216 protein-coding genes, 1 other RNA gene and 6 pseudogenes are annotated in these 224,538 nt (G+C 60.6%); 97 read left to right on the top strand and 126 right to left on the bottom strand.

The features are described from left to right. Window positions 1-69: 69 nt before the first annotated feature. Entirely contained in the window at window positions 70-1,821 is a 1,752-nt protein-coding gene (locus AC1D1M_RS22045; RefSeq protein ID WP_477777240.1) for a flavin monoamine oxidase family protein, read from the bottom strand. 223 nt (window positions 1,822-2,044) lie between these two features. On the opposite strand from AC1D1M_RS22045, the gene AC1D1M_RS22040 reads away from it, so the two are divergent. Then, window positions 2,045-3,451: an adenosylmethionine--8-amino-7-oxononanoate transaminase gene (locus tag AC1D1M_RS22040; RefSeq protein WP_477777239.1), complete on the top strand. Its 1,407-nt coding sequence runs from the start codon at window positions 2,045-2,047 to the stop codon at window positions 3,449-3,451. A gap of 149 nt (window positions 3,452-3,600) precedes the next feature. Beyond that, complete coding sequence (locus tag AC1D1M_RS22035; RefSeq protein ID WP_477777238.1) at window positions 3,601-4,320, top strand: 16S rRNA (uracil(1498)-N(3))-methyltransferase; 720 nt, start codon at window positions 3,601-3,603, stop codon at window positions 4,318-4,320. Window positions 4,321-4,322: 2 nt separating this feature from the next. Here AC1D1M_RS22035 and AC1D1M_RS22030 read toward each other — a convergent pair whose 3' ends face one another. From AC1D1M_RS22030 to AC1D1M_RS22020, 3 genes are read right to left on the bottom strand one after another with little or no spacing between them, the layout of a single operon-like run. Beyond that, the gene (locus AC1D1M_RS22030; protein ID WP_477777237.1) at window positions 4,323-5,225 is read right to left on the bottom strand and encodes a transporter substrate-binding domain-containing protein; all 903 of its coding nucleotides are present in this window, start codon (window positions 5,223-5,225) and stop codon (window positions 4,323-4,325) included. Between the two features lie 29 nt (window positions 5,226-5,254). After that, complete coding sequence (locus AC1D1M_RS22025; protein WP_477777236.1) at window positions 5,255-5,605, bottom strand: RidA family protein; 351 nt, start codon at window positions 5,603-5,605, stop codon at window positions 5,255-5,257. Window positions 5,606-5,632: 27 nt separating this feature from the next. Next, window positions 5,633-6,874, bottom strand: a complete 1,242-nt coding sequence (locus AC1D1M_RS22020) for a D-amino acid dehydrogenase (RefSeq protein WP_477777235.1) — start codon at window positions 6,872-6,874, stop codon at window positions 5,633-5,635. 109 nt (window positions 6,875-6,983) lie between these two features. Here AC1D1M_RS22020 and AC1D1M_RS22015 point away from each other — a divergent pair, with 109 nt between their 5' ends. Further along, a complete protein-coding gene (locus AC1D1M_RS22015) occupies window positions 6,984-7,901 on the top strand; it encodes a LysR family transcriptional regulator (protein WP_477777234.1) in 918 nt (305 codons plus the stop codon). Here the strand turns inward: AC1D1M_RS22015 and trhA are convergent. Then, window positions 7,898-8,515: a PAQR family membrane homeostasis protein TrhA gene (trhA, locus tag AC1D1M_RS22010; protein WP_477777233.1), complete on the bottom strand. Its 618-nt coding sequence runs from the start codon at window positions 8,513-8,515 to the stop codon at window positions 7,898-7,900. The genes AC1D1M_RS22015 and trhA overlap by 4 nt on opposite strands. 65 nt (window positions 8,516-8,580) lie before the next feature. Here trhA and AC1D1M_RS22005 point away from each other — a divergent pair, with 65 nt between their 5' ends. Further along, entirely contained in the window at window positions 8,581-9,525 is a 945-nt protein-coding gene (locus AC1D1M_RS22005; protein WP_477777232.1) for a LysR family transcriptional regulator, read from the top strand. A 12-nt stretch (window positions 9,526-9,537) separates the two neighbouring features. Here AC1D1M_RS22005 and madM read toward each other — a convergent pair whose 3' ends face one another. From madM to pilG, 15 genes are all read right to left on the bottom strand, one after another. Beyond that, window positions 9,538-10,302, bottom strand: coding sequence for a malonate transporter subunit MadM (madM, locus tag AC1D1M_RS22000; RefSeq protein ID WP_085716398.1), 765 nt, complete (start codon window positions 10,300-10,302; stop codon window positions 9,538-9,540). Between the two features lies 1 nt (window position 10,303). Next, window positions 10,304-10,720, bottom strand: coding sequence for a malonate transporter subunit MadL (gene madL, locus AC1D1M_RS21995; protein WP_477777231.1), 417 nt, complete (start codon window positions 10,718-10,720; stop codon window positions 10,304-10,306). Between the two features lie 61 nt (window positions 10,721-10,781). Then, a complete protein-coding gene (gene mdcH / locus AC1D1M_RS21990) occupies window positions 10,782-11,693 on the bottom strand; it encodes a malonate decarboxylase subunit epsilon (RefSeq protein ID WP_477777230.1) in 912 nt (303 codons plus the stop codon). After that, window positions 11,690-12,310: a malonate decarboxylase holo-ACP synthase gene (locus AC1D1M_RS21985; RefSeq protein WP_477777229.1), complete on the bottom strand. Its 621-nt coding sequence runs from the start codon at window positions 12,308-12,310 to the stop codon at window positions 11,690-11,692. Before AC1D1M_RS21985 ends, mdcH begins: the two co-directional genes overlap by 4 nt. Further along, a complete protein-coding gene (gene mdcE / locus AC1D1M_RS21980) occupies window positions 12,304-13,107 on the bottom strand; it encodes a biotin-independent malonate decarboxylase subunit gamma (protein ID WP_477777228.1) in 804 nt (267 codons plus the stop codon). The genes AC1D1M_RS21985 and mdcE overlap by 7 nt, the downstream gene beginning before the upstream one ends. Next, window positions 13,104-13,955 (bottom strand): biotin-independent malonate decarboxylase subunit beta, encoded by an 852-nt coding sequence (locus AC1D1M_RS21975; protein WP_477777227.1) that lies wholly within the window; start codon window positions 13,953-13,955, stop codon window positions 13,104-13,106. Before AC1D1M_RS21975 ends, mdcE begins: the two co-directional genes overlap by 4 nt. Next, window positions 13,948-14,247: a malonate decarboxylase subunit delta gene (locus tag AC1D1M_RS21970; protein ID WP_007975424.1), complete on the bottom strand. Its 300-nt coding sequence runs from the start codon at window positions 14,245-14,247 to the stop codon at window positions 13,948-13,950. Before AC1D1M_RS21970 ends, AC1D1M_RS21975 begins: the two co-directional genes overlap by 8 nt. Beyond that, window positions 14,247-15,137 carry a triphosphoribosyl-dephospho-CoA synthase gene (locus tag AC1D1M_RS21965; RefSeq protein ID WP_477777226.1) on the bottom strand — a complete coding sequence of 297 codons (891 nt, stop codon included), beginning with the start codon at window positions 15,135-15,137 and terminating at the stop codon, window positions 14,247-14,249. Before AC1D1M_RS21965 ends, AC1D1M_RS21970 begins: the two co-directional genes overlap by 1 nt. After that, window positions 15,137-16,807, bottom strand: a complete 1,671-nt coding sequence (mdcA, locus tag AC1D1M_RS21960; RefSeq protein ID WP_477777225.1) for a malonate decarboxylase subunit alpha — start codon at window positions 16,805-16,807, stop codon at window positions 15,137-15,139. Before mdcA ends, AC1D1M_RS21965 begins: the two co-directional genes overlap by 1 nt. A 74-nt stretch (window positions 16,808-16,881) precedes the next feature. Beyond that, window positions 16,882-17,340: a chemotaxis protein CheW gene (locus AC1D1M_RS21955; protein WP_477777224.1), complete on the bottom strand. Its 459-nt coding sequence runs from the start codon at window positions 17,338-17,340 to the stop codon at window positions 16,882-16,884. Beyond that, window positions 17,333-23,239 (bottom strand): Hpt domain-containing protein, encoded by a 5,907-nt coding sequence (locus tag AC1D1M_RS21950; RefSeq protein WP_477777223.1) that lies wholly within the window; start codon window positions 23,237-23,239, stop codon window positions 17,333-17,335. Before AC1D1M_RS21950 ends, AC1D1M_RS21955 begins: the two co-directional genes overlap by 8 nt. A 37-nt stretch (window positions 23,240-23,276) precedes the next feature. After that, the gene (locus AC1D1M_RS21945) at window positions 23,277-25,337 is read right to left on the bottom strand and encodes a methyl-accepting chemotaxis protein (RefSeq protein WP_477777222.1); all 2,061 of its coding nucleotides are present in this window, start codon (window positions 25,335-25,337) and stop codon (window positions 23,277-23,279) included. 156 nt (window positions 25,338-25,493) lie between these two features. After that, window positions 25,494-26,033, bottom strand: coding sequence for a chemotaxis protein CheW (locus tag AC1D1M_RS21940; RefSeq protein WP_477777221.1), 540 nt, complete (start codon window positions 26,031-26,033; stop codon window positions 25,494-25,496). Between the two features lie 10 nt (window positions 26,034-26,043). After that, window positions 26,044-26,409 (bottom strand): twitching motility response regulator PilH, encoded by a 366-nt coding sequence (gene pilH, locus AC1D1M_RS21935; RefSeq protein ID WP_008068134.1) that lies wholly within the window; start codon window positions 26,407-26,409, stop codon window positions 26,044-26,046. Window positions 26,410-26,466: 57 nt separating this feature from the next. Next, window positions 26,467-26,871, bottom strand: a complete 405-nt coding sequence (gene pilG, locus AC1D1M_RS21930; protein WP_429366862.1) for a twitching motility response regulator PilG — start codon at window positions 26,869-26,871, stop codon at window positions 26,467-26,469. Window positions 26,872-27,106: 235 nt separating this feature from the next. Between pilG and gshB the strand changes: the two genes are divergently transcribed. The 8 genes from gshB to AC1D1M_RS21890 all read left to right on the top strand — a co-directional run bounded on the left by gshB (window position 27,107) and on the right by AC1D1M_RS21890 (window position 34,168). Then, window positions 27,107-28,060, top strand: coding sequence for a glutathione synthase (gshB, locus tag AC1D1M_RS21925; RefSeq protein WP_057712924.1), 954 nt, complete (start codon window positions 27,107-27,109; stop codon window positions 28,058-28,060). Between the two features lie 64 nt (window positions 28,061-28,124). Then, window positions 28,125-29,024 (top strand): energy transducer TonB, encoded by a 900-nt coding sequence (locus AC1D1M_RS21920; RefSeq protein WP_477777220.1) that lies wholly within the window; start codon window positions 28,125-28,127, stop codon window positions 29,022-29,024. 137 nt (window positions 29,025-29,161) lie between these two features. Beyond that, the gene (locus AC1D1M_RS21915; RefSeq protein WP_477777219.1) at window positions 29,162-29,734 is read left to right on the top strand and encodes a YqgE/AlgH family protein; all 573 of its coding nucleotides are present in this window, start codon (window positions 29,162-29,164) and stop codon (window positions 29,732-29,734) included. Next, on the top strand, window positions 29,734-30,171 hold the full coding sequence (ruvX, locus tag AC1D1M_RS21910) for a Holliday junction resolvase RuvX (RefSeq protein ID WP_477777218.1): 438 nt from the start codon (window positions 29,734-29,736) through the stop codon (window positions 30,169-30,171). The genes AC1D1M_RS21915 and ruvX overlap by 1 nt, the downstream gene beginning before the upstream one ends. A gap of 79 nt (window positions 30,172-30,250) precedes the next feature. Next, the gene (gene pyrR, locus AC1D1M_RS21905; protein WP_223456707.1) at window positions 30,251-30,754 is read left to right on the top strand and encodes a bifunctional pyr operon transcriptional regulator/uracil phosphoribosyltransferase PyrR; all 504 of its coding nucleotides are present in this window, start codon (window positions 30,251-30,253) and stop codon (window positions 30,752-30,754) included. A 27-nt stretch (window positions 30,755-30,781) separates the two neighbouring features. Further along, window positions 30,782-31,786 carry an aspartate carbamoyltransferase catalytic subunit gene (locus tag AC1D1M_RS21900; RefSeq protein WP_007939362.1) on the top strand — a complete coding sequence of 335 codons (1,005 nt, stop codon included), beginning with the start codon at window positions 30,782-30,784 and terminating at the stop codon, window positions 31,784-31,786. Beyond that, window positions 31,783-33,054, top strand: a complete 1,272-nt coding sequence (locus tag AC1D1M_RS21895) for a dihydroorotase (RefSeq protein ID WP_477777217.1) — start codon at window positions 31,783-31,785, stop codon at window positions 33,052-33,054. The genes AC1D1M_RS21900 and AC1D1M_RS21895 overlap by 4 nt, the downstream gene beginning before the upstream one ends. Before the next feature lie 652 nt (window positions 33,055-33,706). Then, window positions 33,707-34,168: a hypothetical protein gene (locus tag AC1D1M_RS21890; RefSeq protein ID WP_477777216.1), complete on the top strand. Its 462-nt coding sequence runs from the start codon at window positions 33,707-33,709 to the stop codon at window positions 34,166-34,168. Between the two features lie 93 nt (window positions 34,169-34,261). Here the strand turns inward: AC1D1M_RS21890 and AC1D1M_RS21885 are convergent, their stop codons facing one another. Then, window positions 34,262-34,681 carry an NINE protein gene (locus AC1D1M_RS21885; RefSeq protein WP_223546907.1) on the bottom strand — a complete coding sequence of 140 codons (420 nt, stop codon included), beginning with the start codon at window positions 34,679-34,681 and terminating at the stop codon, window positions 34,262-34,264. Between the two features lie 251 nt (window positions 34,682-34,932). Here AC1D1M_RS21885 and AC1D1M_RS21880 point away from each other — a divergent pair. Continuing rightward, window positions 34,933-35,439 (top strand): annotated as a pseudogene (locus tag AC1D1M_RS21880) (C40 family peptidase); the annotation flags it as partial. Window positions 35,440-35,530: 91 nt separating this feature from the next. Here AC1D1M_RS21880 and AC1D1M_RS21875 read toward each other — a convergent pair. Continuing rightward, window positions 35,531-36,565, bottom strand: coding sequence for a type IV pilus twitching motility protein PilT (locus AC1D1M_RS21875; protein WP_477777215.1), 1,035 nt, complete (start codon window positions 36,563-36,565; stop codon window positions 35,531-35,533). Window positions 36,566-36,621: 56 nt separating this feature from the next. Here AC1D1M_RS21875 and AC1D1M_RS21870 point away from each other — a divergent pair, with 56 nt between their 5' ends. The 10 genes and pseudogenes from AC1D1M_RS21870 to AC1D1M_RS21825 form a co-directional block, all read left to right on the top strand. Next, complete coding sequence (locus tag AC1D1M_RS21870) at window positions 36,622-37,308, top strand: YggS family pyridoxal phosphate-dependent enzyme (RefSeq protein ID WP_477777214.1); 687 nt, start codon at window positions 36,622-36,624, stop codon at window positions 37,306-37,308. A 35-nt stretch (window positions 37,309-37,343) separates the two neighbouring features. Further along, a complete protein-coding gene (gene proC, locus AC1D1M_RS21865; RefSeq protein WP_477777213.1) occupies window positions 37,344-38,162 on the top strand; it encodes a pyrroline-5-carboxylate reductase in 819 nt (272 codons plus the stop codon). Between the two features lie 10 nt (window positions 38,163-38,172). Further along, the gene (locus AC1D1M_RS21860) at window positions 38,173-38,763 is read left to right on the top strand and encodes a YggT family protein (RefSeq protein WP_477777212.1); all 591 of its coding nucleotides are present in this window, start codon (window positions 38,173-38,175) and stop codon (window positions 38,761-38,763) included. 4 nt (window positions 38,764-38,767) lie between these two features. Beyond that, on the top strand, window positions 38,768-39,061 hold the full coding sequence (locus tag AC1D1M_RS21855) for a DUF167 domain-containing protein (RefSeq protein WP_477777211.1): 294 nt from the start codon (window positions 38,768-38,770) through the stop codon (window positions 39,059-39,061). A gap of 128 nt (window positions 39,062-39,189) precedes the next feature. Next, complete coding sequence (gene metX, locus AC1D1M_RS21850; protein WP_477777210.1) at window positions 39,190-40,329, top strand: homoserine O-succinyltransferase MetX; 1,140 nt, start codon at window positions 39,190-39,192, stop codon at window positions 40,327-40,329. 7 nt (window positions 40,330-40,336) lie between these two features. Beyond that, a complete protein-coding gene (metW, locus tag AC1D1M_RS21845) occupies window positions 40,337-40,957 on the top strand; it encodes a methionine biosynthesis protein MetW (RefSeq protein ID WP_056726485.1) in 621 nt (206 codons plus the stop codon). 26 nt (window positions 40,958-40,983) lie between these two features. After that, complete coding sequence (locus AC1D1M_RS21840; RefSeq protein ID WP_477777209.1) at window positions 40,984-41,418, top strand: DUF4426 domain-containing protein; 435 nt, start codon at window positions 40,984-40,986, stop codon at window positions 41,416-41,418. Then, window positions 41,415-42,011 (top strand): RdgB/HAM1 family non-canonical purine NTP pyrophosphatase, encoded by a 597-nt coding sequence (rdgB, locus tag AC1D1M_RS21835; RefSeq protein WP_477777208.1) that lies wholly within the window; start codon window positions 41,415-41,417, stop codon window positions 42,009-42,011. Before AC1D1M_RS21840 ends, rdgB begins: the two co-directional genes overlap by 4 nt. Then, window positions 42,008-43,213 carry a radical SAM family heme chaperone HemW gene (gene hemW, locus AC1D1M_RS21830; protein ID WP_477777207.1) on the top strand — a complete coding sequence of 402 codons (1,206 nt, stop codon included), beginning with the start codon at window positions 42,008-42,010 and terminating at the stop codon, window positions 43,211-43,213. Before rdgB ends, hemW begins: the two co-directional genes overlap by 4 nt. Before the next feature lie 9 nt (window positions 43,214-43,222). After that, window positions 43,223-43,444: pseudogene (locus AC1D1M_RS21825) on the top strand (DUF3392 family protein); the annotation flags it as partial. Window positions 43,445-43,525: 81 nt separating this feature from the next. Here the strand turns inward: AC1D1M_RS21825 and trmB are convergent. The 4 genes from trmB to AC1D1M_RS21805 form a co-directional block, all read right to left on the bottom strand. Then, window positions 43,526-44,251: a tRNA (guanosine(46)-N7)-methyltransferase TrmB gene (trmB, locus tag AC1D1M_RS21820; RefSeq protein ID WP_477777206.1), complete on the bottom strand. Its 726-nt coding sequence runs from the start codon at window positions 44,249-44,251 to the stop codon at window positions 43,526-43,528. A 9-nt stretch (window positions 44,252-44,260) separates the two neighbouring features. Continuing rightward, window positions 44,261-45,055, bottom strand: a complete 795-nt coding sequence (locus AC1D1M_RS21815) for a thiazole synthase (RefSeq protein WP_007975390.1) — start codon at window positions 45,053-45,055, stop codon at window positions 44,261-44,263. A gap of 60 nt (window positions 45,056-45,115) precedes the next feature. Then, a complete protein-coding gene (gene thiS / locus AC1D1M_RS21810) occupies window positions 45,116-45,316 on the bottom strand; it encodes a sulfur carrier protein ThiS (RefSeq protein ID WP_162184594.1) in 201 nt (66 codons plus the stop codon). A 178-nt stretch (window positions 45,317-45,494) separates the two neighbouring features. Beyond that, on the bottom strand, window positions 45,495-45,863 hold the full coding sequence (locus AC1D1M_RS21805) for a DUF423 domain-containing protein (protein WP_477777205.1): 369 nt from the start codon (window positions 45,861-45,863) through the stop codon (window positions 45,495-45,497). A gap of 74 nt (window positions 45,864-45,937) precedes the next feature. Between AC1D1M_RS21805 and mtgA the strand changes: the two genes are divergently transcribed. Next, complete coding sequence (mtgA, locus tag AC1D1M_RS21800) at window positions 45,938-46,660, top strand: monofunctional biosynthetic peptidoglycan transglycosylase (protein WP_477777204.1); 723 nt, start codon at window positions 45,938-45,940, stop codon at window positions 46,658-46,660. Window positions 46,661-46,822: 162 nt separating this feature from the next. Here mtgA and rpoH read toward each other — a convergent pair whose 3' ends face one another. The 4 genes from rpoH to ftsY form a co-directional block, all read right to left on the bottom strand. Then, the gene (rpoH, locus tag AC1D1M_RS21795; RefSeq protein ID WP_007975386.1) at window positions 46,823-47,677 is read right to left on the bottom strand and encodes an RNA polymerase sigma factor RpoH; all 855 of its coding nucleotides are present in this window, start codon (window positions 47,675-47,677) and stop codon (window positions 46,823-46,825) included. A gap of 120 nt (window positions 47,678-47,797) precedes the next feature. Then, window positions 47,798-48,820, bottom strand: coding sequence for a permease-like cell division protein FtsX (gene ftsX, locus AC1D1M_RS21790; protein ID WP_046039223.1), 1,023 nt, complete (start codon window positions 48,818-48,820; stop codon window positions 47,798-47,800). After that, window positions 48,817-49,488 (bottom strand): cell division ATP-binding protein FtsE, encoded by a 672-nt coding sequence (gene ftsE / locus AC1D1M_RS21785; RefSeq protein WP_007975383.1) that lies wholly within the window; start codon window positions 49,486-49,488, stop codon window positions 48,817-48,819. The genes ftsX and ftsE overlap by 4 nt, the downstream gene beginning before the upstream one ends. After that, window positions 49,485-50,975 carry a signal recognition particle-docking protein FtsY gene (ftsY, locus tag AC1D1M_RS21780; RefSeq protein ID WP_477777203.1) on the bottom strand — a complete coding sequence of 497 codons (1,491 nt, stop codon included), beginning with the start codon at window positions 50,973-50,975 and terminating at the stop codon, window positions 49,485-49,487. Before ftsY ends, ftsE begins: the two co-directional genes overlap by 4 nt. 343 nt (window positions 50,976-51,318) lie before the next feature. Here ftsY and AC1D1M_RS21775 point away from each other — a divergent pair, with 343 nt between their 5' ends. The 7 genes from AC1D1M_RS21775 (at window position 51,319) to AC1D1M_RS21745 (ending at window position 59,599) form a co-directional block, all read left to right on the top strand. Beyond that, entirely contained in the window at window positions 51,319-52,674 is a 1,356-nt protein-coding gene (locus AC1D1M_RS21775; RefSeq protein ID WP_477777202.1) for a M16 family metallopeptidase, read from the top strand. After that, window positions 52,667-54,157, top strand: a complete 1,491-nt coding sequence (locus tag AC1D1M_RS21770; RefSeq protein WP_477777201.1) for a M16 family metallopeptidase — start codon at window positions 52,667-52,669, stop codon at window positions 54,155-54,157. Before AC1D1M_RS21775 ends, AC1D1M_RS21770 begins: the two co-directional genes overlap by 8 nt. Further along, on the top strand, window positions 54,157-54,753 hold the full coding sequence (rsmD, locus tag AC1D1M_RS21765; RefSeq protein WP_477777200.1) for a 16S rRNA (guanine(966)-N(2))-methyltransferase RsmD: 597 nt from the start codon (window positions 54,157-54,159) through the stop codon (window positions 54,751-54,753). The genes AC1D1M_RS21770 and rsmD overlap by 1 nt, the downstream gene beginning before the upstream one ends. A gap of 125 nt (window positions 54,754-54,878) precedes the next feature. Continuing rightward, window positions 54,879-56,225 (top strand): M16 family metallopeptidase, encoded by a 1,347-nt coding sequence (locus AC1D1M_RS21760; protein WP_477777199.1) that lies wholly within the window; start codon window positions 54,879-54,881, stop codon window positions 56,223-56,225. After that, the gene (locus AC1D1M_RS21755) at window positions 56,218-57,663 is read left to right on the top strand and encodes a M16 family metallopeptidase (protein ID WP_477777198.1); all 1,446 of its coding nucleotides are present in this window, start codon (window positions 56,218-56,220) and stop codon (window positions 57,661-57,663) included. The genes AC1D1M_RS21760 and AC1D1M_RS21755 overlap by 8 nt, the downstream gene beginning before the upstream one ends. Window positions 57,664-57,736: 73 nt before the next feature. Continuing rightward, on the top strand, window positions 57,737-58,756 hold the full coding sequence (locus tag AC1D1M_RS21750) for a hydrolase (RefSeq protein WP_477777197.1): 1,020 nt from the start codon (window positions 57,737-57,739) through the stop codon (window positions 58,754-58,756). 3 nt (window positions 58,757-58,759) lie between these two features. After that, window positions 58,760-59,599, top strand: a complete 840-nt coding sequence (locus AC1D1M_RS21745; protein ID WP_477777196.1) for an AraC family ligand binding domain-containing protein — start codon at window positions 58,760-58,762, stop codon at window positions 59,597-59,599. A gap of 44 nt (window positions 59,600-59,643) precedes the next feature. On the opposite strand, the gene AC1D1M_RS21740 is transcribed toward AC1D1M_RS21745, so the two are convergent. Both AC1D1M_RS21740 and AC1D1M_RS21735 read right to left on the bottom strand, forming a co-directional pair. Next, complete coding sequence (locus tag AC1D1M_RS21740) at window positions 59,644-60,498, bottom strand: sulfurtransferase (protein ID WP_477777195.1); 855 nt, start codon at window positions 60,496-60,498, stop codon at window positions 59,644-59,646. Between the two features lie 34 nt (window positions 60,499-60,532). Further along, a complete protein-coding gene (locus AC1D1M_RS21735; RefSeq protein ID WP_477777194.1) occupies window positions 60,533-61,204 on the bottom strand; it encodes a TetR/AcrR family transcriptional regulator in 672 nt (223 codons plus the stop codon). A gap of 145 nt (window positions 61,205-61,349) precedes the next feature. On the opposite strand from AC1D1M_RS21735, the gene AC1D1M_RS21730 reads away from it, so the two are divergent. From AC1D1M_RS21730 to AC1D1M_RS21710, 5 genes are all read left to right on the top strand, one after another. Continuing rightward, window positions 61,350-62,780, top strand: a complete 1,431-nt coding sequence (locus tag AC1D1M_RS21730) for a coniferyl aldehyde dehydrogenase (RefSeq protein ID WP_477777193.1) — start codon at window positions 61,350-61,352, stop codon at window positions 62,778-62,780. A 28-nt stretch (window positions 62,781-62,808) separates the two neighbouring features. Beyond that, window positions 62,809-63,354 (top strand): twin-arginine translocation pathway signal protein, encoded by a 546-nt coding sequence (locus AC1D1M_RS21725; RefSeq protein WP_477777192.1) that lies wholly within the window; start codon window positions 62,809-62,811, stop codon window positions 63,352-63,354. 92 nt (window positions 63,355-63,446) lie between these two features. Then, entirely contained in the window at window positions 63,447-65,042 is a 1,596-nt protein-coding gene (locus tag AC1D1M_RS21720) for a GMC family oxidoreductase (RefSeq protein ID WP_477777191.1), read from the top strand. A gap of 115 nt (window positions 65,043-65,157) precedes the next feature. Further along, entirely contained in the window at window positions 65,158-65,637 is a 480-nt protein-coding gene (gene coaD, locus AC1D1M_RS21715) for a pantetheine-phosphate adenylyltransferase (protein WP_046039203.1), read from the top strand. 148 nt (window positions 65,638-65,785) lie between these two features. After that, window positions 65,786-66,037, top strand: a complete 252-nt coding sequence (locus AC1D1M_RS21710; protein WP_003195146.1) for a YfhL family 4Fe-4S dicluster ferredoxin — start codon at window positions 65,786-65,788, stop codon at window positions 66,035-66,037. A gap of 135 nt (window positions 66,038-66,172) precedes the next feature. Here AC1D1M_RS21710 and mutM read toward each other — a convergent pair whose 3' ends face one another. Together mutM and AC1D1M_RS21700 are read right to left on the bottom strand one after the other, a co-directional pair. After that, window positions 66,173-66,985 carry a bifunctional DNA-formamidopyrimidine glycosylase/DNA-(apurinic or apyrimidinic site) lyase gene (gene mutM / locus AC1D1M_RS21705; protein WP_477777190.1) on the bottom strand — a complete coding sequence of 271 codons (813 nt, stop codon included), beginning with the start codon at window positions 66,983-66,985 and terminating at the stop codon, window positions 66,173-66,175. 42 nt (window positions 66,986-67,027) lie between these two features. Beyond that, window positions 67,028-67,897, bottom strand: coding sequence for an HDOD domain-containing protein (locus AC1D1M_RS21700; protein WP_477777189.1), 870 nt, complete (start codon window positions 67,895-67,897; stop codon window positions 67,028-67,030). A 153-nt stretch (window positions 67,898-68,050) separates the two neighbouring features. On the opposite strand from AC1D1M_RS21700, the gene AC1D1M_RS21695 reads away from it, so the two are divergent. The 4 genes from AC1D1M_RS21695 to ilvD all read left to right on the top strand — a co-directional run bounded on the left by AC1D1M_RS21695 (window position 68,051) and on the right by ilvD (window position 73,996). Continuing rightward, entirely contained in the window at window positions 68,051-69,247 is a 1,197-nt protein-coding gene (locus tag AC1D1M_RS21695) for a class I SAM-dependent rRNA methyltransferase (RefSeq protein ID WP_046039197.1), read from the top strand. 383 nt (window positions 69,248-69,630) lie between these two features. Then, on the top strand, window positions 69,631-70,737 hold the full coding sequence (locus AC1D1M_RS21690; protein WP_477777188.1) for a SagB family peptide dehydrogenase: 1,107 nt from the start codon (window positions 69,631-69,633) through the stop codon (window positions 70,735-70,737). A 2-nt stretch (window positions 70,738-70,739) separates the two neighbouring features. Next, window positions 70,740-71,936 (top strand): MFS transporter, encoded by a 1,197-nt coding sequence (locus tag AC1D1M_RS21685; protein WP_477777187.1) that lies wholly within the window; start codon window positions 70,740-70,742, stop codon window positions 71,934-71,936. Window positions 71,937-72,154: 218 nt separating this feature from the next. After that, complete coding sequence (ilvD, locus tag AC1D1M_RS21680; RefSeq protein WP_477777186.1) at window positions 72,155-73,996, top strand: dihydroxy-acid dehydratase; 1,842 nt, start codon at window positions 72,155-72,157, stop codon at window positions 73,994-73,996. Between the two features lie 56 nt (window positions 73,997-74,052). Here ilvD and AC1D1M_RS21675 read toward each other — a convergent pair whose 3' ends face one another. Further along, window positions 74,053-74,340: a DUF6124 family protein gene (locus AC1D1M_RS21675; RefSeq protein ID WP_477777185.1), complete on the bottom strand. Its 288-nt coding sequence runs from the start codon at window positions 74,338-74,340 to the stop codon at window positions 74,053-74,055. 473 nt (window positions 74,341-74,813) lie between these two features. After that, a complete protein-coding gene (locus tag AC1D1M_RS21670) occupies window positions 74,814-75,869 on the bottom strand; it encodes an HAD family hydrolase (protein WP_477777184.1) in 1,056 nt (351 codons plus the stop codon). 241 nt (window positions 75,870-76,110) lie between these two features. Here AC1D1M_RS21670 and AC1D1M_RS21665 point away from each other — a divergent pair, with 241 nt between their 5' ends. Next, entirely contained in the window at window positions 76,111-77,502 is a 1,392-nt protein-coding gene (locus tag AC1D1M_RS21665; protein ID WP_477777183.1) for an L-cystine transporter, read from the top strand. 115 nt (window positions 77,503-77,617) lie between these two features. Here AC1D1M_RS21665 and AC1D1M_RS21660 read toward each other — a convergent pair whose 3' ends face one another. Next, the gene (locus AC1D1M_RS21660; RefSeq protein WP_477777182.1) at window positions 77,618-78,130 is read right to left on the bottom strand and encodes a dihydrofolate reductase; all 513 of its coding nucleotides are present in this window, start codon (window positions 78,128-78,130) and stop codon (window positions 77,618-77,620) included. Window positions 78,131-78,215: 85 nt separating this feature from the next. On the opposite strand from AC1D1M_RS21660, the gene AC1D1M_RS21655 reads away from it, so the two are divergent. Next, complete coding sequence (locus tag AC1D1M_RS21655; RefSeq protein WP_477777181.1) at window positions 78,216-79,586, top strand: DUF2868 domain-containing protein; 1,371 nt, start codon at window positions 78,216-78,218, stop codon at window positions 79,584-79,586. Beyond that, window positions 79,579-80,955: a GTPase/DUF3482 domain-containing protein gene (locus AC1D1M_RS21650; RefSeq protein ID WP_477777180.1), complete on the top strand. Its 1,377-nt coding sequence runs from the start codon at window positions 79,579-79,581 to the stop codon at window positions 80,953-80,955. The genes AC1D1M_RS21655 and AC1D1M_RS21650 overlap by 8 nt, the downstream gene beginning before the upstream one ends. A gap of 150 nt (window positions 80,956-81,105) precedes the next feature. Here AC1D1M_RS21650 and AC1D1M_RS21645 read toward each other — a convergent pair whose 3' ends face one another. The 7 genes from AC1D1M_RS21645 to AC1D1M_RS21615 all read right to left on the bottom strand — a co-directional run bounded on the left by AC1D1M_RS21645 (window position 81,106) and on the right by AC1D1M_RS21615 (window position 90,196). Further along, entirely contained in the window at window positions 81,106-81,663 is a 558-nt protein-coding gene (locus AC1D1M_RS21645) for a phosphonate degradation HD-domain oxygenase (RefSeq protein ID WP_477777179.1), read from the bottom strand. Then, window positions 81,663-82,796, bottom strand: coding sequence for a TIGR03364 family FAD-dependent oxidoreductase (locus AC1D1M_RS21640; RefSeq protein WP_477777178.1), 1,134 nt, complete (start codon window positions 82,794-82,796; stop codon window positions 81,663-81,665). The genes AC1D1M_RS21645 and AC1D1M_RS21640 overlap by 1 nt, the downstream gene beginning before the upstream one ends. A gap of 143 nt (window positions 82,797-82,939) precedes the next feature. Continuing rightward, a complete protein-coding gene (locus tag AC1D1M_RS21635; protein ID WP_477777177.1) occupies window positions 82,940-83,965 on the bottom strand; it encodes a putative 2-aminoethylphosphonate ABC transporter substrate-binding protein in 1,026 nt (341 codons plus the stop codon). A 38-nt stretch (window positions 83,966-84,003) separates the two neighbouring features. Continuing rightward, window positions 84,004-85,728 (bottom strand): putative 2-aminoethylphosphonate ABC transporter permease subunit, encoded by a 1,725-nt coding sequence (locus AC1D1M_RS21630; protein ID WP_477777176.1) that lies wholly within the window; start codon window positions 85,726-85,728, stop codon window positions 84,004-84,006. Continuing rightward, window positions 85,728-86,804, bottom strand: coding sequence for a putative 2-aminoethylphosphonate ABC transporter ATP-binding protein (locus AC1D1M_RS21625; protein WP_477777175.1), 1,077 nt, complete (start codon window positions 86,802-86,804; stop codon window positions 85,728-85,730). The genes AC1D1M_RS21630 and AC1D1M_RS21625 overlap by 1 nt, the downstream gene beginning before the upstream one ends. Window positions 86,805-87,054: 250 nt before the next feature. Then, the gene (locus AC1D1M_RS21620; RefSeq protein ID WP_477777174.1) at window positions 87,055-87,918 is read right to left on the bottom strand and encodes a LysR family transcriptional regulator; all 864 of its coding nucleotides are present in this window, start codon (window positions 87,916-87,918) and stop codon (window positions 87,055-87,057) included. A 16-nt stretch (window positions 87,919-87,934) separates the two neighbouring features. Further along, entirely contained in the window at window positions 87,935-90,196 is a 2,262-nt protein-coding gene (locus tag AC1D1M_RS21615; RefSeq protein WP_477777173.1) for a heavy metal translocating P-type ATPase, read from the bottom strand. A gap of 93 nt (window positions 90,197-90,289) precedes the next feature. On the opposite strand from AC1D1M_RS21615, the gene cadR reads away from it, so the two are divergent. Continuing rightward, entirely contained in the window at window positions 90,290-90,739 is a 450-nt protein-coding gene (gene cadR / locus AC1D1M_RS21610; protein WP_477777172.1) for a Cd(II)/Pb(II)-responsive transcriptional regulator, read from the top strand. A gap of 128 nt (window positions 90,740-90,867) precedes the next feature. Here cadR and AC1D1M_RS21605 read toward each other — a convergent pair whose 3' ends face one another. From AC1D1M_RS21605 to AC1D1M_RS21595, 3 genes are all read right to left on the bottom strand, one after another. After that, window positions 90,868-91,839 carry a thymidylate synthase gene (locus AC1D1M_RS21605; RefSeq protein WP_477777171.1) on the bottom strand — a complete coding sequence of 324 codons (972 nt, stop codon included), beginning with the start codon at window positions 91,837-91,839 and terminating at the stop codon, window positions 90,868-90,870. 49 nt (window positions 91,840-91,888) lie between these two features. After that, on the bottom strand, window positions 91,889-92,701 hold the full coding sequence (gene lgt, locus AC1D1M_RS21600; RefSeq protein WP_477777170.1) for a prolipoprotein diacylglyceryl transferase: 813 nt from the start codon (window positions 92,699-92,701) through the stop codon (window positions 91,889-91,891). 83 nt (window positions 92,702-92,784) lie between these two features. Continuing rightward, complete coding sequence (locus tag AC1D1M_RS21595) at window positions 92,785-93,567, bottom strand: sulfite exporter TauE/SafE family protein (RefSeq protein WP_477777169.1); 783 nt, start codon at window positions 93,565-93,567, stop codon at window positions 92,785-92,787. 134 nt (window positions 93,568-93,701) lie between these two features. Here AC1D1M_RS21595 and AC1D1M_RS21590 point away from each other — a divergent pair, with 134 nt between their 5' ends. Further along, complete coding sequence (locus tag AC1D1M_RS21590) at window positions 93,702-94,448, top strand: NRDE family protein (RefSeq protein ID WP_477777168.1); 747 nt, start codon at window positions 93,702-93,704, stop codon at window positions 94,446-94,448. Window positions 94,449-94,578: 130 nt separating this feature from the next. On the opposite strand, the gene ptsP is transcribed toward AC1D1M_RS21590, so the two are convergent. Together ptsP and AC1D1M_RS21580 are read right to left on the bottom strand one after the other, a co-directional pair. Further along, on the bottom strand, window positions 94,579-96,858 hold the full coding sequence (gene ptsP, locus AC1D1M_RS21585) for a phosphoenolpyruvate--protein phosphotransferase (protein ID WP_477777167.1): 2,280 nt from the start codon (window positions 96,856-96,858) through the stop codon (window positions 94,579-94,581). A gap of 22 nt (window positions 96,859-96,880) precedes the next feature. Continuing rightward, window positions 96,881-97,360, bottom strand: a complete 480-nt coding sequence (locus tag AC1D1M_RS21580; RefSeq protein WP_003229203.1) for an RNA pyrophosphohydrolase — start codon at window positions 97,358-97,360, stop codon at window positions 96,881-96,883. Between the two features lie 143 nt (window positions 97,361-97,503). Between AC1D1M_RS21580 and AC1D1M_RS21575 the strand changes: the two genes are divergently transcribed. Then, a complete protein-coding gene (locus tag AC1D1M_RS21575; protein ID WP_477777166.1) occupies window positions 97,504-98,160 on the top strand; it encodes a histidinol-phosphatase in 657 nt (218 codons plus the stop codon). 120 nt (window positions 98,161-98,280) lie between these two features. Here AC1D1M_RS21575 and AC1D1M_RS21570 read toward each other — a convergent pair whose 3' ends face one another. Further along, complete coding sequence (locus tag AC1D1M_RS21570) at window positions 98,281-98,706, bottom strand: DUF2269 domain-containing protein (protein WP_477777165.1); 426 nt, start codon at window positions 98,704-98,706, stop codon at window positions 98,281-98,283. Window positions 98,707-98,745: 39 nt separating this feature from the next. Next, window positions 98,746-100,260, bottom strand: a complete 1,515-nt coding sequence (ilvA, locus tag AC1D1M_RS21565) for a threonine ammonia-lyase, biosynthetic (RefSeq protein WP_008015353.1) — start codon at window positions 100,258-100,260, stop codon at window positions 98,746-98,748. Window positions 100,261-100,482: 222 nt separating this feature from the next. Here ilvA and rpiA point away from each other — a divergent pair, with 222 nt between their 5' ends. Then, on the top strand, window positions 100,483-101,157 hold the full coding sequence (rpiA, locus tag AC1D1M_RS21560; RefSeq protein WP_477777164.1) for a ribose-5-phosphate isomerase RpiA: 675 nt from the start codon (window positions 100,483-100,485) through the stop codon (window positions 101,155-101,157). An 84-nt stretch (window positions 101,158-101,241) separates the two neighbouring features. On the opposite strand, the gene AC1D1M_RS21555 is transcribed toward rpiA, so the two are convergent. From AC1D1M_RS21555 to AC1D1M_RS21540, 4 genes are all read right to left on the bottom strand, one after another. Continuing rightward, window positions 101,242-102,159, bottom strand: a complete 918-nt coding sequence (locus tag AC1D1M_RS21555) for an SdiA-regulated domain-containing protein (protein ID WP_477777163.1) — start codon at window positions 102,157-102,159, stop codon at window positions 101,242-101,244. Window positions 102,160-102,266: 107 nt separating this feature from the next. Continuing rightward, complete coding sequence (locus tag AC1D1M_RS21550; protein ID WP_477777162.1) at window positions 102,267-103,193, bottom strand: SdiA-regulated domain-containing protein; 927 nt, start codon at window positions 103,191-103,193, stop codon at window positions 102,267-102,269. A gap of 256 nt (window positions 103,194-103,449) precedes the next feature. Continuing rightward, complete coding sequence (locus AC1D1M_RS21545) at window positions 103,450-104,115, bottom strand: fumarylacetoacetate hydrolase family protein (protein ID WP_477777161.1); 666 nt, start codon at window positions 104,113-104,115, stop codon at window positions 103,450-103,452. A gap of 38 nt (window positions 104,116-104,153) precedes the next feature. After that, the gene (locus AC1D1M_RS21540) at window positions 104,154-105,548 is read right to left on the bottom strand and encodes an FAD-binding oxidoreductase (protein WP_033052123.1); all 1,395 of its coding nucleotides are present in this window, start codon (window positions 105,546-105,548) and stop codon (window positions 104,154-104,156) included. A 206-nt stretch (window positions 105,549-105,754) separates the two neighbouring features. Between AC1D1M_RS21540 and serA the strand changes: the two genes are divergently transcribed. Next, window positions 105,755-106,984 carry a phosphoglycerate dehydrogenase gene (serA, locus tag AC1D1M_RS21535; protein ID WP_056854035.1) on the top strand — a complete coding sequence of 410 codons (1,230 nt, stop codon included), beginning with the start codon at window positions 105,755-105,757 and terminating at the stop codon, window positions 106,982-106,984. A gap of 61 nt (window positions 106,985-107,045) precedes the next feature. Here the strand turns inward: serA and AC1D1M_RS21530 are convergent, their stop codons facing one another. Then, window positions 107,046-107,471 carry a DUF4399 domain-containing protein gene (locus AC1D1M_RS21530; protein ID WP_477762973.1) on the bottom strand — a complete coding sequence of 142 codons (426 nt, stop codon included), beginning with the start codon at window positions 107,469-107,471 and terminating at the stop codon, window positions 107,046-107,048. Window positions 107,472-107,606: 135 nt separating this feature from the next. Between AC1D1M_RS21530 and AC1D1M_RS21525 the strand changes: the two genes are divergently transcribed. After that, window positions 107,607-108,197, top strand: a complete 591-nt coding sequence (locus tag AC1D1M_RS21525) for a transporter substrate-binding domain-containing protein (RefSeq protein WP_477777160.1) — start codon at window positions 107,607-107,609, stop codon at window positions 108,195-108,197. A gap of 122 nt (window positions 108,198-108,319) precedes the next feature. On the opposite strand, the gene AC1D1M_RS21520 is transcribed toward AC1D1M_RS21525, so the two are convergent. Then, window positions 108,320-108,805, bottom strand: a complete 486-nt coding sequence (locus tag AC1D1M_RS21520) for a 2-thiouracil desulfurase family protein (RefSeq protein ID WP_477777159.1) — start codon at window positions 108,803-108,805, stop codon at window positions 108,320-108,322. Between the two features lie 2 nt (window positions 108,806-108,807). Then, complete coding sequence (locus AC1D1M_RS21515) at window positions 108,808-109,440, bottom strand: 2OG-Fe(II) oxygenase (RefSeq protein WP_477777158.1); 633 nt, start codon at window positions 109,438-109,440, stop codon at window positions 108,808-108,810. 108 nt (window positions 109,441-109,548) lie between these two features. Between AC1D1M_RS21515 and AC1D1M_RS21510 the strand changes: the two genes are divergently transcribed. Next, entirely contained in the window at window positions 109,549-110,301 is a 753-nt protein-coding gene (locus tag AC1D1M_RS21510; protein WP_477777157.1) for a DUF2059 domain-containing protein, read from the top strand. A gap of 131 nt (window positions 110,302-110,432) precedes the next feature. On the opposite strand, the gene bipL is transcribed toward AC1D1M_RS21510, so the two are convergent. Beyond that, on the bottom strand, window positions 110,433-111,380 hold the full coding sequence (gene bipL / locus AC1D1M_RS21505) for a phospholipase BipL (protein ID WP_477777156.1): 948 nt from the start codon (window positions 111,378-111,380) through the stop codon (window positions 110,433-110,435). 96 nt (window positions 111,381-111,476) lie between these two features. Here bipL and AC1D1M_RS21500 point away from each other — a divergent pair, with 96 nt between their 5' ends. After that, window positions 111,477-112,058 (top strand): DUF6436 domain-containing protein, encoded by a 582-nt coding sequence (locus AC1D1M_RS21500; protein ID WP_477777155.1) that lies wholly within the window; start codon window positions 111,477-111,479, stop codon window positions 112,056-112,058. Between the two features lie 102 nt (window positions 112,059-112,160). Continuing rightward, on the top strand, window positions 112,161-114,560 hold the full coding sequence (locus AC1D1M_RS21495) for a penicillin acylase family protein (RefSeq protein WP_477777154.1): 2,400 nt from the start codon (window positions 112,161-112,163) through the stop codon (window positions 114,558-114,560). Window positions 114,561-114,705: 145 nt separating this feature from the next. On the opposite strand, the gene AC1D1M_RS21490 is transcribed toward AC1D1M_RS21495, so the two are convergent. Further along, the gene (locus AC1D1M_RS21490) at window positions 114,706-115,671 is read right to left on the bottom strand and encodes a GlxA family transcriptional regulator (RefSeq protein WP_477777153.1); all 966 of its coding nucleotides are present in this window, start codon (window positions 115,669-115,671) and stop codon (window positions 114,706-114,708) included. A gap of 249 nt (window positions 115,672-115,920) precedes the next feature. On the opposite strand from AC1D1M_RS21490, the pseudogene AC1D1M_RS21485 reads away from it, so the two are divergent. Continuing rightward, window positions 115,921-116,424: pseudogene (locus tag AC1D1M_RS21485) on the top strand (HD domain-containing protein); the annotation flags it as partial. 102 nt (window positions 116,425-116,526) lie between these two features. On the opposite strand, the gene AC1D1M_RS21480 reads toward AC1D1M_RS21485, so the two are convergent. The 8 genes from AC1D1M_RS21480 to AC1D1M_RS21445 all read right to left on the bottom strand — a co-directional run bounded on the left by AC1D1M_RS21480 (window position 116,527) and on the right by AC1D1M_RS21445 (window position 125,289). Further along, the gene (locus AC1D1M_RS21480; RefSeq protein WP_477777152.1) at window positions 116,527-117,417 is read right to left on the bottom strand and encodes an ABC transporter permease subunit; all 891 of its coding nucleotides are present in this window, start codon (window positions 117,415-117,417) and stop codon (window positions 116,527-116,529) included. Further along, window positions 117,414-118,295 carry an ABC transporter permease subunit gene (locus tag AC1D1M_RS21475; protein ID WP_477777324.1) on the bottom strand — a complete coding sequence of 294 codons (882 nt, stop codon included), beginning with the start codon at window positions 118,293-118,295 and terminating at the stop codon, window positions 117,414-117,416. The genes AC1D1M_RS21480 and AC1D1M_RS21475 overlap by 4 nt, the downstream gene beginning before the upstream one ends. A 35-nt stretch (window positions 118,296-118,330) precedes the next feature. Then, window positions 118,331-119,473 carry an ABC transporter ATP-binding protein gene (locus tag AC1D1M_RS21470; protein WP_477777151.1) on the bottom strand — a complete coding sequence of 381 codons (1,143 nt, stop codon included), beginning with the start codon at window positions 119,471-119,473 and terminating at the stop codon, window positions 118,331-118,333. Between the two features lie 70 nt (window positions 119,474-119,543). Then, window positions 119,544-120,641, bottom strand: coding sequence for a polyamine ABC transporter substrate-binding protein (locus AC1D1M_RS21465; protein ID WP_477777150.1), 1,098 nt, complete (start codon window positions 120,639-120,641; stop codon window positions 119,544-119,546). A gap of 187 nt (window positions 120,642-120,828) precedes the next feature. Continuing rightward, window positions 120,829-121,938 (bottom strand): polyamine ABC transporter substrate-binding protein, encoded by a 1,110-nt coding sequence (locus tag AC1D1M_RS21460; protein ID WP_477777149.1) that lies wholly within the window; start codon window positions 121,936-121,938, stop codon window positions 120,829-120,831. Between the two features lie 171 nt (window positions 121,939-122,109). Continuing rightward, on the bottom strand, window positions 122,110-123,474 hold the full coding sequence (locus tag AC1D1M_RS21455; RefSeq protein ID WP_477777148.1) for an aspartate aminotransferase family protein: 1,365 nt from the start codon (window positions 123,472-123,474) through the stop codon (window positions 122,110-122,112). Between the two features lie 58 nt (window positions 123,475-123,532). Further along, window positions 123,533-124,891 carry a glutamine synthetase family protein gene (locus AC1D1M_RS21450; protein ID WP_007993132.1) on the bottom strand — a complete coding sequence of 453 codons (1,359 nt, stop codon included), beginning with the start codon at window positions 124,889-124,891 and terminating at the stop codon, window positions 123,533-123,535. A 38-nt stretch (window positions 124,892-124,929) separates the two neighbouring features. Next, window positions 124,930-125,289: a gamma-glutamyl-gamma-aminobutyrate hydrolase family protein gene (locus AC1D1M_RS21445; protein WP_477777147.1), complete on the bottom strand. Its 360-nt coding sequence runs from the start codon at window positions 125,287-125,289 to the stop codon at window positions 124,930-124,932. A gap of 278 nt (window positions 125,290-125,567) precedes the next feature. Here AC1D1M_RS21445 and AC1D1M_RS21440 point away from each other — a divergent pair, with 278 nt between their 5' ends. The 3 genes from AC1D1M_RS21440 (at window position 125,568) to AC1D1M_RS21430 (ending at window position 128,630) form a co-directional block, all read left to right on the top strand. Continuing rightward, window positions 125,568-126,944 (top strand): glutamine synthetase family protein, encoded by a 1,377-nt coding sequence (locus AC1D1M_RS21440; RefSeq protein WP_053163627.1) that lies wholly within the window; start codon window positions 125,568-125,570, stop codon window positions 126,942-126,944. Between the two features lie 210 nt (window positions 126,945-127,154). Next, window positions 127,155-127,907 (top strand): carbonic anhydrase, encoded by a 753-nt coding sequence (locus AC1D1M_RS21435; RefSeq protein ID WP_477777146.1) that lies wholly within the window; start codon window positions 127,155-127,157, stop codon window positions 127,905-127,907. A gap of 90 nt (window positions 127,908-127,997) precedes the next feature. Continuing rightward, the gene (locus tag AC1D1M_RS21430; RefSeq protein WP_477777145.1) at window positions 127,998-128,630 is read left to right on the top strand and encodes a TetR/AcrR family transcriptional regulator; all 633 of its coding nucleotides are present in this window, start codon (window positions 127,998-128,000) and stop codon (window positions 128,628-128,630) included. Between the two features lie 192 nt (window positions 128,631-128,822). On the opposite strand, the gene AC1D1M_RS21425 is transcribed toward AC1D1M_RS21430, so the two are convergent. The 9 genes from AC1D1M_RS21425 to AC1D1M_RS21385 form a co-directional block, all read right to left on the bottom strand. Beyond that, window positions 128,823-129,038, bottom strand: coding sequence for a TOBE domain-containing protein (locus AC1D1M_RS21425; protein WP_007967989.1), 216 nt, complete (start codon window positions 129,036-129,038; stop codon window positions 128,823-128,825). Window positions 129,039-129,071: 33 nt separating this feature from the next. Next, on the bottom strand, window positions 129,072-129,878 hold the full coding sequence (gene ssuB, locus AC1D1M_RS21420; protein ID WP_477777144.1) for an aliphatic sulfonates ABC transporter ATP-binding protein: 807 nt from the start codon (window positions 129,876-129,878) through the stop codon (window positions 129,072-129,074). Then, the gene (gene ssuC, locus AC1D1M_RS21415; protein WP_160386191.1) at window positions 129,875-130,657 is read right to left on the bottom strand and encodes an aliphatic sulfonate ABC transporter permease SsuC; all 783 of its coding nucleotides are present in this window, start codon (window positions 130,655-130,657) and stop codon (window positions 129,875-129,877) included. The genes ssuB and ssuC overlap by 4 nt, the downstream gene beginning before the upstream one ends. Before the next feature lie 9 nt (window positions 130,658-130,666). Then, on the bottom strand, window positions 130,667-131,815 hold the full coding sequence (ssuD, locus tag AC1D1M_RS21410; protein WP_477777143.1) for an FMNH2-dependent alkanesulfonate monooxygenase: 1,149 nt from the start codon (window positions 131,813-131,815) through the stop codon (window positions 130,667-130,669). Window positions 131,816-131,840: 25 nt separating this feature from the next. Then, a complete protein-coding gene (locus AC1D1M_RS21405; protein WP_057712844.1) occupies window positions 131,841-132,806 on the bottom strand; it encodes a sulfonate ABC transporter substrate-binding protein in 966 nt (321 codons plus the stop codon). 90 nt (window positions 132,807-132,896) lie between these two features. Then, a complete protein-coding gene (ssuE, locus tag AC1D1M_RS21400) occupies window positions 132,897-133,490 on the bottom strand; it encodes an NADPH-dependent FMN reductase (RefSeq protein WP_477777142.1) in 594 nt (197 codons plus the stop codon). Window positions 133,491-133,789: 299 nt separating this feature from the next. Next, on the bottom strand, window positions 133,790-134,428 hold the full coding sequence (locus tag AC1D1M_RS21395; RefSeq protein WP_477777141.1) for a peroxiredoxin: 639 nt from the start codon (window positions 134,426-134,428) through the stop codon (window positions 133,790-133,792). 292 nt (window positions 134,429-134,720) lie between these two features. After that, on the bottom strand, window positions 134,721-136,061 hold the full coding sequence (locus tag AC1D1M_RS21390) for an OprD family porin (protein WP_477777140.1): 1,341 nt from the start codon (window positions 136,059-136,061) through the stop codon (window positions 134,721-134,723). A gap of 411 nt (window positions 136,062-136,472) precedes the next feature. Next, complete coding sequence (locus AC1D1M_RS21385; RefSeq protein ID WP_477777139.1) at window positions 136,473-137,813, bottom strand: OprD family outer membrane porin; 1,341 nt, start codon at window positions 137,811-137,813, stop codon at window positions 136,473-136,475. Window positions 137,814-138,177: 364 nt separating this feature from the next. On the opposite strand from AC1D1M_RS21385, the pseudogene tauA reads away from it, so the two are divergent. Next, window positions 138,178-139,005: pseudogene (tauA, locus tag AC1D1M_RS21380) on the top strand (taurine ABC transporter substrate-binding protein); the annotation flags it as partial. An 85-nt stretch (window positions 139,006-139,090) separates the two neighbouring features. Here tauA and argA read toward each other — a convergent pair. Further along, a complete protein-coding gene (argA, locus tag AC1D1M_RS21375) occupies window positions 139,091-140,389 on the bottom strand; it encodes an amino-acid N-acetyltransferase (protein ID WP_057712838.1) in 1,299 nt (432 codons plus the stop codon). Between the two features lie 150 nt (window positions 140,390-140,539). Beyond that, a complete protein-coding gene (gene argE, locus AC1D1M_RS21370; protein ID WP_477777138.1) occupies window positions 140,540-141,697 on the bottom strand; it encodes an acetylornithine deacetylase in 1,158 nt (385 codons plus the stop codon). Between the two features lie 158 nt (window positions 141,698-141,855). Here argE and AC1D1M_RS21365 point away from each other — a divergent pair, with 158 nt between their 5' ends. Continuing rightward, on the top strand, window positions 141,856-143,223 hold the full coding sequence (locus AC1D1M_RS21365; protein WP_477777137.1) for a CYTH domain-containing protein: 1,368 nt from the start codon (window positions 141,856-141,858) through the stop codon (window positions 143,221-143,223). 98 nt (window positions 143,224-143,321) lie between these two features. Here AC1D1M_RS21365 and AC1D1M_RS21360 read toward each other — a convergent pair whose 3' ends face one another. Next, window positions 143,322-143,786: an Lrp/AsnC family transcriptional regulator gene (locus tag AC1D1M_RS21360; protein WP_057398760.1), complete on the bottom strand. Its 465-nt coding sequence runs from the start codon at window positions 143,784-143,786 to the stop codon at window positions 143,322-143,324. 126 nt (window positions 143,787-143,912) lie between these two features. Here AC1D1M_RS21360 and AC1D1M_RS21355 point away from each other — a divergent pair, with 126 nt between their 5' ends. The 5 genes from AC1D1M_RS21355 to AC1D1M_RS21335 all read left to right on the top strand — a co-directional run bounded on the left by AC1D1M_RS21355 (window position 143,913) and on the right by AC1D1M_RS21335 (window position 147,975). Further along, window positions 143,913-144,251 (top strand): hypothetical protein, encoded by a 339-nt coding sequence (locus AC1D1M_RS21355; protein WP_477777136.1) that lies wholly within the window; start codon window positions 143,913-143,915, stop codon window positions 144,249-144,251. A gap of 90 nt (window positions 144,252-144,341) precedes the next feature. Beyond that, window positions 144,342-146,126, top strand: coding sequence for a type IV pilus assembly ATPase TfpB (tfpB, locus tag AC1D1M_RS21350; protein WP_477777135.1), 1,785 nt, complete (start codon window positions 144,342-144,344; stop codon window positions 146,124-146,126). 84 nt (window positions 146,127-146,210) lie between these two features. Further along, window positions 146,211-147,131 carry an SPFH domain-containing protein gene (locus tag AC1D1M_RS21345; RefSeq protein WP_046039079.1) on the top strand — a complete coding sequence of 307 codons (921 nt, stop codon included), beginning with the start codon at window positions 146,211-146,213 and terminating at the stop codon, window positions 147,129-147,131. Between the two features lie 8 nt (window positions 147,132-147,139). After that, window positions 147,140-147,589, top strand: coding sequence for an NfeD family protein (locus tag AC1D1M_RS21340; protein WP_477777134.1), 450 nt, complete (start codon window positions 147,140-147,142; stop codon window positions 147,587-147,589). A gap of 68 nt (window positions 147,590-147,657) precedes the next feature. Next, entirely contained in the window at window positions 147,658-147,975 is a 318-nt protein-coding gene (locus tag AC1D1M_RS21335; RefSeq protein ID WP_477777133.1) for a DUF2388 domain-containing protein, read from the top strand. A gap of 98 nt (window positions 147,976-148,073) precedes the next feature. Here the strand turns inward: AC1D1M_RS21335 and gcvP are convergent, their stop codons facing one another. After that, the gene (gcvP, locus tag AC1D1M_RS21330) at window positions 148,074-150,947 is read right to left on the bottom strand and encodes an aminomethyl-transferring glycine dehydrogenase (protein WP_477777132.1); all 2,874 of its coding nucleotides are present in this window, start codon (window positions 150,945-150,947) and stop codon (window positions 148,074-148,076) included. 154 nt (window positions 150,948-151,101) lie between these two features. Between gcvP and AC1D1M_RS21325 the strand changes: the two genes are divergently transcribed. Then, a complete protein-coding gene (locus tag AC1D1M_RS21325) occupies window positions 151,102-152,241 on the top strand; it encodes a DegT/DnrJ/EryC1/StrS family aminotransferase (RefSeq protein ID WP_477777131.1) in 1,140 nt (379 codons plus the stop codon). A 107-nt stretch (window positions 152,242-152,348) separates the two neighbouring features. On the opposite strand, the gene gcvH is transcribed toward AC1D1M_RS21325, so the two are convergent. From gcvH to AC1D1M_RS21285, 8 genes are all read right to left on the bottom strand, one after another. Beyond that, the gene (gcvH, locus tag AC1D1M_RS21320; RefSeq protein ID WP_477777130.1) at window positions 152,349-152,732 is read right to left on the bottom strand and encodes a glycine cleavage system protein GcvH; all 384 of its coding nucleotides are present in this window, start codon (window positions 152,730-152,732) and stop codon (window positions 152,349-152,351) included. A 49-nt stretch (window positions 152,733-152,781) separates the two neighbouring features. Continuing rightward, window positions 152,782-153,864 carry a glycine cleavage system aminomethyltransferase GcvT gene (gene gcvT / locus AC1D1M_RS21315; protein WP_477777129.1) on the bottom strand — a complete coding sequence of 361 codons (1,083 nt, stop codon included), beginning with the start codon at window positions 153,862-153,864 and terminating at the stop codon, window positions 152,782-152,784. A 156-nt stretch (window positions 153,865-154,020) separates the two neighbouring features. Beyond that, window positions 154,021-155,637: an ABC transporter permease gene (locus AC1D1M_RS21310; RefSeq protein WP_477777128.1), complete on the bottom strand. Its 1,617-nt coding sequence runs from the start codon at window positions 155,635-155,637 to the stop codon at window positions 154,021-154,023. A gap of 138 nt (window positions 155,638-155,775) precedes the next feature. Further along, window positions 155,776-156,780 (bottom strand): extracellular solute-binding protein, encoded by a 1,005-nt coding sequence (locus AC1D1M_RS21305; protein ID WP_477777127.1) that lies wholly within the window; start codon window positions 156,778-156,780, stop codon window positions 155,776-155,778. A 247-nt stretch (window positions 156,781-157,027) separates the two neighbouring features. After that, window positions 157,028-158,245 (bottom strand): 2-octaprenyl-3-methyl-6-methoxy-1,4-benzoquinol hydroxylase, encoded by a 1,218-nt coding sequence (locus AC1D1M_RS21300; RefSeq protein WP_477777323.1) that lies wholly within the window; start codon window positions 158,243-158,245, stop codon window positions 157,028-157,030. A 159-nt stretch (window positions 158,246-158,404) separates the two neighbouring features. Next, the gene (gene ubiH, locus AC1D1M_RS21295; RefSeq protein ID WP_477777126.1) at window positions 158,405-159,592 is read right to left on the bottom strand and encodes a 2-octaprenyl-6-methoxyphenyl hydroxylase; all 1,188 of its coding nucleotides are present in this window, start codon (window positions 159,590-159,592) and stop codon (window positions 158,405-158,407) included. Next, complete coding sequence (gene pepP / locus AC1D1M_RS21290; RefSeq protein ID WP_477777125.1) at window positions 159,589-160,923, bottom strand: Xaa-Pro aminopeptidase; 1,335 nt, start codon at window positions 160,921-160,923, stop codon at window positions 159,589-159,591. Before pepP ends, ubiH begins: the two co-directional genes overlap by 4 nt. A 27-nt stretch (window positions 160,924-160,950) precedes the next feature. Next, a complete protein-coding gene (locus AC1D1M_RS21285) occupies window positions 160,951-161,508 on the bottom strand; it encodes a YecA/YgfB family protein (protein ID WP_477777124.1) in 558 nt (185 codons plus the stop codon). Window positions 161,509-161,702: 194 nt separating this feature from the next. On the opposite strand from AC1D1M_RS21285, the gene AC1D1M_RS21280 reads away from it, so the two are divergent. From AC1D1M_RS21280 to AC1D1M_RS21265, 4 genes are all read left to right on the top strand, one after another. Next, on the top strand, window positions 161,703-161,912 hold the full coding sequence (locus tag AC1D1M_RS21280) for a TIGR02449 family protein (RefSeq protein ID WP_007940359.1): 210 nt from the start codon (window positions 161,703-161,705) through the stop codon (window positions 161,910-161,912). Further along, the gene (locus AC1D1M_RS21275) at window positions 161,909-162,226 is read left to right on the top strand and encodes a cell division protein ZapA (RefSeq protein WP_477777123.1); all 318 of its coding nucleotides are present in this window, start codon (window positions 161,909-161,911) and stop codon (window positions 162,224-162,226) included. The genes AC1D1M_RS21280 and AC1D1M_RS21275 overlap by 4 nt, the downstream gene beginning before the upstream one ends. A 30-nt stretch (window positions 162,227-162,256) precedes the next feature. Then, window positions 162,257-162,435: non-coding RNA, 6S RNA (gene ssrS / locus AC1D1M_RS21270), on the top strand. Between the two features lie 86 nt (window positions 162,436-162,521). Then, entirely contained in the window at window positions 162,522-163,127 is a 606-nt protein-coding gene (locus tag AC1D1M_RS21265) for a 5-formyltetrahydrofolate cyclo-ligase (RefSeq protein WP_477777122.1), read from the top strand. Window positions 163,128-163,162: 35 nt separating this feature from the next. On the opposite strand, the gene AC1D1M_RS21260 is transcribed toward AC1D1M_RS21265, so the two are convergent. Further along, window positions 163,163-163,318: a hypothetical protein gene (locus tag AC1D1M_RS21260; protein ID WP_477777121.1), complete on the bottom strand. Its 156-nt coding sequence runs from the start codon at window positions 163,316-163,318 to the stop codon at window positions 163,163-163,165. Window positions 163,319-163,513: 195 nt separating this feature from the next. On the opposite strand from AC1D1M_RS21260, the gene AC1D1M_RS21255 reads away from it, so the two are divergent. Then, window positions 163,514-163,966: an EVE domain-containing protein gene (locus tag AC1D1M_RS21255; protein ID WP_477777120.1), complete on the top strand. Its 453-nt coding sequence runs from the start codon at window positions 163,514-163,516 to the stop codon at window positions 163,964-163,966. 142 nt (window positions 163,967-164,108) lie between these two features. On the opposite strand, the gene AC1D1M_RS21250 is transcribed toward AC1D1M_RS21255, so the two are convergent. Further along, the gene (locus AC1D1M_RS21250) at window positions 164,109-164,516 is read right to left on the bottom strand and encodes a flagellar basal body-associated protein FliL (protein WP_477777119.1); all 408 of its coding nucleotides are present in this window, start codon (window positions 164,514-164,516) and stop codon (window positions 164,109-164,111) included. Window positions 164,517-164,666: 150 nt separating this feature from the next. On the opposite strand from AC1D1M_RS21250, the gene AC1D1M_RS21245 reads away from it, so the two are divergent. After that, window positions 164,667-165,644, top strand: a complete 978-nt coding sequence (locus AC1D1M_RS21245; RefSeq protein ID WP_477777118.1) for an NADPH:quinone oxidoreductase family protein — start codon at window positions 164,667-164,669, stop codon at window positions 165,642-165,644. Between the two features lie 46 nt (window positions 165,645-165,690). On the opposite strand, the gene AC1D1M_RS21240 is transcribed toward AC1D1M_RS21245, so the two are convergent. Next, a complete protein-coding gene (locus tag AC1D1M_RS21240; RefSeq protein ID WP_477777117.1) occupies window positions 165,691-166,305 on the bottom strand; it encodes an energy transducer TonB in 615 nt (204 codons plus the stop codon). Window positions 166,306-166,631: 326 nt separating this feature from the next. Here AC1D1M_RS21240 and glpT point away from each other — a divergent pair, with 326 nt between their 5' ends. Beyond that, window positions 166,632-167,981, top strand: a complete 1,350-nt coding sequence (glpT, locus tag AC1D1M_RS21235; RefSeq protein ID WP_477777116.1) for a glycerol-3-phosphate transporter — start codon at window positions 166,632-166,634, stop codon at window positions 167,979-167,981. Here glpT and AC1D1M_RS21230 read toward each other — a convergent pair. Continuing rightward, window positions 167,957-168,625 carry a gamma-glutamylcyclotransferase gene (locus tag AC1D1M_RS21230; RefSeq protein WP_477777115.1) on the bottom strand — a complete coding sequence of 223 codons (669 nt, stop codon included), beginning with the start codon at window positions 168,623-168,625 and terminating at the stop codon, window positions 167,957-167,959. The two genes, glpT and AC1D1M_RS21230, sit on opposite strands and share 25 nt — an antisense overlap. A 312-nt stretch (window positions 168,626-168,937) precedes the next feature. On the opposite strand from AC1D1M_RS21230, the gene AC1D1M_RS21225 reads away from it, so the two are divergent. After that, a complete protein-coding gene (locus AC1D1M_RS21225; protein ID WP_477777114.1) occupies window positions 168,938-169,414 on the top strand; it encodes a sn-glycerol-3-phosphate transporter in 477 nt (158 codons plus the stop codon). Window positions 169,415-169,425: 11 nt separating this feature from the next. Here the strand turns inward: AC1D1M_RS21225 and AC1D1M_RS21220 are convergent, their stop codons facing one another. The 5 genes from AC1D1M_RS21220 to AC1D1M_RS21200 all read right to left on the bottom strand — a co-directional run bounded on the left by AC1D1M_RS21220 (window position 169,426) and on the right by AC1D1M_RS21200 (window position 174,665). Continuing rightward, window positions 169,426-170,394: a CDP-6-deoxy-delta-3,4-glucoseen reductase gene (locus AC1D1M_RS21220; protein ID WP_477777113.1), complete on the bottom strand. Its 969-nt coding sequence runs from the start codon at window positions 170,392-170,394 to the stop codon at window positions 169,426-169,428. Further along, a complete protein-coding gene (ubiD, locus tag AC1D1M_RS21215) occupies window positions 170,394-171,860 on the bottom strand; it encodes a 4-hydroxy-3-polyprenylbenzoate decarboxylase (RefSeq protein WP_150724951.1) in 1,467 nt (488 codons plus the stop codon). The genes AC1D1M_RS21220 and ubiD overlap by 1 nt, the downstream gene beginning before the upstream one ends. Window positions 171,861-172,000: 140 nt before the next feature. Continuing rightward, complete coding sequence (rho, locus tag AC1D1M_RS21210; RefSeq protein ID WP_003206716.1) at window positions 172,001-173,260, bottom strand: transcription termination factor Rho; 1,260 nt, start codon at window positions 173,258-173,260, stop codon at window positions 172,001-172,003. A 247-nt stretch (window positions 173,261-173,507) separates the two neighbouring features. Continuing rightward, complete coding sequence (trxA, locus tag AC1D1M_RS21205) at window positions 173,508-173,837, bottom strand: thioredoxin TrxA (RefSeq protein WP_003206727.1); 330 nt, start codon at window positions 173,835-173,837, stop codon at window positions 173,508-173,510. 120 nt (window positions 173,838-173,957) lie between these two features. Next, window positions 173,958-174,665, bottom strand: a complete 708-nt coding sequence (locus tag AC1D1M_RS21200) for a FadR/GntR family transcriptional regulator (RefSeq protein ID WP_477777112.1) — start codon at window positions 174,663-174,665, stop codon at window positions 173,958-173,960. A gap of 256 nt (window positions 174,666-174,921) precedes the next feature. Between AC1D1M_RS21200 and AC1D1M_RS21195 the strand changes: the two genes are divergently transcribed. From AC1D1M_RS21195 to ppx, 5 genes are all read left to right on the top strand, one after another. Continuing rightward, complete coding sequence (locus AC1D1M_RS21195; protein ID WP_008048680.1) at window positions 174,922-175,707, top strand: transporter substrate-binding domain-containing protein; 786 nt, start codon at window positions 174,922-174,924, stop codon at window positions 175,705-175,707. A 22-nt stretch (window positions 175,708-175,729) separates the two neighbouring features. After that, window positions 175,730-176,398 carry an amino acid ABC transporter permease gene (locus tag AC1D1M_RS21190; protein ID WP_477777111.1) on the top strand — a complete coding sequence of 223 codons (669 nt, stop codon included), beginning with the start codon at window positions 175,730-175,732 and terminating at the stop codon, window positions 176,396-176,398. Then, window positions 176,395-177,045 (top strand): amino acid ABC transporter permease, encoded by a 651-nt coding sequence (locus tag AC1D1M_RS21185; RefSeq protein ID WP_007982874.1) that lies wholly within the window; start codon window positions 176,395-176,397, stop codon window positions 177,043-177,045. The genes AC1D1M_RS21190 and AC1D1M_RS21185 overlap by 4 nt, the downstream gene beginning before the upstream one ends. Next, window positions 177,032-177,769 carry an amino acid ABC transporter ATP-binding protein gene (locus tag AC1D1M_RS21180; RefSeq protein WP_057398732.1) on the top strand — a complete coding sequence of 246 codons (738 nt, stop codon included), beginning with the start codon at window positions 177,032-177,034 and terminating at the stop codon, window positions 177,767-177,769. The genes AC1D1M_RS21185 and AC1D1M_RS21180 overlap by 14 nt, the downstream gene beginning before the upstream one ends. Before the next feature lie 172 nt (window positions 177,770-177,941). After that, the gene (gene ppx, locus AC1D1M_RS21175; RefSeq protein WP_477777110.1) at window positions 177,942-179,444 is read left to right on the top strand and encodes an exopolyphosphatase; all 1,503 of its coding nucleotides are present in this window, start codon (window positions 177,942-177,944) and stop codon (window positions 179,442-179,444) included. Window positions 179,445-179,606: 162 nt separating this feature from the next. Here the strand turns inward: ppx and ppk1 are convergent, their stop codons facing one another. Continuing rightward, complete coding sequence (ppk1, locus tag AC1D1M_RS21170; RefSeq protein ID WP_477777109.1) at window positions 179,607-181,829, bottom strand: polyphosphate kinase 1; 2,223 nt, start codon at window positions 181,827-181,829, stop codon at window positions 179,607-179,609. Between the two features lie 18 nt (window positions 181,830-181,847). Continuing rightward, complete coding sequence (gene hemB, locus AC1D1M_RS21165; RefSeq protein WP_477777108.1) at window positions 181,848-182,861, bottom strand: porphobilinogen synthase; 1,014 nt, start codon at window positions 182,859-182,861, stop codon at window positions 181,848-181,850. Between the two features lie 208 nt (window positions 182,862-183,069). Between hemB and AC1D1M_RS21160 the strand changes: the two genes are divergently transcribed. After that, entirely contained in the window at window positions 183,070-183,702 is a 633-nt protein-coding gene (locus AC1D1M_RS21160) for a DedA family protein (RefSeq protein WP_477777107.1), read from the top strand. Here AC1D1M_RS21160 and AC1D1M_RS21155 read toward each other — a convergent pair. Continuing rightward, window positions 183,683-184,918, bottom strand: coding sequence for a sterol desaturase family protein (locus AC1D1M_RS21155; RefSeq protein WP_477777106.1), 1,236 nt, complete (start codon window positions 184,916-184,918; stop codon window positions 183,683-183,685). The two genes, AC1D1M_RS21160 and AC1D1M_RS21155, sit on opposite strands and share 20 nt — an antisense overlap. Window positions 184,919-185,033: 115 nt before the next feature. On the opposite strand from AC1D1M_RS21155, the gene elbB reads away from it, so the two are divergent. Continuing rightward, window positions 185,034-185,702: an isoprenoid biosynthesis glyoxalase ElbB gene (elbB, locus tag AC1D1M_RS21150; protein ID WP_477777105.1), complete on the top strand. Its 669-nt coding sequence runs from the start codon at window positions 185,034-185,036 to the stop codon at window positions 185,700-185,702. 119 nt (window positions 185,703-185,821) lie between these two features. On the opposite strand, the gene AC1D1M_RS21145 is transcribed toward elbB, so the two are convergent. The 5 genes from AC1D1M_RS21145 to AC1D1M_RS21125 form a co-directional block, all read right to left on the bottom strand. After that, window positions 185,822-186,277, bottom strand: coding sequence for a YaiI/YqxD family protein (locus tag AC1D1M_RS21145; protein WP_477777104.1), 456 nt, complete (start codon window positions 186,275-186,277; stop codon window positions 185,822-185,824). Window positions 186,278-186,376: 99 nt separating this feature from the next. After that, window positions 186,377-188,275 (bottom strand): FTR1 family protein, encoded by a 1,899-nt coding sequence (locus AC1D1M_RS21140; RefSeq protein WP_477777103.1) that lies wholly within the window; start codon window positions 188,273-188,275, stop codon window positions 186,377-186,379. Window positions 188,276-188,437: 162 nt separating this feature from the next. Continuing rightward, window positions 188,438-189,070 (bottom strand): homoserine/homoserine lactone efflux protein, encoded by a 633-nt coding sequence (gene rhtB, locus AC1D1M_RS21135; RefSeq protein WP_007992263.1) that lies wholly within the window; start codon window positions 189,068-189,070, stop codon window positions 188,438-188,440. A gap of 115 nt (window positions 189,071-189,185) precedes the next feature. Continuing rightward, complete coding sequence (locus AC1D1M_RS21130; protein ID WP_477777102.1) at window positions 189,186-189,767, bottom strand: mechanosensitive ion channel domain-containing protein; 582 nt, start codon at window positions 189,765-189,767, stop codon at window positions 189,186-189,188. Then, a complete protein-coding gene (locus AC1D1M_RS21125) occupies window positions 189,767-191,677 on the bottom strand; it encodes an ATP-binding cassette domain-containing protein (protein WP_477777101.1) in 1,911 nt (636 codons plus the stop codon). Before AC1D1M_RS21125 ends, AC1D1M_RS21130 begins: the two co-directional genes overlap by 1 nt. Window positions 191,678-191,727: 50 nt before the next feature. Here AC1D1M_RS21125 and AC1D1M_RS21120 point away from each other — a divergent pair. After that, window positions 191,728-192,154, top strand: a pseudogene (locus tag AC1D1M_RS21120) (TIGR02444 family protein). On the opposite strand, the gene AC1D1M_RS21115 reads toward AC1D1M_RS21120, so the two are convergent. Continuing rightward, window positions 192,151-193,284 carry an AlgP family protein gene (locus tag AC1D1M_RS21115; protein WP_477777100.1) on the bottom strand — a complete coding sequence of 378 codons (1,134 nt, stop codon included), beginning with the start codon at window positions 193,282-193,284 and terminating at the stop codon, window positions 192,151-192,153. The pseudogene AC1D1M_RS21120 and the gene AC1D1M_RS21115 overlap by 4 nt on opposite strands. A gap of 192 nt (window positions 193,285-193,476) precedes the next feature. Here AC1D1M_RS21115 and AC1D1M_RS21110 point away from each other — a divergent pair, with 192 nt between their 5' ends. After that, complete coding sequence (locus AC1D1M_RS21110) at window positions 193,477-194,142, top strand: FKBP-type peptidyl-prolyl cis-trans isomerase (RefSeq protein WP_477777099.1); 666 nt, start codon at window positions 193,477-193,479, stop codon at window positions 194,140-194,142. 60 nt (window positions 194,143-194,202) lie between these two features. Here the strand turns inward: AC1D1M_RS21110 and AC1D1M_RS21105 are convergent, their stop codons facing one another. The 8 genes and pseudogenes from AC1D1M_RS21105 to AC1D1M_RS21070 form a co-directional block, all read right to left on the bottom strand. Next, entirely contained in the window at window positions 194,203-194,661 is a 459-nt protein-coding gene (locus AC1D1M_RS21105; RefSeq protein WP_033052184.1) for an Rsd/AlgQ family anti-sigma factor, read from the bottom strand. A 177-nt stretch (window positions 194,662-194,838) separates the two neighbouring features. Then, on the bottom strand, window positions 194,839-195,387 hold the full coding sequence (locus AC1D1M_RS21100) for a disulfide bond formation protein B (RefSeq protein ID WP_477777098.1): 549 nt from the start codon (window positions 195,385-195,387) through the stop codon (window positions 194,839-194,841). Between the two features lie 263 nt (window positions 195,388-195,650). Further along, entirely contained in the window at window positions 195,651-196,889 is a 1,239-nt protein-coding gene (locus AC1D1M_RS21095) for a heme biosynthesis HemY N-terminal domain-containing protein (RefSeq protein WP_477777097.1), read from the bottom strand. Further along, the gene (locus AC1D1M_RS21090; protein ID WP_477777096.1) at window positions 196,886-198,049 is read right to left on the bottom strand and encodes a uroporphyrinogen-III C-methyltransferase; all 1,164 of its coding nucleotides are present in this window, start codon (window positions 198,047-198,049) and stop codon (window positions 196,886-196,888) included. The genes AC1D1M_RS21095 and AC1D1M_RS21090 overlap by 4 nt, the downstream gene beginning before the upstream one ends. Window positions 198,050-198,065: 16 nt before the next feature. Beyond that, window positions 198,066-198,833: a uroporphyrinogen-III synthase gene (locus AC1D1M_RS21085; protein ID WP_477777095.1), complete on the bottom strand. Its 768-nt coding sequence runs from the start codon at window positions 198,831-198,833 to the stop codon at window positions 198,066-198,068. After that, window positions 198,830-199,771: a hydroxymethylbilane synthase gene (gene hemC, locus AC1D1M_RS21080; RefSeq protein ID WP_477777094.1), complete on the bottom strand. Its 942-nt coding sequence runs from the start codon at window positions 199,769-199,771 to the stop codon at window positions 198,830-198,832. The genes AC1D1M_RS21085 and hemC overlap by 4 nt, the downstream gene beginning before the upstream one ends. A 138-nt stretch (window positions 199,772-199,909) precedes the next feature. Further along, the gene (locus AC1D1M_RS21075) at window positions 199,910-200,656 is read right to left on the bottom strand and encodes a LytR/AlgR family response regulator transcription factor (RefSeq protein WP_477777093.1); all 747 of its coding nucleotides are present in this window, start codon (window positions 200,654-200,656) and stop codon (window positions 199,910-199,912) included. Then, a pseudogene (locus AC1D1M_RS21070) lies at window positions 200,653-200,775 on the bottom strand (sensor histidine kinase); the annotation flags it as partial. The gene AC1D1M_RS21075 and the pseudogene AC1D1M_RS21070, both read right to left, overlap by 4 nt. A gap of 344 nt (window positions 200,776-201,119) precedes the next feature. Between AC1D1M_RS21070 and argH the strand changes: the two are divergent. Next, window positions 201,120-202,514 (top strand): argininosuccinate lyase, encoded by a 1,395-nt coding sequence (argH, locus tag AC1D1M_RS21065; protein ID WP_008001478.1) that lies wholly within the window; start codon window positions 201,120-201,122, stop codon window positions 202,512-202,514. 123 nt (window positions 202,515-202,637) lie between these two features. On the opposite strand, the gene AC1D1M_RS21060 is transcribed toward argH, so the two are convergent. After that, window positions 202,638-203,297, bottom strand: coding sequence for a glutathione S-transferase family protein (locus AC1D1M_RS21060; RefSeq protein ID WP_477777092.1), 660 nt, complete (start codon window positions 203,295-203,297; stop codon window positions 202,638-202,640). A 123-nt stretch (window positions 203,298-203,420) separates the two neighbouring features. Between AC1D1M_RS21060 and AC1D1M_RS21055 the strand changes: the two genes are divergently transcribed. The 3 genes from AC1D1M_RS21055 (at window position 203,421) to AC1D1M_RS21045 (ending at window position 207,212) form a co-directional block, all read left to right on the top strand. Beyond that, window positions 203,421-203,705 carry a hypothetical protein gene (locus AC1D1M_RS21055; RefSeq protein ID WP_046039010.1) on the top strand — a complete coding sequence of 95 codons (285 nt, stop codon included), beginning with the start codon at window positions 203,421-203,423 and terminating at the stop codon, window positions 203,703-203,705. Between the two features lie 223 nt (window positions 203,706-203,928). Next, window positions 203,929-204,174 (top strand): TIGR02647 family protein, encoded by a 246-nt coding sequence (locus AC1D1M_RS21050; protein ID WP_477777091.1) that lies wholly within the window; start codon window positions 203,929-203,931, stop codon window positions 204,172-204,174. A gap of 194 nt (window positions 204,175-204,368) precedes the next feature. Further along, a complete protein-coding gene (locus tag AC1D1M_RS21045; protein WP_477777090.1) occupies window positions 204,369-207,212 on the top strand; it encodes a class I adenylate cyclase in 2,844 nt (947 codons plus the stop codon). Window positions 207,213-207,219: 7 nt separating this feature from the next. On the opposite strand, the gene rnk is transcribed toward AC1D1M_RS21045, so the two are convergent. The 3 genes from rnk to cyaY form a co-directional block, all read right to left on the bottom strand. After that, entirely contained in the window at window positions 207,220-207,630 is a 411-nt protein-coding gene (gene rnk / locus AC1D1M_RS21040; protein ID WP_008050852.1) for a nucleoside diphosphate kinase regulator, read from the bottom strand. Between the two features lie 227 nt (window positions 207,631-207,857). Next, window positions 207,858-208,079 (bottom strand): DUF1289 domain-containing protein, encoded by a 222-nt coding sequence (locus AC1D1M_RS21035; RefSeq protein WP_477777089.1) that lies wholly within the window; start codon window positions 208,077-208,079, stop codon window positions 207,858-207,860. 4 nt (window positions 208,080-208,083) lie between these two features. After that, complete coding sequence (gene cyaY, locus AC1D1M_RS21030; RefSeq protein WP_008050853.1) at window positions 208,084-208,416, bottom strand: iron donor protein CyaY; 333 nt, start codon at window positions 208,414-208,416, stop codon at window positions 208,084-208,086. Window positions 208,417-208,625: 209 nt separating this feature from the next. Here cyaY and lptM point away from each other — a divergent pair, with 209 nt between their 5' ends. The 6 genes from lptM to AC1D1M_RS21000 are packed head-to-tail and all read left to right on the top strand — an operon-like array spanning window position 208,626 to window position 213,242. Further along, the gene (gene lptM / locus AC1D1M_RS21025) at window positions 208,626-208,802 is read left to right on the top strand and encodes an LPS translocon maturation chaperone LptM (protein ID WP_477777088.1); all 177 of its coding nucleotides are present in this window, start codon (window positions 208,626-208,628) and stop codon (window positions 208,800-208,802) included. Window positions 208,803-208,814: 12 nt separating this feature from the next. Next, window positions 208,815-210,062: a diaminopimelate decarboxylase gene (gene lysA / locus AC1D1M_RS21020; protein WP_150724920.1), complete on the top strand. Its 1,248-nt coding sequence runs from the start codon at window positions 208,815-208,817 to the stop codon at window positions 210,060-210,062. A gap of 4 nt (window positions 210,063-210,066) precedes the next feature. Next, window positions 210,067-210,897 (top strand): diaminopimelate epimerase, encoded by an 831-nt coding sequence (gene dapF / locus AC1D1M_RS21015; protein WP_477777087.1) that lies wholly within the window; start codon window positions 210,067-210,069, stop codon window positions 210,895-210,897. A gap of 13 nt (window positions 210,898-210,910) precedes the next feature. Then, on the top strand, window positions 210,911-211,636 hold the full coding sequence (locus AC1D1M_RS21010; RefSeq protein WP_015097340.1) for a DUF484 family protein: 726 nt from the start codon (window positions 210,911-210,913) through the stop codon (window positions 211,634-211,636). A 2-nt stretch (window positions 211,637-211,638) separates the two neighbouring features. Beyond that, complete coding sequence (gene xerC / locus AC1D1M_RS21005) at window positions 211,639-212,538, top strand: tyrosine recombinase XerC (protein ID WP_223544711.1); 900 nt, start codon at window positions 211,639-211,641, stop codon at window positions 212,536-212,538. Then, a complete protein-coding gene (locus AC1D1M_RS21000; protein ID WP_477777086.1) occupies window positions 212,535-213,242 on the top strand; it encodes an HAD family hydrolase in 708 nt (235 codons plus the stop codon). Before xerC ends, AC1D1M_RS21000 begins: the two co-directional genes overlap by 4 nt. Before the next feature lie 97 nt (window positions 213,243-213,339). On the opposite strand, the gene sutA is transcribed toward AC1D1M_RS21000, so the two are convergent. From sutA to glnK, 4 genes are all read right to left on the bottom strand, one after another. Further along, window positions 213,340-213,660: a transcriptional regulator SutA gene (gene sutA, locus AC1D1M_RS20995; RefSeq protein WP_108217207.1), complete on the bottom strand. Its 321-nt coding sequence runs from the start codon at window positions 213,658-213,660 to the stop codon at window positions 213,340-213,342. A gap of 101 nt (window positions 213,661-213,761) precedes the next feature. Next, window positions 213,762-214,187, bottom strand: a complete 426-nt coding sequence (locus AC1D1M_RS20990; RefSeq protein WP_008015517.1) for a secondary thiamine-phosphate synthase enzyme YjbQ — start codon at window positions 214,185-214,187, stop codon at window positions 213,762-213,764. 214 nt (window positions 214,188-214,401) lie between these two features. Continuing rightward, window positions 214,402-215,739 (bottom strand): ammonium transporter, encoded by a 1,338-nt coding sequence (locus AC1D1M_RS20985; protein WP_477777085.1) that lies wholly within the window; start codon window positions 215,737-215,739, stop codon window positions 214,402-214,404. Window positions 215,740-215,774: 35 nt separating this feature from the next. After that, window positions 215,775-216,113 carry a P-II family nitrogen regulator gene (glnK, locus tag AC1D1M_RS20980; RefSeq protein ID WP_002555808.1) on the bottom strand — a complete coding sequence of 113 codons (339 nt, stop codon included), beginning with the start codon at window positions 216,111-216,113 and terminating at the stop codon, window positions 215,775-215,777. 408 nt (window positions 216,114-216,521) lie between these two features. Between glnK and AC1D1M_RS20975 the strand changes: the two genes are divergently transcribed. Then, window positions 216,522-216,782: an accessory factor UbiK family protein gene (locus AC1D1M_RS20975; protein ID WP_477777084.1), complete on the top strand. Its 261-nt coding sequence runs from the start codon at window positions 216,522-216,524 to the stop codon at window positions 216,780-216,782. Window positions 216,783-217,185: 403 nt separating this feature from the next. Then, complete coding sequence (locus AC1D1M_RS20970) at window positions 217,186-217,710, top strand: BRO-N domain-containing protein (protein WP_056726350.1); 525 nt, start codon at window positions 217,186-217,188, stop codon at window positions 217,708-217,710. A gap of 11 nt (window positions 217,711-217,721) precedes the next feature. Here the strand turns inward: AC1D1M_RS20970 and AC1D1M_RS20965 are convergent, their stop codons facing one another. After that, window positions 217,722-217,985 carry a HigA family addiction module antitoxin gene (locus AC1D1M_RS20965; protein ID WP_056726349.1) on the bottom strand — a complete coding sequence of 88 codons (264 nt, stop codon included), beginning with the start codon at window positions 217,983-217,985 and terminating at the stop codon, window positions 217,722-217,724. A gap of 192 nt (window positions 217,986-218,177) precedes the next feature. On the opposite strand from AC1D1M_RS20965, the gene AC1D1M_RS20960 reads away from it, so the two are divergent. The 3 genes from AC1D1M_RS20960 to AC1D1M_RS20950 all read left to right on the top strand — a co-directional run bounded on the left by AC1D1M_RS20960 (window position 218,178) and on the right by AC1D1M_RS20950 (window position 220,585). Then, entirely contained in the window at window positions 218,178-218,711 is a 534-nt protein-coding gene (locus AC1D1M_RS20960; RefSeq protein ID WP_056726348.1) for a hypothetical protein, read from the top strand. A gap of 36 nt (window positions 218,712-218,747) precedes the next feature. Further along, on the top strand, window positions 218,748-218,918 hold the full coding sequence (locus AC1D1M_RS20955) for a hypothetical protein (RefSeq protein ID WP_177336484.1): 171 nt from the start codon (window positions 218,748-218,750) through the stop codon (window positions 218,916-218,918). Between the two features lie 173 nt (window positions 218,919-219,091). Further along, window positions 219,092-220,585 carry a YifB family Mg chelatase-like AAA ATPase gene (locus AC1D1M_RS20950; protein WP_477777083.1) on the top strand — a complete coding sequence of 498 codons (1,494 nt, stop codon included), beginning with the start codon at window positions 219,092-219,094 and terminating at the stop codon, window positions 220,583-220,585. Between the two features lie 56 nt (window positions 220,586-220,641). Here the strand turns inward: AC1D1M_RS20950 and AC1D1M_RS20945 are convergent, their stop codons facing one another. Together AC1D1M_RS20945 and AC1D1M_RS20940 are read right to left on the bottom strand one after the other, a co-directional pair. Next, window positions 220,642-221,856, bottom strand: a complete 1,215-nt coding sequence (locus tag AC1D1M_RS20945) for an aldose 1-epimerase family protein (protein ID WP_477777082.1) — start codon at window positions 221,854-221,856, stop codon at window positions 220,642-220,644. A gap of 110 nt (window positions 221,857-221,966) precedes the next feature. Beyond that, window positions 221,967-222,887, bottom strand: coding sequence for a LysR substrate-binding domain-containing protein (locus AC1D1M_RS20940; RefSeq protein WP_477777081.1), 921 nt, complete (start codon window positions 222,885-222,887; stop codon window positions 221,967-221,969). 158 nt (window positions 222,888-223,045) lie between these two features. Between AC1D1M_RS20940 and AC1D1M_RS20935 the strand changes: the two genes are divergently transcribed. After that, window positions 223,046-224,443 (top strand): NorM family multidrug efflux MATE transporter, encoded by a 1,398-nt coding sequence (locus AC1D1M_RS20935; protein ID WP_477777080.1) that lies wholly within the window; start codon window positions 223,046-223,048, stop codon window positions 224,441-224,443. Window positions 224,444-224,538: the final 95 nt, after the last annotated feature.

Below are 224,538 nucleotides of genomic sequence, written 5' to 3'. Positions count from 1 at the left end.
TTTTGCTCCCGGATTTTTTCAGGCATAAAAAAACGCGGCATTTACGCCGCGTTTTTTTGATCCCAGGGCTTACTGCGCCTTGGTATCCGTTGCCAGGGTTGCCGCAGGTTTGACTGCCGGCTTCTTCACCGGCTCGGCTTTCTTCACCGGTGCCTTGGTCGGGGCTTTTTTCGCCTCGGTCTTGGCAGCTGGTTTCGCCGGAGCCTTCTTGGCCGGCTCGGCTTTTGCCGGGATTGCTGGCTTAGGTGCTTCGACCGGAGCCGGTGCAACGGCCGGGGCGGGTGCTGGCACAGGAGCAGGTGCAACCGGCTCAGGTGCCTTGACCAGCTCTGGCTTCTTCTCGTCGTCGGAGCCGCCGAACAGGTTGCTGAAAAAATTGCCTTTCTTCGCCGCCACCGCACCAGCGCCCGCCGCAGCGGCGGCCGGGACCACTTTCGCCGGTTCGAACGACTTGCCCGCCGCCAGGTCTTCAACCTGGCTGGCTGCACGCTGACCGGTGCGCAGCGCGCCTTCCAGGGTGCCCGGGTACAGGGTGTCGGTGTGTTCGCCAGCGAAGGTTACGCGCTGAATCGGGCGTTCCCACAGGCGCCAGAACTTGCTGATCTGGCCCGGACCGAAGGCCAGGTAGGCGCCGCCAGTCGACGGGTCGGTGCTGTAACGACGGATTTCATAACCGGTGAACGAGCCACGCGCCTGTGGATAGAACGTGTGCAGCCGGATCAATACCTGATCGACCATCTGCTTGTCGCCGAATGCCTGCATCACCCGCGCGTTGTCGCCGGACAGGTTGATCACCACGTTGGCACCGCCCTTCAGGGCTGGCTCGATCCACAACATGCCCAGGCCGGCGTTGCTGAAAATCTCGCCGGACATGCGCGCCTTGGGCTCCCACACCGGCGTCTTGAACTTCAGCATGATCTGGTCGCGCCAGCCGTAGTTGGTGCCCTTGATCGCTGCCAGGTGCTGGGCGTCCAGCGCCGGGGTCATCTGGATCTTGTTCAGGGCGCGCAGTGGCACGGCCAGCACCACGTAGTCAGCCTGATAGTTGACGTTGTCGACTTTGACGGTCACGCCGTCCTTGTCCTGAATGATCGACGAGACCCGGGAATTGGTCTTGATGGTTTTCAGCTGTTTGACCAGGGCCTGGGCCAGCACCGGGCTGCCACCGACCAGGCGCGAAGCCCGCAGGTCACGATCGGAAACGCCACGGTAAACGCGGCTCTGCTGCGCGAAGTACAGCAGCGACAAGCGCGAAGGTTCGTCGTAGCGGGTACGGATCTGCTGGTTGATCAACTGGCGGGCGGTGGCCGGCAGGTTCTGCTTGTCGAGCCAGCTCGACACGTTGATCTGATCCAGCGCGTGCAGGGTGTTGTTGGCGGCCGGGTTTTGCGGGTCGTCGATCGAGCGCGCCAGATCGTCCACGGTCTTGTCGAAACGCTTGAGCGCCTCGGCGGTGGCCGGCTGCTTGGTCGCCAGGTCGGCGGCGGAGAAATACTCGCCATCGATCAGGTAGCCTGGGGTCCGCACGAATTCAGGGGCCGGCGTGGTGCTCAGCTTGAAGTTCGACACGTACTTGTTCAGCACCGGTTGGGCCTTGTCGTTGCCAATCCACTCGCTGGTGGCCATGCCGGAACGGCCGCCCAGGCTCGACTTGGCTTCCAGCAGGGTGACCTGCCAGCCCTTGTTCTGCAGCTCGTACGCGGCAGTCAGGCCCGACAGGCCGCCGCCGATCACGATCGCGGTTTTATCCTTGGCCAGCGCAGACACGCTGAACAGCCCCAACATCACCAGCGCACAGGCGCGCAGCCAACCGACAGACATTCAGCGAACTCCGGAATCACACGAGGAAAACAGCAGTTTTTGCGAGCCAGACGGCTCAAGAACCGCGAAGGATACGTCAGCCTTCAAACACCCGCCAGCAACGTCTATCGGCCTGGATAAAGTAGCTCATTCGACACAATGGGTTGTCCCCGTGGCACGCATTGCATAGGCTTGCGCGATTGTTTGTCCGCGCCTGTCACGGACCGCCTCCAGGAGAGTGAAAATGGGCCTGAATAATCAGTGGATGCAACGCGATCTCGCCGTGTTGTGGCATCCCTGCACCCAGATGAAAGATCACGAACAACTGCCGCTGATCCCGATCAAGCGCGGTGAAGGCGTGTGGCTGGAAGACTTCGAAGGCAAACGCTACCTCGATGCGGTCAGCTCCTGGTGGGTCAATGTGTTCGGGCACGCCAACCCACGGATCAACCAGCGCATCAAGGATCAGGTCGATCAGCTCGAACATGTGATCCTTGCCGGCTTCAGTCATCAACCGGTGATCGAACTGTCCGAGCGTCTGGTGAAGATGACCCCGGAAGGCCTGACCCGGTGTTTCTACGCCGATAACGGTTCGTCCTGCATCGAAGTCGCGCTGAAAATGAGCTTTCACTACTGGCTCAACCGCGGTCAGCCGAACAAGAAGCGCTTCGTCACCCTGACCAACAGCTACCACGGCGAAACCATGGCGGCGATGTCGGTGGGCGACGTGCCGCTGTTCACCGAGACCTACAAAGCGCTGTTGATGGACACCATCAAGGTGCCGAGCCCGGATTGCTACCTGCGTCCCGAGGGCATGAGCTGGGAAGAACACTCGCGCAATATGTTCGCGGCCATGGAGCAGACGCTGGCCGAAAACCACGACACGGTCGCGGCGGTGATCGTCGAGCCGCTGATCCAGGGCGCCGGCGGCATGCGCATGTACCACCCGGTGTACCTCAAGCTGCTGCGCGAAGCCTGCGACCGCTACGGCGTGCACCTGATCCACGACGAAATCGCCGTCGGCTTCGGCCGCACCGGGACGATGTTCGCCTGCGAACAGGCCGGCATCCGCCCTGATTTCCTGTGCCTGTCCAAGGCCTTGACCGGCGGCTATCTGCCGCTGGCGGCGTGCATGACCACCGACGAGGTCTACAGCGCGTTCTACGACGACTACCCGACCCTGCGCGCATTCCTGCACTCCCACAGCTACACCGGCAACCCGCTGGCGTGCGCGGCGGCCCTGGCGACCCTGGATATTTTCGAAGAAGACAACGTCATCGAGAACAACAAGGCCCTGGCGCAGCGCATGGCTTCGTCGACCGCGCATCTGGTCGACCACCCGAACGTGTCCGAAGTGCGCCAGACCGGCATGGTGTTGGCCATCGAGATGGTCAAGGACAAGGCCAGCAAGGAAGCTTGGCCATGGCAGGAACGTCGCGGCCTGAAGGTGTTCCAGCACGCCCTGGAGCGCGGTGCTTTACTGCGTCCACTGGGTAGCGTGGTGTATTTCCTGCCGCCGTATGTGATTACCCCGGAACAGATCGACTTCCTGGCCGAAGTAGCCAGCGAAGGGATCGACATTGCGAGCCGTGACAGCGTCAGCGTGGCAGTGCCGAAGGACTTCCATCCGGGGTTCCGTGATCCGGGCTGATGATGCGGTCAATGTGGGAGCGAGCTTGCTCGCGATAGCGGTCTTTCAGCCACCATCAATGGTGAATGTCAGATCGTCATCGCGAGCAAGCTCGCTCCCACAGAAGTCCCCACCGATCCATGACCAACACCCTTTTTCAGAGACCCAGCATGAGACTGTCCCGCTTCTTTATCGACGCCCCCCTGAGCACCGGCGAGCACGAGTTGCCCGAAGCCCAGGCCCATTACATCAGCCGCGTGCTGCGCATGGCCGAGGGCGATGCGTTGCAGTTGTTCGACGGCTCGGGCCAGGAGTTTCGCGCCAGGCTGGTCGAAGTCGGCAAAAAGCGCGTGGTGGTGCAGATCGATGAAAGCTTTGCCGGGCAGGTCGAATCGCCGCTGCAAATCCATCTCGGCCAGGGCCTGTCCCGGGGCGAACGCATGGACTGGGCGATCCAGAAAGCCACGGAACTGGGCGTGAGCGAAATCACGCCGATTTTCACCGAGCGCTGCGAAGTCCGGCTCAAGGACGAACGCGCCGACAAGCGCCTGTTGCATTGGCGTCAGGTGGCGATCAGCGCTTGCGAACAGTGCGGGCGTTCACGGGTACCGGTGATTCATCCGCCACTCTTGCTGGCTGACTGGCTGAAGCAAACGCAAGCCGAGTTGAAGCTGGTGCTGCATCCGGTAGCCGAACCGTTGGTGAGCCATGCCAAACCTTCAAGTCTGGCATTCCTGATCGGTCCGGAGGGTGGTTTGTCCGATGCCGAAGTCGATCAGGCCAAGGCCGGCGGCTTCCACGCCGCCCGCCTCGGTCCACGGGTGCTGCGCACCGAAACCGCGCCGGTTGTTGCACTGGCGGTGGCCCAGCAACTCTGGGGTGATTTCTAAGGCTACTGCACCGGATCACTCACCGGTTTGGCAATGATCGCCTTGAGTTCGCTGGTCATCGGGAACTCAAGGTTCAACCCCTTCGGCGGGATCGGCTGCTCGAACCAGCGCTTGTAGATGCCATTAATCTCGCCCGAGCTGTACAGATCCGCCAGCGCGCCGTTGACCAGCGCCAGGAACTGCGGATCGTCCTTGCGCACCATGCAGCTGTAGATCTCCCGCGATTGTTCCTCCCCGACCACCACCCACTTGTGCGGGTCCTGGGCCTTGGCGCGCTCGCCGTAGAGCAGCGCGTCGTCCATGTAGAACGCCACCGCCCGGCCCGATTGCAGCATCTGGAAGGCTTCGCCGTGGTCCTTGGCGCTGATCACGAACATGTCGATCTTGTGATCGACGTTGTAGCTTTTCAGGAAGCGCTCGTTGGTGGTGCCGGCGGTGGTCACCACGTTCTTGCCGCGCAGGTCAGCGAAGCTCTTGATCCCACTGTCCTTCGCGGTCAGCAACTGGCCTTTGACGTAGATGAAGCCATAGGAGAACGCCACCTGCTTCTGCCGTTCGGCGGTCACGCCGGTGGAGCCGCACTCCAGGTCCACGGTGCCGTTCTGCACCAGTGGAATGCGGGTCTGCGAGGTCACCAGGTTGTACTTCACCTTCAAGTCCGGCAGCGCCAGTTGCTGCTGGATGCGCTCGACGATCTTGCCCGCCAGATCCACCGAGTAACCCATCGGCTTGCCGCTGTGATCACCCACGTAGGAGAACGGCACCGAAGCATCGCGATAGCCCAGGGTGATGCTGTTGGCGCTGGCGATCTTGCTCAGGGTGCCGGTCAGCGGCGCTTCATTGGCCTGAACCTGACTGCCGAGCAACAGGCCAAGCGTACAAGCGAGCAACGTGTTTTTTTGCATTGTTATTCTCCGTTGTGGGTGTTGGTTTATCAGACGCGTGCAGCGAAGACGGTGATTTCCACCAGCACCTGCGGACGGGCCAGTTCGGCCTGCACGGTGGTGCGGCTCGGTGCCTGCCCCGGCGATAGCCAGGCCGACCAGACCTCGTTCATCGCAGCGAAATCCTCGGTGATGTTTTTCAGGTAAATGGTCGCGCTGAGCAGATGATCCTTGTCGCTGCCCGCCTCGGCCAGCAAGGTATCGATTTTCGCCAGCACTTCGCGGGTCTGGCCGCTGGCATCCCGGGCATCGCCCGGCACCTGCCCGGAGAGAAACACCAGGTCGCCAAAGGTCACGGCGCCAGACAGGCGCGGGTTGCTATGCAGTCGGGTAATGGTCATTGCAGTGTCCTCTTCTGAAATAGGTGTTCAGGCGGCCCGGTGGTTGAAACCACGCAGGTCGATGGAAGGCCGGCGCTCGCCGATCAGTTCGCTGAGCACGCGCCCGCTGCCGCATGCCAGGGTGAAACCCAGCGCGCCGTGGCCAAGGTTGAGCCACAGGTTGCGATACGCCGTCGCGCCCAGCAACGGCACGCCGCTGGGGGTGGCCGGGCGCATGCCGGCCCACTCGACGGCTTCGTCATAGGCGCCGGCATTTGGAAAGGTGTCATGGGCCTGACGCTTGATCAGCGCCAGGCGCTTGGGGTCCAAAGCAGGGTCGAAGCCGACGATGTCGACCATCGCCGCCACTCGCAATTGCTCGCCGATGCGGGCGTAGACGATCTTGCGGTCGTAGTCGGTGATGCTCACGTCCGGCGCCCGGTGACCGGTGCCGATCGGCACGGTCAGGCTGTAGCCCTTGAGCGGATAAAGCGGCAGTTGCAGCCCGGGCAGCGCCAACAGCGGACTGCGGTGACCGGCGGCGATCACCAGTTGATCGACCGGCAGCACTTGCTCGCCCAGTTCGATGGCGTTGACGCTGCCGTTGCTGTGGCGAATGCCGGTCACCGCTTGCCCGAGGCGAAATTCGCAACGGCCGGACGCCTTCAGTCGTGCGGCCAGTTGCTGGCAGAAACCGTGGCAATCGCCGACCTCTTCGTCCGGGGTGTAGATCGCCCCGACAAAGGGCGCATCGATCAGCGCCGGTTCCAGTTGCGCACATTCGGCCGGCGACAACACCTGCTGTTGCTGCGGGTCGGCCAGGCCCTGGCGCGCATGCTCGAAGCTGCTGTTCTGGCGGAAAGTCACCAGTTTGCCATTGCGCCGCCACTGGAATCCCGCCAGTCCATCGTCCTCGCGCCAGGACTTCAATGTGTCCTGGCTGAACAGCGCCAGGCGCAGCAAGTGCGCAGCGTTCTCGCGGTTGACCGAGCGGCGGCAGGCGCCGAGGAACGACGCCATCCAGCGCCACTGGGCCGGGTCGAAGCGCGGGCGTAGCTTCAGCGGTGAATCGCCGCGCAACATCCAGCCGATGGCTTGCCAAGGCACACCGGCGTCGGCCAGGGGCGCGACATAGCGATAGGACAACTGGCCGCCGTTGGCGAAGCTGGTTTCGCTGCCCAGCGAGTCCCGTACCTCGACCACCGTCACCTCGAAGCCGTCGCGCACCAGCGCATAGGCCGTTGCCAGGCCAATCACGCCGCCACCGATGATGCACACACGCTGAGCCATGTCCGTCCCTAAAACCGTTGTGAAGACGAGGCCAAGGTTAGAGCCAGGTGACAGACGCTGAACAATGCATAAAGATGGCAAACCCATAAACAAAGGTTATGGACTTGCCATGCGCCTTCGCCATATCGAAATTTTCCAGGCCATCCGCCAGACCGGATCGATCAGCGCTGCCGCGCAATTGCTGCACGTCTCGCAACCGGCTGTGAGCAAGGTGTTGCAGCACGCCGAGCAGCAATTGGGCTTCCCGTTGTTCCTGCGGGTACGCGGCAAGTTACAGGCGACGCCGGAAGCGCTGGAGCTGGAGCGCGAAGTGGACAAGGTCAGCGAAAGCCTGCAAGGCGTGCGACGCCTGGCGCAGAGCCTGCGCCGCGAGCCTGGCCACAGCCTGCGCATCGGTGCCACCCCGGCGCTGGCCCTGTCATTGCTGCCGCCGGCCATTCACGAATGGACCGGGCGTTACCCGGACATCGTTTGCGAACTCTCCAGCGCCCACAGTCGCGAACTGGTGCAGAACCTGTTGATGCGCGAAGTGGATGTCGCCCTGACCCTGCAACGCCCGGATCACCCGGGGCTCAAGGCCCAGGCGCTGGCGTCCGGCGTGCTGGTGGCGCTGGCGCCGAGTGGTTACTGGACTCAGGAAGAGGTGGGTAAACCGTTGCCGCTGATGGCGCTGGCGGATGCGCCGCTGATCGGTTTATCCAGCGCCGATCCACTGGCCGCGCGGCTCGACAGTTACCTGGAAGCGGTCGAACCGCCGCCCCGGGTACGCATCGCCGTGCAAACCTACTCACTGGCACGGGCGATGGTGGAATCCGGCGCGGGCCTGGCGGTGATCGACCCATTCACCGCCCTTGGCGCCTCTCCCGCCACCACAACGATCCGCCCTCTGGCACCACCGTTACCCATCACCCTGTACGCAGTGACCCGCGCCGCCGAACCACCGCCCCACACCTTGAACGATCTGTTGCAGGTATTCAGCCGTCGAGCCCGGGAACAGCTGGATCGCCTGGTCCCGGAACAGCCTTAAAGGACATAGAAGAAAATCGCCACAAAGTGCAGCAAACTCCCGGCGATCACGAACAGATGCCAGATCCCGTGGGCATGGCGCAGGCGATGATCGAGGGCAAAAAAGATAATCCCGACGGTGTACAGCACCCCGCCCGATGCCAGCCACGCAAACCCGACGCCCCCCAGCGCTGCGAGCAGCGGCTTGACCGCCACCAGCACAATCCAGCCCATCACCGCATAAATCACGATCGACAGAGTCCGCGCTTCCGAACGCGGCTTGATCTCTTGCAGGATGCCGATCAGCGCCAGTCCCCAGACGATCCCGAACAACGTCCAGCCCCACGGCCCGCGCAGGGTCACCAGGCAGAACGGCGTATAGCTGCCGGCGATCAACAGGTAGATCGAGAAGTGATCGACCTTCTGCATGATCGCTTTCTTGCGCCCGCGCACGCTGTGGTACACGGTCGATGCGCTGTAAAGCACCAGCAAGGTGAAGGCGTAGATCGCCATGCTGACAATTTTCCAAGGGCTGCCGTCGAGACTGGCCAGCACAATCAGCCACACCCCGCCGATAAACGCCGCCACTGCCCCAACCAAATGCGTCCAGGCGTTCAGTCTTTCCCCGTGATACATGCGTTGCTCACCTCAAATCTCATTGCCGCAGAGCGCAAGGCTCAGGCCTCAAGCGTAAAAGCGCAATGTTTCTGTACGACGGGCCCGGTGTAATTGGGCACAATCGAGTCATTCCAAAAAGAGTCCGCCCCATGCTGATCGATGAAGAGTTGACCCTGAAAAAACTCGAGGTGTTCCTGGCCTTCATGCGCACCGGCAACCTGGCACGGGCCGCTGCCGAATTGCAGACCAGCAATGTCAGCGTGCATCGGGCGATCCATTCCCTGGAAAGCGCCCTGCGCTGCCCGCTGTTCAAGCACGAAGGCCGTAACCTGACGCCGCTGGAGAGCGCTTATGTGCTGGAAGAGAGGGCGCAGAAGCTGATTCAGGATGTCGTTGAAACTGTGCGCCTGACCCGTGAAGCCGCCGGGTTCTCGGCCGAGCGCTTCAAGTTGGGTTCGCTGTATTCACTGACGGTGAAAACCGTGCCGCAACTGATCATGGGTTTGAAGATCCGCCGCAGCGAGCTCAACATCGACCTGATTCTGGGCTCCAATATCGACCTCCTCTACAAACTCAAGAACATGGAAGTCGATGCAGCCCTGGTATCGCTGGACGAGAGTGTCAACGATCCGGATTGCGAGCAGATCCCGCTGTTTTCCGACGACATCTTTCTCGCCACACCCGCCGACTCGAAGTTTGCCCAGCGAACCGAAGTCGACCTGGCCGAGGTCCGCGACGAAACCTTCATCACCCTGACCCAGGGCTTCGCCACCCATCAGGACGGCAAGCGGGTATTCGAGCAGGCAGGGTTCGAGCCGAAGGTGGCGATGCAGGTCAACGACATCTTCACCCTGCTGAGCATGGTCAGCTCGGGCGTGGGTTATGCGTTGCTGCCGGGGCGGATTGCGGCGGTGTACGAGAACCGGGTGAAGCTGATCCCGTTGCAGGAAAAGTACCGCTTGCCCACATTGGAATGCGATCTCCTGTGGGAGCGAGCTTGCTCGCGATGGCGTCTGAACATTCAATGACGATGTAGCGGACTACCCAACAATCCCGCGAACAATGAAGTACAACAACGAAGGCCCGAGCAAGCAGCCAAGTCCGGTGTGGAACGTCGCGGTCAACGCGCCATAAGGCACCAGACGCCGGTCCGTCGCCGCCAAGCCGGCGGTCACGCCACTGACAGTCCCGGCCAGCCCACCGAACACCATCGCCGAGCGCGGGTTATCCAGGCCCATCCAGCGCGCCGCCATCGGCGTGCCGACCATCACCAGAATCGCCTTGATCAGACCCGTGGCAATCGACAGCGCCACCACATCGGAGCTGGCGCCAATGGCCGCTCCGGTGACCGGCCCGACAATGTAAGTCACCGCACCCGCGCCAATGGTGGTCATGCTCACCGCATCGCGGTAGCCGAATGCCCAGGCCATGCACGCGCCGACGATGAACGGCAGCACCGTGCCCAACAGCAGCGCGATCACACCGATCAAGCCGGCCTTTTTCGCTTCCGTGGCCTGCACTTCAAATGCTGTGGCGACGATGGCGAAGTCCCGCAGCATGGCACCGCCCATCAACCCGATGCCGGAAAACAGCGTCAGGTCCGCCAGGCCTTTTTGCCCGCCGGTCATCGTGCCGCCAACCCAGGCCAGCACCAGGCCGATGACGATGGCAATCGCCGAACCGTGGATACGCCCGAAGGTCAGGCGTTTGGAGATCACCACTGACACCCACATGATCACGCCGACAAAGGCGAATGCGGTGACCAGACCGTTGTGTTCCAGACCGTTCTTGATGAGATCCCACATATCAGCGACCTCCTGCCGGTGCGCCAACCGGCGTTACATCCGCCGGTTCATCGGGCAAGGGTTCGCCTCTGTGGGTCCGGCTGATCAGGGCAATGGTGCAGCCGCAGATCACCACCGAACCGATCGCCGCCAGCACTGCCACCGGGCCGCCGTGCAGCGCCGTGACTACGTTTTGTTGCGCGGCCATCGCCACCACCACCGGAATGTACATCGCGCCCCAGAAGCCGACGCCCATCTCGCAATCCTTGGTCATGCCGCCACGCTTGTGCATCCACAACCGTGCGCAAATCAGCAGGATCATCGCGATCCCGACACCGCCGACGTTTGACTTCACCCCCAGCAACACACCGAGCATGTCACCCATGATCACCCCTGCCAGCGTACAGATCGCCAACAGCGCCACACCGTAAATAATCATTGTTGTAGTCCTCAAAGTGCATTTCGAATGTTGTTTTTGTTGTTCGAAGCCTGAGTCGGTTTTAGGAGTGACGACTGCCCTCCTCTCGCATCAGCGCCTGCAAGGTATCGAGCCGGGCACCGTCGAAGGCAATCACGGTGCCCTGCTCGAACACCCGGCGCGCCAGCCCGGTCAGCACCGTACCGGGCGGCAGTTCGATCTGTAAGCGCACGCCGCGTTCGTAAGCGCTTTGTACCGTGCCGCGCCAATCGACGATGCGGCACATGTTGAAGGCCAGGTCGTCACGCAAGGCTTCAGGCTTGATCAGCGGACGCGCGCGACTGCCGCTCAGGTAGCCGATCTTCGGGGTTTGCAGCGGCACTTTGGCGAAGGCTTCGGCCAACCGTTGCGCGGGCACCTCAAGCAATGGGCAGTGGGACGGCACGCTCACTGCCAGACGCTTGGCCAGGCCAGCCCCGCAACCCTTCGCCAACTCGGCCACCGCTTTCATCGCAGCATCGCTGCCCGCAATCACTACTTGGTTATCGGCATTGATATTGGCCAGATAAACCGGCATTTCTGCGCTGTGCACCCGGGCCAGTAATCCTTCCACCGTGGCCAGGTCCAGACCGATGATCGCGGTCATGCCGTAGCCTTGTGGATAAGCCTGCTGCATCAACTGACCGCGCAGGCTGACCAGATGCAACGCATCGCTGAAATCCAAGGCACCGGCTACCACCGCGGCCGGGTAAGCGCCGATCGACAAGCCGGCCACGTAATCCGGGGTCAAGCCCAGCTGGCGTGAAGCGGCGACACCAGCGATCAACAGGCAAAGCTGAACCGCCCTCGTCGACTGCAACGCCTCGGCAGAATCCAGTTGCGTCACATCTTCACCGAGCAGGTCGCTCGCCTCGTTCAACGTTTCCCGAGGCAAACGCGCCAGCATCCCGGGCTGTTGCGCGCCCTGGCCGGGGAACACCAGCAAGCGGCTCACGCGGCTTGCTCCTGCGGATTCCACGGATCAGTAACCAGAGTCGCTTGAATGGCATTTTTCAGCAGGACCCGCGACGAAGCACCGGCCCATTCGCGCAAGGCAACGGCGCCCGATGGTGTCTGCAATTGCAGGTCCACGCGGCACACGGCTGCGTCGAGAACGGCCACCATCGCCTGCGCGTCGACACGACTCAACGGGCGCGGCGTACGCAGGATCAGGTCGAGGTCGCTGCCCTCATGCAAAGCGGCAAACCCACTGGCCAACTCGAACCCGGCGCTGCCGCTGACACCCCAGACCCAACCACTGTCATCGAGGTGCGAGCGCAGTTGCGCCAAGGCCCGCAGCGCCGGGAAATCGCGCTGGCCTTGAACATGGCAGAGCTCTTCCGGCCGCACCCGCCGCGTGATGGCGGTGACTTCCATCACCGCTGCAAATCGCTGTTCACGCAACGGCCCGCGCACGCCCACCGCCACCTGTCCCGCCACGCTCAAGGCGCGACGGACCACCACCGGCTGGCCGGCACTGATCGACTCGGTCACCCAGGCAGGCGCATCCGCCGGCAACTGCTGCGGGGTCATGCCCCACAGCAGGTCGTGAGCCAATAGCGTGCTCACCACTGCGCTCTCAGCAATTGGCGAACCTTGCTCGACGCCGCCCGATTGGCCGCACCCAGGCGACCGCTCAGATCACGGCCACTGGCAACCACATCGCCAATCGCCTGATGCAGACACTCGGTCACCCGCGCCAGATCCGCCGCCGTCGGCTGCTCGATCTGTTCCACCGACAAGGTTTCCCACAGCAGCCCGAGGCTGGCATAGCTGTCGATGTCATAGGCCATCGGCGGCACGCTGGAAGCCAGGGCTTCGAGTTCTTCGACGCTGCGCAAGGTCACCCGCGCCGCCGACGCCTTGCCCATGGCGTGCACCATCACCCCCGGATCGCGCAGGGCGATCAAGCGGTTGGCCTGATAACCGTGGGCCAGAAATGCCCCGGACATCGCCTTGCCCACCAGTAAGCCGATCACCGCATGACCGGCCAGACGGGCACGGGCATAACTGTCCGCCGCAGCGGCCAGCGCCTGATGAATGCCGAGGGCTTCTTCGCGTCGGCCGTAGGCCTGGCTCGGCACGTCGACGATGGCGATCACTGCGCGCTTCTGCGTTTTGTCAGCATCGGCGGCAATCACCTCATCCACCGCCTTCGCCAGGCCCCAGCCTTCGAGCAGCCCCACTTCGCCATTGCGTGCACGGACGAAGCGGTTTTCCGGGTCGGCCACCACCGCGATGAAACGCACAGGCTGATCGCCCAGCGAACCGTCGGCGACCTTCAGCGAAGCCGGCAAACCCTCGACCGCTTTCGCCCCGGCACTCAAGGCGTTGAACCAGTTCAAACCTCGCAGGGAATACGAACTCATGGGCGTTCTCCTTGGTACAGATCGCGAACCACAGACGGCTCGATTTGCGGTTCGGCGTCCAGACGCGCCAGGCGTTGCAAGTACAGTTCGGCCTGTTGGCTACGTGGTTGCGCCGGCAAACCTTGCTGGAGCAACTCGCCGACTTGCTGGCGAATCTGCGCCACGTCGTCGGCAACATAGCGATCCACCAGGCCACTGGCGAAGCGCTGCTCGCCACCGGTCAGGCTCCAGATGAAGGGCCGGTCGCGGGAGTCGTATTCCTCGAGTCCGGCTTCCTGTTCGATCACCTGCGGGCCGTTCAGGCCGAGTCGCGCCTCCTGGGTCACCAACAGATAGCTGCACAACCCGGCGGCAATCGACATGCCGCCAAAGCAACCTACGCTGCCCGCCACCACACCGACCACGGGTTGGTACTGCTGCAACTCGACAATCGCCGCGTGGATGTCGGCAATGGCCGCCAGGCCTAGGTTGGCTTCCTGCAAGCGCACGCCGCCGGTTTCCAGCAGCAGCACGGCGCGGGTCGGGATGCCGTTGCGATTGTCCTCAGCGGCCAGTTCCAGTGCACCGGCAATTTTTGCTCCGCCGACTTCACCGAGGCTGCCGCCCTGGAACGCACCTTCGATGGCCGCGATCACCACCGGCAAACCATCGAGATTGCCCTTGGCGATCACCACGCCGTCATCGGCTTGTGGCACCACGCCCTGGCGCGACAGCCACGGCGACATGATCCGTTGAAAGGGGTCGAGCAGTTCGCGGAAGGTGCCGGCGTCGAGCAGGGCCCTGGCTCGTTGCCGCGCACCGAGTTCGACGAAGCTGTGCTTGTTGAGCAGGGATGCGCTGTCAGTCATGGCCGATCTCCTCGAAGCCTTGTTCCAGACGCAGGCGCACCACGCCGGGTGTCGCGCCGAAATCGTGGATGTCGATGTCCATCGCCGGTGGCGTCTGGCCGTCGAACATCCGTGCGAACAGATGCTGCCAGCGTTGTTCACTGCCATTGACCGAGGTCTGCACATTGATCGTCAGCTTGCCGGCCTGGCCTGGTTCGATCAGCACCTCCAGATCACCCGAGCCGACACAGCCCACCAGGGTGCGACCGCGTGGCGGCTGCCCGGCGGGGAATTCAAAAGATAAGGTTTCCATCAAAACGCTTCCCTTCTTGAATGGCAGAGGATGAGGCCGTCGCCAGACGCGATACGGTCGATGAACAGGCAGGCTGCGAGCAGGTCGGCAGCGCCGCCGGGCGAGGCATTCAACGCGATGAGTTGTTGGTCCAGCTCGTGCAGGCGGCGACGTCCGGCGAGGCTGGCACTGCCACCCGCGTCGAGCACCGCCCGGGCGCCCAGTTGCATGGTGCTCAGGCCTTCTTCACCGGCGCGGTAAAGCACGCAGGTGTCGGCCAGATTGGTCATGATCGCCAACAGCGCATCGAGCCGGGCGTTCTGCTCGCCATGACCGGCTGCACGGCTGCGCAGCAGTTGTGGCAGGGCACGTTGGGTCACCGCCGGAAAACCCAGCTGCGCTTCTTCACGGGCACCGCGAGCGCCGTAGTGCTGGGCGACTTGCGCACCGTGACTGAGCGGGCGTGGTGCAAAACGGTCGTCGAGCAAGGCCAAACGCGCAGCCCGTAACGCCACGCTATTGGCGCTGCAAGATTGAGGTTCCAGCGCCGCGGCAGTGACCAACAGGCCCAAGGCCCAGATCGCCCCGCGATGGGTGTTAACGCCGCCGGTAGTGTCGAGCATCGCTTGCTCGCCTTCTCGACCGATTCGGCCCACGGCTTCGCGCAGTGGTAATCCGACTTCGCCGAACTCAATGGCTGCTTCAGCCATTTCTTTAAAGGCCGGCCACAACGACAGCGCCGATGCGTGCATCAGCCCCAGGTGCAAATCGGTGTGGGCGCCATTGCCGCGACGGTCGACCAGTGCCGGTTTCGGCGACAGATCAGCTTCGTCGATCAGCGCGTCCACCGCCAGGTCCGCCAGCCGTTCGGCCAGGCTCAGGCTTCTTGGTTGCAGGTTAAGTGCGTGCATTACCAGCTCCTGAACTTGGCGGGCGGGTTGTAGAGACCACCGGACCACTCCACCAGATCGGCCACGCTTTTCGCCGCGAGCAACTCGCGAGTGGCGTCGGTGCGACGGATGCCGAGGTCTTCGGGCAAGGCGATCAGGCCTTCGCGGCGCATGCGCGCGGTGTCTTTCGGGTTGTGGCGCAGGCCGATGGCGGTCACCCCGGCGACGGCGGCGATCATCGCCTGGCGTTCTTCCAGCGAGCGCGCCTTGTACAGGTAGGCGATGCCTTCTTCGGTCAACAGGTGGGTCACGTCGTCGCCGTAGACCATGATCGGCGCCAGTGGCATGCCGCTTTTCTTCGCCACATCGACCGCATCGAGGGTTTCAACGAAAGTCGGTTTGCCGCCCTCTTGGAAGGTTTCGACCATCTGCACCACGAGTTTCTTGCCACGTTCGAGCATCGGCTCGGCCACATCGGTATTACGCATGTCGAGCCAGGCCGGCGTGCCGTGGCGACGACCGCGCGGGTCGTGGCCCATGTTCGGTGCTCCGCCGAAACCGGCCAGGCGCCCGCGAGTCACCGTGGAGGAATGGCCGTCGCCATCGACTTGCAAAGTCGCGCCGATGAACAGGTCCACGGCGTATTGCCCGGCCAGTTGGCTGAACATCCGATTGGAACGCAGAGAGCCGTCGCGCCCGGTAAAGAACACATCCGGCCGCGCCGCAATGTAGTTCTCCATCCCCAGCTCGGTGCCGAAGCAATGCACGCTTTCGACCCAGCCACTTTCAATCGCCGGAATCAGGGTCGGGTGCGGGTTGAGCGTCCAGTTGCGGCAGATCTTGCCTTTGAGGCCGAGGGATTCGCCGTAGGTCGGCAGGATCAGTTCGATGGCCGCGGTATTGAAACCGATACCGTGGTTGAGGGATTGAACATTGTGTTTTTCGTAGATCCCGCGGATCGCCATCATCGCCATCAGCACGTGTACCGGCTTGATGTGCCGTGGGTCGCGGGTGAACAGCGGTTCGATGTAGAACGGCTTGTCCGCCACCACCACGAAGTCGACCCAGGAGGCGGGAATGTCGACCCGCGGCAGGTCGCTGACGTTATCCACCAACTGGTTGACCTGGACGATGACGATGCCGTCGCTGAAGGCCGCCGGTTCAATCAGTGCCGGGGTGTCTTCGGTGCTTGGCCCGGTATAGATGTTGCCGGCGCGGTCGGCCATGAACCCGGCCGACAACACAACGTTGGGAATCAGGTCCACCACCAGCCGTGCGTAGAGTTCGATGTAGGTGTGGATCGCGCCAATTTCCAGCAGGCCGTCTTCGAGCAACTGGCTGATGCGCAGGCTTTGGGTACCGGCAAAGGAGAAGTCGAGCTTGCGGGCGATGCCGCGTTCGAACAGGTCCAGGTGCTCGGAGCGCCCGACGCTGGGCATGATCATGTGCAGGTCATGCAGCTTCGCGGGGTCGGCCTTGGCCAGGGAGCGCGAAAGGAAATCCGCCTGCTTCTGGTTGTTGCCTTCGAGCACCACGCGGTCGCCGGGCAGGATCAACGCCTCCAGCGCCGCGACGATGTTGTCGGTGGGCAACACCACGCCGTCGGCAAGACCTCGCACCAGCTCGAGGCGCCGCTGCTTTTCGCTGCGCCGCCGCGTCCATCGCGAGTCGGGGGATATTGTTGTTGTCATGACCACTCCACGGGTTCGCTGTCGTGTGCACAGCAGATCCACTGTGGGAGCGAGCTTGCTCGCGATGGGGCCCTTCAGGCGAGCCCCGCATCCACCAACAACGTCTCCAGCGCCAACAAATCCGGCACCTTGGCCACCTGCTCGCCCACCTGCACCGCCGCCTGCTCCAGCGAACACAACGGCACATCCACGTAACTCAACTGGCTATCGAGCTTGCAGGAGCGCGGAATCCCCTGCACCAACAGCGCGATGAATTTCAGCTCGGGACGCCCGCCGAGGGCGTTAAGAATGACGATCCGCGCGCGTTCGCCGATGACGATTTTCTGCGCGCATGCCGACTCGAAACTCAGCAGCGGAATCTGCCGGTCGCGCCACGTCACCAGGCCCAGGTACCACGGCGGTGTGTCGAGGTCGAAGGTCCCCGGCTGCTGGTAATCGATCAGCTCGGCAACGGCGACGTTGGGCAGGATCAGGTTGCGGTCGGCCAACGGCAGCAGCAGGCCGGTGAGGTTGCTGGTGCGATGCTCAAGCATGGGTCTTGCTCCACAAGGCGATGCTTTCGAGCAGCACCGATTCCTGGTACGGCTTGCCCAGGTAGTCGTTGACGCCGATGGCCATGGCGCGGTCGCGGTGTTTCTGCCCGGTGCGGGAGGTGATCATGATGATCGGCAGGTGTTGCAGGCGTTCGTCGTTGCGCACCTGGGTCGCGACTTCGAAGCCATCCATGCGCGGCATCTCGATGTCCAGCAGCATCAGGTCGGGCATGTGCTCCTCCAGCAGCAGCATGGCATCGACCCCGTCCTTGGCGGTCAGCACGTTCATGCCGTGGCGTTCGAGCAAGCGGCTGGTGACCTTGCGCACGGTGACCGAGTCGTCGACCACCATCACCAGCAGCGGCCGCTGCGGTTCGGCCTCGATCTCTTGCCCCGCCGGACGCTGGGGTACACGGGCCTGCATGGCGCGGATCGGCGCCAGCAAATCCAGAATCAGCACCACCCGGCCATCGCCGAGAATCGTCGCCCCGGACACCCCTTGCACCGCCGCAAACTGCGGCCCCAGGCTCTTGACCACGATTTCGCGAGTGCCGGCCATGGCGTCCACCAGCACCGCGATGTGCCGTTCGTTGCACTGCACCAGCAACACCGGCAATGGCAGGCTCTGGCCTAACAGCTTCGGGCGCGGACTGGTTTTCAGCAGCTCACCCAGGTAGCACAACTCGTAACGTTGTCCGGCGTATTCGTAGGTCGGCGAATCGAAACGGAAATACCCTTCGAGTTCATTGGGCAGGACCCGCACGATACCGTCGATGGTATTGAGCGGGATTGCGTATTGGTCCTCACCGCACTGCACCATCAACGCCCGGTTGACCGATACGGTAAACGGCAGGCGAATGCGGAAATGCACGCCCTGCCCGGGCACCGAGTCGATGCTCATAGTGCCGCCCAGCTGCCGTACCTCTTCGTGTACCACGTCCATGCCGACGCCGCGCCCGGAGATCTGGGTGATTTTTTCGGCGGTGGAAAACCCCGGTTGCAGGATGAACTGCAACACGTCGTGATCACTGATGACGCTGTCCGGGGCGAGCAGGCCGCGCTTGATCGCCTTGCGCCGCACCGCGTCCAGCGGCACACCGGCGCCGTCGTCACGAATGTCGAAAATGATGTCGCCGCCTTCGCGCAGCAGATCGAGGGTGATCTTGCCCTTGGCCGGTTTCCCCGCCGCCAGCCGCACGTCGACGGACTCCAGGCCATGGTCGACGGCGTTGCGCAGCATGTGCTCCAGCGGCGCGGCCATGCGCTCGAGAACGTTGCGATCCATCTCGCCTTCGGCGTTGTCGACGATGAAATCCACGTCCTTGCCCAGTTCGCTGGACACCTGCCGGACGATGCGCTGCAAACGCGGGAGCATGCGTTCGAACGGCACCATGCGCGTGCGCATCAGGCCTTCCTGCAATTCAGTGTTGATGCGGCCCTGCTGTTGCAGCAGGTTTTCCGTGTCCTGATTGCGTCGTTCGAGGGTTTCCTTGAGATCGAGCAAGTCAGAGGCCGATTCGAACAGTGCCCGGGACAATTGCTGCAACTGTGAGTGGCGGTCCATTTCCAGCGGATCGAATTCCTCGTAACCCAGGCGTTCGGCGTCGACTTGCTGGCGGCTGAGGATCCGCCCCTGGGTTTCGGTGTCGAGGCGGCGCAACTGGTCGCGCATCCGCTCGATGGTGGTCTCCATCTCGCTCAGGGCGGTGTGCGCATCGTTGACCTGCTGTTCGATCCGGCCACGGAAGATCGATGTTTCACCGGCCAGGTTGACCAGATCGTCGAGCAGTTCCGCCGAGACCTTGACCATGTCGGCACCGGCATCGGACGGCGGCGCCAGCGGCTCGGCCTTGGGCGTGGCCGGCGGTGCAACCGGTGCGGGGGCTTCAGGCACGACCGGGTGGCTGAAGTTCTTGATCGCATCGATCAAGCGGTCCGCCGGCGGCATCTGCTCGCCGGCGCGGGCCGCGTCTAGCATCTGTGCCAGGCGGTCATGGCTGCGCTGCAACAGCGCGAACAACGGCTCCGTCGGTTGCAACACGCCGGTGGACAGGCCTTCGTAGAGGAACTCCAGTTCATGGGCCAGATCGCCAATCGCGGCGATTTCCACCATGCGCGCGCCGCCCTTGAGGGTGTGCAGGTCGCGCAGCAGGGTTTCCACTTCCTGGCGATTCGAAGGCTGGGCCTGCCAGCGCTCCAGCGCCGCCCCGGAGCTTTCGATGATGTCGAAACCTTCCTCGAGGAAGATCTCCAGCAATTCCGGATCGTGCGCAACCGAGTCGTTGCCGGTCACCTGCCGGGCCGGCTCGGCGATACCCGCATGCCCTTGACGGTAGGCACGAATGGCTTCGATCAGCTCACGGGAATCGTCCAGCGGCTGGCTGAGCTGCAACTGTTCAAGGTACATCGCCAGTCGCTCATGGCTCTGTTGCAGCAGCAGCGCCAGTGAATCGCTGAAGGCATAACGACGGTCCACCAGGCCCTGGTAAAGGCTTTCCAGTTCATGGGCCAGATCGCCGACCGGCCCGACCTCGGCCATGCGCGCGCCGCCTTTGAGGGTGTGCAAATCCCGTTGCAGGGACGACAGCGGCGCGGCGTTGTCCGAGTCGCGCAACCAGCGCTGCAAGGCCTGACCGGCGCTTTCGAGGATATCCACCGCTTCTTCAAGGAAGATCGCGACGATTTCATCGTCCAGCCCCGCGGCCGTGGTGGCCTGGGCCAGTTCCTCGGTGGCAGAACCCAATTCGCGGATGCTCAGGCTGCGACTGCCATCGCTGCGAATCAGGCCCATGGCCGACGGGTCAAGGCTCTCGTCGAGCAGTTCGCGCAAGGCCCTGATCCGTTGCGGCTGAGGACTGACTTCCTGACCGGCGGCCAGTTCGTCGAGCATGTTGATCAGTGCTTCGTGGGCAGCCTGTGCTTCATGGAAAAACCGCTCGCTGACCGCGAGGCTGCTTTCTTCCACGGCACCGTACAGATCGAGCAACGCTTCGCACAGTTCATCCACAGGGTGCAGGTCGGCCAGATGGGCGCCTTCGCCGAGGGTGGTCAATTCGTCCAGCAGTGCGCTGAGTTCCTGGCGTTCGCCGGGGTGTTGCTGCCAACGCTGCAGCAGGCTTTCGGCGTCCAGCAGGATGTCCATGCCCTGGGCGAGGAAGTTGTTGATCAGTTGCGGGTCGCGCTTGATCCGCAGCCCGGTGTTCGGTGTGCTCAGGAGGTTTTCCAGGCGCTCGGCCAGCAGCGCCCTGGCGCGCTCGGTCAAACCCCGGGCTCCGGGAATTTCCGCCAGCGGATCTGTCTTGAGCTGGCGCAAGCCGAGGCGAAACAACCCTTCAGCTTCCAGCAGCAATTCGACTTCATCCAGATCCAGCGCGATCAGGTGCGCCTTGTATTCCCGGGCCAGTTGATCCAGCGGCGCGGCCAGTTCGGCAATCGGCAACACGCCGGCCATGGAGGCACTGCCCTTGAGGGTGTGCAAGGCGCGCTGCAATTCGTCGCTGGCCTGCAACGGCACATGTTCGGCGGCCTGATCAAGGAAGCGGTTGAGGCTGCCCAAATGGGTTTCGGCCTCTTTGCGGAAGATCTCCAGCAATAGCGGGTCGAGGGCCGCAACATCTTGCGTATCCTCATCGGACACCGGTTCATCGCCCTTGGCCAGGGCATGGGCGCGGGCGGCCAACTGATCGACATCGTTGCGCTGACGCTGGGCATGGGCGGCGTATTCGGCCACCAGCTCCGGCAGCACATGCAGCACATCGCTGATCAGTTGCTGCACCGTGGCGCCCGGCTCCACGCTGTTTTCCAGTACGCGGTTGAGCAGGTTTTCCACGGCCCAGGCCAGCTCGCCCAGCACCAGGGCGCGCACCATGCGGCCACTGCCCTTGAGGGTATGGAAGGCGCGGCGCAATTCACTCAGGGCCGAGCGGTTGTCAGGGTTCTCCGACCAGCGCGGCAAGTACTCGCGCAGGATCTCCAGGACTTCGTCGGTTTCTTCGAGGAACACTTCGCGCAGTTCCTCGTCCACCGGTTCTTCGCCTGCGGGCGGCGGCAGCAGGCTGCCCGGGGTGTTCAGCGCGGGCGGGTTCAGAGTCGAAACCGGGCTGGCGAGCACATCGGCCAGGGTCTGGACGATCTGCGGATCATCCAGCTCCTGCATCATCTGCATGACCTGCGCTTCGGTCGGGTTGAGCACATCATCCAGCACTGGCACATGTTGCTCACTGGGGAAAAACCCGAGACTCGCCAGGCTTTTTTCCGCGACATCGAGCAGGTTTTCACCCTGCGCTTGCGGGTCATCGCTGAGGCGCTCGAGGTAGTACTCGATGCTGGTGATCACGTCGGCCAGGCTGTCCAGTTCCTGCCAGCCCGGTTGACCCGGCTCGAGCAACAGGTGCTCGCGAATAAAGTGGTTGCAGGTTTCGACCAGGCTCGCCGCCCGGCTCAACGGAATCATCGCCAGCGCGCCGCGCACCTGGGTCAGCAAGGCCGGCAGCGCCTGCAAATGCTGGCGATCCCAATCGGCGTCGATGTAGTCGACGATCATATCCTTGGCCTGCAGCAAACAGATGCGGGCCTCCTTGATCACGATCTGATGGATCTGCGTCAGGTCAGTGGTCGGCAGGCGGTTGTCGTCCTGGCTCTCCGGCTCAACGGTTCCGACCATGCCGGCCAGCGTCGCTTCGACGTACAACAAGGCCCCGGCAACGTCCATGAGGATCGCATCGTTGGGTTCGCGCTGGCCCTGAGCGAGGCTGAGCACCACCGCCAATTGATCGATGATCACCTTGCGCGGCTGGCCGAAGCCCAGCACCGCCAGGGTGTCGGCGATTTGCCGCAGCGGCGCCAGCAGACTGTCGAGATCGGAGGTGTGCTGGCGGTCACTGCGCACGAACAGGTCCAGGCGCTCCTTGACCCGCACCAGCTCTTCGCACAGCGCAGCCAGCACCGAGCGCATGGCGTCCCGGTCGGGACCGGCCAGCCGCGCGCGTTCTTCATCGACCATCGCGCTGTCGGGCAGCGCGTCGTCCAGTGAGTAGCGTTCTTTCATGGTCAGCATCTGCCCGGTGGGATGTTCGGCCTTGGCAATGTAGAACAGCAAACTCTTGAGCAGCTCCGGCGGGGCCGGTTGATTGATGCCGGGCATGCCTTGTTCAAGCAGGCGCTTGAGTTCCTTGTCGGCATCCTTGAACAGGCTGCGCAAGGCCGGGCTGTTGGCGATCGCACCGCCCTGCATGCCTTCGACCAGCGCCGATGCGACCTGCCATAACGGGCTCAGGGGTGCATTGGCGCACAGTGCTTCAAGGTGGGTGAAGACCTTGGCCAGGTAATCGAGGTTGGTGTCGTTGTCCTGTTCACGCAGGAATCCGACCAACGCCATTTGCAGCATCTGCCGCAGTTTGCGCAGCACACTGGGCAATTCGGCCGGTTCCAGTTGCGCCAGCGTTTGTGCGTCCAGCGCTGGCAACTCGGGCAATTGCGGGCTGAACAGGCTGGTTTCCGACAGCAGGCTTTCGCCACGGGCGCTGCGTAGGTCGTTGATCAGTGGCAACACCACCAGTGGCAAGTCGCGACGCGCGCCTTGCACCCGGTCGAGGTAGATCGGCAGTTGCCCGAGGGCCTGCATCAACAGGTGCAACGCCTCATCGCGATGGCTGACACGGTTGCCCTGCAAGGCCATGGTCAGTTGTTCCATTTCTTCGGCGAGCAACGCCGCGCCGTAGAACTCGACCATCTGCAAACTGCCGTGGACCTGATGGATGCACGAAAGGCAATCATCCAGCGCTTGCGTCGCCTGCGGGTCATCGAGCAGGTTTTCAATCGCGTGATGAGCCTGCTTCAGCGTTTCGGCAATCTCGCCCTTGACCCACTCGAGGGCCACATAGTCGTGCCGATCACCCATAACCACTCCAATCACAATTCAGATACCCATGGGCGGTTCAAGCTTTGTCCACAACCTGCGCCTTGGCATCCGGCAAGGTGAAACCGGACACCGAACGACGCAACTGACTGGCCATTTTCGCCAGGTTGCCGATGCTGTCGGCAGTGGCGCTGGAGCCCGACGACGTCTGCGAGGTGATCTGCTGGATCACGTTCATCGTCAGGGAAATCTGACCGGCCGACGACGTCTGCTGTTGCGCCGCATTGGAAATGCTCTGGATCAACGCCGCCAGCGTCTTGGAGACGCCTTCGATTTCTTCCAGGGCCACACCGGCATCCTGCGCCAGACGGGCGCCGCGCACCACTTCGGTCGTCGTCTGCTCCATGGAGATGACCGCTTCGTTGGTGTCGGTCTGGATCGCCCGCACCAGGGTTTCGATCTGCCGGGTGGCGGCGGATGAGCGCTCGGCCAGGCGCTGCACTTCATCGGCGACCACGGCGAAACCGCGGCCGGCGTCACCGGCCATGGACGCCTGGATGGCCGCGTTGAGGGCAAGGATGTTGGTCTGGTCGGCAATGTCATCGATCAGGCTGACAATGTCTCCGATTTCCTGGGACGACTCGCCCAGGCGCTTGATGCGCTTGGCGGTGTCCTGAATCTGTTCGCGAATGTTGTCCATGCCGTGGATGGTGTTGTGCACCACCTCGTTGCCTTTGTTGGCGATTTCCACCGAACGTTCGGCAACCGCCGAAGATTCCGCCGCGTTAGCCGACACCTGGTCGATGGACTCGGCCATGTCGTTGATCGCCATGGACGCTTCGGAAATCTGCTGGGCCTGATGCTCCGAGGCCTGGGCCAGGTGCATGGCGGTGGCCTGGGTTTCCTGCACGGCAGCGGCGACCTGACCGGCGGTGAGGTTGATGGTCGCGACCAGGTCGCGTAGCTGGTCCACCGAGTAATTGATCGAGTCGGCGATGGTGCCGGTAAAGTCTTCGGTCACCGAGGCCGTCACCGTGAGGTCGCCGTCGGCCAGGTCTTCGATCTCGTCGAGCAAGCGCATGATCGCGTTCTGGTTACGCTCGTTTTTCTCGGCGGTTTCGCGCAACTGACGATTGGTTTCGCGCACCATCACCAGGCCGATCAGGATGATCGAAGCCAGTGCCAACAAGCCCAGCACATAACCGCCAATGGTATCGGTGGTGCGTCCGCCGACCAGGTTCTCGAAACCGTTGGCCAGGTGCGAGGCTTCGTCGAGCAGGGTTTGCGACAGGCTGAAAATGTTCGAGGCCGACTCGCGGACCTTGAACAATTCCGGCGAGGTCTCGAGGATCTCGTCCACCGAGCCCGAGACAAACTCGAACAGCTCGGCGATTTCCGCGAGTCGCGCACGGGCGTCGCGGTCTTCGACCTGGCTGACCTTGAGCGCCGGGTCCCCCAGGAGCATGCCGTTGAGCACCTTGCCGAACTGCGTCGCGTCACGTCCGAACGCATCGGCGGCCTGCTGTGAATTTTCGTCGCCGGCCAACACCGTGTTGACCGCGCCGAGGATCCGCTCGGCCAGCAGCGATTGGCGCTGGGCCATCGCCACCTGGGCCGCCGGGGCGCCCCGTTGCAGGAGAATCTCGACGACTTTTTCGTACTCGACCTGCAACTGCGGCACGGTTTCGGCCAGAGTCGCGGCGACCTGATGCAGCGACAGTACGGTTTGCTCGCTGGAAAGAATCGCATCGGTGTTTTTCAGCAGGCGCTCCCAGTCCTGCTGCACCGCGCGCATCTCCGGACGCACGGTAGCAGGGGCCGGCGGCAGGCCGGTGGCCGGGTCGCCTTTCTTCAGGTAACCCCAGCGCTGGGCAAAATCGTTGCGCGCATCGCTGAGCAACTTGAACGCGGCAGCCTTGCCGGCGGCGGCTTCGGTGGCGTTCTTGGCGATACGCTGGGACAGCACGCGCAGTTCGCCGGCGTGGCCGATGTACTGTTTGTCGTAGGTAGCCTGGGTGTTGAGGTACGCGAAGTTGGCGAACAGCAGCATGATGAAGACGATCAGCGCGATGAACAGCACGATAATCTGCGACCGGCTGCGCGACCCTTCCATTGGCTTGCCTGCTTTTGCTTTTATCATCGGTCCTCGCCTGTTAACCCACACCTTCCAAGACTTACCGAGGAACCTGTGGGAGCGAGCTTGCTCGCGATAGCGGTGTGTCAGTCGACATTAATGCTGGCTGCAAGTCCGTCATCGCGAGCAAGCTCGCTCCCACAAGGTTCTCTGTTACTCCAACTACACCGCGACGCTCATGAAGCCCTGAGACTGCGTCAACGCAAACGGGCTGAACACCTGCCAGCACTGCTCACGCTTAAACCGGCCTTTGACGAAAGCCGCCATCGGCCCCTTCAACTCGTCTGCCGACACCGGCTCCAGGCTATCCTGGGCAAAGTGCTGGAGGCCGAAAACCTCATCGACCAGCAACCCGGCAAACACCTCTTCATGCTCCACCACCAACACCCGCCGCTGTCGGCGTACCGCCGAAAGCTCGTGCCCGAAGAAGCCACCCAAATCCATGATCGGCAGCAAACGCCCGCGCAGGTTGGCGACACCCTTGACCCAGGGTTTGACCCCCGGTAGCTGAGTGGAGCGCGGCTCATGCAAGACTTCGCTGACTTCGCTCATGGGCGCGACGTACCAGTGCTCGCCCAGGCGAAAACCGATGCCGCTCCAGCTGTCCCGCCGGGGTGGCTGGGACGGCAAGTCCGCCGCCAGCAAACGACAGCGCTGGTCGATTTGCAGCAGCAGTTCGAAAGCCGTCAGCGACTCGTTCATGGCCTGACGATCAACCGGCCAGCACGTTGTTCAGGGTTTTGATCAGGGTCTCTTCGTCGACGGGCTTGGTCAGGTAGTCCTTGGCGCCTTGGCGCGTGCCCCAGACCTTGTCGGTTTCCTGATCCTTGGTGGTGATGATGATCACCGGGATGTGTCCGGTTTCCGGGTCTTTGGTCAGCTGGCGGGTCGCCTGGAAGCCATTGAGGCCGGGCATGACGATGTCCATCAGGACCGCGTCGGGTTTTTCCTGGCGGGCCAGGGCCACGCCGTCGGCGCCGTTTTCGGCTTTCAACACTTCATGACCGTGCTTTTCCAGCATGCCGGTCAGTTTGTACATTTCGGTCGGCGAATCATCGACGATCAGAATACGTGCCATGGTCTTCCCCATTCTTGTCGACACCGGGCCCGATGGCCGAGCGTCACCGTGCGTGTCCTACTGCGGCAAAACGGCGGCGAAACCAGGTACATGGGCCTGGATCGCATCAAGCAATTCTTCCTTGCTGAAAGGCTTGGTCAAAAACTGGTCGGAGCCGACGATGCGCCCCTTGGCCTTGTCGAACAGCCCGTCCTTGGACGACAGCATAATCACCGGCGTGGACTTGAACGCGCTGTTGTTCTTGATCAGGGCGCAGGTCTGGTAGCCATCCAGGCGCGGCATCATGATGTCGACAAAGATGATGCCGGGGTGGTTGTCGGCAATCTTGGCCAGTGCATCAAAACCGTCGATGGCCGTGATGACCTCACAACCCACGTTCTTGAGCAGCGTTTCGGCGGTGCGACGGATCGTCTTCGAATCGTCGATCACCATGACCTTCAAGGCGCTGGGGTGCCGTTCCATAAAATGCTCTACCGTCGCCTTTGCGAAACAAATTGTCCGATTGCCGGTTAACGCGGCTCGAAACCCTTGATGCTCAAGGGCCGGCACGACATGGCAGCCTTTTTAGCACAGTCTCCAAAACCAATCTATCGGCCGACCGGGGCGATGGTTTTTCCTTGACCGGGAACACACTCAGCGCCACTCTGACGCCACTTTTTTCATACCGATCCGGTAGCCAATTTTCGAGGAAAACCCAATGAGCGTTCGCGTCGGGATTGTCATGGACCCTATCGCCAGCATTTCCTATAAAAAGGATAGCTCGCTGGCCATGCTGCTGGCCGCGCAGAAGCGTGGCTGGGAGCTGTTCTACATGGAACAGCGCGACCTGTATCAGGGCGAAGGCCAGGCGCGGGCGCGGATGCGTCCGCTGCAGGTGTTCGCCAACCCGGAAAAGTGGTTCGAACTGGGCGCTGAAAGCGATGCGTTGCTGAGCGATCTGGACGTGATCCTGATGCGCAAGGATCCGCCGTTCGACATGGAGTTCGTCTACTCCACTTATTTGCTGGAGCAAGCCGAGCGCGCCGGCGTGCTGGTGGTCAACAAGCCGCAAAGCCTGCGCGACTGCAACGAAAAGCTGTTCGCTACACTGTTCCCGCAGTGCACGCCGCCGACCATCGTCAGCCGCCGCCCGGACGTACTGCGCGAATTCGCCGACCACCATGGCGATGTGATTCTCAAGCCGCTGGACGGAATGGGCGGCTCCTCGATTTTCCGCCACACCGCCGGCCACCCGAACCTCTCGGTGATTCTCGAAACCCTGACCTTGCATGGCCAGCAGCAAATCATGATCCAGGGCTATTTGCCGGCCATCGTCGATGGCGACAAGCGCATCCTGATGATTGATGGCGAGCCTGTGGATTATTGCCTGGCGCGGATTCCGGCCCAGGGCGAAACCCGTGGCAACCTCGCCGCCGGCGGTCGTGGCGAAGCCCGCCCGCTGACCGACAAAGACCGCTGGATCGCCGCGCAAGTCGGCCCGACCCTGCGTGAAAAAGGCCTGTTGTTCGTGGGCCTGGACGTGATCGGTGAGCACCTGACCGAGATCAACGTCACCAGCCCGACCTGCATTCGCGAGATTGATAACGCGTTTGGCACCGATATCGGCGGCATGTTGATGGATGCCATCGATCAGAAGCTCAAGGCACGTTGATTAGCCAAACCAACATTGCGTTATCATGCGCGGCCTGTGAAAACGCGATGTTGGTTTCCTTGCAATGACCCTCCCGTCCGATCTGCCTGCCGAACTCGCCCACCGTGGCGTGCGCCCGGCCGATCGCCTCGGTTTTACCCTGTTTCTGGCGGCGCTGATCCACCTGGCCTTGCTGTTGGGTGTCGGGTTTGCAGTGGTCGAACCCAAGCAGATCAGCAAAACCCTGGAAATCACCCTCGCCACCTTCAAAAGCGAAAAGAAGCCTGAAAAGGCCGATTTCCTCGCGCAGGAGAATCAGCAAGGCAGCGGCACCCTGGATAAAAAGGCGACTCCCAAGACCACCGAGGTCGCGCCATTCCAGGACAACAAGGTACAGAAAGTCACGCCACCGCCGGCCGCCAAGCCTGACGTGCAGGAAGCCCCGCCAAAGGCTGCCGTGACCACCGTGGCGCCGAAGCCGAAAAAAGCTCCCGCCAAGACCGAGGAGCCCAAGACCGAGGTCAAGCCCCAGGTCCAGGCGCCGACCTTCGACAGTGAGCAGCTGTCCAGCGACATCGCCAGCCTGGAAGCGGAACTGGCCGCCGAACAACAGCTGTACGCCAAGCGCCCGCGCATTCACCGCTTGAGCGCCGCCTCGACCATGCGCGACAAGGGCGCCTGGTACAAGGACGAATGGCGCAAGAAAGTCGAGCGCATCGGCAACCTCAACTACCCCGACGAAGCGCGGCGCAAACAGATCTACGGCAACTTGCGCTTGATGGTGTCGATCAACCGCGACGGCTCGCTGTTTGAAGTACTGGTGCTGGAGTCTTCCGGCCAGCCGCTGCTGGACCAGGCGGCGCAACGGATCGTCCGGCTGGCAGCGCCGTTTGCACCGTTTACCGGGGATTTGTCGGATATCGACCGACTGGAAATTATCCGCACCTGGAAATTTGCCCGCGGGGATCGACTTTCCAGTAATTAAAAGATCGCAGCCTTCGGCAGCTCCTACAGATGTACACATTCCCCTGTAGGAGCTGCCGAAGGCTCGGGCCGTGTTCGGACGATCTTTTGGCTCGCTCAAGCTTGTCAGTTCGCCCCTCGAACGCCACACTAGCGCTCATGAAAAACGTCAGCCCCAGCTACCTCAAGCATCAATTCCTGATCGCCATGCCGCACATGGCCGACCCGAACTTTGCGCACACCTTGACCTACATCGTCGAGCACACGGCCAATGGGGCCATGGGGCTGGTGGTCAACCGTCCGCAAGAGCTGAACCTGGCCGATATCCTTGAGCAATTGCGCCCGGATATCGAACCGCCAGCGCTCTGCCAGCATGTGCCGATCTTTATCGGCGGCCCGGTGCAGACCGATCGCGGCTTCGTCTTGCACCCCAAGGGGCTGAGTTTCCAGGCAACCGTTGATCTGGAAGACGAGTTATCCCTGTCGACCACCCAGGACATACTGTTCGCCATCGCTGACGGCGTCGGCCCGGCGAAAAGCCTGATTGCCCTGGGCTATGCCGGTTGGGAAGCCGGGCAACTGGAGGCCGAACTGGCACAGAACGCCTGGCTGAACTGCCCGTTTGACGCAGACATCCTGTTCAACACCAGCAGCGAACTGCGCCTGGAAGCGGCCGCCAAGCACCTGGGCGTCAACCTCAGCCTGTTGACCAGCCAGGCGGGGCACGCTTGATGGCCCTGAAGCTGATTCTGGGTTTTGACTACGGCACCAAACAGATCGGCGTTGCGGTCGGCCAGGTGATTACCGGCCAGGCCCGCGAGCTGTGCACCCTGAAAGCGCAGAACGGCATTCCCGACTGGAATCAGGTCGAAGCCCTCATCAAGGAGTGGAAACCCGATGCCGTGGTGATCGGCCTGCCGTTGAACATGGACGGCACACCCAGTGACATGTGCGCCCGCGCGGAAAAGTTCGCCCGGCGCCTGAACGGCCGCTTCAATCTGCCCTTCTATACCCACGATGAACGCCTGACCACCTTCGAGGCCAAGGGCGAACGCCTGGCTCGTGGCGGCCAGAAAGGCAGTTACCGAGACAACCCGGTCGATGCCATCGCCGCCGCCCTGCTGCTGCAAGGCTGGCTCGACGAGAATGGCGCACTGTTCGAATCCTGAAGAGCCGCTGTGCGTCTCCATTAGCTACAACCCGAGCCATTTTGCGCACAAGCTGGCTCGAACCCAAGAAGGAGCAACCATGAGCCTGCCCAATCCCGCCGAACTGGTCAGCCAGATGGCAACCCGACTTGACGCTTATCTGGCCAAACGAGGCATCAGCGACCCGCGTTTCATCGGCATTCGTACCGGTGGCGTCTGGGTGGCCCAGGCCCTGCTCAAGGAACTGGGCAGCAATGAGCCCCTCGGCACCCTGGACGTATCCTTCTACCGCGACGATTTCAGCCAGAACGGCCTGCACCCGCAGGTTCGCCCTTCGGCGCTGCCGTTCGAGATCGAAGGCCAGCACCTGGTGCTGATCGACGACGTGCTGATGAGCGGCCGGACCATCCGCGCCGCCATGAACGAACTGTTCGACTACGGCCGCCCGGCCAGCGTGACGCTGGTGTGCCTGCTGGACCTGGACGCCGGCGAACTGCCGATCCGCCCGAACGTGGTTGGCGCCACCCTGTCGCTGGCGGCCCACGAACGGGTGAAGCTGTCCGGCCCCGAGCTCGCGCTCGAACTGCAAGACCTCGCCCTTTAACTCGCCCTATTGAGAGTCCCCCTTGCGATGACGCCTCTAGAAACCAAGCGCCCGCTGCAGCTCAATGATCAGGGCCAGCTGCGCCATTTCCTCTCGCTCGACGGTTTGCGCCGCGAGCTGTTGACGGAAATCCTCGACACCGCCGACTCCTTCCTCGAAGTCGGCGCCCGGGCCGTGAAAAAAGTCCCGTTGCTGCGCGGCAAGACCGTGTGCAACGTGTTCTTCGAGAACTCGACCCGCACCCGCACCACCTTCGAACTGGCGGCCCAGCGGCTCTCGGCGGACGTGATCACCCTCAACGTGTCCACGTCGTCAGCGAGCAAGGGCGAGACCCTGCTCGACACCCTGCGCAACCTGGAAGCCATGGCCGCCGACATGTTCGTCGTGCGCCACGGTGATTCGGGTGCCGCGCACTTCATCGCCGAGCATGTCTGCCCGCAAGTGGCGATCATCAATGGCGGCGACGGCCGGCACGCGCATCCGACCCAGGGCATGCTCGACATGCTGACCATCCGTCGGCACAAGGGCGGTTTCGAAAACCTTTCGGTGGCCATCGTCGGCGACATCCTGCACTCGCGGGTTGCGCGCTCGAATATGCTCGCCCTGAAAACCCTCGGTTGCCCGGACATCCGCGTGATCGCGCCGAAAACCCTGCTGCCGATCGGCATCGAGCAATACGGCGTGAAGGTCTACACCGACATGACCGAAGGCCTGAAGGACGTGGACGTGGTGATCATGTTGCGCCTGCAGCGTGAACGCATGACCGGCGGCCTGCTGCCGAGCGAAGGCGAGTTCTACCGCCTGTTCGGCCTGACCACCGCGCGCCTGGCCGGCGCCAAGCCCGATGCCATCGTGATGCACCCGGGGCCGATCAACCGTGGCGTGGAAATCGAGTCGGCGGTGGCCGACGGCCCGCACTCGGTGATCCTCAACCAAGTGACCTACGGGATCGCCATTCGTATGGCCGTGCTGTCCATGGCCATGAGCGGGCAGACTGCCCAGCGCCAATTCGAGCAGGAGAACGCCCAGTGAAGCTCAGCATTCTCGGCGCCCGCGTGATCGATCCGGCCAGTGGCCTGGATCAAGTGACCGATATCCACATTGAAGCCTGCAAAGTCGTCGCCCTTGGCGCTGCGCCAGCCGGTTTTGTCGCCGTCGACACGATCGACGCCAAAGGCCTGGTGGCCGCTCCCGGCCTGGTCGACCTCAACGTTGCCCTGCGCGAACCGGGTTACAGCCGTAAAGGCTCGATTGTCAGCGAAACCCGCGCGGCGGCGGCTGGCGGCGTGACCAGCCTGTGCTGCCCGCCGAAGACCAAACCGGTGCTGGACACCTCGGCGGTGGCCGAACTGATCCTCGACCGCGCCCGCGAGGCCGGCAACACCAAAGTCTTCCCGATTGGCGCCCTGAGCAAAGGCCTGGAAGGTGAACAACTGGCCGAGCTCGTGGCACTGCGCGATGCCGGTTGCGTGGCCTTCGGCAACGGCCTGGAGAGTTTCCGCAACACCCGCACCCTGTGCCGGGCACTGGACTACGCAGCGACTTTCGACCTGACGGTGATTTTCAACTCCCAGGATTACGACCTGGCCGAGGGCGGCCTGGCTCACGAAGGGCCGACCGCCAGCTTCCTTGGCTTGCCGGGCATTCCGGAAAGTGCCGAGACCGTCGCCCTGGCCCGGGATCTGCTGCTGGTTGAACAGACCGGCGTGCGCGCACACTTCAGCCAGCTCACCAGCGCCCGCGGCGTGGAGCTGATCGCCCAGGCCCAGGCCCGGGGTCTGAAGGTGACCGCGGATGTCGCCCTGTACCAGCTGATCCTGACCGACGAAGCCCTGATCGGCTTCAGCAGCCTGTATCACGTCCAGCCGCCACTACGCACCCGCGCCGACCGCGAAGGTCTGCGCGCAGCGGTGAAATCCGGCGTGATCTCGGCCATCTCCAGCCATCACCAACCCCATGAGCGTGACGCCAAACTGGCACCGTTCGGCGCGACCGAGCCGGGCATCAGCAGCGTTGAACTGCTGCTGCCACTGGCAATGACCCTGGTCGAAGACGGCTTGCTGGACTTGCCGACACTGCTCAAGCGCCTGAGCGCCGGCCCTGCCGAGGCCTTGCGCCTGCCAGCAGGCAACCTGGCGGTGGGTGGTGCGGCGGACATCGTACTGTTCGACCCGGCGGCCTCCACTGTCGCCGGTGAAACCTGGTTGTCCAAGGGCGAAAACTGCCCGTTCATTGGCCACAGCCTGCCGGGTGTGGTGCGTTACACCCTGGTGGATGGACGGATCAGCCACCAGGCTTAAAAACAAAAGATCGCAGCCTGCGGCAGCTCCTACAGGGAAATGCATCATNNNTTCCCTGTAGGAGCTGCCGCAGGCTGCGATCTTTTGATCTTCGCTTATCGACTCTGCGCATTACGCACCGACACCTGGTCATTCAACGTCCAGACGTCATACAGCCCTCCTCCCCCCTCCTCCGTCATCCACTGCCTCTCCCCTAACAGCACATCCGCATCAAGTACATCTCTACAAGCGATGGCGAATAAACCTACCCAATGAACAGAAACCTCTGACTCTTCATCATTGGTGCGAAAAGAGCTTCGAAACACACAGAAACATCCTACAAAGTTATTGAATGCAGATTCAACACCCATCATTTAGCATAAAAACAGTACAAGGAAAAATCACTACAAACACCCTGAGTACAAATGCTGTACAAACAAGGAGCAAGACATGAAAAATTGACTTACCCTACCTCCTATCGTTACGAAAGGAACAACGGGAAACTCAGGCGATTTACAGTTAACCCTGGATTCAGCTGGGGGCCTATGGGATTGCAGATTAGCAGGGCGCAGGTGAGGCCATCATCAACGACGGGCAAACTTACTCACTCCCACTGTGCGATGGTCCTGTCATCTCCTCAGCCGAAATGGATATGCTCCATGATTGGCTAGAAATGAAAAACGGTATAAAAGCCTTTACTTATGAGCTTCTGCATTCAGAAAGAGCCAACATGAAGCCACTCTACAAACACCTGAACTACATCTACCCAGTGCTTTTAGCGATCACTTCCAGCGTAGCAATATTTACCATCGTAAAAAATTTGAGCACAGGCATTTACGACATAGATCGAGACTCAATCGGAATACCAATAGGTGCAATCCTGATTGCAGGCTTAATGTTATTTACATTTCACCTAATGCAAGTATTTTTATACAGAAAAGCCCGTAAACACCACACCAATGGAACCCTGATAAAAGTATCAGCGTTGACAATTGCAGTTGCATCGCTTGCGATTCTCGCCGACAGCATAAATTACTGGGCCACCCCAAACCACCTCATCATTTCAATTTTCTACAGCATCAGTACAACTGTATTTGTAACGCTTCAACTTCAATTGCTGAAAGTATTTCAGTAACCACTCATGGGCCGTAGTTCAAGCAGACGAAAAGCTGGATCATTCACCAGACGTAAACCCTGCGGCGAGAGGGCCTGCCCCTCGCCTCAGAAATCAACGACTCTGCGCATTACGCAGCGAAACCTGGTCATTCAACGTCCAGAAGTCATACAGCACGCCAATAAAGAACAACCCACCCGTCAGCAGGTACAGCAGTCCGCTGATCCATTTCCCCTGATACATCCGGTGCACGCCAAACACCCCGAGAAACGTCAGCAGGATCCACGCCACGTTGTATTCGATGGGACCTGCGGTAAACCGCAGGTCAGCCTCGCGATCCATCGCCGGAATCAGGAAAAGGTCGATCAGCCAACCGATCCCCAGCAAGCCGAAGGTGAAGAACCAGATCGTCCCGGTCACCGGCTTGCCGTAATAGAAGCGGTGAGCGCCGGTAAAACCGAAAATCCACAGCAGGTAACCGATCACTTTGCTGTGGGTGTCTTGCTGCTGGACAGCCTGTTGATAGGGGTTCATGAATGACCTCGATTCACGCGATAGATAAATATTCTTAATTTCTTTGTGACTTTTTTACAGGCAGCCGACGTATGGCAAGTGCTACCTTCACGCCTGTCAAAGCCTTGTAACACCGGACTCCTGTCCGACAATTGCGTCATTTTGCCGCTTTTTTGCCACCATTGCCCCCCGGTTTGAATCGACCAACGGCCTCGGAAGCGGCAAAAAAGCTGTTATAAAGTTGCGCGCTAACTTATTAAGAGCCTTGCCTAATGCGTTCATTTTTCAAGACATGGCTAACCATTTGCCTTTTGATGCCACTGGCCGCCCACGCCACCAATCGTGAGCAACGTCTTCCTAACGTTAATGGTTACACCCCAAAATCCCATGCCTCTGCTCCTTCGAGCAAAGACAATAAATCCGCTAAATATGCTCCAAGCCTGGCCAGCAGCAAAAACGGCCTGGTTCCACCGATGGGCACCAAGGAAAGTAGCGACGTGCTGAGCCGCGCCGTGAACGTCCTTGGCACTCCTTATCGTTGGGGCGGCAGCAGCCCAAGCAAAGGCTTCGATTGCAGCGGTCTGGTGAAATACGCGTTCAACGACGCCACGTTCGACCTGCCACGCACCTCCAACGCCATGGCCAGCGGTCATGGGGAGAAAGTCGATCGCGACGACCTGAAGCCGGGCGACCTGATTTTCTTCAACATCAAAAGCCGTCGGGTCAATCACGTTGCCATTTACCTGGGCAACGACCGTTTCATCCACGCGCCACGTCGAACAGGATCGCAGCCTTCGGCAGCTCCTACATGGAATCGCATATTCCTGTGTAGGAGCTGCCGAAGGCTGCGATCTTTTGCTTTCAGGGCCATCAAAACCCATCCGGTGACCGCGCCCTCTCCCGCGCATGCTCACGACTGACCAACCCCTTGGTCACCAGGTCCTTCAAGTTCATATCCAGCGTCTGCATTCCCAACGACCCTCCCGACTGAATCGCCGAGTACATCTGCGCCACCTTGTCCTCGCGGATCAGGTTCCGGATCGCCGGTGTCCCCAGCATGATCTCGTGGGCCGCGATGCGTCCGCCGCCGATTTTCTTCACCAGGGTCTGGGACACTACCGCCAGCAGCGACTCTGAGAGCATCGAGCGCACCATCGACTTCTCCTCCCCCGGAAACACGTCGACCACCCGGTCGATGGTTTTTGCCGCCGACGTGGTGTGCAGCGTGCCGAACACCAGATGGCCGGTTTCGGCGGCGGTCAACGCCAGGCGAATGGTCTCCAGATCGCGCATCTCGCCCACCAGAATCACATCCGGGTCTTCCCGCAGCGCCGATCGCAAGGCGGTGGCGAAGCTGCGGGTATCACGGAGGACTTCACGCTGATTGATCAGGCACTTACGCGGCTCGTGGACAAACTCGATAGGGTCCTCGATGGTGAGGATGTGGTGATGGCGATGGGTATTCAGGTAATCGATCATCGCCGCCAGCGTGGTGGATTTGCCGGAACCGGTGGGGCCGGTCACGAGCACCAGGCCACGGGGGGCATCGGTCATTTTGCGAAACACGTCCCCCATGCCCAGCTCGTCCATGCTCTGCACTTTCGACGGGATGGTACGAAACACGGCGCCCGCGCCACGGTTCTGATTGAATGCATTGACCCGAAAACGCGCCACACCGGGTACTTCAAAGGAAAAGTCGGTTTCAAGGTGTTTCTCGAAGTCCACCCGCTGGGCGTCATTCATGACGGCATGGATCAGCGCCTGCACCTGCTGGTGTTCCAGGGCCGGCAGGTTGATGCGCCGCACATCGCCATCCACCCGAATCATCGGCGGCAGGCCGGCGGACAAGTGCAGGTCGGATGCCCCCTGTTTGGCGCTGAATGCCAGCAGTTCGGTGATATCCATAGCGTCTCTCAATTCCAGTAGAATGCCGCGAACCTTCAGACCGCTGGCGCCTCTTGATGTCCACCATAGCAGACAACATTCTCGAAGTTAGTTCGCGCATCCATGCCGCAACGCTCGCCGCCAACCGCGGTGAAAACAGCGTCCATCTGCTGGCCGTGAGCAAGACCAAACCTGCACAAGACCTGCGTGAAGCCTACGCCGTCGGCCTGCGCGACTTTGGCGAGAACTACCTGCAAGAAGCACTGGGCAAGCAGCTCGAACTGGCCGACCTGCCCTTGATCTGGCACTTCATCGGCCCCATTCAATCGAACAAGACTCGTGCTATCGCCGAGCACTTCGACTGGGTGCATTCCGTGGATCGTCTGAAAATCGCACAACGCCTGTCCGAACAACGTCCCGCCGATCTGCCGCCCCTGAACATCTGCATTCAGGTCAACGTCAGCGGTGAAGCCAGCAAATCCGGCTGCACCCCGGCCGACCTGCCGGCCCTGGCCAATGCCATCAGCGCCCTGCCGCGCCTGAAACTGCGCGGGTTGATGGCAATCCCCGAGCCGACTGAAGATCGCGCCGCCCAAGACGCCGCTTTCGCTGCCGTACAAAGCCTGCAAGCCAGCCTGAACCTGCCGCTCGACACACTTTCCATGGGTATGAGCCACGACCTTGAGTCGGCCATCGCCCAAGGCGCCACCTGGGTCCGCATTGGTACGGCCCTGTTTGGCGCCCGCGACTACGGCCAGCCATGAACCATGGCTGACACACTTCTGAATAAGGACCTGACATGAGCAAGACGCGTATTGCCTTTATCGGTGCCGGTAACATGGCCGCCAGTCTGATCGGCGGCCTGCGGGCCAAGGGGCTGGAAGCGGCGCAGATCCGCGCCAGCGATCCGGGCGAAGAAACCCGCGCCCGCGTGAGTGCTGCACACGGCATCGAAACCTTTTCCGACAACGCCCAGGCCATCGATAGCGCCGACGTCGTTGTCCTGGCGGTCAAGCCGCAGGCGATGAAAGCCGTGTGCGAAGCCCTCCGCCCAAGCCTCAAGCCCAATCAACTGGTGGTTTCGATCGCTGCAGGCATCACCTGCGCCAGCATGAACAACTGGCTCGGCGCCCAGCCGATCGTGCGCTGCATGCCCAACACCCCGGCGCTGGTGCGTCAGGGTGCGAGCGGCCTGTTCGCGACAGCCGAAGTGACAGCCGAACAGCGTCAGCAGGCCCAGGAACTGCTGTCAGCGGTCGGCACCGCCCTTTGGCTGAATGAAGAGCAGCAACTGGATGCCGTCACCGCCGTTTCCGGCTCGGGCCCGGCGTATTTCTTTCTGCTGATCGAGGCCATGACCGCCGCCGGCGTGAAACTCGGCCTGCCGGCGGACATCGCCGCGCAACTGACGCTGCAAACTGCACTGGGCGCCGCACACATGGCCGTCTCCAGCGACGTCGACGCGGCCGAGTTGCGCCGCCGTGTCACCTCGCCTGCGGGCACCACGGAAGCTGCAATCAAATCGTTCCAGGCCAATGGCTTCGAAGCCCTGGTCGAAAAAGCACTCGGCGCTGCCGCGCATCGCTCGGCCGAGATGGCCGAACAACTGGGTCAATAAGGAGCTTTTCATGATTGGACTGAACACCGCAGCGGTCTACGTGCTGCAAACCCTCGGCAGCCTGTACCTGCTGATCGTGCTGATGCGCTTCGTGCTGCAACTGGTGCGGGCGAACTTTTACAACCCGCTCTGCCAGTTCGCCGTGAAGGCCACCCAGCCGCTGCTCAAGCCACTGCGCCGGATCATCCCGAGCGTGTTCGGCCTGGACATGTCCTCGCTGGTGCTGGCGATCCTGGTGCAACTGGCGCTGATGGCCCTGACCCTGTTGCTGACCTACGGCACCACCGGCAACCCGCTGCAACTGCTGATCTGGTCGATCATCGGTGTGACCGCGCTGTTCCTGAAGATTTTCTTCTTCGCCCTGATCATCAGCGTGATCCTGTCCTGGGTCGCCCCGGGCAGCCATAACCCGGGCGCCGAACTGGTGAACGACATCTGCGAGCCGGCCCTGGCGCCGTTCCGCAAGTTCCTGCCGAACCTGGGTGGCCTGGACCTGTCGCCGATCTTTGCGTTCCTGGCACTCAAGCTGATCGACATGCTGGTGATCAACAACCTCGCCGCCATGACCATGATGCCGGAAATCCTCCGCGTGTTGATCTGACCCTGTGAGCTGGTTTCGCTGGGACGGTGACGACCTGATTCTGGAGTGTCACCTGCAACCGGCAGCCCGCAGTGATGATTTTTGCGGGCTGCACGGTGATCGCCTGAAGATCCGCCTGACCGCACCACCGGTCGAAGGCAAGGCCAACGCGTATCTGATGGCGTTCCTGGCCAAGGCCTTTGGCGTGTCCAAGAGCCAGGTCAGCCTGATCAGCGGCGAATTGAACCGGCAGAAACGGGTGCGGATCTGCTCGCCGAAGAAGTTGCCGGACTTGCCTGATTTGACGCGCCCGGCCTGACCTCAATGTGGCGAGGGAGCTTGCTCCCTCGCCACAGGTACACCGGAAAAAAATCAGGCCCGGCCTTTGCTTGCCGCTAACCCCAGCGGTCTTTAGACTTACGCCTCATTTCAACGAGAGCAGGGTCGATGCCAGCTGCCTTTCCCCCCGATTCTGTTGGTCTGGTGACGCCGCAAGTGGCGCACTTCAGTGAACCCCTGGCGTTGGCCTGCGGCCGTTCGCTCCCGGCCTACGACCTGATTTACGAAACCTATGGCACGCTCAACGCCACGGCGAGCAACGCCGTGCTGATCTGCCACGCCCTGTCCGGTCACCACCATGCCGCCGGCTACCACAGCGCCGACGACCGCAAACCCGGTTGGTGGGACAGCTGCATCGGCCCCGGCAAACCGATCGACACCAGCAAGTTCTTCGTGGTCAGCCTGAACAATCTCGGCGGCTGCAACGGTTCCACCGGCCCGAGCAGCATCAACCCGGAGACTGGCAAGCCGTTCGGCGCCGACTTCCCGGTGTTGACCGTCGAGGATTGGGTACACAGCCAGGCGCGCCTGGCGGATCGTCTCGGCATCGCCCAGTTCGCGGCCGTGATCGGCGGCAGCCTCGGCGGCATGCAGGCGATGCAATGGAGCATCACTTACCCTGACCGCATCCGTCACTGCCTGGCCATTGCCTCGGCGCCCAAGCTGTCGGCACAGAACATCGCGTTCAACGAAGTGGCGCGCCAGGCGATCCTCACCGACCCTGAATTCCATGGCGGCTCGTTCCAGGAACACAGCGTGATCCCCAAGCGCGGGCTGATGCTGGCGCGAATGGTCGGGCACATCACCTACCTGTCCGACGACTCCATGGGCGAAAAATTCGGCCGCGGGCTGAAAAGCGAAAAGCTCAACTACGACTTCCACAGCGTCGAGTTCCAGGTTGAAAGCTACCTGCGCTATCAGGGCGAAGAGTTCTCCGGGCGCTTCGATGCCAACACGTATCTGTTGATGACCAAAGCGCTCGATTACTTCGATCCGGCGGCGAACTTCGACGATAACCTGGCAAAAACCTTCGAAGGTGCCAAAGCCAAGTTCTGCGTGATGTCGTTCACCACCGACTGGCGCTTCTCCCCTGCCCGCTCGCGGGAACTGGTGGACGCGCTGATGGCCGCGCGCAAGGACGTCTGCTACCTCGAGATCGACGCACCGCAAGGCCACGACGCCTTCCTGATTCCGATCCCGCGCTATCTGCAGGCATTCGGCAATTACATGAACCGCATTACGTTGTGAGAAAGCCATGAGAGCTGATCTGGAAATCATCCAGGAATGGATCCCCGCCGGCAGCCGCGTGCTCGACCTCGGGTGCGGCGATGGCGAACTGCTGACCTGGCTGCGCGACAACAAGCAAGTCACCGGTTATGGCCTGGAAAACGATGCCGACAACATCGCCGAGTGCGTGGCCAAGGGCATCAACGTCATCGAACAGGACCTGGACAAGGGCCTGGGCAACTTTGCCAGCAACAGTTTCGATGTCGTGGTCATGACCCAGGCGCTGCAAGCGGTGCACTACCCGGACAGGATCCTCGAGGAAATGCTGCGCGTCGGCCGTCAGTGCATCATCACTTTCCCGAATTTCGGTCACTGGCGCTGCCGCTGGTACCTGGCGAGCAAGGGCCGCATGCCGGTTTCCGAGTTCCTGCCATACACCTGGTACAACACGCCGAACATTCACTTCTGCACCTTCGCGGACTTTGAAGCCTTGTGTCGCGAACGTGAAGCGAAGGTCATTGATCGGCTTGCCGTGGATCAACAGCATCGGCACGGGTGGGCCAGTAAGCTATGGCCTAATCTGTTAGGTGAGATCGGAATCTACCGCGTGAGCAGTCCGGGACTTTCCGACCACAAGGTCGCGGTCTGATCCACCCTATTTCAAGGAGAACGATCATGGGTCGTCTAGCGTTGCTTCTACTCACTGCTTGCCTGAGCGTCACCGCCATGGCCGCTGACGCCATCAAAGGCGAGCGCCAGGAAACCTTCGGTGACGTGACGGTGCACTACAACACCTTCAACTCCACCTACCTGACCCCGGACATTGCCAAGTCCGCTGAACTGATCCGCAGCAAGAACCAGGGCGTGATCAACATTTCGGTCATCAAGGAAGGCAAGCCACAGATGGCCCAGGTGAGCGGCTCGGTCAAAGACCTGACCAGCCAGACCGTGCCACTGCAGTTCAAACAGATTACCGAACAAGGCGCGATCTACTACATTGCGCAATATCCGGTGGATCAGCAGGAAATCCGCACCTTCGACATCAAGGTGCAGACCGGCGACAAAATCAACACCATCAATTTCAACCAAGAGCTCTTCCCCGGCCAATGATCAACTTCACGCAACTCGTATTGGCCAGCCATAACGCCGGCAAACTCAAGGAACTCCAGGCCATGCTCGGCGAGTCGGTGCATCTGCGCTCGATTGGCGAGTTCAGCAGCGTCGAGCCTGAAGAAACCGGCCTGTCGTTCGTCGAGAACGCCATCCTGAAAGCCCGCAATGCCGCGCGCATTTCCGGCCTGCCGGCGCTGGCCGACGATTCCGGGCTGGCGGTGGATTTCCTGGGCGGTGCGCCAGGTATCTACTCGGCGCGTTATGCCGATGGCAAGGGTGATGCGGCGAACAACGCCAAGCTGCTCGATGTGTTGAAAGACGTGCCTGAAACCGAGCGTAGCGCGCAGTTCGTGTGCGTACTGGCGCTGGTGCGCCACGCCGATGATCCGCTGCCGATCCTCTGCGAAGGTTTGTGGCACGGGCGCATCCTGACCCAGGCCAGCGGCGAACACGGTTTCGGCTACGACCCGCTGTTCTGGGTGCCGGAGCGCGAGTGCTCCAGCGCCGAACTGAGCCCGGGCGACAAGAACCAGATCAGCCACCGCGCCCGTGCAATGGATCTGCTGCGCCAGCGTCTGGGCTTGAAATGACCCCTGAATCATCCGCGTCGCCGCTGATCTTCGGCGGTGACGCTCAATCGCTTCGGGCCGCCCTGCCTGTGCTGCCGCCGCTGGCGCTGTACATCCACATCCCGTGGTGCGTACGCAAATGCCCTTATTGCGACTTCAACTCCCACACCGCCAGCCCTGTGCTGCCGGAAGAAGCATACGTCGACGCATTGCTGGCCGACCTCGATCAGGACCTGCACGCCGTCTATGGTCGTGAGCTGAGCTCGATCTTCTTTGGTGGCGGTACACCAAGCCTGTTCAGCGCTGAATCGCTGGGTCGCTTGCTCAAAGGCGTCGAACAGCGCATCCCGTTTGCCAGCGACATCGAAATCACGCTGGAAGCCAATCCGGGGACGTTCGAGCAAGACAAGTTCGTGGCGTACCGGAAACTGGGCATCAATCGCCTGTCGATCGGCATCCAGAGTTTTCAGCAAGAAAAGCTCGAGGCCCTGGGGCGGATTCACAACGGTGACGAAGCCGTACGCGCCGCCGGCATGGCGCGGCAGGCCGGGTTCGACAACTTCAACCTGGACTTGATGCATGGCTTGCCGAATCAATCCCTGGACGATGCCTTGGCCGACTTGCGCACAGCCATTGCCCTGAAACCGACACACCTGTCGTGGTATCAACTGACCCTGGAACCGAACACGGTGTTCTGGAACCAGCCGCCGACGCTGCCGGAAGACGACACGCTGTGGGACATTCAGGAAGCCGGGCAAGCGCTGCTGGCCGAACACGGTTACGCGCAATACGAAGTCTCGGCCTATGCCCTGCCCGGTCGCCCGGCGCGACACAACCTCAATTACTGGAGCTTCGGCGATTTCATCGGCATCGGCGCCGGCGCCCACGGCAAGCTCAGTCACCCGGATGGGCGCATTATTCGCACCTGGAAAACCCGCTTGCCGAAGGATTACCTGAACCCGGCGAAGAGCTTCCTGGCTGGCGAGAAAGCGCTGGGCAACGATGAAATGCCGTTCGAATTCCTGATGAACGCGCTGCGCCTGACTGAAGGCGTCGAATCGCGGCTGTACCCGGAACGTACCGGCATGACGCTGGAAAGCCTTGCTGAAGGCCGCCGTGAAGCCGAACAAAGCGGCCTGTTGCAGGTCGAACCGTCACGTCTGGTAGCCACCGAGCGCGGACAACTCTTCCTCAACGACTTGCTGCAGAAGTTTCTGACCTAAGGAAATCGAATGGATTTGGTACTCGACCTGCTCGCCACCGTGTCTCGCTGGAGCCGCAGCAACCTCTCGGAAATCGCCCTGGCCCTGGTGGGCTGCCTGCTGGTGCTGTTTGGTGCGGACTTCAAAGGCTGGGTCGAACAGCGTCTGGGCAGCATCGCCGGCGCCTTGCGCGTGCCACTGATGTCCCTGCTGTGCATGATCGGCAGCGGCGCGGCACTGATGGGAGCGAGCTTGCTCGCGATGAGGCCATCACATCCAACATCTCTGTTGACTGTCAGGCCGCCATCGCGAGCAAGCTCGCTCCCACAGGTTTTACGCCAGTTTTTCGAACTTCAAATCCCACACCCCATGCCCAAGACGTTCGCCACGGCGTTCGAACTTGGTGATCGGCCGCTCGGCCGGGCGCGGTACGCACTTGCCGTCTTCGGCGAGGTTGCGGTAACCCGGCGCGACGCTCATCACTTCCAGCATATATTCGGCGTACGGTTCCCAATCGGTGGCCATGTGCAGAATGCCACCGACCTTCAATTTGCTGCGCACCAGCTCAGCGAAGGACGCCTGAACGATACGGCGCTTGTGGTGACGGCTCTTGTGCCACGGATCCGGGAAGAACAGCATCAGGCGATCGAGGCTGTTATCGGCCACGCAGCGGTTGAGCACTTCGATCGCATCGCAATCGTAGACCCGCAGGTTGGTCAGGCCTTGCGTCAGCACGCCATTGAGCAACGCACCGACACCCGGACGGTGCACTTCGACGCCGATGAAATCCTGATCCGGTGAAGCCGCTGCCATTTCCAGCAGCGAATGGCCCATACCGAAACCGATTTCCAGCGAGCGCGGTGCCGAGCGACCGAACACCTGGTCGAAATCCACCGGCGCATCGGCCAGCGGCAGCACGAACAGCGGAGTGCCCTGCTCCAGGCCCTTTTGCTGGCCTTCGGTCATGCGCCCGGCGCGCATCACGAAACTCTTGATGCGGCGGTGTTGGCGCTCGTCGCCTTCTTCCGTCTGGATTGGCGTGTCGTTCGATTCAGTCATCAATGGCTCTTACTTGATCAGACCATCCAGCGGCGAAGAGGCGCTGGCATAGAGTTTTTTCGGCATGCGGCCGGCGAGGTAGGCCAGGCGACCTGCGACGATCGCATGTTTCATGGCTTCAGCCATCATGACCGGCTGCTGGGCGTGGGCAATGGCCGAGTTCATCAGCACGGCATCACAACCCAGTTCCATGGCAATGGTGGCGTCGGAAGCAGTACCGACACCGGCATCCACCAGCACCGGGATCTTGGCTTCTTCGAGGATGATTTGCAGGTTGTACGGGTTGCAAATCCCCAGACCGGAACCAATCAAACCCGCCAGCGGCATGACCGCGATGCAGCCGATTTCCGCCAGTTGCCGGGCAATGATCGGGTCATCGCTGGTGTAAACCATCACGTCGAAGCCTTCCTTGACCAGCGTTTCAGCGGCCTTGAGGGTTTCGATCACGTTGGGAAACAGGGTTTTCTGGTCGGCCAGCACTTCCAGCTTCACCAGGTTGTGGCCATCGAGCAGCTCACGGGCCAGGCGGCAGGTGCGCACGGCCTCGATAGCGTCGTAGCAACCGGCGGTGTTCGGCAGGAAGGTGTAGCGATCCGGCGACAGCACTTCGAGCAGGTTCGGCTCGCCCTCGATCTGGCCAAGATTGGTGCGGCGCACGGCGAAGGTGACGATCTCGGCACCCGAGGCTTCGATGGCCAGGCGGGTTTCTTCCATGTCACGGTACTTGCCGGTACCGACCAGCAAACGCGACTGGTAAGTACGACCGGCCAGGACGAAAGGCTTGTCGCTGCGAACGATGCTCATGGGAAATCCTCTGTAGGGGTGAGGTACTTGCAGAATTCTGTGGCCACTGGGCCGAGGCTGCTAGCCGCCGCCGATGGCGTGCACGACTTCGACGTTGTCGCCGTCGTTCAACGCGGTGTCTGCGTGCTGACTGCGCGGGACGATATCCAGATTGAGTTCGACCGCCACCCGGCGTCCGGTCAGGTCCAGACGGGTCAGCAGGGCCGCAACGGTTTCACCGTCGGGCAGTTCAAGGGATTCGCCGTTCAACTGAATGCGCATGCCGGATGCCGCCATCATTTTTAGGGGCTGGCATTCTAGCCCGATCAGTCAGGTCGACCCAAGCCATTCGTCGCTATGGACCTTGTAGGAGCGAGCTTGCTCGCGATGGACGTCAACGATAACGCGAGTTTCCTGATGAAACGCGTTGTTCCGACGTTTTTCGCGAGCGAGCTCGCTCCTACAGGCGCCAGGCGGCAAGTCCGAGGCAAAACCAGCCCACCAGGAAGGCCAGGCCACCGAACGGGGTGATGATGCCGAGCTTGCTGATGCCGGTCAGCGTCAAGACGTACAGGCTGCCGGAGAACAGCAGGATACCAATGGCAAACGATGCGCCGGCCCAGGTGATCAGGCGGCCGGGAATTTGCGTGGCCAGCACTGCGACACCGAGCAACGCCAGGGTATGCACCAGTTGATAGGTGACGCCCGTGTGAAAAATCGCCATGTACTCGGCACTCAGGCGGTTTTTCAGGCCATGGGCGGCAAAAGCGCCGAGGCCGACACCGGTGAAGCCGAAAAAAGCGGCCAGCATCAGAAAGCCACGCAGCATGCAGAACTCCAGTCAGACTCGATCAACAGGGTCTGTATAATGGCCCGCTCCACGGGTTCGGCCAAGCCATCTCTATGCTGCGTATCTATTTCCGTCGTTTCACCAAGGCCGTGCTCTGGTTCATGGCTGGCAGCGTATTGCTGGTGCTGATCTTTCGCGTGGTGCCGCCACCGGGGACGACGCTGATGGTCGAGCGCAAGATCGAATCCTGGTTCGATGGCGAACCCATTGACCTGCAACGGACCTGGAAACCCTGGGACGAGATCTCCGATGACCTGAAAGTTGCAGTGATTGCCGGGGAAGACCAGAAGTTCTCCGAGCACTGGGGCTTCGATATCGGCGCGATTCAGGCGGCGTTTGCCCATAACGAGCGCGGCGGTTCGATCCGCGGCGCCAGCACCCTGAGCCAGCAAGTCTCGAAAAATCTGTTCCTGTGGTCTGGCCGCAGCTGGCTGCGCAAAGGCCTGGAAGCCTGGTTCACCGGACTGATCGAAATGTTCTGGCCCAAGCAGCGGATTCTTGAGGTGTACCTCAACAGCGTCGAGTGGGATGACGGCGTGTTTGGCGCCGAAGCGGCGGCCCGACACCACTTTGGGGTGAGCGCTAAAGGCCTCAGCCGCCAGCAATCGAGCCTGTTGGCCGCCGTGCTGCCTAACCCCCGAGTCTGGAGCGCCAGCCATCCGACTTCCTACGTTTCGCGCCGGGCGGGCTGGATTCGGCGACAGATGAGCCAACTGGGTGGCGACAGCTATCTGGTCGGACTGAACGATTCGCGCCGGGCGCCTTGGGCTCAATAACTGATCCCGATTTTTCAGACCCTGAAAACCACTGTGGGAGCGGGCTTGCCTACGATGACGGCCTGACATTCAACTTTTATATTGAATGTTCGGACCTCATCGCGAGCAAGCTCGCTCCCACAGGATCAATGATCGGGGCGTTTTTTATTGCCTGCTCGCCGGTTACGCGGCGATCGACAACTTGAGCTTGTTCATCGCGCTCTTCTCGAGCTGGCGAATACGCTCGGCCGACACGTTGTACTTCTGCGCCAGGTCATGCAGCGTGGCTTTTTCTTCCGCCAGCCAGCGCTGGTAGAGGATGTCACGGCTGCGGTCGTCCAGCACTTCCAGCGCTTCGTGCAGGTTGTGGTTGGAGTTGTCGCTCCAGTCGGCATCTTCCAGTTGACGGGCCGGGTCGTACCGGTGGTCTTCCAGATAGTTTGCCGGCGACTGGAAAGCACTGTCGTCGTCCGCTTCGGCAGCCGGGTCGAAGGCCATGTCATGGCCAGTCAGGCGACTTTCCATCTCGCGCACTTCCCGAGGCTCTACACCCAGGCTTTCCGCTACGCGATGGACTTCCTCGTTGTTCAGCCAGGCCAGGCGTTTCTTCTGGCTGCGCAGGTTGAAGAACAACTTGCGCTGGGCCTTGGTGGTCGCGACTTTCACGATGCGCCAGTTGCGCAGGATGAACTCGTGAATTTCCGCCTTGATCCAGTGCACGGCAAAGGACACCAGGCGCACACCCATTTCCGGGTTGAAGCGCTTCACGGCCTTCATCAGGCCGACGTTGCCTTCCTGGATCAGGTCAGCCTGAGCCAGCCCATAGCCGGAATAGCTACGGGCGATATGTACGACAAAACGCAGGTGGGCGAGCACCATCTGCCGAGCCGCCCCCAAATCCTGCTCATAATAGAGACTCTCGGCCAGTTCACGCTCCTGCTCCGGCGACAGCAATGGAATGCTGTTGACGGTGTGCACATAGGCCTCCAGGTTCGCACCCGGGACCAGAGCATATGCAGGCTGCAAAGAATTGGTCATACGAAAAAACCTCCGACTTACAAACTCGTGCAGTTCAGCACTGCGAAAATTGACCGGAAACCGAAAGACAAGTTCCCAAAAACCCAAAAACGCTGAAAGGTCAATACGAGCAAAATGATACTACTTAGGCGCAAGCTCCCTCAGGTGGCGTGCGACTGCAATCCATGCACCGATATACCCCAACAGCACCGCGCCAAGCAAGAGAGACAGACCGTCGGCAACTGGCACTCCAGCCAGCGCAAAATCACTGCCGTACAAACCGGCCAGCCCCACCACCGCGTCGTTCAGCCAATCAAGGCCGAACGCCAGTACACCCCAGGACAAAATCCCCGCACCGAAGCCATACAGCGCGCCCATATACAGAAAGGGCCTGCGTACATAGCTGTCAGTGCCGCCGACCAGTTTAATCACTTCTATCTCTGTGCGGCGGTTTTCAATATGAAGACGAATGGTATTGCCTATCACCAAAAGTAATGCAGAAACCAGAAGCACGGTCAGACCGAAGACAAAACGGTCGCCCAGCTTGAGGATGGCTGCCAGACGCTCGACCCAGACTAAATCAAGTTGCGCCTGTTGTACCTTCGGCAGCTCGGATAGTTTTTGTCTTAATGCTTCAAGGGCCGGCTTGTCGACTTCGGCCGGCGTCACCAGGACCACGCCCGGCAGCGGGTTCTCTGGCAATTCCTTGAGCGCCTCGCCCAGCCCGGACTGTTGCTGGAACTCTTCCAGCGCTTGATCCCGGCCAACATATTCGGCATCGGCGACGCCAGGCATGCCCTTGATCTGATCGCGCAGCGATTCGCCTTCGGCCGGTTTGGCCTCAAGGTCCAGATACAGGGAAATTTGCGCCGCGCGCTGCCAGGAACCGCCGAGGCGCTCGACGTTACTTAGCAAAAGTGACAGCCCCATGGGCAAACTCAGGGCTACCGCCATCACCATGCAGGTGAAAAAACTGCCGATGGGCTGCTTGCCCAGGCGGCGCAGGCTGTCCACCAGACTGGCGCGATGGCTTTCGATCCAGGCGCGGAACAACGTGGCAAAGTCCGGACCGTCGTCATCATCGCGTTTTTTCTTTTGCGGCTGCGGATCGGCGGCCTTCGGGGCCACACGCTCGGAAACCTTGGGGCTACGTGTTGCACTCATACCGCGGCCTCCCCGTCACCGATCAATCGACCGCGCTGCAGCGTCAGCATGCGATGGCGCATGCGCGCGATCAGGGCCAGGTCGTGACTGGCGATCAGCACGCTGGTACCCAGGCGATTGATGTCTTCGAACACACCCATGATCTCGGCGGCCAGACGCGGGTCGAGGTTACCGGTCGGTTCGTCCGCCAGCAGCAAGGCCGGACGGTGAACGATGGCGCGGGCGATACCGACGCGCTGCTGCTGACCGGTGGACAGGTCACCCGGGTACAAGTCGGTTTTATCCGACAGCGCCACGCGTTCCAGTGCCGAGTCCACGCGCTTGGCGATCTCGGCCTTGGACAGCCCCAGGATCTGCAAAGGCAACGCGACGTTATTGAACACCGTGCGATCGAACAGCAACTGGTGATTCTGGAATACCACGCCGATCTGCCGACGCAAGAAAGGAATCTGCGCGTTGCTGATGGTGCTCAGGTCTTGCCCGGCGAGCAGCAGCTTGCCGCTGGTCGGGCGCTCCATCGCCAGCAACAGGCGCAACAATGTGGATTTACCGGCACCGGAATGACCGGTGACAAACAAGAACTCGCCACGACGGACTCGAAAGCTCAGCTCATGCAAGCCGACGTGACCGTTCGGGTAGCGCTTACCGACCTGTTCGAAACGAATCATGAACGCTCCCGCTCGGCAAACAGTGCCTGGACAAAGGGTTCTGCTTCAAAGGTACGCAAATCGTCGATGCCTTCACCGACGCCAATGTAGCGGATCGGCAGGCCGAATTGCTTGGCCAGGGCGAAAATCACCCCGCCCTTGGCGGTGCCGTCGAGCTTGGTCAGTGCCAGGCCAGTCAGTTCGACGGTCTGGTTGAATTGCTTGGCCTGGTTGATGGCGTTCTGGCCGGTGCCGGCGTCAAGCACCAACAGCACTTCGTGAGGAGCGTCGGCGTCGAGCTTGCCGATCACCCGGCGAACTTTTTTCAGCTCTTCCATCAGGTTGTCTTTGGTGTGCAGGCGGCCGGCGGTGTCGGCGATCAATACATCGATGCCACGGGCCTTGGCGGCCTGCACGGCGTCGAAGATCACCGAAGCCGAGTCGGCGCCAGTGTGCTGCGCGATGACCGGGATCTTGTTGCGTTCACCCCAGACCTGCAATTGCTCCACCGCCGCGGCGCGGAAGGTGTCGCCGGCAGCGAGCATGACTTTCTTGCCTTCCAGTTGCAGTTTCTTCGCCAGCTTGCCGATGGTGGTGGTCTTGCCGGCACCGTTGACGCCGACGACCAGAATCACGAACGGCTTGTTTTGCGAGGTGATTTTCAGCGGCTGCTCGACAGGCTTGAGCATGGCCGCCAGTTCGGCCTGCAGGGATTTGTACAGGGCATCGGAGTCGGCCAGTTCTTTGCGCGCGACCTTCTGCGTCAGACGCTGAATGATCACCGACGTGGCTTCGACACCAACGTCGGCAGTCAGTAAACGGGTTTCGAGGTCTTCGAGCAGTTCATCATCGATGGCCTTTTTGCCCAGAAACAGGCTGGCCATGCCTTCGCCGATACTGGCGCTGGTCTTGGACAAGCCCTGCTTGAGGCGGGCGAAGAAACCGGCTTTGGTTTCTTCGGTGCGTACCGGCTCCACCGGGGTTTCGACGGGAGCGATGACCGGTGCAACTACAGGCGCAGGCGCTTGGACAACCGGAGCAATCGGCGCTACCGGCTCGATTACAACCGGCTCGGGCTCAGCCATAACGACTGATGCAACAACCGGTTCGAACACAGGCGCTTCAATCGGTGCAGGCGCAAAAGCAGTCGGAGCCGGAATCGGCGGGGTCACGTGGGGGGCCAGGTCATTTTCGACCAATGCCACCGGTTCTTCCGCCACGGGCAAGGTCAGCCATGGCTCGGCAGCGTTGGTCAGCGGCTGTTCGATGATTTCGTTTACAGGTTCGGCGACAGTTTCGGCCTGCGGTCGCAGCACCGACTCGGCAAACGGCAGAACAACCGGCACGGGCGCTTCTTCTATTACCGGGGCCGGCGCTGGCGCTGGTTCGGGAGCGGGCTGTGGCTGTTCGACGACGGGTTCCTGCGGCTTTTTGCGCAGCCATCCGAACAGGCTTTTTTTCTCGCCAGCCGCAGCTGGGGTCTTCTTGTCGTCGTTGGAACCAAACATGGAGGACGGCTATCTCACGGTAGCGACGCGCCAATGGCGCCCCGGCAAATAAATAATCGATGCAGAACAGACTGCGATTGACCCAGCTTGTTCACGCGCAACATTTTGTCGAGGTGCCAACGGCGCCTCAAAGGTCGACTAATACGAAGGACTGGAACGGCATCGTCGGCGAAAACGCAGAGTTTAGCTGACAAACTCAAAGTTTCTGCCGGTAACCCATACAACCCGCAGGCCAATCAAAGGCCTGATAGGCGTGGCCGCCAGTAAAACGGATCAGTATCCTAGCACCCTCTCGCCCGCTGACGCTAAGAACAAGCGGGCAGCCCCAAAGGTTTGAAAACGAATGAATGCTCTTGCCCGCCGCGCCGCTGGCCTGCTGCTCAGCACAGTTTGCCTGCCCCTTTCGGCCCTGGCTGCCGACCCGCAACCCACCCACGAATTCACTCTCGACAATGGCTTGAAGGTGGTCGTGCGCGAAGACCACCGTGCGCCCGTGGTGGTTTCCCAGGTCTGGTACAAGGTCGGCTCCAGCTACGAGACACCGGGTAATACCGGCCTGTCCCACGCCCTGGAACACATGATGTTCAAGGGCAGCGAGAAAGTCGGCCCCGGCGAAGCCTCGCTGATCCTGCGCGACCTCGGTGCCGAAGAGAACGCATTCACCAGCGATGATTTCACCGCGTACTACCAGGTGCTGGCCCGCGACCGCCTGGGCGTGGCCTTCGAGCTGGAAGCCGACCGCATGGCCAGCCTGCGCCTGCCACCCGATGAGTTCGCCAAGGAAATCGAAGTCATCAAGGAAGAGCGCCGCCTGCGCACCGACGACAAGCCGATGGCCAAGGCCTACGAGCGCTTCAAGGCCATGGCCTACCCGGCCAGCGGCTATCACACGCCGACCATCGGCTGGATGGCCGACCTTGAGCGGATGAAAGTCGAAGAGCTGCGCCACTGGTACGAAACCTGGTACGTACCCAACAACGCCACGCTGGTGGTGGTTGGCGATGTCACCCCGGACGAAGTCAAAACCCTGGCCCAACGCTATTTCGGCCCGATCGCCAAGCGTGAAGTGCCCGCCGCGAAAAAGCCGCTGGAACTGACCGAACCGGGCGAGCGCCAGATCACTCTGCACGTGCAGACCCAACTGCCTAGCCTGATGCTGGCCTTCAACGTGCCTAGCATTGCCACCGCCGAAGACAAGCGCCTGGTCAATGCCCTGCGCCTGATCTCGGCACTGCTCGATGGCGGCTACAGCGGACGCATCCCGACGCAACTGGAGCGCGGAGAAGAACTGGTGTCCGGCGGCTCGTCGAGTTACGACGCCTACACCCGTGGCGACAGCCTCTTTACCCTGTCGGCATCGCCAAACTCGCAGAAACACAAGACCATCGCCCAGGCGCAAGCCGGTTTGTGGAAGCTGCTCGACCAGCTGAAAACCACGGCGCCTACCGCCGAAGAGCTGGAACGCGTACGCGCACAAGTCATCGCCGGCCTGGTCTTCGAGCGCGACTCGATCACCAGTCAGGCCACGGCCATCGGTCAACTGGAAACCGTCGGCCTGTCGTGGAAACTGATGGACACCGAACTGTCCGATCTGGAAAGCGTCACGCCGGAAGATATCCAGAAAGCCGCCAAGCTGTATTTCACCCGCGAACGTCTCAGCGTCGCCCATGTACTGCCTCTGGAGACGACTCATGAGTGAGCGTAAACCCTCCCGCCTGGCCCTGATCGGCCTGGTCGCCGTCGCCGTTATCGGTTCCGCCGCATTCTATTTGTCGCGCCCTGGCGAAACCAATGCCAGTGAAGCCCTGGACAAGGCCAAGGCCAGCCAGAAACTGCAATCGCTGACCGAACTCAACGGCAAGGCGCCGGACCACCGCAAGCTGGACGTACAAACCTGGAGCACTGCCGAAGGTGCGAAAGTGCTGTTCGTCGAAGCCCGCGAGTTACCGATGTTCGACATGCGCCTGATCTTCGCCGCCGGCAGCAGCCAGGACGGCGATGCACCGGGCGTGGCGGTGTTGACCAACGCCATGCTCAACGAAGGCGTGGCTGGCAAAGACGTCGGTGCCATTGCCCAAGGCTTCGAAGGCCTGGGTGCCGACTTTGGCAATGGTGCCTACAAAGACATGGCCATCGCTTCGCTGCGCAGCCTGAGCGCCAAGGACAAGCGCGAGCCGGCCCTGAAGCTGTTCGCCGAAGTCATCGGCAAGCCAACCTTCCCTGCCGACTCGCTCGCTCGCATCAAGAACCAGATGCTCGCCGGTTTCGAATACCAGAAGCAGAACCCCGGCAAACTGGCGAGCCTGGAACTGATGGACCGCTTGTACGGTGATCACCCGTATGCGCATGCCAGCGACGGTACGGCGAAAACCGTCCCGGCGATCACCGTGGCCCAACTGCGTGCTTTCCACGCGAAAGCCTACGCAGCCGGTAACGTGGTGATCGCGCTGGTCGGTGACCTGTCCCGCGCGGAAGCCGAGGCGATTGCCGCCCAGGTTTCCAGTGCCCTGCCCAAAGGCCCGGCCTTGCCGAAAATTGCGCAACCGGGCGAGCCCAAGGCCAGCGTCGGCCATATCGAGTTCCCGTCCAAGCAGACCAACCTGATGCTCGCGCAATTGGGCATCGACCGCGACGACCCGGATTACGCAGCGTTATCCATGGGTAATCAGATTCTCGGTGGCGGCGGCTTTGGCACCCGGTTGATGAGCGAAGTGCGCGAGAAGCGTGGCCTGACTTACGGCGTGTATTCGGGCTTCACCCCGATGCAAGCGCGTGGTCCGTTCATGATCAACCTGCAAACCCGCGCCGAGATGAGCGAGGGCACCCTGAAACTGGTGCAGGATGTGCTGGCCGACTACCTTAAAACCGGCCCGACCGAAAAAGAGCTCGACGACGCCAAGCGCGAACTGGCCGGCAGTTTCCCGCTGTCCACCGCAAGTAACGCCGATATCGTCGGCCAACTGGGCGCCATCGGTTTCTACAACTTGCCGTTGAGTCACCTGGAAGACTTCATGCAACAGTCCCAGGCCTTGACCGTCGAGCAGGTCAAAGCCGCCATGAACAAACACCTGAGCACGGACAAAATGGTCATCGTCAGCGCTGGCCCGACCGTACCGCAAAAGCCGTTACCGGCCCCTACTGATAAACCTTCCGAGCAGCCGCTCGGGGTTCCGGAGCATTAATGGCCCATCCTAAAAAACCCGCCAAAAACGTCCACAACGGTGTGAACCAGCTGCGCATCATCGGCGGCGAATGGCGCAGCCGGAAGCTGAGCTTCCCCGACGCCCCGGGCTTGCGCCCGACGCCGGACCGCGTGCGTGAAACCCTGTTCAACTGGCTCGCGCCTTACGTGCCGGGCGCCAAGGTGCTCGACCCGTTCACCGGCAGCGGCGCGCTGTTCCTCGAAGCCCTGTCCCGTGGCGCGGCCATGGGCCAGGCGCTGGATGCCAGCAGCATCGCGGTGTCCAGCCTGAAAGAACACCTGGGCACATTGCGCTGCACCAACGGCCAGGTCCAGACCGCCGATGCCCTGCGCTACCTGGAAACCCAGACCGCGACGACCTACGACCTGGTGTTCCTCGACCCGCCGTTCAACCAGAATCTCTTGCCTGCCGTTTGCAAGTTGCTCGAAGAGCGCCAATGGCTGGCCGAAGATGCCTGGGTGTACACCGAAAGCGAATCCGCGCCGTCGACCTTGGGCCTGCCGCAGAACTGGCGCCTGCACCGGGAGCAGAAATCCGGGCGAGTGTATTACTCGTTGTGGCAGCGTGGCGCCTGATATTTCGGCGAGACGACTGCCTCAATCCGGTTGTCAGGTGCACTACATAGTTACCGCCTGACATCCTTACGGATCATCCACAGTGGTTTGCGCAATTACCTGCAAACCACTGAGGATGAACACGGATGAACATCTCCCGCAGCACGTTTGTGCTGCCCTTTTTTGCCTGGCTGCCGCTCATGGTTAGCGCGGCGACACCCCCTGCGACACAAGACTTCGTACTGGATAATGGCCTCAAGGTAGTCGTGCGCGAGGACCATCGTTCCCCCATTGTCACCGCCCAACTCTGGATCAAGGTCGGCTCAAGCTACGAACCGCCCGGCCAGTCGGGCCTGTCCCACGCCCTCGAACACATGGTCTACAAAGGCAGCAGCAAGGCCTGCGCCGGCGAGTTCGCGGCGATACTGGAAAAACTGGGCGCCAGCCAAAACGCATTTACCGGCACTGACTTCACGGTCTTTTACCAGACACTGCCTTCCGGCCGCACGGGCGTCGCGTTCGAAATCCTGGCCGATCTGATGAGTACGGCCGAGCTGAATGCACAGGACTTCAAACCGGAGCTCAAGGTCATTCAGGAGGAGCGTCGGATGCGCGTTGATGATGAGATCACCGTGTCTGCTCACGAACGACTGAACAGCATCGCCCACCCGGCCAGCGGCTACCGCACCCCGACGATTGGCTGGATGCACGACTTGCAACGAATGAACGCCGTGCAATTGCGGCAGTGGTATCAGGCCTGGTATTCGCCAAGCAATGCGACGCTGGTGGTCGTTGGCGATGTTGCACCCGAGCAGATCAAGGCCCTGGCACAGCAGCACTTCGACCACCTTGAGCGACGTGCGACACCCGTGGCGCCTGCACCCGTCGAGCTGGCTTCTGCCGGTGAACGGTCACTGACCCTACATGCACCGGTAGCATCCCCGCGTTTGATCATGAGCTTCAACGCGCCCAGCCTGGCCACGGCACTGGATCGTCGGACCGCTCATGCCCTGCGCCTGCTTAACATGTTACTGGCCGGATCCAGTAGCGCGCGGATCAAACAGCAACTGCAACTGAGCGAGGCGATGTTCACTGAGGCCCACTCAGAGTACGACGCCTTTAATCGCGGCGATTCGTTGCTGACCATCAGCACCCAGCTCAACCCGGACAAACTCAATGACGCTGACGAAGCCCTCGCCCGTCTGTGGCAAGTGATCGAATCACTGAAGAGCAAGGCACCGGAACCGGCAGAACTGGAGCGCGCGAAAAACCTTGTGATCGCGAACACGGTTTATGCGCAGGATGATCTGGAAGGGCAGGCCAACACCTTGGGCCTACTGGAAACCATCGGCCTCGACTGGCGGCTGGCCGATCAGGATACGGATGAGCTGAACAAGGTCACTCCCCTGGATATTCAACAGGTCGCAAAGACTTACCTTACGCGTGAGCGCCTGAGTACCGCGAAAATCCTGCCGGAGAAAAACAATGGATAAGCTCAAAGGTCTCATCAATGGATTGATCCTGGCCGGCATGCTGTTGAGTGCACAGGCCCCTGCCGCTGCAACCACTGCGCCCCAGAAACCAGTGCTGCAATCACTCAATGATCCACAGACTCCGGCGACCCACCGCACACTGCCGATCAAGGGTTACAAAACCCTCAGCGGAACGAAGATTCTGTTCATCCGCACCCCTGGCCTGCCGATGTTCGATGCCCTTGTGAGCTTTGCCGCCGGCAGCGCCCACACCCCGCATCAACCCGGCTTGGCCGCGGTCACCTTTAGCCTTTTGAATGAGGGAGTGGCCGGCAAGGACGTCAATGCCATACAGGCGACGTTCGATAATCTGGGTGCAAGGATGGATATGGGCATCAGCCAGGACCAGACCTGGTTTTCCCTGCGTAGCCTGAGTGACGAATCACGGCGTACTCCAGCCCTGGAGCTGTTTGCCCAAATACTCGGCAAACCGCTGTTGCCGCAAGAGTCCCTGCCTGCGGTGAAATCCCAATTGCAGTACTTTCTGGACCTTGAAGATCAATCCCATACCGTTCAAGCCCGACTAACGAACCTCGGCCAACTGTTTCCCGACCACGGTTATGCTCAGTCCCTCTACGGAACCAGGGCCGGACTTGCCTCCATCACCCGCACCCAGGTGCAAGACTTTCATCGCGAGGCTTATGCCGCGGGCAACGCCCAGATCACACTGGTCGGTGACCTCACCGAGGAAGAAGCCCAGAGCATCGGTGCGCAGATATCCGCGGCCTTGCCCCTGGGCCCGGCCACTACCGCGATCCAGCCAGTGACAAGTCCAACGGCCCCGAACCTGCTGCGCGTTGAGCGACCATCAACCCAGGCTTACCTGCGCCTTGCCCAGCCAAGTGCCCTGCGAAGCAGCCCGGACTACGTCGCGCTGCAGATGGCCATGCTGGTTTTCACCAACCGACTGACCAATGAACTCCGTGAACGCCGAGGCCTGACCTACCACGTAAAAGCCGACCTTTCAGCCCTGCAGGCACAAGGGTTGCTGACCATTGAATTGCAGACCCGACCAGAGCAGGCCGATGCCGTGCTGGCCCATATCAAGACGATGTTCAGCGACTTCCTCACCCAAGGGCCGACCCAACAGGAACTCGAAGACATCCAACTAGAAATGACCGGTAGCGCGCCGTTGAACAGCGCTACCAATGTGCAGATTCTGAGACAGTTGCAGACTATCAGCGCCCACAATCTGCCGCTGGACCTCGACTTTGCCACGCAAGCCGCCTTGAAGCTGAACCTCGTATCAATCAAAACCGCGCTCAACCAGCATTATCACCCCGAGCAATGGCGCGTTGTCATCCTGGGACCGAAGACAGAACAACAACCGCTGCCAGCTCCGAGCGAAAGCGCAACCAATGCCATGTGTCGCGCACCTGGCGAGATTGTGGCAAGTTAGACAGCCATGATGACGCGGTCACGGCGGCGCCCCGCCGCGTCTTCGGGCAGATTCATGAACACTTCCACCGAGAATGACTGTGCAACCGTACCCCGCACTGGCCCCACCGCAGTCCTTTACCCCCGCCTTCGGCCTCGGTAACCCGCACTTGCAAACCTTGTGGGGGCCACTGTGGCGTAAAACCGTACACATCCGCCGCGAACGCGAACGCCTGTGGCTTGAAGACGGCGATTTTCTCGACCTCGACTGGCACGGCCCGCACAGCGCCGACGCACCGTTGGTACTGGTGTTGCACGGGCTCACCGGGTCATCGAATTCGCCTTATGTGGCGGGAATGCAAAAAGCGTTGGGTGACCGGGGCTGGGTCAGCGTCGCGCTGAACTGGCGCGGCTGTTCGGGCGAACCCAACCTGTTGCCGCGCAGCTACCATTCCGGCGCCAGCGAGGACCTGGCCGAAACCATCAGGCACTTGCGGGCCAAACGACCTCTCGCTCCGCTGTATGCTGTCGGCTACTCGTTAGGCGGTAATATCCTGCTCAAGCATTTGGGCGAGACCGGCAGCGACAGCGGCGTGATAGGTGCCGTGGCGGTGTCGGTGCCGTTCCGCCTGGACCAGTGTGCCGACCGCATCGACCAGGGTTTCTCAAAGGTCTATCAGGCGCATTTCATGCGCGAGATGCTCGCCTACATCAAGAACAAGCAGCGGCAGTTCCAGCATGACGGACGCGAGGATGGCCTGGCCGCATTGGCCGCGCTTGGCTCGCTGGAAAACATGCGCACGTTCTGGGACTTCGATGGCCGGGTTACCGCACCGCTGAACGGCTTTGTCGATGCCGAGGATTACTATCGTCGCGCCTCAAGCCGCTATTTCCTCGGCGAGATTCGTACGCCGACCTTGATGATTCAGGCGGCTGACGACCCCTTCGTATTTCCCCACAGCCTGCCGCACACCGATGAGTTGTCCGCCTGTACGCAATTCGAATTGCAGGCCAGGGGCGGGCATGTCGGCTTCGTCGACGGCACGCTCAAGCAACCGGGTTACTACCTTGAACGGCGCATCCCCGAGTGGCTGGCCGCCATAGGACGCACTTGAATCATGGACGCTGACCAAGGCGAGTCAATCCACTTCTGGCAAACCCCGCCACTGGCCGGGGTCGAGTTATTGTCCGCCCGCTACATCGATCATCGATTCGCCCCCCACGTGCATGACGGCTATGTGATCGGCATGATCATGGCCGGCGCCCAGCGCTATCGCTATCGCGGCGCCGAGCACCTGGCGGGCAGCGGCACACTGGTGCTGATCAACCCCGATGAACTGCACACAGGCCACAAAGGCACCGAGGATGGCTGGCTTTACCGGGCGTTTTATCCGGACAGCGGGCAGATAACCTCGCTGCTGGCTGAACTCGAACTGCCGACCCGCCACTTGCCGGCCTTCGGTGCCACGCTGTATCGCGATCAGGATCTGGTGAACGGTTTCTGCCAGCTCCACCGCCTGCTGGAAAGCCCCACCACCGCATTGCAGCAACAAACGGTCTGGCGCGAACTGGTGCTGTCGCTGTTGCAGCGTCATGCGGCGGTGCCCGATGCCGGAAAACCCGGCAAGGAACACCGGGCCGTGAGCCTGGCCAAGGAATTGCTGCAGGCGCAACTGGCAGCGCCGCCCTCCCTGGAGGCGCTGGCGGCGGCGGTCAAGCTCTCGCCATTCCATTTCGCCCGGGTGTTCCGCCGGGCCACCGGTATGCCGCCACACACCTGGCTGATGCAACAACGCATCGCCCGGGCGCGGGCCTTGCTGCAAAGTGGTTGTTTGCCGCTGGAAGTCGCAATGCAACTGGGGTTTGCCGACCAGAGCCATCTGAGCCGGCAGTTCAAGCAGGTGTATGGGGTTGGACCGGGGGCGTATCGCAGCGCAAAACGGGGACTTGAGGTTTAACGAGGTCTCAAAAACACCATCCATCCCCCAAGGTTTCGTGGCGCTCATTCGCCAGTGGCAACGCCCCGCGCAGGCTCGTTGATCCACTCGCTCCACGACCCGGCATACAGCGAGCCCAACGGATAACCGGCCAGACACAACGCAAACAGGTTGTGGCACGCCGTCACGCCGGAACCACAGTACGCCACCAGATCATTCGGCGAACGATCGCCCAGTTTTGCGGCAAAACGCTGCTTGAGCTGATCGGCCGGCAGAAAGCGCCCGTCGCTGCCCAGGTTGTCGGTAAACGCCGCGCACTGGGCACCGGGAATGTGTCCGGCCACCGGATCGATCGGCTCCACTTCACCCTTGAAACGCGGCAGTGCGCGGGCATCGAGCAGGGTCAGTTCCGGCCGGGCAAGGCGCTTTTGCAGCTGCTCGGCACTGATCAGCAACGCCGTGTCAGGACTGCCGGTGAAGGAACCACGGATGATCGCCGGCGCATCCAGACTCAGCGGCAAACCGGCCGCGTGCCAGGCCTTGAGCCCGCCATCGAGGATGAACACACCGTCGCGCTTGCCCAACCACGCCAGCAACCACCAGGCCCGCGCCGCATAGGCGCCCGGACCGTCGTCATACAGAACCACTTCGCTATCGGCGTTGATGCCAAAGGCTTGCAGGCGCTCGATCAGTTGCGCCGGCTCGGGTAACGGATGACGCCCGGTCACGCCCTTGACCACGGCGCCACTCAGATCACGCTCAAGGTCGGCATAGCTCGAACCGGCGATGTGCCCTTCGGCATAGCTGCGCTGACCGTAATCCGGGTCTTCGAGGGCAAAACGACAATCCAGAATCACCAGCCCCGGCAGGTCCTTTTTCAGGTCCAGTGCTTGCGGGCTGATCAGTTGCGCAATGGGCATAGCAGGCTCCTGTGATTTTTATCAGATTTCGATCCTACGACACTTCCTCAAGCGCCTGGGCCAGAGGCACGTAAAACTCTTCGAACAAGGTGTTGACCGCATCACGGGACTGGTCCGTGACGAACCCGGCTTCCAGCACCAAAACCTGATACACCCCGCGTTTAATGGCCTGCTCGCTCAAGTGGCTGGAGTTCTCCCGCGTGGTGCACAGGAAACGTACCCAGGACGTGAGGATGATCCAGGCATTGAGCGTCAGGGACTCGATCTGCACCTTGTCCATCTTCAGGATTCCGGCGGCGACGAAACCTTCGTAGATCGCCGAACCCTGGATCAGGCAGCGCTGGGAGAAGCGTCGATAGCGGTCGGCCAGGTCCGGGTCGCTGTCGAGCAAATGTTCGAGATCGCGATGCAGGAAGCGGTAGCGCCACATCGCCGACAGCAGCTCCTTGAGGTAGAAGCGTTTGTCTTCCACCGTGGCGGCACGGCCCTGGGGCGGGCGCAGGAAGCTGTCCACCAGGCTTTCGTACTCGCTGAACAGCACGGCGATGATCGCCTGCTTGTTCGGGAAGTGGTAGTACAGGTTGCCCGGGGAAATTTCCATGTGGGCAGCAATGTGATTGGTGCTGATGCTGCGCTCGCCCTGCTGGTTGAACAGCTCCAGGCTGTTCTGCACGATGCGCTCGCTGGTTTTGATCCGTGGGGCCATGGCTTGAGCTTTAATTCAGAGTGCGTTGACGGGCATCTTAGATCTATCCGCGAGCGGATAAAACAAAGCTGTCCCAGGATGTTATTTGACTTTTTAGAGTATAGACTCTAAAAAGAGCCTCATTACAATAAATCCGGAGCCGACCATGACTGCTGAAATTTCCTACCTGCAGAACCTACAGCAGCCGCTGGAAGAGCTTCAGGTCCTGTTCGACTCCCAGCGTGCCGCCTACGCCGCCAACCCGATGCCACCGGCCGCGCAGCGCCAGCAATGGCTCAAGGCGCTAAAGGATTTGTTGAACAATGAACGCCAAGCCCTGATCGATGCGATCAGCCAGGACTTCAGCAATCGCAGCGCCGATGAAACCCTGCTCGCGGAGTTGATGCCCAGCCTGCACGGCATCCATTACGCCAGCAAACATCTAAAGGGCTGGATGCGAGCCTCGCGACGCAAGGTGGGCGCAGCCTTCCAACCGGCTTCGGCGAAAGTGGTTTACCAACCGCTGGGCGTGGTCGGGGTCATCGTGCCGTGGAACTACCCGTTGTACCTGGCCATCGGACCGTTGGTCGGCGCACTGTCGGCGGGCAATCGGGTGATGCTCAAGCTCAGTGAGTCGACCCCTGCGACCGGCCTGCTGATGAAGCAACTGCTGGCGCGAATCTTCCCCGAAGACCTGGTTTGCGTGGTTCTGGGCGAGGCGGATATGGGCGTGGCGTTTTCACGCCTGCCGTTCGATCACCTGCTGTTCACCGGCGCCACCAGCATCGGCAAACACGTGATGCGCGCCGCCGCGGAAAACCTGACACCGGTGACCCTGGAACTGGGCGGCAAGTCCCCAGCCATCGTTTCCCGGGATGTGCCGCTCAAGGACGCCGCCGAGCGCATCGCCTTCGGCAAGACCCTGAATGCCGGCCAGACCTGCGTGGCACCGGACTATGTGCTAGTGCCGGAGGATCGCGTCGGAGGTTTCGTCGAAGCCTATCGCACAGCCGTCCGTGGGTTTTATCCGACGCTGGCCGACAACCCGGACTACACCGCGATCATCAATGAGCGACAACTGGCGCGCCTCAACGGTTACGTCAGCGACGCCACCAGCAAGGGCGCGCTGCTGATGCCGCTGTTCGACCAAGGCCAGGGGCGTCGCATGAGCCATAGCCTGCTGCTCAACGTCACGGACGAGATGACGGTGATGCAGGACGAAATCTTCGGGCCGTTGCTGCCGATCGTGCCGTACAAGGATCTGGACCAGGCATTTGCCTACATCAACCAGCGCCCTCGCCCACTGGCGCTGTATTACTTCGGCTACGACAAGCGCGAACAACAGCGCGTGCTGCACGAAACCCATTCCGGCGGCGTGTGCCTGAACGACACACTGCTGCACGTCGCCCAGGACGACATGCCGTTTGGCGGCATTGGTGCCTCGGGCATGGGCCACTACCACGGCCATGAAGGGTTCCTGACCTTCAGCAAGGCCAAAGGCGTGCTGATCAAACAACGGTTCAATGCCGCGAAATTGATCTATCCGCCGTACGGCAAGTCGATTCAGAAGCTGATCCAGAAGCTGTTCATCCGCTAACGATCATCACCGTCGGGTAATAACAATAATGAACCCCAGCCTGTCCGATACACCCGCGCTGTCACGGCGCGGGCTGCTTAAATTCAGCCTCGGCGCCACAGCTTTCCTTGCCACCGCCGGGCTCGGAGCCAGCCTCAGCGGCTGCTCGTCGAGCGTCCCGGCCAATGGTTTCATCACTCTACGCAGTGGCGACCTGTTGTTTTTACGGGCGTTGATTCCGGTCATGCTTGAGGGTGCCGTGACCACCGAACGGATGCCCGAGGCTGTCGAGGGCACGCTGAAAAGCCTGGATTACAACCTCGCCCACCTGTCGCCGGAAATGCTCAAGCTGACCCAGCAACTGTTCGATGTGCTGGGCATGGCCGTGACCCATGGCCCGTTGACCGGAATCTGGGGTAGCTGGGAAAACGCCAGCGCCGACGATATCCGGCTGTTTCTGAACCGCTGGGAAAACAGCTCGTTGAGCCTATTGCGCATGGGCCACAGTTCCTTGCTGCAACTGGTGATGATGGCCTGGTACGGCCGCAAGGAATCGTGGGCGCATTGCGGGTATCCCGGGCCACCCACCGTTTAAAACTCTGCACAAAACCTGTGGGAGCGTGGCTTGCCCGCGATGGCGCCAGTCGCCACACCACCGCATCCAAAATAATAAAGAGAACCTGAAAGATGCCCGTACCCGATCCGTTCCGCGAAGGCATGGCCCGAGGCTGGAAAACCTACAACGGCTCGCAACTGACCCAGGACCTGACACTCGAAGCGGATGTGGCGATCATCGGCAGCGGTGCCGGCGGCGGCACCACCGCCGAAATCCTCAGCGCGGCCGGCTACAAGGTGCTGCTGATCGAGGAAGGCCCGCTCAAGACCAGCAGCGACTTCAAGATGCTCGAAGACCAGGCCTACGCCAGCCTTTATCAGGAAGGCATCGGCCGCATGAGCAAGGATGGCGCGATCACCATCCTGCAAGGCCGGGCGGTGGGCGGCACCACACTGATCAACTGGACCTCCAGTTTCCGCACTCCGGAGCCGACCCTGGAACACTGGGCCAAAGAGCACAACGTCAAGGGCCACAGCCCGGCGGAAATGGCCCCGTGGTTCGAAAAAATGGAGCAACGCCTGGGCGTCGCACCGTGGATGGTGCCACCCAATGCCAACAATGATGTGATCCGCAAGGGCTGCGAAGCACTGAACTACTCATGGCACGTCATCCCGCGCAACGTTCGCGGCTGCTGGAACCTCGGCTACTGCGGCATGGGCTGCCCGACCAACGCCAAGCAATCGATGATGGTCACCACCATTCCAGCGACCCTGGAAAAAGGCGGTGAGCTGCTTTACCTGGCCCGTGCCGAAAAACTCACGATCAGCGGCGACAAGGTCACCGGCCTGCAATGTTCGGCGATGGATGAACGCTGCGTCGCACCGACCGGGCGCACCATCACAGTCAAGGCGCGGCATTTCGTGCTGGCCGGTGGCGGCATCAACAGCCCGGCCTTGCTGATGCGCTCCGGGGCACCCGACCCGCACAAGCGTCTGGGGAAACGTACGTTCCTGCACCCGGTGAACATGTCCGCCGCATTGTTCGACGAAGTGGTCAACCCGTTCTACGGCGCGCCGCAGTCGATTTACTCCGACCACTTCCAATGGCAGGACGGCACCACGGGCAAGATGTCCTACAAACTGGAAGTCCCGCCCCTGCACCCGGCGCTGGCCACGACGTTGCTCGGCGGTTTCGGCCAGGAGAATTCGCAACACATGGCCAACCTGCCGCATACCCACGCCATGCTGGCGTTGCTGCGGGACGGGTTTCACCCGGACAGCCCCGGTGGCAGCGTCGAATTGCGCAACGATGACACGCCGGTGCTGGATTACCAGCTATCACCGTACGCCTGGGATGGATTGCGCCGGGCGTTCCATACCATGGCCGAGATCCAGTTTGCCGGTGGCGCCAAGGCTGTCATGCCGATGCACGCCGACGCCCGCTACGTGAAGACCCTCGCCGAAGCCCGCACGCTGATCGACGGCCTGAGCCTGGAGTTGTATCGCACACGCCTGGGCAGTGCCCATGTGATGGGCGGTTGCGCCATGGGTGAAGACCCGACAATCGCGGTGACCGACAGCCTCGGCAGGCATCATCAACTGGGCAATCTGTCGATTCACGACGGCTCGCTGTTCCCCACCAGCATTGGTGCCAATCCGCAGCTGTCGGTCTACGGGCTGACGGCGCAACTGGCGACATCCTTGGCCGAACGTTTAAAAAACCCATGAAAATGACGATTATTCCTATCGTCTATAGTGCTTTCTTACTCAACAGGCGACTTGGCCGACCGGGAAGGCTGCGATACCATCCGACTCCCCAACGGATTCCCGCCAGGACGACGCGATGAACCGAGTGTTGTACCCAGGTACCTTCGACCCTATTACCAAGGGCCATGGCGATCTGGTCGAACGCGCCTCGCGCCTGTTCGATCATGTGATCATCGCCGTCGCCGCGAGCCCGAAGAAAAACCCGTTGTTTCCTCTGGAACAACGGGTAGAACTGGCGCGCGAGGTCACTAAACATCTGCCGAACGTTGAAGTCGTCGGCTTCTCGACGCTGCTGGCGCACTTCGCCAAAGAGAAGAACGCCAATGTGTTCCTGCGTGGATTGCGCGCGGTGTCGGACTTCGAATACGAGTTCCAGCTGGCCAACATGAACCGCCAACTGGCACCGGATGTGGAAAGCCTGTTCCTCACCCCGTCCGAGCGTTATTCGTTCATTTCCTCGACGCTGGTCCGTGAAATTGCAGCCCTAGGCGGCGATATCACCAAGTTCGTGCACCCTGTGGTGGCGGACGCATTGACCGAACGCTTCAAGAAGTAGGAGCTGCCGCAGGCTGCGATCTTTTCAGCATTCGTAGCCTGCACCTCTCTGCACTTGATCGCACCCGCGTGCACTGCGGGCGCCAATGCGGCACAATTGTGTGCATTGGTTTATTGCGCCCGGGCTTGCCGCCCCGGCTGGAGTTAGCATGTCCCTGATCATCACCGACGATTGCATCAACTGCGACGTCTGCGAACCCGAGTGCCCGAACGCCGCCATTTCCCAAGGCGAAGAGATCTACGTGATCGACCCGAACCTGTGCACCCAGTGTGTCGGCCACTACGACGAACCGCAGTGCCAGCAGGTCTGCCCGGTGGATTGCATTCCACTGGACGAAGCTCATCCGGAGACTGAAGAACAGTTGATGGAGAAGTACCGGAAGATTACCGGCAAGGCTTGAATGATGTAGTGCTCTTTAGGGCCTCATCGCGAGCAAGCTCGCTCCCACACTGGATCTGCGTCGCTCACAAATCCCCTGTGGGAGCGAGCTTGCTCGCGATGACGTTGTCAGCCTCACTGAAGATCTAACTGACTTTCAGCTCTGACAACGCGGGCAAAAGACGCTGGCGCGCTGCCCGAGCTTCACTTCCCGCAAGCCCGTGCCACAGACCTTGCAGTGCTCACCGCCACGGCCGTACACGAACAGTTCCTGCTGGAAATAACCAGGCTGACCGTCACCACCGATAAAGTCCCGCAGCGTGGTACCGCCACGCTCGATGGCGGCCGCCAGGATGCGCTTGATCTCGATGGCCAGCTTCAAGTAACGCGCCCGGGAAATGCTCCCGGCTTCGCGGCGCGGGTCGATTCCAGCGGCGAACAACGCTTCGGTCGCATAGATATTGCCGACGCCCACCACCACCGCGTTATCCATGATGAACGGCTTGACCGCCATCGAGCGCCCACGGGACTGCTGGAACAGGCGTTCGCCGTCGAACAGGTCGGTCAGCGGCTCCGGCCCCAGGCGGATCAGCAACTCGTGGTTGAGCGGGTCGAGACTCCAGAGCATCGCGCCGAAACGCCGCGGGTCGGTGTAGCGCAGGGCCAGGCCCGACTCCAGTTCGATGTCCACATGCTCATGCTTGGCCGCCGGCAGCCCGGCTTCCACCAGACGCAAATTGCCTGACATACCCAAATGACTGATCAAGGTGCCGACTTCGGCATTGATCAGCAGGTACTTGGCGCGCCGCTCCACCAGCACGATGCGCTGCCCGGACAACCGCACATCGAGGTCTTCGGGAATCGGCCAGCGCAAGCGCCGTTCACGCACGATCACCCGGCTGACACGCTGGCCTTCCAGGTACGGCGCGATGCCGCGACGGGTGGTTTCGACTTCTGGCAATTCAGGCATGGTGCTCTCGGATCAGGCTCATGGCCTGGAAAGTTCCGACACTCAGCGATGAGTGCCGAGGTCGCGGATCGTCTGCTTGAGGGTCTCGAAGTCGTAGTCCGAGAGGCCGACATAATCGAGCACCAGCGGCGCGATGCTGTTCCACTCGTGATCTTCGGTCTGGTTGCCCAGTACCCGATAAGAAGCACAAATATGCTCGGCCATTTTCAGGATCGCCAGCAGGTTCTTCAGCGAACTGTTGCGCGACGACTCATCGCTGAAGATCGCCAGGGCATTGTGGTGATTGGCGATCGCCGCGCTCACGTGCTCTGGCAGGCGCCAGGACTTGGCCGTGTAATACCCGACCACCGAGTGGTTGGTATTGAACACCTGGTTCTCCGTGTCCACCACCCGGCATTCGGCACTGGCGTTGGCATAGGCCTGCTCCAGAACGCCCATGTAGCCGGGGAAACGCTGGAGCATCAAGGGCACGCCGCAATCATGGAACAGGCCCAGAGCATACGCTTCGTCGCCATTTTCAACGCCGATGCGCTTGGCCAGGGTCAGGCAGGTCATGGCCACGTCCTGAGCGGTGTCCCAGAAACGGTTCAGGGTGACAATGGTGTCGTCATTCATCTCGCCCTTGATCGACTGCGCATTGATCAGGTTGATGATCGAGCGGCTGCCCAGCAGATTTACCGCGCGCTGGATCGAGGCAATCTTGTTGCTCAGCCCGTAATACGGCGAATTGACGATCTTCAGCAGGGAACCGGAAAGCCCCGGATCCTGGGATATCAGCTTGGCAATGACTTCCAGATCCGGATCGGGCATGTACTGCTCCATCTGCAAATCCACCATGATTTGCGGCTGGGCCGGTACGCTGATGCCCTGCAGGGCCTGTTGAATCTGTTCGGAAGTCAGCTCTTGGGACATTTGTGCACACTCAGGGTCAGACGGTGATTCTAACCTTTATGAAGTTGGATCCGACATACCAAATCGCAAGACAACACTCGCCACATGTCCACTTGCAGGCCAATCCGGGGTCCCAACACGCTATACTCCCGCTCTTTTTTCCGGAGCGACGACATGTCCCTGCCTAGCCTGCGCCTCAAAGCCAACGCCGACCGTCGTCTGCGCAACGGTCACTTGTGGGTCTACAGCAACGAAATCGATGTAGCCGCTACGCCTTTGCACGGTTTCAAGGCCGGCGACCAGGCGATCCTCGAAGCCGCCGGCGGCAAGCCGCTGGGCATCGTTGCCATGAGCCCGAACAACCTGATCTGCGCCCGTGTGCTGTCGCGCGACATCAAGTTGCCGCTGGACAAATCGCTGCTGGTGCACCGCCTGAACGTGGCCCTGTCGCTGCGTGATCGTCTGTTCGACAAGCCGTTCTATCGCCTGGTCTACGGCGACTCCGACCTGCTGCCAGGCTTGGTGGTTGACCGTTTCGGCGACATCCTGGTGGTCCAGATCGCTTCGGCGACCATGGAAGCCCACAAGGACGACGTGATTGCAGCGCTGACCCAAGTGCTCAAGCCAAGCGGCATCCTGTTCAAGAACGACTCCGCTGCCCGTGACGCCGAAGGCCTCACCCGCTACGTCGAAACCGTATTCGGCCTGGTGCCGGAGTGGGTTGCCCTGGAAGAGAACGGCGTGAAATTCGAAGCGCCGGTCATCCAGGGTCAGAAAACCGGCTGGTTCTACGACCACCGCATGAACCGCGCACGCCTGGCGCCGTACGCCAAAGGCAAACGCGTACTGGACCTGTACAGCTACATCGGCGGCTGGGGCGTGCAGGCTGCCGCGTTCGGCGCCAGCGAAGTGTTCTGCGTCGACGCGTCGGCTTTCGCCCTCGACGGTGTCGAGCGCAACGCCGCACTGAACGGTTTCGCCGAAAAAATGACCTGCATCGAAGGCGACGTGTTCGAAGCCCTCAAAGAGCTGAAAGCCAGCGAAGAACGCTTCGACGTGATCGTGGCCGACCCGCCGGCGTTCATCAAACGCAAGAAAGACATGAAGAACGGCGAAGGCGCCTACCGCCGCCTGAACGAGCAAGCCATGCGCCTGCTCACCAAGGACGGCATCCTGGTCAGCGCCTCCTGCTCGATGCACCTGCCGGAAGACGACCTGCAGAACATCCTGCTGACCAGTGCCCGCCACCTGGACCGCAATATCCAGATCTTGGAACGTGGCGGTCAGGGGCCGGATCATCCGGTACACCCGGCCATTGCCGAGACGCGTTATATCAAGAGCATTACTTGCCGGTTGTTGCCGAATAGCTAATTGCTGACAGCGCTTATGTTGATCGTCCGCACTTCAATAGTCCGGACGATCAACTAGCCATCCGACACCAATACAAAAACCTCAGCCTTATTAAGCATTTACCGATCACGTAAAAGTTATCGGAACAGGACTACTTCACTTCGAGAAACGCCCTACACCATTTCGTTTGACCTCAATCCATCCAAGCCTATCATCCAGCTTACCACTTGAATACTTGAGTGGTGGATATCAAAACCTTTACTGGAGATTGAATCATGAAGAAAGTTCAACTTGAGAAAAATCTAGCGGTACACCACCACGCGATGCTTAGCACGCCTAAGTAATCACTCAGGAAAAGCCGGGCAGAATACCTTCTGTGCGGCTTTTAAAAAGAGGGATGCCGCATGCAACTGAACCCCTATATTTTTTTACTACCCAAGCCTCCCCGGCTTTTCATCTGGAACTATAAAACCCATGAGCAATTCGAAATCGACAGCTCTCACGCTGGTCGATTAATTGAGCTTATCGAGCAAACAACACTATTTGATAAATGCCACCCAATCGACACTGAATTTTTTGAAGCCGGTATATTCGTCGAACAGGACTTTCCTCCAGATGACTGGCAATGGGATGACCTTTCGAAGATTTTTCACATCGGAACCAAAGACCTTGGTGCTGGCTATACCCCAACGAACACAAAGGAATGGGCTGATCGTTACTTCGCTCATTGTCAGGAGGCGCTGAGTCGAGAGCCCCCACCACCTCACCCATTCGCCCACCTCCAGCGTGAGAACCTGCTCTGCCTGCCAGCCCCCACTGACAATAGGGCACTAGAGGGGCAGACCGGATTCAAGCAAGTCTTGTTGCAGCGGAAAACATGCCGTTCCTTTCGGAAAAAAAGCGTGTCGCTGAATGATGTCAGTACGCTTCTCTACTTTTGTCTCGGTTACCTGAAGGAGCGAGAGTCGGATACCTGTGAACTGACTCCGGGCATGTTCAATGCACGGCGCAGCAGCCCGTCAGGTGGTGGACTGAACGCCAGCGAAGGATATTTATATGCTTATAACGTCCAAGGGCTCGACCCTGGGATTTATTACTATCACCCGAACTTGCACGCTTTAAAGTTATTGAGTCGCTTGAACAGCCCTCTCGGCTCTCTTCTACAAGGCCAACACTTTGCCGACAACATTCCTTTTGGAATATTCCTTACTTCGCGCCTCGATAAAATGTGGTGGAAATACCCTCACTCGCAAGCCTATCGGGTTTCACTACTAGAGATCGGCCACATTTCGCAAACTATACAACTGTGTGCGACATCACTTGGATTGAATACCTGGCTAACTGCAGCCCTGACCGAATCAAAAATAGAAAAACTTATAAAACTGGACGACCTATCAGAACAAGTATTTCTTTTTATAGGCGCCGGACACAGCAAGGGAGAAACATTGTGTGAGGAACTACAAAGCTTATTGAGAAAAAATACCCCACCAATGAACCCCGGAAACCTATAAAAATGTCAGAACACTCAAGCGCCAGGACAATCGATAACATCACGGGTCAAAAAATCTCCCGATTCATTCTTATTACCAATATTTCGTTAATCAGTTTTTTCCCACTCAATATCCTGCTTCCCTCTTTCCCGGCCCTGGCGCTGGAGTTCAATACGTCAATGGTTGATATCGCGTTTGCGGTCAGCTTGTTCACCCTGGTTTTTTCTTTCGCGCAACTGGTCACCGGCCCCCTCTCGGACAAATGGGGGCGCAAGGAAGTGCTGCTTGGATGTCTGATCCTGTGCTCAATAGGTGCGATCGGCTGTACCCAGGCAACGGATTATTCGACTTTTATGGGCTTTCGCGCCGTTCAGGCGTTGGGGTGCGGTTTTTTTGTGCTGGGCCACGCGCTAGTGGAGGACCTGTTCGAAGAAAAGGATCGAGCCCGGGTGCGCATTTATTACATGACCCTGAGCGGGTCATTTGTCGCACTGTCCCCTCTGCTTGGCTCATGGCTGCAAACATCTTTTGGTTGGCAGGGCAGCTTTTATGCGTTTTCCCTGATGGCGCTCGGTATCTTTATCCATGCGCAATCAGAACTGCCTGCCAGATCAGCCCGAACCGACCACGAACCCACTTCAATTACGTCAACACTGAAAACCATCCTGAACAGTAAAGACTTTGTTCGCTATTGGTGGATCGCCGCGCTGGTCTTCTCTTCTTACTTTGCCCTTATCAGCGTGACTCCGCTGATTTTCATGGAAGTCCTGAAACTGTCTGAATATCAGTATGCGTTGGTTCTGGTGGCTTATGGCGTGGCTTACGTCCTCGGTGGTGCTCTGGCTTCGGCCGCGCAGAAGCGCATTTCCCTCAACAAACAGATCAATCTCGGATTGAGCCTGCTGAGCATCGCCGGTCTGGCTTTAGGGTTGATCCTGATCTTCGACGCAATGACGACGCTCACACTGTTTGTGCCGATGCTAATCAGTGCGCTGGCTGTCACCTTGGTTCGGCCAGCAGCCATTTCTGCAGCAATGCTGTTGTTTTCCAGTAATGCCGGAACCGCTGCATCCGCTGGCAATACAATCATGTTCATCACCGCCGCCATCAGCAGCGCTGTGCTAGCCCAGGCAGGAACCCATCTGCTGGCGACAATTGCCGTCAGTTTTATTGGATTCAGTCTGTGGGGTTTGCTGACAAATGCGAGGGTCGGGCGATGATCAGGCGCCCTACGGCATTCCCTCCAGCCGCCAGCCGTGTAGAATCGCGAACATTCATCGCCAGTCATCCCCGGCGGGTTTATGAGCTCAAGCTGAAGCGCGCGGCGATCCCGCAAAGTTATCGGCAACTTCCGGACACGCGGCCATTTCTGAGTGTTCCAGACGTCAATAGAAGCTCACTTCCCTTTTGATACCTGATTAGCCGCCCGGAGTGCTTCATGCCTGATTACCGCTCGAAAACATCCACCCACGGCCGCAACATGGCCGGTGCCCGCGCACTGTGGCGCGCCACGGGGATGAAAGATGACGACTTCAAGAAGCCAATCATCGCCATTGCCAACTCGTTCACCCAGTTCGTACCGGGCCACGTGCACCTCAAGGACCTGGGGCAACTGGTCGCCCGCGAGATCGAGCGCGCTGGCGGCGTGGCGAAGGAATTCAACACCATCGCTGTCGATGACGGCATCGCCATGGGCCACGACGGCATGCTCTATTCGCTGCCGAGCCGCGAGATCATCGCCGACTCCGTCGAGTACATGGTCAACGCCCACTGCGCCGACGCCATCGTGTGCATCTCCAACTGCGACAAGATCACCCCTGGCATGCTGATGGCCGCCCTGCGCCTGAACATCCCGGTGATCTTCGTTTCCGGCGGCCCGATGGAAGCCGGCAAGACCAAACTCGCTTCCCACGGCCTCGACCTGGTCGACGCCATGGTGATCGCCGCCGACTCCAGCGCTTCTGACGAGAAAGTCGCCGAGTACGAGCGTAGCGCCTGCCCGACCTGCGGTTCGTGCTCCGGCATGTTCACCGCCAACTCGATGAACTGCCTGGTCGAAGCCCTGGGCCTGGCATTGCCGGGCAACGGTTCGACCCTGGCCACCCACAGCGACCGCGAGCAGCTGTTCCTGCAGGCCGGCCGCACCATCGTCGAGCTGTGCAAGCGTTACTACGGCGAGAACGACGAGTCGGTATTGCCGCGCAACATCGCCAACTTCCAGGCGTTCGAAAACGCCATGACCCTGGACATCGCCATGGGCGGTTCCACCAACACCATCCTGCACTTGCTGGCCGCCGCCCAGGAAGCCGAGATCGATTTCGACCTGCGCGACATCGACCGTCTGTCCCGTCACGTGCCGCAACTGTGCAAGGTCGCGCCGAACATCCAGAAGTACCACATGGAAGACGTGCACCGTGCCGGCGGGATCTTCAGCATCCTCGGCTCGCTGGCCCGTGGCGGCTTGCTGCACACCCAGCTGCCGACCGTGCACAGCCGCAGCATGGAAGAAGCCATCGCCAAGTGGGACATCACCCAGACCACCGACGAAGCCGTGCATCACTTCTTCAAGGCCGGTCCGGCGGGCATCCCGACGCAAACCGCATTCAGCCAGTCGACCCGTTGGGAAACCCTGGACGACGACCGTGAAAACGGCTGCATCCGCAGTGTCGAGCACGCTTACTCGCAAGAAGGCGGCCTGGCCGTTCTCTACGGCAACATCGCCCTGGACGGTTGCGTGGTGAAAACCGCCGGCGTCGACGAGTCGATCCACGTGTTCGAAGGCAACGCCAAGATCTTCGAAAGCCAGGACAGCGCCGTGCGCGGCATCCTTGCTGACGAAGTGAAAGAAGGCGACATCGTCATCATTCGCTACGAAGGCCCGAAAGGCGGCCCGGGCATGCAGGAAATGCTCTACCCGACTTCGTACCTGAAATCCAAAGGCCTGGGCAAAGCCTGCGCCCTGCTGACCGACGGCCGCTTCTCCGGCGGCACGTCCGGTCTGTCCATCGGCCACGCTTCGCCTGAAGCCGCTGCCGGCGGCGCAATCGGCCTGGTGCAGGACGGCGACAAAGTGCTGATCGACATTCCGAACCGTTCGATCAACCTGTTGGTCAGCGACGAAGAACTGGCTACACGCCGGGTCGAGCAGGACAAGAAGGGCTGGAAACCGGTGGAAGTGCGTCCACGTAAAGTGACCACCGCGTTGAAAGCCTACGCCCTGCTGGCCACCAGTGCCGACAAGGGTGCTGTGCGTAACAAGGCGATGCTTGACGGGCTGTAAGGCTTAACCGTCGAACATGAAAATGCCCCGCCAAGTGCGGGGCATTTTTTTCCGCGCTATTGCTGCGGGTCGAGGTTATCCAACGCCTGATTCACCGCCAGCTCGCCCAGCATGATGACCTGAGCAATCCCCAGTATTGTGCTGCGTTGCGAGCCTTCCAGCAGTCCGGCGAAATCGCTGGCYATGACATTGGCCGAGGCGAGGGATTCGCAGGCGTGAGCCAACAGGGTTTCGGTGTCGAGGCCGGGCGCGATCAAGAATGTTCGGCTGGGTTTGCGCGGGGTGGTATTGATGCGGGCGGAGAGGTTGTCGGTATTTGGGGGATCGGGGGTAATTTTCAGCATTGATGGAACTCCGGGTGAGAAAAAAGGAGCCATCACCCTCGCTACCAAACGATGGGTGGCAGCCACACGCAGGTTGGTAGACCGGTCACCAGGAACCCGGCGCGTCCGAAGATGCCCTGCGCATGGCCACCATATGAGCAGAGACAGAAACGAACCCTGCAAAGGGTGGCGCAATGCGCCGAGGTGAACACGGGCTACCAAACCCGATCACTGATGTTCAGTGACGCGGAAACGATAGAAGCCGACACCCAGGCGCACAAGCCGGCGGATTCTGGCGTAGTCGTAGTCCCTTACGCAAGAATGCGTAGGTTGCGACTGTCAGGAGATGTCGTTCAAGCGGAGGCTTTCATTGCACCGATTGGCCTCATCGCGAGCAAGCTCGCTCCCACAGGGGACCTGGGTGCTCACACAGTCTGTGTTTCACCCGAGATCTTTGTGGGAGCGAGCTTGCTCGCGATGGCGGCGCCGCGGTCTTACTGGATGTCTTCAGGCTTCACGATCACCCAGTTCTTGTCAGCCGTCACCATCAACCCTTCCTTGGCCTGGGCCGCGGCGTTCTTGGCCATCATGCCGTTGATCTGAGTCATGTACTTGTCCTTGCGGTTGACCCACAGGTGGATGCCGCCCTTGGCTACGTCAACACTGTGGAACAGCATGTAGCCGTCGCTGCTCGGGGTATCGCCGCCAACCAGTACCGGTTTTTTCCATTCATCGATGTAGGTCAGGATCGCCGCCTGTTTGCCGGCCATCCAGGTCGCCGGGGTCCACAGGTACGGGGTCAGTTCCAGGCCGAGGTTGGCCTTCTCGTCATATTTGCCAGCGGTGACCTGCTTGCGCGCGGTGGTCAGCTCGCCAGTCTTCGGGTCCTTGAGCAGCAGCGACACGCCGATCACGTTCTGCGGTTTGACGTTGTAGCCGTACTTGGGATCGGCCGCGACCATGCGCACCAGTTCTTCGGAGGCGGCGGTCATCACATAGACCTCGATGCCGTTCTCCATCAGTTTGTTGTACAGCTCTTGCTGGCCGGTGAAAATTTTCGGCGGGTTGACGTCGAGTTTCTTGACCACGTCGCCTTCATAATAAGTGGCCGGCACCGGTTTGCCGGACGCCATCATCTCGTCAACGTAGCCCTTGAGTTCCTTGAGCGTGAAGCCGGAGAACACCTGGGCGACCCATGGATAGCAGACCATGTCGTCGACTTCGCAGAGGCGGTAGTAGTAGCTGAACAGGCTTTCCTTGTGGTCGGCGGTGTCCTTGAACGGCATCAGCTTCAGGGAGGGATCGAGCTTGTCGCGGGTGATCAGGCCCTTGTTCTCCATGAACGGCAGCAACGACTCTTCGAGGTCGTAGCGGTAACTGGTGTTGTCCATGTCGAACACCGCGTAGTTACCCTTGTTGGCGTTGGCGGCGATCATCGCGTCCAGCGCCTTGGCCTGATCGGCCGGCCAGTGTTTCAGATCCGTTGCGAGAACCTGGCCGGCAAGGCCCAGGCAAATTGCTGCTGCCAGAAACTTCGGTGCGAACTTCATTGGCGTTTCTCCCTGAATGAAAGACATCGACGCTAACAAATAAGTGTGACAGTCCTCGTCTGTCAGCGACCGCCCGCGTCCCTTTCGCGCCAGTTGCATTTCTGACAGCGACATCCGCTTATTCCAAAAACGACGGATACCATACGTTTTTGATATTAATTCATTATTTTTCAAGCTGTTAGGCTTGCCAGTTCGCAGCTGCCCCGGATGGTAGCTGGCAAAAGTCTCACTCGGAGTTCTCATGAATCTGCCGCTGATCCTCAATCTGCTGGTGTTCCTCGCCCTGCTCTTCGGCCTGGCGCAAACCCGCCACACTACATGGAGCCTGGCGAAAAAAGTCCTGCTCGCGCTGGTGCTGGGCGTGGCGTTCGGTGTGGCGTTGCACACTGTCTACGGTGCCGGCAACCCGGTGCTGAAAGCCTCGATCGGCTGGTTCGATCTGGTGGGCAACGGTTACGTGCAACTGCTGCAAATGATCGTGATCCCGCTGGTGTTCGCCTCGATCCTCAGCGCCGTGGCCCGTCTGCACAATGCGTCGTCACTGGGCAAGATCAGCTTCCTGACCATCGGCACGCTGCTGTTCACCACGGCCATCGCGGCCTTGATCGGCATCGGCCTGACCAACCTGTTCGGCCTGACTGCCGAAGGACTGGTGGCCGGCACCCAGGAAATGGCCCGGCTGCAAACCATCCAGAGCGATTACGCCGGCAAGGTCGCCGACCTGAATGTGCCGCAGCTGTTGCTGTCGTTCATTCCGCAAAACCCGTTCGCCGATCTGGCGCGGGCCAAGCCGACGTCGATCATTAGCGTGGTGATATTTGCTGCGTTCCTGGGAGTCGCTGCGCTGCAATTGCTCAAGGATGATGTCGAAAAAGGTCAGAAAGTGATCAACGCCATCGACACCCTGCAAGCCTGGGTGATGCGCCTGGTGCGCCTGGTGATGAAGCTGACCCCGTACGGCGTGCTGGCGCTGATGACCAAAGTGGTCGCCGGTTCCAACCTGCAAGACATCATCAAGCTCGGCAGTTTCGTGGTGGTGTCCTACATCGGCCTGGGCCTGATGTTCGTGGTGCATGGCGTGCTGGTGTCGGTTGCCGGGATCAATCCGCTGCGCTTCTTCCGCAAGATCTGGCCGGTGCTGACGTTTGCCTTCACCAGCCGCTCCAGCGCTGCGACGATTCCATTGAGCATCGAGGCGCAAACCAGTCGTCTGGGCATTCCGCAGTCCATCGCCAGTTTCGCCGCCTCGTTCGGCGCGACCATTGGCCAGAATGGTTGTGCCGGCCTGTATCCGGCGATGTTGGCGGTGATGGTGGCGCCGACCGTAGGCATCAACCCGCTGGACCCGCTGTGGATCGCGACTCTGGTGGCGATTGTCACGTTGAGTTCGGCCGGCGTTGCCGGAGTGGGTGGCGGCGCGACGTTTGCCGCGTTGATCGTGCTGCCGGCGATGGGCTTGCCGGTGTCACTGGTGGCGTTGTTGATTTCGGTCGAGCCGCTGATTGATATGGGGCGTACGGCGTTGAATGTCAGTGGGTCGATGACGGCGGGTGCGATTACTAGCCAGATGATGCAGCAGACGGATAAAGAACTGCTGGATGCGGATGAGCATTCAGCGTTGGCTCACGCGTAGGAGCTGCCGCAGGCTGCGATCTTTTCGTGGCAAAGAAAGATCAAAAGATCGCAGGCTTCGCCAGCTCCTACAGTGAATGCGCTGATCCTGTAGGAGCTGCCGCTGGCTGCGATCTTTAGGCTTTTTCCCAGACTTCGAAGTTGTATGCCGGTTTGTCGCCTTCGGCCGGATTCGGCACATTCGACACCAGCTTCCACTGTTTCAAATCAAACTCCGGAAACCACGCATCCCCTTCCGGACTCAGCGCCACGCGGGTCAGGTACAACCGATCGGCCTGCGCCAGCCCTTGCGCATACAACTGCGCGCCGCCAATCAGCATCAGCTCATCAACGCCCTGCTCCTTCGCCCACGCTTCGGCGCGAACAACAGCGGCCTCCAGCGACGGATAAACCTCCGCGCCTTCCAGCAGCAGATCCGCCTGGCGACTGACCACGATGTTCAAGCGGCCCGGCAACGGACGACCGAGGGAGTCCCAGGTCTTGCGGCCCATGATGATCGGCTTGCCGAGGGTGGTGGCCTTGAAATATTTGAAGTCCCCCGGCAAGTGCCAGGGCATGCTGTTGTCGACGCCGATCACACGGTTTTCACCGAGGGCTGCGATCAGGCTGAGGGGGAGTGATTTAGTCATGCCGGCGAGGATACCAGAGCCTCGCTTTCGCCGATAAGCGCCACAGCGGTTATGCTCACAGCTCAATTAAGCGACGGGATGCCGCGTGACTGAACTCAATACCCTCTGGCTGACAGAAACCATTCGACTGCGCGAAGAACACGCAGGTCCCCTGGAAGACCTTGAAGCCAACCGACTGGCCCGCAGCGTCGGCGGTGATTTGCCGTCGCGCATTCAACGCCGGGCCCTGTGGCTGGCCGAGCGCGATGGCCTGACCGATGCTCTCAAGCACTGGTTGCAAGGCGCACGACTGGCGCTGATCGTAATGGCGGTGCTGGCCGTGATCAGCGGCGCCGGCCTGGCCTTTGCTGCAATGGGTGACGGCCTGCACCCAGTAAATGTGTTCTGGGCCTTGGGCAGCCTGCTCGGGCTCAATCTGATCCTGCTGCTGAGCTGGGCCCTGGGCCTGGTGTTCGCCGGCGAACAAAGCGCCAGCCTCGGACGCCTATGGCTGTGGCTAAGTGAAAAACTCGCCCGGAATGCCAAAGCCGCACAACTGGCACCGGCGCTGCTCCTGTTGCTGCAACGGCAGAAACTCAATCGCTGGGCCATCGGCGTGCTGGTCAACAGCCTGTGGTTGCTGGCGATGCTCAGCGCCGTGGTCATTCTGCTGACGCTGATGGCGACCCGACGCTACGGCTTCGTCTGGGAAACCACGATTCTCAGTGCCGACACCTTTATTGCCGTGACCCAGGCCCTTGGCGCGCTACCGGCCCTGCTCGGCTTCAGCGTGCCGACCGAGGAAATGATCCGTGCCAGCGGCGATGCCGCACTGAACATCGAAAGCGCCCGCCAAGCCTGGGCCGCGTGGCTGGTCGGCGTCTTGCTGGTCTACGGCGTTGTGCCGCGCCTGCTGCTCGCGCTGTTTTGCCTGTGGCGCTGGAAGACGGGTCAAAAGGCGCTGCGTCTGGATTTGAACCTGCCCGGTTACGCACAACTGCGCGAACGCTTGATGCCCACCAGCGAGCGCCTCGGCGTCAGCGATGCGGCGCCTGAACAACTACATCGCGTGGAAAACGGCGTCAGCGAACAACAAAGTGAAGGTGCTCTATTGGTCGCCATCGAGCTGGACGACGACCGCCCATGGCCACCGCAATTGCCAAAAAACGTCAGCAATGCCGGCATCCTCGACAGCCGCGAATCACGGCACAAACTCCTCGAACAGCTGAGTCGCTTTCCTCCGGCACGGCTGGCCATTGCGTGCGATCCACGGCGCTCACCGGATCGCGGCAGCCTGGCGCTGATCGCCGAACTGGCCCGCAGCGCCAGCGCCACCCGCGTGTGGTTGCTGCAGGCACAACCCGGAGAAGCACTGGACGCCGAACGCCTCGGCGACTGGCACGTGGCGCTGCAACAACTTGAGCTGCCGTTTGCCGATTGTGCACCGATGAACTGGCTGGAGACGGGTCATGACTGACACCTGGAAACAGCCCCTGAAACTCGCCGTGGTCGGCCACACCAACGTCGGTAAAACCTCGTTGCTGCGCACCCTGACCCGCGACGTCGGCTTCGGTGAAGTGTCCCATCGCCCCAGCACCACGCGGCATGTCGAGGGTGCACGTCTGTCGGTGGACGGCGAACCGATGCTCGACCTCTATGACACCCCCGGTCTGGAAGACGCCATCGCCCTGCTCGATTACCTCGAACGCCTGGAGCGTCCCGGCGAACGCCTCGACGGCCCGGCACGCCTGGCGCGCTTCCTTGATGGCAGCGAAGCCCGACAACGGTTCGAACAGGAAGCCAAGGTGTTGCGCCAGTTGCTGGCGTCGGATGCCGGGCTCTATGTGATCGACGCCCGGGAGCCGGTGCTGGCCAAGTATCGCGACGAGCTGGAAGTGCTGGCCAGTTGCGGCAAACCCTTGCTGCCGGTGCTGAACTTCGTCAGCAGCGCCAACCATCGCGAACCGGCATGGCGTGAAGCGCTGGCGCGGCTGGGCTTGCATGCCCTGGTGCGCTTCGACAGTGTCGCGCCGCCGGAGGATGGCGAGCGTCGACTCTATGAAAGTCTCGCCCTGCTGCTGGAATCTGCCCGGCCGCAACTCGAACGCCTGATCGCCGATCAGCATGCCCAGCGTCTGGCTCGCCAACAAAGCGCAGAGCGATTGATTGCCGAATTGCTGATCGATTGCGCGGCTTGCCGGCGCAGCGTGGTCAGTGAAGCCGAGCAGGAACAACAGGCGATCAGCGAACTGCGCAAAGCCGTACGCCAGCGTGAGCAGCGTTGTGTCGAGGCCCTGCTCAAGCTCTACGCCTTCCGCCCACAGGACGCCGCGGCCAGTGATTTGCCGTTGCTCGACGGACGTTGGGGCGATGATTTGTTCAATCCGGAAACCCTAAAACAACTGGGCGTGCGGGTCGGTAGCGGTATCGCTGCCGGCGCGGCTGCCGGGGCCGGGGTCGATTTGCTGGTCGGTGGCATCACGCTAGGCGCAGCGGCATTGGCCGGAGCGATTGCCGGTGGCGCCCTGCAAACCGCACGCAGTTATGGCAGTCGCTTGCTCGGCAAGCTCAAGGGCCAGCGCGAACTGACGGTGGATGACAATGTGCTGCGGCTGTTGGCGCTGCGCCAGCGGCAATTGCTGCAAGCGCTCAATACCCGTGGGCACGCAGCGATGGACAGTATTCAAGTGGCCACGCCACAGGATAAAACCTGGCGCGAAGGCAAACTGCCCGAAGCGCTGAACAAGGCGCGGGCGCATCCGCAGTGGTCGTCGCTCAATCCTCATCCAAAGTTGAATCAGGCGGAGCGGCAGGAGCAGATAGAGGTTCTGGCACAACAGCTGTAGAGGCAGGAACACTTGCTTTGCCTGGACTAACGCCATCGCGAGCAAGCTCGCTCCCACAGGGTTTTGTGCTGGGACATCAATCTGTGTCCAGACACAGATCCAATGTGGGAGCGAGCTTGCTCGCGATGGCCGCGCCTCGGCTCAAAGGCTTTATGCAGCCAACAACCGCACCGCTTTGCCCTTCAACACCGCCAGATCAATCACCGGCACATGCATCTCTTTCGCCATTTCATCCCACTGGCGCATGCGCAAACTCACGGCACACAGCGGGTCCTGCTCGAACGCCTCAGCCTCTTTTGCCGTCATCACTCCGCCCTGATATTCCAGGGTGCGGCGGCTGGCTTCGCTCAGGCACTCGTAGTACCCCGGCTCTTTCAGCGTCAGATAACGCTTGGCCTGCACGTGGTATTCCACCAGTCGCGCCATGCGCTCGCTGAAACCTGCGCGGCGCAGGTAGTCGGCGCCGAGGCGTTCATGGCTGACCACGCCGAAGCCGCCCATGTTCTCCGCGCTTTGCGCGCAGATATGCCCGATGTCATGAAAGAACGCTGCCAGCACCACTTCATCGTCGAAGCCTTCGGCCATGGCCAGCTCCGCCGCCTGGGACATGTGCTCGATCTGCGACACCGGCTCGCCGATGTAGTCGCTGTCGCCAAAGCGCTCGTACAAACTGAACACCTCGGCAATCACCTGTTCATTGCGCTCCATCAGATTTCTCCCAATACCTTGGCCACATTGCGTTCGGCCATTGCCGGACCGACGCTCATGCCGACGCCGGTGTGCATCAACGCCGCGCTAAGGCCTTTTGCCGGGCGCAGGAACGAGAACGGTCCCGGCCCCCGAGAACCATAGACGCCCTGCCAGCGTTCGATCACTTGCACCTTGCAGCCCAGGGTCTGCTCGGCCAGTTCGATCATCCAGTCGTCGACCTGCTCGGCATTGAAGGGCGACGGATCACTGCCGTAGTGGTGCGAATCGCCGATGATCAATTCGCCATAGGGCGTCGGGCTGATCAGCAGGTGGATGCCGTTTTCGTGCAGGTGCGGCGCGTGGCGCAGAATGTCTGCCTGCACCGCTGCGGCCTCGGGCAAGTCGGCGAAGGCGCCGTAGTGCACGCAACTCAAACCGGTGAGTAACGCGTGTTGCAGGTTGAGGTTGATTTGCGGTCGGGCGCGGAGCATTTGCAGGCGGCAGATTTGCGGCTCGAGTTCGGCAATCTGTTCGGCCAGCAGCGTCTGATAATCGTGGCCGGAGCAGACGATGATCTGCTCAGCACTGAAACTACCAGCGGTGCTGTGCAGGCGGCCCGGTTCGATATCGCGGACCAGGGTGGAAAAGTGAAACTTGACGCCCAGGTCGCGGCGCAGGAAATCGATCAGCGTCGGAATCGCTTCGCGGGAATACAGCTGCTGGTCGTCCATGCCATGCAAGGCCGCGCGGTGATGGCGGAACTGACCGCCATACAAATCGCGCAGCGCAGCGCCGCGCAACAGGTCGACGCGGTAACCGTGCTCCACCGCGCGGCCGTCGCAAAAGGCTTCCAGCAACTGTTCTTCCGCCTCGGTGCGGGCGAACAGGTACGAACCATTGCGCTTGAGTTGCAGGCCGGCGAGCTGCGCCCAATCGCCCCAGATTCCGCGACTGGCGCGGGCCAGTTCCAGCATCGCTCCCGGCGGCTGGCCGGTGACCAGTGCCTGGCCGAAGTTGCGCACCGAAGCGCCAACAGGCGTTTCGCTGCGCTCGAAAACCGTGACCTTCAGACCGCGTTTGGCGGCGGCATACGCGTGGGATAAACCCAGGATGCCGGCGCCGACGATCAGCATGTCGTTGTGTTGTGTCATGGGGTCTTGTCCTGAATTCGAAACCGCCATCGCGAGCAAGCTCGCTCCCACAGTGATTTGTAGTGGACACAGATTTTGTGACCGCCACAGGACCTGTGGGAGCGGGCTTGCCCGCGAAGGGGCCCTGTCAGCCGATAAAGATCTTACTTGGCCGCCACTTTCTCGGACTTGCCGTCATAGCGCTTGCGCCATTCGGTCAGGATCTCGTCGCGGTTCTTCGAAGCCCAGTCGAAGTCGTTCTTGATCAGGCGCTGCTCGTAGTCGGCCGGCAGTTCGGTCTGCGGCTTGGCGATGCCAGGCTGCGCGAGTACGGCGAAGTTTTCTTTGTAGAGATCCATCGCCTCAGGGCTGGCAGAGAAGTCAGCCAGTTTCTTCGCCGCGTCTTCGTGGGCAGTGCCCTTGATCACGGCAGTCGCTTCGATCTCCCAGCCCAGGCCTTCCTTCGGCAGGATGATGTCCAGCGGCGCGCCCTGCCGTTTCAACTGAACAGCCGGGTACTCGAAGGAAATACCGATCGGGAACTCACCGGCGGCAGCCAGTTTGCAAGGCTTGGAGCCGGAGTGAACGTACTGGCCGATGTTCTGGTGCAGGCCGTCCATGTAGGCCCAGCCCTGCTTCTCGCCGAAGGTTTGCAGCCAGGCGCTGACGTCAAGGAACCCGGTGCCGGACGAGGCCGGGTTCGGCATGACGATCTTGCCTTTGTACTCAGGCTTGGTCAGATCCTGCCAGCTCACTGGCTTGGTCAGGCCCTGCTTCTCGGCTTCGACGGTGTTGAAGCAGATGGTCGCAGCCCAGACGTCCATGCCGACCCAGGCTGGTGGGTTGGCCGCGTCGCGGTAGTTGGCGCCGATCTTGCCCAGGTCTTTCGGTGCGTAGCTTTGCAGCATGCCTTGCTGATCGAGAATCGCCAGGCTCGAAGCGGCCAGGCCCCACACGGCGTCAGCCTGCGGACGGGCTTTTTCGGCCAGCAGTTTGGCGGTGATGATGCCGGTGGAATCACGCACCCATTTGATTTCGACGTCCGGGTTGGCCTTTTCGAAAGCTTCTTTGTAAGTCTTCAGTTGTTCGGCTTCGAGGGCGGTGTACACCGTCAACTCGGTTTTCGCCGCAAAGGCGTTCAGGCTGAAAGCGGTGAGGACAGCAGCGGCCAGGGCCATAGGCTTGAACATGATCTTTTCCTGTTTTTGAGTTGAGGGGTTGTGCAGATTCAATGACCGGGCGCGGTCTGGCGCCAAGCCTGGGAGCGGCGCAGCAAGCCGCGCGAGGCCCAGGCCAGCAGCAGGGACACGCCCGCCGAGGTAATCAGGATCAGGGTCGACATCGCTGCCGCACCGCCGACGTTGCCGGCGTCGTCCATGTTCAGCACCGCCACCGCCGCGAGGATGGTGTCGGGGCTGTAGAGAAAGATCGCCGCCGAAACGGTGGTCATGGCCGAGACGAACAGGTAGCGCACGATGTCCAGCAAGGCTGGCAGGCAGATCGGCACGGTGACGCGCAGGTAGTGGCGGTACAGCGGCGCCTTGAGCGACAGCGCAGCGGCTTCGAACTCGGCGTCGAGTTGACGCAGCGCGGTGGTGGCGGTCATTTGCGCGGTGGTCAAATAGTGAGCAATGGTGCAGACGATCAGCAGGGTCATGGTCCCGTACAGCACATGCAGCGGGTTGCCGGTGAGGTTGAAGAAGAAGACGTAACCCAGCCCCAGCACCAGGCCCGGCACTGCCATCGGTACGAAGCTGAGCATGCGCAGGGTCAGGTTCAGGCCGCGCTGGCCCTTGGTTTTTTCCATCAGGTAGGCGCCGGTGAAGATCAGCAGGCTGCCGATCAGCGCCGTGCCCAAGGCCATCTTCAAGCTGTTGCCGTAGGCCAGCCAGCCACCGCCGGCGGTTTCGTTGAACTGGTAATGGTTGAGCGACAGCGACAGGTTGTACGGCCAGAACTTCACCAGGGACGAGAACACCGCCATGCCGAACACCAGCAGCAGCGCGACGCAGATCAGCAGGACGATGGCCAGGTAGCAACCGTCGCGCAGCTTCGACGGAGCGGGTTTGAACACTTGGGCGCGACCGCTCATGGAGTCGCCGTGACGACGACGCAACCAGGCATCGACGCCGAAGCTGAACAGCGCCGGCAGCAACAGCACCATGCCGATCAACGCACCACGACCGAACTGTTGCTGGCCGACCACCGCCTTGTAGGCCTCCAGCGCCAACACTTGATAGTCGCCACCGACTACCACTGGTACACCGAAGTCAGTGATGGTCAGGGTGAACACCAGGCAGAACGCGGCGAACACGGCCTGACGGGTCGCCGGCCAGGTGATGCTGCGGAAGGCTTTCGCAGGACTCGCGCCCATGCTGGAGGCGGCATCGAACAGTCGTGCATCCGCCAGGGACAGGGCCGACAGAAGAATCATCAAGGCGTGCGGGAAGGTGTAGATGACTTCACCAAGCACAATGCCCCAGAAGCCGTAGATGCTGTCCGAAAGCAGGCCGCGCAACATGCCCTGATTGCCGAACAGGTAAACCAGCGCTATGCCGGGCAGCATCGACGGCGCCATCAATGGCAGCAGCGAGATGCCGCGCCAGATGCCTTTAGCCGGAATCAATGTGCGTTGCAGCGCGTAGGCAAACAGGTAGGCCAGCGGTACGACAATGGCCGCGACGCTGAGGGAAACCTTCAGGCTGTTACCGAGCAACCAGTGGAAGTTCTCGCTGGTCACCAATTCCTTGGCGGCAACCCAGCCACCGCCCTGCCCGGCTTCGGCGCTGAAACCGCGCCAGAAGATCGCCAGCAACGGCATCAATACGGCAACGCCCAACAACACCAGCATGAGGACTTTGCCGCCGACCACGAACAACCGGTCACCGACCTCGGCGCGGGTGGTCTGCCGCACCTGCTTGTGCGGCAGCGGCAGCGCGATGTTCGCGCTCATCAGGCAAACACCTGCAGACTGCGCGGCGGCAAGGCGACCATGATCTGCTGGGCGCCAAGGCGTGGCATGGCTTCCGGTGCCAGTTCAGCCAGCAAGGCGTGACCCGGCAAGTGATCGAGTTCAAAGCTCATGCGGCAACGGTTGCCGAGGAAGGTGATCTCGCGCACCTTGGCCGGGAACAGGTTTTCCTCGTGCACCAGCGGGTTGATGTTGATCGCTTCCGGGCGGCAGAACAAACGGCCCGACGCGGTCTTGGCGCCGCCATCAGCCAGACGCATGCTCATTCCACCGACCTGGGCGTGGCTGTCGCTGCTGCGCTGGAAGGGCAGCCAGTTACCCTGGCCGACGAACTCCGCCACGAATGGCGTGGCCGGGCGGTTGTAGATTTCCTGCGGCGTGGCGTACTGCTCGACCTTGCCGTTGTTCATCACGGCAATGCGGTCGGCCATCAGCATGGCCTCGTCCTGGTTGTGGGTGACCATCAGGGTGGTGATGCCGAGGTTGCGTTGCAGTTGGCGCAATTCGGTGCACAAATGCTCGCGCACCCTGGCATCGAGGGCCGACATCGGTTCGTCCAGCAGCAACAGCGAAGGTGCCGGAGCCAAGGCGCGAGCCAGTGCGACCCGCTGCTGCTGGCCACCGGACAACTGACCGGGATATTTTTTCTCGCTGCCGCTGAGGCCGACCAGTTCCAGCATCTGACCGACACGACGGCGCACCTCGTCGCGACCGCTGCCGGCGAGGCCGTAGGCGATGTTCGCTTCGACGGTGAGATTGGGGAACAACGCGTAGGACTGGAACAGAATGCCGTAGTCCCGCGCCTGGGGTGCGAGGTGGGAAACGTCGCGGTTACCCAGGTACAACTCGCCGCTGTCCTGCTTCTCCAGACCGGCGATGCAGCGCAGCAAGGTGGTCTTGCCACAGCCCGACGGCCCCAGCAGACACACCAACTCACCGGCCGCTACGTCGAGGGACACGTTATCCAGCGCCGTGAAGGCGCCGAAGCGCTTTTGTACGCCGCGCACTTTCATCGGGGCGCCGGGGTTGGTCAGGGCAGTTGCGATCGAGTTGTTCATGGACGGACCTCATCTAGCAGATGGGGCAATCCTAGAGTTGTAATGAGTCCGTCATGTGGCAGTAAGGCAAAAACTGCCGATAGTGGTATTCAAGGATTTTGGTTCAAGTCTTGTGCTGCCTGAACTGGCCTCATCGCGAGCAAGCTCGCTCCCACAGTGGGTTTGAGGTGAAACACAAATTGTGTGAACACCCAAAATCCCTGTGGGAGCGAGCTTGCTCGCGATGGGGCCGGTACAGGCACCACAGAACTCAGGCCGGGGCCATTTCCTGCGCCAACCCCAGAAACGCCGCCGGCAGTCGCGCGTTTTTGCGCTCCTTGAGGCAATACAAGTATTCGGGAATCTGCGGCGCATTCTCGATGGTCAGCACCCGCAGTTGCGGATCATGGGGCACTTCCTGACGGGCAATGATGCTGATACCGATATTGCGCAGCACTGCTTCACGGATCGATTCGCGGCTGCCAATCTCCAGTAGCGGGCCGAAACACACCCCGGCGCTGGCCAGTAACTCTTCGGTCAGGCGGCGGGTGGTCGAGCCCGGTTCGCGCATCAGCAGGGTGTGCCCGGCCAAGGCGCCGAGCGGCACGTGATCGTGAACCGCCAGCGGATGATTGCGATGCACGGCCAACACCAGCGGATCGCTGCCGAGCACCCGGCGAACCAGTCGCGCGTCATCGAGCAACTGCGAGGATGCCGCGACATCGACCCGGTAATCCTCCAGCGCTTCGAGCACTTGCTGGGAGTTGCCGATTTCCACCGAAACCTCAACCTGCGGCAAGCGCTCGCGGAACGTTTTTACCAGATCGAGGATGTAATACGGCGCCGTGGCGGCTATGCGCAACGCGCCCTGGACCTGGCCGCAGTTACGCAGGAAAAACTCGATGTCGGCCTCCTGTTGCATCAGCACCTTGACCATCGGCAACAGCCGCGCACCCTCCTCGCTGACGCTGAGACGCCGGCCGCCACGGTAGAACAGTTCGACCGAGTACTGACTTTCGAGGTTGCGGATCTGCGTCGTCACCGTCGGCTGGCTCAGGCCGAGCTTTTTGGCAGCCTGGGTAATGCTGCCCAGGCGGGCCACCATGTAAAACGCCTTCAGCTCGGCACTCAGCACAACCGTCCCTCATCCTTTACTTGCGCAGCAGGCGCAAACCGTTGAACACCACCAGCAGACTCACGCCCATGTCGGCGAACACCGCCATCCACATGGTAGCGAGCCCGGCGAAGGTTACCCCAAGAAAGATCGCCTTGATGACCAAAGCCAGGGCGATGTTCTGTTTGAGGATGCTCGATGTCTGTCGCGACAGGCGAATGAATGCCGGGATCTTGCGCAAATCGTCGTCCATCAGGGCGACATCGGCGGTTTCGATAGCGGTATCGGTGCCCGCAGCAGCCATGGCGAAACCGATCTCGGAACGCGCCAGCGCAGGCGCATCGTTGATGCCGTCACCGACCATGCCGACCCGATGCCCTTGGGCATAAAGGGCCTCGACAGCTTGCAATTTGTCACCCGGCAACAGATCGCCCTTGGCTTCGTCGATGCCGACCTGCGCAGCAATGGCCTGCGCGGTGTGGACGTTATCGCCCGTGAGCATCAGGGTTTTGATGCCCAGCTCATGCAGTTGCCGGATGGCTTCGCGGCTGGACGCTTTGACCGTATCGGCGACAGCGAACAGCGCCAATGGCCCGGACTGATCAAGCAGCAGCACCACCGACTTGCCCTGTTTTTCCAGGGCGAACAACTTCTCTTCCAACGCTGGCGAGCACAGCCCCAGATCCTCCACCAGACGATGGTTGCCCAAATGGTAGAGCTGGCCGTTGATCTCACCGCGCACACCGCGCCCGCCCAGCGCTTCGAAGTTATCCACAATCAGCGTCGCGGTTTGGTTATCCACAGCCGCCTTGGCGATGGCCAGGGAGACCGGGTGATCCGAGCGCACGGCCAGCGCGGCGGCAATGGCGGGCGCCGATGCGTCGGCGGTCGGGTCCAGCGACAGGTAATCGGTCTGCACCGGTTTGCCGTGGGTGATGGTGCCGGTCTTGTCCAGGGCCAGATAGTCGAGCTTGTAACCGCCCTCCAGATAGACGCCGCCCTTGACCAATATGCCTTTGCGCGCCGCCGCCGCGAGGCCGCTGACGATGGTCACCGGCGTGGAAATCACCAGCGCACACGGGCAGGCAACCACCAGCAACACCAGCGCCCGGTAGATCCAGTCGAACCACAACGCGCCCATGAACAATGGCGGGATCACCGCCACGGCCAAGGCCAGGATGAACACTGCCGGGGTGTAGATTTTCGAGAAGCTGTCGACGAAACGCTGGGTCGGCGCCCGCGCGCCTTGGGCCTGCTCGACGGCGTGGATGATGCGGGCCAGGGTCGAGTTGTCGGCTGCGGCGGTCACCCCGTACTCCAGGGAACCAGCCTGATTAATGGTGCCGGCGAAGACTTTGTCGCCGACGGTCTTTTCCACCGGCAGGCTTTCACCGGTGATTGGCGCCTGATCGATGGTCGAGCGACCAGACAGCACCTCACCGTCCAGGCCGATACGCTCGCCGGGGCGCACCCGTACCCTCGCGCCGAGCCCAATGCTTTTGACATCCTGCTCAAGCCAGTTCCCGTCAGCCTGCAACACCGTTGCAGTGTCCGGGGTCATCTGCATCAGGCCACCGATGGCATTGCGTGCGCGGTCGAGGGACTTGGCCTCGATCAACTCGGCCACGGTGAACAGGAACATCACCATTGCCGCTTCCGGCCACTGGCCGATCAGCACCGCGCCGGTCACGGCAATGCTCATCAGCGCGTTGATGTTCAGGTTGCGGTTTTTAAGGGCGATCCAGCCTTTTTTGTAAGTGCCGAGGCCACCACTGAGGATCGAGACCAGCGCGATAGCCGCCACCACCCAGTTCGGCGCGGAACCGGTGAAGTGGATGACTTCTGCCAGCAATGCACCAACACCGGACAGCGCCAAGGGCCACCACGGCTTTTTCCGGGGCGCCGGCGTCGGGGTTTCAGCACCCTGGTCCAGCGGTTCGGCCTGCATGCCCAAGGACTTGATGGCCTCGACGATCGGCTCGATACCGGGCAAATCGTGGGTCACGCCGAGCACCCGATTAATCAGATTGAACTCCAGCTGCTGCACACCGGTCAGTTTGCTTAGCTTGTTCTGAATAAGTGCCTGCTCGGTCGGGCAGTCCATTGCCTCGATACGGAAACAACTCAGCCTAGCGCCAATCGTCGGCGATTCGCTCAGTTTTACCAGCGCAGGCGCTGCCGCTTTAGATGAGCAGCAGGTGTCGCCGTGACCACCATGGTCATGTTTTTGCACGGGCTTGAGCTTGTGGCTGTGCTCGTGTTCAGCACCGGGTTTGTGGGAGTGCAGGGAATCGCTCATTGGTTGCGTCCATAAGAGTGCCTGTTGCCAAGTAAAGACCCTGTAGCCACTATAGGGTCAAGCACCCATTCTGGAGTTTTGGAGATTGGCGTCATGAAAATTGGAGAATTGGCAAAACTCACGGACTGCGCCGTGGAAACGATCCGCTACTACGAGCGCGAGAACCTGCTGCCGGAACCGGCACGCAGTGACGGCAATTATCGCGTCTACACCCAGGCCCACGCCGAGCGCCTGACCTTCATCCGCAACTGTCGCACCCTCGACATGACCCTCGAGGAAATCCGCAGTCTGCTGGCGTTTCGCGACAGTCCGCAGGACCAATGTGAAAGCGTCAACGCGTTGATCGATGAACACATCCACCACGTCAAGGCGCGGATCGACGGCTTGCTGGCCTTGCAGACGCAACTGCTCGACCTGCGCCAACGCTGCGGCGAGGGGCCGGGTATCGATCAATGCGGGATTTTGCAGCGGCTGGAAGTGAGCGGCGGGGTGGCGGCGACGGAGGTGGAGCATTCCCATGTGGGCCGTAGTCACGGCCACTAAGCACACCGCAAAACCCTGTAGGAGCTGCCGAAGGTTCGGGCCGCGTTCGGACGATCTTTTGATCTTGCTTTTCAAAATCAAAAGATCGCAGCCTTCGGCAGCTCCTACATTTGGATTGCGGTACGGCTTCAGACCGCCATCGGCGCGGTCATCGGCGCGTGGTGCTCGTAGCCTTCCAGCGAGAAATCGCTCGGCTCCACCAGCTCCAGCCATTCCGGCTGGTAAACGCCAGTCTTGGCAAGCTCCGGCACACGGTCGGAAATCACCAGTTTCGGCATCGGGAACGGCTCGCGCTTGAGCTGTTCGTTGAGCATGTCCAAGTGGTTTTCGTAGACGTGGGCATCACCGATGAAATAAGTGAACCAGCGCGGCGTGTAGCCCGTCAGGCGACCGATCAGGCTCAGCAGCGCAGCGCCTTCGGTGAGGTTGAACGGCGTGCCCAGGCCCAGATCGTTGGAGCGGATATAGAGGGTCAAAGAAATCTCTTTGGTCTCGACATTCGGATGGAACTGGTACAGCAAGTGGCACGGCGGCAAAGCCATTTCATCGAGCTGGGCGCAGTTCCAGCCGTGGAACAGGATGCGACGGCTGCCCGGGTCCTTGATGATGGTGTCGACGCACTGGCGGATCTGGTCGATGGCCTTGTACAGCACCACGTAGGCCCGGCCGTCCTCCTCGCCTTCGGCAATCTGGCGGTAGCCTTGCTTCAGGGTCTGCTCGATGGCGGCCGGGTTGCTGACCGGGATCTGCTTGTACGCCGGCCATTTGCGCCATTGCACACCGTAGATCTCGCCGAGGTCATCTTCGCCCTGACGGAACGGGTTGGCCAGCCACTGGGCGTTTTCGTTGGCATTCTGGTCCCAGACCTTGCAGCCCAGGGCACGGAATTCGGCAGCGTTGTTCACGCCGCGCAGGAACCCGCACATTTCGCCAATGGCCGATTTGAACGCCATCTTGCGCGTGGTGATCGCCGGGAAACCTTCCTGCAGGTCATAACGCAGCATCGCACCGGGAAAACTGATGGTGTTCACGCCGGTACGGTTGGCCTGTTTCGTGCCGTTCTTGATGACGTGGGCGACCAGTTCGAGATATTGCTTCATGAGTTACCTGTGTCCTTGAACCCGCAGCCATCGCTGCGGGGTTCGAATTTTATACGGCTGCCGCTGGAGCCGCCGGGGCGCGGTGATACGCCAGCCAGATCAGGAACAGCCCGCCGACGATCATCGGCACGCACAGCACCTGGCCCATGGTCAGCCAGTTCCAGGCCAGATAGCCAAGCTGGGCGTCCGGCACGCGGACGAATTCGACGATGAAGCGGAAGATGCCATAGAACAGCGCGAACATCCCGGAGACCGCCATGGTTGGCCGTGGTTTGCGCGAGAACAGCCAAAGGATCAGGAACAGTGCCACGCCTTCGAGGGCGAACTGGTACAGCTGCGACGGGTGACGCGGCAACTGCGCCGGATCGCTGAACGGCGGGAAGATCATCGCCCACGGCACGTCGGTCGGCTTGCCCCACAGCTCGGCATTGATGAAGTTGCCGATACGCCCGGCACCCAGGCCAATCGGCACCATCGGCGCAACGAAGTCCATCAGCTGGAAGAACGACTTGTTGTTCTTCTTGCCGAACCACAACGCCGCCAGCATCACGCCGATGAAACCGCCGTGGAATGACATGCCGCCCTTCCACACTTCGAAAATCAGCGTCGGGTTGGCCAGATAAGCGCTCAGATCGTAGAACAGCACGTAACCCAGTCGCCCGCCGACGATTACCCCCATCGACATCCAGAACACCATGTCGGAGAGTTTCTCCTTGGTCCAGGTCGGGTCGAAGCGGTTCAAGCGACGGGACGCCAGCAGCCAGGCGCCGCCGATGCCGATCAGGTACATCAGACCGTACCAGTGGATTTTCAGCGGACCGATGGCCAGGGCCACCGGGTCGATCTGCGGGTAAGGCAGCATTGCGACTCCTCGTTAGAGTTCAAATCTTAAAAATTCCCGGGCGACGCTGCCACCTCAGGATTAAGCCAGGATTGCGCTGCCGGTCAGAGCAGGAAGTTCAGCCCGACGCAGAACAGCAAAGCGGCAAACAGCCTTTTCAGCAACTTCGGCGACAATCTGTGAGCCAATCGCGCGCCCAAGCGGGCGAACACCATGCTGGTCAGGGCTATGCCCAGCAACGCCGGTAAATAAATGAAACCGAGACTATGGGCCGGGAGCAACGGATCGTGCCAGCCCAGAATCATGAAACTTAATGCACTGGCCAGGGCAATCGGCAGACCGCAGGCCGATGAAGTGGCCACGGCTTGCTGCATTGGCACGCTGCGCCAGGTCAGGAATGGCACGGTCAATGAACCGCCGCCAATGCCGAAAATCGCCGAAGCCCAGCCAATCACACTACCGGCTACGGTCAGACCGAGTTTACCCGGCACGGTTCGGCTGGCCTTGGGTTTGACCTCCAGCGCCAGTTGAGCAGCGATCACCAGGGCGAATACACCAATGAATTTCTGCAGGTTGGGACCGGAAATCGCTTCCGCCGTCAGGGCGCCGAACCCGGCACCGATCAGAATGCCGACGGTCATCCACTTGAAGATCGGCCAAAGCACAGCGCCACGGCGGTGATGCTCACGTACTGCATTGACCGAGGTAAAGATAATCGTCGCCAGGGAGGTACCCACTGCCAGGTGCGTGAGAATCGACGGATCGAACCCTTGGGCCTTGAAGCTGAACACCAGCACCGGGACGATGATGATCCCGCCGCCCACGCCAAACAGCCCGGCGAGCACACCTGCACAGGCGCCGAGCGCCAGATAGAGCAGAAATTCCATGGTTGTCCCGCCCGCCTCCCCAAAACCGGAGCGGCATGGTAACGGATGCATGGCCTCAAGCTCCACTGCGCAAGGCGATGGATCGATGAGTGATGTCTGCGTAGAGTGAGCAGAAAACACACAAGGACAGCCTTATGTGCCTGATTGTTTTTGCCTGGCGCCCGGGTCATGCCCAGCCGCTGGTCGTGGCGGCCAATCGCGATGAATTCTACGCCCGCCCCAGCCTGCCTCTGGCGCCATGGCCCGAAGCGCCGCACGTACATGCGGGGCGCGACCTCGAGGCTGGTGGCACCTGGCTCGGTGTCGGTGCCAACGGCCGTTTTGCGGCGCTGACCAACATCCGCGATCCCCATCGACCGCCAGGGCGCAAGTCTCGTGGGGAGCTGGTGGCGCGATTTCTCACCGGGGAAATGCCAATTGACGACTACTTAGCCGACGTTGTCGACCGTTCGCTGGAATATGGTGGCTTTAACCTGTTGGTCGGCAATACCAATGAACTCTGGCACTTCAACGCCCGGGAACCGGCAGCGGTGATGTTGGCCCCGGGGATCTACGGAATATCCAATGCCGGGTTGGATACGCCGTGGCCGAAGTTGCTCAAGGCCAAGGCGGCATTGAGCGAGGTGCTGGATGATCCGCAGCCTCAGGCGCTGTTGGCGTTATTGAGCGATGCGCAGACCGCGCCGTTTGCCGAGTTGCCGGATACCGGAGTGGGGCTGTCCACCGAGATGTTGCTGTCGAGCGTGTTCATTGCCAGTCAGAGTTATGGAACGCGGGCGAGTACGGCGTTGATTGTGCAGGCGGATGGGGCGTTGCATTTGGTCGAGCGCAGTTTCGGGCCGTTTGGCGGGCATCTTGGGGAAGTGGAGATCAGGCTGTAGTTGTGTGTTGTCTGGACTGGCCCCATCGCGAGCAAGCTCGCTCCCACAAGGATCCACAGTGGACACAAATTTTGTGAACACCGGAGATACCTGTGGGAGCGAGCTTGCTCGCGATGGGGCCGTCAGCGTTTCAGAGGGGCTTGATCGCCGCCGGATTGATCATCCGCGCCAACCCGAGGTTCTTCAGCGCCAGCTGCAATGAGCTGTGAATCACTTGCGGGTTGTCGATAGTCATCAGCTCGGCCAGCAATTCCTTGGCCTTGCTCAGGTTGATCTGGCGCAGCATCCACTTCACTTTCGGCAGGTTGGTGGCGTTCATCGACAGGCTGTCGAAACCCATCGCCATCAACAGCACGGCCGCCGCCGGATCACCGGCCATTTCACCGCAGATGCTCACCGGCTTGCCTTCGGCATGGGCATCGCGCACTACGGTTTGCAGGGCTTGCAGCACCGCCGGGTGCAGGTAGTCATAAAGATCGGCCACCCGCGGGTTGTTGCGGTCCACGGCCAGCAAGTACTGGGTCAGGTCGTTGGAGCCGACCGACAGGAAGTCCACTTGCCGCGCCAGTTCCTTGGTCTGGTACACCGCCGCCGGAATTTCGATCATCACGCCAATCGGCGGCATCGGTACGTCGCAGCCCTCGTCACGCACTTCGCCCCAGGCACGGTGGATCAGGTGCAGGGCTTCCTCCAGCTCGTGGGTGCCGGAAATCATCGGCAGCAGGATGCGCAGGTTGTTCAAACCTTCACTGGCCTTGAGCATGGCGCGGGTCTGCACCAGGAAAATTTCCGGGTGATCAAGGGTGACGCGAATGCCGCGCCAGCCGAGGAACGGGTTGTCTTCCTTGATCGGGAAGTACGACAGCGATTTGTCGCCGCCGATGTCCAGGGTTCGCATGGTCACCGGTTGCGGGTGGAACGCAGCCAGTTGTTCGCGATAGATCGCCAGTTGTTCCTTTTCGCTCGGGAAACGCTGATTGATCATGAACGGCACTTCGGTGCGGTACAGGCCTACGCCTTCGGCACCGCGCTTCTGCGCTCGCGCCACATCAGCCAGCAGGCCGGTGTTGACCCACAGCGGCATGCGGTGGCCATCGACCGTCACGCACGGCAGATCGCGCAGCGCATCCAGCCCCAGGGCCAGTTGTTTCTCTTCCTCGACCACCTCGGCGAACTGCTTGCGCAGCACGTCACTCGGGTTGGTGTAGACCTCGCCGTGGTAGCCGTCGACGATCATCTGGATGCCGTCGACCTTGGAGTACGGCAGGTCGACCAGGCCCATCACGGTCGGGATGCCCATGGCACGGGCGAGAATGGCGACGTGGGAGTTACCGGAACCGAGCACCGACACCAGGCCGACCAGCTTGCCTTCCGGCACCTCGCCGAGCATCGCCGGCGTCAGTTCTTCGCTGACCAGAATGGTGTTGTCGGGGTAGACCAGGGTTTGCTGGCGCTCTTCCTGCAAATAAGCCAGCAAGCGCCGACCGAGGTCCTTGACGTCCGAGGCACGCTCGCGCAGGTAGGCGTCGTCCATTAATTCGAAACGGTTGACGTGATCGGTGACCACCTGGCGCAACGCGCCCTGGGCCCACTGGCCGGTCTTGATCACGGTGGTGACTTCGCTGCCCAGCGCGGCATCGTCGAGCATCATCAGGTAGACGTCGAACAAGGCCCGCTCTTCCGGACGCAACTGCGTGGCGAGCTTGGCGGACAAGGTGCGCATGTCGGCGCGCACGCCTTCGATGGCAGTCTTGAACAGCCCGAGTTCGGCGTCGATGTCAGCGATGCTCTTGTCCGGCACCACGTCCAGATCAGCCGGGGGCAGCATGACCACCGCCGTACCGACCGCCGCACCCGGCGAACCCGGCACGCCGATGAACTTGGCTTCCTGGATACCTTTGCCCTGACGACCGAGGCCGCGGATCGAACCAGTGGCCTCAGCGTGGGCGATAACGCCGGCGAGCTGCGCGCTCATGGTCACGAGGAAGGCTTCTTCACCCTCATCGAACTGGCGGCGTTCTTTTTGCTGAATGACCAACACGCCGACGACGCGGCGGTGGTGAATGATCGGTGCCCCGAGGAATGAGGCGAAGCGCTCTTCACCGGTCTCGGCGAAGTAGCGGTAGCGCGGGTGGTCCGCAGCGTTTTCGAGGTTCAGGGGTTCTTCGCGCGTACCGACCAGGCCAACCAGACCTTCGTTGGGTGCCATGCTGACTTTGCCGATCGAGCGCTTGTTCAAGCCCTCGGTGGCCATCAGCACGAAGCGGTTGGACTCGGGGTCAAGCAGGTAGACCGAGCAGACCTCGCTGCCCATGGCCTCTTTGACGCGCAACACAATAATCCCCAACGCCGCCTTGAGATCCTTGGCGGAGTTAACTTCCTGGACGATCTTGCGCAGCGTATTGAGCATGGCTCGGGGTCGAACTCCGTCGTCAGTCGCGCGCTAAAAGGCGCGGGGCAAGCTCTTTGAGAGCGCGTCGATACACCTCGCGCTTGAATGTCACCACCTGGCCCAACGGATACCAATAGCTGACCCAGCGCCAGCCATCGAATTCCGGTTTACCGGTCAAATCCATCCGCACCCGCTGCTCGTTGGAGATCAGGCGCAGGAGAAACCATTTCTGTTTCTGGCCGATGCACAGCGGTTGGCTGTGGGTACGTACCAGACGTTGCGGCAAACGATAGCGCAACCAGCCCCGGGTGCAGGCGAGAATTTCAACATCTTCGCGTTCCAGGCCCACTTCTTCGTTCAGCTCGCGGTACAAGGCGTCTTCCGGCGTCTCTTCGGGGTTGATTCCCCCCTGCGGAAACTGCCAGGCATCTTGATTGATTCGGCGAGCCCATAGCACCTGGCCGGCGTCATTCGTCAGAATGATCCCGACATTGGGGCGAAAACCATCGGGGTCGATCACGGCAACAACCTCGCAAACGCATGTCGCCGCATTGTTCCACAAAGGTTGTGAAGGCGGCAACGAAGGTTCCTACCTTATGTGCACTCTTGTGAAAAGACCGTATTCTTGTCGCCTTTTTACTGACTTTTCAGCGGGTAACTGCAATGCGCCTGGCTTTATTCGATTTGGACAACACCCTTCTGGGCGGTGACAGCGATCACGCCTGGGGCGATTACCTGTGCGAGCGCGGCTTTCTCGACGCCGTCGCCTACAAGGCACGCAACGATGAGTTCTACCAGGATTACCTGGCCGGCAAACTGGATAACGCTGCTTATCTGAACTTCTGCCTGGAAGTGCTCGGCCGCACCGAAATGGCCACGCTGGATCAATGGCACAGCGACTACATGCGCGACTGCATCGAACCGATCATGCTGCCCAAGGCTATCGAGTTGCTGGCAAAACACCGCGCCGCCGGCGACAAACTGGTGATCATCACCGCCACCAACCGCTTCGTCACCGGGCCGATTGCCGTGCGCCTGGGCGTTGAAACCCTGATCGCCACCGAATGTGAAATGGTCGATGGCCGCTACACCGGGCGCAGCACCGACGTGCCGTGCTTCCGTGAAGGCAAGGTGACGCGCTTGAATCGCTGGCTGGAGGAAACCGGGTTTACGCTGGAAGACAGCTATTTCTATAGCGACTCGATGAATGATTTTCCGCTGCTGGAGCAGGTGACTAATCCGATAGCGGTCGATCCGGACCCTAATCTGCGGGCCGAGGCCGAGAAGCGGGGTTGGCCGGTAATCAGTCTGCGCGGCTAAAACCGCTATCGCGAGCAAGCTCGCTCCCACAGGGATCTCTGCCGAACACAAATTTTGTGAACTCCAGAAAAACCTGTGGGAGCGAGCTTGCTCGCGATGGGGTCGACCGGGTTTCAAGCCTTAAACAGGCTTGGCCCCCATCAGCCCGGCAATGGCCACAAGACAGACAAAACTGAACAACGCCAACGCAAAGGTGAATTTCCCCACACCACCCGGCGCCTTGCGCAGCTTGTTAAGCCGCACCAGCAACCAAAACCACGCCAGCGCCGCGACGGTGTACAGCACGCTGGACGCCAGCAACCAGGTCTGCCCCAACGGCCAGCCCACCAGATGCACCATCCACCAACCGGTGAACGGCATGCTCAGCAGCGCCAGGCCCATCAACAGCCAGATAAACACCCTTGGCCGCTGCAAGGTACGACTACCCGCCGTCGCGTCACCCTTGCGCCGCGCAAGCAAAACCCAGACGCCCAGACCCAGCGCACAAGCCAGTAGTACAACAGTTGCCACCATGTGCGCCGCTTTCAGGGCAGTTAACGTTTCCATTGTCAGATTTCCTTATTGCCTGCCCATCAGCGTAGCCGCTCAGCCAAGAAACAACTGATAGGCCGGGTTGTCGCTTTCATCCCAGTACGGGTAACCGATTTCTTCCAGCGCCGCCGGCACCAGGTGGCGCTCGTCGTGCGGCACTTGCAGGCCCGCGACGACCCGGCCATCCGCTGCGCCATGGTTGCGGTAGTGGAACATCGAGATGTTCCAGCGCCCGCCGAGCTTGTTGAGGAAGTTGAACAGCGCGCCCGGACGCTCCGGGAACTCGAAGCGCAGAATCACTTCATCGACCACATGCGCCGCACGCCCGCCCACCATGTGGCGGATGTGCAGCTTGGCCAGTTCGTTGTCGGTCAGGTCCAGCACCGGGAAACCTTGCTCGCTCAGGCTGGCGATCAGTGCGCTGCGCGGGTCGTTTTCCGGGTGCGTCTGCACGCCGACAAAGATGTGCGCTTCGCTGCCGGTGTTGTAGCGGTAGTTGAATTCGGTGATCTGGCGCTTGCCGATGGCTTCGCAGAACGCCTTGAAGCTGCCCGGCTTCTCGGGAATGGTCACCGCGATGATCGCTTCGCGGCCCTCGCCCAGCTCCGCACGCTCGGCAACGTGGCGCAGGCGATCGAAGTTGACGTTGGCCCCGGAGTCGATGGCCACGAAGGTCTGGCCGCTGACGCCGCGCTGCTCGACATACTTCTTGATCCCGGCCACGCCCAAGGCGCCGGCAGGTTCGGTGATCGAGCGGGTATCGTCGTAGATATCCTTGATCGCCGCGCAGATTTCGTCGGTGCTGACGGTGATCACTTCGTCGACATGATCTTTGCAGATGTCAAAGGTGTGCTGACCGATCTGGGCCACGGCAACACCGTCGGCGAAGAGGCCCACGGTCGGCAATACCACACGCTCGCCCGCCGCCATGGCGGCTTGCAGGCAATTGGAGTCATCCGGTTCGACGCCGATGATCTTGATGTCCGGGCGCAGGTACTTCACGTACGCCGCGATGCCGGCGATCAGCCCGCCACCGCCCACCGGGACGAAAATCGCATCCAGTGGCTGCGGGTGCTGGCGCAGAATCTCCATCGCCACGGTGCCCTGCCCGGCAATGGTGTGGGGGTCGTCGTACGGGTGAATGTAGACGTAGCCTTTTTCGTCAACCAGTTTCAGCGAGTACGCCAGGGCTTCCGGGAACGAATCGCCGTGCAGCACCACTTTGCCGCCACGGGAGCGCACGCCTTCGACCTTGATCTCCGGGGTGGTCTTGGGCATGACGATGGTCGCTTTCACGCCCAACACCTTCGCCGCCAGGGCCAGGCCCTGGGCATGGTTGCCCGCCGACGCGGTGACCACGCCGCGAGCGCGTTCTTCGTCGCTCAACTGGGTCAACTTGTTGTAGGCGCCGCGAATCTTGAACGAGAACACCGGCTGCAAGTCTTCGCGCTTGAGCCAAATGCTGTTGCCCAGCCGCTCAGAGAGCTGGCGGGCAGTCTGCAGCGGGGTTTCTACGGCAACGTCATAAACGCGCGAGGTGAGGATCTTTTTGACGTACTGTTCAAGCATCGGAAAGCATCACTGAGCGGGTTGGGCTGGACCAAGGAGTCTAACCCGCATTTTGGGCGGGCGACCACACTAAACAGGTGGTTTTAAGCCAGCGAAAAGATCGCAGCCTTCGGCAGCTCCTACAGGTGCGATCTTTTGACCTGCCAATCGGGCAATGACCTTCCCCGCCCCGAAGCCTATAATGCCGGCCTTTCGTCCCCTCCTCGGCACCTCGGAGCCCGCATGAACCAGGATCAACTCAAACAGGCAGTGGCTCAGGCCGCCGTCGACTTCATCCTTCCGAAACTCGACGACAAGAGCATCGTCGGGGTCGGCACCGGCTCCACCGCCAACTGCTTCATCGATGCCCTGGCCCAACACAAGGGTGCATTCGATGGCGCCGTCGCCAGTTCCGAAGCCACCGCCGCGCGCCTCAAGGGCCACAGCATTCCGGTGTACGAACTGAATACCGTCAGCGACCTGGAGTTCTATGTCGACGGCGCCGATGAGAGCGACGAGCACCTGAACCTGATCAAGGGCGGCGGCGCTGCCCTGACCCGCGAGAAGATTGTCGCGGCCGTGGCCAAGACTTTCATCTGCATCGCCGACGCCAGCAAACTGGTGCCGGTCCTCGGTACCTTCCCGTTGCCGGTGGAAGTGATCCCGATGGCCCGCAGCCACGTGGCCCGCGAGCTGGTGAAGCTCGGCGGCGACCCGGTTTACCGTGAGGGCGTGCTGACCGACAACGGCAACATCATCCTCGACGTGTTCAACATGCAGATCACCAATCCGGTGGAACTGGAGACGCAGATCAATGCGATCGTCGGTGTGGTCACCAACGGCTTGTTCGCGGCGCGCCCGGCGGATCTGTTGCTGCTGGGTACCAGCGAAGGTGTAAAAACCCTGCGCGCCGAGTAACCAAGACCGCCCACATTTTTGTGGGCAGATGAAAAAACCTGTGGGAGCGAGCTTGCTCGCTCCCACAGTGTTTTGTGGTGTTGATTAGAGCTGCGTTGGTTTCTTGAACACGTAAAACAGGTTCGGCTCACTCACCAGGTACAGCGTACCGTCGTCATCCATGGCGATCCCTTCCGCTTGCGGTACGTTTTTCTGCAAGCCGTGCTGCCCCTTGCTCAATGACACTGTGCTCAGCGGACGCCCATCCACATCCAGCTCCAGAATCAACCGCGACTCATCCGACAGCGCCAGCAAATGCCCGCTGCGCTCGTCGTATTGCAGGCTCGACAGGTCCCGCACGAACATCCCGGCATCACGCTTGGGGTCGTTGATCACGTGCACCGAGTAGGACTCTTCAGGATTGAAGCGCGGAAAACCGTGCACCTCGTAGATCAGCATCGGGTCGCGCTCCTTAGCCACGAACAGGCGCTTGCCCACCGAATCGTAAGCCAGGCCCTCGAAGCCCTTGTTGCTGACCATGTGCACGCCAACAGTCATCTGCTCCGCGTCTGTCGCATCGACGAAGACGGTGTCCTGCTGCAGATGAATCTTGATCAGCCGTTGCTGGCTTTCATCAGCGACCACATAGGTGTCGGCGCTGATGAACTCCACCGCCTCGGGATCGCCGAAACCGACCAATGCCACACGGCGCAAGATCCTGCCGTCGAGGGACAACTCGATCAACTCGCTTCGCTTATTGGTAACGGTGAACAGGCTTTTGCGCACCGGGTCATAGGTCAATGCTGAAACGTTGTCAACCTGGCCATCGATCACCTGCGCCTCGGTCACGACCTGATAATGGTCCAGTCCCATGGACCGGGAACTCACCGGCTGCCACAGCGCGTGCAGATTGAACCAGGCGCGCTCGAACAGGCGCTGGTACTGGCCAAGCGCAATCAACGCAATCAGCGAGACCACCGACAGGATCAGAATCAGGGATTTGAGGCGGGCAAATCGACGCATTCGGACGGGCTCAGGGTCAATACAGGCGGATGAAATATCACGCCTGTCTGAACTGCAGCTTAATGGCCGCTGGCCTTTTGCGTACAGGCAATCAGCGCAGGCGCTGGTTACTTCTGTTTTTCGAAGCGATAAAACAGATTCGGCTCACTCACCATGTACAGCGTGCCCGCTTCATCCATGGTCACGCCTTCGGCACGGGGAATGGTATTTTTCAGGCCGTTGAAGCCACGCAGCAGCGTAATGAAACTGACCTGCTCACCCTTCTTGTCCAGCTCCAGCAGCAGGTGCGAGTCGGCGGACAGCACCAGCATGTGGCCGGTCCGCGGGTCGATGGCCAGTGCCGACAGGTTGCGCATGTCCAGCGCATGACTGGCCAGCTTCAGCTTGTCGCCGGTAAGGACCTTGCCGTCACCTTTCCAGGCAAACAATGCCGGCGGGCGCTCTTCGCCCAGCAGCAGCTGCTGATTGCGCTGATCCCAGGTGACACCCTCAAAGGCCTTGTTCTGGTCTTTGGAAGGCCCGAGGTCGTATGTCGGGAAATCGGTGATGTTCAGTTCGCGGGTGTCGGCATCGACCTTGACGATGGCGATCAGGTGGTCGCGCTCATCGACAATCGCCAGTCGGCCGGCGCCCAGCACGGTGACGCCTTCAGGGTTGCTCCAGCCGACCAATGGCATTTTGCGCAGCACATCGCCCTGCAAGTTCAATTCGACCAGAAACGGGTTCTTGCCCATGACCGAAAACAGGGTCTTGGTCTGGGGGTCGTAGGACAGATCCGATGCTTCATCCTTCTCCATGCCCGGCAACGGCTTCGCATCGATCACCGCGCGGTAGTCCGGAAGCCAGATACTGGCCTGACGCTCGGCCGGGCTCTTGAATTGCTCTTTCACCCAGAGCACGCCCCGCGCATCCCAATGCATGGCAAACGCAACACCGTAGGCGACGACGGCCACCAGCAGAAGCCAGGTGTGCCAACGCAGGGCGAAGCGCGAGCGGCGGGCAGGTTTAAGCGTGGAAAGCGGAGGAGTGGCCATCGGAGAATGCATTCCAGAAATTCAGGCTAGGGGTAATAGCACAGTTTGGGGCCGGCTCAGAGGCCAACAGCCCTGAAATTATCCAGACCGGATGTGAAAAAAACGGGAAATGACAGGGTGAGCCTTTTACAGGCCACGACAAAACCAATGTGGGAGCGAGCTTGCTCGCGATAGCGGTCCGTCTTCAACATATCTGCTGACTGACGCGGCCTCATCGCGAGCAAGCTCGCTCCCACAGGGTTTGGCGGTGTCCGGACTAGCGAACGCTGCTGGTGAAACTGCTGGCGCCCGGCAATTCCAGAACGATCTCGTCACCGACATTCAGCGGACCAACGCCCACTGGCGTACCGGTGAGGATCACGTCCCCGGCCTGCAACGAGAAGCAGCCGGCCATGTGCTGGATCATCGGCACGATCGGGTTGAGCATGGCGCTGCTGTTACCGTCCTGGCGCACTTCGCCGTTGATGGTCAGGCGGATTCCGATGTCGGTCAGGTCGGCAAACGTGCTGCCGGACACGAACGGTGCAATCACTGCCGCGCCGTCGAAGGACTTGGCGATTTCCCAGGGCAGGCCTTTGGATTTCAGCTCGGCCTGCTTGTCCCGCAGGGTCAGGTCCAGGGCTGGAGCGAAACCGGAGATGGCGTCGAGCACTTCTTCACGGCTCGGTTTGGTCGACAACGGCTTGCCGATCAAGACCGCGATTTCCGCTTCGTAATGCACCGAACCGCGCTCGGTCGGAATGCTGAAACCACCATCCAGCGGCACCACGCAACTGCCCGGCTTGATGAACAGCAGTGGCTCGGTCGGCACCGGATTATCCAGTTCCTTGGCGTGTTCGGCGTAGTTACGGCCGATGCACACCACTTTCCCCAGCGGGAAGTGAATGCGCGTACCGTCGACATACTGGTGCTGATAGCTCATTACCGACTCCTGCTTCGTTGGCTCTTAAAGTTCGAAAATCAAACAGCGAAAATCTTGCCCGGGTTCATGATGCCGTTCGGGTCGAACACTGCCTTGACCGCTTTCATGTACTCGATCTCAACCGGGGAACGGCTGTAGGTCAAGTAATCGCGCTTGGTCATGCCCACGCCGTGCTCGGCGGAGATCGAACCGTTGTACTTCTCGACGGTTTCGAACACCCACTTGTTGACGGTGGCGCACTTGGCGAAGAACTCGTCCTTGCTCAGGTTATCCGGCTTGAGGATGTTCAAGTGCAGGTTGCCGTCGCCGATGTGGCCGAACCAGACGATTTCGAAGTCCGGGTAGTGTTCGCCAACGATCGCGTCGATCTCCTTCAGGAACGCCGGGACTTTCGATACGGTGACCGAAATATCGTTCTTGTACGGCGTCCAGTGGGAAATGGTTTCGGAGATGTATTCGCGCAGCTTCCACAGGTTCTGCAGCTGGGTTTCACTCTGGCTCATCACGCCGTCCAGAACCCAACCCTGCTCGACGCAGTGCTCGAAGGTTTCCAGGGCGTGGTTGGCGACTTCTTCGGTGGTCGCTTCGAACTCCAGCAGCGCGTAGAACGGGCAATCGGATTCGAACGGCGCCGGGACATCGCCACGGGCCATGACTTTGGCCAAGGCCTTGTCGGAGAAGAATTCGAAAGCGGTCAGGTCAAGCTTGCTCTGGAAGGCGTGCAGCACCGGCATGATCGAATCGAAATCGGCGGTGCCGAGGACCATCGCGGTGAGGTTTTTCGGCGCGCGGTCCAGGCGCATGGTCGCTTCGACCACGAACCCGAGGGTGCCTTCGGCGCCGATGAACAGCTGACGCATGTCGTAGCCGGTGGCGTTCTTGATCAGGTCGCGGTTCAGTTCCAGCACGTCGCCCTTGCCGGTGACGACTTTCATGCCGGCCACCCAGTTGCGGGTCATGCCGTAGCGAATCACCTTGATCCCGCCGGCATTGGTGCCGATATTGCCGCCAATCTGGCTCGAACCTGCCGAAGCGAAGTCCACCGGGTAGTACAGGCCTTTTTCTTCGGCGACGTTCTGCAGATGCTCGGTGACCACGCCCGGCTGACAAACGGCCGTGCGGTCGGTGAGATTCACGTCGAGGATCTGGTTCATGTAGTCGAACGACACGACCACTTCGCCATTGGCCGCCACGGCAGCGGCGGACAACCCGGTACGACCGCCGGATGGCACCAGCGCCACCTTGTGTTTATTGGCCCACAGGACAATGGCCTGGACCTGCTCGGTGGTCTTGGGGAACACGATGGCGGTCGGGGCCGGGGCGAAATGCTTGGTCCAATCCTTTCCGTAAGCATTCAGGGAGTCGGCATCGGTCAGCACCTTGCCAGGCTCAACCAGGGTCTTCAGCTCTTCAATCAGGGCAGGATTGGTCATCGACAGAACTCTCGAACAATTCATGGTCATCCTGAGAACGCTTCACGTCGCAGGAATGAGTGTTTAGCGGGGTGCATATGCTAGCATAACGACCCCGCAGGATAGTGCCCAAGGGCTGTTCTGCGGTGACGGCTTTCCTGCCGTGCGGGTCAGCTCCGGGCTGCTCCCTTTCCTGCCATTTTTCTCCGGGATACAGGTTTACGCAGATGAGCAAGACTTCTCTCGATAAGAGCAAGATCAAGTTCCTTCTTCTCGAAGGCGTCCACCAATCGGCTGTCGACGTCCTCAAGGCGGCGGGCTACACCAGCATCGAGTACCTCACTGGTTCTCTGCCGGAAGCCCAGCTCAAGGAAAAGATCGCTGATGCTCACTTCATCGGCATTCGCTCCCGCACTCAACTGACCGAAGAGATCTTCGATCACGCGAAGAAGCTCGTGGCTGTAGGGTGTTTCTGCATCGGCACCAACCAGGTCGACCTGGACGCTGCCCGCGAACGCGGTATCGCCGTGTTCAACGCGCCGTACTCCAACACCCGTTCCGTAGCGGAGCTGGTGCTGGCCGAAGCGATCCTGCTGCTGCGCGGCATCCCTGAGAAGAACGCTTCCTGCCACCGTGGCGGCTGGATCAAGAGCGCGGCCAACTCTTTCGAAATCCGTGGCAAGAAGCTGGGTATCGTCGGTTACGGTTCGATCGGTACTCAACTGTCGGTCCTGGCGGAAGGCCTGGGCATGCAGGTGTACTTTTACGACACCATCACCAAACTGCCATTGGGTAACGCTACTCAGGTAGGCAACCTGCACGAACTGCTGGCGATGTCCGACATCGTTTCGCTGCACGTACCGGAAACCGCCGCCACCCAGTGGATGATGGGCGAGAAAGAAATCCGCGCTATCAAGAAAGGCGGCATCCTGATCAACGCCGCCCGCGGCACCGTGGTCGAACTGGACCACCTGGCTGCTGCCATCAAGGACAAGCACCTGATCGGCGCGGCCATCGACGTATTCCCGGTGGAGCCACGCTCCAACGACGAAGAGTTCGAAAGCCCGCTGCGTGGCCTGGACAACGTGATCCTGACCCCGCACATCGGTGGTTCCACCGCTGAAGCCCAGGCCAACATCGGTCTGGAAGTGGCGGAAAAACTGGTGAAGTACAGCGACAACGGTACTTCGGTATCGTCCGTGAACTTCCCGGAAGTGGCCCTGCCGGCTCACCCTGGCAAGCACCGTCTGCTGCACATCCACGAGAACATCCCGGGTGTGATGAGCGAGATCAACAAGGTCTTCGCCGAAAACGGCATCAACATCTCCGGTCAGTTCCTGCAGACCAACGAGAAGGTCGGCTACGTGGTAATCGACGTCGACGCCGAGTACTCGGACCTGGCGCAAGAGAAGCTGCAACACGTCAACGGCACCATCCGTAGCCGTGTGTTGTTCTGATCACGACCTGAGCAACAAAAAAGGGAGCCTTCGGGCTCCCTTTTTCATTCACGCAACAACGTTACTTGACGTTGACGGTGATCTTCTCGGAAACGATCGGCGGATCGAACGGCATGTGGTTGCTATCGCCCAGTTCAAGCTGCAAGGTGTGTTTGCCCGGCGTGAGCGTTATTTCAGCCTGGGTCTGCGCACCGCCGAAATGCAGGTGGTTGGCATCCTTGGGGATCGGTGCACCGGCGGCTGGTAGCTCATCGACGTCGATCAGCACGTGGTGATGACCAGTGTTCTTGGTGGTATCGCCCGCTGGTGCCAGGGCAATGTTCTCGACCGCGAACTTGACGACGACTGTCTGTGGAATCGTCGCACCGTCCGTGGGAGAAACAATGGACACTTCGGCGCCTTTCGGAGCCGGCGTTGCAGCACTGGCCAGCACCGAAACACCCATCAACAGGCCAGCCAAAGCAGCACGTGACATAAAGGTTTTCATTCTCTTCTCCAGTTTTTCCGTAAAATTCGCGTGGCCATGACAACTTCATGGCCATTCGTTGTCGAAGGCACTCGACAACCATAGCAAAGCGAGCCTGAATCAGAGGGTCGCGATAATAAATTCAAAGGAGTGACCATGCGCTTTCTGCCTGGCCTGATCTGCCTGCTACCCCTTCTGAGCCCTTTGGCTCACGCCGAACTGATTGATGACATCAACGACCGGGGCGAATTGCGTATTGCCGTTGAAGCCAACTCCCCCCCATTCAATTTCAAGGATGACGACAAACTCACCGGTTTCGAAGTCGAACTGGGCCAGTTGCTGGCAAGTGAACTCGATGTCCGGGCCGACTTTGTCGTCACCGACGGCAGCGACCTGCTGACCGGTGTCGAAAGCGGCAAATACGACATCGCCATCAACCACATCGCAGTGACCCCGGACCTCCAGGATCGTTTCGACTTCAGCGAACCTTACGTTCAAACCCATACGCAATTGATCGCGCAGAAAGAAGAGCCTCGCTCCATTCTGCTGGTGCAGTCGTTGACAGAAGAGAAGCCCAAAGCCAACCCGGCCGTGAGCCTGGCGATTCCGTTTCAGAAGGGTAATCCGGCGTTCCATGCCAGCCTGGAAAACGCGTTGCAGCGAATCAAGGATGATGGGCGACTGCAAGCGCTGGAGCAGAAGTGGTTGGGGGCGGATGCGGGTGTGGTGCCGAAGCTGCAGAACTGAAGTAAATGCAGAACCTGTGGGAGCGAGCTTGCTCGCGATGAGGCCAGTCCAGTCAACATTGATGTTGGATGTCAGGCCGCCATCGCGAGCAAGCTCGCTCCCACAGTGTCTTGTGTCGCTCGTTAATCGAGTGTTGCCAATGCCTGCGCCGCTTGCGGCAACTCCAGCTCACTGAACACCTGCACCCCGTGGCGCTTGAGTAGCGCCGCCGTCACGCCCTCGCCACTGACCTTCACGCCACTGAACGTCCCGTCATAGGTCAGCAGATTGCCGCAGGACGGGCTGTTGGCCTTGAGGACAGCGATGCGGATGCCATGCTTTTGTACCAGCTCCAGTGCCTGGTACGCCCCCGACAGAAACTGCGCGCTGACGTCCTCGCCCTCGGTAGTGATCACCAACGCCTTGCCATCGAGGACTTGTGCGCCCTGCCCGCCAGGGATTTCCGCCGCCGCCCGTGGCGTTGGCAAACCACCGGCCACCTCCGGGCACAACGGCACGACCCGACCCTCATCTAGCCACTGCTGAAGCTGATCGAACGGCCCACTGGCCCCGCCGTCGTAACGGACGCGATGGCCCAACAGGCAGCGGCTGACGAGAATTTTCTGCATGATCAGAACGGCTCGTTGCCGCGCCGGCGGAACCAGCCGGTCAGCGATAGGCGATCCCGGGTCGCGGGCAGGACTTCGTGGGGAACCTCACCGGAGAGAAACACCACCAGGCAGCCACCGATAGGCTGCACGTCGTGGACGCGATCATTGTCGAGGTACATGCGCAACTGGCCGCCGTGTTCGGGAAGCCAGGCGTCATTGAGGTAAACCACCGCCGAAACCATGCGCCGATCGTCATCGCGAAAGCGGTCGACGTGCTTCAGGTAAAGCGCACCGGGCGGGTACATCGCAAAATGGCTTTCGAAATCCTCCAGGCCGAGAAACAGACCGCGATTGATCGCCTCGCGCAGGCTGTCCATCAAACTCAGGTAGCTGTCGCAAGCCTCGGCCTGGCCGGGGTCGATCCACTGGATATGGTCGCCACGAATCCCTTCGCGGATCTCCGATGACGGCCCGCGACCCACGGCGGCCGGAGCCAGTTCACCCTCGGCAGCACGCTTGCGACACTCGGCCGCCAGCGCTTGGGTCAGATCCAGAGGCAGGAAAATATTCTGCTGCGACCAACCGTGCTCGGCCAGATCGTCGACGATTCGTAACAGCAGCGGGTGATCAGAGGATATTTGCATGCCGCGCATAGTATTCCTGTGCCCGGAAATCCGACAGAGCCGCGCGGCGGGTTGATACGAATTCTCGACAAGTACGGATGCCGCACGGAGAATAGTCGCCTGCTGACTGGAGTCCCTATGCGCCGTTTGCTTTTATCACTGCTGATGTTCTGCGTTTTGCCCGCCTGGGCAGACGGCCACGACCAGTTGTACAAGGTCGCCGGCTGGCCGGAACAACGCGCGCATTTCAACGACGCCCTCTCGGCCGCTCAGCAACGCTACCAGGGCAGCCTGCCACCGGCAGTGTTTCAGGCACTGGTCAATAACAGCAATCAGCGTTTTTCCGCCCAGGCCGTGGACCAGCGCGCCGAAGCACAATTGCGCAAGAACCTCGCCAACCCCAAACCCGCGCTGACGTTTTTCCAGTCGCCACTGGGCAAGAAAATCGTCGCCGCCGAGCTGCTGGCGACCCGTCGCGACCAACTGGCGAAAAACGCCAAGGGTCTGCCGAAGATGCAGGCCAGCGACAGCCGCATGCTGATCATCGGCCATTTGGCACAAGCCCTGCCCGCACGCGAGGCCGGCGCGGAAGTCAGCCTGGCGATTGCTGGCGTCGCTGCGGACAGTTTGAGCTCGATGATCCCGGGGCTGCTCGGTGCCGGTCAGGCCCAGGGCATGTTGAACGGACAACGTCAGCGACTGATGGATCAGATCGGCAGCGACCTCAACAACACGCTGTTGTACGTCTATCGCGACCTGTCGGACGACGAGCTGGAAGAGTTCGCGACCTTTGCCGAATCGACGGAAGGCCAGGCTTATTATCAGGCCGCATTGGCTGCGATTCGGGCGGGGTTGGCGGTGGGGCAGAGCAATTCGAATCTGCCCCAGTGATGTTTAGCGCCAGATAGATCGCTATCGCGAGCAAGCTCGCTCCCACAGGTTTTGTGTTGATCGCAAAATTGTGGGTTTACACCGCCCCCCCTGTGGGAGCGAGCTTGCTCGCGATGGGGCCAGAACAGGCACTAGGGATTGCGCCCCTTCATCCGCCTGGTCAAAAACCCGAAATACTCCTCTCGCATCACCAGCGTCTCATTCGCCAGATGATGCCGTGCCTCGGGCAGCATCAGCACCTGCGGCCGATCAAACTTGCCCCGCAACACTTCCAGGTTGTGCTCCCAATCCACCGTCATGTCGGCCTGCCCCTGCACGATCAACGGCCGGCGGCTACTCATGGGCGCGGCCTCAATGCGTTTGATCCAGCGCGCCAATGCTCCCACCCAAGCTGTTGGCAGACGCAGCGGCTGCAACGGATCGGCTTGCAGGAACGGCAGAAAGGCCGGGTCGTTGGAGTTCTCGCTGAAGCGCCGGGCGATGGCTTTGACGAAAGGCTTGAGCAGGTAGTAACTCAGTTGCGACCAACCCCATGCCCGCGGCCGCACCAGTGGCGACAGCAGAATCACCTGGCCCTGGGCCGGGCTGTTCACCCCCGCATTCAACACATGATCGATCACGATCGCCCCGCCGGTGCTCTGCCCGCACAGGTGCCACGGCTGTGGCAAGTCGAGGGATTGCGCCTCGCTGAACAAGCCTTGCAACGCGTCCTGATACTCGGCGAAATCCTTGATGCTCGCCCGTTCGCCGCTGGATAGCCCATGCCCCGGCAAGTCGCAGGCAATCACCGCAAAGCCCTGATCCAGCGCCCACTCGATCACATGCCGGTAGAGCCCGGTGTGGTCGTAGAAACCGTGGATGACAAACAGCGTCGCCTTGGCTCGCTCAGGCCACCAGAACTGGCTGACCAGCTCATAACCATCGACTTCGAATCGCCCAAGGCCGCTGCGCACCTGACGCTGCGCAAAATCCAGCCCGTAGAATCGCTGATAAGCCTGCGCCTGCGCTGACAACGGCTGCCCGGCCGCCAATGGCAGCAGGCTTGCACGTAGAAGATCAGGGTCGAAGGTAGCCGGCATGGACGATTCCAGAACGTGAAACGGACTTTATAGGCCTGCGATATTCATCTGTCGCGGCAAGCATGGCAAGCTAGCCGACCTTCGAGGATTGAACCGATGCGCTCGCCCTTTCGCGCCACATTGTTTGCCAGCCTGCTCGCCGTAGTGTGTGCCGGCGCATTGTGGGCGGCCTACGACTGGTTCCAGGGGCGTTACCTGCGGGCGTTCAGCGAGCACACCGCGATGTTTTCCGGCGACCCGCTGCGCCTTCCCGAATCCCTCGCCGGCCCTGGCGCCATCCGCCTGGTGCACTTCTGGGACCCGGCCTGCCCGTGCAATGTCGGCAATCAACAACACCTGACCGAACTGGTCGAGCGCTACGTTCCCCATGGCGTGGAATTCTATGCCGTGCAAAAATCCGGCAGCCACGGCCAGTTGCCGAGCACCTTGAGCAGCCTCAAATCCATCGACATCCTGCCCGGCTCCGAACAGATCCCCGCCAGCCCGGCCGTGGCGATCTGGGATCGCAGCGGCAAACTGGCGTACTTCGGCCCCTACAGCGAAGGCCTGACCTGCAACTCCAGCAACAGCTTTATCGAACCGATCCTGCAAGCGCTGGATGAAGGCCGTGCCGTGAGTGCCACGCACACACTGGCCGTGGGGTGTTACTGCCCGTGGCCTGTCGATCCAGCGAAGTAGGCAAAGACCCGCAATAAGAATCCCTCCTACGGGCGATGCGCCAAATCGGCGCGCCGTGTTACACAGTGGCGCCAGGAATCACAATAACAACAAGGAGTCTCCATGAAACGCAGCCTGACCGCTCTCGCTCTGCTGATCGTCATGCTGGCCGCCGGGGCCGGCTGGTACCTCTACAGCAAGCAGCCGTCACGCCAGGGCATGGTGGAACTGCAACACCTGCAAGGCTCCGTCAGCGTGCGCTACGACGAGCGCGGCGTCCCGCACATCCGCGCCGAAAACGAAACCGACCTGTACCGCGCCCTCGGCTACGTCCATGCCCAGGACCGCCTGTTCCAGATGGAAGTCCTGCGTCGTCTGGCCCGTGGCGAGCTGGCTGAAGTGCTCGGGCCGAAACTGCTCGACACCGACAAACTGATGCGCAGCCTGCGCATTCGCGAACGCGCCGAAACCTACTTCGCGAACCTCGACAAGCAGTCGCCCTCCTTCATTGCCATGCAAGCCTATCTGGACGGCATCAACCAGTATCAGGACAGCCACGCCAAACCCGTGGAGTTCGATGTGCTGGGCATTCCAAAACGCCCGTTCACGGCCCAGGACACCATCAGTATCGCCGGCTACATGGCGTACAGTTTTGCCGCGGCATTTCGTACCGAACCCTTGCTGACATTCGTGCGCGATCAACTGGGGCCCGAATACCTGAACATCTTCGATCTCGACTGGCAGCCTAAAGGCGTGCTCAACGGGACCGGCACCACCTTGGCCAGCGCCGACTGGAAAGACCTCAACGCCCTCGCCCGCCTGAGCGAACAAGCCTTGGCCGACAACGGCCTGCCACAGTTCGAGGGCAGCAACGCCTGGGTCGTCGCAGGCAGCCGGACCCAAAGCGGCAAGCCACTGCTGGCGGGCGATCCGCATATCCGTTTTTCCGCGCCGTCGGTGTGGTACGAAGCGCACCTCTCGGCACCCGGCTTTGAACTCTACGGCCACTATCAAGCCTTGATGCCGTTTGCGTCGCTGGGCATGAACCTCGACTTCGGCTGGAGCATCACCATGTTCCAGAACGACGACCTCGACCTGATCGCCGAGAAGGTCAACCCGGACAACCCCAATCAGGTCTGGTATCGCGGCAAGTGGGTGGATATGACGACCAGCGAGCAGCAGATCGCGGTTAAGGGCCAGGCACCATTCACCCTGGTGTTGCGTCAGTCGCCCCACGGCCCGATCGTCAACGATGCCTTGGGCAGCGGCGCCGGCAAGACACCGATTGCCATGTGGTGGGCGTTTCTCGAAAGCCAGAACCCGATCCTGGAGGGCTTCTACCAGCTCAATCGCGCCGACACCCTGGCCAAGGCCCGCAGTGCCGCGGCAAAAATCCAGGCACCGGGCCTGAACGTTGTCTGGGCCAATGCCAAGGGCGACATCGGCTGGTGGGCGGCGGCGCAATTGCCTAAACGTCCGGCGGGTGTACGCCCGTGGTTCATCCTCGACGGCAGCACCACCGAGGCGGACAAGGACGGCTTCTACCCGTTCAGCGCCAACCCACAGGAAGAAACCCCGGCGCGGGGCTACATCGTCTCGGCCAACTTCCAGCCGGTGTCGCCGACCGGCATGGAGATTCCCGGCTACTACAACCTTGCCGATCGCGGCCAGCAGCTCAATCGCCAGCTCAGCGACAAAGCGGTCAAATGGGACTTGGAAAACAGCCAGAAGCTGCAACTGGGCACCACCACCGCCTACGGCCCGCGCCTGTTGGCACCGCTGTTGCCAGTATTGCGCGAAGTGGTGAGCGATCCTGCCGAACTCAAACTGGTGGAGCAACTGGCCCAGTGGCAAGGCGATTACCCCCTCGACTCGACCAGCGCCACGCTGTTCAACCAGTTCCTGTTCAACCTGGCTGACGCGACGATGCACGATGAGCTGGGTAACGACTTCTTCGAAACGCTTCTCTCGACCCGGGCGATCGACGCCGCGCTCCCCCGCCTGGCCGCCACTGCCGATTCACCGTGGTGGGACAACCGCAATACCCTCGACAAGGAAACCCGTGCCGATACGGTGAAGGCCGCCTGGCAAGCCAGCCTCGCGCACCTCAAGAGCACCCTCAGCGAAGACGCCTCGCAATGGCAGTGGGGCAGCGCGCACACGTTGACCCATGGCCATCCGCTGGGGCAGCAGAAGCCGCTGGACCGGATCTTCAACGTCGGCCCCTTCGCCGCACCCGGCACCCATGAAGTGCCGAACAACCTTTCGGCGAAGATCGGCCCGGCACCCTGGCCTGTCACCTACGGCCCTTCGACCCGGCGCCTGATCGACTTCGCCGACCCGGCCCACAGCCTGACCGTCAACCCGGTCGGCCAGAGCGGCGTGCTGTTCGACAATCACTACGATGATCAGGCCGAGGCCTACATCGAGGGGATGTACTTCCAGGCGCATCTCAATGATGAAGAGGTCACGGCCAATACCCGCAGTACGTTGAAGCTGTTGCCGGCGCGGGCTGCGCCATAGATTTTTGCTGGCCGGGCTGGCCTCATCGCGAGCAAGCTCGCTCCCACAGGGATCTTTGTTGATCACAGATTTTGTGAACACCAGAAAAACCTGTGGGAGCGAGCTTGCTCGCGATGGGGCCCTGAAAGGCTCCCACAAATTCAGCTCAAACCATCGCCGCAAAGTTCAGCCTGAACTGCTGCGGCGTCACCCCCAATCGGCGGTTGAACACACTGCGCATGTGCTGGGCATCGCGAAAGCCGCATTGATAGGCCACGGTCTTGAGCGGCGCGCGGGTGCTTTCGAGCATCACCCGCGCCGCATCGACCCGCGCGCGCTCGACGAACTCGGCCGGGGTGATTTTCGCTTCCCTGGCGAACACCCGGGAGAAGTTGCGCGCGCTCATGTTGGCGGCATTGGCCAGGTCGGCGATGGTCAGGTCGCCCGTCAGGTTGGCCAGCACGTAATGCTGCACCATTGCCACCGCCGAATCCGTTTCGGCGTGGGGCGTGAGGAACGGGCTGAATTGCGATTGCCCGCCCGAACGCTGGGTGAACACCACCAGCCGCTTGGCAACGCTCAGCGCCACTTCCGGCCCGTGATCCCGACCCAATAGATACAACGACAGGTCGATCCCCGCGGTGACCCCGGCCGAGGTGAACAGCTCGCCGTCCTCAACATACAGTCGATCCGCTTCCACCCGGGACGAGGGGCACAGCGCCGCCAGATCCGATGCGTCCTGCCAATGCGTGGTGACCGTGCGCCCCTCCAGCAACCCCGCCCGGGCGAGCATAAACGCTCCATTGCAGATCGAGCCGAAGCGCTTGGCCCGCGCACAGGCATCGCGCAACCAGCCATCGAATGCCATGCCGAAATCCATGAACGGCAACTGCGGCCCGCCCGCCACCAGCAACAGGTCATATGGCTCCAGCGCTTCGCTGAAATACCGATGAGCATTGAGTGCCAACCCGTTGGAGCACGCCATCATCCCGCGCTCGACACCGATCACCTCCAGCCGGTAGTGATCCTGCGCAGCAAGAAAACTATTAGCCTCGGAAAACACATCCATGGGGCCGGTGACGTCCAGAGACTGGACGCCGGCGAACACCACGATGGCAACGGTTTTACTCATGGTTCGAAGCCCCTCTCATGGCACTGATTGCAACGCTCCTACAGGGTCTGCATGCACCCTAGCCAATCCACCCCCAACAAGCGAGGTTGGCGCGATATGAATGCTTATTGGCCGGGATTGCAGCCATGGATTGATTGTCCCGCTTCGGGGGCCGGAACAGACTGAGACCCTCAGCGCCGCCAAGGCGTTCACGACGAGGAAAACTCCATGAGCACCACCATCGCCGGCATCAGGATCCCCGACAGCGCGCTGGCCAAGGCCACCACCGAATACATCCGCGACATCGAGTCCGACCTGCTCTACCACCACTCGCGCCGGGTCTTCCTGTTCGGTGCACTGAGCGGTGAGCGCAAGCAACTGGCCTACAACCCCGAGCTCTTGTACGTTGGCGCGATGTTCCATGACCTGGGCCTGGTGCAAGGTCACCGCAGCGACAACGAGCGCTTCGAAGTCGATGGCGCCAACGCCGCCGCGGCGTTTCTCAAGCCCTACGGACTGAGCGATGACGATATCGAACAGGTCTGGCTATCGATTGCCCTGCACACCACGCCCGGCGTGCCTCAGCACTTGCGGCCCACCGTGGCGCTGGTAACGGCGGGCGTCGAGATGGACGTGCTGGGCATGGACTACGCGGCGTTTTCCAGCGTGCAGCGCGAAGCGGTGGTGCATGCGCATCCACGGGGCGAGGGATTCAAGGAGTGCATCATCTGCGCGTTTGCCGACGGCTTGCGCCATCGTCCGCAGACCACGTTCCAGTCAACATCGATGTTGAATGTCAGTCCGCTATCGCGAGCAAGCTCGCTCCCACAGGGGGGTCGGGTAGACCACAAAACCGTGGCCAACCCTATTGCAGACTCAAGCCGCTTCCGGTGCCTGTGCGCGACGCACGTCCGGTTGCTTCCACGAGTCGGCTGCCGCTTCTTCGATCGCCTGCTGGATCGCACGACGACGGCTTTCTTCGGCGCGACGGCTGAAGAACCAGACCAGGAAGGTCACGATCGACACTGCCAGCAGGATCAGGCTGGCCACGGCGTTGATCTCGGGTTTAACCCCCAGACGTACCGCCGAGAACACTTCCATCGGCAGGGTCGTGGAACCCGGGCCCGACACGAAGCTCGCCAGCACCAGGTCATCGAGGGACAACGCGAAGGACATCATACCGCCCGCTGCCAGCGACGGCGCGATCATCGGGATGGTGATCAGGAAGAACACCTTCCACGGTTTCGCACCGAGGTCCATGGCCGCCTCTTCGATGGACAGGTCCAGCTCACGCAGACGTGCCGAGACCACCACCGCCACATAGGCCGCACAGAACGTGGTGTGAGCGATCCAGATGGTGACGATGCCGCGTTCCTGCGGCCAGCCGATCATCTGCGCCATGGCCACGAACAGCAGCAACAGCGATAGACCGGTGATTACCTCAGGCATCACCAGCGGCGCAGTCACCAGGCCACCGAACAGGGTACGACCCTTGAAGCGGGTGATGCGGGTCAGGACGAACGCTGCCAATGTACCCAGTGCCACCGCCGCCACTGCCGTGTAGCAGGCGATTTCCAGCGAGCGCACCACCGAGCCCATCAGTTGCGAGTTGTCGAGCAGGCCGACGTACCACTTGATCGACCAGCCACCCCACACCGTTACCAGCTTGGAGGCGTTGAACGAGTAGATCACCAGGATCAGCATCGGCAGGTAGATGAACAACAGACCCAGTACCAGCATCAGGCTGGAGAAACGGAAGCGCTTCATTCTTTACCCTCCATTTCCTTGGCCTGACTGCGGTTGAACAGGATGATCGGCACAATCAGGATCGCCAGCATCACCACCGCCAGGGCAGACGCCACCGGCCAGTCACGGTTGTTGAAGAACTCTTGCCAGAGCACTTTACCGATCATCAGGGTTTCCGGACCGCCGAGCAGTTCCGGGATCACGAACTCGCCCACCACCGGGATGAACACCAGCATGCAGCCGGCGATGATGCCGTTTTTCGACAGCGGCACGGTGATTTTCCAGAAACTGTTGAAGGTGCTCGAACCCAGGTCCGATGCAGCTTCCAGCAGGCTCTGGTCGTGCTTCACCAGGTTGGCGTACAGCGGCAGGATCATGAACGGCAGGTAGGAATAAACCACGCCGATATAGACCGCCAGGTTGGTGTTGAGGATCTGCAGCGGCTCGTCGATCCAACCCATGCTCATCAGGAAACCGTTGAGCAGGCCGTTGTTGCTGAGGATGCCCATCCACGCATAAACGCGGATCAGGATCGCGGTCCAGGTCGGCATCATGATCAGCAACACCAGTACCGTCTGCAGTTCCTTGCGGGCAACGGAGATGCCGTAGGCCATCGGGTAGCCGATCAGCAGGCAGAGGATGGTGCTGAACAGCGCCATCTTCAACGAGCCGAGGTAAGCGGCGATGTACAACTCGTCACCGGCCAGCATCGCGTAGTTGCCCAAGTTAAGCAGCAACTGCAGCTTTTGCTCGGCGTAGCTGTAGATTTCGGTGTATGGCGGAATGGCCACGTCCGCTTCGGCGAAGCTGATCTTCAGTACGATGAAGAACGGCAGCATGAAGAACAGGAACAACCAGATGAAGGGAACCCCGATGACCATTTGACGGCCACCGGGAATTATTCGATTGAGTCGACGTTTGAATTTGCGCATGTTCATGAGCGAAGCACCACGCCGCTGTCGTCTTCCCAGTACACGTAGACCTGATCACCCCAGGTCGGGCGCTGCCCGCGACGTTCGGCGTTGGCCACGAACGACTGCACCAGCTTGCCGCTTGGCAGTTCGACGTAGAACACCGAGTGCCCGCCCAGGTAGGCGATGTCGTGCACCTTACCGCTCGACCAGTTGTACTGGCAGGTCGGCATGTCGGCGGTGACCAGCAGTTTTTCCGGACGGATCGCGTAGGTGACCGACTTGTCCTGCACCGAAGTGCTGATGCCGTGGCCAACGTAGATCTGACGATCCAGGTCTTTGCAGGTAATGATCGCGTGGCCTTCGGCGTCGTCGATCACTTCGCCTTCGAAGATGTTCACGTTACCGATGAATTCGCAGACCAGGCGACTGGTCGGGGTTTCGTAGATGTCGATCGGGCTGCCGATCTGGGCGATCCAGCCCAGGTGCATGATCGCAATGCGCTCGGCCATGGTCATGGCCTCTTCCTGGTCGTGGGTCACCATGACGCAGGTTACGCCGACGCGCTCGATGATCTCCACCAGCTCCAGCTGCATTTGCGAACGCAGCTTCTTGTCCAGTGCGCCCATCGGTTCGTCGAGCAGCAACAGCTTCGGACGCTTGGCCAGAGAACGGGCCAGGGCCACACGCTGACGCTGACCACCGGACAATTGATGCGGCTTGCGCTTGGCGTACTGGCTCATCTGTACCAGCTTGAGCATTTCGGCCACGCGGGCGTCGACTTCAGAGGCCGGGATCTTGTCCTGCTTGAGGCCGAAAGCGATGTTCTGCGCCACGGTCATGTGCGGGAACAAGGCGTAGGACTGGAACATCATGTTGATCGGCCGCTCGTAGGGCGGCATGTCAGTGATGTCTACGCCATCGAGGAAAATGCGTCCCTCCGTGGGCCGTTCGAAACCTGCGAGCATGCGCAGCAAAGTGGATTTGCCCGATCCCGAACCGCCGAGCAGGGCGAAAATTTCGCCTTTCTTGATTTCCAGGGACACATCGTCCACGGCAATCGTCTCGTCGAACTTCTTCGTGACCCGGTCGATTTTGACCAGCACCTGTTTAGGTTGCTGGTCGCCCTCGAGGGCTTTCTTATAGGCGCCGGAGGCAACTGCCATTTACGAAACTCCCAACAAAATTTTCAGTTCGCTCAAGGTGAACGAACCTTGGATAGTCTGAGCCTTGAAACTATTTACCCGACTTGACCTTGGTCCAGCTGCGGGTCATCAAACGTTGAATATTCGGCGGTAGCTCGATGGACACGTAGGTCTTGTCGAGAACCTCTTGCGGTGGATAAACCGCTTCGTCGGTGCGAATGGACTGTTCCATCAGTTTGTCCGAGCCCGGGTTAGGGTTGGCATAGCCGACGTAATCACTGACCTGGGCAATCACCTCAGGCTTCAGTAAATAGTTGATGAAAGCGTTGGCCTGCTTGACGTTGGCCGAGTCCTTCGGAATTGCCAGCATGTCGAACCAGAGCGCGCCGCCCTCTTTCGGTATCGAGTAGGCGATGTTCACGCCTTTCTTGGCTTCTTCGGCGCGATTCTTCGCCTGGAAGATGTCGCCAGAGAAACCGATCGCCACGCAGATATCGCCGTTGGCCAGATCCGCGATGTACTTGGAGGAGTGGAAGTAGGTCACGTAAGGGCGCACTGCAAGCAACTTGGCGGTGGCCTTTTCGTAGTCCTTGGGATCAGTGCTGTTAGCGTTCAGGCCCATGTAGTTGAGCACCGTCGGCATCATTTCATCGGCGGAATCGAGGAACGCGACGCCACAGCTTTGCAGCTTCTTGATGTTCTCCGGCTCGAACAGCACGCCCCACGAATCAATCGTATCGACGCCCAGCACAGCCTTGACCTTGTCGACGTTGTAACCGATGCCGTTGGTGCCCCACAGGTACGGCACGGCGTACAGGTTGCCCGGATCGTTCTGCTCCAGGCGCTTGAGCAGCACCGGGTCGAGGTTCGAATAATTCGGCAGCTGCGACTTGTCGAGCTTCTGGAATGCCCCGGCCTTGATCTGTTTGCCGAGGAAGTGGTTCGACGGCACGACCACGTCATAACCAGTACGCCCGGCCAGCAACTTGCCTTCCAGGGTTTCGTTGGAATCGAAGACGTCATAAACCGGCTTGATACCGGTCTCTTTCTGGAAGTCGGCCAGGGTGCTCTCGCCGATGTAGTCCGACCAGTTATAAATATGCACGGTGCCGGCGGCCTGGACACTGACAGCAATCGTCAGCCCGGCGCCGACCAGCATGGCATTGCGCAAGAAAGAAAAAACAGGCAAGTGGAGGTCCTCTGAAATTAGTTGGGCCCAAGTTGCCCCGCGTTACATGACAACCGTGGTTGCCCGGCAACAAAACCGGCGCGCAACTTACCCTCGAAAAACCGTTCCAGCAAAACTTTTGTCATTTAATTCAACCTGTTGCCGCCACCGCGCAGGTGGCGACAACAGGCTGTTGCATCAAACCGGCTTATTTACCGGATTTGATCTTGGTCCAGCTGCGGGTCATTTCACGCTGGGTCGCCGCTGGCAGGTCGGCGATGGCATACAACTTGGCCTGCACATCGGCTGGCGGGTAGATGCCTGGATCGCTGGTGATGTCTTTTTCTACCAGAGCTGTTGCAGCGGCGTTACCGTTCGGGAAGCGTACGGCGTTGGTGATACCGGCCATGACTTCAGGCTTCTGCAGGAAGGTCATGAACTTGTAGGCGCCCTGAACGTTCTCGGCATCCTTGGGAATCGCGACCATGTCGAAGAAGCTGCCAGCGCCTTCTTTCGGAATGGCGTAGTTGACTTTGACCTTGTCACCCGCCTCTGCGGCACGGGACTTGGCCTGCTGAACGTCACCCGAGTAGCCAACCGCTACGCAGATGTTGCCGTTGGCCAGGTCCGAGATGTACTTGGACGAGTGGAAGTAGGTGATCGAAGGACGAATCTTGAGGAACAGTTCCTCGGCTTTCTTGATGTCTTCTTTCTTCTGGCTGTCGGTTGGCAGGCCCAGGTAGTGCAGCGCGACCGGGAGCATTTCGGTCGGCGAATCGAGGAAACTCACACCGCAACCCTTGAGCTTGGCGATGTTTTCCGGTTTGAGCAGCACGTCCCAGGAGTCGATGGTATCGACGCCCAACGCAGCCTTGATCTTCTCCGGGTTGTAACCGATGCCGATCGAGCCCCACATGTACGGGAAGGCGTGCTTGTTGCCAGGGTCACTGACCGAAACGGCCTTGAGCAGATCCTGGTTCAGGTTTTTCCAGTTAGGCAGCTTGGACTGGTCCAGCTCCTGATATACGCCGGCCTTGATCTGCTTGGCCAGGAAGTTGTTCGATGGCACGACCACGTCGTAGCCGGACTTGCCCGCCAGAAGTTTGGCTTCCAGGGTCTCGTTGCTGTCGAATACGTCGTAAACGACCTTGATCCCCGACTCTTTCTCGAAGTTCGCGATGGTGTCCGGAGCGATGTAGTCGGACCAGTTGTAGACGTGCAACACCTTGTCGTCCGCCTGAACCGCACCCGCCATCATGCCCGCGACGGACAGGGCGAGAAGTGTCTTGCCAGCAAGCTTTTTACCTAATGCCTTCATGCGTCATGCTCCAAATTTTTCTTTTTTGAACCACTTTGTTCAGCGGCCGAACCCGGACAACTGGAACTGCGGCTAGTCTGGCAAGATCCGAGGCGGTCCTTCAAGAAAAGACCGGCCTTTGTGACAGCTTTGAGCGAGAGCGCCGCAGCTCCCTCGCTCTGAGCCTAGCACTTAGCCCTGCAATGCACTCAGGGTCAGGTCCAGGCACTTGCGAGCCTTGGTCACCAGCTCATCGATTTCCGCCGCCGTGATCACCAGTGGCGGAGCGATGATCATGGTGTCGCCGACGGCGCGCATGATCAGGCCGTTATCGAAGCAGAACTGACGGCAGATCATGCCGACGCCCTTACCCTCGTAACGCTTGCGTGTGGCCTTGTCCTGGACCAGTTCGATGGCCCCCAACAGCCCAACCCCACGAACTTCACCCACCAGCGGGTGATCGTTCAGTTCCCGCAGACGCTTTTGCAAATACGGTGCCGTTTCTGACTTCACGCGCTCGACAATTTTTTCGTCGCGCAGGATACGGATGTTTTCCAGCCCCACAGCCGCCGCCACCGGGTGTCCGGAGTAGGTGAAACCGTGGTTGAAGTCGCCGCCCTCATTGAGTACGTCCACCACTTCATCACGCACGATCAGGCCGCCCATCGGGATGTAGCCCGAGGTCAGGCCCTTGGCGATGGTCATCATGTCTGGCTTGAGGTCGTAGAAATCGCTGCCGAACCACTCGCCGGTACGACCGAAACCGCAAATCACTTCGTCAGCCACGAACAGAATGTCGTACTTGGCGAGAATTTCCTTGATGCGCGGCCAGTAGGTCTCTGGCGGAATGATCACGCCACCGGCGCCCTGGATCGGCTCGGCAATAAAGGCACCGACGTTGTCGACGCCGACTTCCAGAATCTTTTCTTCCAGCTGGTTGGCCGCCCATACGCCGAATTCTTCCGGGGTCATGTCGCCGCCTTCGGCGAACCAGTACGGCTGGGCAATGTGGACGATGCCCGGGATCGGCAAGTCGCCCTGTTCGTGCATGTACGTCATGCCGCCCAGGCTCGCGCCGGCCACGGTGGAACCGTGATAGCCGTTCTTGCGGCTGATGATGACTTTCTTGTTCGGCTGGCCCTTGATCGCCCAGTAGTGACGAACCATACGCAGCATGGTGTCGTTGCCTTCGGAGCCGGAACCGGTGAAGAACACGTGGTTCATGCCTTCAGGCGCGATGTCGGCGATAGCCTTGGCCAGTTCCAGTACCGGCGGGTGCGCGGTCTGGAAGAACAGGTTGTAGTAAGGCAGTTCGCGCATCTGTTTACTGGCGGCATCGGCCAGTTCATCGCGACCATAACCAATCGCGACACACCACAGGCCGGCCATACCGTCGAGGATCTTGTTGCCTTCGCTGTCCCAGAGGTAAACGCCCTTGGCGTTGGTAATGATCCGCGGGCCCTTCTCTTTCAGCTGCTTGAAGTCGCTGAACGGAGCCAGGTGGTGGTCATTGCTCAAGATTTGCCATTCACGGGTTTGCGGATTGTTGCTGGTCATACGAATCTCCTAAAAAATCAGGTGAAAGCACCGCCAGGCAGCGGCAGCGCCCGGCGTATCAGACGGCAAAGAGCAGGAATTCCCTTTCCCACGAACTGATGACGCGCTTGAAGTTTTCATGCTCGGCCCGCTTGACCGCAACGTAGCCAGTAATGAAATTTTTGCCCAGATAACGCTCGATGGTCGCGCTGTTTTCCATGCGTTCCAACGCGTCTTCGATGGTCAGCGGCAGGCGCAGGTTGCGGCGTTCATAGCCACGTCCCACCACCGGCGCACTCGGGTTCAGGCCTTCGACCATGCCGATGTAACCGCAGAGCAGGCTCGCGGCAATCGCCAGGTACGGGTTGGCATCGGCGCCCGGCAGACGGTTTTCCACCCGACGATTCTGCGGCCCCGCATCCGGCACCCGCAGGCCCACGGTACGGTTTTCCTCGCCCCATTCCACGTTCACCGGCGCCGAGGTATCCGGCAGGAATCGGCGGAACGAGTTGACGTTAGGTGCGAACAGCGGCAACAGCTCGGGAATGTGTTTCTGCAGACCACCGATGTGGTGCAGGAACAACTGGCTCATGGTCCCGTCTTCATTAGAGAAGATGTTCTTGCCGGTCTCGATGTCGATGATGCTCTGGTGCAAGTGCATGGCACTGCCCGGCTCGCCGGTCATCGGCTTGGCCATGAAGGTCGCGGCCACGTCGTGCTTGAGCGCGGCTTCGCGCATGGTGCGCTTGAACACCAGGATCTGGTCGGCCAGGGACAGGGCATCGCCGTGACGGAAGTTGATTTCCATCTGCGCCGTGCCGTCCTCGTGGATCAGCGTATCGAGGTCCAGGTCCTGCAGTTCGCACCAGTCGTAGACGTCTTCAAACAGCGGATCGAATTCGTTTGCTGCCTCAATGGAGAACGACTGGCGACCGATTTCCGGACGACCGGAGCGACCGATCGGCGGCTGCAACGGGTAGTCCGGGTCGTCACTGCGCTTGGTCAGGTAAAACTCCATTTCCGGCGCCACGATCGGCTGCCAGCCTTTGTCTGTATAGAGCTTCAGGACTTTCTTGAGCACGTTGCGTGGCGACAGCTCGATCGGGTTGCCTTGCTTGTCGTAGGTATCGTGGATGACGATGGCGGTCGGCTCGATGGCCCACGGCACCAGGTACACCGCGCTCTGGTCGGGACGGCAGATCATGTCGATGTCGGCCGGGTCGAGCAGTTCGTAATAGATGTCGTCTTCGACGTAATCGCCGGTCACGGTTTGCAACAGCACGCTTTCTGGCAGGCGCATGCCTTTTTCGGCGATGAATTTGTTGGTCGGCGAAATCTTGCCCCGGGTAATCCCGGTCAAGTCGGCGATCATGCATTCGACTTCTGTGATCTTGTGGTTTTTCAACCAATCGGTGAGCTGGTCGAGGTTGTTACTCATAAATGCCTCTAGGCTTGAGTTGTCCGACCCTTTTAAGGTCAGCCATTGTTTGACGCATCGGCGTCGCGTTGTAGAGCGTTTCTGCGGCAGATTATCGTGTTTGCCAACACTGCTGCAGAGGCCGGGCGTGCAGAATCGCGAGCGGTGCCCTGAACGATGGTCAGGCCGCTATTGTGAATCGGTTCTATATTGAATGGAGTAACCGTAATGGGGGTGCCATCGCGACCGTCCAGAATAACGGACGGGGACAGGTGCTCTGTCCGGGACGGGAGAATCACCGGCAGGCCTGAAACGATCGAGGCCATAGCGCGTACGTACGTGTCACCACTTTTGTGGCAAGCATGCCGACCGAGCTGTCTTGAGCAGTCGGTGACGCCGATTATCGGCAGGCGAGACATGAAGCACCCCGGTATTATTGCTGTTATGGGTTTGATTCGAGCTTAGCCTTGTTCATTTTTTTACACAACACCCCCGTAAAAAATACAACACGGCCCGCTCAAGCCCGCGGCCGTCACCGCGCCAAGCGGAGTAAAAACGCCCCAAAGCACCTCAAAAAAGCCATAAGAGCGCTTTTTTAGGGCAAAAAAGGCCTCGCTTGACTTCGGCATGCCGTTCGGGTTGACTGGAATCTGAAAAGATCAATGATTGATATTTTTAACAACAAAGGTGTTGCATCATGTCGGTACCCCCGCGTGCCGTTCAGCTTAACGAAGCGAACGCGTTCCTTAAGGAACATCCTGAGGTTCTGTACGTTGACCTTCTGATTGCGGATATGAATGGTGTGGTGCGCGGCAAGCGCATCGAACGCACCAGCCTCCACAAGGTTTACGAGAAAGGCATCAACCTGCCGGCCTCTCTATTTGCTCTGGATATCAATGGCTCGACGGTGGAAAGCACCGGCCTGGGCCTGGACATCGGTGATGCTGACCGAATCTGCTATCCAATTCCCGATACCCTATGCAACGAGCCATGGCAGAAGCGCCCGACCGCGCAACTGCTGATGACCATGCACGAACTCGAAGGCGAGCCATTCTTCGCCGACCCGCGTGAAGTGCTGGCCAATGTGGTGCGCAAGTTCGACGAAATGGGCCTGACCATCTGCGCCGCGTTCGAACTGGAGTTCTACCTGATCGACCAGGAGAACGTGAACGGTCGTCCGCAGCCACCGCGCTCGCCGGTTTCCGGCAAACGTCCACACTCGACACAGGTCTACCTGATCGACGACCTCGACGAATACGTCGACTGCCTCCAGGACATTCTGGAAGGTGCCAAAGAGCAAGGCATTCCGGCCGACGCCATCGTCAAGGAAAGTGCCCCGGCGCAGTTCGAAGTGAACCTGCACCACGTGGCTGACCCGATCAAGGCCTGCGACTACGCGGTCCTGCTCAAGCGCCTGATCAAGAACATCGCCTACGACCATGAAATGGACACCACCTTCATGGCCAAGCCTTACCCAGGCCAGGCGGGTAATGGTCTGCACGTCCACATCTCGATTCTCGACAAAGACGGCAAGAACATTTTTGCCAGCGAGGATCCCGAGCAGAACGCCGCACTGCGTCACGCGATCGGCGGTGTGCTCGAGACCCTACCGGCGCAGATGGCTTTCCTCTGCCCGAACGTCAACTCGTACCGTCGTTTCGGCGCACAGTTCTACGTGCCGAACTCGCCGTGCTGGGGCCTGGACAACCGTACCGTAGCGATTCGCGTCCCGACCGGTTCTGCCGATGCCGTGCGCATCGAGCATCGTGTAGCCGGCGCCGACGCCAACCCGTACCTGCTGATGGCTTCGGTTTTGGCGGGCGTGCACCACGGCCTGACCAACAAGATCGAGCCTGGCGCCCCGGTCGAAGGCAACAGCTACGAGCAGAACGAGCAGAGCCTGCCGAACAACCTGCGTGATGCACTGCGCGAGCTGGACGACAGCGAAGTCATGGCCAAGTACATCGATCCGAAATACATCGATATCTTCGTCGCGTGTAAAGAGAGCGAGCTGGAGGAGTTCGAACACTCCATCTCCGACCTCGAGTACAACTGGTACCTGCATACCGTGTAAGCGGTTGCAGTAGTGAAGAAACGCCGCCGGCCTCACAGCCTGCGGCGTTTTTTTATGGGTTCATTCAGGTTGGATGATGACTGGCTTGCCCGGGACAACTCCTACACAACCATCAGACAATGATTACATCGATTACCTCCCCCGCAAGATCAAACTTCAGGGTCCCGAGACTTGATCCAGTCGCCCCTCCAAGTGTTGAGTTTTGCATTGATGACTAAAATTCCATTAGGTACCGCCATTACCTTGATCGCCGCAGGTTTGTGCGCCACTGCCTGGGCCAAAACTCCCGATACCGCCCCATGGAGTTACGCAGGACCCTCTGGCCCGGAAAACTGGGGCGAACTGAAAAGTGAATACAGCCTTTGCAAGTCAGGGAACGAACAGTCACCGATCGACATTCAAAACGCGTTCGAGTACCCATTCAATCCGGCGTCCTTCAACTATCGCCCAAACAAAGTTACCGTACTGAACAACGGCCATACGATTCAGGTCTCTGCGCCAAATTCAGGTAGTGTCCACCTGCCCTCCGGTACTTTCTCTCTCGTGCAATTACACTTTCATACACCTGCTGAAGAAAAGATTCAGGGCCGCACTTATCCATTGGGCGCACATCTGGTTCACCGCAATGACGCAGGCGAACTGGCGATTATTGCCTTGGTGTATGAAGAGGGCGCACACAACACGGCACTGGAACCGATCTTCGCTGCCATGCCCAGGAATGCGGGTGGCATGGTCACCCTGGACAACGCGAACATTGCCGATTTATTGCCTGAAAGCCATAACGCCTATGCCTTCATGGGTTCGCTGACAGAGCCACCGTGTACTGAAGGTGTACGGTGGAACGTGCTGACGACTGCGGTGCAATTGTCCCAGGCACAACTGGAGGCTTTTCGAGCGATATATCCGATGAATGCTCGCCCGATCCAACCCTTGAACAGTCGTAGCGTGGTGGTCGGTCATTGAGTCATTGGGACGACCAAGCGAGGCGGTGAGTCAATACAGACAAGGGGCGAGTCGACTCGTACAATGCCCGCTGCCCTGCAGGAGACCTCAATGACACGCGTAGCCGCACCTCGCAAACCCCGCGCACGCAGCCAGGCCCGGATCGATTCGATACTCGATGCCGCCCGCACGCTGTTGGCCGCCGAGGGCGTGGCCAGCCTGTCGATCTACAGCGTCGCCGAACGCGCGGAGATTCCGCCCTCCTCGGTCTACCACTTCTTCGCCAGCGTACCGGCGTTGCTTGAAGCCTTGACCGCCGACATCCACGCCGCCTTCCGCGCGTGCCTGCAAGCCCCCATCGATCACCCTGCCTTGAGGGGCTGGCGTGATCTGTCGCGACTGGTGGAACAACGCATGCTCGACATCTACGCAGAGGACGCCGCCGCTCGCCAACTCATTCTGGCCCAGCACGGCCTGACCGAAGTTACCCAGGCCGACCGCCAGCACGACATCGAACTGGGCGACCTGATGCACAAGCTGTTCGACCATCACTTCGAGCTGCCGACATTGCCGAGTGATGTCGATGTGTTTGCCCTGGCGATGGAATTGGGTGACCGCGTCTACGCGCGCTCGGTGCAACAGCACGGGCAGATTACGCCGCGCATGGCCGAGGAAGGGATGCGGGTGTTTGATGCGTATCTGGGGCTGTATTTGCCACCGTATTTACCCAAGCGGAAGCTCTAGCGCAATCACTGGCCTCATCGCGGGCAAGCCCGCTCCCACAAGGATCCTCAGTGAATTCAGATTCTGTGAACGACAAATAGCCCTGTGGGAGCGAGCTTGCTCGCGATGGCCGCACCGATCAGCTCAAGACAAGCACACATAAAAAACCCCGAAGGGCTCAAACCCTTCGGGGTTGTTGTTTACGCATGCGCCTTACAACTTGGCGATCGACACCTCGGTGGATTTCACAAACGCGATCACTTCACTGCCGACCGCCAGTTCCAGCTCTTTCACCGAGCGTGTGGTAATCACCGAAGTGACGATGCCGGACGCGGTCTGCACATCGATTTCCGACAGCACGTCGCCGAGGACGATTTCCTTGATGGAGCCTTTGAACTGGTTGCGAACGTTGATGGCCTTGATTGTCATGATGTTGATTCCTGTCGTTGGTTAAGACTTGAGTTATTGAGCCCAGCGCAATTGCGTAGGCAAGGGTGAAACAGGTTCCGGTTCCGGCGGCTGGCCGGGCAGCGCCAGCACGCGATTGAGCACTTCGGTTTCCAGCGCCGCCAGCCGATGGGAACCACGCACCCGAGGGCGCGGCAGTTCCACGTGCAGGTCGAGGCCGACTTCACCGTCTTCGATCAGGATCACCCGATCGGCAATCGCTACTGCTTCACTGACGTCATGGGTCACCAGCAATACCGTGAAGCCATGCTGTTGCCAGAGCCGCTCGATCAGTTGCTGCATTTCAATTCGGGTCAGGGCATCCAGCGCCCCCAAGGGTTCGTCGAGCAACAGCAGGCGCGGCTGATGAATCAACGCACGGGCCAACGCCACGCGTTGCTTCTGTCCACCGGACAGCGCGGCCGGCCACTCGTGGGCGCGATCGGCCAGGCCCACCGCGTCCAAGGCTTCAAGCGCTTGCGGCCGCCAGTTGCCCTTGAGGCCCAGACCGACGTTGTCGATGATCTTTTTCCAAGGCAGCAAACGCGCTTCCTGGAACATCAGCCGCGTGTCCTCCCGCGCGTCGCTCAATGGCGCGGCACCGGCGAGTAACTCGCCGCCGGTTGGCTGATCGAGGCCGGCGAGCAAGCGCAGCAAGGTACTTTTGCCGCAACCACTGCGACCGACCACGGCGACAAACTGGCCCGCCGGAATGTGCAGGTCGATCTCGCGCAGCACCTGCCGCGAGCCAAAGGTTTTTTGCAGCTTGCGCACCGCCAGCGGAATGCCGCGCAGCAGGCGTGGAGGTTGCTCCGCGATCATGCAGCACCTCCCTTGGCAACCTGATACGCCGGGTGCCAGCGCAACCACACACGCTCAAGTCCACGGGCCGCGAGGTCGGCCAGTTTGCCGAGAACCGCGTACAACAGAATCGCCAGCACCACCACGTCAGTCTGCAAGAACTCCCGGGCATTCATTGCCAGATAGCCGATGCCGGAACTCGCGGAAATGGTTTCCGCCACGATCAACGTCAGCCACATGAAGCCCAGGGCGAAGCGCACGCCGACCAGAATCGAAGGCAGCGCCCCCGGCAGAATCACCTGCCAGAACAGGCTGAAACCGGTCAGGCCATAGCTGCGCGACATCTCCACCAGCGCCGGGTCGACGTTACGGATGCCGTGATAGGTGTTGAGGTAAATCGGGAACAACGTGCCCAGCGCCACCAGGAAAATCTTCGCCGACTCGTCGATACCGAACCACAGGATCACCAGCGGAATCAGCGCCAGGTGCGGCACGTTGCGGATCATCTGCACCGAACTGTCGAGCAGGCGCTCGCCCCACTTCGACAGGCCGGTGATGAAGCCAAGCGTCAGGCCGATGCCGCCACCGATGGTGAAGCCCAGCGCAGCACGCCAGCCACTGATCGCCAGGTGCGTCCAGATTTCGCCACTGCGCACCAGGCTCACGCCGGCCTCGATGACGGCGATGGGTGCCGGCAGGATCCGTGTCGACAACCAGCCCGCCGACACACTCAACTGCCACACCGCCAGCAGCAACACCGGCAACGCCCAGGGCGCCAGGCTGTGGATGATTTTCTTCATGACCGCGCCTCAGCTCTGGGACGCGGCTTTGGGCAGAATGTCGTTGGCGACCATCTCGCCGAACGGGCTGACGTAGCCGGCACTTTTCGGTAGCTCAGGACGCTCGACATCGAGGTGCGGGAACAGCAATTCGGCCACCCGGTACGACTCTTCCAGATGTGGATAACCGGAGAAAATGAAGGTATCGATGCCCAGGTCCGCGTACTCCTTCACCCGGGCGGCTACCGTCGGACCATCGCCCACCAGCGCCGTACCGGCACCGCCGCGCACCAGACCTACACCAGCCCACAGGTTAGGGCTGACTTCCAGGTTGTCGCGGCTGCCGCCATGCAGCGCAGCCATGCGTTGCTGACCAACCGAATCGAAACGCGCCAGCGAAGCCTGGGCACGAGCGATGGTGTCGTTGTCGAGATGGGAGATCAGCCGATCCGCGGCTTTCCAGGCTTCATCGTTGGTTTCGCGCACGATCACATGCAGGCGAATGCCGAAGCGTACGGTGCGTCCAAGCTTGGCGGCCTTGGCACGGACCTGTTCGATTTTTTCCGCGACGGCGGCCGGTGGTTCGCCCCAGGTCAGGACCATTTCCACCTGTTCGGCGGCCAGGTCCTGCGCGGCTTCCGAGGAACCGCCGAAGTACAGCGGCGGACGCGGTTGCTGGATCGGCGGATAGAGCAGTTTCGCCCCCTTCACGCTGATGTGCTGGCCATCGTAATCGACGGTTTCACCTTCCAGCACACGGCGCCAGATACGGGTGAATTCCACCGAGGCCTGGTAGCGTTCTTCGTGGCTGAGGAACAGACCATCACCGGCCAATTCTTCCGGATCACCCCCGGTCACCAGATTGAACAGTGCACGCCCGCCGGACAGTCGATCCAGGGTCGCGGCCTGACGCGCCGCCACCGTCGGGGAAATGATCCCGGGGCGCAGGGCAACCAGAAACTTCAAGCGCTGGGTCACCGGAATCAGCGATGCCGCCACCAACCAAGAGTCTTCGCAGGAACGCCCGGTCGGAATCAGTACCCCGCCAAAACCCAGGCGATCAGCGGCTTGCGCGACTTGTTGCAGGTAACCGTGATCGACGGCGCGTGCGCCTTCGGCGGTGCCAAGGTAATGGCCGTCGCCGTGGGTAGGCAGGAACCAGAAAATATTGAGGCTCATGGAGTGGTCTCCTTGGGAAATCGAATTATTGGGCTTTGGCAACGGCGGCCGGCGGCGTCCAGATCACGTCTTTGATGCTCAACGGCTTGGGAATCAGCTTGAGTTGGTAGAAGCTGTCGGCGATTTTCTGCTGGGCCGCGACCACCTCGGGGGTGAGGAACAACGCGCCGTAACCCTGGCGCTTCACCGAGGTCAGGGTGATGTCTGCTGGCAGGCCGAGCAGCGGTGAAACCTGTTGGGTCACCTCTTGCGGGTTAGCCTTGGACCACTCGCCCACCGCGCGTACTTCTTCCACCAGGGTCTTGATCACCTCGGGGTTTTTCTGCGCATAAGGCTTGGTCGCCAGGTAGAACTGATGGTTGTCGACGATGCCCTGGCCATCGCGCAGGGTGCGCGCTTGCAGCTGTTGTTCGGCGGCGGCCTGGTACGGGTCCCAGATCACCCAGGCGTCGACGCTGCCACGCTCGAACGCGGCGCGAGCATCGGCCGGCGGCAGGAATACGGTCTGGATGTCGGTGTACTTGAGGCCGGCGTCTTCCAGTGCGCGCACCAGCAGGTAGTGCACGTTGGAGCCCTTGTTCAGCACGACTTTCTTGCCCTTGAGGTCCGCCACCGATTTGATCGCCGAGTCCTTCGGCACCAGGATCGCCTCACTGTGCGGTGCTGGTGGTTCGTAGGCGACATAGAGCAAATCAGCGCCGGCCGCTTGGGCGAACACGGGCGGTGTCTCACCGGTGACGCCGAAGTCGATGGAGCCGACGTTCAGGCCTTCAAGCAGTTGCGGGCCACCGGGGAATTCAGTCCATTGCACGTCCACGCCTTGGGCGGCGAGACGTTTTTCCAGGGTGCCCTTGGCTTTGAGCAGCACCAGGGTGCCGTATTTCTGATAGCCGATTCGCAATGTCTCGGCCTGAGCTTGAGTAATGGCGCCGAAGGTGACAGCCGCAGCAAACAGAGCGACCAGACCACGACGCAAAATGACAGGGCGCATGGCGCTCTCCTTTTTGCAGTTGGGTTTTGGCTGCACCTGCTTGCCCGTTGGCGGGCGAGTAAGGCCAGTACTTCAATTTTTCGGTGAGGCTTAAATGCTCCAGCGAGCACTCAACAAACGATCATTCAACAGGTTCGGATCGAGCGGCTTGGGCCGTCGCGCCATGGCGCTGAAAAACTGCTCCAGCGCTTCATATAAACGTTGCTCCAACTCCGGCGCCAATTGCGCCAGGGCGCTGCCTTCGCCGTAAGCGATCTGACTGTCGACGGCGAAAATCCCCTGCAGCATTTCCTGGGCCTTCAATGCCGACAGCACCGGCTTGAGCGCGTAATCCACCGCCAGCATGTGGGCGATGCTACCGCCAGTGGCCATCGGCAAAACCACCTTGTGGCTCAAGGCGCGTTCGGGCAGCAGATCCAGCACGACTTTCAGTGCTCCGGAAAACGATGCCTTGTAAACCGGTGTGGCGATCAGCAGGCCATCGGCGTTTTCAATCTGTTGCAGCAAGTCGATCACCTTGGGGCTGTCGAAGCGTGCGTGCAGCAAGTCCTCGGCCGGGAAGTCCCGTACCTGGTAACTCACCACTTCCACGCCCTGCCCTTGTAACCAACGCTGGGAGCGATCCAGCAGCACCCCGGAACGAGAGCGCTGACTGGGACTGCCACCGAGTGAGACAACCAACATTCAGACGATTCCTTGCACGGTGTTGGCGATTCGCGGCTTGCGATCTCGCTTCGATGGAGTGACCTTAACAGCTGATTTATATATCTATAAATCATATTTATTCATTTAGTTATGCGATAAAGAGATATTAAAACCGGTTTTTTCCAGGCAAAAAAACAGGCCGTCGAAACGGCCTGAAAATCCCCTGCTTTGTGGGTGCCTTGAAAAGATGTGCCTTGAAAAGATCGCAGCCTGCGGCAGCTCCTACAGGGATCGGCGTATGTACGTAGGAGCTGCCGCAGGCTGCGATCTTCTGACCTTCAACGATTCGGCTGCGGCGTCAGGCGCAAATACGGCTTGACCGCCCGATAGCCCTTGGGAAAGCGCTGTTTGATTTCATCCTCGTCCTTAAGCGACGGCACGATCACCACCTCATCACCGTCCTGCCAGTTGGCCGGTGTGGCCACCTTGTAGTTGTCGGTGAGTTGCAGCGAGTCGATCACCCGCAGGATTTCATAGAAGTTGCGGCCGGTGCTCGCCGGGTAGGTAATCGTCAGCCGGACCTTTTTATTCGGGTCGATCACGAACAGAGAACGCACGGTCAGGGTGTCGTTAGCGTTGGGATGGATCAGGTCATAGAGGTCCGAGACCTTGCGGTCGGCGTCATCCAGGATCGGAAAGTTGACCACGGTAGCCTGGGTTTCGTTGATGTCCTCGATCCACCTGTGGTGCGACTCCACCGGGTCCACCGACAAAGCGATGGCCTTGACGCCGCGCGCTGCGAACTCATCCTTGAGCCTGGCGGTGAAGCCCAGTTCAGTGGTGCACACCGGTGTGAAATCCGCCGGATGGGAAAACAGCACGCCCCAGCTATCGCCCAGCCACTGATGGAAACGGATGGTGCCGGCGCTGGAGTTCTGTTCGAAATCGGGGGCGATATCGCCAAGTCTGAGACCCATGGTGCTGCTCCTTGTGAGTGCTTGATGGGTTCAACTGTGCCTGTGTTTTTTATCTATTAAAAAGAATAAATATCGATTTATTTAGATCATAAAGAAATATTAAAGATCTGTTCACTGGACGTGCACGCACAACCCGCCGAACATCGGCCACGAGGTTCGAGAAGGCCTTGAGTTGCTGCAAAGAGGGAAGTTCAAGGCGGGATTACGGGGGTGAACCCGTCTTGAAAATGTAAAAGCCCCGCCCGGTGCAATACCGGGCGGGGCTTTTTTTGTCTCGGTTACGCGAGCGCTATTACAACAGCGGGATCGAGTAGCTGAGGATCACGCGGTTTTCGTCCTGCGAACGGGTGTTCGGCAGGTCGGTGCGCCAGGTCGCGTTTTTCCACGCCAGGCCCAGGTTCTTCAGCGGACCTTCCTGAACGACGTAAGCCACGTTCAGATCGCGCTCCCACTCGGAAGCACCATTGGCTGCCACGCCACCTTTAGAGTTAACGGTGTCGATGTTGTCGCCGTGCAGGTACACCAGACCCGCCGTCAGGCCAGGTACGCCGACCTTGGCGAAGTCGAACGAGTAGCGTGCCTGCCAGGTTTTCTCGCCGGCACGGCCGAACTTCTGGATTTGCGAATCGGTGATGGTGTAGTTCGACGAACCGTCACCCTGGTTCAGCCAAGGGAAGTCGCTGCTGCCGTTGCTGACCTGGTAACCGCCACCGAAGGTATGACCGGCAACCGAGTACAGGAACAGGCCGCTGTACAGGTTGTTGTCGACCTTGCCTTTACCGTTTGGCGCGTTGTAGTTGCCAGTGGTGAAGTACAGCGGGTCGTGACCGTTGGCACCATCATCAGAGCTGTTGAAATAACGGAAATCCGACTTCAACACGCCCGGGCCGATTGCCCAGTTGTGCACCAGACCCAGGAAGTGCTGCTTGTAGAACTCTTCCAGGTTGCCGTAGTAGTACTGGGCCGTCAGATCCTTGGTGATCTTGTAGTCGCCACCGGCATAGATGAACTTGTTGCTGTCGCGGAATTTGGTGCCGCGAGTGTTCGCGCCCGAAATCGACATCTGCTCATTGTTGCTGGAGTTACGGCCTTTAACGGCTTCAATCTGACCACCGATCAGGGTCAGGTCCTTGATGTCGCTGGAGCTGATCTGGCCACCCTGCCAGGTTTGCGGCAGCAGGCGGCCATCGTTGGTCACGATCACCGGCAGTTTTGGCTGCAAGGTACCCAACTTCAGTTCGGTCTGGGAAACCTTGGCCTTGGCAGTCAGGCCCAGGCTGGAGAAATCATCAACCGCTTCGCCGTTGGATTTGCTCGGGAAAACCGTGCCGCCGTAGGAGGTCGCCGTGGCGCCATTGGTGCCGCCACCTGAATCCAGCTTGACGCCCAACAGGCCGATCGCATCGATACCGAAGCCAACGGTGCCTTGGGTGTAGCCGGAGATGAAACGCAGATCGAAGCCTTGGCCCCACTCTTCGTTTTTGTTGGCGCCGGCACCGTCGCGGTTGTCAGTGTTGATGTAGAAGTTACGCAGCCCCAATGTTGCCTTGCTGTCTTCGATAAAACCCGCGGCGCTTGCCTGCTGGGTCAAAACCCCGACGGCCACAGCCATGGCCAAGGTGGACTTGTTCATGTTTCGCTCCTCTCGTTTCTAATTCTGATGTTCCTGGTCCCGAATCGATTGCCCGGGATCCTGAATGCATAAATTCGCGGCAAACCGTCTAAGCCAGTCATTTGGCGGGCCGCAGGATACATGGCCTTAAAGCCAAAAAGAATTTTTTGGTATTTTTTAATATCGCTTAGGAATATGACTTCCCACGACAGATCCGAGGTATCGGCGGCTAGGCCAATTCCTGAACCTGATCAATTGTCGAGGGACGAAACTGTCAAATCCGAGCTCAGGGATGAGTGTCGGACAGGCGCACTTTAAGCGAGATGGATAGAAACCAAAAAGAATAATAAATAATCAGTAAAGATCTTTATGGAATATTAAAAAGTAGACAAAAAAAACCCCGCCAGCGAGCGGGGCTTTTTCTTACGGCAATTACATGAAGCTGTAGGTGTAGTTGAAGATCAGACGGGTCTGGTCTTGATCAAGGGTGCTGGTGTTGCCACGGTAGGTACCGTGACGCAGAGTCGTACCAAACCCTTTCAGTGCGCCCGTTTGAATCACGTAATCAATGCGCGCGTCGGTCTCGTGCTCACTCAGGTCTTTACCAACACCGTTGGTAGCCTTGATGTCCTGGCCATTCAAGTAAGCAATCGAAGCTTTCAAGCCTGGTACACCCAGGGAGGCGAAGTCATAGGAGTACTGACCGAACGTGGTGTTTTCACCGGCACGGATAAAGCTGCCAACTGTGGCGTCGGTAAACGAGTAGAAGCTCGCGCCGCCGGCACCTTCAGGATTACCGTTGCCATCGACAAGGTTGCCTTGGTTCAAGAAAACGAAGCCGCCGTCATCGTTGACACGCTGATGCCCGATCAGGAACGCGTTGCCACCCAGGGTATAGGTGAACATGGCGCTCCAGGTCTTGTTATCGACCTCACCCGGGGTCTTGGCGAAACCGTTGTTGTTATTGAAACGGAAACCCGGATCGCCGTTCTTGCCGTCGGAGCTGCTATCAAAATAACGGATATCGGTCTTGAACGACTGATTGGCCGCGATCGGGTAGACGTGCACCAGGCCGAGGAAGTTCTGCTTGTAGAAGTCTTCCAGGTTCGCATAGTAGTACTGCAGCAAGAGGTCTTTGGTGACCTTCCAGTCAGCACCGCCGTAGAGGAATTTGTTGCTGTCCTGAGTAGCGCCAGCCACAGACAGGCCAGTGGAGTTCGAGGAGGCGCGACCCGACGCGTGCTCCAGTTGACCAAAGTTAAAGGTCACGTTGTCGATTTCTTTGGAGGTGATGGTGCCACCTTCAAAGGTCTGTGGCAGCAAACGGCTGTCGTTCGCGATCAGGATCGGCAGGTTAGGTGCCAGAGCGCCACCCAGGTGGGCTTCAGTCTTCGAGAAGCGCGCCTTGACGTTGCCATCCAGACGGCTCCACTCGTCGGCCGCCTCATTGCCATCGCTAGGGAAGAATGAGTTGCTGTTACCGGTCGGGTGATGCCCCTTGCCGCCATCCAGGTGGATACCTACGAGTGCCTGAGCATCGATACCGAAGCCGACAGTACCCTGGGTGAAACCGGACAGGTAATCGAACTTGAGACCCTCAGCGGTTTCGCGCTGACGGTTGGCAGGAATGCTCGCACCTTCACGCATATCGGCGTCGTAATACATGGTGCGGGAACTGATGGACGCCTTGCTGTCTTCCAGGAAACCTGCGGCGCCTGCTTGCTGCGCCAAAACCCCAACGGTCACGGCCAGAGCCAAGGTGGACTTGTTCATTGTGTAGCTCCTCTCGATTCTAATTCTTGTGTTCCTGGTCTCGAGTCGACGCCCGAAATCCTAAGATGCGCGATTAGCGCCAGAGCGTGACCCACAAGTCAATCGTAACCATGTGTGTCTACGACCATAGTCTAATCCCCGGTTTTTTGGTCCCTGTAGGGTCATGAATTCGTCATGAACCTGAAAAGAATTACCCGATTCTTTTCTAATACCGTTTAGGAATTTAGCTCCCCACTCCCCAACCATCCCAGAATAGAAGGGTTGGCTCATAAGCTAATTCCTAATCGGTATTTATTTTTGATTTTTTAGATCGATTAGTTTCTGACGCAATTCGGAAACAAATCTTTTACCGAAAGGCGGCCCCATGACGTCCAAACGCGCACTATCCGGACCAATTGTTACAGTTTGTGTATCGTTCGCATTTTCTTTCACCGCTCATGCGGCGAACCTTACCGTCGGCTATCAAACCGGCATCGACCCGAGCAAAGTCCCTCAGGCCGATGGCCTTTATGAAAAAACCATCGGCCAGCCCATCGATTGGCGGCGCTTCAACAGCGGCCCGGAAGTGGTCACGGCGATTGCCTCCGGCGATGTGCAAATCGGCAATCTCGGCTCCAGTCCGCTGGCCGCTGCCGCCTCGCGCAACCTGCCGATTGTCGCGTTCATCGTCTCGGCCCAGATCAATGCCGCCGAAGCGCTGGTGGTGCGCAACGGTAGCGGCATCGAAAAACCGCAAGATCTGATCGGAAAGACCATCGCCACGCCTTTCGTTTCAACCTCCCACTACAGCCTGCTTGGCGCGCTGAAGCACTGGGGCCTGGACGGTTCGAAAGTCAAAGTGGTGAACCTGCAGCCGGCGGAAATCGCGGCAGCCTGGAAACGTGGTGATATTGATGGCGCGTTTGTCTGGTCGCCCGCCTTGGGGGAAATCCGCAAGAGTGGCAAGACCCTGACCGACGCTGCGCAGGTGGGGCAATGGGGGGCGCCAACCTTTGAGGTCTGGGTGGCGCGCAAGGATTACGCCGAAAAACATCCGGAGGTCGTGGCCAGATTCGCCAGGGTCACCCTGGATTCGTTTGCCGACTATGCCGCTCATAAAGACCAATGGACCGCTGACTCGCTGCCCGTCCAGAAAATCGCCAGACTGACTGGTGCCAACGCCGCCGATGTACCGGAGCTGTTGGCCGGTTCCGCCGCAGGCTGCGATCTTTTTGATTTTGCTTTTCAAGATCAAAAGATCGCAGCCTGCGGCAGCTCCTACAAAAGTCTTTCAAACCTCAAAGGGCTTTTTCGAAGATCTTCGAATTACGCTGATAGTTGTACAGCGACGCCCGCGCCGACGGCAGACGGTCAACGCTGCTCGGCACAAAACCACGCTCGCGGAACCAGTGAGCGGTGCGGGTGGTAAGGACGAATAAAGTCTTCAAACCCTGAGCCCGGGCGCGGGTCTCGATGCGCTCCAGCAATTCATCACCGCGACCGCCATGGCGGTACTCAGGATTCACCGCCAGGCACGCCAGCTCGCCCGCATCCGAATCGGCGATCTGATACAGCGCCGCACAAGCGATGATCATGCCTTCGCGTTCAACCACACTGAACTGCTCGATTTCGCGTTCCAGCACCTCGCGGGAACGGCGCACCAGGATGCCCTGCTCTTCCAGCGGACTGATCAAGTCCAGCAAACCACCGACGTCCTCAATGGCCGCTTCGCGCACCACTTCGAACTGTTCCTGGGCGACCAGGGTGCCGCCACCGTCGCGGGTGAAGAGTTCGGTCAGCAGTGCACCGTCTTCGGCGTAACTGACGATATGGCTGCGGGCCACGCCGCCACGACAAGCTTCGGCCGCGGCATCCAGCAATTCTGCCTGATAGTTACTGCCCAGCCGTTGCAGATGCGCCGGCACTTGCTGCGGACGCAGTTCGCGCACCAGGCGCCCGTGTTCGTCAATCAGGCCCAGGTCGGCGCCGAACAGCAGCAGTTTGTCCGCGCCCAGGTCGATGGCCGCGCGGGTGGCGACATCTTCACAGGCCAGGTTGAAAATCTCACCGGTCGGCGAATAGCCCAGCGGCGACAGCAGCACGATGGAGCGCTCGTCCAGCAGACGGTTGATGCCCTTGCGGTCGACCCGGCGCACTTCGCCCGTGTGGTGATAATCGACGCCTTCAAGCACGCCGATCGGCCGTGCCGTCACCAGGTTGCCGCTGGCCACCCGCAGGCGCGAGCCCTGCATCGGCGATGAAGCCATGTCCATCGACAGGCGAGCCTCAATGGCAATGCGCAACTGGCCGACCGCGTCGATCACGCACTCCAGGGTCGCAGCATCGGTGATGCGCATACCGTGGTGGTAATGCGGGGTCAGGCCACGGGCCGCGAGGCGCGCTTCGATTTGCGGCCGGGAACCGTGAACCAGCACCAGACGCACGCCCAGGCTGTGCAACAGCACCAGGTCGTGGACGATATTGCCGAAGTTCGGGTGCTCAACGCCGTCGCCGGGCAGCATGACGACAAAGGTGCAATCGCGGTGGGCGTTGATGTAAGGCGAAGCGTGACGAAGCCAATTGACGTATTCGGGCATGAACCTGGGCCTGTAATAAATAGCAGCCGAAAAAAGGGCGAAACTGAAAACGCACAGCGGGCTGATGGTTATCGTCGGAACAGGCTTGGCGACACGCGCGCTCTCCTCATGAATACGGGTTGGGGTACCGGCAATTTAAATGCCCGCCCTTTATACGAACGGCGCCGGTGTCAGGCAATAGTGTTCGATCAGTTGTCTTAATAGATGCACCGTAGGCTGCAAACGTGACATTTCGAGGTATTCCCCCGGCTGGTGGGCGCAGGCGATATCACCCGGGCCAAGCACCAGCGTTTCACAGCCAAGGCGCTGAAGATAAGGTGCTTCGGTGCCAAACGCCACTGCTTCGGCGCTGTGACCGGTGAGCTTTTCGGCAAGGCGCACCAACTCGGCGTCCTCGGCCTGCTCGAACGGCGGCACTTCAGGGAACAACGGCGCGTAATCGATCTTGACCTGATGCCGCTCGGCAACCGGCTTGAGCTTCTGCAGGATCTCGGCGCGCAGGACCTTGGGGTCCATGCCTGGCAGCGGCCGCAAATCGAATTCCAGCGAACACTGGCCGCAGATGCGATTAGGATTGTCGCCGCCATGGATGCAGCCGAAATTCATCGTTGGCATCGGCACGCCAAACTGCGGATTGCGAAATTCGCGCTGCCACAACAAGCGCAGGCCACGCAGTTCGCCGATGGCATCGTGCATGGCTTCCAGGGCGCTGTGGCCCAGGCGCGGGTCGGAGGAATGACCGCTCTGCCCGAGGATGTCGATGCGCTCCATCATGATGCCCTTGTGCATGCGGATCGGCTTGAGCCCGGTCGGCTCGCCGATCACCGCCGCCCGCCCCAGCGGTCGCCCCGCCTCGGCCAGCGCGCGGGCACCGGACATCGAGCTTTCTTCATCGCAGGTGGCGAGAATCAGCAACGGCTGTTTGAACGGTTGGTCGAGCAGCGGTTTGACCGCCTCGATCGCCAGGGCGAAAAAGCCCTTCATGTCACAACTGCCCAGGCCGACCCAACGACCGTCGACTTCAGTCAGCTTCAGCGGGTCGGTTTGCCACAGCGCACCATCGAACGGCACGGTGTCGCTGTGCCCGGCCAGCACCAGGCCGCCAGGGCCGGAGCCGAAACTGGCCAGCAGGTTGAACTTGCCGGGGCTGACCTGCTGGATCTCGCAGGTAAAACCCAGCTCACCGAGCCACATCGCCAGCAGATCGATGACCGGGCGGTTGGTTTGATCGAGACTGGGCTGGGTGCAACTGACCGACGGTGCAGCGATCAGCGCAGCGAATTGTTCTTTCATCGACGGCAATGGCATCGCTGACTCCCGGCACCCGAAATTGAGGTCCATCATAGAACCAACCGATGACAGGAATAAACCGTCGCGGCGCGTACTAACCTTGAGTCCTGTACACTGCACGACCTTGGCAGCCACACATTCCCCCGGCTGCGCTCCCGATCCTGGATTTTCCGGCCATGCAGAAAGAAACCGAAATCAAACTCCGCGTCAGCCGCGAAACCCTCGCCGCCCTGCGCGAGCACCCGTTACTGAAAAAACGCAACAAAAGTGGCTGGGAACGCCGTGAATTGATGAATCAGTACTTCGACACGCCCGAGCGCGACCTGGCCCAGGCCAAAGTCGCCCTGCGCCTGCGCAAGGATGGCGAAGAAGTGATTCAGACCCTCAAGACCCGCGGCCAGAGCGTCGCCGGCCTGTCCGTTCGTAACGAGTACGACTGGAACCTGCCCAAGGCCAAGCTCGACCTGAAGAAACTCGACGGCGAATGCTGGCCCGAAGAACTGGCCGAGCTGGACAAGAAGACCCTGAAGCCGATCTTCACCACCGATTTCGTCCGCGAACGCGCGGAAATCGCCTGGGGTCGCGGCAAGACTAAAGTGGTCATCGAAGCCGCGCTGGACCTGGGTCACGTCGTGGTCGGCAAGCAGAAAGAAGAAATCTGCGAACTGGAACTGGAACTGCGCGAAGGCGAGCCGGCAGCCCTGCTGGAACTGGCCGCCGAACTGGCCGAGAAACTGGCCCTGATGCCATGCGACATCAGCAAGGCCGAGCGCGGCTATCGCCTGTACGACGCCCACAGTTATTCGTTGAGCCTGCCGGCGCCGCAGATCACTGCCGAAACGCCGCTGGACGACGCGTTCGCCGCGCTGAGCTGGCATTTGCTGGGCAGCAGTCAGCGTCTGGCCGAGCAGTACCGCTTCAACGGTCACTGGCGTCTGTTGCAGGATTGGGTCGAGTGCCTCGCGGAAATGCGCGCGCTGATCAGCAGCCTGGGCCAGGCCGCACCACGTCAGTCGACCCACGATCTGCGTATCGCCCTCGATGCCTTGCTGGAAGACTGGCGCCCGCTGGTCCAGGCCGGCCTGGACGATGAAGACGTGCGCAAAGCCGCGCCGGAGCAGTTCCTCGAAGAACTCGAAGACCCGCGCTGGGGCCTGTTCTCCCTGACCACCTCGCGCTGGTTGCTGGCCCGCACCTGGGCCGCCGACCGCAACACCCGTGGCAATCGCCAGGGCGCTGCGCAACTGGGCAGCTGGTTGCCGCGTCTGCTGGGCGAAGAAGCCAGCTCGCTGCAATTGCAGCGCTACCAGCAACAACCGGAAGACCTGGCCGAGCAACTGCCGCGCATCGAACGCATCCAGGTCTGGCTGCACCATGCGCGTAACGTGCTGGAGATCCCGGAAATGGATCGCCTCTACGGTGAGTTGAACAAGCTGGCGCAACTGGCCAACGAATCGATCACCGACGAAGTCCTGGATGCGCGCAAGCAGCAGGCGATTGCGGTGTATCAGAACCGTGCGTGGAAAATGTTGCTGCGTCTGTAAATCCGCCTTCGCTGGCAAGCCAGCTCCTACAGGGCATCACCGAAACCCTGTGGGAGCGAGCTTGCTCGCGATGAGGCCGGAACAGCCACCACAAAACTTCAGACCGGCAAACTGGTAGTCGACTTGATCTCCGACAACGCCACGATCGAATTGACCTCCTGAATCCCCGGCACCATCGACAACTTCTCGAAGAAGAAGCGCTCGTACGCCTCGATGTCCGCCGTGACAATCCGCAGCAAGAAATCCACCGCCCCCATCAGCACGTAACACTCCAGCACCTCCGGAAAGCCGCGAATCGCCTCGGTGAACTCGGTGAAGTTCGAACGCCCGTGGGCATTGAGTTTCACCTCCGCGAAGATCTGCGTGTTCAGGCCGATTTTCTTGCGGTCGAGCAAGGTCACCTGGCCACGAATGATGCCCTCCTCTTTCATCCGCTGAATCCGCCGCCAGCACGGCGATTGCGAGAGACCCACCTGCTCGGCGATCTGCGCGCTGGAAAGCGAAGCATCCTCTTGCAGCAAGGCGAGGATCTTGCGGTCATAGCCATCCAATTCGCTTTGCATAAAAAAACCCTTAATCGATTAACAAGTGAATTGATTGATTCTTCATTTCTGCAATACGGCCAATCATAGAGAAGAAATACCCGGCACAGGATGTAAATATTTCTCCGGTAATTTTGGAGCCCGACCATGCCGTATCTCGAAGCCGTGAACACCCCATCTGCCCGCGCCGATGTCTGGAACGCCAGCAACGCCCATTGCCGTGTTCGCTATCAAATGCTGGCCGAGGCAGAACCGGACCTGCTGTGTCGCGCCCTTAATTTGTTCGCCTTGCAATTGCTCACGCCGGAACAGGTCAACGTGCAGCGCCAGGATGACTGGCTGGCCATCGAGATCGTCATCGACGCTTTGAGCTGGCACCGCGCGCAAGTGATTGCGGAAAAACTTCGTAACCTGATCAGCGTTTGCTCGGTGGAGTTGCAAGAAGCTGATGCCCCATGGGCCGAAGCGGTTCAAGCGGCCTGCTGAAAAACTCCGAAACGGCTTCTTCAGGTAGTGGCCCAACGGTCAGCCGGACCACGGCTATCCTTTGCCGACTGTCGTTCATAAGGAGCCCGCATGTCCGTACAACTCACCTTTCAGGACCGCTGGCTGGATCTCAATGATGTGCTGCGCGAACTGGTCGCCCAAGGCTTTATCAGCCAGGATTCGGCCGAACACGCACTCAATGCCCGCCGCCGCAACGCCACCCATGGCCAGATGCATCCGCTGGAGTTCATCGCCAGCCAACAGCTGGACGATCTCAGCCGCCCCGGCAAACCGCTGGACCTCGAAAGCCTGACCCTGTGGCTATCCCGGCAAGCCGGCCAGCCTTACCTGCGCATCGATCCGTTGAAAATCAACGTCGCGGCCGTGACCCCGCTGATGTCCTATGCCTTCGCCCAGCGCCACAAGATCCTCGCGGTAGCGATCGACCGCGAGGCGGTAACCGTGGCCAGCGCCCAGCCTTATGTCAGCGGCTGGGAGGCTGACCTGACCCACGTGCTCAAATTACCGATCAAGCGCGTGGTGGCCAACCCGGTGGACATCCAGCGCTTCAGCGTCGAATTCTTCCGCCTGGCCAAATCGGTCACCGGGGCGAACAGCGCCGACCCGCAAGTCAGTACCCTCGGCAATTTCGAACAGCTGCTCAACCTCGGCGCCAGCGACCAGGAGCCGGACGCCAACGACGCACACATCGTCAATATCGTCGACTGGCTGTTCCAGTACGCGTTCCAGCAACGCGCCAGCGACATCCACATAGAGCCCCGGCGCGAGCAAGGCACGGTGCGCTTTCGCATCGACGGCGTGCTGCACAACGTCTATCAATTCCCGCCCCAGGTCACCATGGCCATTGTCAGTCGCCTGAAAACCCTGGGGCGCATGAACGTCGCGGAGAAACGCAAACCCCAGGACGGCCGGGTGAAAACCAAGACCCCGGACGGCGGTGAAGTCGAACTGCGCTTGTCGACACTGCCCACAGCCTTCGGCGAAAAAATGGTCATGCGGATCTTCGATCCGGAAGTGTTGCTCAAGGACTTCGACCAACTTGGCTTCTCCGCCGACGACCTGCGCCGCTGGCAAGACATGACCCGCCAGCCCCACGGCATCATCCTCGTCACCGGGCCGACGGGGTCGGGCAAGACCACTACCCTCTACACCACCCTGAAAAAACTGGCGACGCCGGAGGTCAACCTCTGCACCATCGAAGACCCGATTGAAATGGTCGAGCCGGCGTTCAACCAGATGCAGGTCCAGCACAACATCGACCTGACCTTCGCCGCCGGCGTGCGCGCGCTGATGCGGCAAGACCCGGACATCATCATGATCGGCGAGATCCGTGACCTCGAAACCGCGGAGATGGCAATCCAGGCGGCGCTCACCGGGCACCTGGTGCTGTCGACCCTGCACACCAACGACGCGCCCAGCGCCATCAGCCGCCTGCTGGAACTCGGCGTGCCGCACTACCTGATCAAGGCCACGGTGCTCGGCGTCATGGCCCAGCGACTGGTGCGAACCCTGTGCCCGCACTGCAAGTCGCCGCTGACGCTGGGCGAAGACGACTGGCAAACCCTGACCCGCCCCTGGCAAGCACCGTTGCCGGCCAATGCCCAGCGTGCCATCGGTTGCGTGGAATGCCGCGACACAGGTTATCGCGGTCGCGCCGGGGTCTACGAAATCATGCAGCTCAGCGACAGCATCAAAGCGCTGATCAGTCCCGACACCGATCTGCTGGCCGTGCGCCGACAGGCATTCAAGGAAGGCATGCGCAGCCTGCGGCTGTCAGGGGCGCAAAAGGTCGCCGCCGGGCTGACGACCATCGAGGAAGTTCTGCGGGTGACGCCCCAGAGCGAGCAGAACTGAGCCCTGCTGTACTTATCCGGCATCGGCACCGCTACACTCCAGCGATTGCAACTCCACAGATCCACACATCAACAAGGAATCGTTATGCAGATCGGTAGCGTGCTTTTGCTTTTTGTCGGCCTGGTGGTCGCCATTCTGTTCATGGGTTTCAAGGTCGTGCCCCAAGGCTTTGAATGGACCGTCGAGCGTTTCGGGCGTTACACCAACACGCTCAAGCCGGGGCTGAACGTGATCATTCCGGTCATGGACCGCATCGGCCGCAAGATGAATGTGATGGAAAGCGTGCTGGATATTCCGCCGCAGGAAGTCATCACCTCCGACAACGCCACGGTGCAAATCGACGCCGTGTGCTTCTTCCAGGTGGTCAACACGGCCCAGGCGGCCTACGAGGTCAACAACCTCGAACACGCCATCCGCAACCTGCTGCAAACCAACATCCGCACCGTGCTCGGCTCGATGGAACTCGACGCCATGCTCAGCCAGCGTGACGGCATCAACGAAAAACTGCTGCGCACCGTCGACGAAGCAACCGCGCCGTGGGGCATCAAGATCACCCGAATCGAGATCAAGGACATCAGCCCACCCGCCGACCTGATGGCCGCGATGTCGGGGCAGATGAAAGCCGAACGGATCAAGCGCGCACAAATCCTCGAAGCCGAAGGTCTGCGTGCCGCAGCGATCCTGACCGCCGAAGGCAAGAAGCAGGCACAGATCCTCGAAGCCGAAGGCAGTCGCCAGGCCGCATTCCTGGAATCCGAAGCCCGCGAACGGCAAGCCGCGGCGGAAGCCCAGGCGACCAAAGTGGTGTCCGAAGCCATCGCCAGCGGCAACGTGCAGGCGGTCAACTACTTCGTGGCGCAGAAGTACATCGATGCGCTGGGCAAGCTGGCTTCGGCCAACAACAGCAAAGTGATCCTGATGCCGCTGGAGGCCAGTTCGATGATCGGCGCGGTGGGCGGCATTGGCGAAATCGTAAAAGCCACTTTCGATAACAAGAAAGCCTGAGGCGCGCCATGTGGGCATTTTTGCAGCATCTTTCGTTCTGGGACTGGTTAGCGCTGGGCACAGTGCTGTTGATTCTTGAAGTGTTCGGCGCTGGCGGCTACCTGCTGTGGATCGGCATGGCCGCGGCAGCCGTGGGCGTCTTGACCTTCCTGCTGCCGGACCTGTCCTGGGAATGGCAGTTTCTGTTGTTCGGCCTGCTGTCGATCACCACCGCGTTGTACTGGTGGCGGCGTCAGCGCACGGCGATGCGTCCGAGCGATCAGCCGCACCTGAATCTGCGCGGCCAGGAACTGATCGGCAAAACCTTCGTGGTGCATGAAGCGATTGTCGACGGTCGCGGCAAGATCAAGGTGGCCGACGGCGTGTGGATGGCCCGCGGGCCGGACGCCGCCATTGGCAGCCGCGTACGGGTGGTCGGCCAGCAAGGCGCGATCCTGCTGGTCGAAACGGCAGAATAGGCAGCCACGGAACTCGATTGGGGGTTGGCAATCCAAGGGCGTAGTTAACCCAGTGGAGTCACCCTGTCATGCGTTTCAAACTTGCTGTCGCTACCGTCGCCCTGTTGTCTTTGTCTGTCGGTTCGGCGATGGCCGATACTTTTTGGCGTAACGTTCTTACGTCCGGTGCAACCACCGGTTCGAGCTATCTGACATCCAAGGATAACAAGCTGGTCGTCGCGGCCCAGGACGATGCCAGCAGCTTCGTCGCCAGTGATGGCAGTATCCGCGGTCCGTACCTGGAAGCGGCCATGCAGAAAGTCCGCGCCGACAACCCGGGCCTGCAAGCCACGGACATGGAACTGGCGAACGCGATCCTGGCGAAGAATGCCGTGGCTTCTGAATAAGCGTTGCGAATGAAAAATGCCGCTCACTTGAGCGGCATTTTTTTGCCTGGCGAACACAAATCCCATGGTCCCACAGGAGTTATGCGTTGCCTGGGAGGTCAGCGATAGTCATCCACCGGCACACACGCACAAAACAGGTTCCGGTCCCCATACACATTGTCCACCCGGTTCACCACCGGCCAGTATTTGTGAGCCTTGGTGTGCGCGTCCGGCGTGACCGCTTGCACAATGCTGTACGGCCGCTCCCACACGCCGGTGATATCGGCCAAGGTATGCGGCGCACCTTTCAACGGGTTTTCTTCCGCCGGCCAGTTACCGTTCTGCACCTCGTTGATTTCCGCGCGGATGCTCAGCATCGCCCCGATGAACCGGTCCAGCTCTGCCTTCGATTCACTTTCGGTCGGTTCGACCATCAGCGTCCCCGGCACCGGAAATGACATGGTCGGGGCATGGAACCCATAGTCCATCAGGCGCTTGGCCACGTCCTCTTCAGTGATGCCGGTCAACGCCTTGAGCGGTCGCAGGTCGAGAATGCATTCGTGGGCCACTCGTTCGTTGCGCCCGGTGTACAACACCGGGAAGGCACCGGACAAATGTCGCGCCAGGTAATTCGCGGCCAGGATCGCCACTTCGCTGGCGTCCGCCAGTTGCGGCCCCATCATGGCGATGTACATCCAGCTGATTGGCAGAATGCTTGCGCTGCCCCAGGGCGCTGCGCTGACTGCGCCATTTTGCGGGTGCGGCCCGTCGATCGGCACCACCGGATGGTTGGCCACGAACGGCGCCAGATGCGCCCGAACACCAATCGGCCCCATGCCCGGCCCACCGCCACCATGGGGAATGCAGAAGGTCTTGTGCAGGTTCATGTGCGAGACATCGGCGCCAATATCCGCCGGCCGCGCCAGCCCGACCTGGGCGTTGAGGTTGGCGCCATCCATGTACACCTGGCCGCCGTGCTGGTGGATCACTTCGCAGATTTCGCTGATGCCTTCCTCATACACGCCATGGGTCGAAGGGTAAGTCGCCATCAAGCAGGCGAGTTTTTCTGCGGCCTGTGCGGCTTTTTCCTTGAGGTCCTCCAGGTCGACGTTGCCCGCCTCGTCACACTCGACAATCACCACGCGCATCCCGGCCATTTGCGCCGACGCGGGATTGGTGCCGTGAGCCGACGAAGGAATCAGGCAGATATCGCGGCCACCCTGTTGCCGGCTCTCATGGTATTTGCGGATCGCCAGCAGCCCGGCGTATTCGCCCTGGGCACCGGAGTTGGGTTGCATGCAGATCGCGTCGAAACCGGTGATCGCGCACAACCAGCGCTCCAGTTCTTCGATCATCAGCCCATAACCGGCGGCCTGTTCCTTGGGCACGAACGGATGCAGGTTGGCGAACTGCGGCCAGGTGATCGGGATCATCTCGCTGGTGGCGTTGAGCTTCATGGTGCAGGAGCCCAGCGGGATCATCGATTGATTGAGCGCCAGGTCCTTGTTTTCCAGTTGCTTGAGGTAGCGCAGCATCTCGGTTTCGCTGTGATGGGCGCTGAACACCGGATGGCGCAGATAAGGCGAAGTTCGCGCCAACTTTTCGGGAATTCCGCCAGGCAAGACTTCGGCATCCAGGTCCTCGATGCTAAGCCCGTGATCAGCCCCCAGAAACACGTCGAACAGCTTCGCCACGGTGCTTTCGTCGCAGGCCTCGTCGAGGCTCAAGCCCAGTTGGCCGCGCCCGAGAATGCGCAGGTTGATCTGCGCGGCCCGAGCACTTTCGATGATGGCGGTCTGGGTTCCGCCGACTTCCAGCGTCAGGGTGTCGAAGAAGTGCCGGTTGACCCGGGTGATACCGTTGCGCTCAAGCCCGGCGGCAAGGATGCAGGTCAGTCGATGAACCCGCTGGGCGATCCGCTTGAGCCCTTCCGGGCCATGGTAGACCGCATAGAAACTGGCGATATTGGCCAGCAGCACCTGGGCCGTGCAGATATTGGAGTTGGCTTTCTCCCGACGGATGTGTTGCTCGCGGGTTTGCAGGGCCATGCGCAGGGCCGTGTTGCCCCGCGCATCTTTCGAAACACCGATGATCCTCCCGGGAATCGCTCGCTTGTATTCATCGCGGCTGGCAAAAAATGCCGCGTGCGGCCCGCCATATCCCATGGGCACGCCAAATCGTTGGGACGAGCCGAACACCACATCGGCGCCCAGCTCGCCCGGCGGGGTCAGCAACAACAGGCTCAGCAAGTCCGTGGCGACACAGGCCAGGGCCTGTTGCGCGTGCAGGTGATCAATCAGCGGCCGCAGGTCGTGGATTTCACCGTGGGTGTCAGGGTATTGCAGCAGCGCGCCGAACACCTGGTGCTGCTTCAGGTTATCCACAGCATCGACGATCAGCTCGAAGCCGAAACCTTCAGCACGGGTCTGCACCACGGAAATGGTCTGTGGGTGACAGTTTTCGTCAACAAAGAACAAATTGCTTTTGGACTTGGCGACCCGCTTGGCCAAAGCCATGGCTTCCGCCGCAGCAGTGGCCTCATCAAGCAGCGAGGCGTTGGCCAGTTCCAGACCGGTCAGATCGATGGTCAGTTGCTGGTAGTTCAACAGCGCTTCGAGCCGCCCTTGGGCGATCTCTGGCTGATAGGGCGTGTAAGCGGTGTACCAGCCGGGATTTTCCAGCACGTTTCGCAGAATCACGGCCGGTGTGAGGGTGCCGTGGTAGCCCATGCCGATCAGGGTGGTCCAGACCTGGTTCTGCTCGGCATAACCGCGCAGTTTTGCCAGCGCGGCCTCTTCATCGAGTGCCGGGGGCAGGTCCAGCGCCCGGTTAAGGCGGATGCCCGGCGGCACCGTTTGCTCGATCAATTCGACCCGGCTGCCCAGACCGAGGCTGTCGAGCATCGCCTGTTGCTCGGCGACATCGGGTCCGAGGTGACGGCGCAGAAAGGCATTGGGGTCGCGTAACTGGCTCAGGGACGGCAATTGGGACATGACGGGCTCTCTCTTGACTGGCGCTCAACGTCGATGCAACACGGTCAAACCAGCATAGCAGCCGATACTCGGACGCAAGGCGTAGCGCCGCCGGGCAATCCAGATCAGAATGCCCGGCACATGCCTTTTGTCCGCTGATCGGGTGACTGTATTTATGAGCCAACTGCCGTTCCTGCCGTTCTCCAAACCCACTATCGATGAAACCACGATTGCCGCCGTCGGCGACGTATTGCGCTCGGGCTGGATTACCAGCGGCCCCAAGGTCCAAGCCTTCGAAGCGCAACTTTCGGAGTATTTTGGCGGACGCCCGGTGCGCACCTTCAACTCCGGCACCTGCACCATGGAAATCGCCTTGCGTATTGCCGGGGTCGGGCCGGGCGATGAAGTGATCACCACACCGATTTCCTGGGTGGCCACCGCCAACGTCATCCTGGAAGTCGGCGCCACCCCGGTGTTTGCCGACATCGACCCGGTGACCCGCAATATCGATCTCGATCAACTGGAAGCGGCGATTACCCCCCGCACCAAAGCCATCATCCCGGTGTACCTCGCCGGATTGCCGGTGGACATGACACGTTTGTACGCCCTGGTGAAAAAGCACGGCCTGCGGATCGTCGAAGATGCGGCCCAGGCATTGGGCTCCAGCTGGAACGGCCAGCGCATTGGCTCGACGGGGGATTTCGTGTCCTTCAGTTTCCAGGCGAACAAAAACGTCACCTCCTCCGAGGGCGGTTGCCTGGTGCTGAATACGGCCGAAGAAGTACGACTGGCGGAGAAATACCGGCTGCAGGGTGTGACTCGCAGCGGTTTCGATGGACTGGACGTCGACGTGCTGGGTGGCAAATTCAACATGACCGACGTCGCCGCGGCCATTGGCCTGGGGCAATTTGCTCATATCGAAACCATCACCGCTCATCGCCGTGACCTGGCCCGGCACTATTTCGCCTGCTTTGGCGAGGATTTCGAAGCGCAGTACGGGGCGCAACTGCCTCCGGCGGATTTCACCCACAGCAACTGGCATTTGTTCCAGCTGGTATTACCGGAACGCCAGGATGGCAAACCGGCGCGGGCGACTTTCATGGAGCAGATGCAGGCGTTGGGTGTCGGGATCGGCTATCACTACCCGCCTATTCACCTGTTGAGCCTTTACCGCGAACGCGGATTCAAGGAGGGCATGTTCCCGGTCGCTGAGCGGGTCGGTCGGCTGATTGTCTCGCTGCCAATGTTCACGGCGATGAGCAAAGCAGATGTCGAGCGTTCGGTGGCGGCCGTGAAAGCGGTTTTGCGGCCTTGACTCAACCTTGATTCGGCCTTTGTAGGAGCTGCCGAAGGCTGCGATCTTTTGATTTTAAAAACAAGATCAAAAGATCGCAGCCTTCGGCAGCTCCTACGGGGCGAGCATTACTCGCCGATGGCAGCCTTGTAGCCGGCGGCATCCAGCAGTTTTTCCAGGTCTGCAGCGTTGCTTGGCTTGATCTTGAAGATCCACGCGCCGTACGGGTCGCTGTTGAGCAGTTCCGGCGAAGCGCTCAGGTCTTCGTTGACCGCGATCACTTCACCGGCAATCGGGGAGTAGATGTCGGAAGCGGCTTTAACCGACTCAACGACACCCGACTGATCACCGGCAGCAAACACGTTGCCAACTTCAGTCAGCTCAACAAACACCACATCACCCAGCGCTTCCTGCGCGTGATCGCTGATGCCCACGGTGACTGTGCCATCGGCTTCCAGACGTGCCCATTCGTGACTTTCGGCAAAACGCAGGTTGGCAGGGATATCGCTCATGTTCTGTGTCCTCAGGAAAATGGTCGGCGGTCATGCCCGCCAGAAAAGGTTAGATCAAGGTTTTGCCGTGACGTACGAAGGTCGGTTTGACCACCCGGACCGGGTACCACTTGCCACGGATTTCCACTTCAGCGCGGTCGGCAGTTGCCATCGGCACGCGCGCCAGTGCAATCGACTTGCTTAGCGTAGGAGAGAAACTACCACTGGTGATCTCCCCTTCGCCAACATCAGCGATGCGGACCACCTGATGAGCGCGCAAAACACCGCGTTCCTCAAGGACCAGACCGACCAGTTTTTGCTGTACGCCGGCGGCCTGCTCGGTTTCCAGCGCCTTGCGCCCGATGAACTGCCGGGTGGCAGGTTTCCAGGCGATGCTCCAGGCCATATTGGAGGCCAAGGGTGAAATATCCTGCTGGATGTCCTGACCGTAAAGGTTCATGCCGGCTTCGACCCGCAAGGTATCCCGCGCGCCAAGGCCGATGGGAGAAATCCCGGCACCGACCAGATCGTTGAAAAAGCCTGGCGCCTGATCGGCCGGCAGAATGATTTCCAGGCCGTCTTCGCCGGTATAACCAGTGCGCGCGATGAACCAGTCACCATCGGACAGACCTTCGAAAGGCTTGAGGAGCTGGATCAGGTTGCCGCGGGACTGGTTGACCAGCTCGGCAATTTTTTGCCGGGCGTGGGGGCCCTGGATGGCCAGCATCGCCAACTCGGAGCGTTCACCGAGTAGTACGTCGAAACCGTCGAGACGGGCTTGCATCCAGGCCATGTCCTGATCGCGGGTGGAGGCATTGACCACCAGGCGATAACCCTCATCGAGACGGTAAACGATCATGTCGTCGACGATGCCGCCCTGCTCGTTGAGCATCGCGCTGTAAAACGCACGGCCGGGGCTGTGCAGGCGTTCGACATCATTGGCCAGCAAATGCTGGAGCCAGGCTTTGGCCTGGGAGCCGCCGACGTCGATTACGGTCATGTGGGATACATCGAAGACACCGCAATCGCGGCGCACCTGATGGTGTTCCTCGACCTGCGAACCATAATGCAGAGGCATGTCCCAACCGCCAAAATCGACCATCTTCGCGCCGAGTGCGAGATGAAGGTCATACAGAGGCGTACGCTGTCCCATGGGTTTCTCCTTCCGGGCGTGGCGAAGGTGCGGACAAGTGCTGCACGGACTGAATGCCTTGAAACAAAGGGCCTTTAGCCGATTTCAGCTACCTGGTCTGTCAGACGGACCGCACCGAATGCCGCGCATTGTAGCCGCAAGGTGTAGGACTGACACCTAGCTGTTTCGATGTGCTGAGCGCCGGATCAATCCGATGACCGGTAACAGCCCGACCAGCACCAGGGTCAATGCCGGCAAAGACGCCCGCGCCCATTCGCCTTCGCTGGTCATTTCGAAGATTCGCACCGCCAGCGTGTCCCAGCCAAACGGGCGCATCAGCAGGGTCGCGGGCATTTCCTTGAGCACGTCGACGAACACCAGCAGCGCGGCGCTCAACGTGCCGGGTAGCAACAATGGCAGATACACTTTGAAAAACAGTCGTGGCCCACTGACGCCAAGGCTACGTGCCGCTTCGGGCAAAGATGGCCGTATACGCGCCAGGCTGCTTTCCAGTGGCCCGTAGGCCACTGCAATGAAGCGCACCAGATAGGCCAGCAACAACGCAGACAGACTGCCCAGCAGCAGCGGCTTGCCCGCGCCACCGAGCCAGCTCGAGAGCGGGATCACCAGTTCGCGATCCAGGTAACTGAACGCCAGCATGATCGACACCGCCAGCACCGAACCGGGCAAGGCGTAACCCAGATTGGCCAGACTGACCCCGGAACGAATGACCCGGGTGGGCGCCAGTCGTCGGGCAAACGCCAGTAACAAGGCGACGCTGACGGTGATCAACGCCGCCATCGCCCCCAGGTACAAGGTGTGGACGATCAACCCGGTGTAACGCTCGTCGAGATCGAAGCGCCCACGCTGCCAGAACCACACCGCCAATTGCAGCATCGGGATAACGAAAGCGCAGGCAAACACCAGCCCGCACCACGTTGTCGCCGCCAGCGCCTTGACGCCTCTTAGGTGATACAGCGCCTTGCCCCGTGGTCGTTCGTTGCTTGCCCGGTTGGCCCCGCGAGCACGCCGTTCGCCGTACAGCACGAGCATCACCACCAGCAGCAGCAAGCTGGCCAGTTGCGCGGCGGAAGACAGGCTGAAAAAACCGTACCAGGTCTTGTAGATGGCCGTGGTGAAGGTATCGAAGTTGAACACCGACACTGCGCCGAAATCCGCCAGGGTTTCCATCAGCGCCAATGCCACGCCCGCACCAATGGCTGGTCGCGCCATGGGCAATGCCACCCGCCAGAACGCTTGCCAGGGCGATTGGCCAAGGACTCTCGCTGCTTCCATCAGGCCTTTGCCCTGGGCGAGGAAGGCGGTGCGGGCCAGCAGATAGACATAGGGATAGAAAACCAGCACCAGCACCACAATCACGCCGCCCGTGGAACGCACGCGCGGCAGGCGCAGACCACTGCCAAACCACTCGCGCAGCAGGGTTTGCACGGGTCCGGCGAAATCCAGCAGGCCGACGAAGACGAAGGCCAGCACATAGGCAGGGATCGCGAAGGGCAGCATCAGCGCCCAGTCCAGCCAGCGCCGGCCGGGGAATTCGCAAAGGCTGGTGAGCCAGGCCAGGCTGACCCCCAGGACTGTCACGCCGACACCGACACCAAGCACCAGGGTCAGGGTATTGCCCAGCAAACGCGGCATCTGCGTGTCCCAGAGATGGGACCAGATTTGAGCGTCGATGGTTTGCCAGGAAAGCAGCAGGACACTCAGGGGCAACAGGACCAGCGCAGCGATGGCGAAGACGACGGGATACCAGCGGCGTTGGGCGGGATGGGCCAAGGAAAATCTCTCGCGAAATTTTGAAGTGTAGAGAAAACGCAAAAAGACCGCAGCCTCCGGCAACTCCTACATTGGGTTGGTGATCACCCTGTAGGAGCTGCCGAAGGCTGCGATCTTTTGACCTTTAAAACAGCAGGCTCAGTTCCAGCCAGCCTTGTCCATCAGGCGAATCGCCTCGGCCTGACGCTTGCCGGCGATTTCCACAGGCACGGTATCAGCGATGAACTTGCCCCATGCGGCGACTTCAGCCGATGGCTGCACGGCCGGGTTCGCCGGAAATTCCTGGTTCACGTCGGCAAAGATTTTCTGCGCTTCAGGGGTGGTCATCCACTCCACCAGGGCCTTGGCCGCTTCCGGGTGCGGCGCGTGTTGGGTCAGGCCGATACCCGACAGGTTGACGTGTACGCCACGGTCAGCCTGGTTCGGCCAGAACAGCTTCACCGGCAGGTCTGGCTTCTGCTTGTGCAGGCGGCCGTAGTAGTAGGTGTTGACGATACCGACGTCACACTGGCCGGCGTTGATCGCTTCCAGCACGGCTGTGTCGTCGGAGAACACGTCAGTGGACAGGTTCCTGACCCAGCCCTTGAGGATTTCCTCAGTCTTCTCGGCGCCGTGCACTTCGATCATGGTCGCGGTCAGGGACTGGTTGTAGACCTTCTTCGCCGTGCGCAGACACAGGCGGCCTTCCCATTGCTTGTCGGCCAGCGCTTCGTAGGTAGTCAGTTCACCCGGCTTCACCCGGTCAGTGGAGTAGGCAATGGTCCGCGCCCGCAGGCTCAGGCCGGTCCAGGCATGGGAGGCGGCCCGGTACTGCAGCGGAATGTTGGCATCGATGGTTTTCGAGGTGAACGGCTGGAGGATGCCCATCTGCTCGGCTTGCCAGAGGTTGCCGGCATCGACGGTGAGCAGCAGGTCGGCCGGCGTATTCGCGCCCTCGGCCTTGAGCCGCTGCATCAGTGGCGCTTCCTTGTCGGTGATGAACTTCACCTTCACGCCGGTCTTGGCAGTGTAGGCATCGAATACTGGCTTGATCAGCTCGTCGATTCGCGAGGAGTAGACCACCACCTCGTCAGCGGCCTGGACGGCGGTGCTGCCGATCAGGGTCAGGGCCAGTGCGGTCAGTAGACGCTTCGGTGCCAACATGGGAGCGGTCCCTCAATTGAAAAATGAGGCCAAATGATAAGGACTCACATTTAGCTTCTCAATCGAACCTGCTTGTGGAGGAGTTACCAGATGTTGCTTGAGCTGGAATATGAGGTGACTGAACTGCCGTCATCGCGAGCAAGCTCGCTCCCACAGGGTTCTCGAGCGTTCACACAAATTGCATTAACACCTGAATTCTGTGGGAGCGAGCTTGCTCGCGATGGGGCCTTTAACCTCAACAAAAATCTCAGGCCTTGGCCAACGCCGGCAAATCCCCGGTCAACCCCAGCGCTTCACGCACGAACAAGGCCTTGGCTTCCGGCATCTTCTCCACCATTTTCAACCCGGTATTACGCAGCCAGCGTACCGGCAACGGATCGGCCTGGAACAACCGCTCGAATCCTTCCATCGCCGCCATCAGCGCCAGGTTGTGAGGCATGCGCCGACGCTCGTAGCGGCTGAGGACTTTCACATCCGCCAGGCGTTCGCCACGGGTTGCCGCTTGCAGCAACACTTCGGCCAGCACGGCGGCATCGAGGAATCCGAGATTCACACCCTGTCCGGCCAACGGGTGAATGGTGTGGGCCGCATCGCCGATCAATGCCAGGCCTTCAGCCACATAACGCTTGGCATGACGCTGGCGCAGGGGCACGCACAACCGTGGGTCGGCGCTGAGCACTTCACCGAGTCGCCCCTCGAAGGCGCGCTCCAGTTCTTTGCAGAAACCCTGGTCATCCATCGCCATCAGACGTTCGGCTTCGCCGGGTGTGGTCGACCAGACGATCGAACACCAATCCTGTTGGCCGTCGCGCTCAAGGGGCAGGAACGCCAACGGACCGTTGTCGGTGAAGCGCTGCCAGGCCGTCATCTGATGCGGCTTGGCGCAACGCACGCTGGTGACGATGGCATGGTGCAGATAATCCCATTCGCGGGTCGCCACACCGGCCAAGCGTCGCACCGCCGAGTTGGCGCCATCCGCCGCGATCACCAGCGGCGCGCGCAAGGTGCGGCCATCGGCCAGGGTCAGCAGCCAGTCATCGCCAGAGCGGCGCATCTGTTCCAGGCGCGCATTGGCTAGCAACCCCAGATCGCAATCGTGCAGACGCTCGAGCAAGGCATCCTGGACCACGCGGTTTTCGACGATATGCCCCAGCACCTCGGCATGCACGCTGGCCGCCGAAAAATGGATTTGCCCGGTGCCGCTGCCATCCCAGACCTGCATGTCGGTGTAGGGGCTGCTGCGCCGCCCGGCGATGCCATCCCAGACGCCGAGGCGTTCGAGAATCCGCTGGCTGGCGGTCGACAAGGCGCTCACGCGCGGTTCAAAAGCGGCCTGAGCGTTGAAGGGTTTGACACTCATGGGGCTGCCGTCCAGCAGCAGGACTTCCAGCCCGCTGCCCTGCAACGCCAGCGCCAGGGCGCTGCCGACCATTCCGGCCCCGACAATCAGCAGATCTGCGCGCATTTCCATGCTTTAAGCCTGTCTCTCTTGCGGCTTGAGCCGCATGTAAAGGGTTTTCCCGACCCGCGCCAACAAGTGGCAGGAGCCGTCATGAATGTCGAACCTGCAATTGCGGCAGGTATTTTTATCGATCGTGCCTTGCCGAATCCGCGGTTCAACCAGTCACGCATCCGGTCGCGTACCCAACCCCATCGCCTGTCGGGCAAACCAGCGTTTGGCCGGTGGCAGCAGATCGAGGCCGAGCAGGCCGATGTTGCGCCCCAGGGACACGAGCGGCTGGGTGCTGCCGAACAGGCGCGTGACCTGATCGGAGAAACCCACGGTGAGGTCCTGATCGAGACGCTGGCGTTCGCGATAGGCCTGCAACGTGGCGAAGTCACCCAATGGTTTTTCGCTGGCGAGCAAGGCATCGGCCAGGGCCTGGGTATCGCGCAGGGACAGGTTGAACCCCTGGCCGGCAATCGGATGCAGGCTGTGCGCCGCGTTGCCGAGCACCGCCAGATGCGGACGCACCTGTTCTTCGGCCTCGACCAGTGTCAGCGGATACAGATGTCGTGCACCGACCTGTTTCAATGTACCAAGGCGATATCCGAATACCCCCTGCAACTCGCTAAGGAAACTGCGTTCATCCAGCGAAGCCAGGCGTTGCGCATCCATCCCCAGGCGGGTCCAGACCAGTGCACAGCGATTTTCCGGAAGCGGTAGCAACGCCATCGGGCCTTCGTCGGTGAAACGCTCGAAGGCCATGCCGTTGTGGGCTTCGCTCGGGGTGATGTTGGCAATCAGCGCGCTCTGGTTATACGGACGCTTGCGGATGCCGATCCCCAATTGCTCGCGCAGGCCGGAGCGGCCACCATCGGCGAGCACCGCGAGGTCGCATTCCAGGGTGGTTTCATCGTTGAGGGTCAGGCGATAGCCATCGATCAGCGGCTCCATGCGGGTGACTTCCGCCGGGCAGCGCCAACTGATCACGTCCTTGTCCAGGCCTTGCCACAGGCATTGGCCGAGCCAGGCGTTTTCAACGACATAACCCAGCGCTGGAACACCCTCTTCCATCGCCGACAACCGAGCCGTCGAGAAACGCCCACGGTCGGAAACATGAATCTGCTTGATCGGCTCGGCGCAGCGGGAGACTTCCTGCCAGACGCTCAACCGTTGATAAATTTGCCGCGAGCCGAAGGACAACGCCGAAGAACGGGCATCGTAACTCGGTTGATAGGTGTCGCCAGGGGCGAACGGCTCGATCAGCACGATCTTCCAGCCTCGGGCCTTGGCGCCAGCCTGCAGCGCCAGCGCCAGGCTTGCACCGACCAGCCCGCCACCGATGATTGCCAGGTTGACTCGACTCATGCTGCTTGTGCCCGCGCGGCGGCCATCAGCCCCTCGATCTCGACGACGGTTTTCGGCACGCCACCCGTCAATATTTCACAGCCGGTTTTGGTGACCACTACGTCGTCCTCGATGCGCACGCCAATGCCGCGCCATTTCTTCGCCACGTTCTGGTTGTCCGGAGCGATATAGATCCCCGGTTCCACGGTCAGCGCCATGCCGACTTCCAGCACGCGCCACTCGCCGCCGACCTTGTATTCGCCGACATCATGCACATCCATGCCCAGCCAATGGCCGGCGCGGTGCATGTAAAACGCCTTATAGGCTTCGCTGGCGATCAGCTCGTCGACGTCGCCCCGGAGCAGCCCCAGCTTGACCAGCCCGGCCGTGATGACCCGGACCGTGGCCTCGTGCGCCTGATTCCAGTGTTTGTTCGGGGCGATTTCGGCAAAGGCGGCCTCCTGTGAGGCCAGCACCAATTCGTAAATCGCTTTCTGTTCCGCTGAATATTTGCCGCTGACCGGAAAGGTCCGGGTGATGTCGCTGGCGTAGCAGTCGATCTCGCAACCGGCGTCGATCAACACCAGATCACCGTCCTTGAGCACCGCGTCGTTCTGCTGGTAATGCAGGATGCAGCTGTTGCGCCCCGCCGCGACGATCGAGCCGTAGGCCGGCATCTTCGCCCCGCCCTTGCGGAATTCGTAATCGAGTTCGGCTTCGAGGCTGAATTCGTGCAACCCGGCGCGGCAGGCCTGCATTGCCCGCACGTGCGCCTGGGCGGAAATCCGCGCCGCCTCGCGCATCACTTTCACTTCTGCCGCCGATTTATACAGGCGCATGTCGTGGAGCAGATGATCCAGGGCAACGAATTCGTTCGGTGGCTGGGCACCGAGGTTGGCCTTGGAGCGGATCACGTTGATCCACTCCATCAGGTGGCGGTCGAATTCGGGGTTGCTGCCCATGGCCGAATACACCCGGTCCCGGCCTTCGATCAGACCCGGCAGGATGTCGTCGATATCAGTGATCGGAAAGGCATCGTCGGCGCCGAAGTCGCGAATCGCGCCCTCTTGCCCGGCACGCAGACCGTCCCACAGCTCGCGCTCGGCGTTGCGTTCGCGGCAGAACAGAATGTATTCGCCATGCACACGCCCCGGCATCAACACCAGTACGGCCTGGGGCTCGGGAAAACCGCTGAGGTACTGGAAGTCGCTGTCCTGGCGATAAACGTGCTCGACGTCGCGGTTACGAATGGCCACCGCGGCGGCGGGCAGGATGGCGATGCTGTTGGGTTCCATCTGCGCCATCAAGGCCTTGCGGCGCCGGCTGTATTCCGATTTCGGGATGTGGATCATGGGCAGATGGCGTTCCCTGGCAAACGATTAGTGCAGCGACGGTTTGGCAGCCGGCGCTTGCGGTTGTTTGGTCTCGGAGAACAGCAGCAGGGGTGCGATGCGCACGTACTCCATGACTTCCATGTAGTCGCTTTCACCATCGTCGGACTCTTCCAGGGCGTCTTGCACCTGGGAAATGGCCGCCAGGTCCTGCAGCACTTCGGTGGCCTCAGTGCTCAGGGCGCTGCTGTCACGGCAGTTCAAGCCAAAGCCACTAAGGAAACCCTGGCACCACTCGCCCAGTGCGGCGGCACGCTCGGTAAGCGGGGCGTCGTCGGTGGGCAACAGCAGAACGACGGTCACGTCGTCGCCGGTGAGCTCGCCTTTTACCATCGCTTGCAGGCCGATCAGGGCGTTGCGAACGTTGTCCTGCGGCTCGCTTTCGAGCAGTTCGGCGGCGTCGATCAGCCAGCCTTCGGCGTCGAAACCGGCGCCGGCGCAGCTGCGGCCGAGCAACAGGCCGTGCAGTTCAGCAGGCGAGACGTTGTGACCGCTGGAAGTCAGCAGAGTGGCGAAGCCTTGGTACGGGGAATTCTGAATGGTCATGGGCAGCTAGGCGCCAGACGGCGCTATGTCTAGAATGAAGGCCTTGTATCCTACATCGACTACCCCTGTAGGAGCGAGCTTGCTCGCGATGGTCGTCAACGATAACGCTGGGTACCTGAGACCCCGCGGCGTTCTMAGGTTCATCGCGAGCAAGCTCGCTCCTACAGTCCAACACCCATCAGACAGTGAAGACAATGGAAGACACCGACCTGCAAGCGCTGATGGCCAGACTCGAACTGCTGATTACCCGAGTCGAGCAACTTAAGAGTCAAAACGCACTCTTACTAGCTCAGGAAAAGACCTGGCGCGAGGAACGCGCGCACCTCATTGAAAAAAACGAAATCGCCCGGCGTAAGGTCGAATCGATGATTTCGCGCCTCAAGGCCCTGGAGCAAGACTCATGAGTTCAAGCAATAGCGTCACCGTGCAGATCCTCGACAAAGAGTATTCGATCATCTGCCCTCAGGAAGAACGCAGCAACCTGGTCAGCGCCGCCCGTTACCTGGACGGCAAGATGCGCGAGATCCGCAGCAGCGGCAAAGTTATCGGCGCCGACCGTATCGCCGTGATGGCTGCGCTGAACATCACCCATGACCTGCTGCACAAGGAACAACGCCCGGATATCCAGGCCAGCGGCTCGACCCGCGAACAGGTGCGCGACCTGCTCGATCGCGTCGATCTGGCGCTTGCCACCGATCCGGACGTCACTAAAGGCTGATTCGCGCCAGCGCTTGCGGTATAATCCCCTCACTCCCTGGGGTGCTTGCCAGTTGGCGATGTCCCTGAGCCGATTTGCTATACCCTGGAGGTTGCACGTTGGGCTGGTGTGCATGTCCGCTAGACGGAAAGCCTTAAAGCCTACTGCATCTTCCACCTTGAACTTTCGGGTTCAAGGGCTAAGTCGACAGCGACACATTCGGGGAGCCTGATTCCAGTCCAATGCCGGTTTTGATACCGGCATTGGCGTTTTTACGGGTACGCTTCACGTATCCGCATTGCTGAAGCCCGAATACATGACCGAACCTGCGCTGCTCCCCCGCCCGCAACTTCGACGCATGCTGCGCAAGGCCCGCCGCGCACTGACACCGAGTCAGCAGCGCCAGGCCGCTCGCGGGCTGTACAAGCAATTGGCCCAGCAACCGCTGTTCCGCCGCGCCAAACACATCTCGCTCTACCTGCCGACCGACGGTGAAATCGATCCGCGCCTGTTGCTGCGCGCCGCGCAACGCCGGGGCAAAGCCACCTATCTGCCGGTGCTTAGCGCTTGGCCGCGAACCAAAATGGTGTTCCAGCGCATCCGGCCCGGGGAAAAACTCAAACCCAATCGCTTCCGCATTCTCGAACCACGGGCCAACCTCGCCCGGCAGCGCAAGATCTGGGCGCTGGACCTGGTGTTGTTGCCATTGGTGGGTTTTGACGATGTCGGCGGACGCCTGGGAATGGGCGGTGGCTTCTACGATCGGAGCCTAGCCTACCTGGCGCGACGAAACGACTGGCGCAAGCCGACGCTGTTGGGGCTGGCCCATGAATGTCAGAAAGTGGGGCGATTGGCTCAGGCGAGCTGGGATGTGCCGCTGCAGGGAACGGTGACGGACAAGGCCTGGTATTACGCAGGCTAGGCGCCACTTCGATCAGCGACGCCGAGACAACAGGATCAGCGCTTGAAGGCTGTCGACTGTTGCTGCAATTGGGCGAGCTCGACCGGTGCCTCGGTCTTGTTGGCCCACAGGCTTTGGGCATAGCCAGTGGTCACGACGCCAAGGCCAAACAAAATGACCAAAATCCATAGTAAATCCGGTTTGCGTTTCATCGATTGCCCCCCAAAGGCACATCAACACGATGACAGCAGCGGTTTCCGTTTGTAGGCCGTGCAGCAGCGTCAAGCTTTAAAGGCCGGCATTTTGCGACAACGTGAACCGCTGCGCAAACGCTGACGTCAACCGACTGTCGGTTTGTCATAAAATCGCCGACAAGCTGCTCAATCACCACGCAAGGAGCAAAAGACATGGCCTATTGGCTGATGAAATCCGAGCCCGACGAACTCTCGATCAAAGGGCTGGAAAAGCTCGGCAAAGCACGCTGGGACGGGGTTCGCAACTATCAGGCACGCAATTTCCTGCGGGCCATGGCAGTGGGTGATGAGTTCTTTTTCTATCATTCCAGCTGCCCCGAGCCGGGCATCGCCGGAATCGCCAGGATTGTCGAAGCCGCGTATCCGGACCCGACGGCGCTGGAGCCAGAGAGCCATTATTTCGACCCGAAGGCCACCCCGGATAAAAACGCCTGGAGTGCGATTGATGTCGCGCATATCGAGACGTTTGCCCGGGTGCTGAAACTGGATTACCTGAAGCAGCAGACGGCGCTGGCCGAGTTGCCGCTGGTGCAGAAAGGCTCGCGGCTTTCGGTGATGCCGGTGACGGCGGAGCAGTGGGCGGCGGTGATTGCTTTAAAGCCTTGAGTCATTTATCGCCTGGACCGGCCTCATCGCGAGCAAGCTCGCTCCCACAGGGTTCTGCGGTGGACATGCGATTGTGCTTCAACACAAATCCAGTGTGGGAGCGAGCAAGCTCGCGATGACGCCAGCTCAAGCAATAGAAGTCTTACTGAATGATCAGGTTGTTGAACAACAGATCCTCAACCACCGGCTTGCCGGTTTCGTCGTTCATCACCTGCTGGGTCTGCTTCAGCGCTTCCTGACGGAGCTTTTCCTTGGCCTCGACATTGTTCATCGTCTCGGTAGTCTGCTGGGCGAACAGCGCGACCAATTGATTGCGGATCAAAGGTTCATTGGCCTTCACCGCTTTGGCCGCCTCGTCACCGGTCACCCGCAACGCCACATCGGCCTTGTAGACCTTCAGTTTCGGCGTGCCGTCCAGCCCGTAGTTACCCACGAACGGCGGGCTCAGGGTGATGTAACTGACCTTCGGAGCTGCATCTTCTTTGGCTTCTTCGGCCACCGCTGCCACAGGCAGAGTCAGGGCCAGCATCAACATGATCCACGCTTTCAAAATTCGCTCCTTATCCGGTTTGCGGCCTAGCATAACGACCCGTCACGCAAGCACAAGCTTATGGCTGACTATCAGGGCCGGGCATGCTCGTTGACCCATCGACCCACACACCTACACTTATCGGCCATCACTCTCAAAGGAATAGCCCTGATGAAAGCCGTGCTGTGCAAAGCCTTCGGCCCTGCCGAATCGCTGGTGCTGGAAGACGTCGCCAGTCCTGTCGCGAAGAAGAACGAAATCCTGCTGGACGTGCACGCCGCCGGGGTGAATTTCCCCGACACGTTGATCATCGAGGGCAAATACCAGTTCAAGCCGCCCTTCCCGTTTTCGCCGGGCGGTGAAGCGGCCGGCGTGGTCAGCGCAGTGGGCGAAAAGGTCAGCCACTTGAAAGTCGGTGACCGGGTCATGGCCCTGACCGGTTGGGGCAGCTTTGCCGAACAGGTCGCCGTGCCGGGCTACAACGTGTTGCCAATCCCGCCGTCCATGGACTTCAACACTGCCGCCGCCTTCAGCATGACTTACGGCACCTCGATGCATGCCCTCAAGCAGCGCGGCAACCTGCAACCGGGTGAAACCCTGCTGGTCCTCGGTGCGTCCGGCGGTGTCGGCCTGGCCGCGGTTGAAATCGGCAAGGCCATGGGCGCCCGGGTGATTGCCGCAGCCAGCAGCGCAGAGAAACTCGCCGTGGCCAAGGCCGCCGGTGCCGACGAACTGATCAACTACAGCGAAACCAGCCTCAAGGACGAAATCAAGCGCCTGACCGACGGCCAGGGTGCCGACGTGATCTACGACCCGGTGGGCGGCGACCTGTTCGACCAGGCCATCCGCGCCATCGCCTGGAACGGCCGTCTGCTGGTGGTCGGCTTCGCCAGCGGGCGCATTCCCGAACTGCCAGTGAACCTCGCGCTGCTCAAGGGCGCCGCGGTGCTCGGCGTGTTCTGGGGCTCCTTCGCCCAACGTCAGCCGCAAGACAACGCCGCGAACTTCCAGCAACTGTTTGGCTGGTTTGCCGAAGGCAAGTTAAAACCGCTGGTGTCGCAGGTTTATCCGCTGGGCAATGCGGCGCAAGCCATCAATGATCTTGGCCAGCGTAAAGCGGTCGGGAAAGTGGTGGTGCAGGTTCGCTGAATCTCTATCTGCTATAAAAGCGCGGCCACACTGCCGCGCTTTTTCGTCATAACAGCGCCCTTATCTCTTGCGGAAGAAACCGCACGTATCGACCCGCGGGATAAGTATTACAGCGCCTGACTATTGATGGGATGCTTTTGTTGAGCTTGGCTATCAGCGCCAGACGCTTCTCTTCCGGCAATTGGGTCGGTGAAAGGGAGTGCGTCAGATAACTGCGAGTCCAACTGAAAACCGGCAGGTCTACCCACGAAGTGTCTGCGATGTTCAGCGCCGCCCGTCCGATGTCACTACATTTGAGCCGCTCCAGAGTCTTGTTGACGTGAATGGGCTGTTCCTGGTCCAGCCTGTAATCCATGGGTGCTATTACGGTGACTTGTGCAGGCTGGTCGGCGGTAATCGTCCATGACTTGAATCGCCATTGGCTGGCAGCGGCCAATGAAGCCTCACCGAGTTCGGGATGCGCATCTTCCAAAATCTCGGCCTTACTAACAGAACCATCGGCCTGCACGGTCAGGTGGACACGCACCATACCGGTGATCCCGGCCCGGTAAAGTGCCACTGGGTAAACCGGCTTCGGATTACTCTCGGGTATCAGGAACACCTCCCCGGCCCTGAGATCCATGGACGCCACCAACAAAAGCACGCATACCCACCACCGCATGTCCCTCTCCCTTCGCCTGCAACGCCAGACCTGGCAACAGCACAAAGGTTAAAGCGCTGAATCATTCGGCATAACGCCATGACTTCTGCTTTAAACGAAGGACCTTTCCTAAAGACCTGCCTTATTTCAGGTACATCAAGCGCCTGCTAACTAAACAGGTAACGCTTCCTACAACGCCCCTCACTTACATCTGAGCGACATGTTCATAAAGGAACACTCGATATCCAACATTTCCGCTGTTTTGCCGATGAGAACCGGTGCTATTTTCGGTAACGAAACTGTAACATTCGTATCCGCAGTCAAAACAAGAAATCTGGAGCTCTTGAATGTTTGCTTTCTTTCGTCCTGCCACACATCAGGCTCCGCTGCCTGAAGAAAAAATAGACAGCACCTACCGACGCCTGCGCTGGCAGATTTTCGCCGGCATCTTCATTGGCTATGCCGGTTACTACCTGCTGCGCAAGAACTTCTCCCTGGCCATGCCGTACCTGATCGACGAGGGCTACTCCCGTGGTCAGTTGGGTCTGGCGATGTCCGCCATCGCAATTGCCTACGGTCTGTCGAAGTTTCTGATGGGCCTGGTGTCCGACCGTTCCAACCCGCGCTTCTTCCTGCCGTTCGGCCTGCTGGTGTCGGCGGGGGTGATGTTCATTTTCGGTTTCGCGCCCTGGGCAACGTCCAGCGTAACCATGATGTTCATTCTACTGTTCATCAACGGCTGGGCGCAGGGCATGGGTTGGCCGCCGAGTGGCCGGACCATGGTGCACTGGTGGTCGCAGAAGGAACGTGGCGGCGTGGTGTCCGTGTGGAACGTGGCGCACAACGTCGGCGGTGGCCTGATCGGTCCGTTGTTCCTGATCGGCATGGGCCTGTTCAATGACTGGCACGCCGCGTTCTACGTACCGGCAGCAGTGGCGCTGGCGGTAGCGGTGTTTGCCTTTGTGACCATGCGCGACACCCCGCAATCGGTTGGCCTGCCGCCGATCGAGCAATACAAGAACGACTACCCGGAAGGCTACGACGCCAGCCACGAAGAGGAATTCAGCGCCAAGGAAATCTTCGTCAAATACGTGCTGCGCAACAAAATGCTCTGGTACATCGCCATGGCCAACGTCTTTGTCTATCTGCTGCGCTACGGCGTGCTGGACTGGGCGCCGACCTACCTCAAGGAAGCCAAGGGTTTCACTGTGGATAAAACCTCGTGGGCGTACTTCTTCTACGAGTGGGCAGGTATTCCCGGCACGCTGCTGTGCGGCTGGATGTCGGACAAGATCTTCCGTGGCAACCGTGGCCTGACCGGCATGGTGTTCATGGCATTGGTGACGGTCGCGACGCTGGTTTACTGGCTCAACCCGGCCGGCAATCCGATGGTCGACATGATCGCGCTGCTTTCCATTGGCTTCCTGATCTACGGCCCGGTAATGCTGATCGGCCTGCAAGCGCTGGAACTGGCACCGAAGAAGGCTGCCGGTACAGCGGCAGGCTTTACCGGACTGTTCGGTTACTTGGGCGGTTCGGTCGCGGCCAGTGCAGCGATGGGCTACACCGTGGACCATTTCGGTTGGGACGGCGGCTTCGTGCTGCTGGTCGGCGCCTGCCTGCTGGCGATGGCCTTCCTGGCCCCGACACTACGGCACAAACAAATCGCCAGTCAGGGCCGCGAAGCACTCGCTTGATCGGCCTTTGATTTACAGCGCTTGAGCCGCGCCTCCAGATTCCGGTCTGGCATGGCGTGGCTGCGTAGGGCGTGCGCGGTCTGCTCGACATAGTCGCGAGTGGTGCCGTAGCGCCCGCAGGCGTTTTCGAACACATGGCTCAGCACATGGTCCGGCAAGTTGCCGGCATAGCTGGGCAGATGTCGCTCCAGAACGAATCCCAATGCCTGAACCTGGCTGCCATCTTCGAGACGGCAGTTGAGCCAGTGCGGGCGGTAGGAAGGGAAAGGCATCTCGCGCTGCCATAGTGCGTACAGCGAGGCTTCGAGTTGCTCTTCGGGCAAGCGATAGGCGAAACCGCTGCAAGAACCGCCGCGATCCAGTCCAAACACCAGACCAGGCATTTCCGGTGTGCCGCGATGTTCGTGGGACCACAGGTACAACCCGCGATGGTAGCCATGCACTCGGCCGCGAACCCGCTCAACCGCCGTGCATTCAGGGCGCCAGATCAGCGAACCATAGGCAAACAACCATACCGGCCCACCCTTGTGACGGGCCATGGTCGATTGCATCGAGCTGAGCAATTGTTCGTGAGTGAGCTGCGGCCCCAGATCGAGCCGCGGAGGGTAAGCCAGATTCAAAAAAGCAGATTCAATGGCGGTCATGGCAACAGTTGTTCGGTCCCGCAAGCATTACAAAGTGTAAGCACTATTAATGTAATAGAACATATAGCAGTAAAGGTAAAACGAAAAGTGATAAAGGACGTTTGCCTGACTGTTTATATACCCTAACGTCATTCTGCAAGTAACTTAAATACCAGAATGAAATATGCATAAGCATTGAGCCCTTCCGGGAATAAAGCCACTTATCAGAAACGTCCTACTCTCCCTCCAGATTTGCCGCCTTCCGGCCTCCATCGGGCGTCGCGTATAACGGCCACACAGGCGCAAGCCAGACTGCCTCACAGGGGGCCGCCGATGAAAAAACCATGGTTTTACGCAGTGCTGTTGATGGTCTTGGCGCCATTGGCGCTGGCACAGCATGCAAGCTCAAAGGACACTGGCTCCTGGTATTTGCAGACCAGTGTTTATACGACGCATTATTCACCCGACCCCAGGCACAACAACAATCAGGACCTTATTGGTCTTGAACGTATCGACGCGTCGGACTGGCTGTTTGGCGCCGCCACTTTTCGCAATTCGTACAGCCAGCGCTCATATTATGCCTACGTGGGCAAACGCTACGAAAGCGCCTCCTATCCCGTGTATATCAAGTTCACGGGCGGCCTGCTGGAAGGCTACCGCGGCAAACATAAGGACAAGATCCCCCTGAATCGCTTCGGGGTCGCACCGGTGATCATCCCCTCACTGGGCGCACACTACGGCCCGGTGGCAGCCGAGCTGGTGTTGCTCGGCTTCAACGCCGCCATGGTGACCACTGGCGTGCGCTTCTGATCCCACGCTGACTACGAGCGTGGCGCGTAGGCAAAAACGTCGGCACGCATCTGATGCGCGTCCATTCCTGCCTCTACCAGCGCATCCAGCGTGCCATAGACCATGGCCGGAGAGCCACTGGCGTACACATGCAGCGGCTTGAGGTCAGGGAAGTCTTCACAGACCGCTTCATGCAACATGCCGCAACGCCCTTCCCAACCGCATTGATCACTGACGACCTTGTGCAGGAACAGGTTGGGCAGCTTCAGCCATTCGTCCCAATGCTCGACTTGATAAAAGTCTTCTGGACGACGCACTCCCCAATACAGATGCACCGGATGCTTGAAACCCGAGGCCCGGCAATGTTCGATCAGGCCGTGGACCTGGCCCATGCCGGTGCCAGCAGCGATCAACACGAGAGGACCGTCCGGCAACTGTTCCAGGTGGGTATCGCCAAACGGCAATTCGACCCGCACCATGCTGTTGCGCCGGAGCTGTTCGATCAGACTCAACGCACTGGATTCGCGCGCCAGTACGTGGATTTCCAGGTCGCGCCCCGCATGCGGTGCCGAGGCGAGGGAGAAGGCGGACTTTTCGCCGTTCTCGCGTTCGATCATCAGGTACTGGCCGGCGTGATAGCGCGGCGGTTTGCCGGCCGGAGCCCGCAGACGCACGCGCCAGGTGTCGCCGCCCACGTCCTTGCACTCAATGACCTGACACGAGACGGTGCGCACCGGCAGTTCTCCCAACGCGAGCACGCCATCCCACAGCACGATGCAGTCTTCCAGCGGCTCCGCTATGCAAGTGTAGAACTCGCCATGGTCGCGTACATCGCCGGCCTGCTCGACCCGGCCTTCCACCAGCAACGCCGCGCACACGTGGCAATTGCCATTGCGGCAGCTTTGCGGGCATTCGTAGCCCAGACGTCGTGCGCCATCGAGAATCCGCTCGCCGGGCAATATCTCAAGCACTGCTCCGGAGGGCTGCAAGGTTACACGCATCAATCTATTCCTAACTGATTCCAGATGGCATCGATCCGCTGGGTCACGGCATCGTCCTTGACGATGACCCGACCCCACTCGCGGGTAGTTTCGCCCGGCCATTTATGCGTGGCATCGAGGCCCATTTTCGACCCCAGGCCGGAGACCGGCGAGGCGAAGTCCAGGTAGTCGATCGGCGTGTTGTCGATCATCACCGTGTCGCGCTTGGGATCCATGCGCGTGGTGATGGCCCAGATCACGTCGTTCCAGTCCCGGGCGTTGATATCGTCGTCGGTGACGATAACGAACTTGGTGTACATGAACTGTCGCAAAAACGACCAGACACCCAGCATTACCCGCTTGGCGTGGCCCGGGTACGACTTTTTCATGGTCACGATGGCCATGCGGTACGAGCAGCCTTCGGGCGGCAAGTAGAAATCGGTGATCTCCGGGAACTGCTTCTGCAGGATTGGCACGAATACTTCGTTCAACGCCACGCCGAGGATCGCCGGCTCATCCGGCGGACGGCCGGTGTAGGTGCTGTGGTAGATCGGCTTGATCCGGTGGGTGATCCGCTCGACGGTGAACACAGGGAAGCTGTCGACTTCGTTGTAGTAACCGGTGTGGTCGCCGTACGGGCCTTCATCGGCCATTTCGCCCGGATGGATCACGCCTTCGAGGATGATTTCGGCAGTGGCCGGTACTTGCAGGTCATTGCCACGGCACTTCACCAGCTCAGTGCGGTTACCGCGCAACAGGCCGGCGAAGGCGTACTCGGAAAGGCTGTCGGGCACCGGGGTCACGGCGCCGAGGATGGTCGCCGGGTCTGCGCCCAACGCGACCGATACCGGGAATGGCTGGCCGGGATGCTTCTCGCACCACTCGCGAAAATCCAGCGCGCCGCCACGGTGGCTCAGCCAGCGCATGATGACCTTGTTGCGGCCGATCACCTGCTGACGATAGATGCCGAGGTTCTGGCGATCCTTGTTCGGGCCTTTGGTGACGGTCAGGCCCCAGGTGATCAGCGGACCGACATCGCCTGGCCAGCAGGTCTGCACTGGCAACATGGCCAGGTCGACGTCGTCGCCTTCGATGACCACTTCCTGGCACACCGCGTCCTTGACGACTTTCGGTGCCATCGAAATGATCTTGCGGAAGATCGGCAGCTTGGACCAGGCATCCTTCAGGCCTTTCGGTGGCTCGGGTTCCTTGAGGAACGCCAGCAGCTTGCCGATCTCGCGCAGCTCGCTGACCGCTTCGGCGCCCATGCCCAACGCCACGCGCTCGGGGGTGCCGAACAGGTTGCCGAGCACGGGAATGTCGTAACCGGTGGGTTTTTCGAATAGCAGGGCCGGGCCTTTGGCGCGCAAGGTGCGGTCGCAGACCTCGGTCATTTCGAGCACTGGGGACACCGGAATCTGGATGCGCTTGAGTTCGCCGCGCTGTTCCAGCCCGCTGATAAAGTCGCGCAAGTCGCGATACTGCATGCGTGAGCCTCGTGTTGGCCGTGGCGTTCGGGGCAGGCAGTTTAGCGCCGAACCCTTTGGTTCAGAACCACGAACTGCCGCCTGATCAAAAATCGGATAGCAAAAAGCCGGGTTTCCCCGGCTTTTTGTGCCCGTTCGACTTACTTGCGTTTCATCGACAGGAAGAACTCATCGTTGGTCTTGGTCGTTTTCAGCTTGTCGACCAGGAACTCGATGGCAGCGACTTCATCCATCGGGTGCAGCAGCTTGCGCAGAATCCACATGCGCTGCAGCTCGTCGTCGGCGGTCAGCAACTCTTCGCGGCGGGTGCCGGAACGGTTGATGTTGATAGCCGGGAAGACGCGCTTTTCAGCGATACGGCGATCCAGCGGCAGTTCCATGTTGCCAGTGCCTTTGAATTCCTCGTAGATCACTTCGTCCATCTTCGAGCCGGTTTCAACCAGCGCGGTGGCGATGATGGTCAGCGAGCCGCCTTCTTCGATGTTCCGCGCGGCGCCGAAGAAACGCTTCGGTTTCTCCAGGGCGTGGGCATCGACACCACCGGTCAGTACCTTGCCGGAGCTCGGGATCACGGTGTTGTAGGCGCGAGCCAGACGGGTGATGGAGTCGAGCAGGATCACCACGTCTTTCTTGTGCTCGACCAGGCGCTTGGCCTTCTCGATCACCATTTCGGCAACCTGCACGTGGCGGGTTGGCGGCTCGTCGAACGTCGAGGCAACCACTTCGCCGCGCACGGTGCGCTGCATTTCGGTTACTTCTTCCGGACGCTCATCGATCAGCAGCACGATCAGGTGAACTTCAGGGTTGTTACGCGCGATGTTCGCGGCAATGTTCTGCAGCATGATCGTTTTACCGGCTTTCGGCGGTGCAACGATCAGACCGCGCTGGCCCTTACCGATCGGGGCGCACAGGTCGATGACACGACCGGTCAAGTCTTCGGTGGAACCGTTGCCGGCTTCCATCTTCATGCGCACAGTCGGGAACAGCGGGGTCAGGTTCTCGAAGAGAATCTTGTTTTTCGCGTTTTCCGGACGGTCGAAGTTGATCGTGTCGACCTTGAGCAGCGCGAAATAACGCTCGCCTTCCTTTGGAGGGCGGATCTTGCCAACGATGGTGTCACCGGTGCGCAAGTTGAAACGACGGATCTGGCTCGGCGAGACGTAGATATCGTCTGGACCTGCGAGATAGGAAGCGTCAGCGGAGCGCAGGAAGCCGAAGCCGTCCTGGAGAATCTCCAGCACGCCATCACCGGAGATTTCCTCACCGCTTTTCGCGTGCTTCTTGAGCAGGGAGAAAATCACGTCCTGCTTGCGCGAACGGGCCATATTTTCTATGCCCATCTGTTCGGCCAATTCGAGCAGTTCGGTAATCGGCTTTTGCTTGAGTTCAGTCAGATTCATATAGGAATGACGTAATCATTTATGGAGGGGGGAAATTAAGCTTTTGGCTTAATGAGGCCGCGCCGCTGAGAAGGCGACAGGATCGCGTACTTATTCGAAAAGGAGTGCGTCGGCGACGGCTAGCAGGGGGCAATGGAGAAACCAGTGCGGGGCCGAATGTACCACCTGAGTTTAGGAGCGTCTAGCCCTGAATACGCAAAAAGCCCCGCTACTTGCGGGGCTTTTTCAGGACAATTTACAGCGACGCTTAGATGTTGGCGTCGAGGAAAGCAGCCAGTTGCGACTTCGACAGTGCGCCGACCTTGGTCGCTTCAACGTTGCCGTTCTTGAACAGCATCAGGGTCGGGATACCGCGCACGCCATGCTTGGCCGGGGTTTCCTGGTTTTCGTCGATGTTCAGCTTGGCAACAGTCAGCTTGCCTTTGTAAGTCTCGGCAATTTCGTCCAGAACCGGAGCGATCATTTTGCAAGGGCCGCACCATTCAGCCCAGTAGTCGACCAGGACAGCGCCTTCGGCCTTGAGTACGTCGGCTTCGAAGCTGGCGTCGCTAACGTGTTTGATAAGATCGCTGCTCATGGAATTCTCCAGGTTGTAAGCAAAAAAACGTGGCCCATCATAGCGGTCCTTCCCTCGTTCAGGAAGGTGCAGATGATTGAGTCTCGCTATGGTGATTCATGAGTTTGGGTATAGCTCAGGTCATGAAGCGGCGGGAGCGATGAACGCGATTCCGGTACGCAACGCGGCATTGCGTACATGCTCTTGCATGGCCTTTTGCGCAGCGCCAGACGCTCGGCGTGCCAGCGCACGAAGGATTTTGCGGTGTTCCTGCCAGGTTTCCATGGCCCGCTCGACCCGGATGAACGGTAGCTTCTGGCTTTCCAGGAAGATGTCGGCACTGGCGGTCAGGATGCTCAGCATCGCCTGATTGCCGCTGGCCAGCAGGATGCGGCGGTGGAATTCGAAATCCAGGCGGGCCGCGGCTTCGAAGTCGCCGGACTTCAGCTCATTGCGCATGGCGGCGACATTGTCTTCCAGCGCATCAAGCTCATCGGTGCTCAAGGTCACCGCCGCCAACCCCGCCGCAAAGCCCTCCAGCGCATAGCGCAACTGAAAGATGTCCAGCGGCGAAGCCTGCGCCGCGAACGGCCAGCCCGGCGCGGCCTCGCCTCGCGGCAGCTCCACCGGCGCCTGCACGAACACGCCTTTGCCCGGCTGGATGCTGATGACGCCCAGCGCACTCAGGGACGACAACGCCTCACGCAAAGAAGCCCGGCTTACGCCCAGTTGTACCGCCAGGTCCCGTTGCGAGGGCAAGGCATCCCCCGGCCCGAAGCCCTGTTCGGTGATCAGTTTGCGGATGGCTTGCAGCGCCACTTCAGGTACGGCGCGGGAGATCGAGTTCATGGTTTTCCAGACGAACCAGGCCAATGTGCGCTCAGTTGTAAAGCTATTCACGACGCCCGGCAAGTCGTGCCCCATGGGGGTTCGGCAATTTTCATGGCTGCGCTATCGGGGTGCGAAATGCAACCTGACTGTTCAGACCAGTAAGACCGATAGACACCAGCAAAACCGCGCTCTGGCGCCCCCAAAACCCTAAGTTGGCATGGCCCATGCTCTGTCGATCCGCAGAAATCACTTCTTGCCGATCCGGAGATTTGCCATGACCCAGCGTTACAGCGCCCTCCTCGCAGCCCTGTTTGCCAGCCTGATGCTGAGCCAGGCACCCGCCCACGCCGACGGTCTGGAGGATGTGGTCAAGCGCGGCGTCCTCAAGGTCGCCGTGCCCCAGGACTTCCCGCCGTTCGGCTCGGTCGGCCCGGACATGAAACCCCGCGGCCTGGATATCGACACCGCGAAACTGCTGGCCGACCAGCTCAAGGTCAAGCTCGAACTGACCCCGGTCAACAGCACCAACCGCATCCCCTTCCTCACCACCGGCAAGGTCGACCTGGTGATCTCCAGCCTCGGCAAGAACCCGGAGCGCGAAAAAGTCATCGACTTCTCCCGCGCCTACGCGCCGTTCTACCTCGCCGTGTTCGGTCCGCCAGACGCCGACATCAAGGGCCTGGACGATCTCAAGGGCAAGACCATCAGCGTCACCCGTGGTGCCATCGAAGACATCGAGCTGACCAAGGTCGCGCCCGAAGGCGTGACCATCAAGCGTTTCGAAGACAACAACTCGACCATTGCCGCGTACCTGGCCGGGCAAGTCGACCTGATCGCCAGCGGCAACGTGGTGATGGTCGCCATCAGCGAGAAGAGCCCGAAACGCGTGCCGGCGCTGAAAGTGAAGCTCAAGGATTCGCCGGTCTACGTCGGCGTGAACAAGAACGAGCCGGCGCTGCTGGACAAGGTCAACCAGATCCTCGTGACCGCCAAGAGCGACGGCGCGCTGGAAAAGAACGCCCTGACCTGGCTGAAAGAGCCGCTGCCGGCCGATCTCTGATACGGCGCGCTGGAGACGTTTTATGGCTTATCAGTTCGATTTCCTGCCGGTGGTGAACAACACCGACCTGTTGCTGCGCGGTGCGTTGTTCACCCTTGAGCTGACCGCCATCGGCGCTATGCTCGGCGTGGGGCTGGGCATCGTCGGGGCGCTAGTGCGGGCGTGGAACATCCGGCCTTTCGCGGGGATTTTCGCGGTCTACGTCGAGTTGATCCGCAACACGCCATTCCTGGTGCAGTTGTTTTTCATCTTCTTCGGCTTGCCTTCCCTGGGCGTGCAAATTTCCGAATGGCAGGCGGCGGTGCTGGCGATGGTCATCAACCTCGGCGCCTATTCCACCGAGATCATCCGCGCCGGCATCCAGGCGATCCCCCGGGGTCAGCTGGAAGCCGCGGCGGCACTGGCGATGACGCGCTTCGAAGCGTTCCGTCATGTGGTGCTGCTGCCGGCGCTGGGCAAGGTCTGGCCGGCCCTGAGCAGCCAGATCATCATCGTCATGCTCGGTTCGGCAGTCTGCTCGCAGATCGCCACCGAAGAGCTGAGCTTCGCCGCCAACTTCATTCAATCGCGCAACTTCCGCGCCTTTGAAACCTACGCCCTGACCACACTGTTGTACCTGTGCATGGCACTGCTGATCCGCCAGTTGCTGAACTGGATAGGCCACCGCTTCATTGCAAGGAGCAGCCGATGAGCGACTTCACCTTCTGGGACATCGTGCGCAATCTGCTCACCGGCCTGCAATGGACGCTGGCGCTGTCGCTGGTGGCGTTCATCGGCGGCGGGCTGATCGGCTTGCTAATCATGGTCATGCGCATCTCGGATAAATCCCTGCCGCGCAGCTTCGCCCGTACCTACATCGAACTGTTCCAGGGCACGCCACTGTTGATGCAGCTGTTTCTGGTGTTCTTCGGCGTGGCGCTGGCCGGCGTGGAAATTTCGCCGTGGGCGGCGGCTGCGATTGCATTGACGCTGTTCACCAGTGCTTACCTGGCGGAGATCTGGCGTGGCTGCGTCGATTCGATTCCCAACGGCCAATGGGAGGCTTCGTCGAGCCTGGCGCTGAACCCGTTGGAGCAGTTGCGCTACGTGATCCTGCCGCAAGCCCTGCGCATCGCCGTGGCGCCGACCGTGGGCTTCTCCGTGCAAGTGGTCAAAGGCACCGCCGTCACGTCGATCATCGGCTTCACCGAGCTGACCAAGACCGGCGGCATGCTCGCCAACGCGACTTTCGAACCGTTCATGGTCTACGGCCTCGTCGCCCTCGGCTACTTCCTGCTCTGCTACCCCTTGTCGCTCAGTGCGCGATACCTGGAAAGGAGACTGCATGCCTCTGCTTAGAATTTCCGCCCTGCATAAATACTACGGCGATCACCATGTGCTCAAAGGCATCGACCTGAGTGTCGAGGAAGGCCAGGTGGTGGCAATCATCGGCCGCAGCGGTTCGGGCAAATCGACCTTGCTGCGCACGCTCAACGGCCTGGAATCGATCAACGACGGCGTCATCGAAGTCGACGGCGAGTACCTCGACGCCGCTCGCGCCGACCTGCGCAGCCTGCGGCAGAAAGTCGGCATGGTGTTCCAGCAGTTCAACCTGTTCCCGCACCTGACCGTGGGCGAAAACGTGATGCTCGCGCCGCAAGTGGTGCAGAAAGTACCGAAAGCCAAGGCCGCCGAACTGGCGCGACAGATGCTGGAACGGGTCGGGTTGGGGGAAAAGTTCGATGCCTTTCCGGATCGGTTGTCCGGCGGCCAGCAACAGCGGGTGGCGATTGCCCGGGCGCTGGCGATGTCGCCGAAGGTTTTGCTGTGCGACGAAATCACCTCGGCGCTGGACCCGGAGCTGGTCAACGAAGTGCTGAGCGTGGTCAGGCAACTGGCCAGGGAGGGCATGACGCTGATCATGGTCACCCACGAAATGCGCTTCGCCCGGGAAGTCGGGGACAAGCTGGTGTTCATGCACCTGGGCAAGGTGCATGAGACAGGCGATCCGAAGGTGTTGTTCGCCAACCCGCAGACGGCGGAGCTGGCGAATTTCATTGGGACGGTTGAGGCTGCGGGCTGAAGACCTTCGGTGCTATTGACGCCGCCTTCGCGGGCAAGCCCGCGAAGGCGGCCATTTGCATCGCCGCAGGTCCCCCCGAGGTAAAAGATCGCAGCCTCCGGCAGCTCCTACGCGTTGGCGCCAGCCTTTGATCGTGGCACGATGTCGAGGTTATCGACCGAGACCCCTGACCATGCCGCAATCCCAAGCCAAGAATCTGTCCCTGATCGCCGCAATCGACCTGGGCTCCAACAGCTTTCACATGGTCGTGGCCAAGGCCCAGAACGCCGAGATTCGTATTCTCGAGCGTCTCGGGGAGAAGGTTCAGCTGGCCGCTGGCATCGACGAAGAACGCCACCTCAATGAAGAATCCATGCAGCGCGGGCTTGACTGCCTCAAGCGCTTCGCCCAGCTGATCAGCGGTATGCCCACCGGCGCCGTTCGCATCGTCGGCACCAACGCCTTGCGTGAAGCCCGCAACCGTGCCGAATTCATCCGCCGCGCCGAAGAAATTCTCGGCCACCCGGTGGAAGTCATCTCTGGCCGTGAAGAAGCTCGCCTGATCTATCTCGGTGTGTCCCACACCCTCGCCGATACCCCGGGCAAGCGCCTGGTGGCCGACATCGGCGGCGGCAGTACCGAATTCATCATTGGCCAGCGCTTCGAACCGCTGCTGCGCGAAAGCCTGCAGATGGGTTGCGTCAGCTACACCCAGCGCTATTTCAAGGACGGCAAGATCACCCCGGCCCGCTACGCCCAGGCATACACCGCGGCGCGGCTGGAGATCATGAGCATCGAGCATGCCCTGCATCGCCTGACCTGGGATGAAGCCATCGGCTCCTCGGGCACCATCCGCGCCATCGGCCTGGCACTGAAGGCTGGCGGTCAAGGCTCGGGAGAGGTCAATGCCGAAGGCCTGGCCTGGCTCAAGCGCAAACTGATCAAGATGGGCGACGTCGAGAAGATCGACTTCGAAGGCATCAAGCCTGACCGTCGGGCCATCTTCCCGGCCGGCCTGGCGATTCTCGAAGCGATCTTCGACTCCCTTGAGTTGCAACGCATGGACCACTGCGAAGGCGCCCTGCGCGAAGGCGTGCTCTATGACTTGCTGGGCCGCCATCATCACGAAGACGTGCGTGAACGCACCCTTACTTCGCTGATGGAGCGCTACCACGTCGATCAAGAGCAAGCGGTACGGGTCGAGCGCAAGGCTTTGCATGCGTTCGATCAGGTGGCCGCGGACTGGGATCTGGAGGACGGCGTCTGGCGCGAACTGCTCGGCTGGGCGGCCAAGGTCCATGAAGTGGGCCTGGACATCGCCCACTACCAGTATCACAAGCACGGCGCCTACCTGATCGAGCACTCCGACCTCGCCGGGTTCTCCCGCGAAGACCAGTTGATGCTCGCGCTACTGGTGCGCGGCCACCGCCGCAACATTCCCAAGGACAAGTTCGCCGAGTTCGGCGATGACGGCACCAAGTTGATTCGCCTGTGCGTGTTGCTGCGCTTTGCGATCCTGTTCCACCACATCCGTGGCACCCAGCAAATGCCCCAGGTGGAACTGAACGCCTATGGCAACAGCCTGGAAGTGGTGTTCCCGGAGAACTGGCTGGACGAAAACCAACTGACCCAGGCCGACTTCGAAATTGAAGCGCAATGGCTGACCCGGGTCGACATCGTGTTGAGCGCTCGCTAGAGCCCCTGTAGGAGCGAGCTTGCTCGCGAAAGAACCTGAGGGCAACGCGTTATCCAGACAGCATGCGTCATCGTTCACGTCCATCGCGAGCAAGCTCGCTCCTACAGAAAAGCAAAAAGGGCGATCCACATGGATCGCCCTTTTTTCACCCGCTGACTCCCGTTACCGCACCGCCAGAATCGGGCTGCCCAAACGCTCCAGCAATGTCGCCTGGGCGCTGCGCGGGTTCTGGTTGCCGGTCGGTGTATTACGGACGTAACGACCGTCCGACTGCAGGCTCCAGCTATGGGTGTTGTCGGTCAGATACAGCTCCAGCTCTTTCTTGACCCGCATGATCAGCTTCTTGCCTTCCACCGGGAAGCAAGTCTCGACGCGCTTGTCGAGGTTGCGTTCCATCCAGTCGGCACTGGACAGGTACATCTGCTCGTCGCCACCGTTGAGGAAGTAGAAGACCCGGGTGTGTTCCAGGAAGCGGCCGATGATCGAACGCACGTGGATGTTGTGGGAAACCCCGGCGATGCCCGGCCGCAGGCAGCACATGCCACGCACCACCAGATCGATGCGCACGCCTGACTGGCTGGCCTTGTACAGCGCGCGGATGATCTTCGGATCGGTCAGCGAGTTGAACTTGGCGATGATGTGCGCCGGTTTGCCGTCGAGGGCGAACTGGGTTTCGCGGGCAATCATGTCGAGCATGCCCTTTTTCAGGGTGAACGGCGCGTGCAGCAACTTCTTCATGCGCAGCGTCTTACCCATACCGATCAACTGACTGAACAGTTTGCCGACGTCTTCGCACAAGGCGTCGTCGGAAGTCAGCAAGCTGTAGTCGGTGTACAGGCGTGCGTTGCCGGCGTGGTAGTTACCCGTGCCGAGGTGCGCGTAACGCACGATTTCGCCGGCCTCGCGACGCAGGATCAGCATCATCTTGGCGTGGGTCTTGAAGCCGACCACACCGTAGATCACCACCGCACCGGCCGCTTGCAGGCGGCTTGCCAGTTGCAGGTTGGACTCTTCGTCGAACCGCGCACGCAGCTCGATCACCGCCGTCACTTCCTTGCCGTTACGCGCCGCATCCACCAACGCATCGACGATTTCCGAGTTGGCGCCGGACCGGTACAGGGTCTGGCGCACCGCCAGCACGTGCGGGTCCTTGGCGGCCTGGCGCAGCAAGTCGACCACTGGGGTGAACGACTCGAACGGGTGCAGCAGCAGAATGTCCTGCTTGCTGATCACGCTGAAAATGTTTTCGCTGTTCTGCAGCAGTTTCGGGATCTGCGGCGTGAACGGCAGGTATTGCAGCTCGCGCTGACTGTCCAGGCCGGTGATGCTGAACAGCCGCGTCAGGTTCACCGGACCGTTGACCTGATACAACTCGGTCTCGCCCAGGTTGAACTGCTTGAGCAGGTAGTCGGACAGGTGTTTCGGGCAGGTGTCGGCCACTTCCAGACGCACCGCATCACCATAGCGACGGGAGAACAGTTCGCCACGCAAGGCACGGGCCAGGTCTTCGACGTCTTCGGAGTCCAGCGCCAGGTCGGCGTTCCGGGTCAGACGGAACTGGTAGCAGCCCTTGACCTTCATGCCCTGGAACAGGTCATCGGCGTGGGCGTGGATCATCGACGACAGGAACACATAGTTGTCACCTGCGCCGCCGACTTCTTCCGGCACCTTGATGATGCGCGGCAGCAGGCGTGGCGCCGGAATGATCGCCAGACCGGAATCGCGACCGAAGGCGTCGATGCCTTCGAGCTCGACGATGAAGTTCAGGCTCTTGTTCACCAGCAACGGGAACGGGTGCGTCGGGTCGAGGCCGATCGGGGTGATGATCGGTGCGATCTCGTCGCGGAAATAGCGGCGGACCCAGGTCTTGAGCTTGGTCGTCCAGTTGCGGCGACGGATGAAGCGGACCTGATGCTTTTCCAGTTCCGGCAACAGAATGTCGTTGAGGATCGCGTACTGGCGATCGACGTGACCGTGGACCAGTTCGCTGATGCGCGCCAGGGCCTGATGCGGTTGCAAGCCATCGGCCCCCGCCTGCTCACGGGCGAAAGTGATCTGCTTCTTCAGGCCGGCGACGCGAATTTCGAAGAACTCGTCCAGGTTGCTGGAGAAGATCAGCAGAAACTTCAGCCGCTCCAGCAATGGGTAGGACTCGTCCAGCGCCTGTTCCAGCACGCGGATGTTGAACTGCAGTTGCGAGAGCTCGCGGTGGATGTACAGGCTGCTGTCATCCAGACCGGGAATGGCCACCGCTGGCGCTGGCGCAGCGGTTTCGACGACCGCCGCGGGCGGGGCTGGCTCCAGCTCCGGCGGGGTCTCGTCGACTTGCTCCACCACAGGTTGAGCGTCTTTTACGGCAACTTCAGTGAGTACTTCGGTATTCATCGCATGTTCCTGGGAGGGCTATTTTTGCTCTCGTAACAATTGAGCGGCACGAACGGCAAAGTACGTCAGGATGCCATCAGCCCCTGCACGTTTGAAAGCGGTCAAGGACTCGAGGATAACCCCTTCGCTCAACCAGCCATTCTGGATCGCCGCCATGTGCATGGCGTATTCGCCGCTGACTTGATAAACAAACGTCGGCACTTTGAATTCTTCTTTTACCCGGCACAGGATGTCCAGGTACGGCATGCCTGGCTTGACCATGACCATGTCTGCACCTTCTGACAAGTCCGCCGCCACTTCGTGCAGGGCTTCGTTGCTGTTGGCCGGGTCCATTTGATAGGAGGCCTTGTTGGCCTTGCCCAGGTTCAGCGCCGAACCGACCGCATCGCGGAACGGGCCGTAATAGGCGCTGGCGTACTTGGCCGAGTAGGCCATGATCCGCACGTTGACGTGACCGGCCACCTCGAGGGCTTCGCGGATCGCCTGGATGCGGCCGTCCATCATGTCCGATGGCGCCACGACCTGGGCACCGGCTTCGGCGTGAGACAGGGCTTGCCTGACCAGTGCGTCGACGGTGATGTCGTTCTGCACGTAGCCTTCTTCATCGAGGATGCCGTCCTGGCCGTGGGTGGTGAATGGGTCCAGAGCGACGTCGGTGATCACGCCCAGCTCAGGGAATCGCGCACGCAGCGCACGGGTGGCGCGCTGGGCGATGCCTTGCGGGTTCCATGCTTCGGCGGCATCCAGCGACTTGAGTTCCGAGGGTGTCACCGGGAACAGCGCCAGCGCCGGAATCCCCAGTTCGACCCACTTGGCTGCTTCTTCCAGCAACAGGTCGATGGTCAGGCGCTCGACACCCGGCATCGAAGCTACCGCTTCACGACGGTTTTCACCGTCCAGTACGAACACAGGCAGAATCAGGTCATCGACGGTCAGGACGTTTTCACGGACCAGACGACGCGAGAAGTCGTCACGACGGTTGCGGCGCAGGCGGGTTGCGGGGAACAAACGGTTGGCGGGGGTAAAGCTCACGGCAGACTCCTGAGCCCGCGCTTACGGGCGAGCGTGACAGTTATAAGCGGCCATTATGACGAACGTGTGACAGTTGTGCGCATCCCTGTGACAGGTAGCCGCATTCCATTGTCGTTGTAGGAAATGTTCACGTCGAGACACATTTGGACACTTTCCTGAATGTGTCCGAAGGGTTAGGCTGCGCGTTCATTTCGCCAGCACCCAGACAATGCTCCAACAATTTCTGCATGACTTCGGCTACTTTGCCCTTTTTCTAGGCACGTTCTTCGAAGGCGAAACCATTCTGGTACTCGCGGGCTTCCTCGCGTTCCGTGGATACATGGACATCAACCTGGTGGTGGTCGTGGCCTTCTTCGGCAGCTATGCCGGCGACCAACTGTGGTATTTCCTGGGGCGCAAGCACGGCCGCAAACTGCTGGCGCGCAAGCCGCGCTGGCAGATGATGGGCGACCGTGCGCTGGAACACATTCGCAAGCATCCGGACATTTGGGTACTGAGCTTCCGCTTCGTCTATGGTTTGCGCACAGTCATGCCGGTGGCCATCGGGCTGTCGGGCTATCCGCCGGCTCGTTACCTGCTGCTCAACGGGATTGGCGCGGCGATCTGGGCCGCCGCACTGGCGGCGGCCGCGTACCATTTCGGCGCAGTGCTCGAAGGCATGCTCGGCAGTGTGAAGAAGTACGAACTCTGGGTGCTCGGTGCGCTGCTGCTCCTGGGCTTCGTGCTGTGGCTGCGCCGGCGCTTCAAGAATGCCCGCCTGGCCAAGCAGGTCTACGCCGACGAACAAGCCCTGAAGACCGAACGAACCAAGGCCGAAGGTCCTACGACGCCAGCCGAGTGATACGGTTTCTGCAACAGTAGAGACCGATGCCGCTCAACAGGCTGTAACTGAGCAGGCCGACCCAGCCCACCGCGCTGGCCGGCCACAGCCCCACCATCGGGGCCAGCCATACCAATGGCAGATTCGACGCCAGCCGCAGCAGCTCCAGCTTCAACGCCCACGGGCGATTCTCCAGGGCCACGCCCAGCACAAACAGACCGAACGCCACCGCTCCCCAGCCCAACACCAGGGCGGCGACTGGCAGCTTCGGTTCAAGATTCATCAAGTAACTGCCCAGCGTGATATAGACGCAGAACTGCAACAGCACGTAGATCTGCTGGCGCCCGTCCAGCGCCACCTCGAATTTGCGAAACTGGCTCAGGTCCGGCTTGTTCATCGGGTATTTGGCCGCCACGTCCGCCGGGCGCCAGCCGGTGCGCATGAACCAGATCCGCAACTTGTCCCAGGTGCTCTCGGCACGCCCCGCATCTGCCCACAACTGCGCGTAGAACTGCACGTTTGCCCACACAGGATTCCAGCTCGCCAACGGCGTGGTCACGCCGAAGATCACCGGTTCGTTGTCGTCTTCCTCCTGGAACGAGCCGAACAGACGGTCCCAAATAATGAACACGCCGCCGTAGTTGCGATCCATGTAGAGAGCGTTCTGTGCATGGTGAGCCCGATGATTGGACGGTGTGACAAAGAACCATTCGAACCAGCCAAGCTTGGGAATGTGTCGGGTGTGCACCCAGAACTGATACAGCAGGTTCAGCGCCGCGACGCTGACGAACACCAGCAGCGGCACGCCGAACACCGCCATCGGCAGATAGAAGGTCCAGCTCAGGAGGAATCCGGTACTGGTCTGGCGCAACGCCGTGGACAGGTTGTAGTCCTCGCTCTGGTGATGCACCGAATGCGCGGCCCAGAGGATGTTGCGCTCATGGCCCATGCGGTGTAGCCAGTAGTAGCAGAAGTCATAGAAGACAAAGGCGAACACCCAGGTCCACACACTTTCGGCCGACAGCTCGAACAGTGCCAGATGCTTGAGGGCAAACGCGTAGGTCACCAACCCCACGCCTTTGGTCAACAACCCCGTGGTAGTCGACAGCACGCCGGTGCTGATGCTGTTGATCGCGTCCGCAACCCGATAGTTGCTCACCCCGCGCCAACGGTCGGCCAACAGCTCGACGGCGATCAGAAAAAAGAAAAACGGCACCGCATACAGAATGAAGTCCATGACGCGCCCTGATCGGGATTTTGAGGACAGATGCTATGTGCAGCCGTGAATCAACCCTATGGCAACGAGTGACAAATTAGTGGACATTTAACGCCATGAATCTGGAGAAAAGCCCATGAGCAAAAAAGTTGCAGTGATCCTTTCCGGTTGTGGCGTGTACGACGGCGCCGAGCTCCACGAGAGCGTCATCACCCTGCTGCGCCTGGACCAGCGCGGTGCCCAGGTGCAGTGTTTCGCACCGAACATCGCACAGTTGCATGTGATCAACCACCTGACCGGCGAAGAAATGCCCGAATCGCGCAACGTGCTGGTGGAGTCGGCGCGGATTGCCCGGGGCAACATCAAGGATATCCGTGACGCGAGCGTCGATGACTTCGACGCGCTGATCGTGCCCGGCGGCTTCGGTTCGGCCAAGAACCTGTCCAACTTCGCCATCGAAGGCGCCGGCTGCACCGTTCAACCGGATGTCCTGGCACTGACCGAAGCCTTTGCCGAGGCCGGCAAACCGGTGGGGTTGATGTGCATCTCCCCTGCCCTGGCGGCAAAGATCTACGGTCCCGGCGTGACTTGCACTATCGGCAACGACACCGACACAGCTGCCGCGATGAACAAGATGGGCGCCACCCATACCGATTGCGCGGTCAGCGACATTGTCGAGGACAAGGCACGCAAACTGGTGAGCACTCCGGCGTACATGCTGGCGCAATCGATCAGTGAAGCGGCGTCCGGCATCAACAAACTCGTGGACCGCGTGCTCGAACTGACCCACGAAAACGACGCCTGACACTGTTCAAACCTGTGGGAGCGAGCTTGCTCGCGATGGGGCCAGCACATTCAACATTGATGTTGTCTGTAAGTCCGCTATCGCGAGCAAGCTCGCTCCCGCAGGGTCCACCACTGGTCTTAAGATTTGCGCGCCAAACGAGTGAGAATCCGGTCCAGCGCATTGGCAAACGCCTGCTTCTCACGGTCGCCAAACGGTGCGGGTCCACCACCCATTTGCCCCTGTTCGCGCAAATCGGTGAACAGGTTGCGCACCGCCAGCCGCTCCCCCATGTTCTGCGCATCAAACTCCTTGCCCCGTGGGTCGAGCGCTGCCACGCCCTTCTTCACCAGACGATCGGCCAGCGGCACATCGCTGCAGATCACCAGTTCACCGGGCACCGCGTGTTCCACCAGATAATCGTCCGCAGCATCCGGGCCGCTCGGCACCACGATCAGCTTGACCAGCGCCAGACCTGGCTTGATCTGCGGCTGCCCGGCCACCAGCACCACTTCGAACTGGCGCTTGAGGGCGAACTTCACCACCAGATCCTTGGCCGCCCGTGGGCAGGCGTCGGCATCGATCCACACACGCATTGAATTTTCCTCTGTTGAAAACAAGCCACGCTCCCACAGGTTAACGCTAAACCTGTAGGAGCGTGGCTTGCCCGCGAAAGTGAGCGAAGCGAATGCCGCTTAAGAAACCTGCACCCGCTGCTTCTCAACCACCCGGCTACGGCCATACAACACAACAATCGCAATGATCGCCACAGCCTGGGCACTCAGCGAATACGCATCGGCATGAATCCCCAGCCATTCAAAGTCAAAGAACGGCACTGGTCGTGTGCCGAAGATCCCGGCTTCCTGCAGCGCTTTCACGCCATGCCCGGCAAACACCACCGACAAGGCGCACAAAAGACCGGCGTTGATGCTGAAGAACAGCGCCAGCGGCAACTTCGCCGAACCGCGCAAAATCACCCAGGCCAGGCCGACCAGCAGCACCAGCGCCGTGGCCCCACCGGCCAGCACCGCGTTGTGCCCCGCGGGACCTGCCTGCAACCACAGGGTTTCGTAGAACAGAATCACTTCGAACAGTTCGCGATACACCGAGAAGAACGCCAGGGTCGCAAAACCGAAACGCCCGCCGCCGCCCACCAGGCTGCTCTTGATGTAATCCTGCCAGGCCGCCGCGTGACGACGGTCATGCATCCAAACGCCCAGCCACAGCACCATGACGCTGGCAAACAATGCCGTTGCGCCTTCCAGCAATTCACGCTGCGAACCGCTGACATCGATCACATAGGCTGCCAGCGCCCAGGTCCCCAACCCCGCCAGAAACGCCAACCCCCAACCGGCGTTGACGCTGCGCACCGCCGCCTGTTGACCCGTGTTACGCAGGAAAGCCAGGATCGCCGCCAGCACCAGAATCGCTTCCAGACCTTCGCGCAGCAGAATCAGCAGGCCCGAGATATAACTCAGTGACCAGCTCAAACCGTCGTTGCCGAGCAGGTCGGCCGAAGCCTTCAGCTTGGTCTTGGCCGCGTCCAGGCGCTGTTCGACGTCCGTCACCGGCAGGCCGTCCTGCAATGACTGACGGTAGGCCATCAGGGATTTTTCAGTGTCTTTACGCACGTTGGCGTCAATGTTGTCCAGCGAGCTTTCAACCAGTTCGAAGCCTTCCAGGTACGCCGCTACCGATAAGTCATAAGCCTGATCATGCTCACCGGCACGATACGCCGCGATGCTCTTGTCCAGAGTGGCTGCGGTGTAGTCGAGCAATTGTGCCGGGCCACGCTTGACCTGCGGCGGTTGCGCCCGCTGGGCACGGAAGGTCGCGGCGGCTTGCGGGCCTTCGACGGCCTGAACTTCGGCCGGAGTCTGACGAGCCAGGTCGGCGATGTTGTAGGTCTTTTCAGCCTTGGCCGTCGCCGGGTCGACATTGAAGCTGGCGATATAGGTGGCCAGGTCCCAACGCTGACGATCATCGAGTTGATCGGCAAAGGCCGGCATGTCAGTCCCTTCGACACCCTGACCCAATGTACTGTAGATCGCGTAGAGGCTCAGTCGATCCAGCCGCTTGGTATCGCGCAGGTTGGACGGCGGTGGCGTCATGCCGACGCCCGCCGGGCCGTCGCCGGCCCCTGTATCGCCATGGCAGACCGAGCAATGCTGAGCGTACAGCGGCGCGCCACGCACCGGGTCCGGCGTAATCACCGGTGCCTGACTGACTTCATAGGCCACGGCCAGCTTCGCACCCAGTTGCCGGGCCTGGCGAGTAACCTCGGCACCGTCCTGACGGGCGCCGATGGAATTTCCCAGCGCGGCCAGGCTTTGCTCCAGCGCGGCTTTTTCCGGTTTGGCCGGCATGGCCGCCATCAGACTTCCCAGCGTCTTGACCGATTCTTGCTGCGCGCGAAATCCGGCCTGATCCGTGATGCTGCCCGCCTGCACCGTGTCCGGGTAATCCGCGCCGATGTAATCGAGCAAGTGCAGCGCCTGCGGCGCACCTTCGGCGGGGGCAGCCAGCAGTTGAAAGCTGCACGCCGCGAACAGCGGCAGCAACAGCCAGGCCAGGAAACGGGAGGGGGCGATCATGAATGAATCTCAATTGGAAAAACGAAGTTACATATTGTTAACGTCCGACGGGGTTCGCTCAAGCTTTGTTCGGACTTCCTGTAAATTCGCAGGCTCTCCAACTTACTGATACGCCAACAAAAAAGGCGACCGCCTGGGTCGCCTTTTCGGGTTTCTGTCGATTTAGACTGCAGCTCTGCGCAGCGTCGCCATGAATGCTGCCGCTCCAATAAACAGCCCGGCAAAGGTCCGGTTCATGCGCTTTTGCTGTTTTGGCGTGCGCAGCAGACGCAGCACCCTGGACGCCAAACCGGTGTAGCCGGCCATGACGATCAGATCGACGCAGACCATGGTCACGCCGATCACCAGATACTGAATCAGCAGCGGTGCATGGGGGTCGATGAACTGTGGCAACACCGCCAGCATGAACACCAGGGCCTTGGGGTTACTGATGTTCACCAGGAAACCACGGAACACCAGGGCCATCGGCTTGCCGATCTGACGCACAGCCGCGTCATCGCTCATATCGCTGGGCAGCGCACGCCATTGCTTGATCGCGAGGTAGACCAGGTACGCTACGCCGAACCATTTGATCGCATAGAAGGCTGTGGCCGACGCCGTCAGAATCGCGCCCACACCGGCGCCGACAATGGCGATCTGCACTGCAAGACCCAATTGCAGGCCCAGGGCATTCCAGTAACCGCGCCAGAAACCGTATTGCAGACCGCTGGACATCGACGCAATGGCGCCGGCACCGGGGGACAGGCTGATCACCCAGCAGGCGGCAAAAAACGCCAGCCATGTTTGAAGCTCCATTGCACACCTCGACTCAGACTCGTGACAGACGTCTAAGCTAATGCGGCTTTGGGCTGATGACCATCAATTTCTTGCAGGATATTGCGGCTGCCGACCAGCGTGGTCGGCATCCCGGTTATTTTTCGAAACCGCTCGACGGGAATACATCCGTACTGCGCCAGCGTCGAACCGAGCGCTGGAAGAACAGGCTGTTGGGCACCTGGACCATCGCACTGCCGGTGCCAAGTTCTTCGGCTTCGATCAATGTGGTGTAAAGCAGATTGATCGCCACCACCCGGCCTTTGACGCCAGGTTTGTCGGTGGTGTCCACCAACTCGACCACGTCGCCTATGCGAAACGGGCCGACGGTAAAGATCAGGATCGCGCACAGCAGGTTCGACAGCACGCTCCACATGGCAAAAAACGCCACCGCCGCGACCGCGACAAACCCGGACAATGCGGTCCAGAGCACCGTGGCCGATACACCAAGTCGCTCCAGGACGAAGATCAGCGCGCTGCCCATGATCAGCCAGCGCAAACCGCCCCGCAGCGGCATCATCAGCTGCGGCGGGAACGGGTAACGCTCACCGAGGCGGGTCAGGCCTTTGGCGACGAAGCGCTGGGTGAAGTAGCCGGCGAGCAGGATCAGCAGGATTTGCACGCCAAGCCAGATCGGCTCGACCCACACCGCCGGCAACGGCAGCTTGAAGGCATCCATCAGGACAGCGCCTCCAGCTCCGCCTGCATGCCTTCCAGCAATTCCAGGGCTTCCATCCACGCTTCTTCCAGTTCCGCCTCACGCACCTTCAGCTTGGCCTGTTCGGCCAGCAGATCACGCAATTCGCTCTTGCGCGCCGGCTCGTAGATGTCGCTGTCGCCGAGGCTGGCATCGATCTTCGCCAGTTTTTCGTGGAGCTTGCCCAACTCGGCTTCAAGCTTGTCAGCTTCGCGCTTGTGCGGTGCCAGTTGCTGACGCAACGCAGCAGCGGCCTGACGCTGGGCTTTCTTGTCGGTCTTGTCCGGGTTGACCGGGGTGTTGCTGACCGGGGCATTGCGCTGGCGATACTCCACCAGCCAACGGGTATAGTCTTCGAGGTCGCCGTCGAACTCTTCGACTTTGCCGTCCGCCACCAGATAGAAGTTGTCGGTGGTGCTTTTGAGCAAATGCCGATCATGGGAGACCACCAGTACCGCACCACTGAATTCCTGCAGGGCCATGGTCAGCGCCAGGCGCATTTCCAGGTCCAGGTGGTTGGTCGGTTCGTCGAGCAGCAACAGGTTCGGTCGATCCCAAGCGATCAACGCCAATGCCAGACGCGCTTTCTCGCCACCGGAGAAATTCAGTACCGGCTCGTCGATTCGCGCACCGCGGAAGTCGAAACCGCCGAGGAAGTCACGCAGGGTCTGTTCGCGTTCGGTCGGCGCCAGGCGCTGCAAGTGCAGCAACGGGCTGGCCTTGGCGTCCAGAGAATCGAGTTGATGCTGGGCGAAGTAACCGACCACGGTGTTCTCGCCACGGGTCAAGCGGCCGGCCAATGGCGAGAGCTCACCCGCAAGGTTCTTGATCAGGGTCGATTTACCGGCACCGTTAGGGCCGAGCAGACCGATTCGCGCACCCGGGGTCAGTTGCAGCTTGACCTTCTCCAGCACGGCTTTGTCACCGTAACCAAGTCGGGCGTCCGACAGGTCAATCAGTGGGCTGGAGATTTTCTGCGATTCGCGGAAGACGAAGTCAAACGGCGAATCGACGTGGGCAGCGGTCAGCTCTTCCATCCGCTCCAGGGCCTTGATCCGGCTCTGGGCCTGGCGGGCCTTGGTGGCCTGGGCCTTGAAGCGGGCGATGTAGCTTTCCATGTGCGCACGTTGCACCTGCTGCTTCTCGTAGGCCTGCTGTTGCTGGGCCAGACGCTCTGCACGGGCGCGCTCGAAGGCACTATAGCCACCGCGATACAGGGTGATCTTGCGCTGATCGACGTGGGCCACATGATCGACCACGGCATCGAGGAAGTCACGGTCGTGGGAAATCAGCATCAGGGTGCCGGGATAGCTCTTGAGCCATTCCTCAAGCCAGATGATGGCGTCGAGATCCAGGTGGTTGGTCGGTTCGTCGAGCAGCAGCAGGTCCGATGGGCACATCAAGGCCTGCGCCAGGTTCAGACGCATCCGCCAGCCGCCGGAGAAATCCCCGACCTGACGATCCATCTGCTCGTTGGTGAACCCAAGACCGGCCAGCAACTTGCGCGCCCGGGCGTCGGCGGTGTACCCGTCGGCGCTGTCGAGCTCCGAGTGCAGACGGGCCTGCGCGGCCCCGTCATGGGCCGCTTCGGCTGCCGCCAGGTCCCGTTGCACCTGGCGCAGGCGCAGGTCGCCATCGAGCACGTAGTCGACTGCTAGGCGTTCGAGGGTGTCGACCTCCTGGCGCATGTGGGCGATACGCCAGTCGGCCGGCAGGAAGCAATCACCCGAGTCCGGGTGCAGTTCGCCCCGAAGCAAGGCGAACAGGCTCGATTTGCCGGCGCCGTTGGCACCGATGAGGCCGGCTTTGTGGCCGGCGTGCAGGGTCAGCTCGGCGTCTTCTAGCAGACGTTGCGGGCCACGCTGTAAAGTCAGGTTCTGAAGTCGAATCATAATGGCGGCGGAGTCTACCAGCTTCGCTCGCAACTGGCGCGAGTAGCACTATGTCCTCTGACCTGTGGAGTTTTTCCCTGACCACTTACGCCCGTCCTGGCGTTGAGCAGGCATGTCTGCAATTGCAGTCGACGGGTGTCAATGTGTGCCTGTTGCTGTGTGGTGCGTGGCTGGGACAACGAGGCGTGGCCTGCGATGAGCAGCGCTTGCAGCAACTACGCAGCGTGGCCGTCTCCTGGGACGCCGATGTCGTGCGACCGTTACGAGCCTTGCGAACGCAATGGAAAGCCGCGGCCACGGAAGACGCCGAATTGCATACCTTGCGCGAACAAGTGAAGGCACTGGAGCTGGAAGCCGAACGGCATCTGTTGTTGCGGCTGGAGAGAATGGCGCAGAGTTGGCCGCAAGGTGCCGAGACCGATCTATCGGCCTGGCGACGCGCTGCATCAGCTGCGCGTCGCGGTAACCGGCACTTAGGAAGCGCTGGCTGGGGTGGTTACAGCGCTCGAAGTTGCGGCAGGCGTTGGCGCTGGCGCGGCTGTCGAGGTAGGTGCTGCCGGAGCAGGTGCTGCTGGCGCAACCGAAGCGACTGGCTTGGCAACCGGTGCGGTGGCTGGCTTGGCGGCAACCGGCTTTTTCACTGCAGGTTTGGCCGCTGGTTTTGCAGCGGGTTTTGCAGCAGCCGGTTTGGCAGCAACTGGCTTGGCTGCGGCTGGCTTGGCTGCGGCTGGCTTGGCGGCAACTGCTGGTTTCGCTGCGGCTGGTTTTGCAGCAGGTTTGGCAGCCGCTTTTACAGGAGGTTTTGCCGCCGGCTTGACTGCTGGTTTTGCAGCGACGGGTTTGGCGGCCGGCTTGGCAGCAGGTTTCGCCGCAGCGGTCCGGGCAGCTGGTTTAGCGGCCGGTTTTGCAGTTGGTTTTGCAGTTGGTTTTGCAGCCGGTTTAGCGGCGGCGGTTCTAGCCACAGCTGGTTTGGCAGCAGCGGCTTTGGCAGCGGCAGGTCGTGCAACGGCTGATTTGGCAGCCGTGGTTTTAGCCGCAGGTTTTGCGGCGCTGGCAGCAGCCGGTTTTCTCGCAGCCGGTTTGGCTGCGGCAGTTTTAGCTACTGGTTTGACAGCTGCCGGTTTTGCAGCAGCAGGCTTGGCCGGTGCTTTTGCAGCAGCCGGTTTGGCAACGGCTTTCTTCGCAGGTGCCGCAGCAGGTTTGGCCGCACGCAGGGACAACACCTTGCCGACAGCCTCTTGTACACGACCGACGCCCTGAGCCAGTTTCAGGCTTTCCTGAGCATCGCGCTTGAGTTGCAGAATGTAGCCGCGGGTTTCCGATTGACGATCCTTGAGGGCATCGAGCAGCTCCTCAAGATCGGCCACTGCGCCCTTGGCCTTGGCTTGTGCCTTGGCTTTTCCGGCCGCCGCAGCGTCCTGCAATTTGGTGCGGGATTTGTGCAGTTTTTCTTGCGCTTTTCCGCGCTGCTTTTCCAGTTTGGCGAGCAGTTTTTCAGCATCAGCCAAGGCTTCGGAACAAGCGGTTTCCAGATGCTCGAGCAGGCTGCTCGAGAGTTGTTGGAGCAGGTGCAATGGAGTGTTGACTGGCTTCTTGGTGGCCGACATGGTTTACCTCCTGGCTGAAGTGAGTGCGGCTCATACTAGACCTCTGCTGCAACCGCCGCTAGGGCATGTTGACACTATCGAAAGCCCCGCGTTGCAAAGGATCGAAAAACTTCTGCCTCGGTGCAAAAGCAGTTCACCGTTACGCGCATTCTCACTGGCATAATCGCCCGCAATTCAGGTCGGAGAGTGCCTATGTCGCGCTACCTTTTTTTATCGCTGTGCGTGTTGTTTTCGGTGGCCCAGGCCGCAGAAACCACACAGGAAAATGAAGCTCACGATCTCGCTTACAGCCTGGGTGCAAGCCTTGGCGAACGCTTGCGCCAGGAGGCTCCCGACCTGCAACTCCAGGCACTGGTCGAAGGACTGCAGCAGGCCTATCAGGGCAAACCGCTGGCGCTGGAGGACGAGCAGATCCAGCAGATACTGACCGAGCATGAAGCCCGGATCGCCATGCAGTCAGCCGAGCCGCAAAGCGAAATGGCGCTGGAAAAAGAACAGCGTTTTCTCGCCACAGAAAAAGCCAGGCCGGGTGTGCGTGAACTGGCTGATGGCGTGTTGCTGACCGAGATGACGCCAGGTACTGGCGCCAAGGCCGGCCCGAACGGCAAGGTGCAGGTGCTGTACATCGGTCGCTTGCCCGACGGCACGGTGTTCGATCAGAACAGCCAGCCACAATGGTTCAGCCTCGACAGCGTGATCGCCGGATGGCGCAGTGCATTGCAAAACATGCCGGTCGGGGCGAAATGGCGACTGGTGATTCCATCGGCTCAGGCCTATGGCGCCGACGGTGCCGGCGACGTGATCGCACCGTTCACTCCACTGGTGTTTGAAGTTGAATTGCGTGGTGCAACCAGCTGACAGCGGAAATGAAAAACGGCGTGCCTTGGCACGCCGTTTCAGGGTCTTGCGGGGGGCGACTCATGCCTGAACCGGATCGGCTTCCTTGTGAGCAGTGTGCAGCACTTCGATCAGGCAATCTTCCAGTTCGAAGCGTTCGTGCAACAGGCCACCCAGTTCCTTGAACTTCTCCGCAACGCATTTGCCTTCGTCGCAAAGGTCATTGAACGCAAGCAGCTTTTCAGTGATGACATCGATGCGCGGGTAGATAGTCTCGGCGAGCTCCAGCCCTCGCTTGTCGTTGAAGGCCTTGGCCTCCCCCGTCAGTTGCTCGTAGATCTCGAAATGCCCGGCCGATACATAATCGACCAGCACGCCGCAGAACTCCTGCAAAGGCTTGCGATTCGTGGACAGTGTCTCTGGATCGGCACCGAGCTTGTCGTATGCATCGATCAGCTCTTTGCGCTCCTGCAACCAGCGATCGATCAGCAGGTGCACTCCACCCCAGCGTTCCTGAGCATTCTGACAACTTTCGAGCATGGTGATCTCTCTTCCCTTGTGGGTCAGCTGCTCTATGCCCGCTCGCCTCTTGTAACGTCGGTGGGCGGTCAGGCAGAGCGTCATCGAGCAACATAATTCCAATGACACATGCGGGCCAGATTATGCCCGCACGACACTGGCTTCAAGGTACGCAGGCGATAAAGTTCATACAAGTGTTTAATCGCCCGCAAAGGCCCGGTGCGACGACTCGCCGCTGAGTGGTCGCTGATAGCTGACCCAGACCAGTCGCAACGACTGGTAAACGGCCAGAATCATCATCGCGACGAAGAACAGCAGGCTCCACTCGGTGAGACTCAGATCGAACAGCGTCCAGGAAATTTCCACACAATCGGCAGCGCCCTTGAACATTTGCTGTACGACGGATAGCCACGGAGAACCGGCCAACAGGTCCGCCAGATGGGTCGAGCACGCCGCCTGTTCCGCCGGAAGGCTTTGCAGCAGGACCTGTCGCCACGCCGTGACAGTGCCGGCCAGGCTGCAACAAAGACTGAGCAGCCAATACAGAACGTTTCCGATGCGACCGGGACCATGAACCGAAGCCATCAAGCAGACACCGGTAAGGAGCGCCAGGCAAAACCGTTGCACAAGACACAAGCCGCAAGGCCGCAGGCCGACTGCATATTCCAGGTAGTAGGAACCGCCCATTGCCAGGGCACCCGCAATGAAAGCCATGAAAAACAAGGAGCGTGAGCAGGCCAAAGACATGGCTTTTCCGTAAAAGTAGTGACAGACCATTACGGTAGAGGAAAGCGCGACGGCCTTTCAAGGCAAGTGCCCACAGAGACTTCAGCACAGGTGTAGGGAAATCCCGACGCAGGCGAGAGGATAAAATGTAGTCCTCTGTAGGACTTTGCCTGCGACGAAATTTGACGACCGAAATTCAACCAATCATCACACTGCGGCGAGGGCGATTGCTCACTCGCCGCAGGTCATCGCTCAGACGCCGGAGCCTGGCGCCAGCGAATGGGTCAAGCGCGGACCGGCACCGGCAGAGGGGCCGCGAGCAAGCGCTCATCCAACAACCCCAGGCCTTCCTGAAACAGCTGATTGCTGCGCTCGGTATCGCCCATTTGCGCCAACAACCGCGCCAGCTCCGCACAGGCTTCCGGATTACGCTGTACACGCAGACTGCTTTCCAGATAGTCCCTGGCCTTGCCCCACAAACTGTTTTGCAGGCACAAACGACCCAGTGTCAGCAGCAGGCCCGGATCGGCCGGATGGTCCTTGAGCCAGCCTTCGGCGGCCTGCAACTGACGGGCCGGATCATTGCCGCGAACCAGGCCGTAGAGACGTGCCAGATGACTGTCGTAGCTACGCTTGAGCGCGGTGCGCAGCACTTCTTCGGCCTCGACCTGAGCCCCCAATTGCCGCAGTTGTTCGGCATACGCAAGCACCAGTTGCGGCTCCTGACGCTGTGCCGAAGTCAGTTGTTGCCAGGCGCGTTCGAGCGATTGCTGCCCCACCGTTCCGTCTTCCTCCCTTTGCGCCGCCAGAGACAGGTTCGCCCCCCAGGCCCGACGCTCAAGCTCGGCGAGTTCGGCCGCCGGCAGGATTTTGTCCTTGCGCAGCTCCGGCAGCAGGCGAATCACTGCCGACCAGTCACCACGCTGCTGAAGCAGGCGCTGCAACTGACGCAGGGTCTGTGCGTTATGAGGATGGCGTTCACGCATGGCTTGCAGGGTAGCGAGGGCGCCTTCGGTATCACCGCGTTCGGTCTGCAACTGGGCGTGGTTCAAGGCGATCGCCAACTCGGCCTGGGGTTGACGCTCCAAGGCGCGCTCCAGCAAGTTGTCGCTTTCTTCGTAATTGCCTAGTTCGTTCGCGGCACGGGCAGCGCCGAGGTAGTAAAGCAGAGGCTGGCGCTCGGCTTCGGCAGCCCGATGCAAGTGCCGTTGCGCGCTGGCCCAGCGGCCCTCGGCCAAGTCCAGCTGACCGTGTTCGATCGCCACCTGCACCCGACGGCTGCGGTTACGCCGTGACCACGGATTGACCACTCCACTGGAAGTCATCACCAGTTCGACCAGCGACTTGATGCCCCAGATCACCAGCCAGAGCACAGCCACCAGCGCCAAAGTAGCCCACAGGCTCGACTCATAGCGGAAGGTCTTGTAGGCAACCAGCACGTAACCGGAATGCTCGGCAATCGCCAGCCCCAGCGCAGCAGCAGCGGCGATCACGAGGAACACGATCACATATAGGCGTTTCATGGCGTGGCCTCCGACGCGGTGTTCGCGGCAGGCTTGGCCAGTGGCTTGACCGAATCTTCGGCGTTGACGTTGCGCCGCTCCAGATACCCCTGCACCGCGCTCAGGGTGTCGGTCATGTCTGGCGTGACGACGGTGACAGGTTGCTTGCTCAACTCGGCCACCTGTTCAAGCATGACTTTGCTTTGCGCGTTGTCCGGGTTGAAGTTGCCCTTGAGGATGTCCCGCGCTTCGTCCAGCACTTGGGAGTAAACCGCAGCCTGACCATTGAGTGCGGCCCACTGTGCTTGCTCCAGCGCCAGGCTCAGGGCCAGGCGCACCTGACTCAGGCTTTGACCGGCCAGCAATGGGCGAACGTTTTTGTCGGCATTGAAATCGATGCGGATGTAGCGCGAAATCTGATCCCACCATTGCGCCCAGCGGCTGGCACCATCGCCATCGGCAGTCAGGCCCAGCAACGAATCGCCACGGTCCTTGTACTCCGGTGCCAGCTCGGTGAGGCTGGCCACTTGATCGCGCAACGCGCCCAGGCGCAGAAACAGCCCGGTGCGATCCGGTTGTTCGGTACTGCGCAAGGCAATCAGGGTCTTTGCCACCTGCTCGCGAGCGGCAAAGGAACCCGGGTCGTTCTGCTCGCGCAGTATCTCGTCGGCACCCTGGACCAGTGCCTGGGCGCTGCTGATGTCCTGCAAGGCGGACAGTCGCAGGCTGGCCAGACGCAGCAGGTGCTCGGCCTCGGCCAGACGCCAGTCCTTGCGACTGGCGCCGAGCACGGTTTCCAGACGCTGGTTCAACCGCTGCTGATCACCTTGCAGCTGAATCACCAGACGGCTGCGTGCTTCCAGTTCATCGGCGGCAGGCAATTGCGCCAAACGTGCGCTCAAGCGCTCCTCATTGAGCTTGAGGTTCTGCGCCTGGTCATTCAACGCCTGAACCTGGCTCAGTTGCTGCTGATTATTGGCCTGCAGGTGACGCACCTGCCAGACACCCCAACCGCCCACCGCGACACCGGCCGCACCCAGCAGCAGCGCGATGATTGCCAAACCATTGCCTCGACGCTGCTCGGCAGCAGGTGGCGGCGGCGGCATTTCATCAACAGGAGCATCAACAGGTGCATCAAGCACCGGTCGCGAGTGATCTTTAGGCAAGGCTGTTTCGCTCACGTATCCATCCTTTGCATCAGAAAACGGGTACGGGATGCTCCCGCAACGCCGTCAGCAAGGCCGCGGCACTGGCGCCGCGACAATCCACAACTGTTTTGGCCCCGGCGGCACGCGCCATTTCGGCAACCCTGGGGCTCGGTACAAACAACGGTAACCGCGCCAACTGCGGCCAGGCATCGCCGGCCAATTGGTGCAGGTGCTCAAAACCTTGTCCACTGCTGACCACCAACCCGTTCAGGCGTTCCGCCTGGATCCGTTGCGGCAGCAGCGCCGGCGGGTAAATCGGTAATGCCCGGCGGTAAAGCTCCAGATACTCGACACTAGCACCAAGCTCACGCAAACGCTCAGCCAGCAACTCGCGCCCGCCCTCCCCGCGCAGGATCAGCACTCGCGCATCGGATTGTGCGATAGCCTCGCGCAGTCGGGAAAGTTCGAGCAAGGCTTCACTGTCATCGCCATCCGCCGGGAAGCTCACGTCCAATCCGTGATCCTCGAGGATCTGCGCAGTCGCCGCGCCGACGCTGAACCACTTCACACCGGGCGGCGTTGGCCAATACCGCTCGAGCAGTTCGACGCCGATCCGGGCGGCCGGCTTGCTGACCACAATGACCGCGCAGAACTGATCCAGCGCCAGAATCACCTGGCGCATTGTGTCAGTGACCGCAATCGGCATGATGTCCAAAAGCGGCAGACTGTTACTGAATATCCCCTGCTCAGCCAAAAGACTGCTCAGCGCCGCCGACTCATCGGCGGGACGCGTCAGTAGCAAGCGCCAGCCGATCACTCGTGACCAGCCTCGCCATAGACCGCTTTGAGAATGGCGTCGGCACCCTGGCTGAGCAGGTCTTCGGCGACTCGCACACCCAGCGCCTCGGCATCGCCGCGAGGGGCACGGGCCTCTGCGCTGAGCAGCAGACCACCATTTGGATCGCCCACCAGCCCGCGCAACCAGACTTGCTCACCCTCCAGCACGGCGTAGCAGGCAATTGGCACCTGGCAGCCGCCATTGAGGTGCTTGTTGAGAGCACGTTCGGCGGTCACGCGGGTGGCGGTGTCCTGATGATGCAGGGGCGCCAGCAGCGCATGGATTTCACTGTCGGCGCTGCGGCATTCGATACCCACCGCGCCCTGGCCACCGGCCGGAAGGCTGTCGTCGACGCTGATGGCCGAGGTGATGCGATCTTCAAAGCCCAGGCGGATCAAGCCGGCAGCGGCGAGGATGATGGCGTCGTATTCGCCGGCATCGAGCTTGGCCAGGCGGGTGTTGACGTTGCCGCGCAGGAAGCGGATTTCCAGGTCCGGGCGACGGGTCAGCAATTGAGCCTGGCGGCGCAGGCTGGAGGTGCCGACGATGCTGCCCTGGGGCAACTCATCCAGGTTGGCGTAGGTGTTGGAAACGAAGGCATCGCGCGGGTCTTCCCGCTCGCAAATGCAGAACAGACCGAGGCCTTCGGGGAAGTCCATCGGCACATCCTTCATGGAGTGCACGGCGATGTCGGCTTCATTTTCCAACAGCGCGGTTTCGAGTTCCTTGACGAACAGGCCCTTGCCGCCGATTTTCGACAGCGGTGAGTCAAGCAGCTTGTCACCACGGCTGACCATGGGGACGAGCGTCACCAGCAGGCCCGGATGAGCCGCTTCAAGACGGGACTTGACGTATTCGGCCTGCCACAGGGCGAGAGCGCTTTTGCGGGTGGCGATGCGGATCTGGCGAGAGGACATGGATCAATCCGTACTGAATAGATACGGCGGATAATAACAGCTCAGCCAAATCCACTTTGACTTGTATCAGATACTACTCGGCCTCCCTGGCCCCGGATGTCCGGCAATCGGGTGTGAAATTCGCCTGCGAACAGCTGTTTAAAGCTGTTGCATCATTTTACGTACCCCAGCCACATGACGCCGGCTGACGATCAGTGCATCACCGTTGAGACCTTTGAGGAACAGCTGAAAATGCCCCAGGGGTGTGCGCTGCAGTCGCTCGATACGCTCGCGGGCGACCAGGGCATTGCGATGGATACGCACGAAACGGTCACCGAATTCATCTTCGAGGGCCTTGAGCGGCTCATCGAGCAGCACTTCGCCGCTTTCATGGCGCAAGGTCACGTATTTGTGGTCGGCAATGAAATACACCACCTGATCCAGCGGAATCAACTCGATCCCTTTACGGGTTCGGGCGCTGATATGGCTGCGCGGGCCGCTGCCGCTTTCGGCAGCAGGGCGGGTCAGAGCGGCGAGCTGGGCACGATTGGGGCGCTCGGCTCTCTTTAATGCGTCATGTAATTGTTCAGTTCTCACAGGTTTCACCAGATAGCCTACGGCGCTGGCCTGTAAGGCTTCCACGGCAAATTCATCGGGCCCGGCGCAGAACACCACGGCGGGCGGAGTTTCGCGTTCGCACAACCGCGCAGCCACTTGCAGGCCATCCAGGCCTGGCATGCGGATATCGAGCAGCACGATATCCGGCTTATGGCTGTCGATCAGTGCCAACGCCTCTTCGCCATTCGTGGCACTAGGCTCCAGGACACTGTATCCCTCGAGTTCGCCAACCATTCGGCTCAGGCGCTCGCGGACCAAGGGTTCGTCATCAACGATCAGGACATTCATATTGCGCTGGATTCCTGCGTGAGTCTCGCACAAGGATAGCGTAGACAGGTGAAGTGACGTCCGTCACCGCGATCCACGCTAAGACTAGCGCGAGCGTCAAAAAGTGCCGCTGGTCCGGCGGCTAAATTTTCATCTGCCGGGCGATTGGCGGTCCAGGTCCGCATTGGCGACACATCGCCACAGGGTTTGCTGATACGCAATATGAACACCCCACTCTTCTTATAGCCAGCGGCTGCACCGAGAAGTGCGCTGATCCTACTGTCCAACTGTAGACGGTTGCCGGGACGATATAGCTCAATTGGAAAATATCGTTCGGCAAAAATACGCGGGCCTTACCCGGGCCTGGGCTCTTCCCCCCCCAAAAAAAACGTATCGACCAGTGTCAGCGACAGGATTGGCAACCCTGTTATTATCCGCGCCAGCGTTCCACGCCTTCTTACCTCAAGCCGATACGAGCGAATTCATGAGCACTGACAAGACCAATCAGTCCTGGGGCGGCCGCTTCAGTGAACCCGTCGACGCCTTCGTCGCCCGCTTCACCGCCTCCGTCACCTTCGACCAGCGCCTGTATCGCCACGACATCATGGGCTCGATCGCCCACGCCACCATGCTGGCCAAGGTCGGCGTGCTGACCGATGCCGAGCGCGACAGCATCATCGATGGCCTGAACACCATCCAGGGCGAAATCGAGGCCGGTCAGTTCGACTGGCGCATCGACCTCGAAGACGTCCACATGAACATCGAGGCACGCCTGACCGACCGCATCGGCGTGACCGGTAAAAAACTGCACACCGGCCGCAGCCGTAACGATCAGGTCGCCACCGACATCCGTCTGTGGCTGCGTGACGAGATCGACCTGATCCTGGCCGAAATCACCCGCCTGCAAAAAGGCCTGCTGGAGCAGGCCGAGCGTGAAGCCGCCAGCATCATGCCGGGGTTCACCCACCTGCAGACCGCACAGCCGGTGACGTTCGGGCACCACATGCTGGCCTGGTTCGAAATGCTCAGCCGCGACTACGAACGCCTGGTCGACTGCCGCAAGCGCACCAACCGCATGCCGCTGGGCAGCGCGGCGCTGGCCGGCACCACCTACCCGATCGATCGCGAATACACAGCCCAACTTCTGGGTTTCGACGCGGTTGGCGGCAATTCGCTGGACAACGTCTCCGATCGTGATTTCGCCATCGAATTCTGCTCGGCGGCCAGTATCGCGATGATGCACCTGTCGCGTTTCTCCGAAGAGCTGGTGCTGTGGACCAGCGCGCAGTTCCAGTTCATCGATCTGCCTGACCGTTTCTGCACCGGCAGCTCGATCATGCCGCAAAAGAAAAACCCGGACGTGCCGGAGCTCGTGCGTGGCAAGACCGGTCGCGTGTTCGGCGCGCTGATGGGCCTGCTGACCCTGATGAAAGGCCAGCCTCTGGCCTACAACAAGGACAACCAGGAAGACAAGGAACCGCTGTTCGACGCCGCCGACACCCTGCGCGACTCGCTGCGGGCCTTTGCCGACATGGTGCCGGCGATCAAGCCCAAGCACGCAATGATGCGCGAAGCGGCCCTGCGCGGTTTCTCCACCGCCACCGACCTGGCTGACTATCTGGTGCGTCGCGGCCTGCCATTCCGTGATTGCCACGAAATCGTCGGCCATGCCGTGAAGTACGGCGTGGACAGCGGCAAGGACCTGGCGGAAATGAGCCTGGAAGAACTGCGCAAGTTCAGCGACCAGATCGATCAGGATGTGTTCGCCGTGCTGACTCTGGAAGGCTCGGTCAATGCCCGCAACCACATCGGCGGCACCGCGCCGGCGCAGGTGAAGGCTGCCGTGGCTCGTGGTCAGGCATTGCTCGCCAGCCGCTAAGTCGCCAAAAGCTTCGCGAGCAGGCTCGCTCCCACGAGGTATGCGTCAGACACAGGTTTTGTGTGTGACGATCAATGTGGGAGCGAGCCTGCTCGCGAATGCGATCTTCAGAGCGCAACAGAATTACTTCTTGGCAGCAATCATCGCCATGAACGCCGGCATCGCGGCCTCCCGGTCCGCCGCCACACGCTGCACATTCGGATTACCCCCCAAAACCTCCAGCAGCGCCTTGGCCTTCGGCATCTCGGCCAACAGATCGATGCCAAACAACTTCTTGGCGACCCCACACGCCAGCGGCACGCTGAACAGGAAATACAGATCCGCCACGCTCAAGCTGTCGCCAGCCACGTAAGGGCTGAATTTGCCGTGCCGGCCCAGCGCCGCCATCCCCAGCAATAATTCGGCTTTGGTTTTTTCCTTGATCGCTTCCGGCAGGGTCATGCCGAAAAAGGCTTCGGGATAGCAGGCCCGCCCCGGCAATTCGATGTACAACTCGATTTCCCTGGCCAGTGCCAGCACCTGCGCGCGCTCGAACGGATCGCTCGGCAGCAGCGGTGTGCCTTTCTGACTTTGCTCGATGTATTCGAGGATCACGCTGGTCTCGTTGATAAAGCCCTGCTCTACCTGCAGGACAGGGACCTTTCCACGCGGGCTGATGGCCAATGCCTCGGGGCTGGTGCCGGCGTAAAACGGTACTTCTTCGAAGGGCAGTCCTTTTTCCAGCAGCGCCAGTTTGACCATGTTGTAGTAGTTACTGACGGAGAATCCATAAAGCTTGATCATCACAAAGCCTCCAGGCCATGCGGGGTGGGCAGTGCCTGTTTATAGAACGCTGCCGGGATTCTTGCCAGCAGCATCACGCCGCTGAATGCGGGTAAACTGGCCGCTTTTCCTGAGGAGCCTGCCATGAGCGAGCCAACCGATATCGACAACGACGAAGAAGAGTTCGCCGAAAGCACCCTGATCCAGGCCATCGAAAACCAGATCGAAAGCGACAACCCGCCAGCGGCCAAGGCGACGTTCAACAAGCTGACGCTGGTGGGTTACGAGCGGGAAGAGATCCTCAACCTGATGGCTCATGTTTTGGCGGTAGAAATCGACGCGATCCTCGAAGAAGACCGCGCGTTCAACACCGAATGGTACGAAGCTGCCCTGCGCGCATTGCCCGAGTTGCCGCCGGAAAAGCAGTAAACCCCGCCCTTTCCCTGTAGGAGCGAGCTCGCTCGCGAAAAAACCAAGAGCGCCGCGGAGCGTCAGGTTTCCAGCGTCATCGTTGGCGACCTTCGCGAGCAATCGAGCGTCGACCGGCTGCTCCTACAGAGAAAAAAACCCTGTCGCGAGTACTGGACATGCCGGACAAGCGGGTTCACCTTAGGGGCGCTGTCGTCCAATTCCTAGAAAGTCTGGAGTCCTTATGTCGCTTACCCCTGAGTTGGTTGCCGAACTGGAAATCCTCGCACTCTTCAACCTGGACAGTTCCCAGGAAGGTTTGAAAATTCATCAGACCGCTGCCCCGAAAGCCATTGCCGCTGCCAAACGCCTCTTTGAAAAAGATTTGATCGACCAGCCTGATGGCGGTTACCTGACCAGCCTGGGTCGTGACGCCGCGCAAAATGTGCAAACCGTGCTGACAATTCTTAACGCCGAAGTAACAGCCTGAATTCTGCTGCATCGCCCACGGAGACCCCGATCCAGGGATTTCCGCGGGCACATTCCCCTGACTTCTGTCTCCAGCCGATAGAAATCTGACGCCAGAAAAACAAAATCAGCTTAAAAGTCTTCGCCTCAAGGCGCTAAACTGCCCCTCATCCGAAGAGCCCCACGTCCGAGCCCTGCGAGCCGGTTTGAGCTGACATGACGCGCAACCATGAAATCCGCCCTGATCTGGACGAGGGAATCGACCGCAAGGTTCTCAGCCAGCTGCGCGCACGCTTTCTGAAACTCAACGAAGGACGCATGGCTCGCGCCATGGAAGGGTTGTCGACCCGCCAGCAAGGGGTCCTGACCTTGCTGCCGCTGTTTTTCCACGTGAATCATCCGCTGTTGCCCGGCTACGTTTCCGGCAGTACGCCGGCCGGGCTGTCGAATTTCGAACCGGATGCCAATGTCCTCGCTGAAGCCCAGCGCCTGACCCGCTCGTTTTCCTACAAGCCGCGCCACGGCAGCAACCCGCCGAGGCCGATTCATGGACTGTTCCTGATGGGCAGCCTCGGTACCCTGGCGCAGGCGGACCAGAGCGACATGGATGTGTGGGTCTGCCATGGGCCGAACCTGACCGAGAACGAGCTCGCCGAACTGCGCAAAAAGTGCCAATTGCTGGAAACCTGGGCCGCCAGCCAGGGTGCCGAGGCGCATTTCTTCCTGATCGACCCGACCCGTTTCGTCCGTGGCGAGCGCGATACCCAGCTGAGTTCGGAGGATTGCGGCACCACCCAGCACTACTTGTTGCTGGACGAGTTTTACCGCACCGCGATCTGGCTGGCCGGGCGCACACCGATCTGGTGGCTGGTGCCGGTCTATGAAGAGTCGAGCTACGACCGCTACACCCATACCTTGATTTCCAAACGCTTTATCCGCGCCGATGAAACCCTTGACCTCGGCAACCTGGCCTTCATCCCGCCCGGTGAATTTATCGGTGCCGGGCTCTGGCAGTTGTTCAAGGGCATCGAGTCGCCCTACAAGTCGGTACTCAAGCTGCTGCTGACAGAGGTTTACGCCAGTGAGCACCCCAGGGTCCATTGCCTGAGCCTGCGCTTCAAGCAAGCGGTGTTCGCCAACCGGCTCGACCTCGACGAACTGGACCCGTACGTCGTGGTGTACCGGCGCATAGAGGAATACCTGGTCGCCCGCAACGAACCGGAACGGCTGGAACTGGTGCGTCGCGCGCTGTACCTGAAGGTCAATCGCAAACTCACCGGCAACAGCCGCACCCAGAGCTGGCAACGCTCTTTGCTCGAGCGCCTGGCCCGCGAATGGCACTGGGACCAGCGCCAACTGGCCCTGCTCGATAGCCGCAGTCAGTGGAAAGTCCGCCAGGTCAGCTCCGAGCGGCGGGCACTGGTCAACGAGCTGAACTACAGCTACCGCTTTCTCACCCAGTTTGCCCGTCACGAACAAACGGTCAGCCGCATCAACAAGCGCGACCTGAGTGTCCTCGGCCGTCGCCTGTACGCCGCTTTCGAGCGCAAGGCCGGCAAAGTCGAATTCATCAACCCCGGCATCGCCCCGGACCTGGCTGAAGACACCCTGACGCTGGTGCACGCCCCGAACAAGAAGGAACCTGGGCAAAGCCAGTGGGGCTTGTACAACGGCAGTCTTACGGCATTGGAGTGGGAGCATTTCGCGCCGATCAAACGCAGCCGTCACTTGCTCGAGCTGCTGACCTGGTGCCACCGCAATGGCGTGATCGACAGCAGTACCCGCCTGGCCTTGCACCCCGGCACCAGCGACTTGAGCGAATTCGAACTGTTCAACCTGCTCGGCAGCCTGCAACAGACCATCGCCCTGCCCTTGCCCACCGTCGCCGAGGAACCTCTGTTGCGCGCCAGCGTGCCGAGTGAAGTGCTGATCCTGGTGAATGTCGGCATCGATCCGCTCAAGCACCATCGCGACCTGAACATCCTCATGACCACCGAACGCACCGACTCCCTGAGCTACGCCGGTGTCCGGGAAAATCTGGTGCTGACCCTGGACCAGGTCACGCTCAATAGCTGGAACGAAGTGCTGGTCGGTCGCTACGACGGCCCCCACGCCCTGCTCGACTGCATCCGCGACTACCTCAACAACCTGCCGGCCGGGCCACAACAGCCGAAGCTGAGGGTGCGTTGCTTCTGCCATAACCGCGCGCAATTCATTGCCCAACGGGTGGAGGAAATCCTCGATACCGCGCAGAACCTGCTGCTGAGCCAGCTCAATCATCGCTACCTTATCCAGGTCCAGCAGGACTACCACGTGCTGGAGTTGGTGCCGGGCCGGGTCCAGCACATCGCGCTGGCCACTCTGCCGGCGCTGATCAATTACCTGGGTGAAGAAATGGCGAGCTACAGCCCGCTTCACCTGGACCCAAAGGCATTGGAAGAGCACGACCTCTCGCTGTTCCTGCCAACGGGCCAGCCGGACTGCATTCAAGTGTTCTACCGGGTTATCGAAGATCAGGCTGATCTGTACGTGCTCGATGAGTTCAATGCCCTGTGGCAGCAACGCCTGCCCTGGCATGACGAGCAAAGCTTGCTGGTGCCGCTGCAGCGTTTCCTGCAATCGATCCAGTACCGCCGCGATGCCCTGTTGCCAATGGAGGCGGCCCACCCCATGAACCTCGACACCCTGTATTGCCAGTTGTTGCCGTCAGGCCCTGGCCGGGCGCGCCGCATCGAAGCCCGGCCGGCACCGCAGACGCCGGTGAACAAGCCGTTCTACGACGTGCAGGCGATCGTCGGCAAAGCCGCACCGGGTCAGGTGCAGGTCACGCTGTATTGCAATCAACGGGAGTTTTCCGAGCTGGAGCATGGCGACCAGCTGTTCAGCGTGGTCGCCCGGGAAATCGTCGGGCGGCGTCGGGAGACCGAACGCTACCGCTGCTACATCACCGACCTCGACCTGTCAGGCCTGCTTGGCGAAGGGCAGAGTTCCACCCATCTGTACCTGCGCTACAAGGCTGACCTGGAGCAGGCATTGAACAAAGCGCTCGATCAGGTCTGAGGGGATGTCACTCCGGGAACGCGCCGCCATTGGCCGGCTGCGATTCGACTTCCAGCAACGTCAGTTTCAGGGTCTTGCCGCCCGGTGCCGGCCAATCGATGTGCTGGCCAACCTTCAGGCCGAGCAACGCGCTGCCCACCGGCGCCAGGATCGAGACCTTGCCTTCGTCGGCATTCGCATCCTTGGGGTACACCAGGGTCAGGTGGTAGTCCTTGCCACTGCCTTCTTCGCGGCAATGCACACGGGAATTCATGGTCACGACATCCGCTGGCACTTCATCGTGCCCGACCAGGGTATCGGCGCGATCCAGTTCGGTTTGCAGCGCAATAACGCCCGGCAGCGTGTCGTCCAGGCTGTCGATCAGACGCTCCAGACGCTGGACGTCCAGACGGGTAAGGGTGATGGAAGGTGCGGTCATGATCTGGGCAGACTCCTTTCTTCTGCACGAAAAAAGCAAAACCCCGCCAGAAAAAGGCGGGGTTTTCACAAGCCTCGGTGGGTTGAGGCGTTTCCGGACACTATCACAGCTCAAAAAATATACAAGCCGCCACGCGGCGGCGTAGGAGCTGCCGTAGGCTGCGATCTTTTGATCTTGTTCTTCGGCAATCTTCAGAGCTGCCAAAAGATCGCAGCCTTCGGCAGCTCCTACAGAGCGCCGGCCTTGCGATTCGCCGCCTGCTCGCAAATCACCCGCCGGCGCTGATCATCGGCCGAACGCCACTCACGAATATCTTCGACATGGCGAAAGCAGCCCAGGCAGACTTTCTGCTCGTCCAGCCGGCACACACCGCTGCAGGGCGACGGCACCGCCGGGCTGACATTGCTGTAGAGCGGCTTGGGCGCACGGACAGGCGCAGGCTGGGTCACGATCTCACAGGCCTTCGAAATCGAGCTCGACACCAGCCTGCTGCTGGACGATACGTTCAAGCATTTCACCCAACTGCTCTTCGCTCTTGTCGCACATCCAGCGCTCGCTTTCTTCGTCGTAGTCGAAGTGGAAACCGCCGGACACCGCTGCCAGCCACAGCTGACGCAGCGGCTCCTGGCGACTGAAGATCAACTGGCTGCCGTTCTCGAACTTGACGGTCAGCACACCGGCCGAGCTTTCGAGGTCGATATCCAGGTCGCTCTCGTCAAAGATGTCCTCCAGGGTTTGCTGGGTGGCATCGACAAGGTCATGGAAACGCGCTTCGGACAAACTCATTACGGCAACCTCAAAAAGTGTCTGATCAGGCTCAAGCGCCGCAAGATACGACCGAGCCCCGTCGATTGCAAAGAATAACGACCTGTGGGATTGCGTGATACCGGCCGGCCACGGGCCAAGCCCCGCCGGACGGGCGGTCCGTTGCATAGGCAAGCTGCCGGGTGGCCGGTATACTCCGGCGCAATTAATGCATTTTCAAGGATTTCGCCATGAAGCGCCTGATCTCTTCCCTTGCTGCGCTCGTCGCGGTCGCCTGCCTTGTGTCGGCCTGCGGTCAAAAAGGCCCGCTGTACCTGCCTGACGAGAACCAGGACCCTGCCGAGCAGGCCAAGTCGTCGCAGCAGCAGCCTGCCTCCAAAGCACACAAGCACGACGTCTACCAATAATAAGGGAACCTCATGGACGCTTTTAACTACCGTGACGGTGAACTGTTCGCGGAAGGTGTTGCCCTGTCTGCCATCGCCGAGCGCTTTGGTACACCGACCTACGTTTACTCGCGCGCACACATCGAAGCCCAATACCTGGCTTTCGCCGATGCACTGGCCGGCATGCCGCACCTGGTGTGCTTTGCTGTAAAGGCCAACTCCAACCTGGGCGTACTGAATGTCCTGGCGCGTCTGGGCGCCGGTTTCGACATCGTCTCCCGTGGCGAACTGGAACGTGTACTGGCCGCTGGCGGCAGCGCCGACAAGATCGTGTTCTCCGGCGTCGGCAAGACCCGTGACGACATGCGTCGCGCCCTGGAAGTCGGCGTGCACTGCTTCAACGTCGAATCCACCGACGAGCTGGAACGCCTGCAGGTGGTCGCCGCTGAACTGGGCGTTCGCGCGCCGATTTCGCTGCGCGTGAACCCGGACGTCGATGCCGGCACCCACCCGTACATTTCCACCGGTCTCAAAGAGAACAAGTTCGGCATCGCCATCGCCGACGCCGAAGACGTGTACGTGCGTGCCGCGCAGCTGCCGAACCTGGAAGTGGTCGGCGTCGATTGCCACATCGGCTCGCAACTGACCACCCTGCCGCCGTTCATCGACGCTCTCGACCGCCTGCTGGGCCTGGTCGATCGCCTCGGCGATTGCGGCATCTACCTGCGCCACATCGATCTCGGTGGTGGCCTGGGCGTGCGATACAAGGACGAGGAGCCGCCACTGGCTGCCGACTACATCAAGGCCGTACGCGAGCGTCTCGACGGTCGTGACCTGGCGCTGGTGTTCGAACCGGGCCGCTTCATCGTCGCCAACGCCGGTGTATTGCTGACCCAGGTCGAATACCTCAAGCACACCGAGCACAAAGACTTCGCCATCGTCGACGCCGCCATGAACGACCTGATCCGCCCGGCGCTGTATCAGGCCTGGATGGACGTCACGGCCGTGCGACCGCGCACCTCCGCTGCCCGCGCCTACGACATCGTCGGTCCGATTTGCGAGACCGGCGACTTCCTGGCCAAGGATCGTCAGCTGGCGCTGGAAGAAGGCGACCTGCTGGCCGTGCACTCGGCGGGTGCCTACGGGTTCGTCATGAGTTCCAACTACAACACCCGCGGCCGTACCGCAGAAGTGTTGGTGGACGGTGATCAGGCATTTGAAGTGCGTCGCCGTGAAACGGTAGCCGAGTTGTTTGCTGGCGAAAGCCTGCTGCCGGAGTAAAACCATGCTGCTGCGTTTTACCAAAATGCACGGCCTGGGCAATGACTTCATGGTCCTCGACCTGGTCAGCCAGCACGCGCACATTCTGCCCAAGCACGCCAAGCAATGGGGCGACCGGCACACCGGCATCGGTTTCGATCAGTTGCTGATCGTCGAGGCACCAAGCAATCCGGACGTGGACTTCCGCTATCGGATCTTCAACTCCGACGGTTCCGAAGTGGAACAGTGCGGCAACGGTGCGCGCTGCTTCGCCCGTTTCGTGCTCGACAAGCGCCTGACCGCAAAGCGGCTGATTCGCGTCGAGACCAAAAGCGGCGTCATCGAGCTCGACGTGCGTAACGACGGCCAGATCAGCGTCAACATGGGCGCCCCGCGCCTGGTACCGGCGGATATTCCGTTCCAGGCGCCGGAGCAGGCCACGAGTTATCAGGTCGACGTCGACGGCACCCCGGTCGATCTGGCTGCCGTGTCCATGGGCAACCCCCATGCGGTGCTGCGGGTCAGCGATATCAACAACGCGCCGGTGCATGAGCTGGGGTCGAAAATCGAACATCACCCGCGCTTCCCCGCACGGGTCAATGTCGGTTTTCTCCAGGTCATCGACCGGAGCCGCGCGCAGTTGCGCGTCTGGGAGCGTGGAGCCGGGGAAACCCAGGCTTGCGGAACCGGCGCCTGTGCCGCCGCAGTGGCCGCGATCAGCCAGGGGTGGATGGATTCGCCGCTATTGATCGACCTGCCTGGCGGGCGCTTGTCCATCGAATGGGCAGGCCCTGGCCAACCGGTGATGATGACCGGCCCGGCAGTGCGCGTATATGAAGGACAAGTGCGTCTTTGAGTGAGCGAAATCCATGACCGACAAGCCTCAGGTACCCGCACGACAAGCTGACGAATCACCGTCCGAAAGTCTGGAGGCGGCGGCTGTTGCCGCGTACCTGGAGGCTCATCCGGACTTCTTCGTCGAGCACGAAGAACTGCTCCCGTCCCTGCGTATTCCCCATCGGCGCGGCGATACCGTGTCGCTGGTGGAGCGTCAGATGACGATCCTGCGCGACCGCAACATTGAACTGCGTCATCGCCTGTCGCATTTGATGGACGTGGCCCGGGACAACGACCGACTGTTCGAAAAGACCCGTCGCCTGATCCTCGCGTTGATGGATGCTGCCAGCCTGGAAGACGTGGTGATGTGTGTCGAAGACAGCCTGCGCCAGGAATTCCAGGTGCCCTTCGTCAGCCTCATCCTGCTCGGCGACAACGCCATGCCGGTGGGCCGTTGGGTCACTCACGCCGAAGCTCAAGTGGCCATCGGCGGTTTGCTTTCGGAAGACAAAAGCGTCAGCGGCAGCCTACGCGAGCATGAACTGGACTTCCTGTTCGGCGAAGAACAGCGCAAGCAGATCGGCTCCACCGCGGTCGTCGCCATCAGCCACCAGGGCATCCACGGCATCCTGGCCATCGCCAGCCGTGATCCGCAGCACTACAAAAGCTCGGTGGGCACCTTGTTCCTGAGCTACATCGCTGAAGTCATGGGTCGCGTGCTGCCACGGGTCAACAACTCCCTGCGCTCGGTACGCTGAACATGGAACGACAACTGGACGCTTACTGCGAACACCTGCGCAGTGAGCGGCAGGTGTCACCGCACACGCTGTCGGCCTACCGCCGCGACCTCGATAAAGTGCTGGGCTGGTGCGTCAAACAGAACATCGGCAGTTGGACAGCGCTGGACATTCAGCGCCTGCGCAGCCTGATTGCCCGCCTGCATGCCCAAGGCCAATCGTCCCGCAGCCTGGCGCGATTGCTGTCGGCCGTTCGCGGGCTCTATCACTACCTGAACCGCGAAGGCCTGTGCGACCACGACCCGGCCAATGGCCTCGCGCCGCCGAAAGGCGAACGCCGCCTGCCGAAAACCCTCGACACCGACCGCGCCCTGCAACTGCTGGAAGGTGGTGTGGAGGATGACTTTCTCGCTCGCCGGGATCAGGCGATTCTCGAGTTGTTCTATTCCTCCGGCTTGCGGCTGTCGGAGCTGACGGGGCTCAATCTCGATCAGCTCGACCTGGCTGACGGCATGGTCCAGGTACTCGGTAAAGGCAGCAAGACCCGTCTGCTGCCGGTAGGAAAAAAGGCCCGCGAAGCGCTGGAGCAGTGGCTGCCATTGAGAGCCATGGCCAACCCGGCGGACGATGCGGTGTTTGTCAGCCAGCAAGGCCGCCGCCTCGGCCCCCGGGCGATCCAGGTGCGGGTCAAGGCTGCCGGCGAGCGCGAACTGGGGCAGAACCTGCACCCGCACATGCTGCGGCACTCCTTCGCCAGCCATTTGCTGGAATCCTCCCAGGACCTGCGCGCAGTGCAGGAACTGCTCGGGCACTCGGACATCAAGACCACGCAAATCTACACCCACCTGGACTTCCAGCATCTGGCAGCGGTCTACGACAGCGCCCACCCACGGGCCAAACGCATGAAAGGCGACGATTCATGAGCATTCAGTTGATCACCTTCGACCTCGACGACACCCTGTGGGACACCGCACCCGTCATCGTCAGCGCCGAAGCCGTTTTGCGTGAATGGCTGACCGAGCACGCGCCCAACCTGGGGGCGGTGCCGGTGGAGCATTTGTGGACCATTCGTGAGCGCGTATTGAGCAACGAGCCTAGCCTCAAGCACCGCATCAGCGCATTGCGTCGGCGCGTGCTGTTCCATGCACTGGAAGAGTCTGGCTACACCCATGCAGAAGCCTCGGATCTGGCGGACAAGAGTTTTGAAGTGTTTCTGCACGCTCGCCATCAGATCGATGTGTTTCCGGAGGTCGAACCGACCCTGGAAATCCTCGCCAACCACTACGCCCTCGGCGTGGTAACCAATGGCAACGCCGATGTGCGCCGGCTGGGGCTGGCGGACTACTTCAAGTTTGCGCTGTGCGCCGAAGACATCGGCATCGCCAAACCCGATGCGCGATTGTTTCATGAGGCGTTGCAACGGGGTGGTGCAACCGCTGAAACCGCGGTGCACATCGGCGATCATCCGGGTGATGACATTGCCGGGGCGCAGCAGGCGGGATTGCGTGCAATCTGGTTCAATCCGGCGGGCAAGGCATGGGAAGCGGACCGATTGCCGGATGCGGAGATTCGCAGCCTGACCGAGTTGCCGGCGTTGCTGGCGCGGTGGAGCAAAACTTCGGCCTGACACAAAACCTGTGGGATCACCACAACCTCTAAATTTTTTTTCAGGCATGAAAAAGCCCGCAGCGACGGCGGGCTTTTTCAGCAAGCGGGTAGCAGGCTCAGATAGGCCGGCTGCCGTACTTGTTGTCAGGCTTCTTGGGCGGATCGGCGACCACATTGGCCTCCACTTCCTGCACCTTGCCACCCTTGGCCAAAAACTCCTCCATGGCCCGCGCGAGAGCATCGCGTTCCTTGTTCTTGGCTTCGACACTCGGCAGCTCATCGACCGATACCGCTGCCTTGGCCTTGCCTTTGGCGGTCGGAACCGGCGCATCACCGCCGTCGTCTTCAGCGACGTCTTCCGCCGCTGCTTCCAGACCTTCTTCGGTTTCGTCGTCGCCTACTTCGAGGTCGTCGTTTTCCAGATCATCGTCGCTCATGTTCTACCTCATGACTTGCGAAAAGCAGATTAGTTATAGCCCAGCTTTGCCCTCTGTCGAAGGCTGCCGGAAAAAAATCAACAGCCGCTGCTGACCAGCGGTTATGCCTCTTCACCGTGCACGGTGGCGAGGACTTTACGGGCACCGCCATGATCACGGTGCTCGCCCAGGTAAACGCCTTGCCATGTCCCCAACGCCAGCCGGCCTGCCGAAATCGGCAAACTGAGCTGACAGCCAAGCACGCTGGCCTTGAAGTGCGCCGGGAGGTCGTCCAGGCCTTCGTCGTTATGCTCATAGCCGTCTGTTCCTTGTGGGATCAGACGATTGAAAAATCGTTCGAAGTCGCGACGTACCGCCGGATCGGCGTTCTCGTTGATGGTCAACGACGCCGAGGTATGCTGCAGCCACAAATGCAACAGACCGACCCGACACGCCTTGAGTTCAGGCAGGCCGGCGAGTAACTCGTCCGTTACCAGATGAAAGCCCCTGGGCCTCGCCCGCAAGGTAATCAGAGTCTGTTGCCACATACAGTTCTCCGCACGTTCGGGGCGCATTCTAGCGCGCTCTGGGAAAAAACAAAGGCCCTAATATTCCTTGAATCCTGTAAGCCTTCGACCGCACAAAAACACCCGGCGCAAACATCGCAAAACCTGTAGGAAAAAACCTTTCAGCTCACCCTTTCAATGATAAATTTCAGACAAAAAAATGCCCGGCAAGCCGGGCAAGTTTTTATGTGCGTACTTACAAGTTGTAGCCGCGTTCGTTGTGAAGCGCCAGATCGATGCCGACTGCTTCTTCTTCTTCGTTGATGCGCAGGCCCATGACCGCATCCAGCACCTTGAGGATGATGTACGTGGCGATCGCGGTGTAGATCACCGTGAAGCCCACGCCTTTGCACTGAATCCACACTTGTGCGGCGATGTCGGTCACGGTGCCAAAGCCACCCAGGGACGGCGCGGCAAACACACCAGTCAGGATTGCACCGAGGATACCGCCAATACCGTGTACGCCGAAGGCGTCCAGGGAGTCATCATAACCGAGCTTGCGCTTCAGGGTGGTCGCGCAGAAGAAGCACACTACGCCAGCCGCCAGACCGATTACCAGCGCGCCCATCGGGCCAACGGTGCCAGCAGCCGGGGTGATTGCCACCAGACCGGCAACCACGCCCGAAGCGATGCCCAGTGCACTAGGCTTGCCGTGGGTGATCCACTCGGCAAACATCCAGCCCAGCGCAGCAGCGGCGGTAGCGATTTGAGTTACCAGCATCGCCATACCGGCGGTGCCGTTGGCCGCAGCGGCGGAACCGGCGTTGAAACCGAACCAGCCGACCCACAGCATGGCCGCGCCCATCAAGGTGTAACCGAGGTTGTGCGGCGCCATCGGCGTGGTCGGGAAGCCTTTGCGCTTGCCCAGCACCAGGCAGGCAATCAGACCGGCCACACCGGCGTTGATGTGCACCACGGTGCCACCGGCGAAGTCCAGAACGCCCCAGTCCCACAACAGGCCGCCGTTACCGGACCAGACCATGTGCGCAATCGGCGCATATACCAGGGTGAACCACACGCCCATGAAGACCAGCATCGCGGAGAACTTCATCCGCTCGGCGAAGGCGCCGACAATCAACGCCGGGGTGATGATTGCGAAAGTCATCTGGAAGGTGACGAACACCGCCTCAGGAAACAGCGCCGCAGGCCCGGTCAGGCTGGCTGGCGTGATGCCGGCGAGGAATGCCTTGCCCATGCCGCCGAAGAACGAGTTGAAGTTGACGACGCCCTGCTCCATGCCCGTGGTGTCGAACGCGATGCTGTAGCCATAAATGACCCACAGGACACTGATCAGACCGGTAATGGCGAAGCACTGCATCATCACGGAAAGAATGTTTTTCGACCGAACCATGCCGCCGTAGAACAGAGCGAGGCCGGGAATGGTCATGAACAGCACCAAGGCTGTAGAGGTCAACATCCAGGCGGTGTCGCCGGAGTTGAGGACTGGGGCCGCCACTTCGTCTGCCGCCAAGGCAAGGCCGGGCATTACGATGGACAACAGGGCTCCTAGCCCTGCGAATTTACGCAGAGTCATATTGTTTTCTCCTGGGGCGTTGGGTTTGTGGCGGCTTAGATAGCGTCGGTATCGGTTTCGCCGGTACGGATGCGAATCGCCTGTTCCAGATTGACCACGAAGATCTTGCCGTCACCGATCTTGCCGGTGTTGGCAGCCTTGGTGATGGCCTCGATTACCCGGTCCAGATCCTTGTCGTCGATGGCGACGTCGATCTTCACCTTGGGCAGGAAATCGACCACGTATTCCGCGCCGCGATACAGCTCGGTGTGACCCTTCTGCCGACCAAAGCCTTTGACTTCAGTGACGGTAATGCCCTGCACGCCGATCTCGGACAGCGACTCGCGTACGTCGTCCAGCTTGAACGGCTTGATGATGGCAGTGACTAGCTTCATGAAAACTCTCTCCCGAATTGGTGGACTTGCCCCAGGAAAACAAACCCGTCTCAAGTCTAAGCGCAGTGCCTGGCTTTGTAACGCATCGTCGGCCCTGACCTGCCCGTCCGACGCTCCTCACGAAACACTCCCCCGCTTCGCTTGGCGCACTGCGTTCGTCACAGTGACTGCATCAGTGCATGGGTCATCAGGGTCTAAGCAGAAAGCTTGCCATCTCCACAAAAACTACTGTTTTCAAGCCTTTACCCGCAGATGACTGCTACTTCGCAACAACACCCGACGCGATACGCACAACAACGGTGCGACACCGCCCGTCCCCATGCGCGAAAAGCGTGCATCCCTTGCCCGCGCAAATGACTATAGACACTGCGTGATACACTGCCCGGCATTGTTTCCAGGACATTGCCCATGCTCGCGCCAAAAGATTTCCTCGACGCCCTCACCGGCACCGCCTCCCGCCTCTTCAGCGGCAACACGCCTCTGCCGAAAGCTGAAATCGAAAGCCAGTTCAAAATGCTGCTGCAGAGCGGCTTCAGCAAACTGGATCTGGTGAGCCGGGAAGAATTCGATAGCCAGATGGTCGTGCTGGCACGCACGCGGGCTCGGCTGGAGAGCCTTGAGGCGAAGGTGGCGGAGCTGGAAGCGAAGCTGAATCCGCCGACTGAATAAATTCTGATGTGAAATGCAGTCCCCCTGTGGGAGCGAGCCTGCTCGCGATTGAAGGTCGGCACGACCTTGCACTTCACCTGTAGGAGCTGCCGCAGGCTGCGATCTTTTGATCGCAAGCCCCGCAACAATCCCGGCAACGTCCTACAAACATCACACCGCCGTCCGATTGCGCCGCAGATCTCCGGTTCCTAAGCTCACCCTCAGCTGAATGTTCAGCACTGGGTTTGGCGACCCGGAAGCTAAAGGAGCATGACGACCATCGACGCAAGTCATGGCGGTTGTGCGTGGGAGATCTCCGGGTCTGCCGGGTTCCTTTTGCTCCGGTTCGCCAACCCGCGTACAACTGCCACCCAATTGTTTGGCGACAATTGCCGGCAGCCCTTAAGCAAAAGGAGCTGTATCAATGAATCGAGATGATGCTTACCTGATTCCGCAAGTCTTCACCCGCCACAAACTCCACCTCCACGCCCTCCTGATACAAAACCAACCCTGGTTCAGCGCCCGCGACCTAGGGCGACTGCTACGCATCTACCTCAACGACCGCCAAGTCCGAAAACTCGACCCCGACCAATACCAAACAGCCAAAACCCTCATCCACGGACATATCGAAAACACCCTGCTGGTCAGCGAATCCGGCGTCTACGCATTACTGGTCTACCACTACTGCCCCGAGTACCGAGCTCTGCGTGAATGGCTCACCCACGAAGTTGTTCCCGCCCTGCGAGATGCCCAATACCCCACCACAACCGAACGCCCGCAACTGAGCCTGCTCAACTGGCCGGAAATGTCGTTGAGCCTGCTGCACTGGAACAACCAGCCGTGGATTCGGTTGCAGGATGTGCCGCAGATGATGACAGAGCAGGAGCAGGCAAGACGCCCGGTAAAACCGTGGTGGAAGCGGGCTTCACTCGTCTTGCAGTCGCTTTGAATATTTAACGTTCAACCACGCTCGATCTGGGCTGAGCGCAACTCGTAGGTCGATTGCAGATTCAGCCAGAACTCGGGCGTGGTGTTCAGGTTGATGGATAGCTTTTGCGCCAGACCAACACTGACACCGCTCCGCTGATTCACAACATCGCTTATTTCCGCCTCCGGGTCGTTCAACGAGCGAGCCAGAGCATCGGTTGTAACGCCCAGTGGCTTCAAAAACTCCTCGCTGAGAATTTCGCCAGGATGAATCGGGCGCATCCCATTCCTGTTCATTCACGCCTCCTAAGGCTGCATTCAGCGAGATCATAAGCAGCAACCTTCATCCGGCAAGACCATCCACGCTCTTTCACCGACGTCCTTCATCTTTCTCGGCAGGGTCCTACAAAAAGCGGCGCTCCGGCCTGATTTATCAGTCCTCACCCTTTTCTTTACGCTTTTCGCCTTGTTACTCGATAGACGCCAGCAATGAGAAGAAAAGGAAAAGGCACCGAACTTCGAAACCAGACTTACAAATCAGATGCACGAAAGCTCGCATATAAAATGTTCGTCAAGGACTGTAAATCTCGGGCCAGGAAACTCAACACCGAGGCGGTTAGGTTCGACCCAATAACTCCAGCTGCGATTACTGCCTGCCTCCCGTGGTTGGAAGCTGCACTCTTCCCATGGGAAAGCGTGTCGAACTGGAAGTGCAAAGATGCCAAGGGACTGGATTTGGCCATCTGGTACGAACAGAAACTATGTGGTCTGTGTTATGCCACTCCGCGTAAAAGCGCTATTTGCATAAAGATCATTCTTTTGCAGGGTCACCCAGACAGGTCTCATCCTCTTCGTGGCTTGATCGCTCCGATGGCACTGCTGGCTACAGATACCTATGCACGAATGCTGGGGTGCAAAGAAATAGAGATTCAGGATCCTGGCCCAAATGTCGTCCCCTACTACCAGAACCTCGGATTCAGCTTCGACCAGAACAATCGACTTGTCATTTACCTGGACGATTAATAGTATCGATCTCACTCCAAGGCACAGGAGGTGTCCATGATTCAAAGAAAGCGAAAAGCCAAGCTTTTACTCATTATTCAATATCATGCTGAAGCACTTCGGCTAGGCGGCAAGATTTCAGCCAATCAACAACGATTTCTTGATGTCGCTGCGGCTCACGGCAAAGACCTTGAACCTCCGGGCTTACTTGCCGGTAAAAGAGTCTGAAACTGTTTACCAAAGAACCGCTTGAATGGCGGTTTTTTGCTGCCCGCCCGTCCGGCGATAGCTCGCAACATCCTGCGAAAATTCACCTTCCCTGACACCACGCGAAATGCTCATCTCCTGACTACCCTTGAAAAACCGCAGGAAGCGGCTCCCCGTAATTTCAAGGAACGACCATGTCCCTCTCCATCGTCCACAGCCGCGCCCAGGTGGGCGTGGAAGCGCCTGCCGTTACCGTAGAAGTTCATCTGGCCAACGGCTTGCCGTCGTTGACGATGGTCGGTCTACCTGAAGCCGCAGTGAAGGAAAGCAAGGACCGGGTGCGCAGCGCGATCATCAATTCGGGGCTGCAATTTCCGGCGCGACGGATCACGTTGAATCTGGCGCCCGCGGATTTGCCCAAGGATGGCGGGCGGTTCGATCTGGCGATTGCCTTGGGGATTCTCTCGGCCAGCGTGCAGGTGCCGACGCTGACACTGGATGACGTGGAGTGCCTGGGGGAGCTGGCGCTTTCCGGTGCAGTGCGGCCCGTCCGTGGGGTGCTGCCGGCGGCATTGGCGGCGCGCAAGGCCGGGCGCTGGTTGATGGTGCCGCAGGCGAATGCCGAAGAGGCTTGTCTGGCATCGGGGTTGAAGGTCATCGCAGTGGACCATCTGCTGCAGGCGGTGGCGCATTTCAATGGGCACACACCCATCGAACCTTACGTTTCCAACGGGTTGCTCTACGCCAGCAAACCCTATCCTGATTTGAATGAAGTTCAGGGGCAAATGGCGGCCAAACGCGCGCTGCTGATTGCGGCAGCGGGTGCGCATAACCTGCTGTTCAGCGGGCCACCGGGTACAGGCAAGACGCTATTGGCGAGCCGATTGCCAGGGCTGCTGCCACCCCTCGCCGAGAGCGAAGCACTGGAAGTCGCAGCGATTCAATCCGTCGCCAGTTGTGTGCCACTGAGCCATTGGCCACAGCGCCCCTTCCGACAACCACACCATTCCGCCTCAGGACCGGCACTGGTGGGCGGTGGCTCGAAACCACAACCGGGCGAAATCACCCTCGCTCACCATGGCGTGCTGTTCCTCGATGAACTCCCGGAATTTGATCGCAAGGTATTGGAGGTGTTGAGAGAGCCACTGGAATCCGGCCACATCGTGATTTCCCGCGCCAAGGACCGCGTACGCTTCCCGGCGCGCTTTCAACTGGTCGCCGCGATGAATCCCTGCCCCTGTGGATATCTTGGCGAACCGAGTGGCCGTTGTTCCTGTACGCCGGACATGGTTCAGCGCTATCGCAACAAACTGTCGGGGCCACTGCTGGATCGTATTGATCTGCACCTGACGGTTGCTCGCGAAGCCACGGCATTGAGTCCTGCGTTAAAACCCGGCGACGACACTGCCACCGCCGCCGAGTTGGTTGCCGATGCACGAGAACGGCAACAAAAGCGCCAAGGCTGTGCCAATGCCTTTCTCGACTTGCCGGGCCTGCGCAGACACTGCAAGTTATCCACAACAGACGAAACCTGGCTGGAGACCGCGTGTGAACGACTGACCTTGTCACTGCGAGCGGCCCATCGACTGCTCAAAGTAGCGCGCACTCTTGCGGACCTTGAACAAGTCGATGAGATCAGACGCGAGCACTTGGCCGAAGCGCTGCAATATCGGCCAACAAGCCAGTAGCTCAAATTTGTAAGTGTTTTTCGACCAATAAGCGGTTTTCGGAAAGAGGGCGAAAATCAACCCTTGGTAAGGTCAACCAACGGCGTCTGCCGCACCTCAGTCTCCCGCCCACCTTGAATCTCGCTCACCTGCTTCAGCGCCTTATCCACAGCTGTCTTATCCGCCAGCAAGCCGTAGCTGATGCGGAACTGCTTCTGCTCCTTCGGCCCAATCATTGGCACCAGGTTCAGTGGCCGCTGATACCGGCGGTTATAGGAAAAACTCGTGCCTGGCTCCAGCCCCGTGACATAGCCCTGCCCTTGGGTATCGGTGTTTTTCCACAGGGAGAACACGGGCAGTGTTTGAGTGTTGAAACCGACCGAGACGCCCAGGCTGCCGGCCTTGTTATGCAGGACGGTCAATGTATCGCCCTTGGCATCGGCGTACGGCACTACGTTGTAAACCGTTTCGTCGTAGTCCTTGGTCGGTCCGCGATAGGTTTGCCAGTCCGGCAAATCGCTTTTGGCTTTATCGTTGAACGGCGACACCTGTTTCACCGGCGCGGCGAAGCGGGCGCCCTGCTCCAGGAATGGGGTGCTGAAGTTGCTGTGATACAGCGCCTGGTATTCCTTCGGATAGTCGCCGTTGTTGGTCAGGGTGTCGTTGAGGGCGAACGCTACGCTGCCGGGCTCGGTGACCAGTTCGGTCGCGACCGAGAAGTCGACTTTCTTGAAAGCCTGCTCTTTCAGCTCGCCGCGCAGGCTGATGGCGTACGGCGGTTTTTCATCGATGTGCAGGGTGACTTTGTTGGCCGGGATATTGGCAGCGCGACCGTGCAGGGTCAGCAGCTCGCCGTTGTCGATGCCGGGATGGCCGACCCATTCGTAGCCGCAGCGGGTGACCAGTTCATTGAAGCCTTCCAGCCAGCCCAGGCCACCACGGCCGTTGAGCTCGATGAAGGACGGATTGACCACTTCCTTGACTGGCGAATCCCAACCCATGCGCACGTTACCGACCGAGGCCTGCAGGACGTTCATGCCGCGAGTTGGAACTACCGAAAGTTTCATCGTGCCGTTATCGATGTCGACGATGCTGACGCCTTCCTGCCGACCGCCGTGCAAGGTGCGCAGGGTCACGCTGAAAGGTTTGTCGATTTTTACGCCGAGTTGCTGGCTGGTGATTTGCCAGTTCTGGGCGGCTTTGTCGGTGTCGAGCAGGACGTAATCCCAGGCTAGGGCTTGGGAGGCAGCGGACAGTGCGCTGAGGGCAACGAAGAGTTTGAGTGGGGTCATGGCAATGGCCTTTCTTGGAGTTGTGCCATTTTTATAGACATGAAGAAACGTTTCAGCAAGCTTAAAAATCAAGAAAACGTCGAAAATGTAAGAGATAGTCAACAGTCGATTCAGCCTAGGCGCTCGACATCCGGTAATTCCATGGCCCGGACTTCGCCTTGCAGGAAATCGCTGAGTCGGCGCAAACGTTCACCTCCCGGGCGGGTTTTCGGCCAGACCAGGTAATAATTCTCACCACTGGCAACGGCTGTCGGCCACGGCAAACTCAGACGTCCCTGCGCGACATCCTCCGCCACCATCAGCAAATCACCCATGGACACGCCGTAGCCGCGGGCGGCAGCGATCATGCCCAATTCCAGCGTATCGAACACCTGCCCGCCCTTGAGCGAGACCTGATCGCTCAGGCCCATGCGCTCCAGCCAGTTGCGCCAGTCACGGCGGTCCGGCGTCGGGTGCAACAACTCGGTACTGGCCAGGCGCGCAACGTCCCACGGTTGATCCTTCAGCAGATTCGGCGCGCCCACCGGAATCAGCTCTTCGGGGAACAGCAAAGTCGTCTCCCAGTCCGGTGGAAAATGCCCGTTGCTGAGAATGACAGCGCAGTCGAAGGGTTCGTGGTTGAAGTCCACCGTGTCGATGTCCATCCAGGCGCTGGTCAATTGCACCTCGTTTCCCGGTCGCAGATGGCGGAAGCGGCTGAGCCGCGCCAACAACCAGCGCATGGTCAGGGTCGACGGGGCCTTCATGCGCAGGATGTCGTCTTCGGCGCGCAGGGTATTACAGGCACGTTCAAGGGCGGTGAAGCCTTCGCGAATGCCCGGCAACAGCAAACGGGCCGACTCGGTCAGTTGCAGGTTGCGGCCACTGCGATGAAACAAGCGGCAGGCAAAATGCTCTTCGAGCGTACGAATATGCCGGCTGACCGCACTTTGGGTAATCGACAGCTCTTCGGCCGCACGGGTAAACGAGCTGTGCCGCGCCGCCGCTTCGAATGCGCGCAGGGCATACAAGGGAGGAAGACGACGGGACATTGGGAAAGCTCCTACTGCGGGGTTCGCCCACCCTAGCAGAAACTCTCCAGCATGAGTTTGAATCATGCCATCCATCCTATTTATCCCTTTGTGCAAACCGCGCAGAGCGCCGAGAATTGGTGCTTTCCTGTTCCCTTTGATAATCGAGCGTGATGACCATGCAGCATCCAGCACGTACTGAACTCTGGGCCATCCTGCGGCTGGCGGGGCCGCTGATTGCCTCGCAGTTGGCGCACATGCTGATGGTCCTCACCGACACCCTGATGATGGCGCGCCTGAGTCCCGAGGCGCTGGCCGGTGGTGGGCTCGGCGCAGCGACCTATTCGTTCGTGTCGATTTTCTGCATCGGCGTGATCGCGGCGGTCGGCACTCTGGTAGCGATCCGTCAAGGTGCCGGCGATATTGTCGGAGCTACCCGGCTGACCCAGGCCGGGTTGTGGCTGGCATGGCTGATGGCGCTGGCCGCCGGTTTGCTGCTGTGGAACCTCAAACCGGTGCTGCTGCTGTTCGGCCAGACCGAAACCAACGTCAACGCAGCCGGGCAGTTTTTGATCTTCCTGCCGTTCGCCCTGCCCGGCTACCTGAGCTTCATGGCCCTGCGCGGCTTCACCAGCGCCATCGGCCGTGCGACGCCGGTGATGGTCATCAGCCTCGGCGGTACGGTCGCCAACTTCTTGCTCAACTATGCGCTGATTACCGGGATGTTCGGCCTGCCGAAACTGGGGCTGACGGGCATCGGGCTGGTCACGGCGATTGTCGCCAACCTCATGGCACTTGCGCTGGCGTGGCACATTCGTCGGCATCCGGCTTATGAGGCCTATCCGTTGCGTCAAGGCCTGTCGCGGCTGAACCGCCAGTACCTGAAGGAGCTGTGGCGCCTGGGCCTGCCGATTGGCGGCACCTACGCAGTGGAAGTCGGGCTGTTTGCCTTCGCCGCGCTGTGCATGGGCACCATGGGCAGCACGCAACTGGGCGCGCACCAGATCGCCCTGCAAATCGTCTCGGTGGCGTTCATGGTCCCGGCGGGTATTTCTTATGCGATCACCATGCGTATCGGCCAGCACTACGGTGCCGGGCAACTGCTGGATGCGCGGCTGGCCGGACGGGTCGGCATTGCGTTCGGGGCGGCGGCGATGCTGTGTTTCGCCATGGTCTTCTGGCTATTGTCAAACCAGTTGGTCGGCCTGTTTCTCGACCACAACGACCCGGCGTTTCGCGATGTCATCAACCTTGCCGTGAGCCTGTTAGCGGTGGCGGCATGGTTCGAGCTGTTCGACGGCGTGCAAACCATTGCCATGGGCTGTATTCGCGGACTCAAGGATGCCAAGACCACTTTCCTCGTCGGCCTGGGTTGCTATTGGCTGATTGGCGCACCGGCGGCGTGGTGGATGGCGTTCCACCTGGACTGGGGGCCAACGGGTGTCTGGTGGGGTCTCGCGCTGGGGCTGGCGTGTGCGGCGGTGAGCCTGACGCTGGGGTTTGAGTGGAAGATGAAGCGGATGATTCGGCGCGAGCCGGTGTCACAGAACGGTTTCACAGTCGCTCAGCCAGACTGAGCCCCCCATGTGGGAGCGAGCTTGCTCGCGATGAGGCCAGGTCAGTCAACCTCCATGTCGACTGATACACCGCCATCGCGAGCAAGCTCGCTGCT

The organism is Pseudomonas sp. P1_F7 (assembly GCF_056405655.1).
The sequence above is the reverse complement of the archived record's forward strand: the minus strand, read 5'-3'. Positions and strand labels throughout refer to the sequence as shown.

Bases quoted from the DNA above. Each gene is read 5' to 3' on its own strand.
- AC1D1M_RS21760 (WP_477777199.1), top strand. From the start codon at position 54,879: ATGAACATCTCCCGCAGCACGTTTGTGCTGCCCTTTTTTGCCTGGCTG.
- AC1D1M_RS21355 (WP_477777136.1), top strand. From the start codon at position 143,913: ATGCCGTATCTCGAAGCCGTGAACACCCCATCTGCCCGCGCCGATGTC.
- ftsX (WP_046039223.1), bottom strand. From the start codon at position 48,820: ATGAGTGCAACACGTAGCCCCAAGGTTTCCGAGCGTGTGGCCCCGAAG.
- cadR (WP_477777172.1), top strand. From the start codon at position 90,290: ATGAAAATTGGAGAATTGGCAAAACTCACGGACTGCGCCGTGGAAACG.
- AC1D1M_RS21245 (WP_477777118.1), top strand. From the start codon at position 164,667: ATGAAAGCCGTGCTGTGCAAAGCCTTCGGCCCTGCCGAATCGCTGGTG.
- rpoH (WP_007975386.1), bottom strand. From the start codon at position 47,677: ATGACCAATTCTTTGCAGCCTGCATATGCTCTGGTCCCGGGTGCGAAC.
- AC1D1M_RS21460 (WP_477777149.1), bottom strand. From the start codon at position 121,938: ATGAAGGCATTAGGTAAAAAGCTTGCTGGCAAGACACTTCTCGCCCTG.
- AC1D1M_RS21010 (WP_015097340.1), top strand. From the start codon at position 210,911: ATGACCGACAAGCCTCAGGTACCCGCACGACAAGCTGACGAATCACCG.
- mutM (WP_477777190.1), bottom strand. From the start codon at position 66,985: ATGCCTGAATTGCCAGAAGTCGAAACCACCCGTCGCGGCATCGCGCCG.
- madL (WP_477777231.1), bottom strand. From the start codon at position 10,720: ATGATTATTTACGGTGTGGCGCTGTTGGCGATCTGTACGCTGGCAGGG.
- AC1D1M_RS21395 (WP_477777141.1), bottom strand. From the start codon at position 134,428: ATGGGTCTCAGACTTGGCGATATCGCCCCCGATTTCGAACAGAACTCC.
- AC1D1M_RS21180 (WP_057398732.1), top strand. From the start codon at position 177,032: ATGCCTCTGCTTAGAATTTCCGCCCTGCATAAATACTACGGCGATCAC.
- elbB (WP_477777105.1), top strand. From the start codon at position 185,034: ATGAGCAAAAAAGTTGCAGTGATCCTTTCCGGTTGTGGCGTGTACGAC.
- AC1D1M_RS21660 (WP_477777182.1), bottom strand. From the start codon at position 78,130: ATGACTAAATCACTCCCCCTCAGCCTGATCGCAGCCCTCGGTGAAAAC.
- AC1D1M_RS21805 (WP_477777205.1), bottom strand. From the start codon at position 45,863: ATGCTGCGTGGCTTTCTGATGCTGGCCGCTTTTTTCGGCTTCACCGGT.
- AC1D1M_RS21745 (WP_477777196.1), top strand. From the start codon at position 58,760: ATGGACGCTGACCAAGGCGAGTCAATCCACTTCTGGCAAACCCCGCCA.
- AC1D1M_RS22040 (WP_477777239.1), top strand. From the start codon at position 2,045: ATGGGCCTGAATAATCAGTGGATGCAACGCGATCTCGCCGTGTTGTGG.
- AC1D1M_RS21525 (WP_477777160.1), top strand. From the start codon at position 107,607: ATGCGCTTTCTGCCTGGCCTGATCTGCCTGCTACCCCTTCTGAGCCCT.
- ftsY (WP_477777203.1), bottom strand. From the start codon at position 50,975: ATGTTTGGTTCCAACGACGACAAGAAGACCCCAGCTGCGGCTGGCGAG.
- pyrR (WP_223456707.1), top strand. From the start codon at position 30,251: ATGAGCCTGCCCAATCCCGCCGAACTGGTCAGCCAGATGGCAACCCGA.
- AC1D1M_RS21965 (WP_477777226.1), bottom strand. From the start codon at position 15,137: ATGCACGCACTTAACCTGCAACCAAGAAGCCTGAGCCTGGCCGAACGG.
- rdgB (WP_477777208.1), top strand. From the start codon at position 41,415: ATGATCAACTTCACGCAACTCGTATTGGCCAGCCATAACGCCGGCAAA.
- AC1D1M_RS21455 (WP_477777148.1), bottom strand. From the start codon at position 123,474: ATGACCAGCAACAATCCGCAAACCCGTGAATGGCAAATCTTGAGCAAT.
- AC1D1M_RS21000 (WP_477777086.1), top strand. From the start codon at position 212,535: ATGAGCATTCAGTTGATCACCTTCGACCTCGACGACACCCTGTGGGAC.
- AC1D1M_RS22025 (WP_477777236.1), bottom strand. From the start codon at position 5,605: ATGACCATTACCCGACTGCATAGCAACCCGCGCCTGTCTGGCGCCGTG.
- gshB (WP_057712924.1), top strand. From the start codon at position 27,107: ATGAGCGTTCGCGTCGGGATTGTCATGGACCCTATCGCCAGCATTTCC.
- mdcA (WP_477777225.1), bottom strand. From the start codon at position 16,807: ATGACAACAACAATATCCCCCGACTCGCGATGGACGCGGCGGCGCAGC.
- AC1D1M_RS21130 (WP_477777102.1), bottom strand. From the start codon at position 189,767: ATGGATGCCTTCAAGCTGCCGTTGCCGGCGGTGTGGGTCGAGCCGATC.
- rnk (WP_008050852.1), bottom strand. From the start codon at position 207,630: ATGACCGCACCTTCCATCACCCTTACCCGTCTGGACGTCCAGCGTCTG.
- coaD (WP_046039203.1), top strand. From the start codon at position 65,158: ATGAACCGAGTGTTGTACCCAGGTACCTTCGACCCTATTACCAAGGGC.
- AC1D1M_RS21125 (WP_477777101.1), bottom strand. From the start codon at position 191,677: ATGATTCGACTTCAGAACCTGACTTTACAGCGTGGCCCGCAACGTCTG.
- AC1D1M_RS20990 (WP_008015517.1), bottom strand. From the start codon at position 214,187: ATGTGGCAACAGACTCTGATTACCTTGCGGGCGAGGCCCAGGGGCTTT.
- AC1D1M_RS21345 (WP_046039079.1), top strand. From the start codon at position 146,211: ATGCAGATCGGTAGCGTGCTTTTGCTTTTTGTCGGCCTGGTGGTCGCC.
- AC1D1M_RS20955 (WP_177336484.1), top strand. From the start codon at position 218,748: ATGATTCAAAGAAAGCGAAAAGCCAAGCTTTTACTCATTATTCAATAT.
- AC1D1M_RS21385 (WP_477777139.1), bottom strand. From the start codon at position 137,813: ATGAACAAGTCCACCTTGGCTCTGGCCGTGACCGTTGGGGTTTTGGCG.
- AC1D1M_RS21360 (WP_057398760.1), bottom strand. From the start codon at position 143,786: ATGCAAAGCGAATTGGATGGCTATGACCGCAAGATCCTCGCCTTGCTG.
- AC1D1M_RS21285 (WP_477777124.1), bottom strand. From the start codon at position 161,508: ATGACCATTCAGAATTCCCCGTACCAAGGCTTCGCCACTCTGCTGACT.
- AC1D1M_RS21955 (WP_477777224.1), bottom strand. From the start codon at position 17,340: ATGCTTGAGCATCGCACCAGCAACCTCACCGGCCTGCTGCTGCCGTTG.
- AC1D1M_RS21775 (WP_477777202.1), top strand. From the start codon at position 51,319: ATGAATGCTCTTGCCCGCCGCGCCGCTGGCCTGCTGCTCAGCACAGTT.
- AC1D1M_RS21045 (WP_477777090.1), top strand. From the start codon at position 204,369: ATGACGCGCAACCATGAAATCCGCCCTGATCTGGACGAGGGAATCGAC.
- AC1D1M_RS20940 (WP_477777081.1), bottom strand. From the start codon at position 222,887: ATGTCCCGTCGTCTTCCTCCCTTGTATGCCCTGCGCGCATTCGAAGCG.
- AC1D1M_RS21875 (WP_477777215.1), bottom strand. From the start codon at position 36,565: ATGGATATCACCGAACTGCTGGCATTCAGCGCCAAACAGGGGGCATCC.
- ilvA (WP_008015353.1), bottom strand. From the start codon at position 100,260: ATGCTTGAACAGTACGTCAAAAAGATCCTCACCTCGCGCGTTTATGAC.
- mdcE (WP_477777228.1), bottom strand. From the start codon at position 13,107: ATGAGTTCGTATTCCCTGCGAGGTTTGAACTGGTTCAACGCCTTGAGT.
- AC1D1M_RS21275 (WP_477777123.1), top strand. From the start codon at position 161,909: ATGAGTTCAAGCAATAGCGTCACCGTGCAGATCCTCGACAAAGAGTAT.
- AC1D1M_RS21445 (WP_477777147.1), bottom strand. From the start codon at position 125,289: ATGTCTCGCCTGCCGATAATCGGCGTCACCGACTGCTCAAGACAGCTC.
- AC1D1M_RS21220 (WP_477777113.1), bottom strand. From the start codon at position 170,394: ATGCGTGTAACCTTGCAGCCCTCCGGAGCAGTGCTTGAGATATTGCCC.
- AC1D1M_RS21240 (WP_477777117.1), bottom strand. From the start codon at position 166,305: ATGCGGTGGTGGGTATGCGTGCTTTTGTTGGTGGCGTCCATGGATCTC.
- AC1D1M_RS21155 (WP_477777106.1), bottom strand. From the start codon at position 184,918: ATGGACTTCATTCTGTATGCGGTGCCGTTTTTCTTTTTTCTGATCGCC.
- gcvT (WP_477777129.1), bottom strand. From the start codon at position 153,864: ATGGGACAGCGTACGCCTCTGTATGACCTTCATCTCGCACTCGGCGCG.
- AC1D1M_RS21110 (WP_477777099.1), top strand. From the start codon at position 193,477: ATGTCGCGCTACCTTTTTTTATCGCTGTGCGTGTTGTTTTCGGTGGCC.
- AC1D1M_RS21900 (WP_007939362.1), top strand. From the start codon at position 30,782: ATGACGCCTCTAGAAACCAAGCGCCCGCTGCAGCTCAATGATCAGGGC.
- AC1D1M_RS21695 (WP_046039197.1), top strand. From the start codon at position 68,051: ATGTCCCTGCCTAGCCTGCGCCTCAAAGCCAACGCCGACCGTCGTCTG.
- AC1D1M_RS21685 (WP_477777187.1), top strand. From the start codon at position 70,740: ATGTCAGAACACTCAAGCGCCAGGACAATCGATAACATCACGGGTCAA.
- AC1D1M_RS21885 (WP_223546907.1), bottom strand. From the start codon at position 34,681: ATGAACCCCTATCAACAGGCTGTCCAGCAGCAAGACACCCACAGCAAA.
- trhA (WP_477777233.1), bottom strand. From the start codon at position 8,515: ATGTATCACGGGGAAAGACTGAACGCCTGGACGCATTTGGTTGGGGCA.
- AC1D1M_RS22005 (WP_477777232.1), top strand. From the start codon at position 8,581: ATGTTTCTGTACGACGGGCCCGGTGTAATTGGGCACAATCGAGTCATT.
- AC1D1M_RS21095 (WP_477777097.1), bottom strand. From the start codon at position 196,889: ATGAAACGCCTATATGTGATCGTGTTCCTCGTGATCGCCGCTGCTGCT.
- AC1D1M_RS21920 (WP_477777220.1), top strand. From the start codon at position 28,125: ATGACCCTCCCGTCCGATCTGCCTGCCGAACTCGCCCACCGTGGCGTG.
- AC1D1M_RS21055 (WP_046039010.1), top strand. From the start codon at position 203,421: ATGAGCGAGCCAACCGATATCGACAACGACGAAGAAGAGTTCGCCGAA.
- rho (WP_003206716.1), bottom strand. From the start codon at position 173,260: ATGAATCTGACTGAACTCAAGCAAAAGCCGATTACCGAACTGCTCGAA.
- AC1D1M_RS21670 (WP_477777184.1), bottom strand. From the start codon at position 75,869: ATGAAGTTCGCACCGAAGTTTCTGGCAGCAGCAATTTGCCTGGGCCTT.
- AC1D1M_RS21740 (WP_477777195.1), bottom strand. From the start codon at position 60,498: ATGCCCATTGCGCAACTGATCAGCCCGCAAGCACTGGACCTGAAAAAG.
- AC1D1M_RS21975 (WP_477777227.1), bottom strand. From the start codon at position 13,955: ATGACTGACAGCGCATCCCTGCTCAACAAGCACAGCTTCGTCGAACTC.
- AC1D1M_RS21200 (WP_477777112.1), bottom strand. From the start codon at position 174,665: ATGAACTCGATCTCCCGCGCCGTACCTGAAGTGGCGCTGCAAGCCATC.
- AC1D1M_RS21405 (WP_057712844.1), bottom strand. From the start codon at position 132,806: ATGCGCCCTGTCATTTTGCGTCGTGGTCTGGTCGCTCTGTTTGCTGCG.
- ssuD (WP_477777143.1), bottom strand. From the start codon at position 131,815: ATGAGCCTCAATATTTTCTGGTTCCTGCCTACCCACGGCGACGGCCAT.
- AC1D1M_RS21595 (WP_477777169.1), bottom strand. From the start codon at position 93,567: ATGGAATTTCTGCTCTATCTGGCGCTCGGCGCCTGTGCAGGTGTGCTC.
- AC1D1M_RS21390 (WP_477777140.1), bottom strand. From the start codon at position 136,061: ATGAACAAGTCCACCTTGGCCATGGCTGTGGCCGTCGGGGTTTTGACC.
- AC1D1M_RS20960 (WP_056726348.1), top strand. From the start codon at position 218,178: ATGAGAAGAAAAGGAAAAGGCACCGAACTTCGAAACCAGACTTACAAA.
- AC1D1M_RS20950 (WP_477777083.1), top strand. From the start codon at position 219,092: ATGTCCCTCTCCATCGTCCACAGCCGCGCCCAGGTGGGCGTGGAAGCG.
- AC1D1M_RS21325 (WP_477777131.1), top strand. From the start codon at position 151,102: ATGAGCCAACTGCCGTTCCTGCCGTTCTCCAAACCCACTATCGATGAA.
- AC1D1M_RS21815 (WP_007975390.1), bottom strand. From the start codon at position 45,055: ATGAGCATCGTTCGCAGCGACAAGCCTTTCGTCCTGGCCGGTCGTACT.
- AC1D1M_RS21650 (WP_477777180.1), top strand. From the start codon at position 79,579: ATGACTGACACCTGGAAACAGCCCCTGAAACTCGCCGTGGTCGGCCAC.
- AC1D1M_RS21115 (WP_477777100.1), bottom strand. From the start codon at position 193,284: ATGTCGGCCACCAAGAAGCCAGTCAACACTCCATTGCACCTGCTCCAA.
- AC1D1M_RS20935 (WP_477777080.1), top strand. From the start codon at position 223,046: ATGCAGCATCCAGCACGTACTGAACTCTGGGCCATCCTGCGGCTGGCG.
- AC1D1M_RS21435 (WP_477777146.1), top strand. From the start codon at position 127,155: ATGACTAAAATTCCATTAGGTACCGCCATTACCTTGATCGCCGCAGGT.
- AC1D1M_RS21750 (WP_477777197.1), top strand. From the start codon at position 57,737: ATGACTGTGCAACCGTACCCCGCACTGGCCCCACCGCAGTCCTTTACC.
- argE (WP_477777138.1), bottom strand. From the start codon at position 141,697: ATGCCATTGCCGTCGATGAAAGAACAATTCGCTGCGCTGATCGCTGCA.
- bipL (WP_477777156.1), bottom strand. From the start codon at position 111,380: ATGCCGGCTACCTTCGACCCTGATCTTCTACGTGCAAGCCTGCTGCCA.
- AC1D1M_RS21870 (WP_477777214.1), top strand. From the start codon at position 36,622: ATGTCCACCATAGCAGACAACATTCTCGAAGTTAGTTCGCGCATCCAT.
- AC1D1M_RS22045 (WP_477777240.1), bottom strand. From the start codon at position 1,821: ATGTCTGTCGGTTGGCTGCGCGCCTGTGCGCTGGTGATGTTGGGGCTG.
- lptM (WP_477777088.1), top strand. From the start codon at position 208,626: ATGAAGCGCCTGATCTCTTCCCTTGCTGCGCTCGTCGCGGTCGCCTGC.
- AC1D1M_RS21520 (WP_477777159.1), bottom strand. From the start codon at position 108,805: ATGCAGAAAATTCTCGTCAGCCGCTGCCTGTTGGGCCATCGCGTCCGT.
- AC1D1M_RS21770 (WP_477777201.1), top strand. From the start codon at position 52,667: ATGAGTGAGCGTAAACCCTCCCGCCTGGCCCTGATCGGCCTGGTCGCC.
- glpT (WP_477777116.1), top strand. From the start codon at position 166,632: ATGTTTGCTTTCTTTCGTCCTGCCACACATCAGGCTCCGCTGCCTGAA.
- argA (WP_057712838.1), bottom strand. From the start codon at position 140,389: ATGCCCGAATACGTCAATTGGCTTCGTCACGCTTCGCCTTACATCAAC.
- AC1D1M_RS21590 (WP_477777168.1), top strand. From the start codon at position 93,702: ATGTGCCTGATTGTTTTTGCCTGGCGCCCGGGTCATGCCCAGCCGCTG.
- ssuB (WP_477777144.1), bottom strand. From the start codon at position 129,878: ATGATCGCGGAGCAACCTCCACGCCTGCTGCGCGGCATTCCGCTGGCG.
- argH (WP_008001478.1), top strand. From the start codon at position 201,120: ATGAGCACTGACAAGACCAATCAGTCCTGGGGCGGCCGCTTCAGTGAA.
- trmB (WP_477777206.1), bottom strand. From the start codon at position 44,251: ATGACTGAATCGAACGACACGCCAATCCAGACGGAAGAAGGCGACGAG.
- AC1D1M_RS21335 (WP_477777133.1), top strand. From the start codon at position 147,658: ATGCGTTTCAAACTTGCTGTCGCTACCGTCGCCCTGTTGTCTTTGTCT.
- gcvH (WP_477777130.1), bottom strand. From the start codon at position 152,732: ATGAGCGATATCCCTGCCAACCTGCGTTTTGCCGAAAGTCACGAATGG.
- pilG (WP_429366862.1), bottom strand. From the start codon at position 26,871: ATGGAACGGCACCCCAGCGCCTTGAAGGTCATGGTGATCGACGATTCG.
- AC1D1M_RS21185 (WP_007982874.1), top strand. From the start codon at position 176,395: ATGAGCGACTTCACCTTCTGGGACATCGTGCGCAATCTGCTCACCGGC.
- ptsP (WP_477777167.1), bottom strand. From the start codon at position 96,858: ATGCTCAATACGCTGCGCAAGATCGTCCAGGAAGTTAACTCCGCCAAG.
- AC1D1M_RS20985 (WP_477777085.1), bottom strand. From the start codon at position 215,739: ATGACTCTGCGTAAATTCGCAGGGCTAGGAGCCCTGTTGTCCATCGTA.
- hemW (WP_477777207.1), top strand. From the start codon at position 42,008: ATGACCCCTGAATCATCCGCGTCGCCGCTGATCTTCGGCGGTGACGCT.
- AC1D1M_RS21840 (WP_477777209.1), top strand. From the start codon at position 40,984: ATGGGTCGTCTAGCGTTGCTTCTACTCACTGCTTGCCTGAGCGTCACC.
- AC1D1M_RS21570 (WP_477777165.1), bottom strand. From the start codon at position 98,706: ATGGAAACGTTAACTGCCCTGAAAGCGGCGCACATGGTGGCAACTGTT.
- AC1D1M_RS21665 (WP_477777183.1), top strand. From the start codon at position 76,111: ATGAATCTGCCGCTGATCCTCAATCTGCTGGTGTTCCTCGCCCTGCTC.
- AC1D1M_RS21480 (WP_477777152.1), bottom strand. From the start codon at position 117,417: ATGAAGCGCTTCCGTTTCTCCAGCCTGATGCTGGTACTGGGTCTGTTG.
- AC1D1M_RS21100 (WP_477777098.1), bottom strand. From the start codon at position 195,387: ATGTCTTTGGCCTGCTCACGCTCCTTGTTTTTCATGGCTTTCATTGCG.
- AC1D1M_RS20970 (WP_056726350.1), top strand. From the start codon at position 217,186: ATGAATCGAGATGATGCTTACCTGATTCCGCAAGTCTTCACCCGCCAC.
- AC1D1M_RS22015 (WP_477777234.1), top strand. From the start codon at position 6,984: ATGCGCCTTCGCCATATCGAAATTTTCCAGGCCATCCGCCAGACCGGA.
- AC1D1M_RS21195 (WP_008048680.1), top strand. From the start codon at position 174,922: ATGACCCAGCGTTACAGCGCCCTCCTCGCAGCCCTGTTTGCCAGCCTG.
- AC1D1M_RS21265 (WP_477777122.1), top strand. From the start codon at position 162,522: ATGACCGAACCTGCGCTGCTCCCCCGCCCGCAACTTCGACGCATGCTG.
- rpiA (WP_477777164.1), top strand. From the start codon at position 100,483: ATGAACCAGGATCAACTCAAACAGGCAGTGGCTCAGGCCGCCGTCGAC.
- AC1D1M_RS21630 (WP_477777176.1), bottom strand. From the start codon at position 85,728: ATGAGCGCGAACATCGCGCTGCCGCTGCCGCACAAGCAGGTGCGGCAG.
- AC1D1M_RS21640 (WP_477777178.1), bottom strand. From the start codon at position 82,796: ATGACACAACACAACGACATGCTGATCGTCGGCGCCGGCATCCTGGGT.
- AC1D1M_RS21625 (WP_477777175.1), bottom strand. From the start codon at position 86,804: ATGAACAACTCGATCGCAACTGCCCTGACCAACCCCGGCGCCCCGATG.
- ubiD (WP_150724951.1), bottom strand. From the start codon at position 171,860: ATGCAGTATCGCGACTTGCGCGACTTTATCAGCGGGCTGGAACAGCGC.
- thiS (WP_162184594.1), bottom strand. From the start codon at position 45,316: ATGCGCATTCAGTTGAACGGCGAATCCCTTGAACTGCCCGACGGTGAA.
- AC1D1M_RS21645 (WP_477777179.1), bottom strand. From the start codon at position 81,663: ATGGAGCGCAATGAACAGGTGATTGCCGAGGTGTTCAGTTTGTACGAG.
- ilvD (WP_477777186.1), top strand. From the start codon at position 72,155: ATGCCTGATTACCGCTCGAAAACATCCACCCACGGCCGCAACATGGCC.
- AC1D1M_RS21430 (WP_477777145.1), top strand. From the start codon at position 127,998: ATGACACGCGTAGCCGCACCTCGCAAACCCCGCGCACGCAGCCAGGCC.
- ppx (WP_477777110.1), top strand. From the start codon at position 177,942: ATGCCGCAATCCCAAGCCAAGAATCTGTCCCTGATCGCCGCAATCGAC.
- AC1D1M_RS21470 (WP_477777151.1), bottom strand. From the start codon at position 119,473: ATGGCAGTTGCCTCCGGCGCCTATAAGAAAGCCCTCGAGGGCGACCAG.
- AC1D1M_RS21230 (WP_477777115.1), bottom strand. From the start codon at position 168,625: ATGACCGCCATTGAATCTGCTTTTTTGAATCTGGCTTACCCTCCGCGG.
- madM (WP_085716398.1), bottom strand. From the start codon at position 10,302: ATGTGGGATCTCATCAAGAACGGTCTGGAACACAACGGTCTGGTCACC.
- ssuC (WP_160386191.1), bottom strand. From the start codon at position 130,657: ATGAAGAAAATCATCCACAGCCTGGCGCCCTGGGCGTTGCCGGTGTTG.
- lysA (WP_150724920.1), top strand. From the start codon at position 208,815: ATGGACGCTTTTAACTACCGTGACGGTGAACTGTTCGCGGAAGGTGTT.
- gcvP (WP_477777132.1), bottom strand. From the start codon at position 150,947: ATGTCCCAATTGCCGTCCCTGAGCCAGTTACGCGACCCCAATGCCTTT.
- serA (WP_056854035.1), top strand. From the start codon at position 105,755: ATGAGCAAGACTTCTCTCGATAAGAGCAAGATCAAGTTCCTTCTTCTC.
- AC1D1M_RS21145 (WP_477777104.1), bottom strand. From the start codon at position 186,277: ATGCGTGTGTGGATCGATGCCGACGCCTGCCCACGGGCGGCCAAGGAT.
- dapF (WP_477777087.1), top strand. From the start codon at position 210,067: ATGCTGCTGCGTTTTACCAAAATGCACGGCCTGGGCAATGACTTCATG.
- ubiH (WP_477777126.1), bottom strand. From the start codon at position 159,592: ATGAGTCGAGTCAACCTGGCAATCATCGGTGGCGGGCTGGTCGGTGCA.
- AC1D1M_RS21550 (WP_477777162.1), bottom strand. From the start codon at position 103,193: ATGGCCACTCCTCCGCTTTCCACGCTTAAACCTGCCCGCCGCTCGCGC.
- AC1D1M_RS21720 (WP_477777191.1), top strand. From the start codon at position 63,447: ATGCCCGTACCCGATCCGTTCCGCGAAGGCATGGCCCGAGGCTGGAAA.
- AC1D1M_RS21105 (WP_033052184.1), bottom strand. From the start codon at position 194,661: ATGCTCGAAAGTTGTCAGAATGCTCAGGAACGCTGGGGTGGAGTGCAC.
- AC1D1M_RS21710 (WP_003195146.1), top strand. From the start codon at position 65,786: ATGTCCCTGATCATCACCGACGATTGCATCAACTGCGACGTCTGCGAA.
- AC1D1M_RS21605 (WP_477777171.1), bottom strand. From the start codon at position 91,839: ATGAAGCAATATCTCGAACTGGTCGCCCACGTCATCAAGAACGGCACG.
- AC1D1M_RS21140 (WP_477777103.1), bottom strand. From the start codon at position 188,275: ATGATCGCCCCCTCCCGTTTCCTGGCCTGGCTGTTGCTGCCGCTGTTC.
- AC1D1M_RS21255 (WP_477777120.1), top strand. From the start codon at position 163,514: ATGGCCTATTGGCTGATGAAATCCGAGCCCGACGAACTCTCGATCAAA.
- AC1D1M_RS21915 (WP_477777219.1), top strand. From the start codon at position 29,162: ATGAAAAACGTCAGCCCCAGCTACCTCAAGCATCAATTCCTGATCGCC.
- AC1D1M_RS21280 (WP_007940359.1), top strand. From the start codon at position 161,703: ATGGAAGACACCGACCTGCAAGCGCTGATGGCCAGACTCGAACTGCTG.
- AC1D1M_RS21755 (WP_477777198.1), top strand. From the start codon at position 56,218: ATGGATAAGCTCAAAGGTCTCATCAATGGATTGATCCTGGCCGGCATG.
- AC1D1M_RS22035 (WP_477777238.1), top strand. From the start codon at position 3,601: ATGAGACTGTCCCGCTTCTTTATCGACGCCCCCCTGAGCACCGGCGAG.
- ssuE (WP_477777142.1), bottom strand. From the start codon at position 133,490: ATGTTGGTTGTCTCACTCGGTGGCAGTCCCAGTCAGCGCTCTCGTTCC.
- AC1D1M_RS21945 (WP_477777222.1), bottom strand. From the start codon at position 25,337: ATGATAAAAGCAAAAGCAGGCAAGCCAATGGAAGGGTCGCGCAGCCGG.
- sutA (WP_108217207.1), bottom strand. From the start codon at position 213,660: ATGAGCGACGATGATCTGGAAAACGACGACCTCGAAGTAGGCGACGAC.
- AC1D1M_RS21340 (WP_477777134.1), top strand. From the start codon at position 147,140: ATGTGGGCATTTTTGCAGCATCTTTCGTTCTGGGACTGGTTAGCGCTG.
- AC1D1M_RS21190 (WP_477777111.1), top strand. From the start codon at position 175,730: ATGGCTTATCAGTTCGATTTCCTGCCGGTGGTGAACAACACCGACCTG.
- AC1D1M_RS21540 (WP_033052123.1), bottom strand. From the start codon at position 105,548: ATGACCAATCCTGCCCTGATTGAAGAGCTGAAGACCCTGGTTGAGCCT.
- AC1D1M_RS20945 (WP_477777082.1), bottom strand. From the start codon at position 221,856: ATGACCCCACTCAAACTCTTCGTTGCCCTCAGCGCACTGTCCGCTGCC.
- AC1D1M_RS21730 (WP_477777193.1), top strand. From the start codon at position 61,350: ATGACTGCTGAAATTTCCTACCTGCAGAACCTACAGCAGCCGCTGGAA.
- lgt (WP_477777170.1), bottom strand. From the start codon at position 92,701: ATGCTGCCTTACCCGCAGATCGACCCGGTGGCCCTGGCCATCGGTCCG.
- AC1D1M_RS22030 (WP_477777237.1), bottom strand. From the start codon at position 5,225: ATGCAAAAAAACACGTTGCTCGCTTGTACGCTTGGCCTGTTGCTCGGC.
- AC1D1M_RS21440 (WP_053163627.1), top strand. From the start codon at position 125,568: ATGTCGGTACCCCCGCGTGCCGTTCAGCTTAACGAAGCGAACGCGTTC.
- AC1D1M_RS21510 (WP_477777157.1), top strand. From the start codon at position 109,549: ATGCGCCGTTTGCTTTTATCACTGCTGATGTTCTGCGTTTTGCCCGCC.
- AC1D1M_RS21050 (WP_477777091.1), top strand. From the start codon at position 203,929: ATGTCGCTTACCCCTGAGTTGGTTGCCGAACTGGAAATCCTCGCACTC.
- AC1D1M_RS21365 (WP_477777137.1), top strand. From the start codon at position 141,856: ATGCAGAAAGAAACCGAAATCAAACTCCGCGTCAGCCGCGAAACCCTC.
- AC1D1M_RS21500 (WP_477777155.1), top strand. From the start codon at position 111,477: ATGCGCTCGCCCTTTCGCGCCACATTGTTTGCCAGCCTGCTCGCCGTA.
- AC1D1M_RS21060 (WP_477777092.1), bottom strand. From the start codon at position 203,297: ATGATCAAGCTTTATGGATTCTCCGTCAGTAACTACTACAACATGGTC.
- AC1D1M_RS20975 (WP_477777084.1), top strand. From the start codon at position 216,522: ATGCTCGCGCCAAAAGATTTCCTCGACGCCCTCACCGGCACCGCCTCC.
- AC1D1M_RS21615 (WP_477777173.1), bottom strand. From the start codon at position 90,196: ATGAGCGATTCCCTGCACTCCCACAAACCCGGTGCTGAACACGAGCAC.
- AC1D1M_RS21860 (WP_477777212.1), top strand. From the start codon at position 38,173: ATGATTGGACTGAACACCGCAGCGGTCTACGTGCTGCAAACCCTCGGC.
- pilH (WP_008068134.1), bottom strand. From the start codon at position 26,409: ATGGCACGTATTCTGATCGTCGATGATTCGCCGACCGAAATGTACAAA.
- AC1D1M_RS21635 (WP_477777177.1), bottom strand. From the start codon at position 83,965: ATGTTCAAGCCTATGGCCCTGGCCGCTGCTGTCCTCACCGCTTTCAGC.
- cyaY (WP_008050853.1), bottom strand. From the start codon at position 208,416: ATGAGTTTGTCCGAAGCGCGTTTCCATGACCTTGTCGATGCCACCCAG.
- AC1D1M_RS21300 (WP_477777323.1), bottom strand. From the start codon at position 158,245: ATGCGCGCAGATCTGCTGATTGTCGGGGCCGGAATGGTCGGCAGCGCC.
- tfpB (WP_477777135.1), top strand. From the start codon at position 144,342: ATGTCCGTACAACTCACCTTTCAGGACCGCTGGCTGGATCTCAATGAT.
- proC (WP_477777213.1), top strand. From the start codon at position 37,344: ATGAGCAAGACGCGTATTGCCTTTATCGGTGCCGGTAACATGGCCGCC.
- AC1D1M_RS21545 (WP_477777161.1), bottom strand. From the start codon at position 104,115: ATGAGCTATCAGCACCAGTATGTCGACGGTACGCGCATTCACTTCCCG.
- AC1D1M_RS21890 (WP_477777216.1), top strand. From the start codon at position 33,707: ATGAAAAACGGTATAAAAGCCTTTACTTATGAGCTTCTGCATTCAGAA.
- AC1D1M_RS21950 (WP_477777223.1), bottom strand. From the start codon at position 23,239: ATGGGTGATCGGCACGACTATGTGGCCCTCGAGTGGGTCAAGGGCGAG.
- ruvX (WP_477777218.1), top strand. From the start codon at position 29,734: ATGGCCCTGAAGCTGATTCTGGGTTTTGACTACGGCACCAAACAGATC.
- metW (WP_056726485.1), top strand. From the start codon at position 40,337: ATGAGAGCTGATCTGGAAATCATCCAGGAATGGATCCCCGCCGGCAGC.
- glnK (WP_002555808.1), bottom strand. From the start codon at position 216,113: ATGAAGCTAGTCACTGCCATCATCAAGCCGTTCAAGCTGGACGACGTA.
- AC1D1M_RS21940 (WP_477777221.1), bottom strand. From the start codon at position 26,033: ATGAACGAGTCGCTGACGGCTTTCGAACTGCTGCTGCAAATCGACCAG.
- AC1D1M_RS21490 (WP_477777153.1), bottom strand. From the start codon at position 115,671: ATGAGTAAAACCGTTGCCATCGTGGTGTTCGCCGGCGTCCAGTCTCTG.
- hemC (WP_477777094.1), bottom strand. From the start codon at position 199,771: ATGTCCTCTCGCCAGATCCGCATCGCCACCCGCAAAAGCGCTCTCGCC.
- AC1D1M_RS21075 (WP_477777093.1), bottom strand. From the start codon at position 200,656: ATGAATGTCCTGATCGTTGATGACGAACCCTTGGTCCGCGAGCGCCTG.
- metX (WP_477777210.1), top strand. From the start codon at position 39,190: ATGCCAGCTGCCTTTCCCCCCGATTCTGTTGGTCTGGTGACGCCGCAA.
- mtgA (WP_477777204.1), top strand. From the start codon at position 45,938: ATGCTGCGTATCTATTTCCGTCGTTTCACCAAGGCCGTGCTCTGGTTC.
- AC1D1M_RS21555 (WP_477777163.1), bottom strand. From the start codon at position 102,159: ATGCGTCGATTTGCCCGCCTCAAATCCCTGATTCTGATCCTGTCGGTG.
- ftsE (WP_007975383.1), bottom strand. From the start codon at position 49,488: ATGATTCGTTTCGAACAGGTCGGTAAGCGCTACCCGAACGGTCACGTC.
- AC1D1M_RS20965 (WP_056726349.1), bottom strand. From the start codon at position 217,985: ATGAACAGGAATGGGATGCGCCCGATTCATCCTGGCGAAATTCTCAGC.
- AC1D1M_RS22020 (WP_477777235.1), bottom strand. From the start codon at position 6,874: ATGGCTCAGCGTGTGTGCATCATCGGTGGCGGCGTGATTGGCCTGGCA.
- pepP (WP_477777125.1), bottom strand. From the start codon at position 160,923: ATGATCCACATCCCGAAATCGGAATACAGCCGGCGCCGCAAGGCCTTG.
- rhtB (WP_007992263.1), bottom strand. From the start codon at position 189,070: ATGGAGCTTCAAACATGGCTGGCGTTTTTTGCCGCCTGCTGGGTGATC.
- ppk1 (WP_477777109.1), bottom strand. From the start codon at position 181,829: ATGAATACCGAAGTACTCACTGAAGTTGCCGTAAAAGACGCTCAACCT.
- AC1D1M_RS21515 (WP_477777158.1), bottom strand. From the start codon at position 109,440: ATGCGCGGCATGCAAATATCCTCTGATCACCCGCTGCTGTTACGAATC.
- AC1D1M_RS21495 (WP_477777154.1), top strand. From the start codon at position 112,161: ATGAAACGCAGCCTGACCGCTCTCGCTCTGCTGATCGTCATGCTGGCC.
- AC1D1M_RS21700 (WP_477777189.1), bottom strand. From the start codon at position 67,897: ATGTCCCAAGAGCTGACTTCCGAACAGATTCAACAGGCCCTGCAGGGC.
- AC1D1M_RS21725 (WP_477777192.1), top strand. From the start codon at position 62,809: ATGAACCCCAGCCTGTCCGATACACCCGCGCTGTCACGGCGCGGGCTG.
- AC1D1M_RS21690 (WP_477777188.1), top strand. From the start codon at position 69,631: ATGCAACTGAACCCCTATATTTTTTTACTACCCAAGCCTCCCCGGCTT.
- AC1D1M_RS21305 (WP_477777127.1), bottom strand. From the start codon at position 156,780: ATGTTGGCACCGAAGCGTCTACTGACCGCACTGGCCCTGACCCTGATC.
- AC1D1M_RS21970 (WP_007975424.1), bottom strand. From the start codon at position 14,247: ATGGAAACCTTATCTTTTGAATTCCCCGCCGGGCAGCCGCCACGCGGT.
- AC1D1M_RS21735 (WP_477777194.1), bottom strand. From the start codon at position 61,204: ATGGCCCCACGGATCAAAACCAGCGAGCGCATCGTGCAGAACAGCCTG.
- AC1D1M_RS21260 (WP_477777121.1), bottom strand. From the start codon at position 163,318: ATGAAACGCAAACCGGATTTACTATGGATTTTGGTCATTTTGTTTGGC.
- AC1D1M_RS21225 (WP_477777114.1), top strand. From the start codon at position 168,938: ATGAAAAAACCATGGTTTTACGCAGTGCTGTTGATGGTCTTGGCGCCA.
- rsmD (WP_477777200.1), top strand. From the start codon at position 54,157: ATGGCCCATCCTAAAAAACCCGCCAAAAACGTCCACAACGGTGTGAAC.
- AC1D1M_RS21575 (WP_477777166.1), top strand. From the start codon at position 97,504: ATGCGCCTGGCTTTATTCGATTTGGACAACACCCTTCTGGGCGGTGAC.
- xerC (WP_223544711.1), top strand. From the start codon at position 211,639: ATGGAACGACAACTGGACGCTTACTGCGAACACCTGCGCAGTGAGCGG.
- trxA (WP_003206727.1), bottom strand. From the start codon at position 173,837: ATGAGCAGCGATCTTATCAAACACGTTAGCGACGCCAGCTTCGAAGCC.
- AC1D1M_RS21425 (WP_007967989.1), bottom strand. From the start codon at position 129,038: ATGACAATCAAGGCCATCAACGTTCGCAACCAGTTCAAAGGCTCCATC.
- AC1D1M_RS21160 (WP_477777107.1), top strand. From the start codon at position 183,070: ATGCTCCAACAATTTCTGCATGACTTCGGCTACTTTGCCCTTTTTCTA.
- AC1D1M_RS21450 (WP_007993132.1), bottom strand. From the start codon at position 124,891: ATGAGTAACAACCTCGACCAGCTCACCGATTGGTTGAAAAACCACAAG.
- AC1D1M_RS21530 (WP_477762973.1), bottom strand. From the start codon at position 107,471: ATGAAAACCTTTATGTCACGTGCTGCTTTGGCTGGCCTGTTGATGGGT.